Source organism: Blautia liquoris (genome assembly GCF_015159595.1).
GTDB lineage: Bacteria > Bacillota > Clostridia > Lachnospirales > Lachnospiraceae > Novisyntrophococcus > Novisyntrophococcus liquoris.
On record NZ_CP063304.1, the window covers coordinates 1,499,462 to 1,730,147 of the forward strand.

At 41.2% G+C, this 230,686-nt stretch carries 229 protein-coding genes, 2 tRNA genes, 1 other RNA gene and 2 pseudogenes (2 of these 234 cut by a window edge); 109 read left to right on the top strand and 125 right to left on the bottom strand.

Annotated features, from left to right (window positions below):
* The 23 genes from INP51_RS06830 to INP51_RS06940 form a co-directional block, all read left to right on the top strand.
* Positions 1-346: the 3' portion of a redox-sensing transcriptional repressor Rex gene (locus INP51_RS06830; RefSeq protein WP_193736956.1), read on the top strand. 311 nt of this gene lie to the left of the window's left edge; the window shows 346 of its 657 coding nt (coding positions 312-657); its start codon lies off the left edge, out of view; the stop codon is at positions 344-346.
* Positions 347-392: 46 nt separating this feature from the next.
* The gene (locus INP51_RS06835; RefSeq protein WP_193736957.1) at positions 393-1,910 is read left to right on the top strand and encodes an NAD(P)H-hydrate dehydratase; all 1,518 of its coding nucleotides are present in this window, start codon (positions 393-395) and stop codon (positions 1,908-1,910) included.
* Positions 1,911-1,978: 68 nt separating this feature from the next.
* Positions 1,979-2,326 carry a type II toxin-antitoxin system PemK/MazF family toxin gene (locus INP51_RS06840; RefSeq protein ID WP_193736958.1) on the top strand — a complete coding sequence of 116 codons (348 nt, stop codon included), beginning with the start codon at positions 1,979-1,981 and terminating at the stop codon, positions 2,324-2,326.
* Positions 2,327-2,410: 84 nt separating this feature from the next.
* Complete coding sequence (locus INP51_RS06845) at positions 2,411-3,139, top strand: YebC/PmpR family DNA-binding transcriptional regulator (RefSeq protein ID WP_193736959.1); 729 nt, start codon at positions 2,411-2,413, stop codon at positions 3,137-3,139.
* 57 nt (positions 3,140-3,196) lie between these two features.
* A complete protein-coding gene (locus INP51_RS06850; RefSeq protein WP_193736960.1) occupies positions 3,197-3,838 on the top strand; it encodes a ClpP family protease in 642 nt (213 codons plus the stop codon).
* Positions 3,839-4,100: 262 nt separating this feature from the next.
* A complete protein-coding gene (locus INP51_RS06855; RefSeq protein WP_193736961.1) occupies positions 4,101-4,976 on the top strand; it encodes an undecaprenyl-diphosphate phosphatase in 876 nt (291 codons plus the stop codon).
* A gap of 16 nt (positions 4,977-4,992) precedes the next feature.
* Positions 4,993-7,437, top strand: coding sequence for an FtsK/SpoIIIE family DNA translocase (locus tag INP51_RS06860; protein WP_230406898.1), 2,445 nt, complete (start codon positions 4,993-4,995; stop codon positions 7,435-7,437).
* A gap of 114 nt (positions 7,438-7,551) precedes the next feature.
* Positions 7,552-8,439, top strand: a complete 888-nt coding sequence (locus tag INP51_RS06865) for a sulfide/dihydroorotate dehydrogenase-like FAD/NAD-binding protein (protein WP_193736962.1) — start codon at positions 7,552-7,554, stop codon at positions 8,437-8,439.
* Positions 8,439-9,833, top strand: a complete 1,395-nt coding sequence (gltA, locus tag INP51_RS06870) for an NADPH-dependent glutamate synthase (RefSeq protein ID WP_193736963.1) — start codon at positions 8,439-8,441, stop codon at positions 9,831-9,833. The genes INP51_RS06865 and gltA overlap by 1 nt, the downstream gene beginning before the upstream one ends.
* Entirely contained in the window at positions 9,830-10,309 is a 480-nt protein-coding gene (rlmH, locus tag INP51_RS06875; RefSeq protein ID WP_193736964.1) for a 23S rRNA (pseudouridine(1915)-N(3))-methyltransferase RlmH, read from the top strand. The genes gltA and rlmH overlap by 4 nt, the downstream gene beginning before the upstream one ends.
* 15 nt (positions 10,310-10,324) lie before the next feature.
* Positions 10,325-10,858 carry a phosphatase PAP2 family protein gene (locus INP51_RS06880; protein ID WP_193736965.1) on the top strand — a complete coding sequence of 178 codons (534 nt, stop codon included), beginning with the start codon at positions 10,325-10,327 and terminating at the stop codon, positions 10,856-10,858.
* Entirely contained in the window at positions 10,855-11,394 is a 540-nt protein-coding gene (locus tag INP51_RS06885) for a DUF2284 domain-containing protein (protein ID WP_193736966.1), read from the top strand. Before INP51_RS06880 ends, INP51_RS06885 begins: the two co-directional genes overlap by 4 nt.
* 55 nt (positions 11,395-11,449) lie before the next feature.
* Positions 11,450-11,728, top strand: coding sequence for a YabP/YqfC family sporulation protein (locus INP51_RS06890; protein ID WP_193736967.1), 279 nt, complete (start codon positions 11,450-11,452; stop codon positions 11,726-11,728).
* A gap of 31 nt (positions 11,729-11,759) precedes the next feature.
* Positions 11,760-13,004, top strand: a complete 1,245-nt coding sequence (locus INP51_RS06895; protein WP_193736968.1) for a sporulation protein YqfD — start codon at positions 11,760-11,762, stop codon at positions 13,002-13,004.
* Positions 12,994-14,019: a PhoH family protein gene (locus INP51_RS06900; protein ID WP_193736969.1), complete on the top strand. Its 1,026-nt coding sequence runs from the start codon at positions 12,994-12,996 to the stop codon at positions 14,017-14,019. Before INP51_RS06895 ends, INP51_RS06900 begins: the two co-directional genes overlap by 11 nt.
* Positions 14,020-14,024: 5 nt before the next feature.
* A complete protein-coding gene (ybeY, locus tag INP51_RS06905; RefSeq protein ID WP_193736970.1) occupies positions 14,025-14,555 on the top strand; it encodes an rRNA maturation RNase YbeY in 531 nt (176 codons plus the stop codon).
* Positions 14,556-14,643: 88 nt separating this feature from the next.
* Positions 14,644-14,991 carry a hypothetical protein gene (locus INP51_RS06910; protein WP_193736971.1) on the top strand — a complete coding sequence of 116 codons (348 nt, stop codon included), beginning with the start codon at positions 14,644-14,646 and terminating at the stop codon, positions 14,989-14,991.
* 247 nt (positions 14,992-15,238) lie between these two features.
* Complete coding sequence (gene proB, locus INP51_RS06915; RefSeq protein ID WP_193736972.1) at positions 15,239-16,090, top strand: glutamate 5-kinase; 852 nt, start codon at positions 15,239-15,241, stop codon at positions 16,088-16,090.
* A 14-nt stretch (positions 16,091-16,104) separates the two neighbouring features.
* Positions 16,105-16,317: a DUF896 domain-containing protein gene (locus INP51_RS06920; RefSeq protein WP_193736973.1), complete on the top strand. Its 213-nt coding sequence runs from the start codon at positions 16,105-16,107 to the stop codon at positions 16,315-16,317.
* Positions 16,295-16,846: a 5-formyltetrahydrofolate cyclo-ligase gene (locus tag INP51_RS06925; protein WP_193736974.1), complete on the top strand. Its 552-nt coding sequence runs from the start codon at positions 16,295-16,297 to the stop codon at positions 16,844-16,846. Before INP51_RS06920 ends, INP51_RS06925 begins: the two co-directional genes overlap by 23 nt.
* Before the next feature lie 70 nt (positions 16,847-16,916).
* Positions 16,917-18,155 carry a glutamate-5-semialdehyde dehydrogenase gene (locus tag INP51_RS06930; protein WP_193736975.1) on the top strand — a complete coding sequence of 413 codons (1,239 nt, stop codon included), beginning with the start codon at positions 16,917-16,919 and terminating at the stop codon, positions 18,153-18,155.
* A 99-nt stretch (positions 18,156-18,254) separates the two neighbouring features.
* On the top strand, positions 18,255-19,199 hold the full coding sequence (locus INP51_RS06935; protein WP_193736976.1) for a M14 family zinc carboxypeptidase: 945 nt from the start codon (positions 18,255-18,257) through the stop codon (positions 19,197-19,199).
* Between the two features lie 19 nt (positions 19,200-19,218).
* On the top strand, positions 19,219-20,253 hold the full coding sequence (locus INP51_RS06940) for a hypothetical protein (protein ID WP_193736977.1): 1,035 nt from the start codon (positions 19,219-19,221) through the stop codon (positions 20,251-20,253).
* A gap of 110 nt (positions 20,254-20,363) precedes the next feature.
* Here INP51_RS06940 and INP51_RS06945 read toward each other — a convergent pair whose 3' ends face one another.
* The gene (locus INP51_RS06945) at positions 20,364-20,900 is read right to left on the bottom strand and encodes a hypothetical protein (RefSeq protein WP_193736978.1); all 537 of its coding nucleotides are present in this window, start codon (positions 20,898-20,900) and stop codon (positions 20,364-20,366) included.
* Between the two features lie 295 nt (positions 20,901-21,195).
* Between INP51_RS06945 and INP51_RS06950 the strand changes: the two genes are divergently transcribed.
* The 22 genes and pseudogenes from INP51_RS06950 (at position 21,196) to INP51_RS16125 (ending at position 41,518) form a co-directional block, all read left to right on the top strand.
* Positions 21,196-22,518, top strand: coding sequence for a DUF438 domain-containing protein (locus tag INP51_RS06950; RefSeq protein WP_193736979.1), 1,323 nt, complete (start codon positions 21,196-21,198; stop codon positions 22,516-22,518).
* Positions 22,519-22,528: 10 nt separating this feature from the next.
* Positions 22,529-23,530 (top strand): DUF488 family protein, N3 subclade, encoded by a 1,002-nt coding sequence (locus INP51_RS06955; protein WP_329602329.1) that lies wholly within the window; start codon positions 22,529-22,531, stop codon positions 23,528-23,530.
* Between the two features lie 18 nt (positions 23,531-23,548).
* A complete protein-coding gene (locus INP51_RS06960; RefSeq protein WP_193736980.1) occupies positions 23,549-23,896 on the top strand; it encodes a cupin domain-containing protein in 348 nt (115 codons plus the stop codon).
* 123 nt (positions 23,897-24,019) lie between these two features.
* Positions 24,020-24,223: a GntR family transcriptional regulator gene (locus INP51_RS06965; protein ID WP_230406899.1), complete on the top strand. Its 204-nt coding sequence runs from the start codon at positions 24,020-24,022 to the stop codon at positions 24,221-24,223.
* A 231-nt stretch (positions 24,224-24,454) separates the two neighbouring features.
* Complete coding sequence (locus INP51_RS06970) at positions 24,455-25,576, top strand: S66 family peptidase (RefSeq protein WP_193736981.1); 1,122 nt, start codon at positions 24,455-24,457, stop codon at positions 25,574-25,576.
* 115 nt (positions 25,577-25,691) lie between these two features.
* Positions 25,692-26,804 (top strand): HNH endonuclease domain-containing protein, encoded by a 1,113-nt coding sequence (locus INP51_RS06975; protein WP_193736982.1) that lies wholly within the window; start codon positions 25,692-25,694, stop codon positions 26,802-26,804.
* Between the two features lie 115 nt (positions 26,805-26,919).
* Positions 26,920-27,722 (top strand): annotated as a pseudogene (locus INP51_RS16505) (amidohydrolase family protein); the annotation flags it as partial.
* Between the two features lie 250 nt (positions 27,723-27,972).
* Positions 27,973-28,641 (top strand): response regulator transcription factor, encoded by a 669-nt coding sequence (locus INP51_RS06985; protein WP_193736983.1) that lies wholly within the window; start codon positions 27,973-27,975, stop codon positions 28,639-28,641.
* Between the two features lie 146 nt (positions 28,642-28,787).
* Positions 28,788-29,654: a sensor histidine kinase gene (locus INP51_RS06990; RefSeq protein ID WP_230406900.1), complete on the top strand. Its 867-nt coding sequence runs from the start codon at positions 28,788-28,790 to the stop codon at positions 29,652-29,654.
* Between the two features lie 81 nt (positions 29,655-29,735).
* Positions 29,736-30,500, top strand: coding sequence for an ABC transporter ATP-binding protein (locus tag INP51_RS06995; protein ID WP_193736985.1), 765 nt, complete (start codon positions 29,736-29,738; stop codon positions 30,498-30,500).
* The gene (locus INP51_RS07000) at positions 30,493-32,571 is read left to right on the top strand and encodes an ABC transporter permease (protein ID WP_193736986.1); all 2,079 of its coding nucleotides are present in this window, start codon (positions 30,493-30,495) and stop codon (positions 32,569-32,571) included. Before INP51_RS06995 ends, INP51_RS07000 begins: the two co-directional genes overlap by 8 nt.
* Before the next feature lie 95 nt (positions 32,572-32,666).
* Entirely contained in the window at positions 32,667-32,993 is a 327-nt protein-coding gene (locus tag INP51_RS07005) for a UPF0158 family protein (protein ID WP_230406901.1), read from the top strand.
* A gap of 496 nt (positions 32,994-33,489) precedes the next feature.
* The gene (locus tag INP51_RS07010; RefSeq protein ID WP_331463524.1) at positions 33,490-33,801 is read left to right on the top strand and encodes a GIY-YIG nuclease family protein; all 312 of its coding nucleotides are present in this window, start codon (positions 33,490-33,492) and stop codon (positions 33,799-33,801) included.
* On the top strand, positions 33,798-34,262 hold the full coding sequence (locus tag INP51_RS07015; RefSeq protein WP_193736988.1) for a DUF6530 family protein: 465 nt from the start codon (positions 33,798-33,800) through the stop codon (positions 34,260-34,262). The genes INP51_RS07010 and INP51_RS07015 overlap by 4 nt, the downstream gene beginning before the upstream one ends.
* Before the next feature lies 1 nt (position 34,263).
* Positions 34,264-36,309, top strand: coding sequence for an AAA family ATPase (locus INP51_RS07020; protein WP_193736989.1), 2,046 nt, complete (start codon positions 34,264-34,266; stop codon positions 36,307-36,309).
* 36 nt (positions 36,310-36,345) lie between these two features.
* Positions 36,346-36,936, top strand: a complete 591-nt coding sequence (locus INP51_RS07025) for a helix-turn-helix domain-containing protein (RefSeq protein WP_193736990.1) — start codon at positions 36,346-36,348, stop codon at positions 36,934-36,936.
* 357 nt (positions 36,937-37,293) lie between these two features.
* Entirely contained in the window at positions 37,294-39,213 is a 1,920-nt protein-coding gene (gene tet, locus INP51_RS07030) for a TetM/TetW/TetO/TetS family tetracycline resistance ribosomal protection protein (RefSeq protein WP_193736991.1), read from the top strand.
* A 275-nt stretch (positions 39,214-39,488) separates the two neighbouring features.
* Entirely contained in the window at positions 39,489-39,671 is a 183-nt protein-coding gene (locus INP51_RS07035) for a hypothetical protein (RefSeq protein ID WP_193736992.1), read from the top strand.
* Positions 39,672-39,686: 15 nt separating this feature from the next.
* Positions 39,687-40,289 carry an NUDIX hydrolase gene (locus INP51_RS07040; RefSeq protein WP_193736993.1) on the top strand — a complete coding sequence of 201 codons (603 nt, stop codon included), beginning with the start codon at positions 39,687-39,689 and terminating at the stop codon, positions 40,287-40,289.
* Between the two features lie 15 nt (positions 40,290-40,304).
* The gene (locus INP51_RS07045; protein WP_193736994.1) at positions 40,305-41,147 is read left to right on the top strand and encodes an aminoglycoside 6-adenylyltransferase; all 843 of its coding nucleotides are present in this window, start codon (positions 40,305-40,307) and stop codon (positions 41,145-41,147) included.
* Complete coding sequence (locus INP51_RS16120) at positions 41,137-41,328, top strand: hypothetical protein (protein WP_230406902.1); 192 nt, start codon at positions 41,137-41,139, stop codon at positions 41,326-41,328. Before INP51_RS07045 ends, INP51_RS16120 begins: the two co-directional genes overlap by 11 nt.
* A gap of 10 nt (positions 41,329-41,338) precedes the next feature.
* Positions 41,339-41,518 carry an N-acetyltransferase gene (locus INP51_RS16125; RefSeq protein ID WP_230406903.1) on the top strand — a complete coding sequence of 60 codons (180 nt, stop codon included), beginning with the start codon at positions 41,339-41,341 and terminating at the stop codon, positions 41,516-41,518.
* 135 nt (positions 41,519-41,653) lie between these two features.
* Here the strand turns inward: INP51_RS16125 and INP51_RS07055 are convergent, their stop codons facing one another.
* Positions 41,654-41,986 carry a nucleotide pyrophosphohydrolase gene (locus tag INP51_RS07055; protein ID WP_193736995.1) on the bottom strand — a complete coding sequence of 111 codons (333 nt, stop codon included), beginning with the start codon at positions 41,984-41,986 and terminating at the stop codon, positions 41,654-41,656.
* Positions 41,986-43,752: a DUF2075 domain-containing protein gene (locus INP51_RS07060; protein WP_193736996.1), complete on the bottom strand. Its 1,767-nt coding sequence runs from the start codon at positions 43,750-43,752 to the stop codon at positions 41,986-41,988. Before INP51_RS07060 ends, INP51_RS07055 begins: the two co-directional genes overlap by 1 nt.
* A 256-nt stretch (positions 43,753-44,008) precedes the next feature.
* On the opposite strand from INP51_RS07060, the gene INP51_RS07065 reads away from it, so the two are divergent.
* Complete coding sequence (locus tag INP51_RS07065; protein WP_207736903.1) at positions 44,009-44,362, top strand: hypothetical protein; 354 nt, start codon at positions 44,009-44,011, stop codon at positions 44,360-44,362.
* Positions 44,363-44,376: 14 nt separating this feature from the next.
* Positions 44,377-44,616, top strand: a complete 240-nt coding sequence (locus tag INP51_RS07070; RefSeq protein ID WP_193736997.1) for a hypothetical protein — start codon at positions 44,377-44,379, stop codon at positions 44,614-44,616.
* On the opposite strand, the pseudogene INP51_RS16600 reads toward INP51_RS07070, so the two are convergent.
* Positions 44,599-44,853 (bottom strand): annotated as a pseudogene (locus INP51_RS16600) (IS4 family transposase); the annotation flags it as partial. The gene INP51_RS07070 and the pseudogene INP51_RS16600 sit on opposite strands and share 18 nt — an antisense overlap.
* 333 nt (positions 44,854-45,186) lie before the next feature.
* Here INP51_RS16600 and INP51_RS07080 point away from each other — a divergent pair.
* Both INP51_RS07080 and INP51_RS07085 read left to right on the top strand, forming a co-directional pair.
* A complete protein-coding gene (locus tag INP51_RS07080; protein ID WP_193736998.1) occupies positions 45,187-46,242 on the top strand; it encodes an AAA family ATPase in 1,056 nt (351 codons plus the stop codon).
* Between the two features lie 21 nt (positions 46,243-46,263).
* Positions 46,264-46,452: a hypothetical protein gene (locus INP51_RS07085; RefSeq protein WP_193736999.1), complete on the top strand. Its 189-nt coding sequence runs from the start codon at positions 46,264-46,266 to the stop codon at positions 46,450-46,452.
* 217 nt (positions 46,453-46,669) lie between these two features.
* Here the strand turns inward: INP51_RS07085 and INP51_RS07090 are convergent, their stop codons facing one another.
* Positions 46,670-47,590, bottom strand: coding sequence for a LacI family DNA-binding transcriptional regulator (locus INP51_RS07090; protein ID WP_193737000.1), 921 nt, complete (start codon positions 47,588-47,590; stop codon positions 46,670-46,672).
* Positions 47,591-47,720: 130 nt separating this feature from the next.
* Here INP51_RS07090 and INP51_RS07095 point away from each other — a divergent pair, with 130 nt between their 5' ends.
* From INP51_RS07095 to INP51_RS07215, 25 genes are all read left to right on the top strand, one after another.
* Positions 47,721-48,992, top strand: a complete 1,272-nt coding sequence (locus INP51_RS07095) for a carbohydrate ABC transporter permease (protein ID WP_329602330.1) — start codon at positions 47,721-47,723, stop codon at positions 48,990-48,992.
* A 28-nt stretch (positions 48,993-49,020) separates the two neighbouring features.
* On the top strand, positions 49,021-49,863 hold the full coding sequence (locus INP51_RS07100) for a sugar ABC transporter permease (RefSeq protein ID WP_230406904.1): 843 nt from the start codon (positions 49,021-49,023) through the stop codon (positions 49,861-49,863).
* Positions 49,864-50,003: 140 nt separating this feature from the next.
* Entirely contained in the window at positions 50,004-51,305 is a 1,302-nt protein-coding gene (locus tag INP51_RS07105; RefSeq protein WP_193737002.1) for a sugar ABC transporter substrate-binding protein, read from the top strand.
* Positions 51,306-51,336: 31 nt separating this feature from the next.
* Entirely contained in the window at positions 51,337-53,073 is a 1,737-nt protein-coding gene (locus INP51_RS07110) for a glycoside hydrolase family 13 protein (RefSeq protein WP_193737003.1), read from the top strand.
* A 30-nt stretch (positions 53,074-53,103) separates the two neighbouring features.
* Positions 53,104-55,278, top strand: a complete 2,175-nt coding sequence (locus INP51_RS07115) for an alpha-amylase family glycosyl hydrolase (protein ID WP_207736904.1) — start codon at positions 53,104-53,106, stop codon at positions 55,276-55,278.
* Between the two features lie 246 nt (positions 55,279-55,524).
* Positions 55,525-55,848, top strand: coding sequence for a helix-turn-helix domain-containing protein (locus tag INP51_RS07120; protein WP_193737004.1), 324 nt, complete (start codon positions 55,525-55,527; stop codon positions 55,846-55,848).
* The gene (locus tag INP51_RS07125; protein WP_193737005.1) at positions 55,787-56,911 is read left to right on the top strand and encodes a type II toxin-antitoxin system HipA family toxin; all 1,125 of its coding nucleotides are present in this window, start codon (positions 55,787-55,789) and stop codon (positions 56,909-56,911) included. The genes INP51_RS07120 and INP51_RS07125 overlap by 62 nt, the downstream gene beginning before the upstream one ends.
* Positions 56,912-56,965: 54 nt before the next feature.
* The gene (miaB, locus tag INP51_RS07130; protein WP_193737006.1) at positions 56,966-58,399 is read left to right on the top strand and encodes a tRNA (N6-isopentenyl adenosine(37)-C2)-methylthiotransferase MiaB; all 1,434 of its coding nucleotides are present in this window, start codon (positions 56,966-56,968) and stop codon (positions 58,397-58,399) included.
* Between the two features lie 17 nt (positions 58,400-58,416).
* Positions 58,417-61,041, top strand: coding sequence for a DNA mismatch repair protein MutS (gene mutS, locus INP51_RS07135; RefSeq protein WP_193737282.1), 2,625 nt, complete (start codon positions 58,417-58,419; stop codon positions 61,039-61,041).
* A 3-nt stretch (positions 61,042-61,044) separates the two neighbouring features.
* A complete protein-coding gene (gene mutL / locus INP51_RS07140; protein WP_230406905.1) occupies positions 61,045-63,018 on the top strand; it encodes a DNA mismatch repair endonuclease MutL in 1,974 nt (657 codons plus the stop codon).
* Positions 63,019-63,086: 68 nt separating this feature from the next.
* On the top strand, positions 63,087-64,055 hold the full coding sequence (gene miaA, locus INP51_RS07145; RefSeq protein WP_230406906.1) for a tRNA (adenosine(37)-N6)-dimethylallyltransferase MiaA: 969 nt from the start codon (positions 63,087-63,089) through the stop codon (positions 64,053-64,055).
* The gene (locus INP51_RS07150) at positions 64,045-65,331 is read left to right on the top strand and encodes a methionine gamma-lyase family protein (protein ID WP_193737007.1); all 1,287 of its coding nucleotides are present in this window, start codon (positions 64,045-64,047) and stop codon (positions 65,329-65,331) included. The genes miaA and INP51_RS07150 overlap by 11 nt, the downstream gene beginning before the upstream one ends.
* The gene (locus INP51_RS07155) at positions 65,328-66,515 is read left to right on the top strand and encodes an aminoacetone oxidase family FAD-binding enzyme (protein ID WP_193737008.1); all 1,188 of its coding nucleotides are present in this window, start codon (positions 65,328-65,330) and stop codon (positions 66,513-66,515) included. The genes INP51_RS07150 and INP51_RS07155 overlap by 4 nt, the downstream gene beginning before the upstream one ends.
* Positions 66,512-68,119 carry an NAD(P)/FAD-dependent oxidoreductase gene (locus tag INP51_RS07160; RefSeq protein WP_193737009.1) on the top strand — a complete coding sequence of 536 codons (1,608 nt, stop codon included), beginning with the start codon at positions 66,512-66,514 and terminating at the stop codon, positions 68,117-68,119. The genes INP51_RS07155 and INP51_RS07160 overlap by 4 nt, the downstream gene beginning before the upstream one ends.
* Before the next feature lie 127 nt (positions 68,120-68,246).
* A complete protein-coding gene (gene radC / locus INP51_RS07165) occupies positions 68,247-68,933 on the top strand; it encodes a RadC family protein (RefSeq protein ID WP_334298161.1) in 687 nt (228 codons plus the stop codon).
* Between the two features lie 25 nt (positions 68,934-68,958).
* Complete coding sequence (locus INP51_RS07170; RefSeq protein WP_193737011.1) at positions 68,959-69,969, top strand: rod shape-determining protein; 1,011 nt, start codon at positions 68,959-68,961, stop codon at positions 69,967-69,969.
* Positions 69,970-69,995: 26 nt separating this feature from the next.
* Positions 69,996-70,847 carry a rod shape-determining protein MreC gene (mreC, locus tag INP51_RS07175; RefSeq protein WP_193737012.1) on the top strand — a complete coding sequence of 284 codons (852 nt, stop codon included), beginning with the start codon at positions 69,996-69,998 and terminating at the stop codon, positions 70,845-70,847.
* On the top strand, positions 70,848-71,375 hold the full coding sequence (mreD, locus tag INP51_RS07180; protein WP_193737013.1) for a rod shape-determining protein MreD: 528 nt from the start codon (positions 70,848-70,850) through the stop codon (positions 71,373-71,375).
* Positions 71,360-74,281 carry a penicillin-binding transpeptidase domain-containing protein gene (locus INP51_RS07185; protein WP_193737014.1) on the top strand — a complete coding sequence of 974 codons (2,922 nt, stop codon included), beginning with the start codon at positions 71,360-71,362 and terminating at the stop codon, positions 74,279-74,281. The genes mreD and INP51_RS07185 overlap by 16 nt, the downstream gene beginning before the upstream one ends.
* A 63-nt stretch (positions 74,282-74,344) precedes the next feature.
* Positions 74,345-75,124, top strand: coding sequence for a septum site-determining protein MinD (gene minD / locus INP51_RS07190; RefSeq protein WP_193737015.1), 780 nt, complete (start codon positions 74,345-74,347; stop codon positions 75,122-75,124).
* An 8-nt stretch (positions 75,125-75,132) separates the two neighbouring features.
* Positions 75,133-75,390 (top strand): cell division topological specificity factor MinE, encoded by a 258-nt coding sequence (locus tag INP51_RS07195; protein WP_193737016.1) that lies wholly within the window; start codon positions 75,133-75,135, stop codon positions 75,388-75,390.
* Complete coding sequence (locus INP51_RS07200) at positions 75,374-76,531, top strand: FtsW/RodA/SpoVE family cell cycle protein (RefSeq protein WP_193737017.1); 1,158 nt, start codon at positions 75,374-75,376, stop codon at positions 76,529-76,531. Before INP51_RS07195 ends, INP51_RS07200 begins: the two co-directional genes overlap by 17 nt.
* Positions 76,500-76,895 carry a methylglyoxal synthase gene (locus tag INP51_RS07205; RefSeq protein WP_193737018.1) on the top strand — a complete coding sequence of 132 codons (396 nt, stop codon included), beginning with the start codon at positions 76,500-76,502 and terminating at the stop codon, positions 76,893-76,895. The genes INP51_RS07200 and INP51_RS07205 overlap by 32 nt, the downstream gene beginning before the upstream one ends.
* Entirely contained in the window at positions 76,879-77,922 is a 1,044-nt protein-coding gene (locus INP51_RS07210; RefSeq protein ID WP_193737019.1) for a D-alanyl-D-alanine carboxypeptidase family protein, read from the top strand. Before INP51_RS07205 ends, INP51_RS07210 begins: the two co-directional genes overlap by 17 nt.
* A gap of 107 nt (positions 77,923-78,029) precedes the next feature.
* Complete coding sequence (locus tag INP51_RS07215) at positions 78,030-78,455, top strand: twitching motility protein PilT (protein WP_193737020.1); 426 nt, start codon at positions 78,030-78,032, stop codon at positions 78,453-78,455.
* A gap of 62 nt (positions 78,456-78,517) precedes the next feature.
* Here the strand turns inward: INP51_RS07215 and INP51_RS07220 are convergent, their stop codons facing one another.
* The gene (locus tag INP51_RS07220; RefSeq protein WP_193737021.1) at positions 78,518-78,733 is read right to left on the bottom strand and encodes a DUF378 domain-containing protein; all 216 of its coding nucleotides are present in this window, start codon (positions 78,731-78,733) and stop codon (positions 78,518-78,520) included.
* A 503-nt stretch (positions 78,734-79,236) separates the two neighbouring features.
* On the opposite strand from INP51_RS07220, the gene INP51_RS07225 reads away from it, so the two are divergent.
* The 9 genes from INP51_RS07225 (at position 79,237) to INP51_RS07265 (ending at position 86,256) form a co-directional block, all read left to right on the top strand.
* A complete protein-coding gene (locus INP51_RS07225) occupies positions 79,237-80,607 on the top strand; it encodes an HlyD family efflux transporter periplasmic adaptor subunit (RefSeq protein WP_193737022.1) in 1,371 nt (456 codons plus the stop codon).
* A gap of 14 nt (positions 80,608-80,621) precedes the next feature.
* Positions 80,622-81,311, top strand: coding sequence for a YggS family pyridoxal phosphate-dependent enzyme (locus INP51_RS07230; protein WP_193737023.1), 690 nt, complete (start codon positions 80,622-80,624; stop codon positions 81,309-81,311).
* A 34-nt stretch (positions 81,312-81,345) separates the two neighbouring features.
* Positions 81,346-81,951: a cell division protein SepF gene (locus INP51_RS07235; RefSeq protein WP_193737024.1), complete on the top strand. Its 606-nt coding sequence runs from the start codon at positions 81,346-81,348 to the stop codon at positions 81,949-81,951.
* A gap of 7 nt (positions 81,952-81,958) precedes the next feature.
* Positions 81,959-82,714: a YlmH/Sll1252 family protein gene (locus INP51_RS07240; RefSeq protein ID WP_230406907.1), complete on the top strand. Its 756-nt coding sequence runs from the start codon at positions 81,959-81,961 to the stop codon at positions 82,712-82,714.
* An 11-nt stretch (positions 82,715-82,725) separates the two neighbouring features.
* Complete coding sequence (aroB, locus tag INP51_RS07245) at positions 82,726-83,838, top strand: 3-dehydroquinate synthase (protein ID WP_230406908.1); 1,113 nt, start codon at positions 82,726-82,728, stop codon at positions 83,836-83,838.
* Positions 83,801-84,355, top strand: a complete 555-nt coding sequence (lspA, locus tag INP51_RS07250; RefSeq protein ID WP_230406909.1) for a signal peptidase II — start codon at positions 83,801-83,803, stop codon at positions 84,353-84,355. The genes aroB and lspA overlap by 38 nt, the downstream gene beginning before the upstream one ends.
* Positions 84,345-85,271, top strand: a complete 927-nt coding sequence (locus INP51_RS07255; protein WP_193737288.1) for an RluA family pseudouridine synthase — start codon at positions 84,345-84,347, stop codon at positions 85,269-85,271. Before lspA ends, INP51_RS07255 begins: the two co-directional genes overlap by 11 nt.
* A 69-nt stretch (positions 85,272-85,340) precedes the next feature.
* A complete protein-coding gene (locus tag INP51_RS07260; RefSeq protein WP_193737025.1) occupies positions 85,341-86,000 on the top strand; it encodes a cytidylate kinase-like family protein in 660 nt (219 codons plus the stop codon).
* 13 nt (positions 86,001-86,013) lie between these two features.
* Positions 86,014-86,256: a kinase gene (locus INP51_RS07265; RefSeq protein WP_230406910.1), complete on the top strand. Its 243-nt coding sequence runs from the start codon at positions 86,014-86,016 to the stop codon at positions 86,254-86,256.
* A 71-nt stretch (positions 86,257-86,327) separates the two neighbouring features.
* Here the strand turns inward: INP51_RS07265 and INP51_RS07270 are convergent, their stop codons facing one another.
* On the bottom strand, positions 86,328-87,359 hold the full coding sequence (locus INP51_RS07270; protein ID WP_193737027.1) for a LacI family DNA-binding transcriptional regulator: 1,032 nt from the start codon (positions 87,357-87,359) through the stop codon (positions 86,328-86,330).
* Between the two features lie 400 nt (positions 87,360-87,759).
* On the opposite strand from INP51_RS07270, the gene INP51_RS07275 reads away from it, so the two are divergent.
* The 8 genes from INP51_RS07275 (at position 87,760) to INP51_RS07310 (ending at position 101,809) form a co-directional block, all read left to right on the top strand.
* Positions 87,760-88,689, top strand: a complete 930-nt coding sequence (locus INP51_RS07275; protein WP_193737028.1) for an ABC transporter permease — start codon at positions 87,760-87,762, stop codon at positions 88,687-88,689.
* An 11-nt stretch (positions 88,690-88,700) separates the two neighbouring features.
* Complete coding sequence (locus INP51_RS07280) at positions 88,701-89,636, top strand: carbohydrate ABC transporter permease (protein WP_193737029.1); 936 nt, start codon at positions 88,701-88,703, stop codon at positions 89,634-89,636.
* 58 nt (positions 89,637-89,694) lie between these two features.
* Complete coding sequence (locus INP51_RS07285) at positions 89,695-91,344, top strand: extracellular solute-binding protein (protein ID WP_193737030.1); 1,650 nt, start codon at positions 89,695-89,697, stop codon at positions 91,342-91,344.
* A gap of 135 nt (positions 91,345-91,479) precedes the next feature.
* Positions 91,480-92,841 carry an alpha-L-fucosidase gene (locus tag INP51_RS07290; protein WP_193737031.1) on the top strand — a complete coding sequence of 454 codons (1,362 nt, stop codon included), beginning with the start codon at positions 91,480-91,482 and terminating at the stop codon, positions 92,839-92,841.
* 37 nt (positions 92,842-92,878) lie between these two features.
* Entirely contained in the window at positions 92,879-93,895 is a 1,017-nt protein-coding gene (locus tag INP51_RS07295) for a glycoside hydrolase family 18 protein (protein ID WP_193737032.1), read from the top strand.
* 81 nt (positions 93,896-93,976) lie between these two features.
* On the top strand, positions 93,977-97,084 hold the full coding sequence (locus tag INP51_RS07300; RefSeq protein WP_193737033.1) for an alpha-mannosidase: 3,108 nt from the start codon (positions 93,977-93,979) through the stop codon (positions 97,082-97,084).
* 24 nt (positions 97,085-97,108) lie between these two features.
* Positions 97,109-99,364: a glycoside hydrolase family 3 N-terminal domain-containing protein gene (locus tag INP51_RS07305; protein ID WP_230406911.1), complete on the top strand. Its 2,256-nt coding sequence runs from the start codon at positions 97,109-97,111 to the stop codon at positions 99,362-99,364.
* Positions 99,365-99,379: 15 nt separating this feature from the next.
* Complete coding sequence (locus tag INP51_RS07310; protein WP_193737034.1) at positions 99,380-101,809, top strand: beta-mannosidase; 2,430 nt, start codon at positions 99,380-99,382, stop codon at positions 101,807-101,809.
* A gap of 50 nt (positions 101,810-101,859) precedes the next feature.
* Here the strand turns inward: INP51_RS07310 and INP51_RS07315 are convergent, their stop codons facing one another.
* The 6 genes from INP51_RS07315 to INP51_RS07340 all read right to left on the bottom strand — a co-directional run bounded on the left by INP51_RS07315 (position 101,860) and on the right by INP51_RS07340 (position 107,063).
* Positions 101,860-102,921: a tyrosine-type recombinase/integrase gene (locus INP51_RS07315; protein WP_193737035.1), complete on the bottom strand. Its 1,062-nt coding sequence runs from the start codon at positions 102,919-102,921 to the stop codon at positions 101,860-101,862.
* A 215-nt stretch (positions 102,922-103,136) separates the two neighbouring features.
* Positions 103,137-103,826 (bottom strand): amino acid ABC transporter permease, encoded by a 690-nt coding sequence (locus INP51_RS07320; protein WP_331463527.1) that lies wholly within the window; start codon positions 103,824-103,826, stop codon positions 103,137-103,139.
* On the bottom strand, positions 103,823-104,551 hold the full coding sequence (locus INP51_RS07325) for an amino acid ABC transporter permease (protein ID WP_193737036.1): 729 nt from the start codon (positions 104,549-104,551) through the stop codon (positions 103,823-103,825). The genes INP51_RS07320 and INP51_RS07325 overlap by 4 nt, the downstream gene beginning before the upstream one ends.
* A complete protein-coding gene (locus tag INP51_RS07330; protein ID WP_193737037.1) occupies positions 104,548-105,330 on the bottom strand; it encodes a transporter substrate-binding domain-containing protein in 783 nt (260 codons plus the stop codon). Before INP51_RS07330 ends, INP51_RS07325 begins: the two co-directional genes overlap by 4 nt.
* A gap of 27 nt (positions 105,331-105,357) precedes the next feature.
* Positions 105,358-106,083, bottom strand: coding sequence for an amino acid ABC transporter ATP-binding protein (locus tag INP51_RS07335; protein WP_193737038.1), 726 nt, complete (start codon positions 106,081-106,083; stop codon positions 105,358-105,360).
* Between the two features lie 155 nt (positions 106,084-106,238).
* A complete protein-coding gene (locus INP51_RS07340; protein ID WP_193737039.1) occupies positions 106,239-107,063 on the bottom strand; it encodes an alpha/beta hydrolase in 825 nt (274 codons plus the stop codon).
* A 291-nt stretch (positions 107,064-107,354) separates the two neighbouring features.
* Here INP51_RS07340 and lexA point away from each other — a divergent pair, with 291 nt between their 5' ends.
* A complete protein-coding gene (gene lexA, locus INP51_RS07345) occupies positions 107,355-108,014 on the top strand; it encodes a transcriptional repressor LexA (RefSeq protein ID WP_230406912.1) in 660 nt (219 codons plus the stop codon).
* A 128-nt stretch (positions 108,015-108,142) separates the two neighbouring features.
* Here lexA and rsfS read toward each other — a convergent pair whose 3' ends face one another.
* From rsfS to INP51_RS07415, 14 genes are all read right to left on the bottom strand, one after another.
* A complete protein-coding gene (gene rsfS, locus INP51_RS07350; RefSeq protein WP_193737040.1) occupies positions 108,143-108,499 on the bottom strand; it encodes a ribosome silencing factor in 357 nt (118 codons plus the stop codon).
* A gap of 11 nt (positions 108,500-108,510) precedes the next feature.
* On the bottom strand, positions 108,511-109,107 hold the full coding sequence (gene yqeK, locus INP51_RS07355; protein WP_193737041.1) for a bis(5'-nucleosyl)-tetraphosphatase (symmetrical) YqeK: 597 nt from the start codon (positions 109,105-109,107) through the stop codon (positions 108,511-108,513).
* 2 nt (positions 109,108-109,109) lie between these two features.
* Complete coding sequence (nadD, locus tag INP51_RS07360; protein WP_329602331.1) at positions 109,110-109,721, bottom strand: nicotinate-nucleotide adenylyltransferase; 612 nt, start codon at positions 109,719-109,721, stop codon at positions 109,110-109,112.
* A gap of 17 nt (positions 109,722-109,738) precedes the next feature.
* Positions 109,739-110,032 (bottom strand): ribosome assembly RNA-binding protein YhbY, encoded by a 294-nt coding sequence (yhbY, locus tag INP51_RS07365; protein WP_193737042.1) that lies wholly within the window; start codon positions 110,030-110,032, stop codon positions 109,739-109,741.
* 22 nt (positions 110,033-110,054) lie between these two features.
* Positions 110,055-111,353 (bottom strand): GTPase ObgE, encoded by a 1,299-nt coding sequence (obgE, locus tag INP51_RS07370; protein ID WP_193737043.1) that lies wholly within the window; start codon positions 111,351-111,353, stop codon positions 110,055-110,057.
* A gap of 64 nt (positions 111,354-111,417) precedes the next feature.
* Positions 111,418-111,702, bottom strand: a complete 285-nt coding sequence (gene rpmA, locus INP51_RS07375; protein WP_193737044.1) for a 50S ribosomal protein L27 — start codon at positions 111,700-111,702, stop codon at positions 111,418-111,420.
* Positions 111,703-111,705: 3 nt separating this feature from the next.
* Entirely contained in the window at positions 111,706-112,038 is a 333-nt protein-coding gene (locus tag INP51_RS07380) for a ribosomal-processing cysteine protease Prp (protein ID WP_193737045.1), read from the bottom strand.
* Between the two features lie 12 nt (positions 112,039-112,050).
* Positions 112,051-112,356: a 50S ribosomal protein L21 gene (gene rplU / locus INP51_RS07385; RefSeq protein WP_193737046.1), complete on the bottom strand. Its 306-nt coding sequence runs from the start codon at positions 112,354-112,356 to the stop codon at positions 112,051-112,053.
* Positions 112,357-112,457: 101 nt separating this feature from the next.
* Positions 112,458-113,357 carry a DegV family protein gene (locus INP51_RS07390; protein WP_193737047.1) on the bottom strand — a complete coding sequence of 300 codons (900 nt, stop codon included), beginning with the start codon at positions 113,355-113,357 and terminating at the stop codon, positions 112,458-112,460.
* A 126-nt stretch (positions 113,358-113,483) separates the two neighbouring features.
* Positions 113,484-114,191, bottom strand: coding sequence for a TIGR03936 family radical SAM-associated protein (locus tag INP51_RS07395; RefSeq protein ID WP_193737048.1), 708 nt, complete (start codon positions 114,189-114,191; stop codon positions 113,484-113,486).
* Complete coding sequence (locus INP51_RS07400) at positions 114,181-116,040, bottom strand: TIGR03960 family B12-binding radical SAM protein (protein WP_193737049.1); 1,860 nt, start codon at positions 116,038-116,040, stop codon at positions 114,181-114,183. Before INP51_RS07400 ends, INP51_RS07395 begins: the two co-directional genes overlap by 11 nt.
* A gap of 165 nt (positions 116,041-116,205) precedes the next feature.
* Positions 116,206-117,501, bottom strand: coding sequence for a phosphopyruvate hydratase (gene eno / locus INP51_RS07405; RefSeq protein WP_193737050.1), 1,296 nt, complete (start codon positions 117,499-117,501; stop codon positions 116,206-116,208).
* A gap of 201 nt (positions 117,502-117,702) precedes the next feature.
* Complete coding sequence (locus tag INP51_RS07410) at positions 117,703-118,323, bottom strand: DUF47 domain-containing protein (protein WP_193737051.1); 621 nt, start codon at positions 118,321-118,323, stop codon at positions 117,703-117,705.
* Between the two features lie 48 nt (positions 118,324-118,371).
* Positions 118,372-119,424 (bottom strand): inorganic phosphate transporter, encoded by a 1,053-nt coding sequence (locus INP51_RS07415; protein WP_193737052.1) that lies wholly within the window; start codon positions 119,422-119,424, stop codon positions 118,372-118,374.
* A gap of 184 nt (positions 119,425-119,608) precedes the next feature.
* Between INP51_RS07415 and INP51_RS16355 the strand changes: the two genes are divergently transcribed.
* A complete protein-coding gene (locus tag INP51_RS16355) occupies positions 119,609-119,896 on the top strand; it encodes a hypothetical protein (protein WP_329602340.1) in 288 nt (95 codons plus the stop codon).
* Positions 119,800-120,153 (top strand): biotin transporter BioY, encoded by a 354-nt coding sequence (locus INP51_RS16510; RefSeq protein WP_329602337.1) that lies wholly within the window; start codon positions 119,800-119,802, stop codon positions 120,151-120,153. The genes INP51_RS16355 and INP51_RS16510 overlap by 97 nt, the downstream gene beginning before the upstream one ends.
* Here the strand turns inward: INP51_RS16510 and larC2 are convergent.
* From larC2 to INP51_RS07470, 10 genes are read right to left on the bottom strand one after another with little or no spacing between them, the layout of a single operon-like run.
* A complete protein-coding gene (gene larC2 / locus INP51_RS07425; RefSeq protein WP_193737053.1) occupies positions 120,097-121,245 on the bottom strand; it encodes a nickel pincer cofactor biosynthesis protein LarC2 in 1,149 nt (382 codons plus the stop codon). The two genes, INP51_RS16510 and larC2, sit on opposite strands and share 57 nt — an antisense overlap.
* 4 nt (positions 121,246-121,249) lie before the next feature.
* A complete protein-coding gene (locus INP51_RS07430; RefSeq protein WP_193737054.1) occupies positions 121,250-122,431 on the bottom strand; it encodes an ATP-binding protein in 1,182 nt (393 codons plus the stop codon).
* Between the two features lie 19 nt (positions 122,432-122,450).
* Positions 122,451-124,058, bottom strand: coding sequence for a spermidine synthase (locus INP51_RS07435; RefSeq protein WP_193737055.1), 1,608 nt, complete (start codon positions 124,056-124,058; stop codon positions 122,451-122,453).
* Between the two features lie 29 nt (positions 124,059-124,087).
* Complete coding sequence (locus INP51_RS07440) at positions 124,088-124,645, bottom strand: Holliday junction resolvase RecU (protein WP_193737056.1); 558 nt, start codon at positions 124,643-124,645, stop codon at positions 124,088-124,090.
* A gap of 12 nt (positions 124,646-124,657) precedes the next feature.
* Positions 124,658-125,221 (bottom strand): signal peptidase I, encoded by a 564-nt coding sequence (lepB, locus tag INP51_RS07445; RefSeq protein WP_193737057.1) that lies wholly within the window; start codon positions 125,219-125,221, stop codon positions 124,658-124,660.
* The gene (locus INP51_RS07450; protein WP_193737058.1) at positions 125,218-126,231 is read right to left on the bottom strand and encodes an RluA family pseudouridine synthase; all 1,014 of its coding nucleotides are present in this window, start codon (positions 126,229-126,231) and stop codon (positions 125,218-125,220) included. The genes lepB and INP51_RS07450 overlap by 4 nt, the downstream gene beginning before the upstream one ends.
* Positions 126,185-128,056: a YgiQ family radical SAM protein gene (locus INP51_RS07455; RefSeq protein WP_193737293.1), complete on the bottom strand. Its 1,872-nt coding sequence runs from the start codon at positions 128,054-128,056 to the stop codon at positions 126,185-126,187. Before INP51_RS07455 ends, INP51_RS07450 begins: the two co-directional genes overlap by 47 nt.
* A 4-nt stretch (positions 128,057-128,060) precedes the next feature.
* Complete coding sequence (locus tag INP51_RS07460; protein ID WP_193737059.1) at positions 128,061-128,786, bottom strand: pseudouridine synthase; 726 nt, start codon at positions 128,784-128,786, stop codon at positions 128,061-128,063.
* A gap of 2 nt (positions 128,787-128,788) precedes the next feature.
* Positions 128,789-129,601, bottom strand: a complete 813-nt coding sequence (locus INP51_RS07465; protein ID WP_193737060.1) for a GTP pyrophosphokinase — start codon at positions 129,599-129,601, stop codon at positions 128,789-128,791.
* An 18-nt stretch (positions 129,602-129,619) separates the two neighbouring features.
* Positions 129,620-131,074: an aminoacyl-histidine dipeptidase gene (locus tag INP51_RS07470; RefSeq protein WP_193737061.1), complete on the bottom strand. Its 1,455-nt coding sequence runs from the start codon at positions 131,072-131,074 to the stop codon at positions 129,620-129,622.
* 317 nt (positions 131,075-131,391) lie between these two features.
* Between INP51_RS07470 and INP51_RS07475 the strand changes: the two genes are divergently transcribed.
* Positions 131,392-132,147 carry a sporulation protein gene (locus tag INP51_RS07475; protein WP_193737062.1) on the top strand — a complete coding sequence of 252 codons (756 nt, stop codon included), beginning with the start codon at positions 131,392-131,394 and terminating at the stop codon, positions 132,145-132,147.
* On the opposite strand, the gene INP51_RS07480 is transcribed toward INP51_RS07475, so the two are convergent.
* Genes INP51_RS07480 through INP51_RS07495 form a run of 4 tightly spaced genes read right to left on the bottom strand, consistent with a single transcriptional unit; the run spans position 132,127 to position 134,273 of the window.
* Positions 132,127-132,759: an ATP synthase subunit B family protein gene (locus tag INP51_RS07480; protein WP_193737063.1), complete on the bottom strand. Its 633-nt coding sequence runs from the start codon at positions 132,757-132,759 to the stop codon at positions 132,127-132,129. The two genes, INP51_RS07475 and INP51_RS07480, sit on opposite strands and share 21 nt — an antisense overlap.
* A gap of 24 nt (positions 132,760-132,783) precedes the next feature.
* Positions 132,784-133,272: a pantetheine-phosphate adenylyltransferase gene (coaD, locus tag INP51_RS07485; protein WP_193737064.1), complete on the bottom strand. Its 489-nt coding sequence runs from the start codon at positions 133,270-133,272 to the stop codon at positions 132,784-132,786.
* 9 nt (positions 133,273-133,281) lie between these two features.
* Positions 133,282-133,833 (bottom strand): 16S rRNA (guanine(966)-N(2))-methyltransferase RsmD, encoded by a 552-nt coding sequence (gene rsmD, locus INP51_RS07490; protein WP_193737065.1) that lies wholly within the window; start codon positions 133,831-133,833, stop codon positions 133,282-133,284.
* Positions 133,834-133,871: 38 nt separating this feature from the next.
* Positions 133,872-134,273, bottom strand: coding sequence for a methylglyoxal synthase (locus INP51_RS07495; protein ID WP_193737066.1), 402 nt, complete (start codon positions 134,271-134,273; stop codon positions 133,872-133,874).
* Between the two features lie 225 nt (positions 134,274-134,498).
* Between INP51_RS07495 and INP51_RS07500 the strand changes: the two genes are divergently transcribed.
* On the top strand, positions 134,499-134,723 hold the full coding sequence (locus INP51_RS07500) for an alpha/beta-type small acid-soluble spore protein (protein ID WP_193737067.1): 225 nt from the start codon (positions 134,499-134,501) through the stop codon (positions 134,721-134,723).
* Between the two features lie 130 nt (positions 134,724-134,853).
* Here INP51_RS07500 and recG read toward each other — a convergent pair whose 3' ends face one another.
* Genes recG through INP51_RS07515 form a run of 3 tightly spaced genes read right to left on the bottom strand, consistent with a single transcriptional unit; the run spans position 134,854 to position 138,977 of the window.
* A complete protein-coding gene (recG, locus tag INP51_RS07505) occupies positions 134,854-136,914 on the bottom strand; it encodes an ATP-dependent DNA helicase RecG (RefSeq protein ID WP_193737068.1) in 2,061 nt (686 codons plus the stop codon).
* A gap of 18 nt (positions 136,915-136,932) precedes the next feature.
* On the bottom strand, positions 136,933-138,600 hold the full coding sequence (locus INP51_RS07510; protein WP_230406913.1) for a DAK2 domain-containing protein: 1,668 nt from the start codon (positions 138,598-138,600) through the stop codon (positions 136,933-136,935).
* A gap of 20 nt (positions 138,601-138,620) precedes the next feature.
* The gene (locus INP51_RS07515) at positions 138,621-138,977 is read right to left on the bottom strand and encodes an Asp23/Gls24 family envelope stress response protein (protein ID WP_193737069.1); all 357 of its coding nucleotides are present in this window, start codon (positions 138,975-138,977) and stop codon (positions 138,621-138,623) included.
* A gap of 195 nt (positions 138,978-139,172) precedes the next feature.
* On the opposite strand from INP51_RS07515, the gene rpmB reads away from it, so the two are divergent.
* The gene (gene rpmB / locus INP51_RS07520) at positions 139,173-139,358 is read left to right on the top strand and encodes a 50S ribosomal protein L28 (protein WP_193737070.1); all 186 of its coding nucleotides are present in this window, start codon (positions 139,173-139,175) and stop codon (positions 139,356-139,358) included.
* Positions 139,359-139,652: 294 nt separating this feature from the next.
* Here rpmB and INP51_RS07525 read toward each other — a convergent pair whose 3' ends face one another.
* The 30 genes from INP51_RS07525 to INP51_RS07670 form a co-directional block, all read right to left on the bottom strand.
* Complete coding sequence (locus INP51_RS07525) at positions 139,653-140,066, bottom strand: GerW family sporulation protein (RefSeq protein WP_193737071.1); 414 nt, start codon at positions 140,064-140,066, stop codon at positions 139,653-139,655.
* Positions 140,067-140,069: 3 nt separating this feature from the next.
* Entirely contained in the window at positions 140,070-140,528 is a 459-nt protein-coding gene (locus INP51_RS07530; protein WP_193737072.1) for a DUF2953 domain-containing protein, read from the bottom strand.
* Between the two features lie 358 nt (positions 140,529-140,886).
* Entirely contained in the window at positions 140,887-141,204 is a 318-nt protein-coding gene (locus INP51_RS07535; protein ID WP_193737073.1) for a hypothetical protein, read from the bottom strand.
* 96 nt (positions 141,205-141,300) lie between these two features.
* Positions 141,301-141,753 (bottom strand): NUDIX hydrolase, encoded by a 453-nt coding sequence (locus INP51_RS07540; protein WP_193737074.1) that lies wholly within the window; start codon positions 141,751-141,753, stop codon positions 141,301-141,303.
* Positions 141,754-141,855: 102 nt separating this feature from the next.
* Positions 141,856-142,329 carry an ATP synthase F1 subunit epsilon gene (atpC, locus tag INP51_RS07545; protein WP_193737075.1) on the bottom strand — a complete coding sequence of 158 codons (474 nt, stop codon included), beginning with the start codon at positions 142,327-142,329 and terminating at the stop codon, positions 141,856-141,858.
* 1 nt (position 142,330) lies between these two features.
* The gene (gene atpD, locus INP51_RS07550) at positions 142,331-143,731 is read right to left on the bottom strand and encodes a F0F1 ATP synthase subunit beta (protein WP_193737076.1); all 1,401 of its coding nucleotides are present in this window, start codon (positions 143,729-143,731) and stop codon (positions 142,331-142,333) included.
* The gene (atpG, locus tag INP51_RS07555; protein ID WP_193737077.1) at positions 143,721-144,605 is read right to left on the bottom strand and encodes an ATP synthase F1 subunit gamma; all 885 of its coding nucleotides are present in this window, start codon (positions 144,603-144,605) and stop codon (positions 143,721-143,723) included. The genes atpD and atpG overlap by 11 nt, the downstream gene beginning before the upstream one ends.
* A gap of 11 nt (positions 144,606-144,616) precedes the next feature.
* Positions 144,617-146,128, bottom strand: coding sequence for a F0F1 ATP synthase subunit alpha (gene atpA, locus INP51_RS07560; RefSeq protein ID WP_193737078.1), 1,512 nt, complete (start codon positions 146,126-146,128; stop codon positions 144,617-144,619).
* Positions 146,129-146,665 (bottom strand): ATP synthase F1 subunit delta, encoded by a 537-nt coding sequence (atpH, locus tag INP51_RS07565; protein ID WP_193737079.1) that lies wholly within the window; start codon positions 146,663-146,665, stop codon positions 146,129-146,131.
* Positions 146,653-147,207, bottom strand: a complete 555-nt coding sequence (locus INP51_RS07570) for an ATP synthase F0 subunit B (protein ID WP_193737080.1) — start codon at positions 147,205-147,207, stop codon at positions 146,653-146,655. Before INP51_RS07570 ends, atpH begins: the two co-directional genes overlap by 13 nt.
* 44 nt (positions 147,208-147,251) lie before the next feature.
* Positions 147,252-147,527: an ATP synthase F0 subunit C gene (atpE, locus tag INP51_RS07575; RefSeq protein ID WP_193737081.1), complete on the bottom strand. Its 276-nt coding sequence runs from the start codon at positions 147,525-147,527 to the stop codon at positions 147,252-147,254.
* An 81-nt stretch (positions 147,528-147,608) separates the two neighbouring features.
* The gene (atpB, locus tag INP51_RS07580) at positions 147,609-148,286 is read right to left on the bottom strand and encodes a F0F1 ATP synthase subunit A (protein WP_193737082.1); all 678 of its coding nucleotides are present in this window, start codon (positions 148,284-148,286) and stop codon (positions 147,609-147,611) included.
* 59 nt (positions 148,287-148,345) lie between these two features.
* Positions 148,346-148,717 (bottom strand): ATP synthase subunit I, encoded by a 372-nt coding sequence (locus INP51_RS07585; protein WP_193737083.1) that lies wholly within the window; start codon positions 148,715-148,717, stop codon positions 148,346-148,348.
* Between the two features lie 28 nt (positions 148,718-148,745).
* Positions 148,746-148,979: an AtpZ/AtpI family protein gene (locus INP51_RS07590; protein WP_207736907.1), complete on the bottom strand. Its 234-nt coding sequence runs from the start codon at positions 148,977-148,979 to the stop codon at positions 148,746-148,748.
* A gap of 266 nt (positions 148,980-149,245) precedes the next feature.
* Positions 149,246-150,670 carry a peptidoglycan D,D-transpeptidase FtsI family protein gene (locus INP51_RS07595; protein ID WP_193737084.1) on the bottom strand — a complete coding sequence of 475 codons (1,425 nt, stop codon included), beginning with the start codon at positions 150,668-150,670 and terminating at the stop codon, positions 149,246-149,248.
* Complete coding sequence (locus tag INP51_RS07600) at positions 150,636-152,141, bottom strand: FtsW/RodA/SpoVE family cell cycle protein (RefSeq protein WP_193737085.1); 1,506 nt, start codon at positions 152,139-152,141, stop codon at positions 150,636-150,638. The genes INP51_RS07595 and INP51_RS07600 overlap by 35 nt, the downstream gene beginning before the upstream one ends.
* A gap of 9 nt (positions 152,142-152,150) precedes the next feature.
* Positions 152,151-154,373 carry a U32 family peptidase gene (locus tag INP51_RS07605; RefSeq protein WP_230406914.1) on the bottom strand — a complete coding sequence of 741 codons (2,223 nt, stop codon included), beginning with the start codon at positions 154,371-154,373 and terminating at the stop codon, positions 152,151-152,153.
* Positions 154,374-154,413: 40 nt separating this feature from the next.
* Positions 154,414-154,824, bottom strand: a complete 411-nt coding sequence (locus INP51_RS07610; RefSeq protein ID WP_193737086.1) for a cell division protein ZapA — start codon at positions 154,822-154,824, stop codon at positions 154,414-154,416.
* A gap of 86 nt (positions 154,825-154,910) precedes the next feature.
* A complete protein-coding gene (ruvB, locus tag INP51_RS07615) occupies positions 154,911-155,915 on the bottom strand; it encodes a Holliday junction branch migration DNA helicase RuvB (protein ID WP_193737087.1) in 1,005 nt (334 codons plus the stop codon).
* A gap of 64 nt (positions 155,916-155,979) precedes the next feature.
* Positions 155,980-156,588, bottom strand: coding sequence for a Holliday junction branch migration protein RuvA (gene ruvA / locus INP51_RS07620; protein WP_193737088.1), 609 nt, complete (start codon positions 156,586-156,588; stop codon positions 155,980-155,982).
* Entirely contained in the window at positions 156,581-157,078 is a 498-nt protein-coding gene (locus INP51_RS07625; protein WP_193737089.1) for a Gx transporter family protein, read from the bottom strand. The genes ruvA and INP51_RS07625 overlap by 8 nt, the downstream gene beginning before the upstream one ends.
* 29 nt (positions 157,079-157,107) lie before the next feature.
* Positions 157,108-157,464 carry a NusG domain II-containing protein gene (locus INP51_RS07630; protein WP_193737090.1) on the bottom strand — a complete coding sequence of 119 codons (357 nt, stop codon included), beginning with the start codon at positions 157,462-157,464 and terminating at the stop codon, positions 157,108-157,110.
* Positions 157,465-157,487: 23 nt separating this feature from the next.
* Entirely contained in the window at positions 157,488-158,432 is a 945-nt protein-coding gene (locus INP51_RS07635) for an FAD:protein FMN transferase (RefSeq protein WP_193737091.1), read from the bottom strand.
* A complete protein-coding gene (locus tag INP51_RS07640) occupies positions 158,413-159,225 on the bottom strand; it encodes an RnfABCDGE type electron transport complex subunit B (RefSeq protein ID WP_193737092.1) in 813 nt (270 codons plus the stop codon). The genes INP51_RS07635 and INP51_RS07640 overlap by 20 nt, the downstream gene beginning before the upstream one ends.
* A gap of 10 nt (positions 159,226-159,235) precedes the next feature.
* On the bottom strand, positions 159,236-159,811 hold the full coding sequence (locus INP51_RS07645) for an electron transport complex protein RnfA (RefSeq protein WP_193737093.1): 576 nt from the start codon (positions 159,809-159,811) through the stop codon (positions 159,236-159,238).
* Positions 159,808-160,506: an electron transport complex subunit RsxE gene (rsxE, locus tag INP51_RS07650; protein ID WP_193737094.1), complete on the bottom strand. Its 699-nt coding sequence runs from the start codon at positions 160,504-160,506 to the stop codon at positions 159,808-159,810. Before rsxE ends, INP51_RS07645 begins: the two co-directional genes overlap by 4 nt.
* Positions 160,503-161,120, bottom strand: a complete 618-nt coding sequence (locus tag INP51_RS07655; protein ID WP_193737095.1) for an RnfABCDGE type electron transport complex subunit G — start codon at positions 161,118-161,120, stop codon at positions 160,503-160,505. The genes rsxE and INP51_RS07655 overlap by 4 nt, the downstream gene beginning before the upstream one ends.
* Complete coding sequence (locus INP51_RS07660) at positions 161,117-162,115, bottom strand: RnfABCDGE type electron transport complex subunit D (protein ID WP_193737096.1); 999 nt, start codon at positions 162,113-162,115, stop codon at positions 161,117-161,119. The genes INP51_RS07655 and INP51_RS07660 overlap by 4 nt, the downstream gene beginning before the upstream one ends.
* Entirely contained in the window at positions 162,112-163,443 is a 1,332-nt protein-coding gene (gene rsxC, locus INP51_RS07665) for an electron transport complex subunit RsxC (RefSeq protein WP_193737097.1), read from the bottom strand. Before rsxC ends, INP51_RS07660 begins: the two co-directional genes overlap by 4 nt.
* A 36-nt stretch (positions 163,444-163,479) precedes the next feature.
* The gene (locus tag INP51_RS07670) at positions 163,480-164,421 is read right to left on the bottom strand and encodes a putative ABC transporter permease (RefSeq protein WP_193737098.1); all 942 of its coding nucleotides are present in this window, start codon (positions 164,419-164,421) and stop codon (positions 163,480-163,482) included.
* Positions 164,422-164,773: 352 nt separating this feature from the next.
* Between INP51_RS07670 and INP51_RS07675 the strand changes: the two genes are divergently transcribed.
* Complete coding sequence (locus INP51_RS07675; RefSeq protein ID WP_193737099.1) at positions 164,774-165,835, top strand: ribonuclease H-like domain-containing protein; 1,062 nt, start codon at positions 164,774-164,776, stop codon at positions 165,833-165,835.
* A 70-nt stretch (positions 165,836-165,905) separates the two neighbouring features.
* Here INP51_RS07675 and INP51_RS07680 read toward each other — a convergent pair whose 3' ends face one another.
* From INP51_RS07680 to INP51_RS07755, 16 genes are all read right to left on the bottom strand, one after another.
* Positions 165,906-167,819: a bifunctional 4-hydroxy-3-methylbut-2-enyl diphosphate reductase/30S ribosomal protein S1 gene (locus tag INP51_RS07680; protein ID WP_193737100.1), complete on the bottom strand. Its 1,914-nt coding sequence runs from the start codon at positions 167,817-167,819 to the stop codon at positions 165,906-165,908.
* Positions 167,816-168,487 carry a (d)CMP kinase gene (gene cmk / locus INP51_RS07685; RefSeq protein ID WP_193737101.1) on the bottom strand — a complete coding sequence of 224 codons (672 nt, stop codon included), beginning with the start codon at positions 168,485-168,487 and terminating at the stop codon, positions 167,816-167,818. Before cmk ends, INP51_RS07680 begins: the two co-directional genes overlap by 4 nt.
* Positions 168,484-169,734: a BaiN/RdsA family NAD(P)/FAD-dependent oxidoreductase gene (locus tag INP51_RS07690; RefSeq protein ID WP_193737102.1), complete on the bottom strand. Its 1,251-nt coding sequence runs from the start codon at positions 169,732-169,734 to the stop codon at positions 168,484-168,486. Before INP51_RS07690 ends, cmk begins: the two co-directional genes overlap by 4 nt.
* Complete coding sequence (locus INP51_RS07695; RefSeq protein ID WP_193737103.1) at positions 169,727-170,653, bottom strand: MurR/RpiR family transcriptional regulator; 927 nt, start codon at positions 170,651-170,653, stop codon at positions 169,727-169,729. The genes INP51_RS07690 and INP51_RS07695 overlap by 8 nt, the downstream gene beginning before the upstream one ends.
* 172 nt (positions 170,654-170,825) lie before the next feature.
* Positions 170,826-172,238 carry an oxaloacetate decarboxylase subunit alpha gene (locus tag INP51_RS07700; protein ID WP_193737104.1) on the bottom strand — a complete coding sequence of 471 codons (1,413 nt, stop codon included), beginning with the start codon at positions 172,236-172,238 and terminating at the stop codon, positions 170,826-170,828.
* Positions 172,239-172,259: 21 nt separating this feature from the next.
* Positions 172,260-172,658 carry a biotin/lipoyl-containing protein gene (locus INP51_RS07705; RefSeq protein WP_193737105.1) on the bottom strand — a complete coding sequence of 133 codons (399 nt, stop codon included), beginning with the start codon at positions 172,656-172,658 and terminating at the stop codon, positions 172,260-172,262.
* 11 nt (positions 172,659-172,669) lie between these two features.
* On the bottom strand, positions 172,670-173,446 hold the full coding sequence (locus tag INP51_RS07710; protein ID WP_193737106.1) for a hypothetical protein: 777 nt from the start codon (positions 173,444-173,446) through the stop codon (positions 172,670-172,672).
* A gap of 14 nt (positions 173,447-173,460) precedes the next feature.
* Entirely contained in the window at positions 173,461-174,897 is a 1,437-nt protein-coding gene (locus INP51_RS07715) for an acyl-CoA carboxylase subunit beta (protein ID WP_193737107.1), read from the bottom strand.
* Between the two features lie 215 nt (positions 174,898-175,112).
* Positions 175,113-176,324, bottom strand: coding sequence for a 6-phosphofructokinase (locus tag INP51_RS07720; RefSeq protein ID WP_193737108.1), 1,212 nt, complete (start codon positions 176,322-176,324; stop codon positions 175,113-175,115).
* 16 nt (positions 176,325-176,340) lie between these two features.
* A complete protein-coding gene (locus tag INP51_RS07725; protein ID WP_334298168.1) occupies positions 176,341-176,880 on the bottom strand; it encodes a peptidylprolyl isomerase in 540 nt (179 codons plus the stop codon).
* Between the two features lie 269 nt (positions 176,881-177,149).
* Positions 177,150-177,530, bottom strand: a complete 381-nt coding sequence (locus tag INP51_RS07730) for a metal-dependent transcriptional regulator (RefSeq protein WP_193737110.1) — start codon at positions 177,528-177,530, stop codon at positions 177,150-177,152.
* 158 nt (positions 177,531-177,688) lie between these two features.
* Positions 177,689-178,063, bottom strand: a complete 375-nt coding sequence (locus INP51_RS07735) for a MarR family winged helix-turn-helix transcriptional regulator (protein WP_193737111.1) — start codon at positions 178,061-178,063, stop codon at positions 177,689-177,691.
* 211 nt (positions 178,064-178,274) lie between these two features.
* Positions 178,275-180,107 carry an ABC transporter ATP-binding protein gene (locus INP51_RS07740; RefSeq protein WP_193737112.1) on the bottom strand — a complete coding sequence of 611 codons (1,833 nt, stop codon included), beginning with the start codon at positions 180,105-180,107 and terminating at the stop codon, positions 178,275-178,277.
* Positions 180,104-182,209, bottom strand: a complete 2,106-nt coding sequence (locus INP51_RS07745; RefSeq protein ID WP_193737113.1) for an ABC transporter ATP-binding protein — start codon at positions 182,207-182,209, stop codon at positions 180,104-180,106. Before INP51_RS07745 ends, INP51_RS07740 begins: the two co-directional genes overlap by 4 nt.
* Entirely contained in the window at positions 182,206-182,706 is a 501-nt protein-coding gene (locus INP51_RS07750; protein ID WP_193737114.1) for a MarR family winged helix-turn-helix transcriptional regulator, read from the bottom strand. Before INP51_RS07750 ends, INP51_RS07745 begins: the two co-directional genes overlap by 4 nt.
* A 192-nt stretch (positions 182,707-182,898) precedes the next feature.
* Positions 182,899-183,708, bottom strand: coding sequence for an AraC family transcriptional regulator (locus tag INP51_RS07755; RefSeq protein ID WP_193737115.1), 810 nt, complete (start codon positions 183,706-183,708; stop codon positions 182,899-182,901).
* 122 nt (positions 183,709-183,830) lie between these two features.
* Between INP51_RS07755 and melA the strand changes: the two genes are divergently transcribed.
* Positions 183,831-185,150 carry an alpha-glucosidase/alpha-galactosidase gene (gene melA / locus INP51_RS07760; protein ID WP_193737116.1) on the top strand — a complete coding sequence of 440 codons (1,320 nt, stop codon included), beginning with the start codon at positions 183,831-183,833 and terminating at the stop codon, positions 185,148-185,150.
* Positions 185,151-185,223: 73 nt separating this feature from the next.
* On the opposite strand, the gene INP51_RS07765 is transcribed toward melA, so the two are convergent.
* Positions 185,224-186,441, bottom strand: a complete 1,218-nt coding sequence (locus tag INP51_RS07765) for a D-alanyl-D-alanine carboxypeptidase family protein (RefSeq protein WP_193737117.1) — start codon at positions 186,439-186,441, stop codon at positions 185,224-185,226.
* 180 nt (positions 186,442-186,621) lie between these two features.
* Between INP51_RS07765 and INP51_RS07770 the strand changes: the two genes are divergently transcribed.
* From INP51_RS07770 to pdaA, 5 genes are all read left to right on the top strand, one after another.
* Complete coding sequence (locus tag INP51_RS07770) at positions 186,622-187,161, top strand: helix-turn-helix domain-containing protein (protein ID WP_193737118.1); 540 nt, start codon at positions 186,622-186,624, stop codon at positions 187,159-187,161.
* A 39-nt stretch (positions 187,162-187,200) separates the two neighbouring features.
* Entirely contained in the window at positions 187,201-188,274 is a 1,074-nt protein-coding gene (gene potA, locus INP51_RS07775) for a spermidine/putrescine ABC transporter ATP-binding protein (RefSeq protein ID WP_193737119.1), read from the top strand.
* On the top strand, positions 188,264-189,085 hold the full coding sequence (locus tag INP51_RS07780) for an ABC transporter permease (protein ID WP_230406915.1): 822 nt from the start codon (positions 188,264-188,266) through the stop codon (positions 189,083-189,085). Before potA ends, INP51_RS07780 begins: the two co-directional genes overlap by 11 nt.
* Positions 189,079-190,941 (top strand): extracellular solute-binding protein, encoded by a 1,863-nt coding sequence (locus tag INP51_RS07785; protein WP_193737297.1) that lies wholly within the window; start codon positions 189,079-189,081, stop codon positions 190,939-190,941. The genes INP51_RS07780 and INP51_RS07785 overlap by 7 nt, the downstream gene beginning before the upstream one ends.
* A gap of 119 nt (positions 190,942-191,060) precedes the next feature.
* On the top strand, positions 191,061-191,900 hold the full coding sequence (gene pdaA / locus INP51_RS07790; RefSeq protein WP_408610548.1) for a delta-lactam-biosynthetic de-N-acetylase: 840 nt from the start codon (positions 191,061-191,063) through the stop codon (positions 191,898-191,900).
* Here the strand turns inward: pdaA and INP51_RS07795 are convergent.
* The 4 genes from INP51_RS07795 to INP51_RS07810 all read right to left on the bottom strand — a co-directional run bounded on the left by INP51_RS07795 (position 191,864) and on the right by INP51_RS07810 (position 196,236).
* Entirely contained in the window at positions 191,864-193,930 is a 2,067-nt protein-coding gene (locus tag INP51_RS07795) for a KUP/HAK/KT family potassium transporter (protein WP_193737121.1), read from the bottom strand. The genes pdaA and INP51_RS07795 overlap by 37 nt on opposite strands.
* Before the next feature lie 164 nt (positions 193,931-194,094).
* Entirely contained in the window at positions 194,095-194,328 is a 234-nt protein-coding gene (rpsR, locus tag INP51_RS07800; RefSeq protein WP_193737122.1) for a 30S ribosomal protein S18, read from the bottom strand.
* Positions 194,329-194,384: 56 nt separating this feature from the next.
* Positions 194,385-194,699, bottom strand: a complete 315-nt coding sequence (rpsF, locus tag INP51_RS07805; RefSeq protein ID WP_193737123.1) for a 30S ribosomal protein S6 — start codon at positions 194,697-194,699, stop codon at positions 194,385-194,387.
* A 118-nt stretch (positions 194,700-194,817) separates the two neighbouring features.
* Entirely contained in the window at positions 194,818-196,236 is a 1,419-nt protein-coding gene (locus tag INP51_RS07810) for a radical SAM protein (RefSeq protein WP_193737124.1), read from the bottom strand.
* Between the two features lie 168 nt (positions 196,237-196,404).
* Here INP51_RS07810 and INP51_RS07815 point away from each other — a divergent pair, with 168 nt between their 5' ends.
* Positions 196,405-197,475: a hypothetical protein gene (locus INP51_RS07815; protein WP_193737125.1), complete on the top strand. Its 1,071-nt coding sequence runs from the start codon at positions 196,405-196,407 to the stop codon at positions 197,473-197,475.
* A 10-nt stretch (positions 197,476-197,485) separates the two neighbouring features.
* On the opposite strand, the gene INP51_RS07820 is transcribed toward INP51_RS07815, so the two are convergent.
* From INP51_RS07820 to INP51_RS07905, 18 genes are all read right to left on the bottom strand, one after another.
* The gene (locus INP51_RS07820; protein ID WP_193737126.1) at positions 197,486-198,040 is read right to left on the bottom strand and encodes a TetR/AcrR family transcriptional regulator C-terminal domain-containing protein; all 555 of its coding nucleotides are present in this window, start codon (positions 198,038-198,040) and stop codon (positions 197,486-197,488) included.
* Between the two features lie 50 nt (positions 198,041-198,090).
* Positions 198,091-199,554 carry a sensor histidine kinase gene (locus INP51_RS07825; protein ID WP_193737127.1) on the bottom strand — a complete coding sequence of 488 codons (1,464 nt, stop codon included), beginning with the start codon at positions 199,552-199,554 and terminating at the stop codon, positions 198,091-198,093.
* Positions 199,551-200,231, bottom strand: coding sequence for a response regulator transcription factor (locus INP51_RS07830; protein ID WP_193737128.1), 681 nt, complete (start codon positions 200,229-200,231; stop codon positions 199,551-199,553). The genes INP51_RS07825 and INP51_RS07830 overlap by 4 nt, the downstream gene beginning before the upstream one ends.
* A gap of 356 nt (positions 200,232-200,587) precedes the next feature.
* Positions 200,588-200,941: a transfer-messenger RNA gene (ssrA, locus tag INP51_RS07835) on the bottom strand.
* 59 nt (positions 200,942-201,000) lie between these two features.
* Positions 201,001-201,474, bottom strand: coding sequence for an SsrA-binding protein SmpB (gene smpB, locus INP51_RS07840; protein WP_193737129.1), 474 nt, complete (start codon positions 201,472-201,474; stop codon positions 201,001-201,003).
* A 6-nt stretch (positions 201,475-201,480) separates the two neighbouring features.
* Positions 201,481-203,664: a ribonuclease R gene (gene rnr / locus INP51_RS07845; RefSeq protein WP_193737130.1), complete on the bottom strand. Its 2,184-nt coding sequence runs from the start codon at positions 203,662-203,664 to the stop codon at positions 201,481-201,483.
* A 60-nt stretch (positions 203,665-203,724) separates the two neighbouring features.
* The gene (secG, locus tag INP51_RS07850) at positions 203,725-203,961 is read right to left on the bottom strand and encodes a preprotein translocase subunit SecG (RefSeq protein WP_193737131.1); all 237 of its coding nucleotides are present in this window, start codon (positions 203,959-203,961) and stop codon (positions 203,725-203,727) included.
* A gap of 121 nt (positions 203,962-204,082) precedes the next feature.
* Positions 204,083-205,396: a phosphopyruvate hydratase gene (eno, locus tag INP51_RS07855; protein ID WP_193737132.1), complete on the bottom strand. Its 1,314-nt coding sequence runs from the start codon at positions 205,394-205,396 to the stop codon at positions 204,083-204,085.
* Between the two features lie 62 nt (positions 205,397-205,458).
* Positions 205,459-207,015 (bottom strand): 2,3-bisphosphoglycerate-independent phosphoglycerate mutase, encoded by a 1,557-nt coding sequence (gpmI, locus tag INP51_RS07860; protein WP_193737133.1) that lies wholly within the window; start codon positions 207,013-207,015, stop codon positions 205,459-205,461.
* A gap of 132 nt (positions 207,016-207,147) precedes the next feature.
* Entirely contained in the window at positions 207,148-207,891 is a 744-nt protein-coding gene (locus tag INP51_RS07865) for an amino acid ABC transporter ATP-binding protein (RefSeq protein ID WP_329602332.1), read from the bottom strand.
* Positions 207,881-208,579, bottom strand: coding sequence for an amino acid ABC transporter permease (locus INP51_RS07870; protein ID WP_230406916.1), 699 nt, complete (start codon positions 208,577-208,579; stop codon positions 207,881-207,883). The genes INP51_RS07865 and INP51_RS07870 overlap by 11 nt, the downstream gene beginning before the upstream one ends.
* A gap of 13 nt (positions 208,580-208,592) precedes the next feature.
* Positions 208,593-209,408 carry a transporter substrate-binding domain-containing protein gene (locus INP51_RS07875; RefSeq protein ID WP_193737135.1) on the bottom strand — a complete coding sequence of 272 codons (816 nt, stop codon included), beginning with the start codon at positions 209,406-209,408 and terminating at the stop codon, positions 208,593-208,595.
* Between the two features lie 175 nt (positions 209,409-209,583).
* Positions 209,584-211,167 (bottom strand): phosphoenolpyruvate carboxykinase (ATP), encoded by a 1,584-nt coding sequence (gene pckA, locus INP51_RS07880; protein ID WP_193737136.1) that lies wholly within the window; start codon positions 211,165-211,167, stop codon positions 209,584-209,586.
* A gap of 194 nt (positions 211,168-211,361) precedes the next feature.
* Positions 211,362-212,312, bottom strand: a complete 951-nt coding sequence (locus INP51_RS07885) for an L-lactate dehydrogenase (protein WP_193737137.1) — start codon at positions 212,310-212,312, stop codon at positions 211,362-211,364.
* Between the two features lie 100 nt (positions 212,313-212,412).
* Positions 212,413-213,057 (bottom strand): cobalamin B12-binding domain-containing protein, encoded by a 645-nt coding sequence (locus INP51_RS07890; RefSeq protein WP_230406917.1) that lies wholly within the window; start codon positions 213,055-213,057, stop codon positions 212,413-212,415.
* A gap of 49 nt (positions 213,058-213,106) precedes the next feature.
* Positions 213,107-214,699 carry an ASKHA domain-containing protein gene (locus INP51_RS07895; RefSeq protein ID WP_193737139.1) on the bottom strand — a complete coding sequence of 531 codons (1,593 nt, stop codon included), beginning with the start codon at positions 214,697-214,699 and terminating at the stop codon, positions 213,107-213,109.
* Between the two features lie 91 nt (positions 214,700-214,790).
* Complete coding sequence (locus INP51_RS07900) at positions 214,791-215,426, bottom strand: corrinoid protein (RefSeq protein WP_193737140.1); 636 nt, start codon at positions 215,424-215,426, stop codon at positions 214,791-214,793.
* An 85-nt stretch (positions 215,427-215,511) separates the two neighbouring features.
* A complete protein-coding gene (locus INP51_RS07905) occupies positions 215,512-216,315 on the bottom strand; it encodes a methyltetrahydrofolate cobalamin methyltransferase (protein ID WP_193737141.1) in 804 nt (267 codons plus the stop codon).
* Positions 216,316-216,563: 248 nt separating this feature from the next.
* Between INP51_RS07905 and INP51_RS07910 the strand changes: the two genes are divergently transcribed.
* The 3 genes from INP51_RS07910 (at position 216,564) to INP51_RS07920 (ending at position 218,345) form a co-directional block, all read left to right on the top strand.
* Positions 216,564-218,132 carry a PucR family transcriptional regulator gene (locus INP51_RS07910; protein ID WP_193737142.1) on the top strand — a complete coding sequence of 523 codons (1,569 nt, stop codon included), beginning with the start codon at positions 216,564-216,566 and terminating at the stop codon, positions 218,130-218,132.
* Positions 218,133-218,192: 60 nt separating this feature from the next.
* Positions 218,193-218,266, top strand: a tRNA-Val gene (locus INP51_RS07915).
* Between the two features lie 6 nt (positions 218,267-218,272).
* Positions 218,273-218,345, top strand: a tRNA-Ala gene (locus INP51_RS07920).
* 91 nt (positions 218,346-218,436) lie between these two features.
* On the opposite strand, the gene INP51_RS07925 is transcribed toward INP51_RS07920, so the two are convergent.
* The 12 genes from INP51_RS07925 to INP51_RS07980 all read right to left on the bottom strand — a co-directional run bounded on the left by INP51_RS07925 (position 218,437) and on the right by INP51_RS07980 (position 230,461).
* Complete coding sequence (locus INP51_RS07925; protein WP_193737143.1) at positions 218,437-219,447, bottom strand: GGGtGRT protein; 1,011 nt, start codon at positions 219,445-219,447, stop codon at positions 218,437-218,439.
* A gap of 18 nt (positions 219,448-219,465) precedes the next feature.
* Positions 219,466-220,158 carry an iron-sulfur cluster assembly scaffold protein gene (locus INP51_RS07930; protein ID WP_193737144.1) on the bottom strand — a complete coding sequence of 231 codons (693 nt, stop codon included), beginning with the start codon at positions 220,156-220,158 and terminating at the stop codon, positions 219,466-219,468.
* 105 nt (positions 220,159-220,263) lie between these two features.
* On the bottom strand, positions 220,264-221,409 hold the full coding sequence (locus INP51_RS07935; protein ID WP_193737145.1) for a DUF4317 domain-containing protein: 1,146 nt from the start codon (positions 221,407-221,409) through the stop codon (positions 220,264-220,266).
* Positions 221,410-221,522: 113 nt separating this feature from the next.
* Entirely contained in the window at positions 221,523-222,188 is a 666-nt protein-coding gene (locus tag INP51_RS07940; protein ID WP_193737146.1) for an LbetaH domain-containing protein, read from the bottom strand.
* 47 nt (positions 222,189-222,235) lie between these two features.
* Positions 222,236-224,218 (bottom strand): DNA topoisomerase, encoded by a 1,983-nt coding sequence (locus INP51_RS07945; RefSeq protein ID WP_193737147.1) that lies wholly within the window; start codon positions 224,216-224,218, stop codon positions 222,236-222,238.
* Positions 224,219-224,257: 39 nt separating this feature from the next.
* A complete protein-coding gene (locus INP51_RS07950; RefSeq protein ID WP_193737148.1) occupies positions 224,258-225,013 on the bottom strand; it encodes a formate/nitrite transporter family protein in 756 nt (251 codons plus the stop codon).
* Between the two features lie 41 nt (positions 225,014-225,054).
* Positions 225,055-226,137, bottom strand: coding sequence for an aspartate-semialdehyde dehydrogenase (gene asd, locus INP51_RS07955; RefSeq protein WP_193737149.1), 1,083 nt, complete (start codon positions 226,135-226,137; stop codon positions 225,055-225,057).
* 6 nt (positions 226,138-226,143) lie between these two features.
* Positions 226,144-227,538 carry an argininosuccinate lyase gene (argH, locus tag INP51_RS07960; RefSeq protein ID WP_193737150.1) on the bottom strand — a complete coding sequence of 465 codons (1,395 nt, stop codon included), beginning with the start codon at positions 227,536-227,538 and terminating at the stop codon, positions 226,144-226,146.
* Between the two features lie 82 nt (positions 227,539-227,620).
* Positions 227,621-228,229, bottom strand: coding sequence for an epoxyqueuosine reductase QueH (locus tag INP51_RS07965; protein ID WP_193737151.1), 609 nt, complete (start codon positions 228,227-228,229; stop codon positions 227,621-227,623).
* Positions 228,230-228,235: 6 nt separating this feature from the next.
* Entirely contained in the window at positions 228,236-229,099 is an 864-nt protein-coding gene (locus INP51_RS07970) for a phosphatidylserine decarboxylase (protein WP_193737152.1), read from the bottom strand.
* A 2-nt stretch (positions 229,100-229,101) separates the two neighbouring features.
* Positions 229,102-229,737: a CDP-alcohol phosphatidyltransferase family protein gene (locus INP51_RS07975; RefSeq protein WP_193737153.1), complete on the bottom strand. Its 636-nt coding sequence runs from the start codon at positions 229,735-229,737 to the stop codon at positions 229,102-229,104.
* Positions 229,721-230,461 (bottom strand): phosphatase PAP2 family protein, encoded by a 741-nt coding sequence (locus INP51_RS07980; protein WP_193737154.1) that lies wholly within the window; start codon positions 230,459-230,461, stop codon positions 229,721-229,723. The genes INP51_RS07975 and INP51_RS07980 overlap by 17 nt, the downstream gene beginning before the upstream one ends.
* 216 nt (positions 230,462-230,677) lie before the next feature.
* Between INP51_RS07980 and INP51_RS07985 the strand changes: the two genes are divergently transcribed.
* Positions 230,678-230,686 carry the start of an ABC transporter ATP-binding protein gene (locus INP51_RS07985; RefSeq protein WP_193737155.1) on the top strand. It continues 792 nt past the right edge of the window, so 9 of the gene's 801 nt are visible here — the first part of the coding sequence; the start codon lies at positions 230,678-230,680; its stop codon lies beyond the right edge, outside the window.

The following is a 230,686-nucleotide window of genomic DNA, read 5'->3' on the forward strand; positions in this document are numbered from 1 at the left end:
TGAGAACAGTGGATTTAAAACAGTGGCGTTGTTTGATGTGAATCCGGCCGTCAAAGGCAAAAAGGTTCGAGATATTGAGATTCATATGATGAATGAACTTTCAGAATTTATTCCGGATCATCATGTTGAAATAGCTGCACTGACGCTGCCGAAATCAGAGGCAGTTTCGGTTGCTGAGAAACTGGTTGACTATGGTGTGAAGGCGATTTGGAATTTTGCCCATACAGATCTCAATCTGCTTTTGCCGGAGGATGTTGTAGTTGAAAATGTTCATCTTGCCGAAAGCTTAATGAGATTGTCATATAATCTCACGACCAAAAAGGATTCTAAGGTAGAAGAGAAGTAGGACAAACCTGCATTCGGTACCATACGGACGGTAAAAGGAGAGAGGTATGAAGAAGATAGTAACTGGAGAACAGATGAAAAAGTTGGATCAGTATACGATAAATTCCATGAAGGTACCTTCTTCTGTCCTTATGGAACGAGCGGGCCTTGCGGTTTCTGAGGCGGTTACGTGCAAAAGGTTTTCTGCTGATCGTATTCTGGTTGTCTGTGGGTGCGGAAATAATGGCGGTGATGGCGTTTGTGCTGCCCGGATTCTTCATCTGAAAGGATACAAGGTATCAGTCTTTGTAGCCGGGGATCCCAAAAAATTTAGCGAGGGGATGAGGGAACAGGTAGAAATTGCCAGAAATTATCGGATTAATTTTGTCAAAAATCCTGACTACGCGGAATATACTGTTATCGTGGATGCTGTGTTCGGTGTAGGTCTTTCACGTCCGGTCACAGGGCGGATGAGAGTGATCCTGGGTCAGATCAATGAAAGCCATGTGCCGGTCGTGGCTGTTGATATTCCCTCCGGCCTGAACAGCGATACCGGCACAGTTATGGGTATCGCTGTTCAGGCAGATGTAACAGTGACGATGGCTTATGCAAAGCCGGGGTTATTTCTTCGAGATGGACAAACCCATAGTGGCCATGTGATGGTTGCTGATATCGGTATCTATGATACAAGGCTAAAAAATCAGGATGAAGATAATTTCTGCTTTTTTCGAACAGATAAAGAGGATCTTGGCAGTCTTTTTATAAGACAGGAAAATGGTAATAAGGGAACTTTTGGCAAAGTATTATTAATTGCAGGATCAAAAAATATGGCGGGAGCAGCGCTTCTTTCAGGTGAAGCCTGCATGAGGGCCGGAGCCGGGATGCTTAAATTTTATACGACAAATGAGATCAGGGAGAGTATCTTGTCTAATCTTCCGGAAGCAATGCTGTCTGTTTTTGACACAAAAGAGCCGCTGAGTGAACAGCTGGAAAAGGATATGGAGTGGGCGGACGTAATTGGGATTGGTCCGGGGATATCTACAGAACCATATGCCGGACAGATTCTGGAATATGTATTGAAAAATAAGGGAAATAAACCATGTGTGATAGATGCTGATGCTTTAAATCTGCTCAGCCTACATATGAGCCTGCTTAAATCTGCGGCTCCCCCGTGTATTGTTACCCCTCACATAGGAGAATTTTCCAGACTTACGGGGATGTCTGTATCAGAGCTGTGCTCGGATATTCCAAAAGCAGTTCGGGAATTTGTTCAGGAGTATGGTGTCGTCTGCGTTTGTAAGGATGCAAGGACACTTACTATACTTCCGAATGGATGTGCTTATATTAATACTTCCGGGAATTCAGCACTGGCAACAGCAGGAAGCGGAGATGTACTGACAGGAATAATATTGGGCATTCTCGCGGGCAGTGACAATCATGCAGATATTCGTGTTATTCCACTGGCGGTTTATCTCCATGGAATATTGGGAGAAGCAGCATCGTTTAGACGTTCAAAGGCGGGAGTTATTGCTTCGGATCTGATCGAAGAGCTTACGATACAAAATAAAAAGTTAGAGAATCAATAAATTTGAATACACCCGAATTTTTTGGAAATACTTGAAATAAGCTACATAAAATCGGAGTGTGAAAAAAAGTGATTATAAGAAGAGGAGATATTTTTTACGCGGACTTAAGACCCGTGGTAGGAAGTGAACAGGGTGGTATACGCCCGGTATTGATTATACAAAATGATGTTGGAAACAAGCACAGTCCTACAGTGATCTGTGCTGCGATTACGTCGAAGATGAATAAGGCAAAACTGCCGACACACGTTGAAATTGATTCGTCATCCTATGAGATTGTGAGAGATTCCGTAATTCTTCTGGAGCAGCTTCGCACGATCGACAAACGGCGGCTGAAAGACAAGATTTGTCACTTAAGGCCAGATCTTTTAAGCCAAGTCGATCATGCCTTGAAGATCAGCCTGGATCTTTCCTCTTGAAGATATTTGTCTAAACTTGACGAATGTTAATTTCAGTGTTATATTTTTGAAGAGATACTATATAGAAAGAGAGTTAGAAAAAGCATGTCAGGACATTCAAAGTTTGCAAATATTAAACATAAAAAAGAGAGAAATGATGCCAAGAAAGGTAAGATCTTTACTATACTTGGCCGTGAAATTGTGATTGCTGTAAAAGAAGGCGGCCCTGATCCGGAGAACAACAGCAAACTTCGTGATGTGATTGCTAAGGCCAAGGCGAATAATATGCCAAATGATACAATAGAACGGGGAATTAAGAAAGCTGCAGGCGATTCAAATGCAGACAACTATGAACGTATTACATATGAGGGTTATGGCCCCAGTGGAATTGCGATTATCGTTGAGACTCTTACTGATAATAAAAATCGTACGGCTGCGGATGTCAGGAGTGCTTTTACTAAGGGGCAGGGAAATGTAGGGACCCCTGGATGTGTATCCTTTATGTTTGACAGAAAGGGACAGATTATCATATCTAAAGAAGACTATGTTTCTGATGCCGATGATCTCATGATGAAAGCACTTGATGCAGGTGCAGAAGATTTTTCCGAAGAAGAAGACTGTTATGGGATTATCACGGATCCTGACGATTTTTCAGCTGTGCGTGAGTCACTGGAAAAAGAGAAAATCTTGATGGCTGAGGCAGATGTCACAATGATCCCCCAGACTTATGTGTCTCTTACCGATGAGTCTGACAAGAAGAATCTTCAAAGAACTTTGGATATGCTCGAAGACAACGATGATGTCCAGTATGTTTACACGAATCTGGATGAATAAACAGGCCTTTTCCTGCACATACTTCTTGAAAAAGATCAGACAGGAGTATGTAAAGGTATGGATGAAAAGGTGGAAAATCAAAGCGAAAATTTAGTTGCTACGAAGAGTAATATATATCTGTTATCAATTATTGGTGAGGTAGAGGGGCATGAGGCACTGGGAGACAGAGCTAAGGCGACAAAGTATGAACATATACTTCCTAACCTTGCAAGGGCTGAGGATGATGGCACTATAGAGGGTATGTTAATCCTGCTTAACACTGTCGGAGGCGATGTTGAAGCGGGACTTGCGATTGCAGAGATGATCGCGTCTATGAGTAAACCCACAGTGTCGCTGGTCCTCGGCGGAGGTCATTCAATTGGTGTCCCTTTGGCAGTTTCTGCAGACTACTCATTTATCGTACCAAGTGGAACGATGGTGATTCATCCGGTACGTCAAAGCGGTATGTTTATAGGAGTTCAGCAGTCTTATCGCAATATGGAAAAGACACAGGATCGAATTACAGAATTTATTGCCACACATTCACAGATTACAAAGGATCGTGTTGAGGAATTGATGTTGGACACAAGTATGCTTGTCAAGGATGTAGGGACAATGCTGGATGGACGAGAGGCTGTACGTGAAGGCCTGATCAATGAGGTTGGGGGAATCGCTGAGGCACTTAAGAGGCTTCATGCTATGATTGATGGCACAGAGTAATAATCTAAAGTTCTATGCCTTTTTCATGCGGGCATGAAAAAGAGCACAGGTTTCTTTGTGCGTTTGCACTTTAATGATACCACGGATTGCTCCGCACAAGGTACTCCCGCAATCCGGAAAACATTCGAATTTCACTCCTAATCGGGTTGCATTCTCATGTTTGTTCGGGTCAAAAGGTCATGCTTTTTCATGCGAGCATGAAACGCATGACCTTTTGACCCTGGTATCATACAAATATACATATAGATGGGATGATTTTGTTATGGCTGCCTGGCAGGCATTTTTATTGGGATTGGTACAGGGAATCACAGAATTCTTACCAATCAGCAGCTCGGGACATGTGGTGCTTTTAGAACATCTCCTGGGGATAGAATTAAATAACCGTATTTTATTTGGCGCACTGCTTCATATTGGCACCTTGATTCCGGTGATTTTAGTGTTTAAAAGGGATATTAAGCGCCTATTTTGGGGAATGATACATATTTTTGTGGATCTGATTAAGAACTTTACGATTTGGTTTCACAATAAAAAACATCGTGATGATGTACGTTATCGTAAGATTCTTTCTACAAACTACAGAAAATTCACTGTACTGATTTTGATTTCTCTTATTCCTACTGCGGTGATCGGATATATCCTCCAGAAGATGGCGTCCAGGGCTTTTGACAATCTTCTGGCTCCTGCAATTGGTTTTTTTATTACTGCAATTCTTCTGCTGGTAACAGAAGTTGCATCAAATCAGGCGGAAAAATCACCGAAAGATACCAAGTATCGCGATGCTGTGATTATTGGAGTGTTTCAGGGATTTTCTGTATTTCCGGGTCTTTCACGTGCCGGCGCAACCTTGTCTGCCGGATTTTTGTGTGGATTTTCTCGAAAATATGCGATCAAATATTCCTACATTATGATGATCCCGACTGTTTTGGGAGCAATCGTTGTCGAACTTCAAAATAATACAAGCCGTGTGTCAATCTCAGATGTAGGAAATTATATACTAGGTATCGCCGCCGCATCGGCAGCAGGCTATGTGGCGATCAGATTCATGCTATCGATGGTTAGACAGAAAAAACTTCGATATTTTTCTGCTTATTGTATTCTAGTCGGTGTGGCGGCAGTTGCTGTGAATTTTTTTATGTGAGGGGAGGAACTTTTTCATGGCCAAAACAAAAAAAAGAAAGACGACAAACATGAAGTCGTCGACGAAAAAGAAATCTTCTGCCAGAGGAAAAACCAGAAAAAAGAATAAGAAGCAAAATGAAAGAGGTATACGCCTTGAAATCTCAGCACTGTTGGTTTTGGCGGGCTGTCTTTTGCTAATGTTGGCTAATTTTGGCCTTGGCGGGGCGTTAGGAGGAGCTGTCAGCTCTTTTTTCTTTGGCTTGTTTGGACTGTCTTCCTATGCATTTCCCATTGTGCTTTTTGTCGGTACAGCATTTGTGATTGCAAATTGGGACAGCCATCTGCTTATCCGAAAAATGTGTGGGAGCATAGCGTTCTTTGCCATGTTCTGTGGATTTCTCCAACTGCTGACCATTGGATATGAGAGGGGTGCCTCTGTCATAGATTATTATACGGACAGCTCAGCCGGCAGACTCGGCGGTGGAATTCTCGGTGGAATTCTTGTTAAGTGGCTCGGCTTTGCGTTTGGAAAAATTGGAGCGTATATAGTTTTGGTGACAGGAATGGTTATCGCTGCGATCGTGGCAACTCAAAGACCTCTCCTTGAAACAGCACGCAGATCGGGAACTAAAGTTTTGTCAACTGCGAAAATTCAGCGTAAAAAGCTCACGGAAACAATAAGAATTCAAAAAGAAGAAAAAGCTAAGACGAAAGAAAAACAAGATACAAAACCGGATGAAAACTTGCAGTCAGAAGAGGAGGCAGAAGAAACAATACATGAACGGTTTCCGGATTTTGTAATAACCAGAAGTGAAGAACCTATACAAACGTATGCAGATGATACTTTGAAAGAGGCGGTATATGAAGATCATGCGGAAACTGCAGCTGCACAGATACCGGAGATAGAAAGGGAGAGAGGTAAATCTGCAAAATCCGTAATAGAAGGAAAATCATTCGACATACAGGATATGAAAGAAGAGGTTTCAGTTACAAACAATAAAAAGAAACCGAAATATAAATACCCTCCAGTATCACTTTTAAAAAGAGGAAAAGGGGGTAAGCTGGGTGATTCAGACAGTCAGTTGAAAGCTACAGCCAATAAGCTCCAGGAAACTCTCGACAGTTTCGGTGTCAATGTGACCGTTTCAAATGTAAGCTGTGGGCCCACTGTGACGAGATACGAACTTCAGCCAGAGCATGGAGTGAAAGTAAGCAAAATTGTAAATCTTGCCGATGATATTAAGCTCAATCTGGCCGCGGCAGATATTCGAATTGAAGCTCCGATTCCGGGCAAGGCAGCTGTGGGTATTGAGGTGCCAAATTCAACGAATAGTACGGTAATGCTAAGAGATCTGCTGGACACTCCAGAATTTCGAAAATCCTCATCAAATCTCGCATTCGCTGTTGGAAAGGACATTGCTGGGGAACCCGTGATTACGGACATCGCAAAGATGCCTCATCTGCTAATTGCAGGTGCGACAGGATCTGGTAAATCCGTCTGTATCAATACCTTGATTATGAGCATATTATATAAATCCAGTCCGGATGATGTAAAACTTATCATGATTGATCCCAAGGTGGTGGAACTTTCAGTGTATAACGGAATTCCACATCTGTTTATACCCGTAGTTACTGATCCCAAAAAAGCTGCCGGTGCACTGAACTGGGCAGTATCTGAGATGACAGATCGCTATAATAAATTTGCCGATTATCACGTTCGTGATATCAAAGGATATAATGCAAAAGTTGAAAAAGCGATACCTGTCGAAGGACAGGAAATACCCGAGAAACTTCCACAGATTGTAATTATTGTGGATGAGCTTGCAGATCTTATGATGGCTGCTCCCGGTGAAGTAGAAGATGCAATCTGCCGTCTGGCACAGCTGGCAAGAGCCGCAGGTCTGCATCTGATTATAGCGACACAGAGACCTTCTGTGAATGTAATCACTGGTCTGATTAAGGCGAATATGCCATCCAGAATTGCTTTTTCGGTATCATCCGGTGTGGATTCGAGAACAATTCTGGATATGAATGGAGCAGAGAAACTTCTCGGAAAGGGCGATATGCTCTTTTATCCTCAGGGGTATCAGAAACCGGCCAGACTGCAGGGCTCTTTTGTATCAGACAAAGAGGTGGCTGATGTGGTAAAGTACCTCTCGGAAAACTCCAAAGATATTAGTTATGATGAAGAACTTCAGCAGAAAATTGAAGAAAGTTCCCCAGTTGGGACAGCTACCTGCGAGTCCGCAGGCAATAACCAGGATAAATATTTTGTTGATGCAGGAAAGTTTATTATTGAAAAAGACAAAGCGTCGATTGGTATGCTCCAGAGGATGTTTCGAATTGGATTTAACCGTGCTGCCAGAATTATGGATCAGCTGCACGGGGCAGGTGTAGTCGGACCAGAAGAAGGGACTAAACCGCGTAAGATTCTAATGACTTTGGAGGAATTCGAGGAATATCTGAAACAGCAGGATTAGATTTGTGTTGCCTGTTTTTTGTTATTGTGATAAACTGTTAGACGGAACCAATATGGTGTTGTATTTTACAAGATGTTAAGCTTGATTATAATAGTAAAAATCTAGGAGGAAGTTATGTACAAGATTCTTAATGCAGAAAAATTGGCTTCGAATATAATTTCAATGGATATTGAAGCTCCACGAATTGCAAAGCACTGTCTGCCGGGACAATTTTTGATTGTGAAGGTGGATGAAGTAGGGGAGCGTATCCCGCTTACAATCTGTGATTACGATTCCGATAAAGGGATCGTGACAATTGTCTTCCAGCCTATTGGTGCTTCTACCAGAAGAATGGCGGATTTTCATGCAGGAGATTTCTTTGAAGATGTGGTCGGACCATTGGGACAACCTTCAGAATTCACTAAGATGGATATAGATGAACTCAAAAAAAAGAAAATTGTTTATGTCGCCGGTGGTGTTGGAACTGCACCTGTTTATCCTCAGTTAAAGTGGCTTTATGAGCATGGCATCACAGCAGATGCGATTGTCGGAGCAAAGACTAAAGACCTCATTATTCTGGAAGATAAATTGAAAGAAGTGTCTAACCTCTACCTGACCACTGATGATGGATCTTATGTCAGGAAAGGTATGGGGACTGATGTTCTGCGTGACCTTGTGGAGAATCAGGGAAAACATTATGATGTCTGCGTGGCAATTGGGCCTATGATCATGATGAAATTTGTATGTGTTCTGACAAAAGAACTGGAAATTCCTACGATTGTCAGCATGAATCCCATTATGGTGGATGGGACTGGCATGTGCGGAGCCTGTCGTCTTCTCATTGACGGAGAAGTTAAGTTTGCCTGTGTCGATGGACCAGAATTCGATGGACATAAGGTGGACTTTGATCTTGCCATGAAACGTCAGCAGATGTATAAGACCGATGAGGGAAGAGCGTTACTGGAAGAAGAGGAAGGTGATACACATCATGGTGGATGTGGACTGTGTGGAGGTGACAAATAATGGCTGATGTATTAAAAAAAGTACCTGTCAGAGAGCAGGATCCAAAAGTCCGTGCGACTAACTTTGATGAGGTATGTTTAGGATATAATCAGGAAGAAGCAACAGAAGAATCTATTCGATGCCTGAACTGTAAAAACGCCAAATGTATTCAGGGTTGTCCGGTATCGATTAATATTCCTGCATTTATTCAGGAAGTGAAAGGTCAAAATATAGAAAAGGCATATCAGATTATCAGTAACTCGAGTGCCCTTCCGGCAGTCTGTGGTCGTGTATGCCCGCAAGAGAGCCAATGTGAGGGAAGATGTATCCGCGGAATCAAAGGAGAACCAATTTCTATTGGGAAGCTGGAACGTTTTGTGGCCGACTGGGCCAGGGAACATAATATCAAACCTGAACCTCCGAAGGAAAAGAACGGACATAAAGTTGCCGTAATTGGATCAGGCCCAGCGGGCCTTACCTGCGCCGGAGATCTTGCAAAATTGGGGTATGATGTGACAATCTTCGAAGCCCTTCACAAAGAAGGCGGTGTGCTTGTCTATGGTATTCCTGAATTTCGTCTTCCAAAGGATGAGGTAGTTGCGGCAGAAGTTGAAAACGTAAAATCTCTCGGTGTTAAGATAGAGACAGATGTCATCATAGGAAGATCTGTGACAATTGATGAATTGATGGAGGACGAAGGATTTGAGGCCGTATTTATCGGTTCCGGAGCCGGTCTTCCTATGTTTATGGGGATTCCCGGAGAGCAGGCGAATGGTGTGTTTTCCGCAAACGAGTATCTTACCAGAAACAATCTTATGAAAGCTTTTCGCAGCGATTATGATACGCCGATTGTAAAAGGGAAAAAAGTCGCTGTTGTAGGAGGCGGAAACGTTGCTATGGATGCTGCCAGGACAGCTTTGAGGCTTGGTGCAGAAGTTCATATTGTCTATCGCCGTTCGGAAGAAGAGATCCCGGCCAGAACAGAGGAAGTTCATCATGCAAAGGAAGAGGGAGTCGAATTTAATCTTCTTTCGAATCCTGTTGAGATTATCACTGATAAAAATGACTGGGTGAAGGGAATTCGCTGTATTCGCATGGAACTTGGCGAGCCTGACGCATCGGGCAGAAGACGTCCCGTAGAGATCCCGGGATCAGAATTCGAACTTGAAGTGGATACTGTTATTATGGCACTTGGAACATCTCCTAATCCGCTGATTTCGTCGACAACAATTGGTCTTGATACAAATAAAAGAAAATGTATCATTGCAAATGATGAAGACGGACAGACATCAAAAGAAGGAGTCTTTGCCGGCGGCGATGCAGTGACTGGATCGGCAACTGTAATTTTGGCTATGGGTGCAGGAAAGGCTGCGGCTAAGGGAATTGATAAGTTCTTATCTGATAAAAATAAATGAAAGTCACGATTCTGGCAGTCGGAAAGGTAAAAGAGAAGTATTTGCGAGACGGCATTGCTGAATATGCAAAACGTCTCAGCAGATATTGTAAACTAGAAATTATTGAGGTCCGTGATGAAAAAACACCGGATCATCTGTCAAGAGTGGAAGAATCGCTGATCAAAGCAAAGGAGTCAGAGCGGCTCTTGCGCTATATTCACGAGGATGATTATGTCGTTGCTCTCGCAATTCATGGAATCATGTTGGATTCTGTCGGCTTTTCAAAGCAGATTGAGAGACTGGGTATTTCCGGGATCAGCCATATTGTGTTTGCAATTGGCGGATCTTTGGGTTTGTCCGAGGAGTTTCTTAAAAGAGCAGATTATAACCTAAGTTTCTCGAAACTGACATTTCCGCATCAACTCATGCGTATGATTTTACTGGAACAGGTTTATCGTGGATACCGGATTATGAATCATGAACCCTATCATAAATGACTGGCAGGTGCTTGAATGGAATTTATCGGACAATGGGATGTTTCTATTTTACTATGGATTCAAGAAATATTAAGAAGTGATACCATGACCGTCTTTTGGAAGGCGATCACTTGGTTAGGAGACGGCGGAAAGATATGGATTCTTTCTGCCGTAATACTTTTACTGCGTAAGAAGACCAGACAAACCGGATTTCTGGTACTTCTGGCGCTTTTGATTTGCAACATTGCCACGAATGATATCTTTAAAGAAATCTTTAAACGCCCAAGACCATTTCGGAGTATAGATACACTGGTTCCGCTGATACAGAAACCGGGAAGTTATTCTTTCCCTTCGGGCCATACCAGTTCATCGTTTTGTGCAGCGTTTGTCTATTTCAAAAAACTTCCAGGAAAGTGCGCTGTCCTTGCATTGCTTCTGGCGGCAATGATCGCATTCTCAAGAATTTATCTGGGCGTTCATTATCCGAGTGATATACTCGGTGGCGTTATACTTGCCTATATAGTAAGTATTGTAGTGTGTCATATAGAGTTTAAGGAGCAGTTGTCATGACAAGAGAAGAATTAGAATCATTTATCACCCAATTTCCAATTTATCAGTATGCATTTATCAATCCCCGTGAAATTGAGTTTTCTGATAAAGTGCGTACAATATGTAAGAAAGAATGTCCTAGGTATGGCAATACCTGGTCCTGTCCGCCGGCTGTCGGCAGTGTCGAGAAGTGTAAGATGAAATGCCAGGAATATGATCATGCTCTGTTTTTTTCGTCCGTATCAGATATCACTGACATTACAAATATGAAGGATACACTTAAAACTCAGGAAGAGCATGAAAAACTCACCACAATTATTAATGATTATCTGAGAGAGCAATGTATGCTCACATTTGCGCTCTCTTCAGAATCTTGTTCTGCCTGTGAAAAATGTTCCTATCCAAAAAGTCCCTGCAGGCATCCGGAATCTATGCATCCATGCATTGAGAGCCAGGGAATCGTAGTGCCTGCACTGATCGAACAGAACAGGATGGATTACTTTCTGGGCGAGAGATATGTCCTGTGGTTTTCCATAATTTTCTATAAAGAGGCATAATCTGCAGATCTCGTACATATAGTATTCAAGAAAACAGGTTTGAAGGTCCGGTGGAATGATGAAAAAAATGAACAACATCGGTTCATCATGGCTAGGCCGCATGCAGATACCTCCGGATCTGGCTTATCAGGAGTCCGTCATTACTTTCTGGGGAAAAAGGGAAGTAAGTATAGAAAATTATCGGCATATTCTGGAATACAGATGTGGCAGGATTGTTCTGCTTCTTAAGAACGGGAAACTATGCATCAACGGTACAAACCTGATCATCACGAAATATAGTCAGGAGGAAATGAAAATCTCCGGTCAGATACATGAGATAACATTCGAGAGTTGAATGATACCAATCTCTGAGAGGAGGAGTACTCATGAATCAGCTGATCCGGTTTTGCAGGGGTTATGTCCGTCTGCGTCTGTCCGGCAGAATGCCCGAGCGTTTTTTGAATTTATGTGCTGCAAATCAGATCGAACTGTGGGACCTTCTTTATGTAGATGACTCTTATCAAATTACTATGTCTATCTCGGATTTTCGAAGGCTTGGGCCACTCTGCCACAAGGCTGGCTGCAGATATCATATCCTTGAGAAGCATGGAATGCCCTTCTTTTTTTATAATAACAGAAAAAGGAAGGGATTTTTTGTTGGATTCCTCTTTTTCTGTGGGCTTCTCTACATGATGTCCTGTTATATCTGGAATATTCATATAGACGGCAATTATGCTAATAGTACGAATACAATTCTGACTTTTTTAGAGCAGAAAGGTGTATATCATGGGATCCGAAAAAAGGGAGTAAGCTGTCAGGACATCTCTGCTGAGGTCAGGGCTGCATTTCCGAATGTCACATGGGTATCGACAAGAATCATGGGAACGCAGCTTTTGGTTGATATTAAAGAGAATGTAGATGGATATAAAGAGAGGCCAAAGGACGAAAAAGATGAGGCACCCTGTGATCTTGTAGCTTCAAGTGAAGGGGAAGTAGTAAAAATTATCACGAGAAGTGGCATCCCGAAAGTGACAGAAGGGTCAGCTTGCAAAAAAGGGGATCTTCTTGTAACAGGTGAAATTCCGATCTTAAATGATGCAGGGGAGACCATACAGTACGAATATGTTCATGCAGACAGTGATATCTTTTTAAAGACAAAGTACTATTATTATAAAGAATTCAAGAGAAAGTATACACATCGTACCTACTCAGATAAATTGTCAAAGTATCCATTTCTGGAGATTGGAAATATAAGGATGGATACTACAAAATTAATAAAAGATGAGGGAACGTCTGTCAACTATGAGAATCGCCATCAGCTGTTTTTGACCGAAAACTTTGCTCTGCCCGTCTACTATGGAAATACCACCAGACGAGAGTATACAAAAAGTGAAAAACTTTATCCAAACGAAACCTGTAAAAAAATTGCCAACAAGCAGCTGCAGCAATATCTGGATGGATTAAAAAAAATGGGGGTACAAATTCTGGGAAATGATGTTAAAATAGATATTACGGATACTGCATGTATCGCGAAGGGTGAGGTGACCGTCGTTTTACAGGCAAAGAAGGAGATCCCCTGCACGATACAGGAGGCATCACCCGGAAAGGATAATTCTTTGGATGAACAATAATATTATAGAATGCCGGATGGATTTTCCGGCTGAACATGAAAAAAATATATTCGGTCAGTTTGATGAACATGTCAAATCATTGGAGAAGACTCTGAATGTCTCGCTGATCGCAAGAGATGGGCAGCTCAAGATTATAGGGGATGAGGCGAATGTGCATCAGGCTGAAAAGTGTCTTGGACAGCTTAAAGAGCTTTCGCTTCGAGGTAACGAAATCACAGCACAGGATGTGAATTATGTTCTTGCACTTTCTATGGAAGATCAGGAATCTGCGATTGTGCAGCTCGACAGCGATCTCATCTGCAATACGATCAATGGGAGGCCGGTGAAACCCAAGACAATCGGTCAGAAGAAATATGTTGATCAAATTCGCGGCAATATGATTACTTTTGGAATTGGACCTGCTGGCACAGGAAAAACATATCTGGCTATGGCTATGGCAATTACGGCATTTAGAAGTGATGAAGTGAGCCGCATTATTCTTACAAGACCTGCTATAGAGGCGGGAGAAAATCTGGGATTTCTCCCCGGGGATCTTCAGTCCAAGGTCGATCCCTATCTGAGACCTCTGTATGATGCACTGTATCAGATCATGGGAGCAGAGAGCTTTCAGAAAAACATGGAAAAAGGTCTGATAGAAGTAGCCCCGTTGGCGTATATGAGGGGTCGCACATTGGACAATGCCTACATCATACTTGATGAAGCACAGAATACAACTCCGGCTCAGATGAAGATGTTTCTGACGAGAATCGGATTTGGTTCTAAAGTCATTGTTACCGGTGACGTGACTCAAAAAGACCTTCCAATGGGTACGAAGTCAGGACTTGACGTTGCATTGCAGGTGCTTAAAAAAGTAGAGGGAATTTCTTTTTGCGAGCTTACAAGCAAAGATGTCGTCCGTCATCCGCTTGTTCAGAAAATTGTACAAGCTTATGAAGTTTACGAAAAACATAGCAACAAACAAGTCAGAGGACAAAACTACAATCATAAGAACAGCAAAAAAGGAGGACGGAGATAGTAGATATGACGTTACAGTTGGAAAATGAACAAGAGGTTGAACTTCCTTTTGATTATGAAAAACTGGCGAAAACCGTGATAGGTGAGGTTCTTGAAACAGAAAAATGTCCTTATGAGTGTGAGATATCAATGACCTTATCAGATGATCAGAATATACGCCGAATAAATAAAGAATTCAGGCAGCTGGACAAGCCCACAGACGTGTTGTCATTTCCGCTTGTAGATTTTATAAACCCTGCTGATTATGACATTCTTGAGGCTGATGGATGGGAAGAATATTTCAACCCTGAGACGGGAGAGATGATGCTCGGGGATATTGTTATTTCTGTAGAGAGGGCGGTAAAGCAGGCAGAGGAATACGGCCATAGTCTTAAAAGAGAGTTTGCATTCCTGACGGTCCACAGCATGCTGCATTTGCTTGGATATGACCATATGGAGCCGGAAGAGGCAAAAGTTATGGAGAGAAAGCAGGCTGCTGTGTTGGATAACTTAGACATAAGAAGAGAAGAGGGACAGCTTCCTGGCGATATTGACTGATTAAAAGTATCATGGAATAAATATTCGTAAACGGGCGATACTATTAGATAGAAACATATGGAAAAAAACCCACAAAGGAGTGAATGAGATGAAAAAAGTATCCTATGGTATCGTCTGGGTCTGTATCGTGCTTCTAATATGCATGGCATATTACGGAAGTTACGAAATGGGACAGAGAAGAGAGCAGAAACGCACAGCAGACGAACGTATGGAGAACGAGACACAGGAGGTTAACAGCGACGGCAAATACGAGTATGTATTAAAGGAAGAGGACGGAGAGGTCAAGGTCTATGAATCGGATGGGACGACACTCTATGAATCCACCGGAATACCTGTATCCACACTGCCAGGTAAAATGCAGGATGAAATAACAGACGGAAAAACAGTCCGTGACAGTTCATCACTCTACAGCTTTCTGGAGAACTATTCCAGCTGATATAAGACATGATTTTGGACAGACTGTGGCGCGGTCTGTCCTTTTAACGAAAAAATGCCCGTAACCGGGCAAAAACCGTGGGGCACACGGGGATAGCCTGCAGATACTTAGCCCGTTGGGGCTATTGAACAGGAAGCCCTCACTTCAAAATCATGAGATTTAAGTGGTGGGAGTAGGTCACAATGCTTGCACAAAACTGATATCTGATGTTACAATTAAAATATAGAAAAAGAAAGCAGGTATTTGCATGGATATTAGGGAGCAGCTGAGCCAAAAGAAACGGATTGTAATCAAAATCGGTTCTTCTTCTCTTGCTCATAAGGAGACTGGATCCCTGGATTTAATAAAGCTGGAAATTCTCGTAAGAGAGATCAGTGATCTTAAAAATCAAGGAAAAGATGTAGTATTAGTCTCCTCAGGAGCGATTATGGTCGGAAAGCATACATTGGGTTTCACAGACAGACCAAAGAAAAAATCTGAGAAACAGGCATGTGCTTCTGTCGGACAGGCCAGACTTATGATGATATATCAAAAATTGTTTATGGAATATAATCAGACGGCCGGTCAGGTGCTGATTACAAAAAACACAATGGTAAATGATTTAAACCGTTTCAACGCTAAAAACACCTTCTGTGAATTGATGTCACTTGGAGTAATTCCGATTGTAAATGAAAATGATACAATTTCAACCTATGAGATTGAGTTTGGCGATAACGATACCTTATCTGCAGTAGTCGCTGCACTGATTGATGCAGATCTTTTGATTTTGCTATCTGACATAGATGGACTGTATACAGATGATCCTCATAAGAATCACAATGCTCGATTCGTAGATGTCGTAGACTCTCTGGACGAGAATCTCATCTCTATGGGAAAGGAAAGTACGGGAACGGACGTCGGAAGCGGAGGGATGGCTACGAAACTGCAGGCTGCCCGGGTGGCGACAGCTGCTGGGACGGATATGATCATAGCAAATGGTGAGGATTTTCATATCATTCATAGGCTCATCCGTGGCGAAAAGTACGGTACTATATTTCCCGCTAAAATAAAGGATGAATATTTTTTGATTGATTATCTGGACAAACTGAAAAATGACTAAGGAGTTGGCTGAATATGGATATAAACAGAATTAATGAATTGGCAAGAAAAGAGAAGAGAGAAGGTCTTACGCCAAAAGAGAAAGAGGAACAGCAGAGACTTCGCAGAGAATATGTAGAAGCTGTAAAAAGAAATCTGCGTTCCCAGCTGGATGATATAAATATACAAGAGACGGATGGATCCATCACAAATCTGGGTGAAATGCATGCACGAAAAAAAGGAAATTAGAAAACAGATTTTTAAGCTGCGCGAAGAGGTATCCAAACAGCAGATAATCCTGGATAGTCATAAGATTACAGAAAAGATTATCCATATGAGACAATTTGCAGAGGCACCATGTATCTTTGCCTATATGGATGTAAGAGGCGAGGTTATGACAAGAGAACTGATCCGTCGTGCCTGGGATGAGAACAAAAAAGTTGCGGTTCCTAAAGTTCTGGGTGAAAGCCTGAAATTCTATTACATAACAGAGTTTTCCCAGTGTACACTGGGTTGTCTTGACATTCCGGAGCCGGACTCCAATGGGTCAGAGGCTGTATGCGATGGTGCTTTTATGATTATGCCTGGAATGGCTTTTGACCGGCAGCGGCATAGAGTTGGATACGGCGGCGGATATTATGACAGATATCTTGAGAAAAATCGTTGCTGTATTTGTGCAGCGGTGGCTTTTTCCTGGCAGGTCCAAGAACATGTGCCTTATAATTCCTATGATATAATACCTGATTATCTGATTACAGAAAAAGAAATAATCGGATGACGAGAATTGCGAGAGCTAATAGAATGTAACCACCATGAATTATAAGTGGGAAAAGAAAGGAGATCGTTGAATGAATCTGAACGAAATCGGCATTAATGCAAAAAATAGTGAATATTTGATTAGCAGACTCACGGCGGCAAAGAAAAATGAAGTTTTGACAGCGTGCGCCAATGCTCTGCTTGAGGGAAAAAACCGTATTCTCGCAGCAAATGAATGCGATATGAAGCATGCCACTTCTCTGCCGCTGCCCATACAGGATCGACTTCTTCTGACATCTGAAAGACTTTGTGCCATGGCAGATGGTTTAACACAGATTGCAAAACTTCCGGATCCAATCGGAGAAGTGCTTGGCATGGAGACACGTCCGAATGGTCTGATGATTGGACAGAAGAGAGTTCCGCTGGGAGTTGTGGGGATGATTTATGAAGCACGCCCGAATGTGACGACAGATGCTTTCGGACTTTGCTTTAAGACTGGAAATGTAGTGATTTTAAAAGGTGGAAGTGATGCCATATGCTCTAACAAAGCGATTGTCAGTATTTTGCGGGAAACACTCCAGCATGAGGGGATTGCACAGGATGCTGTTGCACTGATTGAAGATACCTCTCATGAGACGACCGCACAGTTTATGAAGATGAATCAGTATGTGGATGTCCTGATACCCAGAGGAGGAGCGGGACTAATAAGATCTGTTGTGGAGAACAGCACGATCCCTGTCATTCAGACAGGGACGGGAAATTGCCATGTCTATATCGATGTGTCGGCGGATCCTGCGATGGCAGAAGACATTGTTGTGAATGCAAAGACACAGCGCACGGGTGTCTGCAATGCCTGTGAATCTCTTGTTATACATGAATCTATGTTGGAGAAAGTCCTTCCGGACCTTTCAAAAAGACTCGATGGACTTCACGTGGAGATGAGGGCGGATGAGAAAGCTCTTCCCTATGTAAAAAACGGAATACCAGCCGAAGAAAAAGACTGGGGAACAGAATACCTTGACAGCATCATCTCCATTAAGACGGTCAAAGATATTGGCGAGGCAATTGCCCACATCAATAAGTATAATACAAAACACTCTGAATCTATTGTGACAAGCAATTATTTTCACGCACAACAGTTTCTGGATGAGATAGACGCGTCGGTTGTCTATGTCAATGCATCTACGCGATTCACAGACGGAAATGAATTCGGTTTCGGAGCCGAGATTGGAATCAGTACACAGAAACTTCATGCCCGAGGCCCAATGGGTCTTAAGGCTCTTACAACAACAAAATATATCGTGTATGGAAACGGCCAGATCCGGCCATAAGAAAGTCATAAAATATGGATTAGGATCATAGAATAGTATGTATGATACCGGGGAAATGTGTGGTATCAGTATAAAACTATTGGAGGTTTAACTATTCTTATGATTAATCTGAATCAGCACTTTTCTTATCAGGACATTGTGATGTATCTGCAGATGCTGGCCGATCAGTTTCCTGAGTTTACGATTTACAGAAGTATCGGAATATCTCATGATGAGCGCGAAATTCCTATGATGAGAATTGGATTTGGCATGGAAACATTGATCTGTACTGCAGGTATTCACGGAAAAGAAAATATCAACCCCCCTGTTTTTCTGAAAATGATCGAGGATTATTGTATGGCTTATCACGCGCACAGACTGATTGAAGGCATAGATGTTCACACCCTGTTGAATCAATACTCAATCTGTTTCATTCCTCTTTTGAATCCGGATGGATATGAGATTGCAATGTATGGTTTCGATGCGATTCACAATCAGCTGCTTCGAAGAATGTGCCGTCGGAGTAAAATTCATTCAAAAGATTGGAAATACAATGCGAAGGGTGTTGATATCAATCGTAATTTTCCGAGCAGATCTTATATTCAGCAACAGCTTTCTGAATATCCTGCCAGTGAACCGGAGACGAAGGCTTTGATAGGAGTTTTCAGAGATTATGAGACACTGGCGTATCTTGATTTCCATTCAAGCGGGAACGTCATATATTATTACAGACAAGCTATGCCATACACATATAATATTCACTGCCGTCATCTTGCCAGCGCTCTGACTCGTATATCTGGTTTTGCTCTAGGAAAAAAGGAGGAAGAATTCATGTCCAGCTTAAACGGAGGCAATTCCGTACACTTTTATTCTGAATCCACGGGCAGACCGGCCATAACTGTTGAGACAGTAAAAGATGATGCATCCTATCCACTCTCAATTGCTTATCAGAGTGATACATACAGGCAGATTCACAGAATGCCGCTGGCTCTTCTGAGGGATTTAAGACCGATGGGCTGTTATGCCATACTCCCAGCTTTGAGGAACAAAAGCTTTCCGCACTAAAATAAGTCTTATCTGGTTTATGAACAGGGAAAAACAGATATTTTTACGGATGCCGCCCTGGACCAGATCTTCAAAGATTCTACTGGAATTCCACGCAGAAGCAACCGAACCTGTGAAAAAGGCAGTGGACACAAATTCAGAATCCCCCTCAGCGGTTTCTGAATCTATCAAAGACAGCAATTCTGGACATTCTTCATCTGCTTCTGAGCATAGCAAAGAGAATAAGCATATTTCCGGCTATGTATTCAGTGCCGATGAAAACATCATGTACCTGGACACAGAGAATCCCGGTCCCAGAAAGTATCCTCATGAGGGGGAAGACCGTCAGGTTGCCTTTGATATCAGCAATGCAGTTATTGACATTGAAAATGATCCTGTTATAAATATCCCGACCTTGCGGACATCACTCAGCGTTGATGTGGATTATTTTGAAAAGGATGGAAAAAACATCGCAACTTATGTAAGTGGTTACGGCGCAGAAGTCGCCCCCCTCGATCCAGCGTTTAGCACTGCGAATGGGTATTTGTTGAAAGTTGAAGATAATCTCATCTACATTGATCCGCTTAATCGCGGCTCCAGGAAGTATCATGGAGAAGGAGAAGATCGGGCAATGATATTCGATGTGAGCAAGGCCGAGCTACATTTCCCAGAGGGTATGGATGCAAAATTGCAAGCCGGAATAGACGTTGATATCACATATCAGATTAAAAATGGAAAAAATATTGCATTTCATATCGTAAGTGATGGGAAGGTGATCAATCCGCACGCTGCCGACGAGCAGCAGACCTCCGGCTTTGTTTTAAATACTGGTGATAACATCATGTACCTGGACACTGAAAATTCAGGTGCAAGAACTACTCCAAATGAAGGCGAAGACCGGGCTGTTGCCTTTGACTTATCAGAGGCTGATATCGAAATCGAGAGAAGTGAGCTGACAGACAACAGAAATCTCAGACCTGGTCTATGTGTGAATGTCAGTTACTATGTCAGGGATGGCAAAAACATTGCGACTTATGTCCACAGCGATGGTGTTGAAGTCGAAGCGAAGAATTAACTATAGACGATTCCTGATAAGCTGAGAGGTCGGAATCAGAAGTATAGAAAAGTATAACATAGTCGTTTTTTCGACCGAGAAAAGCGACTATATTCCAAGCGGATATTCGATTAACAGCCAATAACGAAAAAGGATATGAAAAATGTATTCAAAGCCTTCGGTTGTCTTAAACTTGATTTTTGGAATAGGATAAATTCATCAAAAAGTATATCATTATTTAAAGATACCATCTGATAAAGATCATATTTGGACAAAAGAAATCTTACAAATCGGCAGCCTAAATAATATCCAACATCTGAGTACCCTTTGTAATTACACCAGTCTCCGAAAAAATCCTGAACGCTGATATTATTTTGAACTCTCCGAAAATATTCATGCTTAATTCCCATAATATTCTCTTTACACCAGACTAACCAATCTTTTTTGTGTCCGTGGTAAAAACCATCGTCTCCGCAAAGCTTCTGTTCACACCACATTGCTACACCTTCGCTGTAAAGCTGAAAAACAGCTTTCTCTTTTTGTGTTTTCCGGCAATGAAATCTTCCCCCAGCACTCATATGCCAGATATGCCCTATTTCGTGAGAAATAAGAGCATACATAGTATCCTTATCGCACCATTCTAATTCGATTATTTTTTCTATTCCCAATAAAACAACTTGTTTGTTGTCAAGCCGTGTTGCCCAACCTGCACCACTGCAGAGCCCTAAATATAAAATGATATCTAAGATCTGCCCCTGTACAATATTGGAGAGTATGGTTCTCTTTCCCCAGAGGTCTATATTCTCGATATTAACACTTCCCTCCAGAACCAGACCGACATTCTATCGTCCCTTCCGTGGTTATAACCACATCATCATGGATATAATTATAGTAAAATACAACTATAAGATCAAGATAAATCAATAACAATAACATTTAAAGATAGATATTGGAGGTATTCACATGAAGAAAATACTTGATGATAAAAGAAATACAAAATCAGCACAGGCCGTCGGTGATACACCTGAAAAACGGACAAAGCTTTTAAAAAACTATGTAGCACGGTTATCGGAAGGCGAGGATCTCGAATCGGTCCGGGAAGATTTCGTAAAGAATTTTAAAAATGTCGATGCGGCAGAGATTGCAAAAGCAGAGCAGGAACTGATTCAAGGAGGCACAAAGATTTCCGATGTTCAAAGACTCTGCGATGTGCATTCAGCACTGTTCCACGGCGCCACACGTGAGGAGCAGATCGCAAATGCAGAAGAGGCTGTGATGGAGTCACTGAACAAGAAAGGTTCAGAGAAGATGACTGCACAGGAAGCCGCAGAGATTCCCGGTCATCCGGTCCAGGTTTTCATGACAGAAAATGAAAAGATACATTCCCTTGCTGAGGACGTCAAAGATGCCCTGAGTAAAGACACGGATACATCCTCTCTCCTAGAGAAAGCTTCGGCACTTCGGACTGTCACGGTTCATTACGCGAGAAAAGGAGACCTGATTTACCCGCTTTTAAATAAAACCTATAATTTTTCCGGCCCTTCCAATGTCATGTGGGGCGTGGATGACGAGATCCGCGATGAATTAAAGTCACTGACCGGGGAGGATACTGACGCATCAGATTTTCGCGAGAGATTGAACAAGGTCACGGTACGTGCGGAAGAGATGGTTTATAAGGAGAACAACATTCTCTATCCCCTCTGCCTTGAAAATTTCAGCACAGAGGACTGGATGAGAATCTATTATGAGATGCCTTCTTATGACACGCTCCTCACTGACGGCTATCCAGTATGGGAAGAAGCGGAGAAACGCAGATCAGAACTAAAGACAGTCGGCGGAAAAACCGGAAGCAGGATTCATGAGGCCGAAGAGGCTCACGATCCGGAGACTAATTCCGGTATGATCACGCTGGGCAGCGGACATATGAATCCGGAGCAGATTCTGGCAGTACTGGATACAATTCCGATGGAAATCACTTTTGTGGATGAGAACAATATCAACCGGTTCTTCAATGACGGCGAGAAACTATTCAAGCGTCCGGATATGGCTATCGACCGTGAGGTGTTCTCCTGTCATCCTCCGAAATTCGAGAAGATGGTTCGGAATATCCTCGACCGTTTCCGAAGCGGAGAACGTGATCATGTCGATGTGTGGATGACAAAGGGTGGAGAACCTGTACTTGTGAAATACATGGCAGTAAAAGACAAGAAAGGAAAGTATCTCGGTACGCTGGAATGTGTACAGAACATGAGAGCTGCAAAGGAACATTTTACAGAAGAAAAGTGAGGTGTCAGAAATGAATAAGATTCAACTAAAGAGAATGTATGAGGATCCGGCGCCGGAAGACGGGGCAAGAATTCTGGTTGACAGACTCTGGCCGCGCGGTATCAAAAAGGAAAATGCTTCATTAACCGACTGGTGGAAGGATATCGCTCCTTCCAGTAACCTGAGAAAGTGGTTCGGTCATCAGCCTGAGAGATTCCGGGACTTTTCCGGGAAGTATATGAGTGAACTGAATCAGTCTGGGGCAGCCACGAAATATAAAGAAGAAGTCAGAAAGATGCTGAAAAAGTCTGCGGTTACCCTGCTGTATTCCGCAAAAGATAAGGAAAGAAATAATGCGGTAGTACTGAAACACTGGCTGGAGCGTGATACCCGCGTACATTCCATCGCCGAAGAACATCCGCCGAAAGACGGTCTGACGATTTCTTCTCCATCCGGAATTTCATCTGAAACGAATATCACTTACTTTTCACTCGGTGCGGGAACGGATATCAGTGCAGAGACCTATGAACGTCCGGTGATCTATATCGGGATGGGCGGAAGAGGAACCTTTGTTGTCGGAAATGACAGCAAAAAGCTGAGTGTCGGTGAGGGAGATGTGCTCATGATTCCATCCGGCACGCTGTGTGGAACAGAAACTGAAGAAGGATTTGTATATACGGAAATTATACCAAAGGAGGAATTACACATGACCAAAGCAGTAAAAGCAGGAGAGGTCTTCAAACTTGCGGAACTTCTCCCTTATGAAGACGACAGTATCGTAAATCTGGATGTAATTAAAAATGAAACCGTGAAATTTGTGGTGATGGCATTTGACGAGGGTACCGGTTTAAGTCCCCACAAAGCTCCCGGGGATGCACTGGTCTTCGCACTGGAAGGCAAAGCCGTCATCGGATATGAGGGACAGGACTATCCGATCGAGGCAGGACAGACCTTCCGATTTGAGAAAAACGGCCTGCATTCCGTGACCGCAGACGGAAGATTCAAGATGGCTTTACTACTTACGTTGAAATAAAAAAGGAGGATTTCAGTTATGAACAAATTCAATTTCACTGATTATTTTCAGGAACCCCAGAAAAAAATTGCCAAAAGAATGATTTTTAAAAGTGAGAACGTCATCGCCTTTATCTTGAATATTGCAAAAGGTGAAAAGCTGCCAGAGCACTCACACCTCCAGTCAACCCTGCTCCTTCAGGTGATGAAAGGCAGTGCCAGGGTTCGCACGGATGGTACGGAGACTTCACTGAAGCCGGGCGAATTAATGCAGATTGACGGACAGCAGAAGATGGAGGTTCTAAACACCGGAGAGGATGTCTTACGCCTTTACGTCACCATTTCACCGATCGGTTCTGAGAACTTCGCATCCGACGCAGATATTTAATTAAACAGAGCAGCAAAAGCTCAAGATTTTCCAGGGTTCGACTTTGGAAATCTTGAGCTTTTTTATTAAAGAAAAAAGAATGCTTATCCGGGTGATAAATGACCTTCTGTACGGGAGTTTGCTGTGGAAGCCGGTGTGAATCCCAGCACAATGCAGAAAGCGATGTCCCGGCTTGAGAGAGAGGAACTTCTCTATACAGAGAGAACAAGCGGAAGATTCGTAACGGAGGATAGGAGTATGATTGATCAGACGAGAAAAGAGCTGGCAGCGATCCAGATTCAACAGTTTATGAAGAAGATGAATCAGATGGGATTTGGAAAACTTTGAAGGAAGCGTTAGTTTATGATGATACACAATATGCACTACATAAAAGAGCTACATCAAAAATATTCGCTTATTTATACAAAAGTATAGGATTATTATACTTGTTTAAGAATATTCTTGTCAATAAAATCCGTATTCTAATTGATTGATTGAAAATCCCGGGATGACATTGCAGAAAAAAATAATTTGTGATAGGCTTGTAAAAGTAATGTATTAAGGAAGGAAAAGTAATGGATGAAGAAGAACGGACGGTTTTACGATCGAGGTTTTACGAGAAAGATTCCCGATAGATTAAAAACAAATGATAAAGTAGCAATCGTATCTCTATCAAGTGGTATATTGGGAGAGACGTTTGCAAAGCACGAACTTGAGATTGGACTTCGCAGGTTAAGAGAATATGGACTTGAACCAGTAATCATGGAAAATGCTCTAAATGGATTGGAAGATCTTGACAGACATCCGGAGTACAGAGCACAGGATTTGAAAGATGCATTTTTAGATAATTCTATTAAAGCTGTTATATGTGCAATCGGGGGTGATGATACATACCGATTATATCCATATTTGATGGAAGATCGGGAATTTATACAAGCCGTACAGAATCATCCAAAAATATTTACCGGATTTTCAGACACAACTATGAATCATCTGATGTTCAGCAGACTGGGGATGGTAACATTTTACGGCCCGAACTTTCTGGTTGATCTGGCTGAGCTTGCTGAAGGCATGCTCCCATATACGGCAAAATCTTTTGAGAAGTTTTTAGAGACAGGAGAACCTTTTGAGATCCATTCTAGTCTGGTTTGGTATAAAGACAGGGAGAGTTATGATGAAACACAGATTGGAATGAACAGGACCACATGCATAGAGGAGCATGGGTATGAAATATTGAATGGCTCAGGAATCGTTCAAGGCAAGCTTTACGGCGGGTGTATCGAAAGCATTTATGATGGTTTTACGGGATATGACACCTGCAGGGAAGAAGTAGATATCTGTAAAAAATATAATATCTTTCCATCTTTAGCAGAATGGAGTGAAAAGATCTTATTTGTAGAAACGAGTGAGTCTGCCAGTACACCGGAGCATTTAAAGGAAATGCTTTTGGAGTTGAAAGACAGAAAGATTTTGCAGACGGTCAGAGGTTTGATTGTCGGCAAGCCGATAGATGAAGAATATTACAATGAATACAAAAATGTATATTATGAAGTTTTTGCTGATCTAAACACTCCTGTTTTGTACAATATGAATTTCGGGCATTCTCTTCCACGTTGTATCTTACCTTATGGAATTACCGCGGAAGTTGATTATAATGATGGAAGAGTAAGGACTGTTGAGAAATATTTAATGGATCGATAAGCGTGAAGGCAAAGAGGAGAAGAACACTGTAGGCGCTGTCAGGCATAAAAGTCATACATCAAGAAGGGAAAAGGTATATTAAGTACAGAGATTCGTAAGAGAGGAAGATGAAAAGATGCAGCTGCCGTATTCAGACGAATTGGACATTCGGTATTTGTCCCGCATTTTTGATAATAAAAGTGAGTGTTATAAACTGTTCTGGTTTCAGGCAATGATATCAAAGATCACAGAGGGAAAAACAGTAATTTCCTTTGAAGAGCTTGTCGATGATATGGCTGCGGAGGCATGGTATATGGTTACTGAATATCATTTAAATCTTGGACCGAATGATACGCTGGAAAAGCTGGTTAATTATATTCAACAGGCAACCCATATGAAGCCTTCGGAGAAAAAAGAGAGGATTCTTGAATATCTGAAGAAAACGGATGACAGTGAAGTGATAAAGCATAAGAAAACGTTAATAAAAAATGTTCCTTATCGTCTTCAGGCTCCGTTTATGACTGATATGAAGGGTAACGCCTGGAAAGCATCTGAGGCAAAACTGGCTGAAAGAGTCAATGATGAGAATCAAAAGAATCGGCTGATGTACTACTTCAATACATTTCAGGGGCTGCGGACAACAATAGCAGTTGATTCGGAATGGGTATTCTATATCAAAAGAAATGCTGAGATTCTTTGCGGATGGCTGCAGTATAATATGATTTTATATCTTCAGAAACGAAATCCGAGTGTTCCGGGTATTGCGAATAAACTGTATCCGCCACAGGAACAAAAACTCGAAAAGGTAAGGAAATATTGGAGACTGCTGATGTCAATTCATCCTTTCCATGAGATTTACGGCCACAAAGAGCTCAGCAGACGAGATCTATCCATCGACCATTTTGTGCCGTGGTCTTATGTAGCACATGATGAACTATGGAATCTCCATCCGACAACGCGGGAAATTAACAGCAGCAAGAGCAACAACCTTCCGGATTGGGATAAGTATTTTCCGGAACTTGCCAAGATCGAGTATATATCTTATCAAATGATGTGGGAGTATCCGAATGTACATGATGAATTTGAGAAATGTGCAAAAGAGCATCTGAATAATGATGAGTTAAAATACAGGATCTATCATAAAGGCCAGACTTATGATCATTTTACGCGTGCTCTGCAGGATGCTATAGAGCCGGTATATCAATCAGCGGTAAACTGTGGGTTTCGAAGCTGGAGTTATCTGATATAGAGAGCAGCAGCTGTTTACGCCTGCTCATAAATACGTTATAGTTAAAACAACAGAATACAGGTTTTGAGAGATAGTTATTTATTTTCAGAACTACAGATAAGGGGGATCGCATGACATGAAACATTCACTGGCAGTAAAGAACATCCGTTACCTGGTGACTTGTGACACAGAGGACCGGGTATTGGAGCATGTAAATTTATATATAGAAGACGGCGTCATCAGGGAAATTACAGAACGAGATATAGACGTGGGATGAAGTGATCGACGGCACCGGCATGTGCCTCTACCCGGGACTGATCAACGCGCATCATCATCTGTATCAGATCTTTACTAGGAATCTGCCACAGGTTCAGAACATGGAACTCTTTCCGTGGCTGGTCACGCTATACGAACTCTGGAAGAACATCGACAGCGATGTAATCTATGAGACATCGCTGGTCGGTATGGGAGAACTGATGAAAAATGGTTGCACGACCTGCTTTGACCATCATTATGTATTTCCCAAGGGACAGCCGGATTTGATCGATACACAGTTTCATGCGGCAGAGGAGCTTAGAATCCGCATGCTCCATGAGGCAGGTTGCTCTGGCACCTTGTTCGCCTTTCAGTGTGACTCCGGATCTGATGAAAGAGTCCGCAAAGCTTGCAAGAAGCCTGGGCGTGCGTCTTCATACCCATCTGGCAGAGACGAAAGACGAGGAGAAATTCACGATGGAATCTTATGGAATGAGATCGCTGGCCTACATGCAGAGCCTTGGCTGGGTCGGTGAGGATGTCTGGTTCGCCTATGGGGTTCATTTTAATCATGAGGAGATACAGCTTCTGGCAGATACCGGGACAGGCGTAGTGCATTGTCCGATTTCGAATATGAAGCTTTCGTCCGGAACAGCTAAGATTGATGAACCAGTAATATTGGAGGGAATGACAAGGGATTATTGTGTTTACAAACATTGCAATGGCACAGATGGACGGACTTACCATGTTGGCAGGAATTAAAGCACAGTATGATCAGATGCAGGTCTGTATCCTGACAGGTTACTGAGACTTTGATTATGCACAGAAGGCTATCCGCCTTGGGGTTGCCAGATTTTTGCTGAAGCCCTCTAAAATGCATGAACTGGAAGCGGCTTTTTGGAGTAAGTTTATAGTGCTGTGGAGTGAAATGAATATGCATATTTTAATTGTTGAAGACGAACCAATAATTAGAAAAGAGTTAAGAATTTTATTAGAGAATGCCCTTTATCAGGTGACTGTACTGGAAGAGTTTGACTCGGTGGCAGAGCAGGTGATGCTGCAGATGCCGGATCTGGTTTTGCTGGATTTAAATCTGCCAGATGCTGCGGGATTTGATATCTGCACAGAAATTAGAAAACAGTCGGAGGTTCCTGTTATTTTTTTGACTGGCAGAACGGATTCTATGGATGAGCTGACAGGAATGCTGAAAGGCGGGGATGATTATATTACGAAGCCATATCAGGCATCCATACTTCTTGCGCGAATAGCCGCAGTTTTAAAGCGGACAAGGACCTCGGATACGAAAGAATCTACAGTTTTGACCTGTCATGGAGTACAACTGGATCTTGCCCGTACCTGCCTGAAATTTGGTGAAAAATGTGTGGATTTATCTAAGAATGAGCTGAAGATTTTACACTATCTGTTTCGGCATGAGGGGGAGGTGATATCGCGTCTGGATCTGATTGAGTATTTATGGGATAATCAGGTGTTTATTGATGACAACACCTTAAGTGTAAATGTGACCCGCATCAGGGAAAAGTTAAAAAGCATCGGAGTAACCGGGCTAATTGAAACGAAGAGAGGGATGGGATACAGAGTATGAGGTTACTTGATTTTCTTAAGGATAAATTTATGCTCATACTGCTACATGTTTTCTGTATGTGTGCAGCGGGCATATTTCTGCATATAACAGGCTATTCTTCCTCTGATTTTATACTGATTGAGATATTCTGGGCGTTTATAGTGTGTGTGTGGCTACTTGTAACGTATATCCAGAGACACCATTATTTCCGCCGGGTTGAGCAGACATTGGATCAGCTGGATCAGCGTTATCTGCTGGGTGAAATGCTGCCTGACTCCTATCGCCTGGAAGATAAGCTATATAGAGAGATGATTCGGAAATCTAATAAATCCGTTATTGAAAGGATACATCAGATTGAGGATGAGAAGAAAGATTACAGGGAATACATTGAAAGCTGGGTTCATGAGATAAAAACACCTATTACAAGTATTGCGCTAATATGTGAAAACCGCAGAAAAGACAATGAGGAGGAGTTTTGTGCTATAGAACTGGAAAATCAGAAAATTGAAAACTATGTGGATATGACACTTTATTATGCCAGATCAGATAAGGTGTACAAAGATTATATGATTTCCGAGACGAATCTTCAGGAAGTAGTATACAAAGTCCTGGCGAAGAATCGGGGTTATTTGATTCGGAACCAGGTGCAGGCAGAAGTGGATTGTCCGGATTTAGTATACACGGATAAAAAATGGATTGCTTTCATATTGAATCAAATGATTCTAAACAGTGTAAAATACCGTGAAAATGCTCTGATGCTTAAAATATATACAACAAAGCAGACACAGGGAGTTTGGCTGATGTTGGAAGACAACGGAACAGGCATTGGGGAAAATGACCTGACGCGTATTTTCGAAAAAGGATTTACCGGAAGCAATGGGCGTAGCCATCAGCGTGCTACAGGTATGGGACTGTATTTGTGCCGAAAACTGTGTCAGAAACTTGGAATCGAAATCTGGGCAGAGTCTGCAGTTGGAGAAGGAACCCGAATGACTCTGGATTTTCCAATCAGCAGTTATCTTTCAAAATTGTAAGATTACTGTAAGCTTTACAGATACCAGAGGCTGCTTATAATTGGTAGAATAAGGCTATCAATGTAAGAGGAGTGACAGAGAATGAATGGATATATTCGAGTATGTGACATTGAAAAATATTATGGTAATGGCCCCAATGTGACCAAAGCTGTGGACCGGGTAAGTTTTACTGTTGAAGAAGGAGAGTTCGTTGGTGTTATGGGGGCTTCCGGTTCGGGAAAGACCACTCTTTTGAATATGCTTGCTACGATTGACCAGGTAACAGCCGGTCATATTTTTTATGGAAATACAGACATTACAGAACTGTCAGAGGATAAATTGTCCGAGTTTAGGAAGAACAATCTTGGTTTTGTGTTTCAGGATTATAATCTTTTAGATACACTGACCATTGAGGAAAACATTATACTTGCACTTACTATACGTGGAGGCAACAGGAAGACGATCCAAAAACAAAGCAATCAGATGCTGCAATTACTTGGACTTGAAGACATTCGGAGCCAGTTTCCCTATCAGGTATCAGGGGGACAGAAGCAGCGCTGTGCCTGTGCCAGAGCATTAGTGAATCATCCAAAACTTTTACTTGCCGATGAGCCTACCGGTGCCCTGGACTCTAAATCGGCACAGATTTTGCTGGAGACATTTACCGAGATGAATCAATCCATGCAGGCGACAATACTCATGGTGACTCATGATGCATTTTCTGCCAGTTATTGCAGCAGAATATTATTTTTAAAGGATGGAAAGATATTTCATGAGCTTGTGAGAGGAAGGAAAAAACGCAGAGAGTTTCTGCAGGAGATTCTGGATGTGCTGTCATTGACAGGGGGTGAACTGTCAAATGTATAGTAAACTTGCCTTTAGAAATGTCCTGCGTTCTGCAAAAGATTACCTGGTTTATATGTTCACCATGGCTGTTGTAACTGCGCTTATGTACGCTTTTAGCAGTCTCTTTTTTGACAATGAACTGACTGGACTGTTTGAAATAGCTCGGATGATGCAGATGATGACGGGGATGGCTACTTTTTTAATTGTTCTGATTGTTGCATGGCTGATTAACTATATGGTACGGTTTATGCTGGAAAAGCGAAGCAGTGAATTTGGAATATACATGCTTTTAGGCATGAAGAAAAAAGCTATTGCAAGACTTTATATGCGCGAGAATATTTTGCTTGGAGTTTTTGCCTTCCTTCCCGGGATAGCCGTCGGAATTTTGCTGCAGCAGGTTTTGATGGCGATTCTCAAAAACATGTTACATGTAGAATACAGATTTCATCCGACTCTTAATAAATATACCTTTTTGATAACACTGCTGTTTTATGCAGGAAGTTATCTGCTGGCACTTTTCCGATGCAAACGAAGGTTTAAAAAGATGAACATTCATGATCTGATGAATGCAAAACGGCAGAATGAGGAGACTAAAGAATCCCATGAAGGAATCAAGCGTGTGATGTTTCCGATATCTATTGCTGTTATTGTTGCAATCTGGACCATTTTTCCGAGACTTTCCAGCGTAGGAGCAGTCTGTACATTTTTGATAGCGTTGGTACTGGTAATTTATCTATTTTATGTAGGACTTTCTGCATGGATTATGTGTTATGTCCGCGAGAAGAAAAAAGGAATTTACCGAGGGCAGAATTTGTTTCTTCTGCGTCAATTTTCCTCGAAGGTGCGTACTATGCAGTTTACCATGGGAACACTGACAGCACTTTTTACTATTGCTTTGATGGGAAGTTCTGTGGCAATGATGTTCAGCGATTATGAGAATAAGATACTGGATACGAAGTGGCCCTTTGATGTTCAGATTTACAGCCCAAATGTGGAGGATGAGTTCCAGGATGATCTGGAAATATTAATTAAGAATACGGAAATCAAGGACTCGTACATTTATCGTGTCTATACAAATCAGACCAACCAGGCAAATGTCTGGATGTATACGAACCTGCAGGCATTTGGAAATATGTACCGGGAAAAGGACGGACGTCCCAACATGAAAAAAATAGAAAAGGTTCTTAAAACCGAAGGAGTATATTGTACTTATGATACCTATATGGGCCTGTCAGACTACAATTATCTGAGAAAAATGCTAGGGTACAAGCAAATTACTTTGACAGAACGGCAATATGCAATTCAGATAAAGGAGCGGCTGAGTGCGGAAGTAGGTGAAATGCCGAAGGGACTTAAAATAACAGATGCAACGGGAGATAAAGAGTTAATCTGCGGCGATATTTATGAGGAGCCATTTTCTCAGGACGGGCATAATGGAGGTGATTATATTCTGATAGTTCCCGATAAGGTCATTCAGACAATGAAACCATATTATTCGGAAATGGCAGTTGACCTTAAGGGGAAGACGCCTGCCGGTTTAATGAAAGAACTGGATGATCTGGTACCTAAAGAAGAGCAGGATTTTGCCGGACATGCGGATCTCCCATTAGATGGAAACAGTTGCAGCGGTTCAGATAACATCGTCAATTACAGTGAAACAAATCTGGTGAGGGATAATGCCATACCTGAAGTTAAGTATATGCTGGCATCATTGATTGTTCCGGCTTTTTATATGGGGCTGGTATTTTTATGTGCTGCACTTACAGTACTTTCTGTACAGCAGCTGAGTGATTCCGCAAAATATAAATTCAGGTATGATGTGCTGGCTAAGATAGGACTGGAACGCTCGGAGATTTATCATCTGATTGCCAGGCAGCTTGCGGCATATTATCTTTGCCCCGCTTTGTTTGCGATGCTTATCAGTGGAAGTATTATGGTACGTGTCAGCAAAATTTTTATCATTGGGACAGGTGTGCATACCTCTGTTCTGCAGTATTTTGGAATTTCTGTATTATTATTCTTTGGGATATATATGATATATTTCATGGAAACCTATGTGGGATTTAAAAGAAATATAGAAATAAAAAAATAAAAATATCACTCATAATTAAAAGGACTGCAAGTCCGGGTGACTTTTTTACGTTTTGAAGTTATAATGAACTAGAAACAGGAGAGAGTGTCTTTCTTGTGGATGAACTGATTACTGGCATAGATAACGAGGGGTTGGAAGATATAATTTATGAAAATCCGGAGCGCTTTCTAAGGCTTCCAACGAAATTTGAAATTCACGAATATCATATCATGGAAGAATTTATCTGGACTCTAAATGCTGAAAAGGCAGATAAACTGAATTGTGTCATACAGGGGAGGGGTGCGTTCAGGAGGTTCAAAGATATGGTTGACAGAATGGGGATATCACAGCAATGGTATGATTTTCAGGCACAATACTACAGAAAGCTGGCGATTGAATGGTGCCAGGATCATAGCTTAACATATACGGATCGGAGCATGTGAATATATTTAAGTAAGTCTCCGCTCCGCTTCGGTCCATGCTAAACGAACATCCACTGGATGTTCAGAACCCTACAAACATTCGAGATGTTATTGAGAGATGAAATTGATGAAAAAACCGGGAAGCCACTTGATTTATCTTATCTGGAATGTAATCTTCCGCCATTAGGTAACTGCGAACTCGTTTCTCAATTACCTATTATAAAAACACTCCGATGTCATAAGCTTTTTGTATGCTTGATCTAATATTTTTTCTTTGCGCTGCTGTAATATATATTTTTAGAATCTTATCTGTATATCACTGATGGAGGGGATCTCCTCAATCATCTCATTAATTTTTGCTAAATCGATTTTGAGTGTAATTCTCTTTATTATATTTCTTTGTGTCAGTATCCGCATCGCCGGTCTACGGAGCGTGGATTACCTTTTGAGGACTGTTGGTTTATACTATTCTCGAGGTGAAAAAATGGACATAAAAAGAAAAAAAGAACTTTTGGAAATGTATAAAAACAGACATCCCGAAATGGGTGTCATCTCTTATCACTGTAAGGAGACAGGCGAAGCTTTTTTGGGTATCTCCAAGGACACAAGAGCGGACTTCAACAGCACAAACATGAAATTATCATCCAACTATCATCCTAATAAAAGATTACAGGAGCTTTGGAACCAGTATGGCCCGGAAGGTTTTGAACGTTCTGTGATCAAAGTATTGAAGTATGATGACCCAAACGAGGATCAGACAACAAAGTTAGAAAATTTGAGGGAACAGTGTCTCGCATCTGACCCAAATGCAAGGAGGATGTGGCGATGAATGAAAAAGCTGTGATTGTGTCAAAAGACTATGATCGTATCGATGGCAGAAATGCTGATCAGTCCGACATAAAACGCTTGACGTTAGGTGTGCCGATGCTGGAAGAAAACAAAAAGATGCAGATTGCTGCACAGATTTGGAAAAGTGATGAAGAAGGAAAGATGATTTTGGCACAGGAGCTGCCGATTCATCAGATCTTTGACTTGATGATCTGTTTGTCCAGAACATTGCTGTACTTTAAAGAGGCCTATCGTATGCCGCTTTTATATGACCCGGAAAAACCCGGCGTGGACCGTATTGGAGTACAAGGCGGAGTGTTACCGGTAGAAGTCTGTGTAGATAATCAAAACATCAATGAGGATATCAAGACATTTGCCCAGAGCTTAAATGATTTGGGAGAATTGATTGGAGAGCGCGAGCGTGTACTTGACCGCATTTTAGAAGAACTGGAGTTATACTGATATGAACCGAACTTGTATTTTGTCACCCGACAGACGGCTGACCAAAGAGGAGCAGTCCCTTGTCTGGCAAAAACCACCTTCACATATTGAAAGTGAGGCGGAAAATCGTATCTGTCAGGAAGTAATGAGAAACTGGGATCGCGGTGAAATGAAAATCGGTACAATTTTACTGGAGGGCGATGCAGGTTCGGGGAAAACCGAGCTCGCCAAAGCCCTCTCTGCTAATTTTAATCTCCCCTATACGAAAGTAACCTGCTTTGCCGATATGGATAAATCCGATGTGCTGGGTTCGATTCTTCCGGTGTTGTCGGAAAATGATCATTCAGATCCTGTTCAATATAGATATTACCCTTCGGAAATTGTTCGCGCTTTTGAAAATGGATGGCTCCTGGAGATTCAGGAGCCGACAGTCATTCGGGATGCAGCTGTCTTAATGGCACTAAATTCCGCACTCGAGCCAGATGGCAGTCTGAACTTGCCAACTCGCGTCGTACACAGGCATCCTGATTTTATTGTTGTTATTACAACAAACCGTGCCTACAATGGATGCCGTCCTCTGAATGAGGCTCTGCGTGACCGGGTGCAGCATGCTGAAAAACTAGATTTGCCATCGAAGAAAGTTATGATGGAACGGGCAAAGGCTAAGACCGGATGTCAATTTGAAGAGTTACTTTCCCTTCTGGCTGAAACTATTATCGTATTGGATGAAGCTGCCCGGGCAAATGCTATCAAAGGTGTAGCCGGGATGCGGTCCTATCTCTTTTGGGTCGATGCCGCTGCAGGCGGTGCATCCGTACAAAGTGCTCTGTATCATAAAGTACTCTACAAAATCACCACGGATCCACAAGAGCTTGCCATCCTGGAACAGGCACTGGTAAGCCATGATTTAACAGACAGGCTTGCAGCGCTGGAGGATGTCTGTCATTCCCCTTCGGAGGAAGAGAATCGAGATGTAATGGAACTTCGAATTTCTGAAAACGGGGAGTACGTTGCAAAGACAGATAAAGCCGATAAAAATGCAGTCCGTCTGAGAAAGTCAGCAGACAGTGAGGGGCATTCAGATACAGGCAGTAATGAAAGTACCGCTCTTTCAAGCGAAGATAATGGAGAAAATGGCACTCTGTTTTATCACGAATTTGAAAAGCCCGATACAGACAAACCACAAAGAACAAATAAAAAAGAGTTTCGTAAACAATTGAATAAAGAAGCACGGCAAAGCGTTCAGGGCAGCCTTCATGAGGCGATTAAGCTTATTGTTCACCGTCCGGAAGCTTCCGGGCAGAATCGGGCAGAATATCATAGAATGGCTGCTAAATTGCTGCCGGTCATTCGGGAACTGATCCGCAAAACAAATCCACTTTTGGAACATGAGGTTTCCACTGAATTCGCAAAATCAAAGCTTTATGGAACAAAATTCTGTGCGGATCAGGCCGCGTCCCCGAATTTTCGCGTATTTGCCCGCAGGCGCCCGCCTGCAGAAGAGCCTTCTCTTGCAGTTGCTCTTCGCATTGACGAATCAGCATCTATGTCTGCATTTGGCCGTTTAGATGCTGCAAAAGAGGCAGCCGTCGCTTTATATGAATTATGTACCGGGTGTGGCATTCCGATTATGGTTTATGGGGATACGGCAGATCGATCCAAACTGGAACAAATGTCTGTCTACGCATATGTAGACTTTGAAAGCAATAGCGCAGACGATAAATATGCTCTTATGAATATTCAGGCACGCAGCAATAACCGGGATGGTATGGCATTGCGTATTATATCCGATCGATTGCTCCGCGCGCCGCAAAAAACCAAACTAATCATCAGCATCAGTGACGGGCAGCCAAAGGCAATGCCTGATTACACAGGTGAAAAAGCAGCTCGCGATATGAAAGACACGCTTCAGGAATACAGACGTAAAGGCATTTCCTTCCTCGCCGCGGCGATTGGGCAGGACAAAGAGTCTATACGTGAGCTATACGGGGCTGAAAACACCTTGGATATCACCGATTTGAAGCAGCTTCCATCAAGACTGGTACAAATCATCACAAGATTTCTGTGAGTGTGATATACTAAAAGAAGAAATGGAGGTGAAGTCATGGATTGTGTGAAAATAGGAAAACTAATCGCCAGTATGCGAAAAGAGATGGGACTTACCCAGAAAAACATTGCAGACGCACTGGGGATTCAAAATAAAACGGTTTCAAAATGGGAATGTGGTCTGGGATGTCCGGATCTGTCACTGTGGCCGGAACTATCTGCTATTTTGGGTGTTGATATGAAGCAGATGATGGAGGGCGAGATAACGCAGAACAGGCCGGATAGTGGGAATATCGATAAAGCCCGCTTTTATGTATGTCCTACTTGTGGTAACATTCTGGTCAGCACGGGTAGTGCCTCTATCTTCTGTTGTGGAAGAAAACTGGAACGTATCATCCCTGTGGATACACAAATCAAACCCAAAATCACAGTAGAAGAAATGGACACGGATTACTTTGTCACATTTGATCATCCTATGACAAAAGAACACTACATTTCCTTTGCAGCTTACGTAAAAAGCGACAGGGTATTTCTCAATCGTCTGTATCCCGAACAAAGTCCAGCTTGCAGATTCCCGATCGTTTCCGGTGGGAAATTGTACGTTTACTGCATAAAGCATGGTTTATCGATATACACAGGCGTTATGTGATTTCCCGGCCAAAGCGTCTATTTGTTGGTCGGGGCAAGGAAATCAGACAGATATCTTTACAGGGAACCTCTTATGTGATATTATAAATTCATAACTCAAAAGGAGTAAATAAATATGCGGCAAGGTATTCTTAAATAAACTGTCAAATTTGATAGCGGGAACAAATCAGGAAAGATCCCTTTCATGGAGGGATTGATTTTTGTGCCCAGTTTAAGAATACTTTTATTATACGACTATAAAGAATTCAGAGAAGATCTGTATTCTTTGTGTTTCTATGGCCATTCAATGATCCCAGTGATAGGAGTATCTATTACTGGGACTTTTTATACTTTTTATTAGTTGAATGGAGGATAAAACGTGAAGATCATTAACATTGGTATTCTGGCTCATGTCGACGCGGGGAAAACTACGTTGTCGGAAAGCTTATTATACAGCAGCGGAGCGATTACGGAATCGGGGAGTGTGGATCAGGGAACAACGAGGACAGACACGATGTCTCTGGAACGTCAGAGGGGAATTACAATTCAGACTTCGGTCACATCCTTTCAGTGGAAGGACGTTAAAGTAAATATTGTGGATACTCCTGGACATATGGATTTTCTGGCCGAGGTATATCGGTCTTTGTCGGTTCTGGACGGAGCCATTTTGGTGATTTCCGCAAAGGACGGGGTGCAGGCACAGACACGGATCCTGTTCCACGCGCTGAGAAAAGTAGGGATTCCTACCACCTTTTTTATCAATAAGATTGATCAGGATGGAATTGATTTACCGGAAGTTTACCAGGATATTCGGGAGAAACTTTCCGAAGAAATCATCATCAGGCAGAAAGTAGAACTATCTCCGGATCCCTCCGTGAACAATGACATGGAACCGGAGCAGTGGGATCCGGTCATTGCAGGAAATGATGGCTTACTGGAACGATATACACTGGGAGAATCACTGAACATATCAGAGCTCGAACAGGAAGAGAACAGAAGATTCCAGAATTGCTCCCTGTATCCGGTTTACCACGGAAGCGCAAAGAAAAATATAGGAATTGAGCAGCTCAGAGATGTCATTACAGGGAAATATGATTCCTCGACAGAGCGAAGTCAGGAAGAATTCAGTGGAACTGTTTTCAAGATTGAGTATGATGAAAGCAGACAGCGTCTTGTGTATGCACGCATTTACAGCGGAATACTGCATCTGCGGGATTCGGTCCGCATATCGGATAAAGAAAGAATGAAAATTACAGAAATGTATTCTTCAATCAATGGGGAATTGCGTAAGGTCGACCAGGCGTATTCCGGAGAGATTGTGATTCTGAAACATGAGAGTTTAAAGTTAAATACTGTTCTCGGAGACGCAAAGAAATTGCCGGAAAGAGAACGAATTGAGAATCCCCTTCCGATGCTGCAGACAACGATAGAGCTGTGTGAGTCCGGACAGAGAGAGCTGCTGCTCGACGCACTCCTGGAAATCTCCGATGGTGATCCGCTTTTACATTATGATGTGGATTCCACGACGCATGAAATTGTACTTTCTTTCCTGGGAAAGGTGCAGATGGAAGTCATCTGTGCGCTGCTGCAGGAAAAGTATCATTTGGAGGTGAAAACCAAAGAACCTACAGTCATTTACAAAGAAAGGCCTTTAAAAGAAGCGGAGTACACCATTCACATGGCGGTGCCGCCGAATCCTTTCTGGGCTTCGATCGGTCTGTCTATAACACCTCTTCCCTTGGGGAGTGGCGTTCAGTATGAAAGCCGGGTTTCTCCCGGATATTTGATGCAGTCATTTCAAAATGCTGTTTTGGAGGGAGTTCGTTATGGCTGTGAACAGGGATTATATGGCTGGAATGTAACCGACTGTAAAGTCTGCTTTACTTATGGATTATATTCCAGTCCGGTCAGTACCCCGGGAGACTTCCGGCTTCTTGCCCCGGTTGTCTTGGAGCAGGCTCTTCGAAAAGCCGGTACGGAATTATTAGAGCCATATCTAAGTTTTGAAATATATGCGCCACAGGAGTATCTTTCACGGGCCTATAACGATGCTCCAAAATATTGCGCGGACATCGCAAGCACTCAGATGAAAAACAAGGAAGTCATTTTGACGGGAGAGATTCCGGCGCGGTGTATTCAGGAGTACCGGAATGATTTAACGTTTTATACAAATGGACGCAGTGTGTGCCTGACTGAGTTAAAGGGGTATCAGGTTACGGCTGTTAAGCCACCCCTCCAGCCACGCCGTCCGAATAGCAGGATCGACAGGGTACGATATATGTTCTATAAGATAAATTGACAGAGAAGTGTATTGATTGAAGCAATGTTTTAAGGTAAAATAAAAAGATGTTGGGGTCAAAAGTAATTTGACCCCTATGATACACGGATTACTCCGCACTTTTGACCCTGGTATCATAAAAATTAACACATTATTTGCGGGGAGTGGAGGTGTTATCTATTCAAAATTATTGGATTATTGTAGTTGTTATAATTCTGGTGTGTGTCATAATTCCATCCAGAAGTAAATTCATGATGAATCAGGTTAAGAAGAAAAGGAAAGGGAGGAAGATAAAAATGCCAAAAGAGATGCTTCAGGAATTGATTGGAAAAGACTGTATCATTACGATTTTCAATGATTTTGGTTCTATACAGGGGAAGCTGATTACAGTGGAAGAAAATTGGATTAAAGTCGAAGAAAAAAAGAAAGTACGTATTATTAATGGAGATATGATTAAAGATATTAGTGTGCTCAAGTAAACAAGGGGAAATTCAATGAATGGTAAAACCTTAATGAACTATCAGCGAGTATTAGCATTGGCAGAAGCTGGTCTGTATTATGGAAAAGATGATTTTGACAAAGAACGCTATCAAGAGCTGAAAGATATTTCGCTTGATTTAATAAGCGAGATTAGCAGCAGCTCTGTAGAAAAACTGGAAAATTTATTTATTGAGGATGAAGGATATCCGACACCTAAAATTGATGTGAGAGCCTATATTCAGTATAACAATAAGATTCTTCTGGTGGAAGACAGTAAAACAAAAGAATGGGCACTCCCTGGAGGATATGCTGAAGTAGGATTATCTCCAAAGGAAAATATAATTAAAGAAGTCTTCGAAGAAACAGGAATGAATGTTACTGCGGATCATTTACTGGCTGTTTTTGATACCAATAAAAGGAAAGATATTCCTCAGATTTTTCAATTTTATAAAATGGTTTTCAGCTGTACCATTATTGATGGCACATTTCAAGACAATCTTGAAACGTCGGATAGTAGATTTTTCCGCCTATGTGATATTCCAAAATTATCTGAACAGAGAACGACGAACAAACAGTTGGAAATTTTGAAAAATAGATCTACAACCTATTTTGAATAGATTTGGAGGATGAGTATGAGATCTGAAAAGGAAATGTATGAGTTGATACTATCTGTGGCAGAAAAAGATGAACGTGTGCGGATTGTTGGAATGAATGGATCACGCACAAATCCGAATGTGCCAAAAGATGATTTCCAGGATTATGATATCGTTTATGTTGTCACTGATATGCAGAGCTTTCTCGATCATCCATCATGGATTGATATATTCGGGCAGCGCGTCATTTTACAGATGCCGGAGGCAATGGATTTGTATCCACCTGAACTTGGAAACTGGTTTTCTTACTTAATGCTATTTGAAGATGAAACAAGAATTGACTTGATCCTAGTTCCGATAGAGGAATTAAATAAATATCTGCAAAACGATAAGCTGATTAAGATATTACTGGATAAGGACCATCGGGTGCCTGTTCTCCCGCCATCAACGGATAAAGACTACTGGGTTCAGCGGCCGACCGCTGCCTATTTTGATGACTGCTGTAATGAATTCTGGTGGTTATCTACTTATGTTGTAAAGGGGCTCTGCCGGGAAGAATTTCCCTATGCAATTGACCATCTTACTAATATGCGAAACCAGCTTTATACAATGCTATCCTGGCAGGTTGGGATAGAGATTGACTTCTCCGCCAGTATGGGAAAGAATTTTAAATATCTCAAAAATTATCTCTCTGCGGGTGTATGGAAAGAGGTCATGAAAACATATCAGAATGATACTAAAGAAAATATATGGAGTTCTTTCTGGAAATGCTGTGAGCTTTTTCGAAATGCATCAACTGGAGTCGCATTACAGATGGAATTTAAATATCCTGAATACGATGAGAAAGTGACTCGTTACCTTGAGGAAAAGAATGAAAAATGAGATCGCGATACAGCAAGTATATGACGGGGATGAAAAAGCACAGATTGTTTCTGATGTTTTAAGTGATCTGCCAGAGTGGTTTGGCCTTCCAGATAGTACAAAGGAATATATTGAAGATTCCAGAACATTGTTACTATGGGCAGCGTCAGGCATTAGAAAAATATGCAAAGATCAATTATAAGTATCTACAGGTGAAAACCGTAGATGAAGGTCACTATAAAGAATATGATCAGACAATAGCATTCTATAAAAAGATGGGATTTTCAAAGCTCGAAGTCTTTCCTGACTTGTGGGACGAGTGGAATCCCTGCCTGGTTATGGTTAAGGCAATACCGTCAATTTCAATCCAATGTGACGGAATATCTTTATAAGAACAAATAGTTTGGACTACTGTCAGTGAAAGATACCACTGGTAGACAAAATGGCAGAAAGTCGATATATAACGGATTTCTGCCACTTTTACTGCAGAACTCAAACCTTTATTGAGGGGTGAGAAAGTTAATAGCTTATAGCTCGTTATATTTTTTCTTACTACCTCTGGCTTTTTTTACCGGGTATTTTTCATTATTACGTTTGATCTTTTCCTGAACGATTTCATCGAGGTTTAATCCACACGTATCAGCCATAAGGACACAGTAGTTTACAACATCTGCGAGTTCTTCACGAATTTTGTCTTTTTTATCATCACAGTTTACATTATCTGCGCTCCACTGAAAGGTTTCCAAAAGCTCTGCAGCCTCCAGAGAAATAGAGATCGCGAGATCCTTTGGATTATGAAATTGCTTCCAATCACGGTCATCACGAAACTGTAGTATCTGATTAATTGTATCCTGTGTCATTATATTTTCTCCCTTCTATATGCTGTAATCAGAGCGTCTCTAAGTTCTTTATCACAGGCATATATGTATAATCCTTCAACGCCCCGTGTCATTAGTACCCGTACCTCATGTTTCGTTAATGTCTCTCCAAACTTCATTTTTTTACCATTCGATAAGGTGCGATTCTGTGTCATTCTCTTATAATTTTTTTCGGATGGATCAAAAACCACTTTGCCATTACGGTATTTAACTGATGGTCCAAGGATAACACCCGCATAATTTAAATCAAACCCCTGAATTGTAAAAGTGGAGCCTACTTCATCTATTGTTTGTGGCTGTTCTGCCCATGATAATGACTTCAATGCTTTGTCTTTTTTGAGTTCTGGAGCTTTTTTCAACTCCCTGTTCCACGGTTTATGCCATTTTCCGATTGACACTTCCCAATACTTGGATATGCGCTTTTTTGTATCCTTGTTATTGTATGCCCAGTCGTAGGTAGCAATTAATCTTGATAGTTTGTGATTGTCGTCAGCTGCCTTGTCTTTAATTGCAAGTTCAAGAGCTTCCGGATTTTTAAAGATTCTTAGCTCATATTTTCCCTGATTATTTGGAATCTGATTGATCTGTTGATTCTTTGTAAAGTTATCTATCCAATCTATAATATCCTCAGGGGCCCGCATTCTTAACTGATTAGTTAACTCAAATAAGTTGTTGGATTTCCTGGCTTGTTCTTTGAATTTCTCTAAGATATCTGATTCCCAATATTGGTCCGTCGTAAGAACCTGATTTTCATCAAACATTGCAACAGTAACATCTGCTCTGTCAATAATATCCTGAAGCTGGTTTTCACCACGATAGGACTGCTTTCCCTGCGTTAGCAGTAAATGGGCTTCATCGATAAAAGCGACATTAACGCGATCAGTTTTAGTATGTTTATTGATAAATGTAGTTGGCTTGCATACAACCGCATTATATTTTTCAGTAAGACCTAACTTCTGGACAATTTGAGTGTATATTGTGATCTGCTCATCATGATTTACCATCATGCAGCAGTGTATTGAGTTATCGCCCTTTTCCGCTTTTTCTTCTGCTCTAATAAATATTTCATAAAAGGTACTGCTATTAAGAACTGTTTTTCCGGTACCGGCTTCGCCTTCAACAAAAATGAGTTGGTTCTTTTTTCCAGTATACAGTGAATCAAAGATTTTTTGAATGATAATTTCTTTAATGTTTTCTTGTTCTTGTGTGAGTTTATGAAGAGGTGACGCCTTAAACACAGCTGAATCCTTTATTTCACTTTCAACAGGAAAGAGTTCCTTATTATATTTCCGAAGCTTTTTCCATACTTTTCTGAAAATACTATCAAGTTCATTTGCAGGATAGTACTTATTTTGCGGATTTCCCCTTAGATTATGGATTTTTCTCACATGATCAACGCTCATCATATAAAGCATCAATCGATTTTCTATATCTAAAGTCAAAGATTTGTTAAAATGTTCGTGTCCAATAATATATAAGGTGGAATTATGTGTTGTCAGCTGATATTGCCATTTGTCGGGATCTGCCTGGTTGGAATAATGTTGTTTAGTTCTCTGGATAATATTATTTGATTCACCAATATATACTTCAAAATCTTCTTTGTCTTTCCAATTATGTATATACACGGTTGGAAACTGCAGCATAATATCATTCTCTTTTCCAGAGGCATGTACTTTGCTTTCAAATTCTTTTAAACCACGTTCATCGTCTGTGATTTTACAAACGATGGGTGCTATCTCTCTTCCCATATCTATGCCCTTTAATCTTTTTTATTGACTAGTTTTCTTGATTTATCTAATGTATTACAGTATTATAATTTTAAGTAAATAAGATCCAATAAATTATACCACAATGGAATATAGAAGTCTATTTCCAGAGCAGCTACTTAAATAAAAAAGTAAAGAGGACTTCAGGACCACATAATGAGCTGGAATATCAGATGAAGGGTGAAGTTCCTGAGAAAGCTAGTTGGATCAGCTGAAAGAATATATTGAAGAGAGGTGTATGGATTTGGATAAATGGGTAGATGTAACAGAAGCATTTTCAGAGAAAGAAAGACATTACAGTGGTACTTATCTGGAAATCGATGAGGTATATGGCGAACTGCTCGAAGTAAGTTTATTCTCGTCACTGGAGGGACCATACGAAATCTATTTTTCATTTGAAAGATTTTATGGTATTATTTATGCCGAAGAGCAGGATGCTGCCGTAGAGCGAGAACAGGTAAAAAAAGAACTGTTGCAGGAATATCTGGACTATAAGGAACCAAGAGGAGACTTTATAGATTCCTTTGCAAAAAAGCACAAAGTGTGTATGCCGGGTAATATTCTGTTTGACGCGTCATCTTTGTTTGAGTAAGGGGTGTATTGTCTATGAGATTTCTAAAAGAGCTGCTTTGGTTTTTACTTTTTGCTTTTCTTGGAGGTGTTGTTTTATTGATGCTGCTGGCAGTTTTTGCAGCAACTATAGCTGTTGAGTTCTGGTGGTTTATCTTCTGGGTTCCTGCCGGAGCTATTATCATAGGGGTGGCTGCATTTCTGATTCTCTCGCTGATCAAGATGCCAAAATTGAAAATTATGACACTATCTTTGTCGAAGAGAACTTGGGGATGAAAACCAACTGTCAAAAAGGACATATTTAGCTGAAATATCAGCTCTTTTTGCAGATTTCAATAGTTCCAGCATGGCAATCGTTCCTTTTTCTACAGCAAGCTTGCGACGTTTGTAACCGACAGTCCTTTTGTCAACCTCCTTTGTTTCATTAACCCTGTTCTTTTTGTTTTCAGTAGAGAGCAAAATACTGTTAACAGGAAGAAAGGTGCTTCCATCAGACCAGCCTAATGTAAGCACAATTTTTGTGTATCTGTCCGTAAATCATTTGAATCAAGGCTATTGACACAGATGTTTTGAGCGAGTATCAGGATAAGTGATTCTATAGAAGCTCGGATAATCTTTCTGGATCGAAGAGCAGCGGAATTCTATGCAGAGGTTTGAAGGAATCGAACAGATATTCAGGTTGCTACAAATGTTTTTAGGGTCTATGCTTCTGAAGAAGTAAAGAATATTCCTTTACTTTGCTTTTGGTAGTGTATTACAATGCCAGATATGCTAGAATGAAATTATAAATGATTTGAATGGAGAGATATAGTTGGCACCCAGACTGCTGAAAGGAGCGTGTTAAGAATGGGCTTTTATCTTAATAGTAATAAACCTGTTTCGCTTTACCTCAGTGAAACCAGGAATCCCTATTTTGTTGATAAGACAGAGATATTATGTGAACTTATGCCTCTTGTAGAGAGAGGAAATCAGTATATTTGTATCACGCGGCCGCGAAGGTTCGGGAAGACCATCATGGCAAACATGATCGGCGCATTCTTTGGAAAAAACAATAAAGGTGTTATGTTTGATACTCTGAGCGTGGCAGCGCAGGAAGGATATAATAAGCATAGAAATCAGCATAATGTAATCTGTATCAGCCTCAATGAGATGCCGGGAACAAGAACATACGCGGCATATATTGATCGTATTAAGCAAAAATTACTTGATGATCTGATGAAGGCTTATCCGGAGGCAGCAATTAGTGAAACAGATACGCTTTGGGATGCATTAAATACCATACATGAAGAGAGCGAAGAGGAGAAGTTCATTTTTGTATTGGACGAGTGGGATTTTATCTTCCATAGAAGCTTTGTAACAGACGAAGATAAGATAAGCTATATTTCATTTTTAAGTAGTTTGTTAAAAGATCAGCCTTATGTGGAACTTGCTTATATGACAGGTATTCTCCCGATTGCAAAGTACTCCAGTGGTTCAGAAATTAATATGTTTTTAGAGTATACGATGGCATCTAAAGAACGCTTTGGTGAATATTTCGGGTTCACTGACAATGAAGTAAAGATGCTGTATGAACGTTATAAGACAAATACTCTCGAGCCTATGGTAACATTGAAAGGATTACGGAAGTGGTACGATGGATATGAAACGATGAGTGGAGTCAAACTTTATAATCCTCGATCAATCGTAGCGTCTTTGTCGGACAATCAGCTTGCAGACTATTGGACAAGTTCCGGACCATATGATGAAGTATTTTATTATGTGAAGAATAATATTGCAGGTGTTCGAGATGATATAGCTAAGATGATTGCGGGAGAAGAGGTTCGGGCTCAAGTCTCAGAGTACTCTGCCACATCGACGGAAATCAAGACACGAGATGAGGTTTTATCTGAAAAAGGGAAATGACCAAAACCCTATTGGAATCGTATGACAAACAACTGGCAGAGGCTGCCGGGGCTGATCTGTACGAGATTAGTCTTCAAGAAGATAGAAAGTGATAAGCAATCCCCGAAAGTCCAGTCTGACTTTCGGGGATTATTTATTCATCTGCCAGTTCATAAAGCCAGAAATGATTTTTCTGAAAATCAAGGATTCCTTCATCTGCTGACATGTTAAGCAGATAACAAAAAAATAAGGTACTCGGAAAGCTTGATTCTAACGGTACATTTTTATATTTATCTGGCTTAACAAAGCTCTTGTTAAGTAAAAATATATGTGCAATATGTACATTAAAATCTAATAAATCGCAAAATAATTAAACAATATGTTGACAACTGCGTAAATCAGTGCTATATTTCTAATGGGCAGATTAGAAGTTACATCGATTTTTACCTTACTTTAAAGATGCTTTCAGAAGAATTCTGTTCTCGTTTTCTGCACTGTAGTCCAAAAGGAGCATTTCATTTAGTATATTTGAGGCAATAATTGCTTTCTCTTTATTTCGGACATAGAGTTTTTTAATATCACTGCGAATCAAGGAGGTATTTCCAAGACTTGATATGATCACAAGGGAATCACTGCGGAAGTATTGTTCCACCTGCATTCCCAGGATGTCACCGATGACGATGCCAGTCTGGTCCTTATGATTTCGCAGGAAGCATGTCAGGTCCGACCCGGGTGTATTGATGAAGATATCCGTTGGCAAAAACCAGTCCAAAAACTGATTTCGTATAGGAATATTGCAGATATCTTCAAGAATAAGGAATGGATATTCGTCATGCAGCATGTGTTTTGCCTGATTCACCAGATCAGAATAATCCGGATGTATTTTGCAGAATAAAGGATTGTTATTTTCACAGTCTAAAAAGAGTATCGGAATGTAATAGTCTTTTGTGAACTGCTCTGTCACGGTGTCATCGGCGTCAATGATGAATAAAGCATCCGGATGGTGTCTGGTAGTGAAGGATACATCTTCCGACAAGTTCTTGGAATTAATCAGGATTGTCTGAAATCCGGAAAGTTTTAATTGATTGCTCAGTTCCGAGGCGAGATCATAGAACATCAGCTTTTTACTGGAACAGTTTTCTACCTTCAGATTGACGATAATAGCGACCAGTCGGCTTTGATTCTTCAGACGTGGTTCGCCGCTGACATGAAGTTCATAATGAAGCCTGGTTGCAGTTTCCATAATCTTTAGACGAGTTTCATGACTGATTCTTTCTTTTTCGGAATGATTTAATACATAGGATACGGTAGCGACAGAGACATTACACTCTCTTGCAATATCACGCATAGTGGTTTTATGACGAGACATAAGTAGTACATCCTTTCACAGTTATTATAGATATCTTAGCACAAAAATGTAGGCGGGGGTAAAAAAAATGAGGAAAAAATATCAATCTTTATTTTTTTCAATAGTACTTTGGGGAAGCGGTCAGTTCTTTGTGAAAAAAGAAAGAATAAAAGGGCTTCTGCTTTTTCTGTCGCAGATAACTTTATTTGGGATAGAGCTTATTACGGGGTACTGGCTTAATTTATTTGCAGGCCAGATCGAACATTTCAGTATACGTCTCTATGGTGGCTTTTTTACAAAGGGAATCTGGGGATTGTTTACTCTGGGTGAGGTGCAGGGAGCAGCGGGTGATAACTCAACGATTCTAATGGTGAAAGGAATTATTGCTTTCATTATACTTGTTGGATTTGCAGTAGTCTATGTCTACAATCTGTATGACAGTCTAATGCCATCTATATACCTTCCGGACAAGGATGTGGGGCTTAAAAAAACCTCACGCGCTAAAGCAAAACGCAAGATGTTTCCTTATCTTGTACTGTCTCCATCGCTGATCATTATTATCTTTGTAGTTCTGATGCCAATTGTATTTTCAATTCTCACGGCTTTTACGAACTATGATACAAAACATCAGCCACCGGCAAATTTAATTGACTGGGTAGGATTTGATAATTTTGTGAAGCTCGTCCGTGTTCCAGTCTGGAGCAAGACATTTGGAGTGGTTCTGATCTGGAATGTTATATGGGCACTGGCTGCAACGCTTTCAACATTCTTTATGGGTCTTTTACAGGCGATGATGCTTAATAGTAAATATGTGAAACACAAGTCGTTTTTCCAAACAATTTATATACTGCCGTGGGCAATCCCCGGGATGATTTCGCTTTTGGTTTTTCGAAATCTGCTGAATGGACAGTTCAGTCCGGTGAATCAGATTTTGCTGAATGCTGGTCTGATATCGGAACGGATTCCATTTCTTACGAATCCTGTTTTGGCAAAAATCTGTATTATAGGGGTAAACCTCTGGATGGGGTTTCCGACTTTCATGGTGATGATTCTTGGTGTACTGTCTAATCAGGACGTGAGCCTGTATGAGGCAGCACAGATTGACGGAGCCAACCGGATGCAGGTATTTGCTCATATAAAACTGCCTTTGCTTATGAGGGCAATGTCTCCGCTTCTTGTCATGAACCTGGCTGGAAACTTTAATAATTTTGGAGCTATATATTTCCTTACCAGCGGAGGACCTACAAATCCTAAACTGCAGTTTGCCGGAGATACGGATATTTTGATTTCATGGATATATAAACTAACTCTGAACCAGAGGATGTATAGTATGGCTGCGGTAATGAATATTCTGATCTTTATTTTTATAGCAGCTGTTTCAATATGGAATTTCAGCAGAACAAATGCATTTCAGGAAATATAAGAATAATGAAATTGGGAGGCTAAACAGTATGAAAAAAAAATATAACGGGAAGTCAGTGATGGGGTGGGCCCTAGTGCATCTGGAACTGATTGGTGTCGCTTTGTTTGTCATTGTACCAATATTTTGGATTATTATTTCTTCTTTTAATCAGGGGAACGGACTGGCATCTGCGACGCTCATTCCAAAAGAGCTGACACTGGATAACTATAAGAACCTGTTCCTGAATACAAATTATGCTAAATGGTTTAAGAACTCTTTCCTTATTGCGGTTTTAAATGCCGTTATCAGTGTTGCACTTATCATGCTGACAGCATGGATTATGTCGAGATTTCAATTTAAGGGCAGGAAGACGGGTCTGATGACAATTTTAATTATATCAATGTTCCCGACGTTTTTATCAATGACTGCAATTTATACTTTGTTCTGGAATTTCGGGCTTTTAAACAAGCCCTATGCACTGGTTATTATCTACGCATCGGGAGCCATTCCTTATAATGTTTGGCTGGTGAAAGGATATCTGGATGGAATTCCAAAGGATATTGATGAGGCGGCATACATAGATGGCAGTACTTATTTTCATACCTTTACTAGAATCATACTACCCTTGTCTAAGCCGATCATTACATACTGTGCAGTATCGCAGTTTATGTCTCCTTGGATGGACTATATTCTGCCGAATCTTCTGTTGTCGAGTGATGAAAATAAAACTTTGGCAGTTGGTCTTTTCAGTATGATTTCGGGTAAAGAGAATTCCAACTTTACCATGTTTGCAGGAGGTGCAGTTCTAATCGCCGTCCCGATCACGATTTTGTTTATGTTTTTCCAGAAGTATCTTGTTCAGGGGATATCTGCAGGAGCCAACAAAGGGTGATACAAACGGGGACATTCAATTTTGGTATACAATGGAGCGAAGCTTCGGATGTTAACCGTTAAAGTAGCGAGGTATGAGTTGGTTATACAAAGAAACGAGGTTCCAAAAGTATAAATTAAAATTTGAGGAGGAAATGTGAAGTGAAGAAGAGATGGGTTTTAGGTTTGGGAACTACGGTGCTGGCGATTGGGCTGGCCGGATGCGGGCAGCTTCCCCAAGATACGAGTGCTGCAAATACTAATACGAAAGAAGAATCAAAAAGTGTTTCGTCATCTCTGTCAAAAAGTGATGATGGAAAACTTGAGCCGGAGGAAGGAGCAAGTTTGAGATTTAGAACAGGGGATGAAGAATTTGGAAATGCGGTTGCAAAGCTTTTTGAGGAGAAATACAAAGTACCCGTTAAGGTTGAAGAAGGTAATTCATTAGATTTTACGAAAGATGTGATGGAAGCAGCGTCAGGAGAAGGACCAGATGTGTTTATGAGTCCGCATGATAAGACATTGGAGGGTATTCAGGCAGGAATCTTTACAGAACTAGATCCTTCACTGGTAGAAAGCCTGGAATCAGATATCAGTGATGTTGCGATGAAGACAGTCACAGTCGATGACAAGGTATATGGGGTTCCGGTTTCGATTGAGACAAATGTGATGTTTTACAATAAGTCAGTGCTAAAGGATAAACCGGCTTCCACATTTGACGAATTGAAAAAAGAAGCAGAAGAGTTTAACAACCAGAAGGAAAATAAGTTCATATATTTGTCAGATGTCACTACCGGATCACCGATTTATCCGATGCTTGGCACCTATGGTTTCCGGCTTTTCGGTGAAAATGGAACGGACGAAGACCACCCTGGCTTTGACACACCGGAATTCGAAAAAGGGCTGGAAGTTCTTGCGGATTATCACAATATTATGCCGATCTCATCTGGAGATCTGTCCAATGCTGATTTCCTTACGAATCAGTTTACGGAAGGAAAGACTGGTTATCTGCTCGGAGGTCCGTGGAATGTGAAGACCTTTCGTGAAGCGGGCGTCGACTTTGGCGTCACTAATCTGGTAACGTATGACGGTCATGAACAGAAACCATTTGCATTTGTGCAGAACGCACACGTATCTGCATATACAAAGTATCCAAAGACAGCTCAGTTGTTTGCAGAGTTTCTGGTGTCTCCGGAAAGCGCAGAACTTTTGTATTCGAAAGCCTTTAAGATTACTTCACGGTCAGATATTACATCTGTGGATGGATTAAAAGAGGACAAAGAATTAACTGCCATAGCGAAAGCTTTTGAAAAGAGTATTCCAATGCCCAGTGCTCAGAGGATTTCTGCCTATTGGACGATTACTTCGAATATTGGACCTGCAGTATTTGATCAGCAGATGACTCCGAAGGAAGGCGCAAAAAAGGCACAGGAAGACTGGGATGCATTCTTGCAGACAGAATAGAGAGTGATTGTTAAGGAGGAGATATATAGTTTTGAATTTACAAGCGATTTGCCATAGACCAAAAAGTAACTATGCATATGCCATCTGTGACAACACAATTCTTATTCGGATCCGAACAGCAAAAGGCGACTGCAAGAGAGTTCGTTTGGTAATTGGTGTAAAGCACAAGTGGGCAGATAAAGAGACTTATGATATGGAGAAGACTGCATCGGATCACTTGTTTGATTACTATCAGTTCAGTTATCAAGTGAGAGAATCACAACTGGGGTATTATTTTCTGATCTCCGATGACACGACAACTGTTGTGTATTCGGAGTCAGGGTTTTCCCAAAAATTTGATGATGAGAATGCTTATTTTCATTATTTTCAATATCCATATATCAATGAGCCAGATGTTCATAAGGTACCTGAATGGGTACATAAGGCAGTTTTTTATCAGATCTTTGTGGATCGATTTGCCAGAGGAAATGACGGTTTTCAGGCAGACTTAAGGCCTTGGGGAGAGCTGCCGGATCCACACAGCTTTTACGGTGGAGATCTTAAAGGTATTCTGGATAAGCTTGATTATCTGTGTGATCTGGGAATCAATGCTCTATATCTGACACCAATTTTTAAATCGCCGAGCAATCACAAGTACGATACTTGCGATTACCGGGAGGTAGATCCGATGTTTGGCGATAAAGAGACATTGGTCAGGCTGGTTTGTGAAGCACATAAGAGAGGAATGCGGGTGGTGCTCGATGGCGTATTCAATCACTGCAGCTGGTATTTGCCGCAGTTTCAGGATGTCCTGAGAAATGGAGACAAGTCGAAATACAAGGACTGGTTTTATATAGAAAGTTTTCCGATTACACGATATTCCGAAAAAGAGGTAAACGACTACAGCAGACCGCTTGATCTTTCAAATTTAAATTATAAAGTATTTGCCACGAGTCCGAATATGCCGAAACTTAATACAGAGAACAGGGAAATACGTCAGTATCTTCTGGATACGGTAGTCTATTGGATGCGGGAAGCAGATCTGGATGGCTGGCGTCTGGATGTATCGGATGAAGTGAGCCATGACTTTTGGCGTGAATTCCGCAAAGTAGTAAAGCAAGAGAATCCGGATACGCTGATTCTGGGCGAGAACTGGCATAATGCTTATCCTTGGCTTATCGGAGACCAGTTCGATGGTGTAATGAATTATCCATTTACAAAGTCTGCAATTGAGACATTTGCAATGGAAAGAAAAAATGCGGCTGATCTTGCAGCTGATCTGTCGGGATATCTGATGCAAAACACATGGCAGGCACAAAATGCTATGTTAAATCTTCTGGACAGTCACGATACTATGCGGTTTCTTACCTGGTGTGATTATGATGAGGAGAAGTTAAAGATGGCGTGGATGCTGATGTTTACCTACGTAGGTATGCCGTGTATCTATTACGGGGATGAGATCGGAATGTCCGGGAAGGGAGATCCGGACTGCAGGAGAACCTTTGAGTGGGATGAGAATAAATGGAATTTAGATTTGCATGAATTTGTGAAGGACCTTATTCATATACGAAAAAAAAGGAAGTCTCTTCAATATGGAGGGATCAAAATATATACTGAGGACGAGGTGTTTTATCTGTATAGGGAACATAGGGAAGAAAAAACATTAATGGTATTGAATTTGACACAGAAAACAATCGCTCTTGAGAGGGGATGGAAATGTGCCCTGACTACTAGAAAATTTGAAGACGGAAATATGAATTCGACGTCAAGTGCGATCTTTTATCTATAGGGGAAAGACTATAATGTAGGGAGAAGTTTTATGAATAACAGTTCAAGCAGGAAAAGAGTAGTTATATGTAAACTTTCAACAGTTGCTGTGATCTCAATGATAATTTGCGCTCTTGCAATCAACAACACCTTATCAGTCTGGGGATACAGCGAGTCAACTAAAGATTCATCGGTAGAAAATTCTTCAAGTTTTTCTACCGACGTGATATACCAAATTGTAACAGATCGATTTTTGGATGGGAATCCTGGAAACAATCCCCAGGGGGATGCTTTTGATGTAAATAATATGAGAAAGTATCATGGAGGTGATTGGGCAGGAATTGTAGAAAAACTAAACGATGGATATTTCACAAAGATGGGGATTACAGCTTTATGGATTTCATCTCCTGTTGAAAATATTACAACAATTGATCCATCAAACAATACAGCATCATATCATGGATATTGGGGACGAGATTTTTTTAGGACTAATGAAGCTTTTGGAACGATGAAGGACTTCCAGAAAATGATTGATGTGGCTCATGAAAAAGACATTAAGATTGTTATTGATTTTGTTCCGAACCATACCTCAACAGCAGAGTTAGGGAATACAATATTTCCTGAAGATGGAAGGCTGTACCGAGACGGAAAATTGGTGAGTGGTTTTAAGACGGATAGTAAAAATATCTTTAACCATGAAAGCTGGACAGATTTTAGCACGTATGAAAATGGAATATACCATAGCATGTATGGTCTTGCAGATTTAAATCAATTGAACCCCGCAATAGATAGTTATCTGAAAGAGTCTATTGATCAATGGCTTGACTTAGGTGTTGATGGAATTCGTGTAGATGCCGTAAAACATATGCCAGAGGGATGGCAGAAGAGTTGGTTAAGTAATATATACGGGGAGCATCAAACCTTTATATTTGGAGAATGGTTTACAGGATCGACAGATTCAGATAAACAGATGGAAGATTTCGCTAATAAAAGTGGAATGAGTTTGTTGGATTTTAGATTTGCAAATGCTGTTCGTAATACGATCGGTGAAAAAAATATGACGATGAAGCAATTATACAATGTAATGGATTCAAGGTCTTCTGATTTTGAGGAAGTGAATGATCAAGTGACCTTTATTGACAATCATGATATGGAACGTTTTATGTCGTTATCTGAAAATGATTCGAAGGCGGTAGATCTTGCTTATGTTTTATTGCTGACGTCAAATGGTATTCCTACTATTTATTATGGATCTGAGCAGTATTTGCAAGGTGAGAGTGATCCTGATAATAGAGCCGACATGCCTTCGTTTACTACTGATTCAAATGCATATAAAATAATCGGAAGCTTGGCGCCACTTAGAAAAACAAACCCGGCTTTAGCTTATGGAACACTGGAAGAAAGATGGCTTAACAATGATGTGATGATTTTTGAAAGAGAATTTGCAGGAAGTGTTGTATTGACAGCGGTAAACCGCAGTCAGAGAGATTATGATATTCAAAATTTAGTCACAAGTCTCCCTTATGGAGAATATCAGGATGTATTAACCGGAATCATGGGCGGCGAATCTATTACTGTCTCCAAAGAGGGCAAAGTCAAGCCGTTTAAAGTAAAAGCTGGTGAATCTGCGGTGTGGGAATATACTAAAGCTGATATCGAGAATCCTAGAATAGGAAACGTTGATCCAATGATGGGAATTTGCGGAAATGATGTGACAATTACAGGAAGAGGATTTGGAGAAAAAACAGGAATAGTCTATTTTGGAGAAATCACTGCAAATGTCCAAGCGTGGAGTGACAGTAAAATTACAGTAAATGTACCTAATTTAAATGCCGGTAAATATAATTTAAAAGTTGTTTCAGCGAATAATAAAGAAAGTAATATGTATAAAAATTTTGAAGTGTTAAGCGGAAAACAGACGACAGTTAGATTTATAGTAAACAATGCTGAGACATTTTATGGGTCTAACGTTTATTTGGTTGGAAATGTATATGAACTGGGGAACTGGGATACGTCTAAGGCGATTGGACCATTGTTTAATTCAACCTCTACAATAGGAGTATATCCAACATGGTTTTATGATGTAAATGTTCCGGCGGGAAGAAACATAGAATATAAGTTTGTGAAAATTGACACGGATGGAAAAGTGAATTGGGAGGGCGGTGAAAACCATAAATTTAAAGTACCGGATGACGAAACTGCAGAAATCATTGTAAATTGGAAGTGAGAGTATGATTTTGTCCTGGCTGTGAAAAAGCATTTTGTAGTATAATATTGAAAAATATAATCCCTGTCGTCTGATATGATAAAATTCTACTCAGCGGCAGGGTATAATTTTATCAAAAATTGATCTTGAATATGGATATTTCCTTTCCAAAATGGTATAATACAAGAGTAATATGTTATCCCTTATCTGTTTAGCAAAGTGTAATGGATAAGATATTAGCTCTAATTATAAGGGAGAGTTGGAGAAATGTTAGACAATTTTAAGTACCCCAAAGAAATCGCAAGAGATGTTGCTTTACAGGAAAAGAAAAAAAGAAAACGAAAAAAAATGACACAGAAAGAATTAAGCGAAAGGACAGGAATAAGCCTTGCTTCTTTAAAACGCTTTGAACAGACAGGAGAGATTTCTTTTGTTTCTTTAATAAAAATAGCGGATATACTGGGCGAAAAAGAGGTAGTTGGAAAACTGTTTACTAGTAAAGACTATCAATCTATTCAGGAGGTTATCGATGAGAGAAATCAAGAGTCTGACCGTAAAATATCATGGAAGAACAGTAGGAACTCTGGCTGAGACAATAGAAAAAAAAGGTGCATTCCAATATGATAGAGAATGGTTGAAAGATGGTTTTTCCATCAGTCCATTAAGCCTTCCCCTAGAGACAAAAGTCTTTATACCAAAGACCAATGTTCTGGAAGGCCTGTTTGGCGTGTTTGCAGATTCTCTTCCGGATGGATGGGGAAGACTCCTGGTAGATCGAATGCTTTTGACTCGTGGCATATCTCCGGCCGAAGTTTCTCCTGCCCAGAGACTTGGAATTGTTGGGAGTACAGGCATGGGTGCATTGGAATATTATCCGGAATTGATGCAGCTGGATGAAAAAGAACGGATGGACTTTGACCAGATGTCACAAGAGTGTAGTAAGATTTTAAATGAGCAGAAAAGTGAGAACCTCGATACCTTGTTTATACTGGGAGGTTCTTCTGGTGGAGCAAGGCCAAAAGTGCTGCTTTCCTTAAATGGTGAATCATGGATTGTGAAGTTCCCATCTTCTTATGATCGAAAATCAATAGGTGAAGAGGAATACCGATATATGAAATGTGCCAGAAGATGTGAGATCACTGTGCCGGAAGTACAATTGTTTCCATCGAAAAAATCGAAAGGGTATTTTGGCGTAAAGCGTTTTGACAGACTGGATGGCGGGAAAGTTCATATGCTGACGGCTTCTGGTCTGCTGGAAACATCACATAGAATTCCCAATCTGGACTATCATGATCTGATGAAATTAACCTATCTTCTCACAAAGAACACTCAGGAGATGGAGGAGATGTACCGGAGAATGTGCTTTAATGTTTATGCCCACAACAGGGATGATCATTCAAAAAACTTTAGTTTCTTATACGATGAAGGGGAAAAAAGATGGGAATTGTCTCCTGTCTACGATTTGACTTACAGCAATTCAATCGGCGGTGAACATGCCACCTGTGTTAATGGTAATGGAAAGGATCCGGGGATAGAGGAACTGCTTGCGGTAGGAACAAAGGCGGGAATTTTGGAAAGTAAAGCCAGGAGAATCGCAAAAAAAACAGAAGAGATTGTGAGAACTGAGCTGAAAGATATATTGGACTCATATTAGATAGATACTCCAAAACAACTTGCAAACAATGAACTAGATTGATATAATGATAAAATGGAAAAAAACTTATTAGAGAAAATAAATCAGGCACCTGAAGAGGAGCCTGCGAGACAATATTTTTTTATGAAACTGGCAAAAGAGCTGGTGGAGGCAAAAAGCAAAGAGGCCAAAAGGCCTCTTACATTTGACGTTGTGACATTCGGATGTCAGATGAACGCAAGAGATTCTGAGAAACTGGTAGGAATTCTGGAAGGTGCAGGTTACATAAAATCAGAAAGTGAGGAGTCGGATTTTGTGATCTATAATACCTGCACAGTTCGAGAAAATGCCAACTTGAAGGTTTATGGACGACTGGGCAGTCTGAAGCGGGTAAAGAGGAGAAATCCTCATATGATGATAGGATTATGCGGTTGTATGATGCAGGAATCACAAGTGGTTGAGAAGATTAAAAAGAGTTATCCCTTTGTAGATCTGATTTTCGGAACGCATAATATCTATAAATTCGCCGAATTATTAGTATATGCACTGGTAAATAATTCAATGGTTATTGATGTCTGGAAAGACACGGATCGAATCGTGGAGAATCTTCCAGTGGACAGAAAGTATTCGTTTAAGTCCGGGGTAAATATTATGTTTGGCTGCAACAATTTCTGCAGCTACTGTATTGTCCCTTATGTCAGGGGGAGAGAACGCAGCCGGAATCCGGAGGATATCATATCGGAAATCAATCAATTGGTTTCTGACGGAGTAAAAGAGGTTATGCTTTTGGGACAGAATGTAAACTCCTATGGTAAGAACCTCGAATATCCTGTGACATTTGCAGAACTTCTGGAGAAGATTGCTGCTATTGAGGGTGTTGAGAGAATTCGATTTATGACTTCTCATCCGAAAGACTTATCCGATGAACTGATCCGTGTGATGGGTCGATATCCAAAAATCTGTAATCATCTTCATCTGCCCCTGCAGTCGGGGAGCTCAAAGATCTTAAAGGATATGAACAGGCATTATACGAAAGAAGAGTATCTCCTTCTTGTTGACAAAATCCGAAAAAGTGTGCCGGACATTTCACTGACCACGGATATTATTGTAGGATATCCGGGGGAGACAGAAAAAGATTTTGAACAGACCATGGATGTTGTGAGAAAGGTGCGCTACGACAGTGTATTTACTTTTATTTATTCAAAACGGACAGGAACACCTGCCGCTGCAAGGGAAGAGCAGGTACCAAAGGATGTGGTAAAAGATCGCTTTAACCGCCTGCTAAAGGAAGTACAAACCATTTCCGCTGAACAGATCAACCGTTTTTTAGGTACCGTTCAAGAGGTTTTGGTGGAAGGTGTGAATGAGCAAGATCCTTCACTTGTCACCGGAAGAATGACGAATAATGTACTGGTTCATTTTCCCGGAGATGTATCCATGATCGGGACATTTCGTCAGGTACACCTCGAAACTTGCAAAGGTTTTTACTATATGGGAAAAGAGAGATAATTGTGGCACTATCACCAATGATGCAGCATTATGTTGCGACAAAAGAAAAATATAAGGATTGCATTGTGTTTTATAGACTGGGCGACTTCTATGAGATGTTTTTTGATGATGCAAAAACCGTGTCGGAAGAATTAGAACTGACTCTGACGGGAAAAGACTGCGGACTTAAAGAACGGGCTCCGATGTGCGGAATTCCTTATCATGCCGCCGAGACCTATATTGAAAAGTTGATTGAAAAGGGATATAAAGTTGCTGTCTGTGAACAGGTGGAAGATCCGAAGACAGCGAAGGGGATTGTAAAAAGAGAAGTAATCCGCGTGGTAACTCCGGGAACGAATATGAATAGTCAGGGGCTTGACGAGGCGAAAAACAACTATATCATGTCAATTGTCTGTATGGATGAACGCTTTGGTTTGGCAGTAGCTGATATTTCCACCGGTGAGTGTCAGGTAACGGAGGTGGACAAAGCACCAAAACTGATAGACGAAATCAATAAATTTGTGCCCTCGGAGATCATCTGTAATCAGTCACTTCTCGTAAGCGGAATCGACTGCCTGGAATTGAAAGAGAAGTTGAGTATCTGCGTCAACTCGTTGGATGACTGGTATTTTGACGATGAAAATTGTGAAAAGGTTCTAAAAGAGCATTTTAAAGTATTGTCTCTGGAGGGACTTGGCCTTTCTGATTACAGCTGTGGACTAATTGCCTGCGGGGCTTTGTTTCAGTATCTCTATGAGACACAGAAATCAGATATGCCACAGATGACATCTGTCACACCCTATGTCACGGATCGATTTATGGTAATTGACAGTTCAAGCAGGAGAAATCTGGAGCTGGTGGAAACCATGCGTGAAAAGTCCAAAAAAGGATCCCTTCTTTGGGTCCTTGATAAGACAAAAACTGCTATGGGAAGCCGTATGCTCCGTTCTTTCCTAGAGCGGCCGCTGATTGATGCTGATGAAATAAACCGCCGCCTTTCGGCCATAGAAGAACTGAATACTCAGGGAATGTTAAGAGATGAGATGAGGGAATACCTGCGTCCGGTATATGACCTGGAACGACTCATCAGCCGGATCAGTTATCAGTCGGCGAATCCCAGAGATCTGATTGCATTTAAAACTTCTCTGGAGATGCTCCCTTTTATCAAACAGCTCTTAAACTCCTTTGAAAGTAATATGATGAGAGAGATACAAGATGAGATGGATCCGCTTGAAGATTTATATCAGCTGATTGACTCGTCAATTGTAGATGATCCTCCGCTTGCCATGAAAGAGGGCGGAATCATAAAAGATGGCTGCGATGAGAATATAGACAAGTTTCGTCATGCCAAGCAGGATGGGAAGCAGTGGATCAGTGATCTGGAAGCTTCAGAGAGAGAAAAAACAGGGATCCGTAATCTCAAGATCAAGTTTAATAAAGTATTCGGATATTGTATTGAAGTGACGAATTCTTTTAAAGACAAAGTTCCGGATACCTATACCAGAAAACAGACACTTGTGAATGCTGAGCGGTATATTACTCCGGAGCTAAAGAAGATTGAAGATACTGTACTCGGCGCAGAGGATCGGCTTTATTCTTTGGAGTATGAAAAATTCTGTACCATCAGGGATACGGTTGCAGGCGAGGTTGTCCGGATACAAAAGACAGCAAGAGCAATCGCCCATTTGGATGTCTTTTCCTCACTTTCACTTGTTGCCGAAAGGAACAGTTATGTAAGACCAAAGTTAAACAATAAAGGAGGTCTGGATATTAAAGGCGGGCGTCATCCTGTTGTTGAGAAAATGATTCCCAATGATATGTTTATTGCAAACAATACTTATCTGGATAAGCAGGATCATCGCCTGGCCGTGATCACAGGACCGAATATGGCAGGAAAGTCAACCTATATGAGGCAGACCGCTCTCATTGTACTGATGGCCCAGATTGGTTCTTTCGTTCCTGCAGACCAGGCAGATATAGGTATCGTAGATCGTATTTTCACCCGTGTCGGAGCATCAGATGATCTGGCAAGCGGACAGAGTACCTTTATGGTTGAGATGACAGAGGTTGCCAATATTCTGCGAAATGCTACGGCTGACAGTCTTCTGATTCTTGACGAAATTGGAAGAGGTACAAGCACTTTTGACGGACTAGCTATCGCCTGGGCGGTGATTGAACATGTTTCCGATAAAAAATTGCTGGGAGCAAAAACGCTGTTTGCAACCCATTACCATGAATTGACCGAACTGGAAGGAAAGGTTTCAGGTGTACATAACTACTGCATCGCGGTAAAAGAAAAGGGCGATGATATTGTTTTTTTACGAAAAATTGTGGCAGGCGGTGCCGATAAGAGTTACGGAATTCAGGTTGCACGTCTGGCCGGGGTTCCGGAAAACGTGTTAAAACGAGCAAAAGAACTTGTCGAACAGTTAGTTACCTCAGATATTACTTCTGCAGTCAGGGATATGACCAAAAAGGAGAAAAACAGTGAACAAAAACCTCATTACGATGAAGTTGATATGACACAGATGTCTTTTTTTGACACAGTTCAGGATAACTCGATCGTCGATGAGATTAAAGAACTGGATCTTTCGAATTTAACTCCGATGGATGCGATGAACATATTATACAGTCTTCAAAACAAAATCAGGAACAGGTGGTAAATTGTGGATAAGGACAAAAGAGTAATTCAGGTTTTAGACAAAGACACCATTGACCAGATTGCGGCCGGAGAAGTGGTTGAACGTCCGGCCTCCATTGTAAAAGAGCTAATTGAAAATGCGATAGATGCTGCTGCCAGTGCAGTTACGGTAGAGATCAGGGAAGGTGGAATCTCATTCATTCGAATCACAGACAACGGAAGCGGAATTCCAAAAGACCAGGTGCGCCTGGCTTTTTGTCGTCATGCGACGAGTAAAATCAGAAGTGCCGCTGATCTTTTTGATATATCTTCCCTTGGTTTTCGCGGAGAGGCCCTCTCAAGCATCGCAGCGGTAGCTCAAGTGGAACTGATCACAAAAATATCCGAAGATTTGACAGGTATCAGATATGTGATTGAGGGAGGCGAGGAGAGATCCTTTGAAGAAATTGGGGCGCCGAATGGAACGACTTTTCTTATCAGAAATCTGTTCTATAATACACCGGCAAGAGCAAAATTCCTAAAGTCCGCTTTGGGTGAATCTAATGCAGTTTCTGCTTACGTGGAACAAATGGCACTGTCTAATCCCGGAATTTCCTTTAAATATATGGTAAACGGACAGACAAAACTTCACACAAGCGGAAGTTTAAATATAAAAGAACTGGTTTATCATATATACGGAAGAGAGATTACAAAGGAGCTGATTGAAATTGATTCCTCATCAGATCTAATGGAAGTTCATGGATTTTTAGGAAGACCGGCAATATCCAGAGGAAACCGAAATTTTGAACACTGCTATGTGAATGGCCGATATGTGAAAAGCAAACTTTTATCCAAGGCAATCGAAGAGGGCTATCAGGGATTTATGATGCAGCATAAGTATCCTTTTACCCTGATCTATATCAATATGGATAAATCCAAAGTAGATGTCAATGTCCATCCTGCAAAGATGGAACTTCGCTTTTCCAATCAGGAGGAGATTTTTAATCAACTCGTGAAAATGATAGCAGAGACGTTAAAAGGACGTGAAGGAATACCTGAGGTTACACCGGGAAAAGAAGAACGGACAAAGGCAGAGAAACAGACAGCGAAACATGAAGTCCCTGAGCCCTTTGAGTCAAGGCGCAGGTCCCTGCAATATCCACATACGGGAAATCAAGATCATGGAGTGCGGGGAAGCGTGTATGCTTCATCAGCCCCGCAGGCACCATCAAAACCGCATCCACAGGAGATCACTCAAGACAGTCGTTCATATGGAAAGACAGATGTAAAAAAAGCACAGGAAATGAAGAAAATTTCAGAAGAAAAACAGCCTTATGCAATCCATGAAAATAAAAGCGTCTATCGTCCCGAACAGGATAGTGTAGTACAGGATAAGAATGGTCAGCTCGAGATGTTTGATAACCGTCTGCTGTCGAAAGAAGCCCGCAGTTCACATAAGATCATCGGACAGATCTTTGATACTTACTGGCTAGTTCAGTACAATGACAGTTTGTATATCATTGATCAGCATGCCGCGCATGAAAAAGTTCTCTTTGAGAGAATGATGAGGGATTTTAAAAGCAAGAAGATTACCTCACAATACCTGAATCCTCCGGTAATTGTGACTCTAACAAATCAGGAAGAGGAGTTAATACAAAACCATAGAGATATTTTTGAAAACTTCGGCTTTGAGATTGCTCCATTTGGTGGGAGAGACTACCAGATCAGTGCAGTTCCCGATAACTTATATGGAGTGGCATCTTCTGAAATATTTATTGAAATTTTAGACCATCTGGAGGATTCCGGAAATAAAGCACTCGAAGTCTTTACTGAAAAACTGGCTTCGATGTCGTGCAAAGCGGCAGTGAAAGGAAATCATAAGCTTTCACTGCCAGAGGTTGACGCACTGATTGATGAACTTCTGACCCTTGACAATCCCTATCACTGTCCCCATGGAAGGCCTACGATAATTTCTATGTCTCGCTATGAGCTGGAAAAGAAATTTAAACGTGTTGTGTGATATGTGATACAAAGGCGGTGTGAAGCACGGAGCGATCCGTGTAACAATATTAAGTAGGAGTATGAAACTTGAAAAAACAATTGATGGTACTTACCGGTCCTACTGCTGTCGGAAAGACCAGTCTGTCAATTAAAGTGGCAGAGAGGTTGAACGGATCTATAATTTCCGCTGATTCTATGCAGGTATATAAAAAGATGGATATCGGATCTGCGAAGATTATGACGGACGAAATGTGCAATATTCCGCACTATCTCATCGACGTTCTTGAACCATGGGAAGAGTTCCATGTGGCTCGCTTTCAGCAGATGGCAATGGAAGCCATACAAGATATCTATCAGAAGAACAGACTTCCAATTCTTGTAGGAGGAACAGGTTTCTATATTCAGGCAATACTGAAAGATGTCGACTTTTCGGGGGACAGCGGGAAATCAGCATTCCGACAGGAGCTGGAGGAAAGAGCAAGGGCGGGCGGCAGCGATGAGCTTTATCAGATGCTGAAAACGGAAGATCCTGTTTCGGCGGAGAATATTCATCCGCACAATGTAAAACGGGTAATCCGCGCACTGGAATACTATCATGAGACTAAAAGTCCTATCTCTTTGCATAATGCAAAAGAGATGGAGAGGGAATCACCGTTTTGCTATTCGTATTTTGTACTAAACGATAGGCGGGAACATCTCTATGAAAGGATTAACCAGAGGGTGGATCAGATGATGGAGAAGGGGCTTTTGGATGAGGTAAAGTATTTAAAAAGCTTAGGTCTGACCAGTCAGATGGTATCTATGCAGGGACTTGGATATAAGGAATTGCTTTCTTATCTGGATGGAAATATTAGTCTTTGCGATGCAGTGGAGAGCATCAAAAGGAATACACGTCATTTCGCCAAGAGGCAGCTTACTTGGTTTAAGAGAGAAAAAAATGTTGTCTGGATTGACAAATCAAAATATGATTACGATGAAGATGCAATTCTCAATCAGATTTTACGGATCTGGGAGAAAAGAACATCGAACAGAAACGGAGAATATCATGACGATTGATAAATCGGGAATGTATAAAAAAATAGGAATCAGCAAGGAGGTATTGGGATTTGGGACAGAGGTTCTTCGAACATTGGAAGAACGGTTTGCACAAATAGATCAGACAGCAGAATACAATCAGCTAAAAGTTATACACGCCATGCAGAAACATAAGGTAAGTGAGGCTTGTCTCTATGCGTCGAGCGGCTATGGATATAATGACCTTGGAAGGGATACTTTAGAAGAGGTCTATGCGACGACGTTTGGAGCAGAGTCGGCACTTGTCCGTCCGCAGATTGCCTGTGGAACACATGCTCTTTCTGTTGCTCTTTCCGGCAATCTGCGTCCGGGGGATGAGTTGTTTTCTCCCGTTGGAAAACCTTATGATACACTAGAAGAGGTAATAGGAATCCGACCTTCGCGTGGATCGCTTCGCGAATATGGGGTGAGTTATTCTCAGACAGAACTTTTAGAGGATGGATCTTTCGATTATCCGGCAATTAAAAAAGCGATCAACGACAAGACAAAGATGGCAACTATTCAGCGTTCCAAGGGATACCAGACACGTCCTACGTTCTCTGTCACGCAGATAGGAGAACTGATACACTTTATCAAAAAAATCAAACCTGATGTAATCTGTATGGTAGACAATTGCTACGGTGAATTTGTGGAGACAATCGAACCAAGTGAAGTTGGCGCGGATCTTATGGTCGGTTCTTTGATCAAAAATCCGGGCGGTGGACTGGCTCCAATCGGAGGCTATATCGTCGGTAAAGAAGAATATGTAAGTCTTGCTGCTTACCGTCTGACTTCCCCGGGTCTTGGAAAAGAAGTCGGAGCTACTTTAGGAGTGAATCAGTCTTTTTATCAGGGATTTTTTCTTGCACCTACAGTTACGGCATCTGCACTCAAAGGTGCTGTCTTTGCGGCAAATATATATGAGAAACTCGGGTATGATGTAATTCCCAATTCAAGAGAGGAGCGTCATGATATCATACAGGCGGTAACCCTTAGAAGTCCCAGGGCGGTCATTGCTTTTTGCGAAGGGATCCAGGCGGCATCTCCGGTGGATAGTTATGTGACACCGGTTCCGGGAGACATGCCTGGCTATGACTGTGATGTGATTATGGCCGCAGGAGCATTCGTACAGGGATCCTCGATCGAACTTTCGGCTGATGCACCGATCCGGGAACCTTATGCAGTCTATTTTCAGGGCGGTCTTACTTGGCCGCATGCGAAACTGGGAATTCTGATGAGTTTACAGAAACTGGTCGAGGCAGGTGTTGTGAAACTATGAAAAAACAAATCGTCATAATTGGCGGTGGTGCTTCCGGGCTGATGGCAGGAATTACAGCAGCAAAGAAAGGTGCTGTTGTCACAATATTGGAGGCAGCTGATAAACCGGGCAAGAAACTTCTGGCAACTGGAAACGGAAGATGCAATTTTACGAATGTATTACAAGATAAATCCTGTTACAGAGGAAGTGCAAACGATCTTGCTATGAATGTTGTAAATCAGTTCTCAGTGTCTGATACATTGATGTTTTTCTCAAAACTGGGTATCTATTCGAAGAACAGGAATGGATGGATGTATCCGACCAGTGACGAGGCCAGAGCTGTACTGGATGTCCTTTTGATGGAAGCTTGCAATCTCAAGATAAAAATCAAGACAAGAGAGCGTGTGCAGGATGTACGAAGGAAAAATCAGAGATGGAAGGTAAAAACATCAACTTGGGAATATCCTGCTGATTCCGTTATCATCACCAGTGGCAGTCCGGCCGGAACAGATGAAAAAACAGATCCTTTTGTGATACAGATCGCAAAGAAGTTAGACATAGAGACGATACCCCTTCTTCCTGCACTTACTGCATTAATGGGAAAAGACACCCGTTTTTCATCTTGGGCAGGTGTGCGTATTCAAGGAAAAGCAACTTTGATTCTGAACAGTATTCCGATGAAAAGCGAAGCAGGGGAAATTCAGCTTACTTCTTATGGAATTTCGGGAATTCCTGTCTTTCAGCTGAGTCGCTATGCAATTCGGGCTGTCTTTGAAGGATGCAGCGTACTGATAGAACTGGATTTTATTCCCGAGCTTTCAGAGGACCAGCTCTATTTGAATCTGAAAATGCGAGAGGAAAACTGTCCATACAAGACATTACAGGAGAGGTTTGTAGGGCTTCTCCCCTCAAAATTAATCCCGGTTGTGGCACCCCCTGAGACAGAACTTAGCGAAATAGTCAGAAATTGTAAGCATTTCCCGGTTGCCGTTCAAGGTGCAGTTTCCATGAAACAGGCTCAGGTATGCTCAGGTGGAATTCTTTTAAGGGAACTGGACGCACACCTTCAGTCGCGTAAATACCCGGGCCTTTATTTTGCAGGGGAGGGACTCGATGTGGATGGGGCGTGTGGAGGCTATAATTTGCAGTGGGCATGGTCCAGTGGTGCCGTAGCAGGATCGGATGCCGCAAGGGGAGTGTCATGATACGTATTTTAAACTTAAAAATGCCGGTAGAACATAAGACGGAGCAATTAAAAGAAAAGATTGCAGGGGAACTTCGGATACCTGTAAAGCAGATTCAGTCCTATGACATTGTTAAAAGATCCATAGATGCAAGAAAGCAGCCGATTCAGTATGTCTATCAGATTAATGTTACAGTCGTTCGGGAAAAGAAAGTAATCCAAAAGAATAGTAGACATAAAAATATTATGTTGACCGAACCTGTGGATTATCTTTTTCCTAAATCCGGTCATAACAGACTTTTGAAGCGTCCGGTTGTTGTCGGATGTGGACCAGCAGGTTTGTTTTGTGCTTATATGCTTGCAAAACATGGATATTATCCTCTGATTCTTGAAAGAGGGGATGAGGCTTCTCTTCGAAGAAAAAAGGTCAGCCATTTTTGGAAGACTGGAGTTCTCGATGAGAGCTCCAACGTGCAGTTTGGCGAAGGGGGAGCAGGAACGTTTTCCGATGGCAAATTAAACACTCTTGTCAAAGATCCGTTTGGAAGAAACAAAGAAGTACTTAAGATCTTTGTGGATGCAGGAGCACCATCTTCCATCCTCTATGATCAAAAACCGCATCTTGGAACGGATCTTCTGGTACAGATTGTCCAAAGACTTCGCAGACAGATCGAGGCAATGGGAGGGGAGTTTCGTTTTCATTCCCAGGTTACAGATCTGGTGATAGAGGATGGCCGCGTGAAGGGCCTTGAAGTCAATAAAAAGGAAGTGCTGTCCTGTCAAGTAGTGATTCTTGCCATCGGGCACAGTGCAAGAGATACATTTTCCATGCTCAGCAAAAATTCTCTGCACATGGAAGAAAAGTCATTTGCAGTAGGTGTCCGGATTGAACATCCCCAGAAAATGATTACAGAAGATCAATATGGGAAGAATGCTTCGGCAATACTGGGTCCGGCAAGTTACAAACTTACACATAAGCTTGCAGATAGCAGGGGAATCTACTCTTTTTGCATGTGTCCAGGCGGTTATGTAGTGAATGCCTCTTCACAAACAGGGTTTCTTGCAGTCAATGGAATGAGTTATCATGGCAGAAATAGTTTAAATGCAAACAGTGCATTAGTTGTCACTGTAAATCCGTCTGATTACAGAGAGTATCACGAGGCAGGAAACAGCCGTTGTCTGGACGGAGTATTCTTTCAACGATATCTGGAGAGGGCTGCATGGCAGTTGGCTGTCGGAAAAGTACCGGTCCAGTTGTTTGAAGATTTTAAGGAAAACAGAAGAAGTGTTTTGTTGGGAGAAATCTCCCCTTGTATTATGGGAAAATACGAACTATCGAATGTCAGAGAGATTCTGCCTCCTGTGATTGGGGAATCCATTGCAGACGGGATTCGTGCTTTTGGTGAGAAAATTAAGGGCTTTGACAGACCAGATGCACTGATATCTGGTGTGGAGAGTCGTACTTCTTCTCCGGTTAAGATCATAAGAGATGAAAGTTTCGAATCCTCTCTCAAAGGACTTTATCCTTGCGGTGAAGGTGCCGGATACGCGGGAGGAATCACTTCTGCGGCAATGGATGGTATCAAGGCTGCAGAGGCAGTCTGTAAAAAATATATGAAATTATAATAAGGCATATACATTATTTTTGAGATGTGATAGAATTAAAAATACAGTGTATTCTCACTTCGTATGCACACTATTCGGGGATTAATTGTAATACGTGTAAGTCTGGGAAGAGAGCGGAGGAGGAAATATGCTTATGAAAACACGAATGAAAGAAATGCCAAAAGATCAGCGTCCTTATGAGAAATGCCTCAGATACGGTGCCGCAATGCTCTCAGATACAGAACTTCTGGCAGTGATTCTGCGTACGGGATCAGCCGGCTGTTCCTGCCTGGATCTGGCGTCCGAAGTCCTAAAAGCTTCAAAGCTTGAGGAAGGGCTTCTTGGTATTCACCATTTAAGCCTGCAGGACTTACAATCCATAAAAGGAGTCGGCAAGGTCAAGGCGGTACAGATCAAGTGTATCGGGGAATTATCAAAACGGATTGCCAGCGAGAGCACCCGACAGAAACTTACATTTGATAATCCGGATACAATTGCTGATTATTATATGGAGTTGCTGCGTCATGAGGAACAGGAGAAAATTATCTGTATGATGCTTGATACGAAGAACCATTTTCTGGGTGATGTGGTGCTGACGATAGGGACGGTAAACAGTTCTTTGTTATCTCCCAGAGAACTTTTCCTCGAAGCACAGAAATTTCATGCGGTGCATATTATATTGCTTCACAATCACCCCAGCGGTGATGCAACACCCAGCAAAGAAGATATACAAATCACTGCACGAATTAAAAGGGCAGGAGAATTACTTGGCATTACACTCCTTGATCATATTGTGATAGGAGATCACTGCTATACCAGTATCCTGACATCATAATACCAAAGAGGGGATATACTCACTCATGATGTTACATAATAGTTTCGGGGTGGATTTAGGAAGCAGCACTTTAAAAATCTACGATCAACGAAAAGACAAAATTACAAAAGAAAAAAACATGATTGCTCTTCGAGACAAGGATGAGGTATTGGCTATCGGAAATGATGCCTACGAAATGTTTGAAAAGACACCAAAGAATATAAAGATCATGGAACCTGTCAATAACGGCAGGATTGGTGATGTTTTTTTAACAGAGGCGATCCTGCATACACTTTTAAATCGAAGCGGTTCAAGCGTGGGATATCGTCCGGTTTTATACTTTGCAGTGCCAACTGGGCTGACCAAGATTGAAAAAAGAGCTTATTATGCTGTTGCTCACCGCGGAAAATTAAGAAAATGCAAAATTTTTCTGGTTGACAGACCGATTGTCGATGCCATTGCACTTGGCATTCCTTTAAACCGTACCAAAGGATCTATGATCATGAATATCGGCTCCCAGTGTACTGAGGTATCCGTAATTGCGGATGGAAGAGTGATTATCAGCAGACAGATTCCAATTGGAGGCAAACAGTTTAATGATTCGATCCGCAGCAATATACGAAAGAAAAACAATTTGCAGGTAGGCATACGGACGGCAAAACGTCTGAAGCTGTCTCTGGCTGATATGGTTCCTCAAAAGAAACAGGGCCGTAAGGTTATGGGGATGGACTGCGTAAACGGACTTGTGAGAGATGGAATTGTCACAACGACAACGGTAAATCTGGCAATTATGGATCTTGCAAGACAGATTGCGTCACAGACACGTGAGATTATTCAGAGAATTCCACCGCAGATTCGTGCAAACATTGAAAAAGAAGGGATTTATCTCACCGGCGGAAGTACCAGAATTCCCCATATGGATCAGTTCCTAAGCAGAGAACTGGAATATTCCGTACAGCAATCACTTTATTACGATTTGTGTACGGTCTGTGGTCTGAAAGAACTGATCACGCATCCTGTCCTGCACCGGTATGCATATCCTGTGACAAAACAATAGAATGAATTGCTGTAAGGGGAACAAGAATGAAGAAAAAGAAAAGATTCCAATTAAATAGTAAACATTTACTGATAGCTCTGACCTTTGTGTGCGTCAGTGCTGCAGCTCTTACTCTGACAAACCAGAATTCCTCCGGTCCGGTGAGAACTATTGCCGGATATGCAATTGTTCCTTTTCAAAATGGCATCAATCAAATTGGAAAATGGCTGTCAGGCAAAGGGCAGCGCTTCAAGAATGCAGATAAGCTGGCAAGTGAAAACAAAGAGCTGAAAGAACATATCAGTTCCCTGACGGAACAAAATAATTTACTGGTACAGCAGCAGGGGGAACTCAGTGAGCTGAAAAAGCTTTATCAGATTGATAAGACCTATTCGGAATACGAGAAAGTGGCTGCTGAGGTTATAGCACGTGATCCAGGGAATTGGTTTAATACATTCACGATAAACCGGGGATCCAGGCAGGGAATAAAAAAAGATATGAATGTGATTGCAGACGGGGGGCTTGTTGGACTCGTGACTGAGGTCGGCCCGGACTGGGCAACTGTGAAGTCAATCATCGATGATTCAAGCAATGTAAGTGCTATGACGGTCTCGACAAATGATACCTGCATTGTATCTGGAGATCTGCGGCTTATGGAACAGGGAAAACTTGCTTTTAGCCAGATGAAATCAGAAAACGCCGTCACGGTCGGCGAAAAGATTGTGACATCGGAAATCAGCGATAAATATCTGAAGGGAATTTTAATCGGCTATGTAAGTGATGTGAACGAAGATTCCAATCATCTGACGAGTACGGGATACCTGATTCCGGTTGTGGATTTTGAACATATCAGTGATGTACTGGTGATTAAGCAGTTAAAGCAGACAGGAGGCAATTAAATGCGCAGGAAAGTGGCGATTGCCATTCTGATCATAGCTACGTTTATTGTACAGACTACCGTATTTCAAAGATTGCAGGTTGCATCGGTTGCTCCAAACTTGCTGCTTATATTGACAGTATCTTTTGGATTCATGCGGGGAAAAAAGAGTGGGATGTGGATCGGATTTTTCTGCGGACTCTTTATTGACTTGCTTTACGGACAGACAATAGGAATTCATGCACTGATCTATATGTACCTTGGATATCTGAATGGTTTTTTATATAAGGTCTTTTATGATGATGATATTAAAGTACCGGTTCTATTGATTGGAGTCAGTGACTTTGCTTACTGTCTTGTCACGTATATATTTCAGTTCCTGATGAGAGTAAGATTGGATTTTACGGACTATCTCCATCATATTATTATTCCGGAAGTGGTATACACCATGATTATATCAATTGTTTTTTACCGTTTTCTTTATAAGCTAAATCAGAAATTCGTTGAGAATGAAATGGAAGGACAGGAGTTACCTTGGTTAAAAAGATAAAAAAATGGCTAAGTGAGGGTGGGAAAAAGCGCAGTGGAATCTTACTTGGGATATTTGTGATTATGACAGGTGTCCTTATTTACCGGGTGTTCTCACTTCAGGTAATCCATGGAAAGGAGTATGCTGAAGATTTCAATTTAAAGATTACGAAGACAAGACCCTTAAAAAGTACCCGGGGAAATATCTATGACCGCAATGGAAATCTGCTCGCTTACAATCAACTATCCAATTCCGTGACTCTTGAGGATAACGGGAGCTATAGCGGACGCAGAGAAAAGAATCTGTCTTTAAATGGTGAGATCTATCACTTGATTCAGATCATTCAGAAAAATGGTGATACTCTTGATTCGGACTTCCATATCAAGGTTGACGCCAATGATAATTATGTTTTTGACCTGGAGGAGAACAGTACAGCCCTGAATCGTTTTCGTGCTGATGTATTTGGCAAAAAGACAATTGAAGAGCTGAAACCTGAGGAAAAGAGTGCCACTCCTGACGATATTATGAATCATCTGATAGATGGAAAGAATGAATCTTGTTTCGGCTTGATTAATTCGAAGACTCCGTATAAAGAAACCGAGCTTAAAGAGGCCGGGCTTCCCAAAGAACTTTCAAAATCAGAGCAGCTTTCAATTGTCAATGTTCGTTATCAGCTTCGACTGACAGAATTTATGAAATATTTAAGTGTAACAGTTGCAAGAGATGTCAGTGATGCGACTGTAGCTGCAGTAAAAGAGAACCAAAGCGATCTTCAGGGAGTAAATATACAGGAAGATTCGAAACGCGTCTACACAGATCCGGAATATTTTGCATCAATTCTCGGCTATACGGGAAAACCATCTGCTGAAGAACTGGAAGAACTTCAAGCTGAAAATAAATCTTATAGCAGCAATTCAATTATCGGAAAATCTGGCATGGAAAAATTTATGGAAACCACTTTGCAGGGAAAAGATGGCGAAGAAAAAGTCGTGGTAGACAGCGGCGGAAAAGTGCTTCAGGTTCTTAAAGGTTCCAGAAGAGAGCCAACAACGGGGGACAATGTTTACCTTTCTCTGGATAAAGATCTGCAGAAGGCTTTTTATAAGATCCTGGAACAAAGAATCGCCGGTGTACTGGTGTTTAACCTTCAAAACATAAAGAATATTGACAAAAATGTGATCAATGATAACAGTTCTTTTCCTATTCCAATTTATGATGTGTATTCGGCTTTGATTGACAATAGTGTGATCGATATCAGCCATTTTGGAAAGGATGATGCCACACAGCTGGAAAAGAATGTTTTGGCAAAGTTCAATGAAAAACAAAGGGAGACATTCGATAAGATTCAGATAGAATTGACGGGATCCAAACCAAAGAGTTATAATGATCAAAGTGAAGAGATGCAGACATACATGACTTATATTGTCGATGATATGCTGACAAAGGATACTGGTATTCTTGATCCGGATAAAATAGAAAAATCAGATGAAGTATACAAAAAGTGGAAAGACGGGACAATTAGTCTGCAGGAGTACCTGACGTATGCAGCCAGTCAGAACTGGATTGATATCACGCAGATATCAGACGAAAAGACGTATCTGAATTCGACAGAAGTCTATTCATCACTGGCACGATATATATCTGAAAAGTTATCTTTGGACAACAATTTCAGTAAGTTGTTGTATCACTATATGATTATGGATGACATAATTTCAGGTACGGATATCTGTCAGCTTTTATATGATCAGAATCTTCTCACAAAAGATGACGATGAATATCAGCAGTTTACCACAGGAAAGCTGACTCCGTTCGACCTTCTGAGAAGCAAGATAGAAAAACTGGAAATTACTCCAGCGCAGCTTGCATTGGATCCGTGTTCCGGTTCTATTGTGGTTACTGATCCGAATACTGGAAAACTACTTGCATGTGTCTCTTATCCGGGGTATGATAATAATAAACTTGCCAATCAGATGGATGCTTCGTATTTTCAGAAACTTAACAGTGATTTGTCCTCACCGTTCTATAACAAGGCAACACAGCAGAGGACGGCACCGGGTTCAACATTTAAACTGGTAACCACTGCGGCAGGTCTGACAGAAGGTGTAATAGATAAGAATACAACTGTCAACTGTACAGGAAGATTCGGTGTTGGCCTGGTAGACCCTTCGGATGAATTGAACTGTGTGGCTCTTTCCGGTCACGGACCTTTAAGCATTGTCAATGCGATCAAAGAGTCCTGTAACGTCTTTTTCTGTACGGTTGCTTATAAACTAGGGCTTGATGAGAACAACCATTTTTCTCAGAATCTGGCTCTTAGTCAGATACAAAAATATGCGAATATGTTCCAGCTGGGAGAAAAAACCGGTATTGAGATCACGGAGAGTAAATCTCAGGTTACAACGACTCTGCCAATTCCCTCGGCTATCGGACAGGCTACACATAGTTATACGACGGTATCGCTGGCTCGGTATGCATCTACACTTGAGAATGAGGGAACTAATTATAAACTTTCTCTTCTGGACAAGATTACAGATGCATCTGATAAAACAGTCCGGAATATTGAACCTGAGGTTACCGGAAACGTGGAGCTTGCAAACGGCACTTGGGATATTATTCATGAAGGTATGAACAAGGTAGCTAAAAAGATTCCTGAATTGAATCAGCTTCCCGTTGAAGTCTATGGAAAGACAGGTACGGCAGAAGAGTCCGATACCCGTCCAAACCACGGATTGTTTATAGGATTTGCTCATGGCGAGGGAAAAGAAGATATTGCGATGGCAATCCGGATTCCATATGGTTATTCTTCTACCAATGCAGCAATGGTAGCTAAGGATATATTAAGTTACTACTATAATGTGGAAGATAAAGATGATGTCCTGACTGGAGTTGCTGATTCCGAAGGGGCTTCGAATGTACGGACAGATTAAGGGGGTTAAAACTTCCCACCACGAAAGATGAGAAATTAACGTGAGATCACCGGGAGGTATTATATGAGTGAAGTAATTGTTGTTACATCAGGTAAGGGCGGCGTTGGAAAGACTACCACTGCTGCCAACATAGGAATTGGTCTCGCTCAGCTGGGCAGACGTGTAGTGATGGTCGACACCGATATCGGCCTTCGAAATCTGGATGTGGTTCTGGGACTTGAAAACAGGATTGTCTATAATCTGGTTGATGTGATTGAAGGAAACTGCAGATTAAAGCAGGCACTGATCAAAGATAAACGATATCCGGATCTTTTCCTTCTTCCTTCGGCACAGACAAGAGATAAGACATCTGTCTCTCCGGAACAGATGGTGAAACTTTGTGAACAGCTTCGGGAGGAGTTTGATTTTATTCTTCTGGATTGTCCTGCGGGTATTGAACAAGGGTTTGAGAATGCAATTGCAGGTGCAGAGAAGGCAATCGTGGTGACTACCCCCGAGGTTTCGGCAATACGCGATGCTGACCGGATTATAGGACTGTTAGAAGCACATGATCTGCGCGAAATCGGACTTGTAATCAATCGGATTCGTCCCGATATGGTGCGAAGAGGTGAGATGATGTCCGTAGACGATGTTGTAGATATCTTGGCTGTTTCCCTGTTGGGAGTCATTCCCGATGATGAACAGATTGTGGTTGCAACTAATCAGGGTGAATCTGTAACCGGATGCGATTCTGATTCGGGCAGAGCCTTCGTCAATATAAGCAAAAGACTTACCGGTGAAGAGGTTCCATTCCAGACTTTTAACGAGAAGAGGGGACTTATCAGCCGCCTTTTCAGACATTAGGTGTCGCTATGCGTGTATTCCTACGAAAAAAGAAGACCCCTAAGACGATTGCGAAAGAACGTCTGTCTAATCTGCTTCTTGCAGAGAGGATGGATTGTTCGCCACGCATGATGCTAATGATGAAGAATGATATTACACAGACAATTAATCGATACATACCGGTGAATGAAGATGATATCATATGTCAGATCAGGCATACACCGGCAGTACTGATATACGAAATACCGATAAAACGAACAGAGGATACGCATGTTAAAACGCTATAAAATACGTAACTACAATTTCAGATTGGTTATAATGCTTGTTGCCATTTCAAGCCTGGGTGTCCTGCTGGTTGGCTCCGCCGATCCAACGCTGCAAAGAAAGCAGCTGATTGGTGTGATTGGCGGGCTGATCCTGATGCTTATTGTTTCACTGATGGATTTCAGCTGGCTTCTGAATTTTTACTGGATCATCTATGCTTTGAATATAGCACTTCTGATTATAGTTGTACTTATGGGAAGCAGCAAAAAGGGTGCTTCCAGATGGATACAGATACGTGGCTTTCAGTTTCAGCCGACAGAAGTATGCAAGATTTTGCTGATTATGTTTTTTGCCATGTTTCTGATGAAACATGAAGATGATTTGAATACATTTAGAACGATTGTCGAATCTTTGGCACTTATTGCAGTTCCTTTGATTTTAATAGCGAAACAGCCAGATCTGAAAAACACCCTTACGATTGCCGTGATATTTTGTATTTTGATGTATGTAGCAGGTCTGAGCTATAAAATTATCGGAGGAACGATACTTGTCGTTATACCGCTTATCGTGGTGCTTCTACTATTGATCACACAGACGGACCTGCCAATCATTAATAATTATCAGAAAAATCGTATCATGGCAAAAATATTTTCCGAAGATGCGGAGTACAGCGATGATCTAAGACAGCAGGAAAATTCGATTACAGCAATTGGCTCGGGACAGTTAGGTGGAAAAGGTCTTAACAATAACGAGGTGTCTTCTGCAAACAAAGGTAAGTTTGTGGCTGAGAGTCAGAACGATTTTATCTTTGCGGTGGCAGGTGAAGAACTCGGATTTGCAGGGTCATGTACCTTGCTGCTTTTGCTGTTTGGCATTGTTTTTGAATGCATACGCATGGGCGGCCGGGCAAAGGATCTTTCCGGTACACTTATATGCTGTGGTATGGCATCTTTGGTGGCAATACAAGGGTTTATTAATATAGCTGTTGCAACCGGACTGTTTCCCAATACAGGGACACCACTGCCGTTTGTCAGTTATGGTCTTACATCGCTTTGGAGTCTGTATATTGGTATGGGACTTGTATTGAATGTAGGACTTCAGAATAGAACTTATCCAGGAGGAGAAAAGAGATATGAATATAGGGCTTATCGCACACGATACTAAGAAAACATTACTTCAGAATTTCTGCATTGCGTACCGTTCAATTTTAATGAAACATGAACTATACGCAACAGGGACCTCCGGACGTCTGGTACAGGAAGAATCGAATCTCAATGTGCATAAGTTCCTGCCTGGTCATGTAGGCGGAGAGCAACAGCTGGCAGCTATGATTGATCAGGGAGCGATTGATCTGCTTTTTTGTTTTTACGATCCAAAAAAGCCAAGAAAACAGGGACCAGATGTGCATGAGCTGATCCATCTTTGTGATCTCCATTGTATCCCTGCTGCAACGAATATGGCTACTGCTGAGATGTTGATAAAATCTTTAGACAGAGGGGATCTGGATTGGCGTGAAATCTACAGATAACTTTAAGAGGGCAAAGACAAAAAGAAATAATAAAACCTTGAATCTACTGCTGATTATTGTTTTGGTCTTGGCATTGATTCTAGGGGCTATACTTGGAGTCATTAATTTCAGGCAGAGCAGAAAGATGGATCTGTCAGTTCCCTATGATATAAACAGGAATCTTCCAATTGATACAACAGCCTCTGATGGCGTTTCGACTGCGGATGGCTTTGCTTCTGATTTATGCGCAGCCCCTGCGTCACTTCCAAGAGATGGTGTTGCGATGACGTCGGGTGATGAAAAAGCCCTGCTTTTCAATCTTGATACGTCAGTTCCGCTGTTTGCGCAGGGAATCTACGACAGAACATACCCCGCAAGTATTACAAAGATTATGACTGCTATTATAGCTTTAAAATATGGAAACATGAATGATGAAGTGACAATTTCAAAGGAGGATGTAACTCTCGAAAAAGATGCTCAGCTCTCCGGTATGCTGCCTGGTTACAGGACTTCGATGGACGGACTGTTTCATGCGCTGATGGTGTATTCTGCAAATGATGCAGCTATGGCTATCGCCAGGCATGTCGGCGGAACAGTAGAGAACTTTGTAGCTATGATGAATGATGAAGCAAAGTCACTGGGAATGACCGGAACACATTTTGTAAATCCACATGGTCTGCATGACGATAATCATTATACCACAGCTTATGACATTTACCTTATGTTTAATGCTGCTTATCATTATCAGAAATTCTATGATACTATGCAGACGAATGTATATAATCTAAATGTAATAAAACCCGATGGAAGTGCATCTGTTATCCGCCTTGACTCTACAGATAAGTATCTGACCGGTGAAAAGACTGTACCACAGAAGGTCTCTGTTCTGGGGGGAAAAACCGGTACTACAAGCCAGGCTGGATCCTGTCTTGCAATATTAAGCCAGAATTCATACGGCCAGCCATTTATTTCCATTATATTGAACGCTAGGAACAAAAATATATTATATGATGATATGGATCTGCTCCTTAATCAAATTAATCAATGAATTTTCAGTTTTTGGGTTGTAAAAAGTGCTTATCTGCACTATAATTAAAAAAGGATCTAAGAAGTTTTTAGTGAAATTACATATCCAAGTCTAAGGAGGAAACTGCTATGGTTCAATTAATTGTGGGTAATAAAGGAAAAGGGAAGACAAAATACCTTTTAGACAAAGTAAATAAAGAGGTAAGGGCTGCATCAGGCAGCATCGTTTATCTGGATAAAAACTCAAAACATATGTATGAACTGAACAATAAGGTGCGCTTGATAGACTGTTCTCGTTATCCGCTCACGAACAGTGATGAATTTATTGGTTTCATCTGCGGAATTCTCTCGCAGGACCACGACTTAGAACTTATGTATCTGGATAGTTTCCTGTATAATGCTAGACTAGAAGAAAATGATGATCATATGGAGGAATGTATTGATCAACTTGAGAATATTGGTAATATCTTTGATGTTACCTTTGTTCTTTCTGTATCAAAAGATAAAGAAGAACTTTCAGAGAAACTGCAGGATAAAATTATATTTTCTCTATAATCATAGTGACAAAAAAAAGGGCCTGAGGGTCCTTTTTTTGAAACATGAAATACAGAATATTCCTAATCTTCTTTCTTGCCGTCTGTAAATCTTCCGTATGCGCTGAGCAGATAAAGGCCACATATACCTATTATGATATATATAATTCTTGACAGCCAACTTAAATTTCCAAATAAAAATGCAACGAGATCAAATTTAAGCAAACCAATCAGTCCCCAGTTGACGGCTCCGATGATTACGAAGGTCAGGGCTGTGTAATCCAATCCTCTTGAGTTCATTGTCGTTTCCTCCTGTTACTCTATGACTCTATTTTTCCCATACCTGAAAATATTATACATGCATTTATACAATGTTGTATTATTTTACTGAATTTGATCTTGAGTATTAGCCACTAAAATGATAAAATATGATATGATACAAGGGTTTCAAAGCCATGCTTTTCATGCTTGCATGAAAAAGCATGACCTTGAAACCCGAACAAACATGAGAATGAAACCCGATAGGGTGGAATTCGAATGTTTGTAGGATTGCGTGAGCGCAAAGCGCGGAGCAATCTGTGGTATCATCAAGGTGCGGAAGGCCACAGACAAATCAGTGCTCTTTTTCATGTTTTATGAAAAAGGCATACTCATGTCTGACCGGAGCCGAGTGAAGATGCGTGAGCGCAAAGCGCGGAGCCATACTCACGTCCCAAACAAACGAGGAAATGGAACAAACAGAGAAATGAAGCCCGGGAGGCCAGAAAAAGCCGAAAGATATATCAAGGAGAGTATAAACTGCATTGAGTAAAGGGAGTAAGACGAGAAAAAAGCGTCAGGGGCATCTCAATCTGCATAAAAAGGTAAATTGGAATATAGGTACTGTGATTTTTTTTGCACTGTTTATCTATATAGTGATCAGTCTGGTCATGTATCTCACGGCTGACCATATTACTTCTTATCAGGTAATGTCAGGGCCTCTGTCTAAGAATCAGGTCTATACTGCTATGGCCATGCGTAATGAAACAGTAGTGCGTTCGGAGACGAATGGCTATATTAACTATTATGCAGGAAATATGACAAAAGTTCGTAAAGACGGGCCAGTGTGCAGTATCAGCCAGACAAAACAAAAATTGCAGAAAAGGGACTTAAGTGACAGCGAACTTGCGGATATTCATACGGATGTTTCAAAGTTTTCCAGATATTATAATCAGAATAGTTTTGAATCTGTATATGATTTTAAGAATTCTTTGGGAGAAAGCCTGCAAAACCAGAGTATCACGCTTCAAGATGCAAAGGATGGGCTGCCCGTGGAGACTTTGTCAAGTGATATCGATGGTATTGTTGTCTACTCTGCCGACGGAATGGAGAATTTAAGGGAAGAAGAGCTGACTCCCGAGATTTTTGACAAAAAAACATATAAGAAAGAAAATTTGAAGTCGGGAGAGAAGATTCACACAGGAGATTCTTTGTACAAGGTTGTGACAGATGATAGTTGGTTTATTGTAATTCCGATTTCAGAAAAACAAGCTTCCAGACTCGAATCTAAGAAACAGATTAAAGTTAAGTTTTTAAAAGACAATGAAAGTGAGACTGGACAAGTCTCCGTGCTTGCCACAAAGGGACAACTCTATGCAAAAATCGCATTTAATTCTGGAATGATTCGTTATATTAATGATCGTTACCTTGATGTAGAGCTTGTTACAAATACTAAAAGTGGATTAAAGATTCCGGTTTCATCTATTGTAAAAAAGGATTTTTACACAGTTCCTGCTGAATTACTTATGAAAAACTCAGATAATGAAATCGGATTTTTTAAAGAAATTAAGGATAAAGACAACGTAAAAACAGAATTTGCAGATGCGACTATCTATACAAGGAATACTCCCGAAAACAGTGAACAGGAACTGCTGTATATAGATACTGATGCATTAAAAAAGGGAGATATCCTTGTCAATACCGACGATAATATAAGGTATTCAGTAGGAGAGACGGCACCTCTTTTGGGGGTCTACTCCATGAATAAAGGGTATGCAGTTTTCAGAACCATATCCATCATAGATCAAAACAAAGAGTACTGCATTGTGGATTCAAAGACCAGATATGGAATTTCGCAATATGATTTTATAGTACTAAATGGAAATACAGTTAAAGAAAAAGAGATTCTGTACTAGGAGGGACCACTGAATTGTTAAGAGAAAACTTTGATGAGGTAGAAGATAAGATCAGTCAGGCATGCATAAGGTCAGGACGAGAACGCAGTGAAGTGACACTCATTGCCGTGAGCAAAACAAAACCTGTGGATATGTTGAGAGAAATCTATGACTGTGGTCAAAGAGACTTTGGTGAAAACAAGCCTCAGGAGATGAGAGACAAGACGGCTCTGCTGCCTTCAGATATCAGATGGCATATGATCGGTCATCTCCAGAGAAACAAAGTAAAATATGTGGTGGACAAAGCCTGCCTGATTCACTCGGTTGATTCGGTCAGGCTTGCTAGGGCCATCAGCGATGAAGCTGTAAAAAAACAATGTCAGGTTCCCATTCTGATTGAGGTCAACGTCGCCGGCGAAGAGAGCAAATTCGGAGTATCAGTGGAGAATACGTATTCACTGATCAACGAAATATCAGCATATCCCAATATCCATATAGAGGGTTTGATGACAATCGCTCCTTTCGTGGAAGAACCCGAGGACAACAGACCGGTTTTCCGTAAATTACGTCAATTAGGTGTTGACATCAAAGCAAAAAACATTAATAATGTTAATATGTGTATCTATAGCATGGGAATGACCAACGATTATGAGGTGGCGATTGAAGAGGGAGCTACTATGGTGCGAGTTGGTACAGGGATTTTTGGAGCCCGCAATTACACTTGATGCACCACAATAAATAATAGGAGATTATTGAGATATGAGCGTATTAGACAAGTTTTTAGATGCAATCCGGTTGAATGATGATTACGACGATGAGGATGAATTCTTTGATGATGATATAGAAGAGGACTTTGAAGATGAAAAACCCAAAAAGCGTTTTTTCAGGACTTTGGATGATGACGACGATTTGGAGGATGACTTTGTAAAACCGAAGAAAAAAACAACAGTTTCCCATCACGAAACAAAGACTGCATCACCTTCATCAAGACAGAGTATGCCGAAACAGTCGAGGTCTGTACAGCCAAAATCGTCTGCAAAAGTAACACCTATGAGAAAAAAACAGGGAGGGAGTGGCATGGAAGTATGTGTGATAAAACCTAATTCTATGGAAGACACCAGAGAAATTGCAGATACGCTTTTGGCGAATTGCACTGTAGTTTTAAATGTGGAAGGAATTGATGTTGAGGTTGCACAGAGAATCATAGATTTTTCTTCCGGATCGTGTTATTCAATCAATGGAAGCCTTCAGAAGGTGTCAAGCTATATCTTTATCCTTACACCGGAAGATGTGGAGATTTCCGGAGATATTCAGGATATCCTGAATGATGCCTTTGAACTCCCCTCAATACGGACAGAGTTCTAGGAGGCCGATGATGGATAAGGGGCTGCAGATCAAAAAGCGGCTGGAAGAACTTGCCGATACGGCTTATCAGAGAAGTATCGTAACTTTTACCGAATTTATGGATTTAGAGGAGCAACATATGTTACATAGTGTAAACTGGAGAGATTATGGTGTAACAGCCAGTCTCTTCGGCGGCTATGATATGGCAGAGCGTCAGATGGCAGCATTTCTTCCTGATGCTCTTGTTTTTGAATGGAAATATCCGTTTGTCTGCGTGAAGATTTTTCCTGAATCCATAAAGTTTTCAGAAACCATAGGCCACAGAGATTTTCTTGGAGCGATTTTAAATCTTGGTATTACAAGGAATCGCCTTGGCGATCTGATTGTGAGGGATAACTGCGGATATGTCTTTGCAGAAGAAAAGATTGCGCACTTTTTGTGCAGCGAACTCACAAGGGTAAAACATACATTGGTAACTGCAGAAATCTGTGAAAGTGTCACGAGTTTTCCCGGTCCCGATGAGAAAGAAATTAAGGGAAGCGTTGCATCACTCCGTCTGGACAGTATGATTGCTCTGGTTTTTGGCGGTTCCAGAACCTCCATAGTCCCATATATTGAAAATGGCAAGGTTTTTGTAAACGGTAAAATGATCGTTTCAAATGGTAATTTACTGAAGAACAACGATATAGTCTCTGTCAGGGGTCTCGGTAAATTCCGGTTTGGACAAGTTTTGCATCACACAAAAAAAGGAAGAAATCTGGTAGTGGTATATCGCTATCAGTAGGAGGACATTCGATGAAATCAATGACAGTACAGACGAACCATATAAAGGGAAATGGTCGGTATGATATCGTGTGGGAAGATAGCTTTTCAGAGCTAATGGGACAGATAAAAAAACTTCATCTGAAGGCAGACAAGTACTGTATTGTGGCAGACAGTAAAGTTGCACGAGTGTATCTTGATAAGGTAAAAGAGATCCTTGAAAAAGAAGGCCTATACGTCACAACTTTTGTATTTCCAGAGGGAGAGTCATCGAAAAATCTCCAGACGATTCAAAATATCTACACGCATCTAATAGGGGAACATTTTGACAGAAAGGATATTCTAGTGGCCCTTGGCGGCGGCGTGACTGGTGACCTGACAGGTTATGCGGCAGCTACCTACCTTCGCGGGATTGATTTTATCTCCATCCCGACAACGCTGCTGGCACAAGTGGACAGCAGTATTGGCGGAAAAACAGGTGTCGACTTTGAACAGTATAAAAATATGGTCGGTGCATTTTACAATCCCAGACTTGTATATATGAATCTCTCGACACTGAACACTTTATCTAACAGACAATTTGCCTGTGGTATGGGGGAGGTACTAAAGACCGGACTTTTGGGTGACGACGATCTGTACATCTGGACGATTAATCACATGTATGAGATTGAAGAAAGAGATCATGAAGTAGTACAAGAACTTATTCGAAGATGTTGTGAGATTAAAAAGCATGTGGTAGAACAGGATCCCGAAGAGGAGGGAATGCGGGCTGTCTTAAACCTTGGACACACGATCGGACATGCGATTGAGAAGCTGAAGGACTTTGATCTGACACATGGAGAATGCGTAGCACTTGGGACTGTCTGCGCAGCAGAGATTTCACATAAGAGAGGTTATCTGTCAACGGAGGAATTTTACGAGATCAGGGATATGAATGTAGGATTTAATCTTCCGATTACTGTAGATGGCATTAATCCCAATGATATTCTTGAAGTTAGCAGGAAAGATAAGAAGGTGGAGCATGGTCTTAGAAGATTTATCCTTCTAAAATCTATAGGAAATGCTGTAATCGATGACACCGTGACTGATGAGGAGATGTTAGAGGCATTTGAATTTATTAATGGAGATCGAATTGATGCAGAGTAAAAAGAAAAACTGTATGTATATTATCATTGCCATACTGGCAATTGCAGCACTTTTGGGATTCGATCAGTGGACGAAGCATCTTGCAGTCGTATATCTGAAGGATAAACCCAACATCGTGCTGATTCAGGGAGTACTCGAGCTGGAGTATCTGGAAAACCGTGGAGCAGCGTTTGGTATTCTTCAGAATCAGCAGTGGCTGTTTGCAATTCTTACAGTCCTTTTTTTGGGGATCTCCTTTTATGTGTTTTGGAAGGTACCGAAAACCTCTCGCTACATGCCCATCTTTTGTGTTTTTATCGTCCTTGCATCTGGAGCTATCGGAAATTTTATTGATCGTCTCAGGGAAAAATATGTGGTCGATTTTATCTATTTTAACCTAATTAATTTTCCAATTTTCAATGTCGCAGATATTTATCTGACCTTGTCTGTGGTGACGATCTTCATTCTTATCTTGTTTGTCTATAAAGATGAGGATTATGACATGATTTTTGGAAAGCGAAGCAAAGATGGAGTTTAATGAGTTGAATTTTGAGATTAAAGATGAGGATGCTCTTCAGCGAGTGGACCAATATCTTTCCGGACAGCTGTCGGATTATTCTCGTTCATTTCTGAATCGGCTGGTAAAAGAACAAAATGTCCTGGTTGATGGTAAGTGTGTGAAACCAAGTTATCAGGTTCATGGGGGTGAAAATGTAAAAATAACACTCCCGGCGAAGAAAAATACAAAACCACAACCAGAAGACATTCCTCTGGATATTCTCTTTGAAGACAGAGACGTGATTGTAGTAAATAAGCCGAAAGGGATGGTTGTGCACCCGGCGCCCGGCAATTATAGTCATACCCTTGTAAATGCTCTGTTGTTTCATTGCGGTGATCAGCTTGCGACTAATGACGAGATGCGTCCCGGTATTGTTCATCGAATCGATAAGGACACAACCGGGGCACTTGTAATATGCAAAAATGATACTGCGTTTGCCAGTCTTAGCGCCCAGCTTGCCGCTCATACTATCACACGCAGGTATCGTGCCATCTGCTGCGGCGAGTTGACCGAAGAGGGGGGTACGATTGAAGGTAATATTGGAAGAAATCCTCATGACAGACTCAAGATGGCTTCCGGTCTTCCACAGGGAAAGCCGGCTGTGACTCACTACCGGGTATTAGAGCGCTTTCACGGATATAGTTATATAGAGTGTCGTCTGGAGACAGGCAGAACACATCAAATTCGCGTTCATATGGCGAGTATTCATCACCCGATCCTGGGAGATGAAGTATATGGTCCGAAAAAAAATATGTTTAAACATCTTCAAGGACAGACGTTGCACGCAATGATTCTGGGATTTCATCATCCCTTATCGGGTGAATATATGGAATTTACAGCGCCATTGCCTGAATATTTCACGGATTTATTGAAAAAAATGAAAAATGTGCTATAATGAATAGAAGAAGGTTTCTACTTTCTTTTCCAAATAAACTGGTTTTCTTTAAGAAGGGAGAGATGCAGTTTGAGAACTATTATAACAATTGGACGACAATATGGAAGCGGTGGTCATCAGATAGGAAAAATACTTTCTGATGAATATGGTATTGGATATTATGATAAGGAACTACTGGACAGAGCGGCAAAGGAAAGTGGAATTGGCAAAGAATTATTTGAAAATCAGGACGAAAAGCCAACTAGCAGTTTTCTCTACTCATTGGTTATGGATACTTATTCTTTTGGACTTGGAGCTAGTCCCTTGTCAGATATGCCTCTGAATCAAAAAGTTTTCCTTGCACAGTTCAATGCAATCCGTAAGATTGCCGATGAGGGAGCCTGTGTGATGATCGGGCGCTGCTCAGACTACGCACTGGCTGAGAATCCAAATCTGTTGAGTATCTATATCCATGCGGATATGCAGACACGAATTCGCAGAATTGCAGCAAAATACGATCTGACAGATGCCAAAGCAAAGGAAAGAATTCAAAAGACAGACAAAAAGCGTGCAAGTTACTATAACTACTATACCAGCAAGAGATGGGGCGATGCGGACAGCTATCACCTTACCTTGGACAGTGGAATACTTGGGATCCAAGGTTGTGTTGATACTATAAAAAAAGTTGTTGAATGGAAAGAGAAATCGGATATAGATAAACAGATGATCTATGATGCGACAAAATATTAAAGGACTGTCCATAATGAAACGTTTATCAAAGATTCAAAAAATGCTAAAGGGAAAAAATATCTCGTATACCTATTCAGAGGAAGATGGATGCGGCAGTGTAGATTTTCTTCACCGTGGTCTTCCCTATCACATCTGGGAATATGCAGATGAAACTACACCTTGCGGTGTGGAGACTAATGTGTTCCATGCAGGACGCACAGAAGAGATTGAGGGCGATTACGAGGATATATTAATTAACGAGATCAAATCATGGTAATAAGAAAAAGCGTTGTCATAAAATATGACAGCGCTTTTTTCAGGCGGGAGGACTGCATGTATGAAATTTGTTTAGTCATCGCTGGAATTGCGGTATATGACTTTAGTTTCGATATAAGATAATTCGTAAGGCATATTCGGATATTTGATCCGGTATAAGATTTGCATTGCAAGGCGCATACCAATATTCTGATTGTAGACATGAACAGTGGTAATGTTCTCGGCAATTGGGCTTTCTATATTGTCATCGAAACCAGTGACAAGTATATCATGTGGAACACGAATGTTTCGTTTGCGTAATGATGAAATTAAGAGGCATGCCACATAGTCACTGGCACAGACAAATGCCTGAGGTATAGAGGAGAGGGTATCGAGAAATAACTCAATTTCCTCTTTATATGTGTCTTCACCAATAGATCCAGTAAGAGTAAGAGTATGATCAAGAGCAAGATTATGGTCATCCAGAGCTCCTAAAAATCCTTCATATCTCTCGTGATTTGACTTTGCGTAGTTTATATCTCCGATAAATCCGAATGTCTTTATTCCTTTATCAATCAAATGCTTTGTAAGTTTAAAAACACTATTATAATTTTCCATTAGAATGACATCTCCGTTTAACTCAGAAGTCGGAACAGAGACTGCAGTATCGAAAAAGACCTTTGGAATGTCACATGTGGAAAGCAGTTTCAAGAGTTTTACATTATAAACATTCATGATGATCATACCCTGTGTATTTCCGTTTGAGAGGGAGGCGGGCAGGATATAATTTTCGTTAATCTTGGATGGCAAGTAAGTATAAACCAGATTTATATTCTGCTTGGAAAATTCTTTTGCAATCTGGTGTATAATCCGCATCCAGAAGATAGATGATTCAGGACGCGATACAGCAAGCGCAATATTGAGAGGTGCATCTGAAGATTCTTTTTTTGATTTATCCGGACGGTCTATTCCTTCTGGGAGTGAATAGTCCATCTCTAATGCCCTGGATATGATTTTATCTTTTAATTCATCAGAAACACCTTCTTTATCGCTGAACACCTTCCAGACAGTAGTTCGCGAGACGCCCAGAGAATCTGCAATATCTTGTAATTTTACTTTTTTCATTTCTACACCTATCTACCCCTATCTGCACTTTATCGTGCTTTCTTTATCTACTATTGAGTTTTCATTAAGCTATTGTATGAAAGCAAATAACACATCCCATTATTTTATAGTATATCATTATATGACTTGGGTTTCAATGACATTTAACATAATGAACGTAATGTTAACTTGATTAAACTAATTTAGAAAAATATTGGATAAAAACATAACAATAAAAAAGATAAATAAATTCTGTTGACATATATTTTAACATATGTTAATATTTCTACATCAAGAACATGGTAAAATATTCATAAATGAACATGACAATATGAATATTAGCCAGAAAAGCTAATCATTGTTAACATATGTTAAATAGGTAAACATATAGGTTGACATGATAGTGAGAAAGGGTGGTGTTATGAGTTCGGTAAACGGAAAAAGGAAAGGACGGGTAAAACGTGTTTTAAAGAGGGACATGTCTCTTTACCTGTTTTGTATTCCGGGTATAATACTGACATTTATCTTCAGCTATGTACCTATGTATGGAGTGCAGTTGGCGTTTCGAAGGTATAACGGTAAGGCAGGTATATGGGGCAGCCCCTGGGTAGGGATGTATTACTTCAAACGTTTCTTTGATTCGCCCTATTTTGTATCAACAATAAAGAATACATTGGTACTGAGCCTTTACAGTTTGATTGTTTCATTTCCAATTCCAATTATCTTAGCTTTGTTGTTGAATTCTTTTCGACATAAGAAATACCGAAAGGTAATACAGACAATTACGTATGCTCCGAATTTCATATCAGTCGTTGTCATGTGCGGTATGATTATTCTCTTCTTGTCTCCATCAGTTGGGGTTATTGGGAATGTATTGAATCATTTCGGAATAGAATCCACAAACCTGATGGCAAAGAAAGAATACTGGAGACACATCTATGTCTGGACGGGTGTCTGGCAGAATACGGGATGGAATTCAGTTATTTATTTTGCGGCTTTGTCTGGTATCAGTCCAGAATTACATGAGGCTGCTCGCTGTGACGGTGCGACAAAGTTCCAGTTGATCAGATACATAGATCTTCCATCCATCTTGCCGACGGCAACGATTCTTTTGATCATGAATTCCGGAAGCATTTTATCGGTAGGATTTGAGAAGGCATTTCTTCTTCAGAACAACTTGAATCTTTCTGTTTCAGAAATCATATCTACCTATGTGTATAAGGTTGGTCTGATTAATAATGATATCTCTTACTCGACCGCTATTGGACTTTTTAATACTGTGATTAACCTTATTATACTGATTATTGTCAATAAAACTGCAGATAAGATGTCCGGAAACAGTTTATGGTAGGAGGGAATAGCATGAATACAAAAAGTGCTGCAAAGACGACAGGAAAGAAAAAAATCAAACGCTGTAAAGAAGATGTTATTTTTGACAGTATCACTTTTATCTTGCTGACATTGATCCTTGTTATTACAGCTTACCCTCTGTATTGGGTTATTATCTCTTCAATCAGTAGTCCGGCGGCTGTATCAGGCGGTGAAGTACTCTGGAGACCAGTAGGATTTACATTAAAAGGCTATGCTGAAGTATTCAAAAACAATGAAGTTATGCGAGGATTTGCCAATTCTATTGTTTACACCGTCTTTGGTGTCCTTGTGAATCTGGTTGTCACACTTCCGACAGCCTATGCATTGTCCAGAAGCTCATTCAGTGGAAAAAAGCCAATCACGGTCTTTTATATGGTGACAATGTTCTTCAGCGGGGGATTGATTCCAACTTATCTGGTGATTAAAGGCTTAAATATGCTAAATACGATGTGGGCGCTGATACTTCCGGGAAGCATGAGTGTCTACAATATGATTGTGGCAAGAACTTTTTTTCAATCGAATATATCTGAGGAATTGTATGAGGCAGCCGAATTGGACGGATGTACGCAGGGGCGTTTTTTCTTCCAGATAGCATTGCCCCTTTCAAAGGCAATTGTTGCAATTCTGGTTTTATATTACGGTGTGGGACACTGGAACGAGTATTTCTCAGGATTAGTATATATTTCAGACAAGGCGAAATATCCATTACAGTTGGTACTTCGCAACATTCTAATTACAAATCAGACCGCACTGTCACAGACAGCAACGACTGCGGCGGCAAGACTGGCACTTCGCGAGAAGCAGCAGTTGATTGATGTTATGAAATATTCGTTGATAATCATCAGCAGCATTCCGGTACTTGTGATTTACCCGTTTATACAGAAGTACTTTGTTAAAGGTGTTATGATCGGGTCGGTGAAAGGGTAAGCGCGTCCAGAAAAACAAATACGCATAGCGTAGTTGAATAAAAAGGAGGTAGAGATATATGAAAAGAAAAGCAATATCATTATTACTTGTGGCACTCACATGTGCAACGGCTTTAACAGGATGTGGAGGTAATGATTCAAAAGAAGGAAAGGGCAAAAAAAACAATAAGGAATCATCGACAGTGTCAGAAGATACAGTAGATGAGAATGGAAAAGTCAATGGGCTGATGAACAAGGAAGGGCTCCCTCTGGTAGATAATCCAGGTGATTATAAGTTCTCGATTTTTGTGGATAATTCCAATGAGTCTGATGAGTTTTATATGCTTAATGAGTTTAAAGAACAGACGAATGTGGATGTAGATCTGAGACGTTTTCCCTTTGAGACGGCGACAGAAAGACTGAATCTTGATTTGAATTCCGGTGATTATGCAGATGTTCTTGGGGGATGGACCTTAAGTGACAGTATGATTCTGACTTACGGTGTTCAGCAGGGAGTATTTATTCCTCTGGAAGATATTTTTAAAAATTATTGTCCGAATATTGAGAGGATTCTGGATTTGCCAGGTGTAAGGGAACAGATGACGGCTCCGGACGGACATATCTATGGCATCCCATATGTGACAGGCGACACTACAGTTGCCTATAGTCCATGGATCAACGAGCGATGGCTGAAAAATGTGAATAAAGAGATGCCAAAGACCACCGATGAATTCGAGGATGTCCTAAAAGCGTTTAAAGATCAGGATGCAAATGGAAATGGGGATCCGAATGATGAAATTCCATTTTCCGCTGATCCCAATAATAAACATATTGAAGCAATGGCCGGATATTTTGGCATGCCAATGAACAAATATGGAGTCGCAGTAAAAGACGGCAAAGTAGTCTATGGGGGTGCCAGTAAAGAGTACAGAGAGTTTTTGAGCTGGTTCCATAAGCTGTTCAAGGAAGGATTGATTGATACAGAACTTTTCACACAAGACAGTGCTACTTGGGAAGGGAAGGGAAATAAGGATCTTTATGGTTCATCCATTGCATACGGAAGTAATGAATTCTCTGGTATTGTAATGGATGACCCAACACAAAAAAGCGAGTTTTCTGCACTTCCAGTCTTAAATACTGACAAAGAAGGTATCTGGCTGCGTGATACGGATGGTTTCAGCACTTTCAGAGCACAGGCTGTAATCACAGATAATGCAAAAAACCCTGAAATTATATGCCGTTGGTTTGATAATGCATTCGAACTTGAAAATGGGATTGGATGTAACAAGGGGCCTGTCGGAGTGAATGTAATCAAGGAAGGTGAAGACTATGTGATCAAGGACATCACAACATTTCCTGCTGATGAACAGGAAAGATTGAGTTGGGGAAATCTATGGATTCAGGAACTTCCCAAATATCTCCCGGCAGATTTCGAATTTAAAGAGGAGAACCCTGCTTACGATGAGAAAAAAGCACTAGAAGAGCAGTATGAACCAGATTTGACAAAAGATATCATCACAGACAATTGGATACCGCTTGAGGATATTGATCGGTTTTCAGATATCAGTACTGCTTTGACCGATTATTTCAACCAGCAGCAAGCTATGTTTGTTATGGGTGAGCAGGATGTCGACGACGATGCATCATGGGATACTTATGTGGAAGGTTTGAAATCTCTCGGTCTTGAGGATTGGGTGAAGATGAGAGAACTTGACGGAATTGCCGAATAAGATAACTGGAAAATATAGGACTTTTATTCGGGTGATAATTGGAAAAGCATATTACAACATAACGTAATATGCTTTTCTTTATCTGAAAAGGTTATGTATAAGTACAATCAATTCAATAAAGGGAGACTATAAAATATGAAGAAAGAAGAAGTAGTGGAACAGGGAGTGCATAATTACAGTGCAGCTGAAGAGTATGTCTGGCCTGCGGATGAGAAAGTTATGAAGAAGCTGGAATGGTTTCAGGATCAAAAACTTGCTCTTATGATGCACTGGGGACCTTATTCCCAGCTTGGAATAGTGGAATCCTGGGCACTTTCTGATGCAGATGCCGAATGGTCCAGAACAGGGATAGATTGGGAGGTCAGTGGTGAGGAGTTCAAAAAACAATATCGTGATCTGAATAAAACCTTTAATCCGATCCGATTTGATCCGGAACAATGGGCAGACATTGCCGCTGACGCAGGCATGCGTTATTTGATTTTTACCACAAAACATCATGATGGATTCTGTATGTGGGACACGAAATATTCCGATTATAAGATAACTGCAGAAGATTGTCCATATCATACCGGAAAATATGCGGATATCTGTGGACATTTATTTGAAGCATTTCGAAAGAAGGGAATTGGAATAGCAGCCTACTTTTCAAAAGCTGACTGGCATGTTGATAATTACTGGGCAAAAGGATATCCGAGAGGAGACTATATGTGGAGGGGGCCCTCTTATGTGCCGGCAGAGCATCCGGAGGAATGGGCAAACTTTGTAAGATTTACAGAAAATCAGATCAAAGAATTAGCGAGTTCTTATGGTCAGATTGATATTATGTGGTTTGACGCTGGGTGGGTATGCAAACAATCCGGACAAGATATCCAGCTTGGAAAAATTATAGATGAAATCAGAAAGTGGCAGCCGGGAATGCTCTGCGCAGACAGGACCGTTGGCGGATCTTATGAAAACTATATTACACCAGAACAATGCGTGCCTGATGAACCACCTGGTGTTCCGTGGGAGAGCTGCATCACTTTGGGGACCTCTTTCTCCTTTGCATATGAAGATGAATATAAATCCCCAAGAGAAGTTATAAATCTCCTTGTAGACATCGTGGCAAAAGGCGGTAATCTTGCGATCAATGTCGGCCCTCAGCCCGATGGAAGATTGCCAAAAGGCGCACAGAACACGTTAAAAGGAATGGGAGAGTGGCTTCGAACATATGGGAATGCGATCTATGAGACCAGAGCATGTGCGCCATATAAAAGAGGAAACATTGCATTTACAAAGAAACGGGATACCATTTATGCCCTGGAGATGTTTCCAGACGAGAAGGAACCTTTACCAGAATCTATATGGATCCCTTATGATGGAAAGGTTGAAGATGTAACAATTATGGGCTCAGGTGAAAAGGCTGTATTTGAAAAGAAAAACGGTGGAATTATGATTCATAATCTTCCGACAGATTTTGAAACACCAATTGCAAGAGTTTACGAAATGAAAATTTAATCATTGTATTAATAAGAAAGTGGGCCGAAGAAAAGAGATGAGAAAATTAATTGGATATGTTGGAACAAAAGATTTACAGGAAGTCACAGTGTCTGACATCAAAAACCTGGACGTAATAAATATTGCATTCGGTGTAATTCAGGACGGAGAAGTGAGGTGGGAACATCCGGAGTGCAAACGGTTCTTATCGCAGATCAGGCTGGAAAATCCAAATCTTAAAATTCTTCTGTCAGTAGGGGGATGGGGTGCATCCGGTTTTTCAGATGCTTCCATGACACAAAATGGCAGAGAAAAGCTGGTTAGATCCGCGGTGAACATTGTACAAAATTATTCTCTGGATGGTATTGATATCGACTGGGAATATCCTTGCATACGAGTAGGAGGAATTGACGGTGACAGCAGAGACAAAGAGAATTTTACTCTTCTGATGAAAGAGTTCAGACTTGTGCTCGATCAAAAGAAAGACCGGTCATATTTTTTGTCGATTGCGGCAGGCGGAGATGAGTACTTCACCTTGTGCACACAGATGGATCAGGTGCAGCAGTATTTGGATTATGTACAGCTGATGACCTATGATCTAAAAGGAGGGTTCACAATTTTGACCGGTCACCATGCTGGTCTGTATTCGAATCAAGTCGATCTGTTCCCATCCAGTGCTGACCGGGCAGTCCAGTGCTTTGTTCAGGCGGGGGTTCCAATAGAGAAACTCGTGCTTGGTGCGGCTTTCTATTCCAGAGAATGGAAAGAAGTACCGGATATCGATCATGGTTTTAATCAGATGGCACAGACAGTGGGAAACTATGGTCCACCATATCATACCCTTGTCAATGATTATATCAATAAAAATGGTTATATAAAATATTGGGATGAAGAGGCCATGGCTCCTTATCTGTATAATGGAGAAACATTTATCAGTTATGATGATAAAGAGTCATTGGCCTGCAAGGCGGATTATGTGAGAAGTAAGAACTTATATGGGATCATGTATTGGGAGTATGGCTGTGATGAAACACATACACTAACCGGATGGCTTCGTAAAAAACTAGATAGTTGAAAAGAACAGCTTGTAATCAGCTTGCAATAATGTTACCTTAATAATAATAAAACGGAAAATGAATTTTCAGGAGGCATACATATGTGGTTTATCGATAAGAGAATACAAGTGATATGCAATGAATTAAAGAAACTTTGCGTTGTATCTACGTCACCTGTTGAGAACATTCAATATAAAAAGGGACGTTTTTTTTATCCTGGTGAAGCAGAAACTGATGAACAGCCGTGGAGACCTTTTTCCCAGGGAGTGACAAGATGGTATGGACCCGATGCGCATTACTGGTTTCGTACCGTATATAAGGTCCCAGAGGGTCTGAGTCAAAAGACACTACGTCTTCATGTGAAAACCCAGATTGAAGAATGGGATGATGGTAAAAATCCACAGTTTTTACTCTTCGTAAATGACAAGGCTTTACAGGGCCTGGATATGAATCACAGAATTGTACAACTTGACGCGCATGCCAATGCCGGAGATATCTGGAATCTAGATTTGCAGGGATATACCGGAACACTTCATTCTGAATTCGATTTGATCATGGAAATGCAGCAAGTAGATCTGAAAATTGAAAAATTATATTATGATCTTCTCGTCCCGCTGCAGGCATTATCACGTATGGATCCGGATGATAAAGTAAGATTTGACATCCAGACGGTCCTTAATGAAGCTGTAAATATGATCGATCTTCGAACTCCTTACAATGACAGTTTTTATGAGAGTGTAACAAAGGCCGACAATTATTTGGAAAAGGCCCTCTATGAAGACATGGGCGGTTATGACGAAGTGATAGCTACCTGTATTGGACATACACATATAGATGTAGCCTGGTGGTGGACGGTTGAACAGACAAGAGAAAAGGTTGCCAGAAGCTTTTCCACAGTCCTCAAATTGATGGACGAGTATCCAGATTACAAGTTCATGTCCAGTCAGCCGCAGCTTTATGTCTTCTTAAAAGAGCGCTATCCGGATCTTTATGAAAAAGTAAAGGAAAAGGTGAGGGAAGGGCGCTGGGAGCCGGAAGGGGGGATGTGGCTGGAAGCCGATACGAACCTGACGTCTGGTGAATCTTTGGTACGTCAGTTCCTCTATGGAAAGAAGTTTTTCAAAGAGGAATTTGGTGTGGATAATGAAATCTTGTGGCTTCCGGATGTGTTCGGCTATTCTGGTGCCCTGCCTCAGATCATGAAAAAGAGTGGTATCAAGTATTTTATGACAACAAAGCTGGCATGGAATCAGGTAGATAAGATGCCCTATGACACATTTCTGTGGAAAGGAATTGATGGTTCGGAAGTTTTAACACATCTTGTCACTACACTTGGCGTCGGACAAAGTAATGACGACTTTTTTACCACTTATAACGGGATGCTTCATCCGGATGCCATTATGGGTGGCTGGCAGCGTTATCAGAATAAGGAGATCAACAACGATATCCTTGTGTCGTACGGATATGGAGACGGCGGGGGAGGTCCTACTAGAGAGATGCTGGAAACTTCAATTCGAATGGAAAAAGGAATCAAAGGTATTCCTAAGGTACGGCAGAAGTTCGCGGGTACCTATTTTAAAGAGTTGGAAGAACGTGTAGAAAATAACCGCAGACTTCCAGTATGGGAAGGTGAACTTTACTTTGAATATCACCGGGGAACCTATACATCTATGGCAAGAAACAAGCGTGGAAACAGGAAAAGCGAAATTCTGATGATGAATCTGGAACTGCTGTCGGCTCTTGCGGTCCAAAAAGGTCTGGAATATCCTAGGGAGGAACTGGAGCGCATGTGGAAGACCATTCTTTTAAATCAGTTTCATGATATTCTGCCAGGATCTGCGATTCACGAGGTGTATGAGGTTACTAAGAAAGAATATCAGCAGATTGAGGAAGAGGCGAATCAGCTGATTACAGAGCGTTTGGATGCCATTGCAGGGAAAGGTACGGCAGTAACTGTCTTTAACACGCTTGGATTTGAGAGGGATGACATCGTATATCTTCCGAAGGAGTGCAGCGGAGCATTGCAGGATACGGATGGATCTGTCTTCCCCATTCAGCAGCTGAATACCTGTTCCGCAGCATATGTCAGAGGACTTCCTTCGAAAGGGTATAAAACATTTGAAATGGTAAATGGAATACTCGAGAATACAGAGATTTTTACTCGCAGAGAGCATATCCTCGACACGCCTTATTATCACATTGAACTCGACGATAACGGTCTTTTTACATCACTGTATGATAAGAAAAATAACAGGGAAATTCTGCAGAAAGGAAAGAAGGGTAATCTTTTTCGTATGTATGAAGATAAACCGATGTATTACGATGACTGGGATATTGATATTTATTATACGGAGAAGAGCTGGGATGTAGTAAATCTTAAGAAAATGACATGGAGCCAGGAAGGCCCGGTCTGCAGGGTATTGGAATTAGAACGGGAAATCAGCAATTCACTGATACGCCAAAAGATATATTTTTATGCAAATTCTCCCAGAATTGACTTTGAAACTTATGTGGACTGGAAAGAACATCAGCATCTGCTCAAAGTTCATTTTCCGGTAGACATCCATACGGATGAGGCCTCCTTCGATATACAGTTTGGAAATCTGACACGAAAAGTTCACACAAATACCAGCTGGGATATGGCACGGTTTGAGTCCTGTGGACAAAAATGGATGGATTTATCAGAGGGACATTATGGAGTCAGCCTGATCAATGACTGTAAGTATGGCCATTCCGTAAAAAATTCTGACATGTCACTGACACTGATTAAATCCGGTATAGAACCGAATCCCGTATCCGATCAGGAGGAACATTTTTTCACATACGCACTGTATCCGCATACTGGAAATTTAAGAGACTGCGATACAGTTCGTGAAAGCTATAAGTTGAATTATCCGGCCTTATCGGTACATGCAGGTACTCCGGGGAAATGTGAAAGCCTTTTCTCCATAGATCAGAAAAATGTCATGTCAGAGACGGTGAAGGCATCGGAAGACGGCGATGGTTTGATTTTAAGGTTTTATGAGTATGAGAATACGAAAACAAATGCAAAGCTGAGCTTTGGAATGGATAAAAAGATTAAAAATATATTTGAATGTAATTTGATTGAGGAGGTCATGGATCAGCCGGTAGAGCATGATGAGAACAGCTTTGGCTTTGCCATTAAGCCCTTTGAAATTAAAACTTATAAAATTATATTCTGTGAGTAAGATTATTTATGGGGGCAGGTTCATATGATGAAATACAAAGACAGTACTTTGTCCGCAAAAGTCCGGGCGGAGGATCTGCTGGGACGAATGACAATAACTGAAAAGGTCGGACAGCTTAACCAAAGGCTCTATGGGTTTCAGGCATATAGTCGTGAAAATAATTCCATCGAGATCTTGGATGAGTTTAAAGAAGAGGTAAAAAAATGGAACGGTTTGGGATTTCTATATGGTTTGTATCGAGCCGATCCGTGGTCGGGCAGAGATGAAAGAACAGGACTTTCTGGAGCAGTGGCGGTAAAGGCCTATAATCTTCTACAGGCTTATGTTATGGATCATTCAAGACTCGGAATTCCTATGCTGGTTACCAGTGAGTGTCCGCATGGTCATCAGGCTTTAGAAGGCTATCTTCTGCCTGTGAATTTGGCAATGGGAGCTTCCTTTTCAAGGAAACTGGTGTATCAGACTTATAGAATCTGCGGAAGACAGATGAGGGAGTTAGGCGTGGACCTTGCATTGATTTCCATGCTGGATATCTTAAGAGATCCGAGATGGGGCAGAAGTGAAGAGTGTTTTGGTGAAGATCCATATCTTGCTTCTGTGATGAGCCAGGCGGTGGTAAAAGGTGTTATGGAAGAAGGCGTCGATGTCGTTGCCAAACATTTTGCCGCTCAGGGCGAGACCACAGGAGGAATCAATGCAAGTGCAGCGAGAATCGGAGAGCGGGAACTTCGGGAAATTCATCTTCCCGCAGCAGATTATTGTGTGAAGGCAGGTGTTTCCGGCATCATGGCTGCATATAATGAAATTGATGGGATTCCCTGCCATGCGAATGCATGGCTGCTAAATTCTATATTGCGAGATGAGATGAAGTTTCAGGGTATCGTCATGGCCGATGGTCTGGCTGTGGACAGGCTGAAGGATCTGACAGGAAATACGAAAGCTGCTGGTATTCAGGCGTTAAATGCAGGAGTAGATGTCTCTTTATGGGATGAAGGCTTTACGTACCTGGAGGATGGAGTGGGATCCAAGATTACTGAAGAAAGATTGGACGAAGCGGTTCTTCGAGTTTTAAACCTGAAGTTTCGACGAGGACTGTTCGACCATCCGCTGCTTGGTGAGTCGTCAAAAATATTCGACTTTTCCGGGGCGGAGGAGAATCTCGAGCTTGCAAGGCAATCTGTTATTTTGTTAAAAAATGAAGGTCGGCTGCTTCCCATTGATCAGACAGAGAAAATAAAAATCGCCGTGATCGGGCCGAATGCATTTGATCTATATAGTCAGATTGGAGATTATTCGCCTCCGTTAAAACATGGCATTACAGTTTCGGATGGAATGATTGCTTACGCAGAACAGAATAAAAACTTACAGATAGGTGTGAGTAGTGGTTATGATCAACATGGAAACGTAGATGCAGGAAAAATCAGAGATCTGGCTTTTGATGCAGATGTCACAGTTCTGGTACTGGGAGGTTCCTCCAGCCGATTTGGCAAAGCGAAATTTGACAACAATGGTGCTGCGATAACGGATGGCAGTGATATCAGAATGGATTGTGGAGAAGGAGTGGATCTTTCTTCAATTGAACTTCCAAAAGATCAGCAGCAGATGGCAGCAGAATGTTATCAGGCAGCAAATAAGACGGTGACAGTGGTAATAGCCGGAAGACCTTATGATATCAGTAAGACGGCAGAAAAGACAGATGCCCTTCTCTATGCATTTTATCCTGGACCAAAAGGGGGAAGAGCGATTGCTGAACTGATTTTTGGCGATGCAAGGCCTTCCGGGAGACTTCCGGTATCCCTGCCCAAAAGTGTGGGAGAACTCCCCGTCTACTATAACCATCGAAACTCTTATCAGGCCATGCACTATGTGGATCAGAAAGGACCTTTGTATCCGTTCGGTTATGGCCTTGGGTATGACAAGCTGAATTACTCTGAGTTTTCTATAAGCACTGAGGAGATCCATGCTGTCTGTTTAAAGGAGGAACCACTGGTAATAACAATGAAAATTGAGAATTTATCAGACCATTTGGCGTTTGGCGTTCCCATGGTGTTTTTAAGCCATCAGGAAGGCAGTGTGATTCCAAGAAAGAGGGAGCTTAAAGGATTTGAGAAGAGACTTCTTAGCCCGGGTGAGACCATCTGTGTAAAGATCAGACTTGGTTATGAGGCATTTTCTGTCTGGAATGAACGAATGAGTTACGGTCCGGAAAAGGGAAGAGTACAGCTTCAGGTCAAAGATGGGGATACTCTTCTTTGGAGTAAGATAGTAAAACTTGTGTGAGGAGGAATTAAACATATGCAAAAACAAGAACTGAGAGAGGGCTGGGCGCTGATTTGTCAAGACAAAAAATTGAAAACAAGTGTGCCTTTTTCTATGTATTATGATTTGCTGGAACATGGAGAAATCGAGGATCCATTTTACAGGGATAATGAAAGCGAGGCATTTCATCTGTCCGAGGAAGATTATAGTTATACGCTGGATTTTATACCTGATGAAACCATACGAAAATCAAATCGAATAGTTCTCAGATTTGAGGGAATTGATACATTAGCTGATATCTATCTGAATGGATCATTACTTGGCAGTACATATAATATGCACAGAACCTGGGAATTCCAGGTCAAAGAATTGCTTACTGAAGGTACGAATCATCTGTCTGTCCTATTTCACTCTCCGGTGCGCTATATGCAGGAGCAGATCAGAGAGCATGGAGAGATTCCCTGTAATACAGACACACTGGATGGTTTTCCTTATCTTCGCAAGTCCAGCTGTATGTCCGGATGGGATTGGGGTCCAAGGCTTCCGGATATGGGAATTTTTAGAAAGGTATTCCTGTTGGGGATTGATAACCTTCGCATAGAAGATGTGCATGTGAGACAGCAGCATCATAGCGGGAATGTTATGTTGAACTTTCAGGTCAATGTCGAATCAGAGAAGGCAGCAGAATGGAGTTACCGTGTGGTAATTGATACACCGGATGGTAAATGCCTGAACTTTGAAGATTCACCGATGGAGGTCAAGATAACAGAGCCACTGCTCTGGTGGCCGAGGGGGTACGGGGATCCAAACCTATATAACATCCGTGTAGAGGCTTGCGCAAATGGAGAGATCTGTGATGTCTGGGAGAAAAAAATTGGTCTTCGCACAATGAGAATTCGAAAAGATAAAGATCAATGGGGTGAGAGCTTTGCTCACGAGGTAAATGGTATGGCAATCTTCGCTATGGGAGCCGACTATATTCCTGAGGATTGCCTACTTCCCAGAATTACAGAAGAGAAGACAAAAGATTTGTTAAAGCAGTGTGTTCTGGCAAATTATAATACGATCCGTGTCTGGGGAGGAGCGTATTATCCGGATGACTGGTTCTATGATATCTGCGATGAACTCGGACTGCTTGTCTGGCAGGACCTGATGTTTGCCTGTTCCACGTATCTTCTGACAGATGAGTTTGAGGACAATATATCTCACGAGATCGTGGAAAATGTGAGGAGAATACGCCACCATGCCTGTCTTGCACTGTGGTGTGGAAATAATGAGATGGAGGAAATGGTAGAAAGTGGATTCGCTTCGAGTCCGCGGCTGAGGGGGGACTATACCCGTATCTTTAGTTATATCATTCCGAAGATTATACGCAGGGAAGATCCAGATACTTTTTACTGGCCTTCCAGTCCGTCATCCGGCGGTGATTTTGATAATACTCAGGATGAGACAAGAGGAGATGCCCACTACTGGATGGTATGGCATGGGTACCGTCCGTTTCCCGATTACAGAAAACATAATTTCCGCTATGCATCAGAATTTGGATTCGAGTCCATGCCGTCTGAAAAAACGATTGAAAGCTTTACCCTGCCAGATGATCGCAATGTGTTTTCTTATGTTATGGAGCGGCATCAGAAGAGCCTGAATGGGTATTCTAAGATGATGATGTATATGTCACAGTATTTCTTATACCCGAAGGATTTTTCTTCACTCATCTATGCTTCTCAGCTGATGCAAGGTCAGGCGATGCGCTATGCTGTTGAACACTGGAGAAGAAACAGGGGAGAATGCATGGGTGCAATCATCTGGCAAATTAATGACTGTTGGCCCGTTGCATCCTGGTCATCCATTGATTACTTTGGAAGATGGAAGGCACTGCAGTATTTTGAAAAGCGTTTTTTCGCCCCAGTTATGATTTCCTGCTGTGAAGAGGGAATGCTTACGCAGGATCCGAATCCCAATGCGAGAGCATATGACATGGAAAAGAGTATTCATCTAAATATAGCAAATGAGACGACAAGGGAGCAAACCGTGGCGGTTAGATGGAGTCTCAGAGATAGTCAATCTGCGGTCATAGGAGAAGAACACGAAGAGAAAGTAACGGTACCGGCACTTTCCAGTGTCTGGCTGGATAAAGTCAATCTTCCACATGCAAGAATTCGCCAGGATCATGTGACCTATTCCTGTATCCAAGACGAAGAGGTTATTTCTGAGGGAAGTGTTCTGTTCTCTATGCCGAAATTTTATGAGTATACGAATCCACAACTGGAAGTATCCGTCGATGGCGATACCATTACAGTCAGATCTCAGGCATATGCAGGAAACGTAGAACTGTTAAATGAAAACGAAGACTGGGTGCTGTCTGATAACTATTTTGACATGGAAGCAGGAGAGAAACAGGTAAAAATACTTTCCGGAAAAGCAAGCAAGATAAGAATCCGCAGCATCTATGACATTGCAAGGTAAAGCAGCAATCGTATTGCCGGAGTCAATAAAAGTTTTGACTCCGGCAAATATTAGTCTTCACGCAGTTTAACAGCTCGAGCAGCCTTCCTTCTTGTAGTGTCATCCATGGCTGCATAATGCTTTTTCGTTGTGTTGACGTCCTTATGCCCCAGAACATCTGCGACAAGGTAAATGTCACCGGTCTCTTTGTAAAGATTAGTTCCATAGGTACTGCGGAGCTTATGTGGGGTAATCTTTTTTGTCGTTGTAATATGCCTTGCGTATTTTTTTACAAGATTCTCTACTGTTTTCACGTTAATTCGTTTTCTCTGCGAGGAATAGAAGAGTGCGTGTTCATGTCCGATTACAGGAGATGTTTTTTTTCGATCCAACAGGTAATCTTTTAATGCTTTTTCTACCTCGTCTCCGAAGTAGACAAACATCTCGTTACCGCCTTTTCGGATAAGTTTCAAGGCATTATTTTTAAAGTCAAGATCTTCAATGTCAAGTCCTACGCATTCTGAAACTCGAATACCTGTTCCCAGCATGAGAGTGATGATTGCGAGATCACGAGATTTTGTCTTATCATAATATGCACGCTGATGAGGTGTCATGGAATCACCGCAGGATTCGACATAATCCAGAAGCCTTGCAACTTCATCTTCATCCAAACGTATGATTTCTTTTTCGTGAAGTTTAGGCATGTCAATCAGAAGCGTTGGATTATTTTGTATCATTTCATGTCTGTAATAGTACCCGTAGAAGGTTCGAAGCGCAGATATTTTGCGTTTCAGACCTCGTTCACCGTTAGTTATGTAATCGTCATCGCCGAAAGCCTTGTAGGCCTTTAAATATTCAATATATTCTTCAAGATCAAGAGCAGTCACATTTTCAAGGTCCGAAAGGGTAAAATCGGACATTGAGTACTTGCTGTAGACGGGATTATCATGTAATAGAAACTGAAAGAATATACGGATGTCATAGGCATATTTGATTCTTGTGCTTGTAGATGTTGTTGTGCTCACAGCACGAAAAAAATCATTGACAAAATCCGGAAGAGTTCGAAGAACCTCACGAAGTTTTAATGTGTTGTCGACATCGGTCTGTTCATGATAAGTAGTGCGTTTATCCATAGAATTCCTTCCTGGCGAAAATGCCGGTATATAGTGTTTTTAGAGGAATAATTAAGAGTATCGATGATCTTAATACCCAACTATTCGAAAAACCTGTGTTTTCCGAATAGTTGGAGACGCCTTTATTGTACCTCGTTTCCTGTGTTCTGTCAACCAAATATATAAAGCAAATATAAAAAGAGGTCTCAAAATAATGAGCCTCTTATATATATAGTTCAGGCAGTCTGTCTCTTTTTTCTGCTGCGTACAATACAGGATAAAGAAAAGTTGATAACGAAATATACAACGGATATAAATCCAAAGATTATAAATACTCGCATTGTCTGATTTATGGTGCTGTCAATCTGTGCCGACATCACCCATTTGCTGTTGTTAAAGAACTCTTCGATTGCAACCTGTGCCAGAAACGATGTATCTTTAATTACTGTGATTACCTGTGATAACATTGACGGTACAATGGCCTTAAAACATTGTGGTAAGATAATATGCACAATGGTCTTAGGAAAATTAAATCCCTGTGAAAAAGCCGCTTCAAACTGCCCCTTTGGAACAGAATTAAGCCCTCCTCTTACGATCTCAGCCATAACTGCACTGGTAAACAGTGTAAACGACAAGATACCGGAATACATAGGTGCATCAAACGGCTTCGGCATACGAACCATAAAACGAATTGCCAGTACCCATAATAGATTCGGTGTATTGCGGAAAAGCTCAATATATACAATTGAAAATCCTTTTAAAAATTTATTGCCGTAGGATCGAAACAGAGCCAGAATCGTTCCAAAAACCATACTCAGAAGAACGGATATCAATGCCACATAAAGTGTCACACCAAGCCCGCGAAACATATAAATCAGATTGCTCTTTGTGAATACACTTTCCAATGCTGCCATAAATTCATTCATTTCGACTCCTCCTCTCCCACTTTATACGATTTTAGCAGTTCGGTATAATCCTTTGGTTTCGGTTTTTCCCCGAATTTTTTCTCCAGATATCCGGAAAGTCTGGCAAGGGGAAAGCAAATAATGAAATACATAATGCCCACTACCAGATAAGCCGGTCCATAGGCCAGCGTACTCGATGCAAAAGAATCTGCCTGATACATCAGATCACCGCCGGCTATAATTGCCAAAATCGAGGTGTTTTTAATCAGATTTGCAGCAATATTCGTAAGCGGAGGCAACATAATTTTAAGTGCCTGTGGAAGAATAATACTTTTCATAATTTGTGTGTATCCAAATCCCTGGGAGATAGCAGCCTCTTCCTGACCTTTTGGAACTGCTTCGATGCCTGTTCGAACAACCTCGGACATATAAGCACCATGGTAGACTCCTACGCCCAGAATACCAATTAGCTTAACTGAGAGATTGATATTCATATAGGGCAGCGCATTGTATAAAAAGAATACCTGAACTAACAGTGGCGTATTCTGAAAGAATTCCACATATACCCTTGAGATCCCTCTTAAAATCTTGTTATGGCTTGCAGACATGACTCCAAAGACAACGCCCAAAGCCAGAGACATCAAAAGTGCAAACAAGACAATATATAAAGTGACTCCAAATCCCTGGAAAAAAGGTCCTATATTATCAAACAGTTTTTCCCATTTATCAACTGAAAAAGCGCTCATTGATTCAACCCCCATTTCTCCATTAATTTGTCCAGTTCACCATTTTCCTTCATATCAGAAATAACGTTGTCAACTTCTTTGGCCAGTTTCGTGTTTCTCTTAGCCATAGCAATTCCATATTCCTGAGGTGAGAACTCATCTGGAAGAAGTTTCAGTGAATCATTCAAATATCCGCTTAAGATGGAGCCGTCAACAGAAAAACAGTCGACGCGGCCTGAATCTAATGCTGCCTTGATTTCTGGATAACTGGAAAACTCACTGAAATTCAGAGTGATTCCGGCCTCTTTAGCTGCCTCTTTCAACGATTCTTCAGTTGTAGCTGACTGTGATACGCCAATTGTCTTCCCGTCTAACCCCATGAAATCATCGATGCCCGAGGACTTTTTCACCATCAGTTTTACATGGTCTGTGTAATATGGCTGGGAAAAATTATAGGTTTCTTTTCGCTCATCTGTGATTGTGAAAGTGGCGGCATCCATATCCAACTCTCCTGTTTCCAGCAGAGGACCTCTGGTTTTGGCAGTTACAGCTTCAAATTCGACTTTTACATCATCGCCGAATACTTTTTTGCAGACTTCCTTTGCGACATCAATCTCAAATCCTTCAAATTCTCGCGTATCGATATTCATCAGGCCAAAATTTGGTATATCATTTTTAACGCCGACCTTGACCTCTTTTTTATTTAGGATATCATCCGGCGAGTTTCCACACCCAGCCAGCGCAGCTGTAAATGATACGAACGCCAGCAACAGGGAGATTTGTACTTTTTTCTTTCTCATATCTTCTACTCCTTTATATTGCCGGTATTATCGTATAATCTTGCTTAAAAATTCCTTCGTTCTTTCATTTTGAGGATTTTCAAAGAAATGTTGCGGGGTTCCTTCTTCTAGAATGATACCACCGTCTACGAATAGAACGCGATCGGCTACTTGTTTGGCGAATCCCATCTCGTGAGTTACGATTACCATGGTGAAATTCTTTTCATGTGACAGATTTATGATTACATCTAAAACCTCCTGAACCATCTCAGGATCAAGCGCTGAGGTCGGCTCATCAAACAGGATTACGCGGTTTTTCATAGTCAGCGCACGGGCAATGGCAATTCTCTGCTGCTGCCCTCCGGAGAGGTTCTGCGGATATGCACCAGCCTTATCCTGCAGGCCGACTTTTTTCAGATAGACCATGGCCGTCTCAATTGCCTCATCTTTTGGCACTTTTTTCAATTTGGTCGGACCAAGAATCAGATTGTCCAAAACTGTCATATTGGGATATAGGTTAAACTGCTGAAATACCATGGCGCTATGCATCTTGTTGATAAATGCACGATTTTTTTTGGTCAGTTCATGGGTATGAATAAAGACTCTCCCGGATGTGGGTTCTTCCAGACAGTTCATCAGGCGTACCAGAGTACTTTTTCCTGAACCCGAAGGACCGATGATAACAACTTTCTCACCTTCCTTTACATGAAGGTTAATACCCTTTAGTACTTCATTATCTCCATAACTCTTGTGTACATCTTCTAATCTTATCAAATAAACTCCTCCTTACATTGGCATAAATAAGATAAAAGCGCTACCCTATAGAAAAAAGCATGGTAAGCGCCATTATCAATCAAATATTGATAAAAATTAAGAATATTTTACTATTTATTAGAAAATATGTCAATGTCAAAAATATACAAAGATTTTTATCTGCTGTTTTCCCTAATCCATGTTTTTAGTAGAGAAATCCATGTTTGAACCGATATATTCAGCTCGTCTTTTCGTTCGCATGAGGAAGTTGTCTCATCTGCAAGCGACAGACCATGTCTCCCTTCGGGATAGATATGTAGTTCAAGGCCGACATTTGCCTTGCGAAGAGCCATGGCAAGCAAAAGGGAATTCTCCACAGGAACCGCCTGATCTGTGTATGTATGCCACAGAAAGGTCTTTGGGAAGTCTTTTGTCACAAGACGTTCTATGGAAACCTCATCTTTCTTTTCGGGATAGTTCGATCCCAGAAGTTTCATAAAACTTCCCTCATGCAAATAAGCAGGATCGGAGGTGATTACCGGATAGCATAGAATCAATCCGTTTATTTTCAAATGATCTGTTTCTGTATGAATAGCATTTGATATAAAGTCTTTATTCCAGAAAGCACCATAAGAAGCAGCCAGATGTCCGCCTGCTGAAAAGCCCATGACAAATACATGATTTGTATCAATACTCCATGCTTGTGCATGTTTCTTTATGTATTGGACGGAAAATGACAATTCCAGCAATGAGGTGGGAAACGTTGAGGGAGCGGTGGAATATCGCAGTACCGCAGCATGATACCCCATTGCAAGAAACTGAGCGGCGACAGGTTCAGCCTCACGATCACTTGTCCTCTCATAACCGCCGCCGGGACAGATGATGACCATAGGACGTTTCATTCCTAGCTGGTATTCCCCTGAGACATCCAAAAGATAAAGGCACAGTCTTGCATAGTCTTGTGAACCCTGAAGTTGAATGGGTATTTCTTTATATTGCATAACATAATTCCTCCTGATTCGATAATCTTTTGACACTGATGATACACAGATTGTTACGCTCTTCGAGTTCTCACAATCTTATCATATTATATTTCATTCACACCTCTAAATCAAGAAATACTCAAATTTTCTGTCATATCCGCCATAAGCCGAACAGATATTCCGAAAATACGTTTGCCTTAGGGCCTGTCATCTGTTATACTGATTCTATATATTTTAAAAATATTTAAGTATCTTGATAGATGTGTAATCTAAAAGTTTACGAGTCAGATTTTTTGGAGGATAACAAGAATGGAAATTGAGAAAATCAGTGATAAACAAGAGGAAATACTGGACTATCTAAAAGAGACAATTATTAAACGAGGATTTCCGCCTTCCGTCCGAGAGATAGGAAAAGCAGTCAATCTGAAATCGACATCATCCGTACACGCCCATCTTGAATCCATGGAGAAGAAAGGATATATCCGCAGGGATCCCTCGATTCCAAGAGCAATTGAGATCATGGATGAAGATTTTAACCGCAGACGTGTCTCTCAGTATGAAACCGGAGAGCCAACACCGGAAGCAGAATTGACTCAGGTACCTGTTCTTGGTACTGTAGCAGCCGGACAGCCTCTGCTGGCCGTTGAAAACATTACTGAGTATCTTCCGGTTCCGGTTTCACATCTTCCCAACACAGTCACTTTCATGCTTACAGTAAAGGGTGACAGCATGATAAATGCCGGAATATTTGACGGTGATTATGTATTGGTAGAACAACGGGATATCGCTGCTGACGGTGAAAAAGTGGTCGCTATGGTGGACGATTCAGCAACCGTAAAAACCTTTTATAAAGAAGACGGGTATTACAGGCTGCAGCCTGAGAATGATTCGATGGACCCGATTTTGATATACAAAGATTTGCGAATACTTGGGATTGTTATCGGAGTATTTCGATTTTTCAAAAAATGATATATAACAAAAATGACCATTAGTAGTTTTACTGCCGGTATCCAAGTATTTATGGAATGCCGGCAGAGTTATCCGTGTATCATAGGGGGTCAAATTACTTTTGACCCCAACCTCTTTCTATCTTTCTGCTATGAATTCAGGTCTTCTTTCTCTATCACTTTTCCGTCTCTCCAGATACGTTCCAGGTCATAAAACAGACGGTTTTGATCATCAAATAGATGAATTACTACATCACCATAATCCATCAGAATCCAATTTGCATTCTGATATCCCTCGATGCTTTTAGGCTCATATCCCAATTTGCTCAGACATTCCTCTACATTATCAGCCATTGCCTGAACCTGGCTGCGGTTTGAACCACTGGCGATCAGAAAATAATCGGCAAGTGTTGAGATGTGTTCTATATCAATAATTCTAATATCACTTGCCTTCTTCTCTTCCAGTGCTGCTATTGCAAGATTTGCTACTTTTTTTGATTGATTCATCGAATAATACCTCACTCTTCTCTGCTATTGTGATAATTGCTGTAGTATAGGTAAGCGTCTACTGTTGTTTCGTCCATTGAGCCCGATTTCCCTTTCAGGTAATGAACTGTGTCCTTTAATATTTGATACATACATTCATTTAAATCAGAAAAAGCCAGTTGTCTTATTTCTGTCAAATTCGGAGCCTTGTCCCTACTGGGTTCTATATAATCTGCGATAAAGATAATTTTTTCAAGCTCACTCATATCTGGCTTCCCCGTCGTATGCCAGGTAATCGCATCAAGGATATCCTGATCCGTAATTCCATAGTCCGTCTTTGACAGATAGGCACCCAGCTTTGAATGAAGGAGGTCAGGGTGATCTCTTTCACAACAGGTTATAGAAATATTTTTCCTCTCACATATTTGGATTTTTTTTGTGTCGGGGATGCATTTTGCGCAGTCATGCAGTAATCCGGCTGTTTCTGCCTGTACGAAGTCCATACCGTGTGCCATCGCAAGAGCTGCAGCCGTATACATGACGCCAATGGTATGGTGAAAGCGCTTCTGATCCAATCTTCTTTTTAAATGTTTTTTCAATTTTATAAGATCGTAGTTTGCTGATTCCATTTTTAAACCTCATAAATCCTGTTTTTGATGATATATCTGCGTACATCTTCCGCCAGATAATATCGTGTAGTTTTCTTATCCCTGATCCAGCTTCTTATTGTCTTTGAAGCAATATCCAGATTTGGTGTGTCAAGTTTCAAAAAGCAGCCGCGAAACTCTTTCTGGCGTTTTTCAAGGACACGGTCGAACTCTGCCTGATTGATCTGATTTCTGGTGGCTACTACAATCCTGCAGGCACAGGCAATTCTGGCTGGTTCTTTCCACGTGTCAAAATCCAGCAGTGAATCTGCTCCGATTATGAAGTAAAAATCCGTATCCGGATATACATGGTTCAGATGTTCCATGGTTCGATAAGTAAAACTATAGCCATCTTCATTCATTTCCTCCAGGGACAGTTTAAAATGTGGATTTGGGGCAATTGCAAGTTTTACCATCTCAGTTCTCTGGATGTCTGTTGCACGTCCTTTTCGATTTCTCTTATGAGGAGGATTTCCGGCGGGCATAAACCACACTTCGTCGAGATTGAATTGATCATATGCAGCTTCCCCGAGAATCAGATGACCGATATGAATCGGGTCAAAGGTCCCACCCATAATTCCGATTTTGTTTTTCATAGGCATGTTCACTCTTATTATTTTGGTAATTCTATCTTCTTTTTATCCTTTTTTCCCTCTTTGTAAAGGATAATCTTTTTACCTATTACTTGTACAAGCTGAGAACCTGTCCTTTCCGCAAGTGTAGAGGCAATGTCTTTTGCATCATCCATACAGTTTTGAAGAACATTGATCTTAATCAGCTCCCGTGCAGCTAAAGCTTCTGCTACAGATGCGGTAAACTTTGGTGTAAGGGAAGCTTTTCCAATCTGAAGAATTGGCTCCATATCCATAGCAAGTCCTTTTAAGTAAGCTCTTTGTTTACTTGTCATATATAACTCTCCTTTCTGACCTTTATTTATAATAATCGAATTGATGGCCATACATCTGAACGGTATCACCCTCTTTGATTCCTTCTTGCTCCAGTCGCTCCAGAATTCCACAATCCTTCAGAAAACGCTGAAAGAATGCAAATCCTTTTTCAGAATCCAGATTCGTATATCCCAGCATTCTTTCTATCCTGGGACCTTCCACATGAAAAAGATGTTTGTCTAGTTCATCTTGTGAGACGGTATAGGGAAGATCGCTGTTAATCAGAGCATCTTCCGGAAAATACTCCTGTTTAAATATAACCTTTTCCTTCGGAAGTTTATCGAGAAGATCCTGTACATAATAGAGAAGATCACTTACACCCTTTCCGCTGACAGCTGAAATTGGAAATACGCGAATTCCTCCTGGTTCAAATTCGGCTTTTAATCGCTCCACTGGATCGATAACTCCCTCCTGCCGATAAATCGCATCAATTTTATTTGCAGCGATAACCTGTGGGCGTTTAGCAATTTCAGGGTTGTAGTTCTCGAGTTCACGGTTGATTTTGTATATGTCATCCACAGGATCTCGTCCCTCAAAAGAAGCTGCATCGACAAGGTGAATCATAATTCTTGTCCTCTCAATATGACGCAGAAATTCATGCCCCAGACCAGCTCCCTGTGATGCTCCCTCAATCAGACCTGGAATGTCTGCTATGACAAATCCTCTGCAGTCTTTAAGATCAACAACGCCAAGGTTCGGATACAAGGTTGTAAAGTGATAGTTTGCTATCTTTGGATCGGCATTTGTTACTCTGGAAAGGAGTGTCGATTTTCCGACATTTGGGAATCCGACCAAACCTACGTCTGCAATCACTTTTAGTTCAAGTAAGACTTCAATTTCCTGAGCCGGCTTTCCAGGCTGTGCGTACTTTGGAACCTGCATTGTCGCAGTAGCATAGTGCATATTGCCTTTCCCCCCTCTGCCGCCTTTTAGGACAACCTGCTGTCTGTTATCACCGGACATATCTGCGATTACTTTATGGCTTTTGGCCTCAAGAATCACTGTTCCCTCCGGGACACGTAATATAATGTCCTCACCGTTTTTGCCATGGGAGCGTTTTTTCTGACCTGGGTCACCGTCTTTCGCGGAAAATTTTCGTCTGTATCTGAAGTCAACCAGGGTATTCAGCCCCTTATCGACCTCAAAGATGACATCCCCACCTTTTCCGCCATCACCGCCATCTGGACCGCCATTGGGAACGTAGAGTTCTCTTCGAAAACTCACATGGCCATCCCCGCCCTTTCCTGAGCGTATGATGATTTTAGCTCTATCTGCAAACATTAGAAACCTCCTGTTAGTAAAAAGGGCTTCAAACCTCTATGGTTTGAAGCCAATCAGTTATGAATTATTCAGCTGTCGGAAGAACAGAAACTTGTTTTTTGTCTCTGCCTTTTCTCTGGAATCTTACGATGCCATCCGCTGTTGCAAACAGAGTATCATCTTTACCGCGTCCAACATTTGTACCGGGATGGATTTTGGTTCCACGCTGTCTATAAAGAATGTTTCCAGCTTTTACAAACTGTCCGTCAGCTCTTTTCGCACCTAATCTTTTAGACTCAGAATCTCTGCCGTTTCTGGTAGATCCGACTCCTTTTTTATGAGCGAAAAATTGAAGGTTCATCTGTAACATAGTCTACACCTCCTTGAAAATGATATCAATAAATCTGCTGTATGTTTCATCATCTTCTATTGCCTGAAGTCCAAGTATTAGGGATTTCAATAATAAATCAGCCTCTTTAGAGTGATTTCCATCAAACTCAAACTTTATACATGCTTTTTCCTGATTTTCATCTGCGGTAAATGCATCTTCTGTCAGTTTCTCTATCGAATTGATTGTATTGATCACCAATACACTGATAGAGGTACAGACAATATCACTGTTTTCTTCAGCGTATCCTGCATGATCCTCTACAGTAAAACCAATATATTCCAGGTCTGAATTCTGATAAAACGTTACCTTAGTCATACAATCTCACCTTTAAGCGTTGATCTTATCAATCTTAACCTGAGTGAACTGTTGTCTGTGACCGTTCTTTTTGTGGTAACCGGTTTTCCTTTTATACTTGTAGACAATAACCTTTTTTGCTTTTCCGTTTTTTACGACAGAAGCTGTTACACTGACATCTTTAACATCAGATCCAACTTTAAGGCCATCGTTGTTTACCGCAAGTACATCGTCAAATGTAACTGTTTCACCAGCTTCAACACCAAGCTTTTCTACGTTAATGATATCGCCTTCGGCTACTTTGTACTGTTTACCACCTGTTGCAATAATTGCGTACATTAGGCATACCTCCTATTATCATTACTCGCCAGATATGGTGGCTAACGCATCCGCTAACACTTATACCTCTCTGTGCGGCATACTTGATTATACTACCAAATTTATCTATGGTTGTCAATAGGATACGCAGATAAATCTGGTTTTTTTGAACACGCAATTGCGAGCACTCCCGGTCCGGTATGACAAACAACAGAAAGTGAAAGAAGAGATTCTTCTGTCTCAAGAGTTGGAAAAGAGGAAACTACTTCATTGCGCCAAATATCAACTGCTTCATCCTGTCCATAGGAATAAGCGATATCCAGACACATCTGCCCTTTTTTATAAGGCTCTTTAAAACGTGTGTCGATATCTTTTTTCATCGCCTCAATCATTACTTTCCTGGCCTGTTTTACACCTCGCACTTTGGCATAGGCATCCAGATTGTCCCCCTGAATGGTGAGTACCGGTTTTAGATTCAAAACAGTTCCAATCATTGCTGCCGCCGGAGTGATACGTCCGCCTTTTTTTAAGTACTCCAGCGTATTTACCATCAGGTAAATGCTGGCCTGTAAAGATTCTTTTTCTAAAATCTCTTTGATCTGTCTGCCACTGTAACCAGCTTTTGACAATCGAAGAGCGTCAAGTATAGATTGACGCATGGTAACTGAAATTCGTTTATTATTCACTACAAATACGCGATGATTAAAGTCCGCTGCCAGAGCAGCAGCTGTCTCACAGGATGCAGACAGACCGCTGGACATGGGAATGTAGACCAGCTCATCGTGATTGCTTAATAACTTCTTCCACAGTTCCATCAAATCCCCAGGGGAAGGCTGTGAAGTAGACACTTTGCATCCACTTTCCAAGGAATGATAAAAATCTGCCTGACTTAAATCAATTCCCTCAAAATGAATTTTATCATCTATAAAAAATGGCATCGGAACGACAACGATGCCAAGTTGTTCTGCCTCTTCTTGTGTAATCCCACTGTTACTGTCGGTTACAATAGCTATATCCGGCATAAAACTCCTCCTTAAGCGTAACAATATGTGTATCATTAGCGTCAGAATACCTTTTGACACTTTCATCATTATATCATAAAAAGACACTTTCGCAAAGGTACAAATATGCGAAAGTGTCCGACCAGGTTATTCGATTTCGGTTCCCAGACACTCAAGCGGAACGAACTGATGCTCTCCGTCCTTTCCAAGGTCAGTATATATTTCCAGGCGATGTATCAAAAATGCATAAGGTGAAAAGGTCTCACCTAAATACGCTGAGAATGCATCCAGGACAATCTCTGGTTTCAGGTTATTCACACTTCCTGCGGATAACTGCAAGAAGATGGTTTTCCCTCGTACCTCCATCTGATAAATCAGAGGACGTATATCGATTTCCCGTGTCCCTTTTTTTGTTGTTTTCTCAAAGAATATATGCTCTTGCAAGAGAAAGCGGCAGACATGATCTTTCCATCCATCCCTAAATCCCATCCCCTCCCGGAAAGATATCAGGTAATCACATGCACAGACGAGTGCCATGCCGTTCGAAGATTTTTCCTCAGGTATCTGGCGGATACTTAAGACACGAATACCTTCAGCCATGGTATTGTTTAAACGTCGGATCATCTCTTTGGAAGAAGATGAAGTTTTTAATTCCATGTCAAAGTAATCGCCTTCTGTAGTCAGCCCCACGCCCAGTGGTGAAGCAAATGACATAATCATATGGGGTGAATAACCCTCCGAATAGGCGACATCTATTTTGGCACGACGCATGGACTTTTGAAAATATCTCAGTGTATCAAGATGTCCGACAAATTTTACAGGACCTTCTTTTTGAAATTTAACTCTAACCTTCATAGCAGACACCTCCATGATAGCATCTTGCACCACATCCGGAACACTGTATCCGGCAGTTTGGTGTCACTTTCTCCTTTTTTGCCTGATTCCATTCCCGGATCATAAACTCTTTACTGACACCGATATTAATAAAATCCCACGGGAGAACTTCATCAGTACCACGTTCACGGATGGAGTAAAAGTCAGGATCAATATGGCATTCTTTGAAAGCCTCTTCCCAGTATGTGTGTTTGAAGAAATCGCTCCAGGAATCAAAAAGTGCACCGTTTTGATAGGCTCTTAAGATAACCGGACAAAGCCTGCGGTCTCCTCTTGCCAGGACTCCCTCGAGAAGCGTCACATCAGCCTCATGGTAGTGGTAACGAATGCTCTTTTGATTGATCTGTGATCTGACCTCGTCCTTTACAATCCGTGCCTTACTCAAGAATTCTTCTTTTGTATTCATAGGCGCCCATTGAAAAGGAGTAAATGGTTTTGGAACAAAGAAGGAGCTGCTGGCTGTAATCTGGCATTTCCCGTTCCTTTGTTCCTTTGGAAGTTCGTAATATCGCTCTGCGATTTTCTGACATAGCCAGGCAATTCCCTTGATATCTTCTGTTGTTTCAGTTGGAAGTCCCAGCATAAAATACAGTTTTACTTTATTCCATCCGCCCTGGAAGGCCTCTTCGGCACCAGTGAGAATCTCATCTTCTGTCAGCCCCTTGTTGATTACATCGCGCAGACGTTGTGAGCCTGCCTCAGGTGCAAAAGTGAGGGAACTTTTTTTGATATCCTGAACTTTACTCATGACATCCAAAGAGAAAGCATCAATTCGAAGGGAAGGCAGTGAGATATTCACTCCTCTTTCATTGCAGATGTCAATCAGCTTGCTGACAAGTTCGGAAAGTCTTCGATAATCAGAAGAACTTAAGGAGCTTAAGGAAATTTCTTCATGTCCCGTATGATCCAAAAGGATCTTGGCCATTTCAACCAGCTCATCGCAAGTCCTTTCACGAAGGGGACGGTATAACATGCCTGCCTGACAGAAACGGCATCCGCGGATGCAGCCTCTTTGTATTTCTATAACCACCCTGTCCTGCGTGGCTTTGATAAAAGGAACAACTGGCTTTTTTGGATATGGCATATCAGAAAGGTTCATCGCGATCTGTTTTTCAATACGATCAGGAACCTTATCTGTATTTGGGGAAAAAGCATCAATTGTACCATCTTTTTTGTAAGTTGTGTTATAAAAAGCAGGAACATAAATTCCTTTTATCTGTGCAGCTGCGAGTAGAAAATCGTAACGGGTTCCGCCAGCCTTTTTATTTATCTTATAAGCATTGAGAAGCTCATCATATACTGTTTCACCGTCACCAATATAAAAAAGGTCAAAGAAATCAGCCAATGGTTCCGGGTTATAAGTACAAGGCCCCCCTCCGATGACAATTGGATCGTATTCGTTCCTGTCTCTCGAGAAGATTGGTATCTGGCCAAGATCAAGGATCTGCAGGATATTGGTATAACACATCTCATACTGAATCGTAATCCCCAAAAAGTCAAAATCTTTGATTGGATCTTGCGATTCCAGTGCAAAAAGGGGGAGTTCCTCATCTTTCATGATCTGATTTAGATCGGGCCATGGAGAATAGACACGTTCACACCATACATCATCTCTTCGGTTGAACATATCATATAAAATTTGTATTCCCAGATGCGACATTCCAATTTCATAGACATCCGGAAAACACATGGCAAAACGGATATCAACTTTGGCGGCGTCTTTTACAACTGAGTTTACCTCGCCTCCGATATAACGAGCAGGCTTATCTATTTTCAACAATATCTCATCGCTTAATGCAAGCTTTCGCATGTTTTTACCTCTTCTCTATGCGTAATTGTAAGTGTGTTTTTGACACGGGTTCTATTATATCCTGTTTTATCTGACGATACAAGAGTCAAAAAGATAATATATGTAACAGAAAGAGGCTGTTTATCAAAAACAGCCTCTCATGGAGAACGTAATAGTTTTCAGTGATTATCTTTTAACACGAAATGCACTGAATCCGGGATATACTGCAGAGTTACCCAGTTTCTCCTCAATACGCAGGAGCTGATTATATTTTGCGACACGCTCGCTTCTGCTTGGTGCACCAGTCTTTATCTGTCCTGCGTTTACAGCAACAGCAAGATCCGCAATTGATGTATCCTCAGTCTCACCAGAACGATGTGATACTATTGTCGTATATCCGGCATTGTGTGCCATCTGAATTGCCTCAAGTGTCTCTGATACAGAGCCAATCTGATTTAACTTAATCAGAATAGAGTTTCCACAGCCCTGCTTAATACCTTTTGAAAGTCGTTCGGTATTGGTTACAAAAAGATCATCTCCAACCAGTTGTACCTTGTTGCCAAGTTCTTTTGTAAGTATCTTCCAGCCTTCCCAATCTTCCTCGTCTAGACCATCCTCCAGAGAATAGATTGGATATTTATTACAGAGGTCAACCCAGTGAGCTGTCAGCTCTTGTGATGTGTACTTTTGTTTACTCTTAGGAAGAATATATTCGCCCTTTTTGCTGCCCTTCCATTCACTGGATGCAGCATCAATCGCAAGTACAAAATCCTTTCCTGGTTCATAGCCAGCCTTTTCTACGGCTTTCAATATGTATTCTATGGTCTCTTCGTCCGTAGCCAGATCCGGTGCAAATCCGCCCTCGTCACCGACTGCAGCAGACAGTCCTTCAGACTTTAAGAGAGACTGCAGTGCATGGTAAACTTCCGTGCACCAGCGAAGCCCTTCACTGAAACTTTCCGCTCCGACAGGCATAATCATAAATTCCTGAACGTCAACTGTATTCGTTGCATGGGCCCCGCCGTTTAAGATATTCATCATAGGTACAGGAAGTCGGTTACCATTAATTCCACCGAGAAAACGATACAGGGGAATGCCAAGAGAAGCCGCAGCTGCCTTCGCAGATGCGATTGATACTGCAAGTATGGCATTTGCCCCAAGCTTTGATTTGTCCTTCGTACCATCTGCACACAGCATTGCATGATCAACTGCATAGATGTCAGAAGAATCTAGTCCTTTCAGTGTATCGTTGATAATTGTATTGATGTTATTAACTGCTTTTAAAACACCTTTTCCAGCAAAACGGTTTTTATCATTGTCGCGAAGTTCCAATGCCTCGAATTCGCCTGTGGAGGCACCACTTGGCGAGGTACCTCTGCCGATGGTACCATCCAAGAGGTAAACCTCTGCCTCTACAGTTGGATTGCCCCTTGAATCGATAATCTCACGTCCGATGACTTTTTCAATTGATAAATTGCTCATATATCTGCTCCTTTCCTTTCTGGATGGCAATTATTTTGCCAGGCAGAATATAAAATCTGTTTTTATGTTAGCCTAAACTAATTATCTGATAAAAATAATTTTACCAGATATTGTAAAAAAGTTCAAGTTCTCGGAGAAAAAAACATGATACAAAAAGGAGTCTTTTTCTATAAAGAAAAAACTCCAGTGTAAATATAACTTTTATGAATTTTTCATCACAACCAGCTGAACAATGTCTGCTGTATCCTCACAGGTATCAATACTTTTTTCTATATACCCAAAGATATCACGCCATGCGACTACCTCCAGAGGATCTTTGCAGTTTTTATGAAGATTATACATGCTTTCAATATAAAGCCGGTCTCCTTCTTCTTCGAGATCATTAATGCGGATGATGTTCTCTCTTAGCTTCTTCGAACGTTTAAAATTCACGAATTCATCCATGATAACTTTCAATGTCTCGCAGCAGGAAACAGCGACCTTTACCATCTCCACAGCTCCCTGTCTGATCTCCGGAACCTGGCAGATATAGACATGCATGAGAACATCTTCAATGGAATCCGTGATGTCATCAATCTTTGTGCTGATTTCAATGATATCTTCTCTTTCTATTGGAGTGACAAATGCCCTCGCTATCACCTCAGTGATTTCATGCTTTTTTATATCACCTTGGTGCTCCAATTCATGAAGTTCGTCCCTTTTTTCTTTGATAGTATTAATATTGTAATTTGCAAGAACATCTTCCAAAAATCGAGCTGCACGGCAAGAGCAGTCTACGCATTCTTTGAAATTATCAAAATAAACCATATCACTTTTATTCATATTGTTATCCTTTCTTTCTATCAGGCTTTTCGCATCCAGCTTAATAAGTCAGGAAATAGCCATCAAAAGCTTAGCCATAAGAAAACCGATGATTCCACATCCTGGGAAAGTAAGAATCCAGGTAAGTACCATGTCTTTAACCACATTTAAGTTAATGGATGAAAGACGTTTGACAGCACCGACACCCATAATTGCAGTCGTTTTTGTGTGCGTTGTGCTGACAGGTATTCCGAATAAAGTAGAGATCAGCAGGCAGACAGTTGCGGCGAGATCAGCGGAAAAGCCCTGATATTTTTCCAACTTGACCATATCCATGCCAACGGACTTTATGATCTTCTTTCCGCCAACAGACGTACCAAGTCCCATGATAATGGAGCAAAGAAGCATCATCCAGACCGGAAGTTCCACGCCTGATGTAGTATCCATACCGTGTGACAGATAAACACCCAAAAGCATAACACCCATAAACTTCTGTCCGTCCTGTGCACCATGCATAAAAGACATTGCTGCTCCGCCGGCGATCTGAGCCCATGTAAAGAATCCGTCTGTGTTCCGACGGTCAGCATTCCTGAACAAATAGGTGATCAGTTTACAGGAAAGAAATCCAAAGACAAACCCGAGAATTGTGGAAAGAACCAGACCATAGATGACTTTTACCCATTCCGAGAAATTAATTCCGGAAATTCCACCCTGAAGTGCGATTGCAGCTCCGGAAAGGCCGGCGATCAGTGCATGGCTTTCACTGGTTGGAATTCCAAAATACCAGGCCGTAACAGCCCAGACAACAATTGCAGCCATGGCAGCACACAGTGCAGTCAGCGCGTCGGTATGATTTCCCTGAAAATTCACCATATTTTTGATTGTCATAGCCACAGTGGAATTTACCATAGACATTACAAAAACACCCAGAAAATTAAAAATGGCTGACATGATAATTGCAGGTTTTGCACCCATACATCTTGTGACAACACATGTCGCAATGGCATTCGGAGCATCTGTCCATCCATTTACAAAAATAACACCTATGGTGAGCAGGATTGCAATAAAAAGTACAGGTGAGCTGGTCATCTGCTCGATAAAACCTGAAAATGTTAGATCCATAGTACTTTTAGCCCAGTTGGGCCCTCCTTCTTTTACGTTGTAACAATTGAAATCTTAGCACAGTAGTAAATTCTTGTCAATCGTTTTCAGTCATGAAAGGAGTGCAAATCCTTTTTGTTGACAAATTATGAGCAGGCATGGTACTATTTTTTTAAAATAATGATGAATATGAGGGGGGATTTTGATGAATACAAGTAGTAGAATCAAGACAAAAGATATGGTGAATATAGCTTTGTTTACAGTGCTGATTGTTATTTGTTCCTGGATTTCTATACCGACGGTGGTACCATTCACGCTTCAGACTTTCGCGGTGTTTTTTCCTGCCTGGTTCTGGGAGGAAAGTATGGAACCTGTTCTGTTTTTATTTATCTTCTTCTGGGGGCTCTGGGGCTACCGGTTTTCTCTAATTTTACCGGTGGAATCGGTGCACTGCTGGGGCCGACGGGAGGATACCTTGCAGGATTCCTTTTAAGCGCATTGATGATGTGGATCATGGAGAATCTATTTGGCAGGAAAAGATGGGTTTTTATAGTTTCCATGATCCTGGGACTCCTTGTATGCTATGTTTTTGGAACTGCATGGTTCTTTTTTGTATATACGCTGGCTTCCAAGGCCATTACCTTTAAAAAAATATTGGGTCTGTGCGTTCTCCCGTTTATCATTCCGGATCTATTAAAGATCAGTCTCGCCTTGATACTTAGTAAAAGGTTTTCCCATATTATAAGATAACTCTGCATAACGGTAGGCCTCTTCATAAGACATCTGAGTTTTTTCGCATAACGTTACAAGACTTTCATATTCCGGAGAAAAGTGCTCCTGATTTTCGAAGGTATACACTTTATAAGTGATTTCTCCCAGATTTGTTTTTCTGTTAACGGATCTGCGTTTTAGAATTGATCGACTCATCTTAAGGCGGCGTATTCCAATTGTGGTCGTATTCTTAAAGATAATATGTTCCATCTGGTTTCTGTCTGAAAGGGAACATATTACATTCAGCTGATAGGCCGGTCGGTTTTTCTTCATATAAATCGGTGTAAAATAGACATCTCTGGCGCCGGCTTTAAAGAGAGCACTCATGGTAAAGCCGAGAGCCTCACCTCTGCAGTCATCTAGATTGCATTCCAGTTTCCATATCTGATCAGATTCGTGTTCCACAGAGGTTCCTGTTTCACAAGTCGTTTCTCTGATCAACATTGCACGAAACATTCCCGAAGTCTTCGTATTCTCAATTATGAAATTTTCCGGCAGTACTCTTGATGTAAAGACAGCCGCGACAAATGCCGCTCCGGTGGCAGTGATAAGTTCTCCCTGCTGATCTGTAATGTGTAAGGGAATATTATATCTTTTTGCAATTTCGGCAACGGCAGGAACCGGAACGGGATACGTCTTCCGGTCGATACAAACGGTGCCAGTACCTTCATATAAAACCGGCACAATCACATCTTTAATTCCAAGACTGTCCAAAAGTATGGCAGCACTTATGACATCGAGAAATACTTCATGGCCGCCCAGTGCAACAAGGCTGATCTCGTCAGTGGGAAGATGATCCAGTTTTGAAATGATCTCAATGAGGATCTCTAAAGTTCTACATATAATTTCTTTTGCGTTGTCACTCAACATAGATTGCGCTGTCAACTGCTGCAGTTTACGCAGTGAAGTTTCCTTTTTGATATGATAATCAGAATTATCTTTACAAAGTCCCGGGAAGTTTTCCACTGCCTTATCCAGAGCGTGCTGATCGCCGCCCAGATATAAAAGGAGTGTGCAGAATTCATGTACATTAATTCCATCATAACACTGCAAATACAATATCGAATTCATATGATCAACCCTCTTCGATTTTTCCTTCGTTTCTGTCATAATGTTCCAGAAAATGGTGGCGGATCCCGTCCCTTTTATACTCAATTACTGTATTCAGATTCACATTTTCTACGCTTCGAAAGATATTGCTCTCCACTGTGGGATTAGTTTCCTTAAGCTTCAGAATCAGATTTTTAATCTCCATTCTCCGGGAATTTGAGCTGCCGTCTGCACTGCAGGTACTACAGGTATCTGTGAAACGGCATGCACACTGAATAAAGTACAGATCGTTATAATCCCTCCAGTGTCTGATATCCTCCTCTCGAATCAGATACATGGGACGAATCAATTCCATACCTTTAAAATTCTGGCTGTGAAGTTTAGGCATCATCGTCTGAATCTGCCCTCCGTACAGCATTCCCATGAGTATTGTTTCTATGACATCGTCATAATGATGACCGAGGGCGATCTTATTGCATCCCAGTTCCTGTGCTTTACTGTATAGATAACCTCTTCGCATTCTGGCGCAAAGGTAACAGGGGGATTTTTCAATATTGACGACGGAATCAAAGATGTTCGTTTCAAATATTGTAATGGGTATCCTTAATTTCTGTGCGTTATCTTCGATTACCATCCGGTTTGTCTCATTATAACCTGGGTCCATCACAAGAAATACAAGTTCAAACGGGAATTTATTATGACGTTTTAACTCCTGAAAAAGCTTCGCCATCAGCATAGAGTCTTTTCCGCCAGAGATACATACTGCTATCTTATCCCCCGGCTGAATCAGATCATAAGTATTGATCGCTTTTGCAAATTTTGTAAACAGTGATTTATGAAACTTTTTCTGAATACTTTTTTCAACATCTTCACAGGTCTTTTTTTGGTTTTCCTGCAATGTATCCCCTGACAATTTATCGCGCAGCCATTCACTATAGCCGCCAGATAAACTATAAGCTGCAAGCCCCTTATCTCTTAGCTTAGAGACTGCCATATTGCTGTAAATGCCTCTAGAACAATAGAAAATGATCTTTTTATCGAAAGGCAGGCTTATGGAAGTCTCCTCTAAAGTGTCAAAAGGTATATTGACAGCATTTGGGATTGAACCATATTGAAAGGTATGGTTATCCCTGAGGTCTGCCAGAATGTAGTCAGCTTCATTCAGTGCCTCCATCTCATCAATAGTTATATTATAAACTTTATTCATGTATTTTTCAGGACTGATTCTATAATTGATTGATCAGCCCTTTCATTCCTTCTTTCTTAAATATTTCCTTATAGTATCCAATTTCGTCTTTTATTAATCCATCTATTGCATGTATTCCCAACAGTTCTACAGGAGCCTTATCATCCGTCAGAAGGTGACCTTTTGGCTGGTAGGGGGTAAGTGTTTCGGAAATATCCTGCATGAGAGCTTTCAGTGCGGGATCGTTTTGATCGTTACTGTTCTTTTCTAAGTTTCTGATTCCTCTGCCATGATCCATGGCGAATAGTTCCCTGTTTGTCGATCCCTTTACATCCGTGGTATAGACATTTGAAAAAACATGCCCTATTGTATCCTGTAGGTATTCATTGATGCTGTTTTTTCCGTCTGAATGCATATTCATATTTACGACCATAACACCGTCCTCTTTCAGATGATCTTTTACCATATGGAAAAACTCTTCTGAAGACATCTGAAAAGGAATGGTGATATCCTGATAGGCATCCACCATGATGACGTCATATTTTTTATCGACAGCCTGCAGATAGGCCCGTCCATCGTAGGTTGTCACACGAATATCATCCGGAAGTTCGAAGTACTTATGTGCAAGCTTAGTAATCTTCTCATCGATCTCAACGCCTTCAATGTTCATATTGTTATTGTTAAAGTATCTCCTGCACTGTGCGGCATAGGTTCCTGTCCCCATACCAAGTATTAATACATCGGATTTGTCTTTTTTGCTGATATCAGCCATCAAGGGGGCAGCCAGTGCATAGTCGTAATACATACCAGTCAAGGCATCATCTTTCATCCGGATAGATTGTACGCCGAATAGTACATTGGTCGAAAGAATCATGCTCGAAGGGTCTTCTTTTACCTGGAGATAGTTATATATGGATTCATCCTCCACCAGGAGAGCATCCTCCCAGAATGCAAAATGATCAAAATGTCCGAAAATACTGCAAATTAAAAACACAACAACTGCTGCAAGGCAAAACAACTTTTTCTTCCGTGTGCTGATAAAATAAATCAGACCCAGGCATAAAAGAATCCCTGAAAAAATCAGGAATGTGACCGATGTACCAACGGTCGGAATTGTGACAAAGGTGGGGAGAAAGGTTCCAAGGATACTCCCAATTGTGTTAAACGCTTCCAGTGTCCCCACGGTTTTTCCACTCTCATCTAGACTGTCTACGGTATATTTTACAAGAGAAGGTGTCACGGTCCCCAGTAAAAACAAGGGAAATACAAAAATCACCATACATGTGATAAATGCCGCCAGGATCAAAAAATTTGTATTGACCGTCAAAATAAGAAGTCCGGATATCCCCACAATAAGATGTTTTCCGACCAGTGGTATGGCTGCAATCCAGATTGCGGCGGCCATAATACGAAGATAGAGTTTATCAGGATTCGGATCTTTATCCGCCGATTTCCCTCCCCATATATTTCCCAGAGCCATGGCAATCATTATTGTACCGATGATAATTGTCCATACGATCTGTGAAGAACTGAAATAGGGAGCCAACAGGCGACTGGCACCCAACTCTACCGCCATGACAGACATACCTGCAAAAAACTCTGTCAGATACAGGTAATATTTGTTTTTTAGAATGTTCTTTTTTTCCATAGTTTAGGGACGTCCTTTCTCTTCGCGTTTTAAGTCTTCCCCGAATCCTTTTTTTGGCTTCTGTCCTCAAGATCAAGTTGGATTCCCTCCAGAAACGGAATAAAAAAACCGCCCTTTGATTTGAGAAAATAGTCTGGATCAAGTTCTGTGATTTTAAAACTTTTTCTGCCTCCATTTAGTGAACGGTCCCAGAAGTTTTTCAGATCGCATATTCTGAGATAATAATATTCATCTCTGGAGGTAAAACCAATTAGAAAAAAAGAGATACCGCCCTGCCTTTCAAAATCCTCCATGAATTTTACCTGATGTTCGTGAACATTTGCGATAGGAAAACAATCGCCGGCGCATTCTTTTGCATCGAAACAGACAGGAATTCCCTGTACTGCGCCAATATAGTCCACCGTACTTTTCTTATCAAAATAAGCCAAGGTAATATGTCTATTCTCTTTGTCTATATTTATTGGGGTAATTGGAGTTGGAACTTTTTGTATCAATGCAAGATTTTTCTCCCGATATTGTAAGATAGTACGGTTGATCAGATCTTCCAGTGTTGATCCGCGAAGTCCCCGGGAATTCCATGTTGCCATAATACTCCTCTCCTACTTAATCAATGAAATTCTGTTGAACGGCCAGTATCTTATGGATGCTTTTGCCAATATTTTATCCTTTGCGACATAGGGATGATTCCAGTACCGTGAATCTCTGGAATGATTTCGGTTGTCACCAAGCATAAAGAAAGAATCGGCCGGAATCTCAAAATGTCCGTCTTTGATACCCAGAGGTGTTTCCTTGCAGAAACTATCATCTAAGGGAGTATCTGCACCATCGATAAATACCTTTCCCTCGACGACGTCAACGGTTTCTCCCGGCAGACCAATGACTCTTTTGATAAAGTACTGTTTCTCATCATCCGGGTACTTGAAGATCACAACGTCAAATCTTTTTGGATTCGTTTTTTTATATGCCAATCTGTTTCCAAAGATGCGGTCTCCAACCATGATATTATCTTCCATAGATTCTGATGGTATTTCGGCATTAATCATTACATATTTCTGCAAAAGCGTCATGACTACTACCACGATCAGAATTAGTTTTACATATTCCCAGATTTCCCTTGCCATAGAATCCTTTTTCGTTTTCTTTTTTTTCTTTTTGTTGTTCATATGCGGGTCCTTTCTTCCGAATTTAATGTCAAAGTGTCTGTCAGACCGTTATCTTTAAGAATTTGGAAAAACAAATCCGGCAGTGGTGCCTCGATGCAGACCCCAGACAAATCAGCAGGTATTTCTCCCTGCTTAGGAAAATAAATCTGATGGGCATGCAGCAATTGATGCTTCAGCCCGTAGGTACCTTTGTAGTATTCATCTAATTTTCTATTCCCGTATTTAATATCTCCGATCACAGGATGGCCGAGATAGGCGAGATGAGCTCTAATCTGATGCGTTTTCCCGGTAATCAACCGTACCCTCAAGAATGTCAGATCATTATGAGAAATCACGGGATCATAAGCTGTCTCGATTTTTTGTGAGCCGTCAAAGTAAAAAGGTTTAACTTGGACTTTATTTGCAGAAGGATCTTTTTTTATATAAGCACTTACCTGACATTTTGTCTTTATAACACCCTGAACGATTGTCAGATAATACTTTTCAAGACTGTGTGTTTTTATCAAATCAGACATCAGTCTGGCAGCTGGAAGTGTCTTGGCAGCCAGAAGCACACCACTAGTGTTTCTGTCCAGGCGGTTACAGATTCCGGGCCGATAGCTATAAAAATCATCTGTTGTCATTTGTCCGGAAGAAATCAGATATCCCAGGACATATTCATTTGCTGATACGTCCTTTGACTCTGCCTTCTGCGAGAGCATGCCAGCCGGCTTGTTAACCGCAAGAATCTGATTATTTTCAAAGATGACTTTCATATGATCTGCAACAGGAAACTGATCTTCAAACCTGCCGTTTTGAAACTTGTATACCGTTTCGTCTGATAGAAACAGACGAATGATATCTCCCTCTTTCAGGACTTCATTACCTTTGGCTTTTTTTCCGTTTAAGGTTATATTTTTTTTCCTGAGCATTCGGTAAATAAATCCAATTCCTGTATTTTGGAGATATCGGACCAGATATTTATCAAATCGTTGTTTTGCTTCTTCTTTTTTTACTGTGAGTTCTCTCATGACGTTTTCCTATTTTATTGCTGTGCGCATGTATATCACGAGGCCGGATCAGACATTTTGAATCGAAACCGATTAAGTCTTCTCTTCCCGTGCGTATCAACGCCTCTTTTACCAGTTCATAATTTTTCGGATTCTTATATTGAATTAGCGCTCTTTGCATGGCTTTTTCATGTGGATGAATCGGCACATACACCTCTCTCATCGTCAGAGGGTTGAGTCCTGTATAGTACATACAAGTGGAAAGCGTGGAGGGTGTAGGATAAAAATCCTGCGCCTGCTCCGGATTAAAGCCCATGTCCCGGATATATTCAGCCAGTTCCACAGCTTCACGAAGATTGCATCCGGGATGAGATGACATGAAATAAGGCAGTACATACTGCTTCTTGCCTGTCTTTTGATTTAGGACATCAAACTTTTTTGTAAAGGATTCGTAAACTTTATGATCAGGTTTTCCCATCAGTTTCAGTACTGGGGCAGCAATATGTTCCGGTGCAACCCTCAATTGTCCGCTGACGTGATAGTTCAGCAGTTCATTCATAAAATCATCCGACGAATCAGCCATCACATAATCAAAGCGAATACCGGAACGAATAAAAACCTTTTTGACTTTTGGGATGCTGCGAAGCTCACGGAGTAGTTTCACGTAATCTGTATGATCAACCTGTAAATTCTTACAGGGTCTGGGGAAGAGACATTGTCTGTCTGGGCAGACACCTCTGTTTTTTTGCTTTTGGCATGAGGGAGTTCGAAAGTTGGCAGTAGGACCTCCAACATCATGAATATAACCCTTGAAATCAGGATCTTTCGTCATCAAAGTTGCTTCACGAATCAAAGAATCATGGCTTCGTGTCTGAACAGCACGTCCCTGATGAAAATTCAGTGCACAAAAACTACAGCCCCCAAAACAGCCTCTGTTGCTGGTGAGGGAAAACTTGATTTCAGCCAGAGCCGGGATTCCACCTGCAGCATCGTATTTTGGATGCCAGGTACGCATATATGGGAGGTCATAGATGTCATCCATCTCCTGCGTCGTGAGAGGGTAGGCAGGCGGATTCTGTACGATATATCCCTGACTGCCATAACTTTCTACCAGTATCTTTGATATGTGTGCATCCGTATTTTGGTGTTGAACGCGAAAACTGTCCGCATAGTTTCTCTTATCTGCCTGTAATAATCCATAATCTGGAAGCAAAATGGGATCCTGAAGATAATCAATCCTGGAAGTTTTGAAGACAGTACCACGTATGAAAGACAAATCCTTGACGGAGATTCCGCTGGCAAGAGCATCAGCAATCTCTACAATTGAATGTTCTCCCATGCCATAAGAGATCAGATCTGCCCCGGAATCCAGTAAAACAGATCGTTTCAGAGAGTCAGACCAATAGTCATAATGCGCCAGTCTTCTGAGACTAGCTTCAATTCCTCCCAGTATGATGGGTGTATGCTTATACGTTTTTCGAATTAAATTACTATAGACAGTCACAGCTCTGTCAGGGCGTAGTCCCATAACACCGCCCGGTGAATATGCATCATGACTGCGATGCTTTCTGGAAACCGTGTAATGGTTGACCATTGAATCCATATTTCCGGACGAAACCAAAAATCCAAGCTGTGGTTCTCCTAGTATGGTTATGCTTTTGTCATTCTTCCAGTTTGGCTGTGCGATAATTCCCACATGGTAACCATTCGCCTCAAGCACCCTGCTGATAATGGCAGTGCCAAAAGAAGAATGATCTACATAGGCATCTCCTGTTACATATATGAAATCAAGCTGTTTTATACCTGCCTGTTCCATTTCTTTCTTTGTTGTGGGTAAAAAACTCATTGATTCATTCACTCTCACTTCTCATTGTAAGTTCTGATACCTCATCTTCTGTAAGGGGGCGCCATTCTCCCGGCAACAGTGTATCATCCAGGTTTAATGTTCCCATAGATATACGTTTAAGATACAGGACTTTGCATCCAATTGTTTCAAACATTCTCTTGACCTGATGGTAGCGGCCTTCACGGATAGTGACTCTTGTAAGGCTTTTATCACCCGAATTTAGTATTTCAAGTTTTGCAGGAAGCGTATCATCGCGTTCACCGATATCAAGGCCTTCAAAAAAAAGAGCAGTGGCATCCGGCCCCGGATGCCCTGAAACTATTGCAATATATACCTTATCCACATGTTTTTTTGGTGATAACAGATCATGCGCCAGTTTTCCATCATTTGTCAGCAGCAGGAGTCCCTCCGTATCCCTATCCAGGCGTCCCACAGGGAATAAATCTCCCCGTGAAGAACCCGAAACTAGATCTAATACTGTTTTATCATGATTATCCTTGGTCGCAGAGACGACGCCGGCTGGTTTATTTAACATCAGGTATTCGTATTTCCGATAAAATACCTGGTGATCCCCTGCCATGATTTGGTCTTTTTCAGTTACCTTATATTCCGGTGATTTAATCACGGTACCATTTACCGATATCTGACCTTTTCGAATCAGGGTCTTGACTTGACTTCTGGTTCCGATCTTCATATCAGAAAGGAACTTATCCAAACGCAAAGAACTCATACTCACACCTCTGTAGTAACTGCCTGTGCTCGGTAACCCTCAGCGATGATATCGAGTTGTGTATGGAATCTCTTCAGCTGTTCAATATCATTCATCGCATAAATGCGATAGAATTCATCTTGTATCTTTTCTACTTCCCTTTTATTGCAAAGTTTATAAAGGTTTTCAATATCATTCAAAATATCCGCAACAAGATTTGTCTGAATTTGCGACGAAATCTGAGCATCCATGATCTCATTTCTCACAGTTGACATTTCATTGTCGAGAGATATAATGGCATCGGCCGCATTGCTCAGACGCTGTCTGATATGCTGTGGAATATTTGATTTATATTTGTATTGTAACGAATGCTCGATGGTTGCCCAAAAATCCATGGCCATCGTGCGGATCTGAATTTCTACTTGTATTTTCTTTGTTCCATTCATAGTTTCGACCATATAATAAACAATCAGATGGTAGCTTCTGTAGCCGCTCTCTTTCATATGACTAATATAGTCTTTTTCACTTTTTACTTCGATATCGGAACGTTTCCGGATTAACTCTGTGACTTTATCGATGTCTTCTACAAACTGGCAGATTAATCGGATTCCAGCAATATCCTCCACCTCTTCTTCCAGATCTTTCGATGCAATATTTTTCCTCTGCATTTTCTCGAGAATGCTGGAAACGGTCTTGACACGGCCGGTTACAGCTTCTATCGGTGAATACTGGCCATGCTGCTGATGTTCCTTAATCAGATAACGGAACTTCACAATCAGTTCCTGCACGGCCAGTTCATAAGGTTCCAAAATTTCATGCCATAATTGTATATCCATCCGTATCTCACCCTAACCTTATTTTAACTCTTTTAACACATTCAGCAGATATTCATAAACTCTTGCGGCCGATGATATGGACATCTTCTCCTCGGTGGTATGAACATCTGTCAGATCCGGTCCGATTGAAGTACAGTCTAATCCATCAATACGTCCGTAGAAGAGACCACACTCAAGGCCTGCATGAATTGCAACTACCTGTGGTTTTTTCTGATACATATCCTCATAAACCTTTACCATAATGTCGCGAAGCAATGAATCTTCCCTGTATTCCCAGGCCGGATAACTTCCTCTTGTGCTGTAAGTTCCTCCCAGAAATTCAGTGAGATAACACAGTCTGTCCGATAACGCATCCTTCGCGCTCTCTACAGAGCTTCTTACACTGAGAGAACCGAGTAGATTATCATCTTCTTTGAACATGTGAAAGATGCCAAGATTGCAGGAAGTCTCAACGAGTCCTTCAATAGAGCCGCTCATCTTTTGTATGCCGTTTGGCACGTTCATCAGATAAAATGTCAGCTTTTCTCTACTGATTTGTGACAAAGCATGATAGTCGGCTTCTTTTCCCTTCGAAAGGGTAATACATATCCCGTCATCTGTGTTTTCATATTCTTTTTTTAATTGTAGTTCCAGTTGACTGGCAAAGGAGTTCAAAAGTTCACTTTCTTTTTCGTCTATCAAAAGCATGGCTGAGGATATGCGCGGAATCGCATTATCCTTGCTGCCGCCTTCGGCTTCTATCAGAGAATAATTCATCCTCTGACTCAGGCCAAAGAGAAATCTTCCAAGCAGAATATTCGAATTTGCGCGATTTTTATCAATCTCGGAACCGGAATGCCCGCCCAGGAGACCATCAATGACAACCTCATAACTGGTTCCATGAACCTTTTCTCGAATCACTGGTATTTCACAATCGGATCTCATGCCGCCTGCACAGGATGTCCAGATGCTTCCTTCTTCTTCTGAATCGAGATTAATCATTCTTTTTCCTTTCAGCAGAGAAGCATCCAGTGCATTCGCACCCAGTAAACCAATCTCCTCATCTGTAGTAAAGACACACTCAAGTGGCGGATGAGAGATCGAATCATCCTCCAATATTGCCAGCATATAGGCGACAGCAATTCCGTCATCTCCACCGAGTGTTGTATCCTTAGCAGATATAAAATCGCCATCCACCTCAAGCTTTAGTGGATCGTGTTTAAAATCGTGATCTGAACCTGCAGTTTTCTCGCAGACCATATCACAGTGTCCCTGCAGGATTACTCCGATGGAATGTTCATAACCGGCAGAGGCTTCTTTGCGGATAATTACATTATTACTTTCATCTTGAATATAGGAAAGGCCATGTGTTGCTGCAAAATCGACCAGATAATCACTTATTTGTTTTGTATTTTCTGAGCCATGAGGTATCTGTGTAATTTTTTCAAAGTAATGGAAAACTCTCTTTGGCTTTAATCCTTCTAATATTGACATAACTGCCTCCTTTTATATTTGCAGAATCATTTTAATCTATTTTGACACATCTGTAAAAAAATTGCAAGCAAGGTTTTCGCTTCATGCGAATAGTTATAAAACACAGGCATACAATAAGGATAAGAAATATATAGGAGTAATGAATGAGTAAAAAAGTACTCTGTCTATTATTTATACCTTTACTTCTTTTTTTATTCCTTTTCCCAAAGGAAAGTTTCAATGCCTCCTGTGAAGGCGTTTTTCTGTGGTGGAACACTGTTCTTCCATCCCTTTTACCTTTCATGATTCTGTCTGGACTTCTGATGCAGACAAATTTGATGGAATCATTATTGAAGAAGTTACAAAAGGTAAGCCGTTTTTGTCTTGGAACATCTTCTTATGGAGCATATGCTCTAATCCTGGGTTTTTTTTGTGGATTTCCCATGGGTGCGAAACTGACTGCCGATTTTTATGCCAGCGGAAGAATCGACAGGGAGGAAGCGGATTATCTCTTGATGGTTTCTAATCATGCCAGTCCTATGTTTATTATCAATTATATTGTTTTACAGACGTTTAAGGATGACAGCCTTCGCCTTCCGGTTCTTGGTATCCTTTATGGGTCTGCTTTCCTTTCTGTAATCATATGGCGTATATATAAGAAGAGGTTTCGCGCTGCATCTAAGGAACCCATAAAAAAAGAAATGTCAATGGCAGGCTTTTCCGGAGCCATCCTTGACACTTCTATTATGAACGGGTTTGATACGATCACTCGTCTTGGCGGTTATATTATCATATTTTCAATATATGGAGCTCTGCTTCAAAAAGTTCTCATGCCCTTCCCGGCACTCCAGGCGTTTATCGCAGGAGTGACAGAGATTACGACCGGTGCAGTATGTATACATAACAGCAATCTTTCCTGGAATATGAAATTTTTACTGATCATGTGCTGCACATCATTTGGCGGACTCTCAACAGTTGCTCAAACAAACTGTGTCATACAGGAATCGGGACTTGACGTACGAACTTATGTAAAAGGAAAGGTTATGAATACAGCCGTGACGTCCGTACTAGTATTACTCTTCATTATCCTCTGATTCAGAATCGCTGTCCGTTCCATAGCCGTCGGTATTCTCATCTCCTGCATCAATTTGTGAAGAAGACTGAGAAACCTGCGGAGCAAGTTCACTGCGATTTTTATTTACAACATCGTAGCAGCTTTGAAGAGAACTGATGAATGTATTGTATTTTTCACCTGTATCAGTCAAGGTTGTACTCAAAATAGTCGACAGATTAGCAAGCATATCATCTGTATATGAAATAGCACTCAGACGAATATTATTGGCATCCTGCGTAGCAGAGTCAATGATCTGCTGTGCCTGTGCATTCGCCTCGTTGATGGTCTCATTTGCCTGGTCATAAGCTTTCTGCATCACTTCGCTTTGACCTACCATCTCTTGAACCTTAGCCTGGGTTTCCGAAATCATATTGTCTGCCTTAGACTGGGCATCTGCAAGGATTGCATCCTTATTGCTGATGATTTTCTGATATCTCTTAATCTCATCCGGGGTTTTGAGACGCAGTTCTCTTAACAGCTCTTCCAACTCTTCCTTATTGACAACAATCTTAGTTGTGGATAAAGGCTGATAACGACAGCTTTCAACATATTCCTCAATTTCTTCTATAATCTGCTCAATTCTGCTGCTCATATTAATTCTCCTTATCTTACGCTTTTAAACATTCTTTTTTTTCATCTTCTCAATTAATTCTTCTGCAACGAAACCAGGTACAAATTTGGAGATATCACCGCCAAATGATGCTACCTCTTTAACGGTTGTTGAACTCAAGTAGGCATATTGAAGAGAAGTGATCAAAAATGTAGTATCTACTCCAGGATTTAACACTCGGTTTGTCTGAGTCATCTGGAGCTCATATTCAAAATCTGTGATTGCACGAAGTCCCCTGACAATTACCTTGGCACCACATGCCTCGGCAAAATCAACCGATAATCCACTAAAAGGTTTTACATACACATGAGGAATATTCTTCGTAGCTTTCTTTAGTATATTAACACGTTCTTCTGTAGAAAACAACGGAGTTTTTGCAGAATTATTTAAAACGCCAATAATAACTTCATCATATAACTGTGCGGCACGCTGGATCACATCCAGATGCCCAAAAGTTACAGGGTCAAAACTACCTGGATATACAGCTCTTATCATAATATTCTCCTATCGGCGAATTAAGAAAACATGCTTATTCGTCTTATACTTTTTTTCTTTTTGTATTTCAAACCCCAGTGTCCTCACATAGAAAAAGTCAGTATCCAGTGAGGCCTCAACAATGATCTGGGTTTTGGGAGTGATATTGTCGCTTTTCATCAGCGCAGTTAACACATCTTTCTCCAGATCCTGATGATAGGGCGGATCCATAAAAACAAAATCAAATTTCAGCTCATCTGAGAAATTCTCTATCGCCTGTTTCACGTCGATTCTTTGAAGAATCCCTCTGTCTGCGAGTTTTGTGAAGTTCAGATTATCTCTGATACAGTTTGCTGCCTTTTTGTTTTTTTCAACAAAATAACACGTACGTGCACCTCTGCTCAAAGCTTCTATGCCGATTCCGCCGCTGCCGGCAAACAAATCCAAAAATATGCATCCGTCAAGGTCTGATCCAATCATATTAAACAGGGTCTCTTTGACTCTGTCTGTTGTAGGTCTGGTATTCATACCATCCACTGATTTTAGAGGCAGACTTTTACGGCTTCCTGCTATTACTCTCATATTTTATATATCCTTCATTGAATGCTCTATCTGCAGCTTTAATTTTTGTGAAGCTGCTCTCTCCAGTCCAGATCACCTCTGGAAAGTCCAAGTATCAGCGATTCCGCTGTCGCGATGTTTGTAGCAATCGGGATCGTATATTGATCACAGCATCTGATAATCGACTGTACATCCGGCTCCTTTGGATTGATCATAGTCGGATTATAAAAGAAGATTACCATATCCATATCTCCGCGTTCAATCATATCCATAAATTGTTTGTCTCCGCCAATACTTCCGGCAAGAAATTTATGAACATGAAGGTTTGTAACTTCTTCAATTCTGCGTCCGGTTGTTCCGGTCGCATAAATTTCATGTTTCATAAGGATTCCCTTGTAAGCAATACAAAAATCCTCTATTAATGTTTTTTTACTATTGTGTGCAATAATTCCTATATTCATGTTTCAACGCCCCTTTAGGATAATTTTAATTACATAGATTATAACAAATAACTATATTTTAATCAATTAAATTCGATGATAAATGAATGACTCGATTGTAACTTACTTCCTTGTCTTCTAAAAAGTTCCAGTTTAATATTATTAATTTCTCATATACTATCAGCGTAACACATAAGTGTTATAAAAACAGTAAATCATAAATATAACAAAGGAGGCGTTTGAACAATGGCTAGACGTTCATCTAATACGACTGCAGTACCAGAAGCTATGGCAGCTTTAGACCGATTCAAATATGAGGTGGCAAATGAAATTGGTGTGCCGCTTTCTGAAGGCTATAATGGCAATCTGACATCCAAACAGAATGGTTCTGTTGGTGGATATATGGTTAAAAAAATGATTGAGCAGCAGGAACGCCAGATGAGTGGCGGATCTAATCAGGGTCAGTTCTAAACCCTTGTAACAGGTATAAAATCGAGAGGGCTGCCACAATCGGAAGGTTGTGGCAGCCCTCCTTTTTTGACCTACTTTATCATACTAGGTTTTTATCATATTATCAAGGCTTTCTTGTATGGGAAATAAATCAGATAGTGATCTCTTTCAACTTTCTGTCAGAATATCTGTCGATTGCAGTTATTAGTTCTCTATGCTCCGGAAGAGATAAATCCTCATCCGCGGCCAGAATATCTATGACTGCCTGATTTGCCTCTTTTAGGACTGAAGCATCCTGGAAAATATCAGCTAATTTAAAATCCATCAGTCCGCTTTGACGAATGCCGAACAAATCACCGGGTCCTCGAAGCTTTAAGTCTTCTTCAGCGATATAAAACCCGTCATTTGATTTATTCAGAATTTCAAGACGCCTCGCTGTTTCAGGATTCGTGTCACCATGCATAAAAATACAAAAAGACTGATACCTTCCTCTTCCAACACGTCCTCTAAGCTGATGGAGACCTGCAAGACCAAACCGTTCTGAATTTTCTACAAGCATTACAGTAGCATTCGGCACATTGACTCCGACCTCCACGACTGTAGTGGAAACCAGAATCTGTATCTCCCCTGAGGCGAATCGCTGCATAATCGCATCTTTTATCTTAGGTTTCATCTGCCCATGGAGCATTTCTACAACGATGTCGGCTCCAAACTCCTGCTGCATCTGTTTTGTATAGTCCGTGACGTTTGCTGCATCGAGGCCTTCGCTCTCTTCTACCATCGGACAGATAATGTAAACCTGGTGACCTCTCGAAACTTCCTGTCTCATAAGCTGATAGGCGGCCCTTCGATATCCAGTATCCACGACACAGTTTTTTACAGGCAGGCGTTTTGCCGGAAGCTCGTCCAATACAGAAATATCAAGATCCCCATACAGCATAATAGCAAGAGTTCTGGGAATTGGAGTTGCACTCATAACCATAACATGGGGCAGTTCACCCTTTACAGATAGAGCTTCTCTTTGACTGACACCGAATCTGTGCTGTTCATCTGTTATCACTAATGCGAGATTTGGATATTCTGCTTTCTCCTGAATTAACGCATGTGTTCCGATAATCATCTTCGTCTCATCGGCTGCAATCTGTGCATAGATCCGCCGTTTTTCCTTTGCAGTATTCGATCCTGTTAAAAGAACAGGAGAGTACTCCGATAAACCATTACTTTCAAGTAGTGAAACTAACGATTCATAATGCTGCCTGGCCAGAACCTCTGTCGGAACCATAAGAGCACTCTGGAAGCCGTTGGAAGCAGCCATAATCATAGCAAGAAAAGCCAGAATCGTCTTACCGCTTCCGACATCCCCTTGAATCAAGCGGGACATCCTGACATGTCCTTTTAAATCACATTCAATTTCATTCCAGACACGGAGCTGCGCATTCGTCAGTTGGTAAGGCAGATTTTCAATTACTTTTTCCGTCGTCCAGACCTCGTTTAGTTTCCAGTTGCTTTTGCGGCTATCCTTTGACTCTTTCATCCTTGCAATCATCATGAGGAAAAAGAAAAATTCATCAAATACCAGTCTTCTTCTCGCGGCTTCCATACTTTTTAGGCTATCCGGAAAATGAATCTGTTCAATTGAATAATTAATCTCTGAAAGCTGAAAACGAATCCTGATATCTTCCGGAAGATATTCTGTTTCCAGAAGCTTTTCATCGAGCAATGCACGTACAGTTTTTGATATCGTCTTGTTTGAAAGTCCTCCGGTCCGTGCATAAATCGGCATCAGACGACCTCTCACATCTTCATACACAGAATCTGTGAAAATCTCCGGCTGATCCATCTGGATCACGCCCCTTTTTTCCCGAATTGTTCCTCGAAATATATATCGACCACCCTTTTTTAAAGTATTCCTTAAAAAAGGCATGTTAAACCATGTAAGTGCAAGCCGGTTGCCGCCATCCGTCAGAATAACTGTGGTAATGGTTTTGGCTTGAAGCCTTTTGCTCTCAGGATTCTTTGTCAAAACGGCCGAGATGGATTGCTTTTGATTTATCTTCATATTCCTGATAAGAACAGGTTCGCCATATGAATCGTAATCACGTGGATAATAGTGTAAAAGCTGTCCAAGTGTCGAAACACCTAGTTTGTTGAATAATTTCTCGGTTTTCTCTCCGATTCCTTTTAAACTGCGTATTGAGTCTTCTGTCTTCATATTACTTCACTTTATTGATTATTCCACAGAGAGAATACAATAATAAACTGGCTGCCCTCCGGCGTTCACTTCCACATCACAGTCGGGATATTCCTTCTCGGCCCAGGCAGCAATTTTCTCAGCTTTATTCTTAGAAAAATCTTTTCCATAATAGATACTGATCAGTTCGGAGTCGCCTTCCATCATATTTATAATGCATTCTTTTGCAACAGTTGAGATATCACTTCCCACAGAAAGAATACCCTTGTCAGAGAGTCCCATGATATCTCCTTTGTGAATCTCTCTGCCATCAATATTTGTATCTCGGACCGCAAAAGTAATCTGCCCAGTTTTGACTGAATGGATAACAGACTCCATCTCTTTTGTGTTTTCTTCAACGCTCTTATCCACAACATAGTTGATAATAGCCGTAATACCCTGAGGAATCGTCGTCGTCGGGATAACGATAAGATTCTTATCGTTACACAGGTGGCTGGCCTGATTTGCCGCAAGTATGATATTCTTATTATTTGGATAGATAAATATATTTTTTGCGGGAACCTGTCTGACTGCATCCAACACATCTTCTGTACTTGGATTCATTGTCTGACCGCCCTCGATCAGATAATCAACACCTAACCCACGAAAAATATCTGCAAAACCATCTCCCGCTGAAACCGCAACAAAGCCAACTTCTTTTTTTGGATTGTTATTGATATTATTTTGTTTGGACGAGAGCTTTTCAGCATTTTTGAAGAGAATCTCCTGATGCTCTTCTCTCATATTGTCAATTTTGATTTTTGACAATGATCCAAATGTCAGTGCCTTCGTAAGTGCTCTTCCAGGTTCATTCGTATGTACATGAACCTTTATCATCTCATCGTCAGCAACGAAAACAATGGAATCACCGATGGCATTTAAGAATTCTTTCAATGCAGAAAGCTTTTCTTTTGATGCTGCATGCTCTAATATAATAATAAATTCCGTGCAATACCCGAATTTAATTTCTTTTTCTGTCTTTTTTGTGACTTTTATACTGGTCTTTTCTTTATCAGGAGTCTCAAAAGTCAGATTGATTTCCTTTCCCATGAATGCATCGCAGGCACCTTCTAAGATGGTGACAAGTCCCTGACCGCCGGAATCAACCACACCAGCCTCTTTTAACACAGGCAGCATATCCGGGGTTCGCTCAAGTGTATTCTGAGCACATGATACCACTTCTGTGAGAAACTCTGCCAAAGTGATAGTATCAGCAGATTCATCAGCAAGAGCCCTGGCTTTCATGGCTGCATCACGGGCAACTGTGAGAATTGTGCCTTCCTTTGGTTTCATGACCGCTTTATAGGCGGTATCCACTGCTCGCTCCATAGCGGAGGCGATTGTGACAACATCAATCTCATCATAATCGCGAATTACCCTGGTAAGGCCACGTAAAAGCTGTGATAGTATCACACCTGAATTTCCACGGGCGCCTCGAAGAGAACCGGATGAAATAGCCTTTGCAAGAGCACTCATCGATATATCTGTTAGACTGGTTACCTCCTTTACTGCAGAAAGGATCGTCATGGTCATGTTCGTACCGGTATCTCCGTCCGGAACGGGGAATACATTCAATTCATTGATCCATTCTTTTTTCACCTCAAGATTCTTTGCACCTGCCAAAAACATCTTTGCAAATAGTTCGGCATTAATCTTATCTGTAGACACTACAAGTTTTCCTCCTTAAATCAGTCAATGACGCGTACGCCTTCCACCAAAATGCGGATCTTTTCTATATCCATACCGGTAAATTCTTCGACTTTATATTTTACATTACTTATCAGATTATCTGTTACAGCCGATATGCTGACTCCATACGCGACAATCACGTGGAATTCAAGAGATATTTTATTATCCTCTATGGTAACATCAATTCCGTGTTTTAAATTATCTTTTTTTAAGAGTTTTACCAACCCATCTTTCATGTTAACGGCCGCCATACCGACAATACCAAAACACTCAACCGCCACGCTTCCGGCATAGGTTGCTATGACATCCGGATCAATTACAACTTCACCTAATCCTGTATTCATACGACCTTTCATGTCTTATGAAACCTCCAATTCCTTATAGATTTGTTATAAGTATAACCGATTTCGGCAGAAAATGAAAGCAAAAATGAAAAAACCAATCGAAAAGGTTTTTTTTATCTTGCAAAAGATTTTAAATTCTGTTAGAATAAACTATGTTGTGAGTCTGAAATCATTAGACGAATTTGAAAGAGCAAGGAGGTGCGGAGCATGGCTAAGTGTGCTGTTTGTGGTAAAGGTGCTCATTTCGGTAACAATGTAAGTCATTCACATAGAAGATCAAACAAAATGTGGAAATCTAACGTTAAATCTGTTAAGGCAAAGGTTAACGGTGTTCCTCAGAGGATGTATGTTTGTACTTCTTGTCTGAAATCCGGAAAAGTAGAACGAGCATAGTTGTTATTTAACAAGAGCATAAGGTTGTGCATTTCATGCTCGCATGAAAAAGCATAATAACAAAGGTGCCATACATACTGTAGGCACCTTATTTTCGTCTGACTTATCAGAAGGAAAGCAAACGGTCAGTCAGTATGAATCTGCATTTTTTCAGCAACAGAACAAATTGTAACCTATCAGGAGCAATAATGCTGCCATTATGAGTACAAGTAGTTCACTGCGTATCAGCAGTCCGATTACCATTCCAATTCCTATCCAAAACATCATAAAACCGATGATACGGTTCAAAAAGCATTACTCCTGTTCTTTCTTTCCTTGTTTTAGTATATGCTCTACCTCCTCGTCCGTATACGTATCTTCCTGATCTTTATTTTTAAATCGGTCTATAATATCAGGGGCCATATCCAAAATTTTAGTGACAGCATCCTGATTTTTAACATTCACCAGTTTTGTTCCGTTTTTATTGATCACTAATATAGCACTGGGGGAGATTTTCCCACCAAGTCCGCCGCCTCCGTTATTTTTTGCATTTTCAGAAAAAGCACCGGCGCCCACACCAAATGAAACATCTACCAGCGGAAGGATAATATTATCGCCAATATGAATTGCATCCCCCACGACTGTCTTCGTGGTGATAAAGTTGTCCATGCCTTTAAATAAGGCTTCTACCGTGCTCTGAAAACTATTTTTGTTATTATTTTCTGCCATGAATTATGCCTCCTTGTGCATGTACTTTTTAAAGACTGGTATGGTTTTCCCATCCAGCAGGACTTTGAGGATCTCCTTTAGAATATAGAATCCGAAAACTCGACCCTTTGCGTCAACCCATCCCTTGAATATTGACTGTGTAAAATCAGGGATAATAATGAGATCTTCAGGAAGGATCGGAAACAACGTTCCGATTACACCCAAAAGTTCGCCGGTGTTGGCAGGGTCGTCAAAACCAAACAATATATTTCCCTTGATCTTTTTTGGTTTGATATGGGTGATCAGGATTTTGGCTTCCGACCAGGCCATATGAACGATCCATTTAAAATCTTCAGATGAAAGAATCGTCTTCCACTTCTTTAGTTTAGCATAAAAACTCCTCGGAGTGTAGTCCTTGTTTTTCTCTGATGGTCTGCTATTTTCAAAGGTTTCGTCAGAGTTTGATTTTTTATTTCGGTTCATATCTTCGGACTTGTTCTTTGCAGATTTCGAATCTGTAGTTTCGGAATATTCCCTTCGATCATTATGACTCCTGGTCTCCGTTTTCCTTCTTTTTGGGCACGGCAAAGGAATTCCAAAAACCAAGAACTGGAAAGAACTTTTTTTATCATATAAAAAGGTAAAATGAACCATATGAAAAAGCCATGTGATATCAGTTTTCATGTGAAAGGTTTCATCCTTTTGTATCCTGATTTGGTAACTATAAGGCACAAACAATACAGATACAGTCAAAATAAGTAAAAGGATTAGTAACACCAGAAGAAGAATACCGATTATTCTTAAGATCGAAAGTAAAATATGTAGCATGCTTCCTCCATGTTCATTCACGGTTTTCAAGGTAACTACGTATGCTTTTACAGCCTTCTATGCGATAGGCTGTATCGGCAAGAGCGGTCACAAGTTTTACAGCTTCCCTGTGTCCCACAGCAATTCCTATGATCACCGGACAGGCATTGTGCGCAGTTTTCCTCTTTAACATTATAGCAGGAAAGATCTCCAGCTGGTTATTATGATTATCTGCATATGTGATGAGATAAATACCATGAAGAGATTTTCCCATTTCCAGATCGTATCTGATCTTTCTTTCCCTCTTTTTTGCATTTTCTCCAACATACAGATTTTTATACCATTTAATCATATATTTTCTTATGAACCTCGCTAAATTCATATAGATATGCTTTTGATCGTAAAGCAAAAGAACTGTTGCTTTTATCCAACAGCTCTTTTGGTTGCTCTAGTAATATTTGCGGCTGCCCCAGAGGTTTGCTTTTTTCAAATCCAGATATTCATTGTAACCCTTTTCCAGAATCTGACGCTCATTCGAGAATTTCAGAAGATGATATGCTTCATGATATTTATAATATCCAGAATCAATAAAATATTCTTCTCTCTGGGGCTTGCTGTAGTAGCTGGAAGCAGACATCAGATACCAGTGTACATCCTTTGCAACGGTATCTTCCGGAACATTGAAACTGTACTGGCTTTTCCCGATATATTTTATGATAGATGCGTGAACACTGGTTTCCTCTTTTACCTCGCGTATCGCCGTTTCTTTATATTCTTCTCCAGATTCCACAGTACCTTTTGGTAAAACCCAGCCATCGTATTTATTTCTGTAGCTCTTATACAACAGCAGTATCTTGCCCCGATATATTACTACGCCGCCACAGCTTGTTGCTTCAATCATTGCAAATCCTCCAAGCGTAGTTTAACTGTTATCAGTATAACCCTTTTTTTAATACAGTGCAACTACAACTTATATGTTGGCCGCCTGGATACGATTTTTTGTTTACGACTCCTCTTCGTTTTCCTCATAATACTCTGCTGCTTCTTCTATATGAAGACTGACTTCTATACGTACAAGTGAACGCCGAAGAAGAAGCTGTGAGTTCTGGAGCTGCAATTCCTCGGATTCTTCATTCATGGCCGCCTCTGCTTCTTCACGGTCAGTTCTGGCACGTTCCAGATCAATTTCCTCTGGGTGCTGGGCGATGGTAGTGAAGATATTGACTTCTTCTTGATCTATTTCTGCAATACCTCCGAATAATGCAAGCTTTTTTTCATTTCCATCCTGAAAGATACGCAATATTCCATCTCCCAGCACGGCAGATACCGGTTCATGGCCATAGAGTACTCCCAGATCACCGTCGATGCAGCGCATGATGATCATGTCGGCCTGCAAGGCGAATTTCAGTCCGCGGGGAGTAGTTATATTCAGATTAATTTTGTTGTTCTTTGAAGGACTGGCCTGTTCCTGTGCCATATCAAACACCCTTTGCATTCTTATATTTTTCGACTACTTCATCTATCGTTCCTGTATTGAGAAAATAACCCTCCGGAATATCGTCATGAATCCCTTCAAGAATTTCCTGAAAACCACGTATGGTTTCTTCGACAGGAACATGGCGTCCGGGGATAGAAGTAAATTTCTCCGCCACATAAAAGGGCTGAGATAAAAAGCGCTGAATCTTTCTGGCCCTGCTTACGATCTTTTTTTCCATATCTGATAATTCATCCATTCCCAGAATGGCTACAATATCCTGTAGATCTTTATATCGCTGAAGAACACTTTGAACGGCGCGCGCAACACGGTAATGCTTGGTTCCGACAATAGCTGCATCCAGAATACGAGAAGATGAATTCAGCGGATCAACCGCAGGGTAGATTCCCTGTTCCACGATGGATCTCGAAAGAACCGTCACAGCATCCAGGTGGGCAAAGGTTGTGGCCGTTGCCGGATCTGTGAAATCATCTGCGGGCACATAGATTGCCTGTACAGAAGTGATGGAACCATTCTTCGTGGAAGTAATTCTTTCCTGAAGTGATCCAATCTCAGTGGCAAGTGTGGGCTGATATCCCACCGCACTTGGCGTTCGTCCCAGCAAAGCCGAGACCTCTGAACCAGCCTGAACAAAACGATAAATGTTGTCAATAAAAAGTAAGACATTTTGTTTTTGTTTATCACGAAAGTACTCGGCCATTGTGAGGCCTGTCAGGCCGACTCTCATTCTGACTCCCGGCGGCTCATTCATCTGTCCGAAAACAAGTGCAGTTTTATCGAGAACACCGGAATGTTTCATGTCATAATAGAGATCGTTTCCCTCGCGTGTTCTCTCTCCTACACCGGCGAAGACAGAATAACCTCCGTGTTCTTTGGCAATAGAGTCGATAAGTTCCATGATAAGAACCGTTTTTCCAACCCCGGCGCCACCAAAGAGACCAATTTTTCCACCTTTCGAAAAAGGACAAAGCAGATCAATCGCTTTGATTCCTGTCTCTAACATCTCAGGCGTAGCATTTTGTTCCATCAATCCGGGCGGATCTCTGTGAATGGGAGCATGATTTTCTGTTTCGATGGGGGGCTTATTGTCTATGGGATCCCCCAGCACATTAACCATTCGTCCGAGTACCCCCTCTCCCACAGGAACCGTGATCGGAGCGCGGGTGTCGATTGCCTCCATTCCGCGCATCAGCCCATCAGTAGCATGCATCGAGATACAGCGCACGGTGTGATTTCCCAGATGCTGCAAAACCTCCAGCACAACAGGATCTCCATCTGTTTTTACTTTGACGGCATGATACAGGGAAGGTACTTCGCCGTCAAAACGGATGTCAACTACCGCTCCTATTATTTGAATGATTTTTCCTATATTTTCAACTGTCATCTATTCCACCTTTACTCAAAACATTTACACTTCCTACAATTTCAGCAAGTTCCTGTGTGATATCCGCCTGACGCCTTCGATTATACTGATGATTTAACTGATCAATCAAGTCTGAAGCATTTTTTTCAGCGGCATCCATATTGACCATTCTCGCAGCCTGCTCACTGGTGTGAGATTCGCAGTATGCTCGAAATAGATTCATATGAAGAAATAATGGAATCAGGTGACCGATAAACGTTTCAACATCCGGCTCGTATTTGATATCCGATGCCAAAACTTTTCCATCATTACTGTCAGAATCCTTTTGGATACTCAAAGGCAGGATTCTCTCAACAATAGGCTGATATTGCAGTACATTCTCAAAATGTGTATAGACAATGAATACTTCCTGCACTTTGCCCGAAAGATAAACATCAATTAGCCGGTTTGCAACCTTTTCACTGCTGTAATAAACCTTGGCATCCGCTACATCCACGACAGTGTGAATCACATTTTTATGGTGTTTTTTGAAAAATTCGTTTCCCTTCGAACCGACAGATATAATCTGTTCGTTCTTTCCCTGATTCATGTGCTCCAAGGCCTTTGAAAAAACATTCGCATTGTAACTGCCAGAAAGACCCCGGTCGCTCGTCAAAATAATATAGAGAGATTTATCTACCTTTGTATTCCGAAAAAAAGGGTGTGAGGCTGCTGTCTCGTCGGTTCCAAGCTCATCAACTTTTCTTTTTAACTCATAGTAGATGGGACGTACACCTAAAAGCTGAGCTCTGGCTTTGTGAAGTTTTGTAGATGCAACCATATCCATGGCCTTCACGATTTGTTTTACGGAAGTGACGTTTGATATTCTCATTTGGATATCTCTCATCGAACTCATGAAATCACCTCCTAACTATAATCATGCTGTTTTTTTACCTCTGTGATTGCAGCGTCGATTTTCTTTGACAAATCCCCTGTCATTTTTCCGGTATCAGATAGTTCTTTTATGATATCAGGATGGTTGTTGTTTACATAATGTATGAGATCTTTCTCAAATATCCGAATGTGACGAATATCAATATCCATCATAAATTTGTTGCTCAGTGCATAGAGAATCAGCACCTGATCTTCGACCGCAACGGGTTTGTACTGAGGCTGTTTGAGTACTTCCATAATACTCTCGCCAAATTTTAGACGATCAAGGGTATCCTGGTTTAGATCAGAACCAAACTGGGAAAAAGCTGCCAGTTCATTATACTGAGCAAATTCGATCCGAAGAGGCCCTGCCATCTCTTTAATGGCCGAAATTTGAGCGCTTCCGCCTACACGTGAGACAGACAATCCCGGGTTGATCGCAGGACGAACCCCATTGTGAAAAAGATCTGTCTCCAGATAAATCTGTCCGTCTGTAATTGATATAATGTTCGTGGGAATATAGGCTGAGATGTCGCCCTCCTGTGTCTCCACAACAGGCAGAGCTGTGAGCGTTCCGCCTCCATATTCCTCACTCATACAAGCAGCACGTTCCAAAAGTCTGGAATGAAGATAAAAGACATCCCCCGGGTAAGCCTCACGGCCGGGCGGGCGGTGAAGAAGCAGGCTGATTGCCCGATAAGCGGTCGCATGTTTCGACAGGTCATCGTAGACAATCAAAACATCCTTCCCTTTTTCCATCCACTCTTCGGCAATTGCACAGCCGGCATAGGGAGAAATATACTGTAAGGATGCCGAATCCGAAGCGCTGGCAAGGACAACGGTTGTATATTCCATTGCCTCAGTCTCCTGTAATACATTGATGATGCGGGCCACTGTTGATATCTTCTGGCCGATTGCCACATAAACGCAATTTACATTCTTCCCTTTCTGATTAATAATTGCATCTATTCCGATCGCTGTTTTACCTGTCTCACGATCTCCTATAATAAGTTCTCTTTGGCCTTTTCCAATCGGAACCAAAGTATCGATGGCTTTGATACCAGTTTGAAGTGGCTGATTTACCTCGCTTCGCATGATAACACTGGGAGCCGGACTTTCTATATTTCGAAAGGTGTCTGCCTCAATCGTTCCTTTATCGTCGAGGGGATCTCCAAGAGCATTAATCACGCGCCCCTGCAAGGCATCGCCGACAGGAACTTTGGCCATCTCACCTGTAAGTTTTACAGGATCTCCTTCTTTGATCCCCTCATCGGATCCCATGACAACAACACCGATACTATCTTCGTTTAGATTCATAGCCATCCCATGGGTTCCATTCGAAAACTCTAGAAGTTCACCGCTCATTGCACTTTTAAGACCAACGACTTGTGCAATACCGTCACCGATCTGTCTGACTGCACCAACCTCAGAAAAATCCAGCCTGGATGAGTATGTTTCAATTTGTTTTTTTAACTCCTTGCTGATTTCGTCAGTATTAATCTGCATTCATATATTCCTCTCTTTAAGTGTTCTCTTCATTGTTTTTAATTGATGTCTGACGGTACCGTCATAAATCTGTCCATCGACAAGACAGTAAAATCCACCGATCACTTTTGGATCCACTTCAGTTTTTATGTCAACGTTTGCGTTAAGTTTTTGGGACAAAACCTGATCAATAGACTGGATTTGTTCCTCATTGAGCGGTACAGCAGATACTACCTTAGCCTCAATTCTTCCGAAGCGCTTTTTGATTCGGCCGATATATTCATTTAACACAGGAATCAACAATCGTTCCTGACCCAGATGAATAGTTTGATATAAAAAATCCACAAAGTGGTCTGAAAGTTTATCCGAAAAAGAATCTATAAAAAACTTGTTTTTCTCAAGCTCAAGAATATTCTTGTCAGCCAAAAAGGCATGGACCTCGGGATTTTCCAGTGTATCCCGAAGCAAAATTGCCTGTTGCAGATCTTCCTTTAATGTACCGGCATCCTCTGAAGATTCTAATAGTTTTGATAGATATTGTTCTTTCAGTTTTGCCAATTTGCTCCCTCCATCGAAGTCAGCGCTTCATCAAAGATCTTATCCTGATCCTGCTGATCCATATTATTCGAGACATAAGTCGAAGCTATGGCAAAAGCAAGCTCAATGATATATTGACGGGATTCTTCCTGAATTCTTTTTTCATCGGCGATAGCCGTTTCAGCAGAACGTTTTCTAATCTCATTTGCCTCAGATTTGGCTTTTTCCAGAATCGTATCTTTCTCATCTGCAGCCTGTTTGCGTGCCTCTTCTAGGATTTTAATTCGTTCTTTATCAAGTTCCTGAATTTTAGCCTCGTATTCGCTTTTGAGTTCTTCTGCACTGGCTGCTTTTTCTTTGGAGCTGTCGATCTGACCCTGGATTTTATCTGTACGCGCCTGCATAAATTTTTTCAGAGGTTTATATAGAATAAATCCCAGTGCAGCAGCAAGAATAATACCATTAAGCAGCTGGATTGCCACGCTGATGAAAGTCTGAGTATCCAGCGCAAAAACACGACCCTCCGGTACTTTATTGGCTAAAATCAAGATTCTATTATACATGTATCTGTCCGCCTCCCTTCTTCAACTTGCGAGTAGCACATCCTTTAGCCAAGATGGCTGATCATCGTATTTACGAGTGGATTGGCGAAAAGCATAACGATGGCAATCAAAAGACCATAGATTCCAGATGTCTCGGCCATAGCCAGACCGACAAACATGGTGCTTCGGATGGAATCAGCTGCCTCCGGCTGTCTGGCCATAGATTCTATTGCCTGTGAACAGATCTTAGCCTGCCCGAACGTGGTTGTAACTCCGTTAAGCAGCGCAAGTGCTGCGGCAATATGAGCGATAGCGATAACAAATGCTAATGGATCCTGCATAGTAAAATTTCCTCCAGTTTTCTAAAATTAAATAATGTCACGCATTGCCTGGCAATCCGTAAGTATTCGTGTTTACATGTTTTATTCCGCAGCGCCTCTGATATACATAAAGCTGATAATTACAAAAATATATGTCTGTAAAGCACCGAACGCAACATCAAAAATTGCATGCAGCACTGCCGGAATTCCTATTTGAACAAACAGTGGAGTTAACGAGTAGTAAAGTGTCAGCAATATGGTACCTGAGAGCATATTGCCAAAGAGCCTGAAACTTAAGGATATTGGTTTAGCCACTTCTCCGATGAGATTAATCGGAAAAAGTATAACGTTTGGCTCAAAGAATGATTTTAGATAGTTGCCTTTGCGGTGTTTTAATCCCATGAAAATCATGATGATAAAGGTTCCCAGAGAAAACGCAAAGGTTGTTGCCCAGTCAGCAGTCGGTGCCCGAAGTCCAAACACGCTGAATAGACACGATGTAAGAAGAAAAACAAAAACCATAAAAAACCAGGGAGCTATATAAGACAAGTGATCCCCAACCGTGTTTTTTGCAAAATTGTCAAAGATCTCAACTGCCGCTTCTGCAAGGTTCTGAAAACCTTGGGGAACTGTTTTAAAACTGCGAAGTTTTACACGAATGATGACAGCCAGAATTATTAGTACTGCCATAATAATCCAGGTGTTAAAAATTGTCTCTGTAATCCATATTTCCCTGCCAAAGACATTGATAACCCAGAGATTATTTACCTCCAAATTCAATGATGAATCACCTCCTGTTTATAAATTTCATAACCTCAGATTTAATACCGCAGATGGTATCATGCTTTTGAACTGAATTTCAGACTGTAGGTCGCAAGCTGATATGCGAATATTCCGGCCACAGTACCCCAAAGACTGATCTGCGGAATAACCGCTCCTAAAACAAGGACTGCTCCCGATAATCCAAAACGTAACAGGTATTGAATGCCTGCATATCCTCCTGCACGTTTCTGTTCCATATTAAGGGTTTTATCCACTGCCCGATCCAAAAGAATAACTTTTAAGACACTGACACAAGAACCTATGAGTACTCCGAAAAAAAAGGGAAGAAATTTTACAGAACGATAATAGATGACGGAGCCAATGATACAGAATAACGCTATCATACAGATTGAGCGTGTCATTTTTTTCGCTAAATCGGATAGTTTCATATTACCTCCTTTTACAATTGTGCCTGTCTTAATTTTCTTTGGATAAATCGAATAAAGATTTGATCGCTGCTCCTACACCTAAAATTGAAAAAATCAACAGCATCCAGGGGGATGTTCCCAACAGATGATCAAGAAACTTTCCAATCAGAACCCCCGTCAATATTGATGCAGCTATGGTGAATCCAATTTGAGAGATGCAAGTGAGAGCATATAAGGTTTTGTCGCCGTCAGGCTTTTGTTCCTTTTGGTGTCGCTTATGCAAGATAGACGCCTCCTCGTTATTTAGTTTCCTTATGGAAACTTTCCGCTCAAGCGGTTATGATAGCGATTCAGTTGTAGAAAATAGTGCCCCTACTTTCAGGACACTATCCTTTGGGCTATATTAAAATGTTATCATGAAAGTCAATATTATGTCAAGTATAAAACAATTACGAATGTATTACCTGTATGTGGAAAATTTACAAAAGTATTACTCTATAATAAAATTTTTATAAATACATAAAGTTTATATGAATTTTCGATAAATTATTATAATCCGAAGTGAGATTTAAAGATTTTTCTTGCCGCAGGCACTGCCACAGAACTTCCTGAACCGGCACTTTCAAGCATGACACATACCACAATATCCCGGTCACCCGTGTCTGAAAATCCCACAAACCAGGAATGTGTTTTGGATGTCATGTCTCCATGCTCTGCCGAACCTGTTTTTCCGGCAATTGATATTCCAAGATCATTTAACTTTCTGCCGGTTCCATGTGTAACAACACCCTTCATCAGGTCTTTTAACTGCTCCGCCTGGTCTTCAGTCATATATCTGGAATATGCGTTCGGCTTGGTACTGCTGATCTGTGTTCCTGTGTGATTTTCTACTTTTTTGATAAAATTTGGAGTCATAGCTGTACCGCCATTTGCCACTGCATCAGCAATCAGAGCGATGTGAACCGGTGTCATAGTTGTATTTCCCTGCCCCACGGAAGTTTGCATAACCAGAGGGTCATCGGTTTGCTTATCAAGGCTGAATTTGCTTTTTGAGGATGGAAGGTGTAACTTCAGTGGTCTGCCGAAAGAAAGTTTTCCTGCCATTTGATCCCATTTATTTTTATCCAGATTCAATCCAATCTGAGCAAATGCACAGTTACAGGAATTTGCAAATGCCTCAGCGAAAGTCTCATGTCCATGGACAGCTCCGCCGGCACAATGGATCGTATACTCACCCGATGTGAGTTCACCAGTACAGTCAAAGGAAAAATTGTCAAACGTCTTATTCTGCTCGAGATAAGCCAGAGCAGTAACTATCTTAAACGTGGATCCCGGAGGATATAACCCCTGCAAAGATCGATTTAAAAGTGGACTGTTTTCATTGTCAGTGCTGAGGGATTCCCAGTTTTCATCTAACTTGTTCGGATCAAAATCTGGTTTGCTCACATCGGCAAGAATGTCTCCAGTTTTTACATCCATAACAATCGCGGAGCCATTATAGTCTCCCAGCGCGTCATATGCCGCTTTTTGAAGCTCAGAGTTTAATGTAGTAACAACAGTGTCGCCGATATTCTTCTGATCCTTAAACTCATTCACAACCTGCTCCATGGGATCAGCGTGTGAAGTCAAAAGAGAAATTTCTTCTGATGATTCCAGACCGCCTCCGCCACCTCCGGTGTATCCAATTACATGAGCGAACTGTCTTTCGAAGGGATAAACCCGATGTTCCTTTCCATCCTGCGCGGTCTCTGTTTTTGCCAGTGTCTTACCATCGGAAGAGATGAGTTCTCCTCGAACCACATGTTCCTGATTTGACTTTGCCCGCTTATTATAAGGGCTGGTCTGATAAGTATCTTTTAGCTGAACGTTAAAGTATACAAGGTAACCAATTAAAGATAGAAAAAGAGCTACAAAGATATAAGATACAATCTGATAGGGCCTACCAGTGGAGACTTTTTTTTGTCTGTTCTGCAATCTTGTCTTCGAGATCGTCTGCTCCGTGTTTTTTGCCTGATTCTCCTTTTGGTTTGTTCTTGTTGTTTTTGCTGTTCTTGTTGTTTCCTTTGTTTGATTTATTCTTTTTCGATTTGCTCTTTTTTTGTTTTCCGATCTGTTTTTTTCTGTTTTCTTCAAGCTCTTCACCTTCTTCATCTTCTCTTAATACATAAAGTCCCTGTATAATGGAAAGCATAATGATCGTTGACATCACGGAACTTCCTCCATAGCTGACCAGAGGCAGCGTGATTCCCGTCATTGGTATGAATTTAGTAGTGCCTCCAATGGTCAAAAATACTTGAACCGCATATTCCACACCAAGGCCGATTGCAATCAGCCGATAGAAATTTTTGCTCATTTTCATTGAAATGTTGACAATCAGCAAAAACGTACTCATGCAAAGCAATATGAGACAGATCGAAAAAAGAATTCCGAACTCCTCACTGATTGCTGCGAATGTGAAATCATAACTTGCAAGAGGAATTGTATCTGGTTTTCCCTTAAACAGGCCTGTTCCAAACCATCCTCCTGCTGTGAGACCAAATAGGGCCTGTACAATCTGATACCCTTTTACCTTGTAATCGGCGAACGGGTCTCTCCATATCTCAACTCTTGTTCTGACATGTCCAAAGAGAAAGTAGGCGGCAACGGAAGCGAGAACCAATGCCATCAGCCCTGCAAGTGCATATGAGGGCTTCTCGGTTGACACATAGACAATCACAAGGTAAGCCATAAAAAAGACCAGTGCTGTGCCGAGGTCTTTCGAAAGGACAAGTATTCCAACATGCATTGCAGCGACCACAGACGTGACAGCCACCTGCCTGATGTCGGTTTTCATCTGCAGCATGCCGGCGAGGAAAAAGACAAAGGTAATCTTTACAAATTCGGAGAATTGAAAATTGATTCCTTTAATTGTAATAGAAAGGTTAGCACCTCGGCTTCTGGCCGCAAAAACAAGTACAATAGCAAGCAGAAGAAGGCCGATCAGAGCATATGCCCAAGTGAGGTCTCTTACAAATTTTGCTTTTCTGATAATTACCGGAATCAGAAATGAGACTGCGGTAGACAGAGCAACAATCTGAATCTGTTTAAAGGCGTTATCGATTTTCAGTCGACTTAATATGATAAATCCAACAGACAGCAGCATGCACATATTATTCACAAGATTCATCGAGGCTTTTTTATATATCATGCGATAGAGCATCTGAGTGAAAAGGATGTATAGAAGAACACTGCCATACATGAGTATCATCTTTACATCTTCTGTCTGGAGGAACATCACAAAAAAAGCCAGCAGGTCGAAAGAAAGCAGGATTATGATCTGCTTCCTGAAGATGTTTTTTCGAGTAGACTCCTTTTTCTTTGAAAGCACCAGAAATGATTCCATAGTAAACCAGATCATTAAAAGAAGCAGTATGTATTTTGATAATTCTACGATAACATTAACCATATAAGTCCTCTATTCTACCCCTCGTTTATAATGTCCCTTCGTATATTCTCCTGCAAACTCATCCGACTGATAGTGCAGATACCTGGCGATATATCGTCTGGTTATTTCTTTTGTATTCTCATAATTTTCGATTGAAAATGAAAGGCGCAAGGATTTCATCCCAAGTGTTTTAATTTTTTCTGATTCCTTTAAAAGAACCATTGGAACACTGTTGTAGATCACATTATAACATGTATTACAATAACATTGAACCGTAAATTTCTTGTTCTTTCTGTCTATGATTTCCATCGTACCGTCTGACTTTGCGCAAGATGAATAATTATTTTTTACACATTGTGCAGAAACCATCATAGGAAGGTAACCATACACAATCATTTCACTTTCAGTGTTATTACGCCTGGTCAGTTCGTGCTCATTCAATTCAAGCGGAGCTGTATTGTGACGCACGCCCTGTGCTCTGAAAAAGGACCAAGCTTGTCGGTTAAAGGTATACATATTGTGATCGAGAACCACAAATGATTCCAGATGATGAACTTTTAAAATTGCCAAGGACTCCAGATTTCTCACCAGAAATCCGCTTAATCCTCTTTGAATCAGTTGTTCCAGATACGGTTCCATATAGGACAAATCATCTGCACGGACAATATGTGGAAGGGACAGATAAACGTTTTTTCCAAGTGCAGACAGTTCTTCGATGCATCGCGTCAGCTGTGAATAGAATCTATCAGTTCGAAACATCTGATATCCCAGATAAAGATCTGTAATTTCTTCAATTTGCATCAAAGCTTTTAACTGTTCCGCTTTTTCCACAGATGCTGTGATGACTGGAGATTTCTTGTCTTGACAAGATATAGGAAAGAATTCTGGCGTATTAAAGTCAGGAGCTGATCTGCGAAAAGTTATCAGAAGCTCCTGCTCCAGTCGATTTAGGGCATCTCTTTTTATTTCATTCAGAAATTGAATTGGTATAAATACATCATCTCCCATAAAAACAGCAAGATCTTCGAAGATAAAAGGAGTTTCTCCTGTTTTCATTAATTGTTTTCGTACTCTCTCTTCTGAAAGAGGCTGATTTTTTGCAGTCTGTACCCCTTCTTTTTCTACTGTAACCACGCACTCCGATAAATATAAGGTCAAAGTGGCTGGTACACCCGGATATAGTGTGAGGGTCCCCCGGATATTTTTTTGTGGTCTTTTACCGCTGTACTGTTCGTGAATGTGGTTGTAAAGCTGCTCTTTTTGGGAAATCTCCTTAATTTTTGTCTTTTTGGGATCCTTTTTTTGATTTCTAAGTGCCATCATATCAGGACCGTTTCGCTTTTTATAATATCCACTATTGAAACCATCACGGTTATAAAGGCTGAAAAGTATTGTAAGATCATGAGGATCCACCTTATAATGGTCCGAATCCTTAAGATAAAGATCCAGATATTTTCGATAAATTTGTACGACCCCGGCAGTATACTCCGGCTTCTTCATACGGCCCTCTATCTTCAAAGAGGTGACACCAGCTTTGATAATATCGGGAAGGAGCTCAATGGTACACATATCTTTGGTGTTCAGTGTATATGAATTTTTGGTGTCACTTATTTGACGGCCGTTTTCACTGACCTTAAAGGGCAGCCTGCAAGGCTGTGCGCAGCGTCCCCTGTTCCCACTTCGACCGCCGATCAGGCTGCTGAACAGACACTGCCCTGAATAACAGTAACAAAGTGCTCCATGAATAAAACTTTCAATTTCAATATTTGAACAGTCTGCTGTTTTTCGAATTTCATTCAGGGAAAGCTCTCTTGCGGTTACAATTCTTTTAACACCTGCCTCTTCCAGCAATCTGGCACCGGCAGGACCCGTAATTGTCATCTGCGTGCTGCAGTGAATGGCAAGATCGGGAAACCACTTTCTGATTTGATATAACACTCCATAATCCTGCACAATCACTGCATCCAACCCGTGTTCGTAACATGGCTTAAGATAATGATACAATTCTTTATCCAATTCGTTTTGCTTTAACAATGTATTCACAGTCAGATATAGTTTTTTTCCGTATAAATGGACTTCATCGATGGCAGATAAAAGTTCATTTTCATCCGGATTATCTGCATATGCTCTTGCACCAAATTTAGATCCTCCAATATATACAGCATCCGCACCGGCCATAAGAGCCGCACGAAGAGCTTCATAAGAGCCCGCCGGAGCTAATAATTCTGGTTTCATAGTTTTCAATTCTCCCATAGAAAAAGACAGAGGGGAAAGCATGCGCCATCCCCCTTTATCACTGCTTTAAAAACTCTTCAAGTTCGTCACTTAACTCCCTGACTTTGCCGTTCAGTTCATCTTTTTCTTTTTTTAACTTTTCAATTTCATGATTTGTCTTTTCAAGCTGTATCTGGGCTGCAATCAAATCATGTTTCATATCGTAGTTTTCTTTATCTTTTACTTCTATATCCTCTTCAAGTGACTCAGCCATATTCTTTGCTTTAAAATAATCATCAGCAACATTTAAGCTTAACAGAGTATTCTTTGTCTCAGGCCGTTGTCTCTTGTATCCGGGAATTTGTGACAGCTCTGCTATCTTATTATTAAGATAAGAGGCCACTTTCTGAAGATATTCTTCGCTTTCATAACCGCTTAATGTGATGATTTTCCCATCTATTAATACCTTAGTCGTATTTTTCGCTGACATCTGGCAACTGCTCCTTTGTATTTATACTTCTTATCCTTCATTTAAGTTTATCTCTTTTCTGATTTAAAAGCAAGTTCTTTCTGTACTTACATTTCATCAGGAAGAGCTTTCCCCAGGTGGTGATAAGACAGAGAAGTAGCCACTCTTCCCCTGGGTGTACGGCTGATAAAGCCATTCTTTATCAAATAAGGCTCATACACATCTTCAATAGTTCCTGAATCCTCTCCGACAGCTGCAGCCAGAGTATCCAAACCTACTGGTCCTCCGTTAAACTTGTCAATCATAGTTAAAAGTATTGTCCGGTCTGTGGCATCCAGTCCGCATTTATCCACGTCCAACAGATTTAAAGATAAAGAAGCCACCTCCCGGGTGATTCTTCCATCGAACTTTACCTGGGCAAAATCTCTGACTCTTCGCAGCAATCTGTTAGCCAGACGAGGAGTACCTCTTGAACGTTTTGCCATCTCAACAGCACCGCTTTCTTCCATCTCGATATTTAGTATTTTAGCAGAGTGCATGATAATTGCTTTCAATTCATCTATCGTATAAAATTCGAGATGATGAATGACCCCAAAACGATCTCTGAGCGGCGCTGTCAACAGGCCTGCTCTGGTGGTTGCACCTACCATAGTGAATTTTGGCAGATCCAGCCGTATGGAGCGGGCGGAAGATCCCTTCCCAATCATAATATCGATTGCAAAATCTTCCATGGCCGGGTATAGCACCTCTTCCACCTGTCTGTTTAAACGGTGAATCTCATCAATAAAAAGAATATCTCCTTCCTGGAGATTATTCAGAATCGCAGCCATCTCTCCTGGCTTTTCAATGGCAGGTCCGGACGTCACTTTCATATGAGTTCCCATTTCATTTGCGATGATCCCCGCAAGTGTCGTCTTTCCCAGGCCGGGAGGGCCATAGAAAAGTACGTGATCCAGAACATCGCCTCTTTGTTTTGCGGCCTCTATAAATATTTTTAAGTTTTCCTTTACTTTCTGCTGACCGATATAGTCTTCCAGGTATTGGGGCCTTAAGGAGCCTTCCGTTTCTAACTCTTCTTCCATCAAATCCGTTGTTATGATCCGTTGTTTCATGAATATATAATATCTCCAATCTTGGTACCCGGGGATTTTTATGGACTTTGTGCCCGTACCCGTATTATATGATGACTTTAAGAGCAGCTTTTATCATTGATTCAGCGTCCAGCCCCTCCTGTGTTCTGACTTTATTTACGGCCTGGAAGGCTTCCGTGTTGGAATATCCAAGAGAAACCAGGGCCTGTACCGCGTCTTTTGCTGCATCTGGTATTTCAGATGAGGTATTTAGTTTCTCTGTGTCAGAATATTTTTGTTCAAATGTCTCATCCAAAGAGAACTTATCTTTTAGCTCCAGAATCAGTTTCTGGGCTGTTTTCTTTCCGATACCCGGTGCTTTTGTGATAGCCGTTGTATCATCAGAGAGCACAGCAAATTTCAGGTCATTTGCCGAGAGTCCTGAAAGAATACCAATTGCTGCCTTCGGCCCGACTCCATTTACACCGATCAGCATACGAAATACTTCCAGATCATCTCTGGTCATAAATCCATATAACTGCAGAGCATCTTCCTTTACATGGAGATAGGTATATATCTTAACCTCATCACCAATCCTTGGCTGACGGTCCATAACACTGCCAGGGACATATATCTGGAATCCAATTCCGTTCTGATCAAGTACCAGACAACCTTCATCCACATAATCAACAACTCCACATATATAATTAATCATATTTGTACAACCTCTTTCGAATTTCCATACATAAAAGCCCAATTAATAAACCTGTCGTCACACCAGTGACGATCAGGGCCGGGAGATAATACATGATCTGGTTATTTTTTACCAAAGCTGAAGCTATAAGAATCTGACCAATATTATGGGTAACTCCTCCCGCGACGCTCACACCTGTAATACCAAAAACTGTTTGATGCTTTATCAAAGTCATGACAATAAGGCTTGACATCCCCCCTGCCAAAGAAAATGCAATGCCAAACAAATTTCCAAATAAAAATCCCACGGCTAAAATTCTCACAATCTGTACCATGAAAGCTGCCAGGGGACCGAATTGATATAAAACAAGTACAATAGCCAGGTTTGCCAGACCAATCTTCATTCCAGGCACAGCTGTAATGACCGGAAGTAGTGATTCAATGTATCCCAGCAAAATAGCCACTGCCGTATAAAGTCCAAGATATGTAATCTTTTTGATTTTCCTGCTCATATTTCGGGCCTCAATTTTCTTCCTTCCTCTCAAGAGACAATCGTATCCGGTGTATCTGTCTGTCTGCTGTTAACAATTGTCATAGATACCCGGTTGGGGAGACAGATAATCGAGCCACCCGTATGATCCAGTGGTTTGTGGTGAACACAAATCTGATCTGGACAGTCTGCACGGACCATCCAGACCTTTCCCTCTTGAATCTTACAAGTATTGGTGTTGTTAATCTTTATAATCTGGTCTCTATCGAGTCTGTAGACTCCATACTCTTTTCCATCCACAGTTATTCTTAAGCTTTCACCCTCCGTTGAATCTCTATTTACAAAGAATGTCATAGCAAATGCTGCAGCCAATATGGCTGTAATCAAAATGATATCTCTTTTTTTCATATGTACCTATCTTATCACAGGAATCATTCAATTGCAATTGGATGTAGTGAAACCTCAGGGAACTGTGCTGTAAGCTCTCCAGATTTTTCAGCTCCCATAAGCATACAGGCAGTGCTTAATGCATCCCCAAGAAGCGAACTTTTGCTGACGATTGTGACCTGCGAATAATCCGTATCAACAGGGTATCCTGTATCCGGATCGAGTATGTGATGATAAATCTTCCCGTTCTTTTTAAAATATCGTTCATAAATTCCTGAGGAGACCACGGAATGATCTTTTACTTTAAGAATATCAGCCACTTCTCCGGAAGGCGCAAAAGGTTTTTGGATTCCGACATTCCACAAACTCCCATCCGGTTTTGTTCCGACTGCAAGAACGTTTCCGCCGAGATTGATCATAGCATTTTTCACGTCATGCGTGTTCAGGTACTCCTTCAGCCTATCAGCGGCATACCCTTTCGCGAGAGCTCCGAGATCGATCTTAGTATCCTTATTGTCGAAGGATAACGTATTCCCGGAAAGATGAATGGAAGAACCATCCACTTCACGCAATGCACGATCGATTTCATCTTGCCTGGGAATAGCTTTTTTTTCACTTTTAAAGTCCCAAAGTTCCAGTAAAGGCTCAACGGTTATGTCAAACTTTCCATCTGTGATTTCATAAAATCGGATTCCCTCTTTGATCACTTTTGCGAGATCGTCGGAGATCTCTACCTGACTCGATTGTCTGTGATTCACCTTATAAAGTTCACTGTCTTTTTTTGTGCGGCTGAATGTATCTTCAAGATCTTCGCAGATAGTAAAACAGCCATCCAGCACTTTTTTGCTTTCTTTGCTATACACTCCGATAGAAATTGCTGTATCAAAATAGGTTCCATCCCTGGATGCCATCTGTGTCTCTTTCTTGCCACAACCCGAGAGAAGCAACAGAAGACACAATGCCAAAGTATTACATAACTTGAGTTTCATCTGTGATTGTACTCCTCGGACATACTTCTTTACATTTTCCGCAGTTCATGCAAAGAGAGTAATCTATTTTTGCCAGAAAATCATCAACATGAATAGCCGCCGCCGGGCAGCTTCTTTCACATTTTTTACATCCAATACAGCCGATATCGCATGCCTCCATTACAGCCCTTCCCTTATCATTCGAAGCACAAGAGACATGATAGTTTGCTTTTTCGTATGGGATTAATTCAATCAGATGATTGGGACATACTTTGATACATGCTCCGCATCCGGTACAAGCATCCTTATCTACAACGGCAATGCCATCCACAATACGGATTGCATGAAAAGGACATGCGCGCTTGCAGCTTCCATAACCCATACACCCAAACGTACAGACTTTTTCTCCGTTTCCCGGAACGTAAGGAATATAGGTACACTCCTTTACACCCGTGTATTTGTTATCCAGACGGGTCTTGCTGCATGTTCCGCTGCAGTGGATATAGGCTCTCTTTTTTACTGTATCAGAGACTGCCTTACCCATAATGCTGCCGATTTTTTTAGCAGCCATATCACCTCCAACCAGACACACTGTGACGGGTGCCTCACCGTTTACAACAGCCAGGGCAGCGCCGTCACATCCGGGATAACCGCATGCACCACAGTTAACACCCGGCAAGGCCTCCCTTACGAGGTTCTCGCGCTCATCAACTGTAACAGAAAGTTTTTTGTCTGCCAGCCCAAGAAGCAGGCCGATAAGAATACCCGATCCGCCTAAGATTATGGTGGAAGTCAAAATTACTGAAAAACTCATAAAACTCCTCCTATATAATTCCGTGAAAACCAAAGAAAGCAATCGACATCAGCATGGCGGTCAGCAGTACAATAGGCATACCCTGAAATGATTTCGGCACATCATTATATTCCATCTTTTCACGAAGTCCGGCCATGAGAATGATGGATATGGTAAAACCAACTGCAGAGGCGAATCCGTTCACTGTTCCTTCAAGAATTGTATAGTTTTTCTGCACATTGATGATTGCCACACCCAGTACCGCGCAGTTTGTGGTAATTAAAGGAAGATACACCCCCAGTGCCTTATGTAAAGCAGGAGATTTTTTCTTGAGAAACATTTCAACCAGCTGGACCAACGCGGCGATAACCATTATAAATACAATTGTCTGCAGATATTCCATCCCTGTCTTAACTAGAATGAACTTATAAATCAAACTTGTGCAAAAAGATGACAAGGTCAATACAAAGATGACCGCCCCTCCCATACCAGCTGCTGTATTCATCTTTTTGGATACTCCGAGAAAAGAGCACAATCCCAGAAACTGACTCAAGACAACATTGTTCACCAGCGCGGCACCGACAGATATTATTAAGAGCTCTTTCATTGATTGTCACCTCCCCGATCTTTATGTGAAGGACATTCTGTGTCTTTGCAGGAAGCACAGCCATAGCTTTCTGTCACGTACGATGTTCCTTTCGAGGCCTTGTGGTCTTTGATCTTATTAATCAGTGCAACAAGTAATGCCAGGACAAAGAACGCACCAGGGGCCATAATAAATATTGTCACCGGTTCAAAAGAAGAAGGCATAATATGCATGCCCATCAGTGTTCCGGAACCAATTACCTCACGTACCGCTCCAATAAAAAAGAGTCCGATTGTAAAGCCAATCCCCATTCCTAATCCGTCAAAGAGAGAAGGAATCACCGGATTCTTGCCGGCATAAGCCTCTGCACGCCCCATAATGATACAGTTGACCACAATCAGCGGTATGTAAATACCAAGAGCCGTATATAATCCTGGCAGATATGCTTTCAGCAAAAATTCTACGATTGTAACCAGCGTAGCGATGACACCGATGTAAGCAGGCATACGCACACTATTCGGTATGACCTTGCGAAGCATGGAAATCAGCATATTAGAGGCAGCCAGTATAATTGTCGTAGTCAGTCCCATACCAATACCATTGATAGCTGAAGTGGTAACCGCAAGTGTCGGACACATGCCGATCATCATAACAAAAATTGGGTTTTCTTTTACGATTCCATTGTACAAACGTTCTGCAGGTGTGTTTGGATTCATGATTCTATCGCCTCCCCATTTAGTATTTCAGATACATCAATACAGGCATTCACGGCATTTGTGACGGCATTTGTTGTGACCGTGGCTCCACTGATTGCGTCAATTTGATTCTCTGAACCTCCCCCACCCTTTGTGTATTCAAACGCGTCAACCTTTTTGTTTTTAAATTGCTTTTTGAAATCGTTTGTATCTGCATTCATTCCGAGCCCGGCTGTCTCATTTAATTGTAAAAAGGAGATGCCAGCTGTGGTACCGTCTTTTGTTAAACCGACTGTCATCTGAATATCTCCTCCATACCCCTCACGGGAAGTCACAGTAATCGCATAGCCTGAAAAATTTCCTGAGTTAGTAAGTCCCCTGTAAGCCTCATCAATAATCTGCGCATCTAGTCCATCTTTTTTTAGTAATGACTGAAATTCAGTTTTTTTATCTGAAATGTTAATCTTTTCAAATTTATCTGCATCCGGTAATACATCCATAAGAGCCTCTGTTTTTGTTTGCCGCTCTCGATTTTCAATCGGCTTTTTGGTGATTTCATGAAATGTTCCAAGAAGGACACCTAGAATCACGGCAATCACTGTCAAAGAAAGTGCATCCCTTAATACTTTTTTCAATTTCTTCGGCTCCTTTCCTTTTGCAGTCCAAATCCACCGGGCATTGTCAGACGTTCAATCACCGGAACTAGAAGATTCGTGAATATAATTGCATAAGACACACCCTCTGGTGCAGCACCGAATTTTCTGAAAATCCATGTCATGAGACCTAATAGGATTCCATAGATCATCTGTCCCTTTTTTGTAATCGGACGCGTTGTATAGTCTGTCGCCATAAAGAATGCTCCCAGCATCAGCCCACCGCCGCAAAGCTCTGCGACAGTCAGTCCGAGATCAAATCCACTGGATAACAGATAAAGTATTGCAAATGTCCCTAAATATGTAAGAGGAATGACATAATCAATAATTTTAAATATGAGAAGAAAGATTCCTCCAAGCATCAGCAGCAGGACAGACGTCTCTCCAATTGTCCCATTGGTATTGCCAAGGAACATATCCAACAGCTGATATGTTCCGCCTGGTTTGATTGTGGCCAGAGGTGTCGCAGAGGAAATTGGTGTGGAAGAGGAAACCGGCGTAGAGGAGGATACACTGTCCACAATTTTACCCGCAGTCCACTTACTTATCGTAAAATCCGTCATTCTTGAGGGAAAAGATATCAGCAGAAAACATCTTGCGGCAAGTGCCGGATTCATAAAATTCTGTCCAATTCCGCCAAATAACTGTTTTACAATAAGAATGGCAAAAACATCGCCAATAACAACTACCCACCAGGGAACCGATGATGGCAGACAGAGTGCAAGAAGAAGGCCTGTCACCATGGCACTGCCATCACTGACAGTAACCGGTTTATGCATAAGACGTTCAAAAATCAACTCTGTAAGAACCGATGTGGCAACGGAAATAATAATAACAGTCAGTGCAGGTATTCCAAAAAGATAAACACCCATAACAGAGGCTGGCATCAATGCTGTCAGTACCATAAACATGATAGTCTGTGTGTTTAATCCATCTCTGATATGAGGAGAAGATGATACATGAAGTAATTGGCTCATTTGGATATCTCAACCTTTCCTTTCTTCTGTTCGGCTAGCAGTATTTTTCTCATTGATCGAATGGACTGCGTCAGGTGTCTCTTTGCCGGACATACATAGCTGCAGCATCCGCATTCGCAGCACTCCATGCCATGATACTTCAAAAAACTCTCTTTGTCCTGACGATCGGCATATAAAGCAAGTCTGGTCGGAAGTATTCTTCCCGGACAAACCGAGACACATCTGCCACAGTTAATACATGCAGAAGTTTTTTCATCTGAGACAGTATCTTTTTTAAAGGCCAGCAAAGCGGATGAAGTTTTGATCACAGGCACTTCAAGATTTAGCATGGCGTTTCCCATCATGGGCCCTCCGGCGATGATTTTTTTTGACTCAACGGCAAAGCCACCTACGGCATCTGCAACTTCCTTGTATAACATACCAATTGGAACACATAGATTCTCAGGATTTGTTACTGAATCCCCAGCAATTGTCATAGTCCGTTCCATCACAGGTATTCCATCCAAAACCGCCTCTCCAATGGAAACCATCGTTTCAACATTGTCAACGATACATCCGACATCAGCGGGAAGCATGGATGAATTGATCTTTCTGCCGGTTACGCTATAGATCAGCATTCTTTCAGCACCTTGAGGATATTTTGTCCGTAATACTTTAAGCTCAATCTTATGCTCACTGCACAGGGGTGCGGCTGTCTTGATACAATCTTTCTTATTATCCTCTATACACAGATAGCCCTTTGCCCTGGGAAATAATTTCAGGACAACTAAAAGGCCGCGTATAATTTTTTCCGGCTCTTCTTTTAGTCTCTGGTAGTCTCCGGTCAGATATGGTTCACACTCTGCAGCATTTACAAGTATAGAATCTATTTTTTCAGGATTTGGAGGAGCAAGTTTCACATGAGTAGGAAATCCCGCTCCCCCCATCCCGATGATGCCTGCATCTCGAATCCGATCCAAAATTTCTTCTCTTGTCAAATCTGCAAGTTTTCGACTCTGAAACGGAACTTCTTTCATCAGATGGTCATTGTCAACAACAATACAGTCTGCCATACTTCCAGATGGCATTCTCATTTTCCTGATTCCCAGGACCTCTCCTGAAACAGAAGCATGAACAGCAGCTGATACATTACCATTTGCCAGAGCAATCTTCTGTCCGCGCAGGACGTAATCGTTCTTTTGAACAATCGGCCTGGACGGCACCCCTATATGTTGGGACAGGGAATAAAATAATTTATCCCCTGGTTCTGCCGGAATAGTATTCTGCTCTTTTGTCAGTGACTTCCCATCATACGGATGTACACCTCCTCGAAATGTAGGCAACTTCATCTTTTCTCTCCTCCTTCTTTCCATTGGTGTTCAATATTACTGATTTTTCTTATCCTTTTTGTCATCCTTTTTAAATCGTTTTATAATTCCCAGATGGGGGTATGCTTTTATGTAACGTTTCGTAATACGATCCAGCGCTTTTTGATCTCGCATAAAATTTTCGAGAAAACGGTCAAACTTCTCCAGATATATATCTTTTCGCTCCATCAGAGATTCTTTCAATTCAAGATTGTCCTCAGAAATTCGATCAAGATAATCGGAAAAATATCTCTTTTTATCTTCCACAAATGACTTTATACGGATTGTCGATGCATCCTGATAGAATGCTTCCGTCTTGTTCTTCATATAAGCAGATGCCTCGCCAAGACGAGATTTCTGGAGAAATTCCTGAAATTCATCCCATGTTTTGTCAAGATTGCTGAGTTTTTCTCTGACATGAAATGCAGCAAAGGCAGACATTCCGAAATCCACACAGTAGACCATCGTAACCAGATTGACAAAGAACTCCCCATAATGTCTTGGGTAAAGAGCTACGATTGTGCCGACAATCGGTTGGAAAGCGTAAAATAACAGTAGACTGAAAAATCCCCATCCGATAGAACTTCCAAGACATATGATACCTTGAAAATTAAACTTCTTATCACTGTAATCCCACCATTTTGTGTGAAATAAAGCTCTCATCAGTACTCCGGTGATGTACTCCAAAATAGTAGCTACCACCATGCCGCCAAAAAATAAAGTCAGTATATGATTGGAAAATGGATGAAGAAACATGTAAACCAGCACGGCACCGAAACCATACAATGTTAACACAGGTCCTGTTACAAAACCGCGGTTGACTAACTTGCGTTTTTTGACAGATACAAAACTGCTCTCCCATATCCATCCAAAAAAGCTATAAATCCAAAACGAGTTTACAATATAATATAAATCATTACCAAGTATTTTCAGATCCAGTATCTGGCTGCTGCCCAGCATAAATCAGTCCTCTTTTCATTAGTTTTCTTATTCTTATGTATGTTTAAGATATGTGTGGTATGCTTTTTCATGCAAGCATGAAACGCAAGACCTTTTGACCCTGATATCATATTGTGAGGTTGGGGTCAAAAGTAATTTGACCCCTATGATACACGGATTACTCCGCACTTTGTGCTCACGTAATCCTACAAACATTCGAAATACACCCTAATCGGGTTTCTTTCTCATGTTTGTTCGGGTCCCAAGGTCATGCTTTTTCATGCAAGCATGAAACGCAAGACCTTTTGACCCTGATATCATATTGTGTTATGATACTTACATTGTATCATAACACAGACAGGAGGTGCATTCCATGGTTTTTCAGGAATCCAGAATAAAAATTGACAATAAGCAGGTCTTGTCTTATCTGGAACAGTTTAAGGACAGCCTTTTTTTCGATATCGAAACCACAGGTCTATATTGGAAGAATTCGCATCTTTATCTGATCGGGGCTGCAAGCTATGAAAATTCCGGCTGGACTGTAAAACAGTGGTTTCTGGATCAGCCTGCTTATGAGGCCGGTCTGCTTGATGAATTCTCCGGAATATGTAAAGGCAAAAAACGAATCGTCCATTATAACGGAAATGGTTTTGATATCCCTTATCTTCAAAAAAAATATTCCTTTTATCAAAAAATAAATCCTTTCGCTTCCCTTGAAAGCCTGGATCTTTACCGCAGAGCCAGACCATTTCAGAAATTGTTCAATCTCTCTTCCATGAAATTGAAAAGTGTGGAGCAATTTATGAACCTGAATCGGAAAGATGCATTCACAGGCAAAGAATTAATTCGGGTTTATACTGACTACCTCAGAAGCAGAGACGCTCATCTTCTCGGTACGCTGATGCTGCATAACCTGGAAGATGTCACTGCATTGATACAGCTTCTTCCTATTCTCAGTTATGAGAGTGTCAAAGAAGGAAGATACTCTGTTGGGAAATCAGTATTAAAAGATCATACTCTGACGATTGACTTAAAACTTGATTCTCCGGTTCCAATTTCTGTTTCGGAGGAGTTTGAATTTTACAGTTTAGCTCTTTGTGATAACAGTGGTTCTCTGGCAGTAATCACAAAGGACTGCATGATGAAACATTTCTTTTCCGATTATAAAAATTACTATTATCTGCCGCTTGAAGATGAGGCTATTCATAAGAGTATCGGAGCTTTCGTGGATCGGGAACACCGAGAAAAAGCGAAACCTGCCAACTGTTATCAGAAAATGGATGGTGTGTTTCTCCCCCAGTTAACCAAACGTTTTCAGCCAATCTTTTATGAGGATTATAAAACAAGCCCTGCATACTTTCTCTATGAGAAAGATATACTGCGGGATAAAGAAGCTCTTTATCTCTATACATATGATTATCTCTCAGCTCTTTAATGGATTCAATATAAAAACAGACATCCCTTTTCAAGGTGTCTGTTTTTTATATTGAATCTGATGTGTATAATTAGTCCATGTCTTCATCTGTTGGATTATTCTCAAGTGCCTTCATACTAAGAGAAATTTTTCTGTCCTCACCGTTAAAGTCAACAACTTTAGCGGTTATAAGTTGCCCTACAGATAATACATCCGAAGGCTGTTCAACATGGTCGTGAGAGATTTGTGAAACATGAAGCAACGCATCAACACCAGGCTCCAGTTCAACGAATGCACCGAAATCTGTCATACGTGCCACCTTGCCTTCAACAATACTTCCCGCAGCATATTTCTCATCTGCAGTAAGCCATGGATTCTGATCCTCAAACTTCAAACTAAGTGCAATCTTTTCTCCGTTGATCTCTTTGATCAGGACAGTAATCGGATCACCGACCTTAAACAACTTCTTTGGATTATCAACACGTCCCCATGACATTTCGGAAATATGCAGTAAACCATCGGCTCCGCCCAGATCAATAAACGCACCAAAATCTGTGATGTTTTTGAGCGTTCCTTCCACAATATCGCCCGGTTGAATTCTGGAAAACAATTCATCCTTCAGCTTTTCTTTCTCGGCAAGAATTAACTGTTTTCTGTCCCCGATGATACGTCTTCTTCTCGGGTTGAATTCAGTAATTACGAACTCAATTTCCTGATCTTTATACTTATTCAGATCCCTTTCATAGCTGTCTGAGACAAGACTTGCAGGAATGAATACCCTTGCCTCGTCCACGACGACACTGAGGCCGCCTTTCAAGACCTGAGTAACCTTTGCTTTCAAAATTTCGTGATTCTCAAAAGCTTCTTCCAGACGTTTGCTGCCCTTTTCTGCCTGAAGTCTCTTATAGGTAAGAAGAACCTGTCCCTCTCCGTCATTCACTTTAAGAATCTTAACTTCCATCTTGTCACCAGGTTTAGCAACTTCTTTGAGGTCTATACTCTGATCATTGGAATATTCATTTCTCGTAAGAATTCCATCGGCTTTATATCCGATATTTAGAATAATCTCATCTTCTTTTACATCGAGAACAGTACCCTCTACTACCTCTCCGTTTTTAATTGTTTTAAATGACTCATCCAACATTTGTTCAAAACTTTTTTCTGACATACTTTTTTGAACCTCCTCAATTATTTTATTTGGGGTGGAAGCCCCTGCTGTAATACCTACGTGACGAAATGATTGAAAAGGCTTAGAATCCAAATCAACGAGTGTCTCTATAAAGTAAGTATTTTTACATTCATCTTTGCAAATCTCAAATAGTTTCTGAGTATTAGAACTATGTCTGCCTCCGATGACAATCATAGCATCCACACTCTTTGCTATTTCTCTTGCTTCCGTCTGTCTTTCTTCTGTAGCATTACAGATCGTATTTAAAACACTAATATCATACCTCTTTTTCGAGATTTTTTCAACCAATTCTTGAAATTTGTTGTAATTAAATGTCGTCTGTGCTACGATACAAATCTTTTTTTCGGTTAAATCTGGAATTTTATCCAAATCTGCGGCACATTGAACGACTGATACCGGTCCCTGACACCAACCTTTGATTCCCTCTACTTCAGGATGTCTGTCATTTCCAATTATAATAATATGAAACCCATCAGCACTTTGTTTTTCTACCACACGGTGGATCCTTTTCACAAAGGGGCAGGTGGCATCGATGACCCGAAAACCTTTTTGCTCTATCTTTTCAACAGTTATTCGGCTCACGCCATGGGAACGTATAACGACGGTTCCCGGAGGAACCGTATCGAGATCTTCTATGCTCTCAAGTACTTTGACTCCTCTTTTTTTTAGATCATTTACGACCTGATCGTTGTGAATAATAGGTCCGTATGTATATACAGGACCTGAATCTTTATCGTTTACCTGCTCATATACCTGGTCCACCGCCCTTTTGACACCAAAACAAAATCCAGCAGATTGTGCAGTTGTAACTTTCATATCTGACACCTCTTTTGACAGATATTTAGAATTTCATCTACAACTTCTGAGATTTTCATATCAGAACTATCTATGAGAATGGCATCAGAGGCCTGATAGAGAGGCGATTGTTCTCGGTGCATATCCTGATAATCTCTTTGTCTGATGTCTTCTCTGATTTCAGCCAGACTGGGGTTTTCTCCCCTCTCTTGCAATTCAAGAAATCTGCGGCAGGCCCGCGTATCTACACTGGCTGTCAAAAAGATTTTGATTTCTGCTTTCGGAAGAACTACGGTACCGATATCTCTGCCATCCATAACTACATTCGTCGTTTCTGCCAGTCTCCGTGAAAGAACATTGAGCTTTTTCCTGATTTCATCATACCTTGCAACCACTGAGGCAACATTTCCCACAACTTCCTCACGAATTTCTGTACTCACATCTTCACCATTTAAGAGTACCTTTTGTTTTCTGTTTTCATATTTCAGTTCAATCTGTGCGAATTTGCAGTTTTCGCATACTGACAGCTGATCTTTAGGATCAATTCCCTTCTTAAGCACATACAGTGCAATGGCACGGTACATGGCTCCTGTATCTACATAAATGAAAGAAAGTGTTTTTGCAACTTCCCTGGCTATTGTACTTTTTCCGGCTCCTGCAGGACCGTCAATTGCAATATTTATTGTCATAATTTTTCCTCCATACACCTTTGTATTCCGTTTGCAGCCGCATATGCCGTAGACCAGGCAATCTGTAAATTGAATCCTCCGGTCAGGGCATCCAGATTCAGCATCTCTCCGATAGAAAAAAGATTTTTTATACTCTTTATTTCCATCGTTACAGGATTTACGGCTTTGATATCAATACCGCCTTGCGTGATAATCGCCTCATGAAATCCCCTTGTCTTTATAATGGTCATGGGAAAATTCTTGATCAGTTCGGCAAATGTTCTGCGTTCTTCTTTTGTAATTTCATTTGCTGTTTTATCCTCAGGGATATCTGAAAGTGCAAGCATAACAGGAATAAGTTTTGAAGGAAATAAACGATGAATAACATTTTTGAACTGTTTATTCTTTCCGGCATCAAATTCTCTGATCAACCTCTGATCCATCTGACTAAGACTCAGTGCCGGTTTTAAATCAATATATGCCTGAAGCGCCCTTTTTTCCAATCTCTGCGCAATGATTGAGCTTGCAGATAAAGCAAGTGGACCACTGATGCCAAAATGTGTAAACAACAGTTCGCCAAATTCGTCATAGAGAATTTTCCCTTTATCCATAATTTTTAATTTTACATTCCGAAGAGATAATCCCTGAAGTACAGGCACATACTCTTCTTCTACAATAAGAGGAACAAGGGCAGGCCGCACCGGTTTTATCGGAATGTTATGTCTTTTTGCCATGATGAGACCGTCTCCGTTCGAACCTGTAACCGGATAAGAATTACCTCCTGCAGCGAGTACAATGTAGTCACCGTAAATTTTTTTATTGTCCTCCAGAACAATCCCACATGCTTTTTCATCCTGTATAATCAGGTCCTTCACCCACACGTTAAGATGAATATCGACATGAAGCTCTCTCATTTTATTTTCCATGCTCTTAATGATATCTGAACTATGATTTGAGGCGGGAAATACCCGATTTCCTCTCTCGACTTTTACATCTACTCCCAGACGTTTAAAAAACTCGATGGAATTTTGACTGGTAAAGCCATAAAATGCACTGTATAGAAATTTTGGATTAGATACTACATGATCAAACAATTCATCTATATCACAGTTATTGGTAAAGTTACAGCGTCCTTTTCCTGTAATAAAAAGTTTTTTCCCCAGTTTTTCGTTTCTCTCAAACACGTGGACTTTATTTCCGGCTTCTGCGGCGAATACTGCACAGGCCATTCCGGAAGCCCCTCCGCCGACTATTATTACATCAGCCATTATCGTCCTCCATTTTTTTGAATTTCAGTTTCATATTATCATCCAGATAATTGATCTCATCATTGCTATAAACTTGATACTCATCCCACATCTTCTCCATAGATTCCAGCGTAAGAATTACCTCATCCTGTTTTTTCATGCATAATGCCACAATGAGTGCATTGATCACGCTTAACGGAGCTGTAAGTGAATCTACAATAGATGCCATGTCACTTCTCGCCAGCAGATTGCACGATGAGTACAGATTGATCGGTGAATGAATACTGTCAGTTACCGATATAACTTTTGCTTTGCGATTATTCGCAAATTCCATAGCCTTTAGAGTACGCATCGAATATCTCGGAAAACTGATTCCTATAATGACATCATTGTCATCAATTCTGATCATCTGTTCAAGGATTTCACTGGGACTGCTGGTATGTAACAGACGTACATCTTTGCAGACTAGATTTAGATAAAAACTCAAAAAATCAGCAAGTGGTGCACAGCTTCTAATACCTATCACATAGACCGTCCGGGCCTGTAAGATGGTATCAACTGCCTGATTGAATGCCTTCCTGTCAGTATGCTCGAGAGTTTTTTTTATATTCTCTATATCCGAACTTAGCACTTGATCCAAAATCTGATCCTGTGAAACCCGCCCATAGGTTACTTCCATTCTTTGTATGGAATTTAATTTATTTCTCACCAGTTCCTCAAGTGCCCTGTGAAATTCAGGAAATCCGGTATATCCAAGTTCTGTCGCAAAACGTACAGTTGTAGATTCGCTTACATTGACTTTTGCACCTAGTTTTGCAGCAGTCATAAATACCGCTTTATCATAGTGATGTATAATAAAATCAGCTAACCTCTTTTGCCCTTTACTTAAAGAGCTATATTGTCTGTTTATTCTGTTAAGCAGATTATCTGCCTGTGCCATAATCTTTACCTTCTATATATATTTCTTGATGATACACGGATTGCTCCGCTCTCTTAATAATATCATAAATCTCAGGAAGTGCAAGAAAAAGAGTAATACCCAAAAGACAATAAAGGAACCGGAATGGTATGATACTCCAATTCCGGTTCCTTTTTCTACATGTCCGTCTGACTTAAACAGGGTATGATTTATCTGCCTGATCCGCCTTTTTAGCATCTATCTTTGTATTCTGAGCATCTCTGTACTTGAAGAAGTCGGTCGCAACCTGCGGAAACAGTGCATAAGTCAAAACATCTTCGTCTTGTTCCTTATACTGTGCCATCTCACCTTCCAGCGTATTAAGTTCGTCATCCAGAGTGTCAGCAAAACGACCGGTGATCGGCTTTGTATCCCCGATGCATTTTTTTTGCACTTCCTGATTAAAAGGTTTCACCGTTCTTCCATATTTTCCGCTTAATACATCTTTGGTCTCCTGTGTCACCATCTTATATCGTTCGCCCGAAAGAACATTGAACACAGCCTGCGTTCCGACAATCTGCGAAGACGGTGTGACCAGAGGCGGCTCGCCAAGATCTTTTCTGACACGTGGTACCTCTTCGAGCACTTCATAGTATTTATCTTCTGCGTGCTGCTCTTTTAACTGGCTAGTCAGATTTGAGAGCATACCACCAGGTACCTGATACAGCAGCGTCTTTATATTCACACCCAGATTTTTTGGATTTAACAGTCCGCTTTCAAGCGCTTGATCTTTGATTGGACGGAAATAGTCTGCAATCTCCGAGAGAAGATTCTGATCGTAACCGGTATCATATGGTGTTCCCTTAAAAGTCTCAACCATTACTTCTGTTGCCGGCTGGGATGTTCCCATGGCAAATGGGGAAATTGCACAGTCAATCACATCGACGCCAGCTTCTATCGCTTTCATATAAGTCATGGAAGCCACACCGGATGTATAATGTGTGTGAAGCTGTATGGGAAGCTTTGTCGACTCTTTTAATGCGGTCACAAGTTCCGTTGCCTTATATGGCAGCAACAGTCCCGCCATATCTTTAATGCAGATCGAATCAGCACCCATCTGTTCTACCTTCTTTGCGATATCCGTCCAATATTCCAGCGTATAGGCGTCACCGATTGTATAGGCAAGAGCGACCTGGGCATGACCCTTCTCCTTATTGGCAGCTTTTACTGCCGTCTGTAGATTACGAAGATCATTCATACAATCAAAGATTCGAATAATATCAATTCCATTCGCTATAGATTTTTGAACAAAATACTCTACAACGTCATCCGCATAAGGACGATATCCGAGAATATTCTGTCCGCGGAACAGCATCTGAAGCTTTGTATTCTTAAAACCGTCTCTGAGTTTTCTAAGTCTGTCCCATGGATCTTCATGCAGAAAACGCAATGAGGCATCGAAAGTAGCCCCGCCCCAGCATTCCACTGCGTGATAACCAACTTTGTCCATCTTATCCACAATCGGCAGCATCTGTTCTGTAGTCATCCGTGTTGCAATCAAAGACTGATGTGCGTCACGAAGTACAGTTTCCATAATGCCAACTGGTTTCTTCTCTATTTCAGCCATTTTTACCCTCCTGACTTTCGATTAGTCCATGGTAGCTAGTACATCGCCAGATTCAACAGTTTCTCCGACAGTCACATTGATCCCTGCAATTATTCCGTCTGATGGAGCTACAATCGGAATCTCCATCTTCATAGCCTCAAGTACGACTACAGAGTCTCCTTTTTTAACAGATCCTCCTGCACTTGCTTCGATCTTGCTTATCTTTCCAGGCACAGAGGCTGTGATACTGATGGATCCTGCTGTGCCGTTTCCCTGCACAGCAGGTTTTGGCAACTTGGCAGAATCAGGTTTCGGTTCAGATGATTTTGGTGCAGTTGGTGCTGCCTGCTGTGTCTGTACAGGCGTTGTCTGTGTTGTTTGACCTTCCTCCACGGTAACGTTGTATGCTTTTCCATTGACTGTTATTGTATAGTTTTTCATCACAATTCCTCCTAGAATCTTCTCCAGTTTTTGTTTCGATTTTTTAGCTTACGAGCAATATATCCTTCCTGTGTCTGTTGTTCCTCCTCATATGCTAAAACGGCAGCAGATAAGATCGCTGTCAATTCTTCATTCGTTATATGATCCGAAGTGCTGACATCTGTTTCATTCAAAATAATAGTATCGTTATTGATATCTTTGTCCGATTTTTTTTCTGACGCTTCTTCATTTATCTGATTGCTATCTTTTTTTCTGAAATACCAGACAAGAACCAGAATAATCAGCAAAGCTGCAAGAACAAAACATGTCTTTTGACCGGTGGAGGCACGTTTCAGCATTACACTGATCGGATAATTTATATCCATATCAAAGCCAGACCAGAGCTGGTCAAAGCTGGTAGCCGTTGCCGCAAGATCATAATTACAAACAGCAGAGATCACAGCATTTCCATTCTCAAAGGACACATCCATGATGACATCAGCTGTCTTGTCTGCTTCATTGACAATTACTTCACTATTTTTTATTTCTTTAAAACTACCGGCATCCTTCTGAATTCCATAGTACCTGTCGACCATCGAGTTGAGAAATTCACTTTCCATTGGTTCAATCTGAGTTGCCATTTCATCTTCCGAATAATTATTCATCATATCGACCAATGATTCGAAATTCTGAGCAATACTGTCTTTTACACTGTCCTGCACTTTTGCAAAGACAGGCGAAGCCATCAGGGGAACTGTGCACACAAAGGCAAGAAAGAAACCAGTTATCTTTTTCCACATCTGTTTCATCTCATCCACCTTTCTCAGACTGTACTATGTTTTTTATCAGGACGATATTCCCGCTTCGTATACAACATCTCAAAGGCACCAATCAAATATTTTCTAGTGTCTTCAGGCTCAATGATTGTGTCCACATAGCCTCTCTTTGCAGCCGACACCACATGATTCTGCAATGCGGCATATTCCTCTGCTTCCTTATTGATTGTATCGGCATCACTGTTCTGATACATAATTTTAGCCGCCATATGAGCATCCATCATACCGATCTCGGCTTCTGGCCAGGCAAATACCATATCTGCCCCCAGTGGCTTGCTGTTCATAGTAAGGTAAGCGCTTCCGTAGGCCTTACCCGTGATAACATTTACCTTGGGTGTTGTCGCATCTGCAAAGGCATGTGCAAGTGCCGCGCACGCTCTTGCTATGTTCTTTTCAGAACATCTGGACGCCTTATAACCTGTGACATTTGTGATGGTCAGTAATGGAATCGAGAATGCATCACAGAATTTAACGAATTCTGCAGCTTTACCGGCACCACGCACAGACAGAACCGTTTCGAGAGTTTCACTCAGATTACCCTCCGGGTCATAGATCTCGCTTCTGTTTGCCACGGCACCAACTGTAATTCCATCAAGTTTAATAAAAGCAGTCACCATGTCTTTCCCGTAGTCTTTTTTGATTTCTATGAATGAGGCATCATCACTGATCTGCGAGAGCAGAACTGCCGTGTCCCCAATATTGTTTTCAATATCTTTACATTTTCGGTTCAGATCATCGGCAGATAGTTCCGATACTTCATCGTCCTCATAATTTGAAGGGAGATAAGATATAAGAAGTCTGATATTCCGTAAAATCTCCTCTTCACTTCCCTGAAAATCTATCAGGCCGGTTTCTTCACTTTGGAATTTCGCACCGGCAGTATCGCATTCGCTGTCAATATTGCCTGCAAGAGCATTCGGCGAGTTGACGAAAAGCGCTGCCTTTGTATTCTCCATGAAAGTAAAGTCTGTCAGTGCAGGAAAGAGTGCCATACCGCCACCGCAGCTGCCAAAGACTGCACTGAGCTGAGGAATAACACCAGATGCCATGCTCTGGGCCATATAGATTTCACCGAAAGCGTTTAAAGCATCTGTAGCCTCTTCAAGTCGTAGTCCCGCACAATCTAATAGTCCGATTACCGGAGCACCTGTTTTCATAGCCATATGATATAAATTTACAATCTTCTTTGCATGCATCTCACCTATGGTTCCGGACAAAACAGAGGCATCCTGACTGTATACATATACAAGGCTGCCGTCAATGACACCGTAACCGGTGATGACACCGTCTGATGGTGCCTTTTTCTCAGTCATATTGAAATCCGTATTTCGAGCCGTTATCAGACTTCCGATCTCAACAAAACTGCCTGCGTCAAGTAAAGATTCAATTCTTAACCTGGCACTGCCTGGTGTAACATTACTCATTCCTTTGACCTCCACATCACATATAATTTTTAGATCCACGGATTGCATTTATTCCTCTCACAATCCTGATTTGTTGACTAACAATACCTCTATTATGATATCCTATTTGTATTACTTTTTCAATGAGTTTTCGAATATTTTTGACAAACCTTGCCATGTTGTATGAAAAAACAGGCAAAAAGACCGAAGATGGTTTTTTCGCCTGTTTCCAATGCTCAATATAGAGAGATGTGTTTTACAATTCCATTTTCAAATGTGACAGGGGCATTCCCTTGTATCAGAGGTTTCAGATAGCGGATCATCTTATCTGTGACATCATGTCCATTCGGATCGATAAAATCATCTGGAACTGTTTTAACCTTATTTGCAGTAAGCGATACCGGAACCATCTTATAAGTCACCTCATATGGTTCATCACTTGTTCTTATAATGGCAGCCATTTTTCCATTTTCTCCGTCCAGGGCCGCCTGGCATGCTTTGATTCCAAGCAGTTTTGATTCCTGGATATCCATGTCACTGGCGAGATGACCGGCACAGCGCTGCATTAAATTAAGTTCAATCGAACGTGTTTTACATCCGATCTCGTTTTGAATCAGGCACTCCAGCACCCTTGCTGCTCCGGAGATATACGTATGTCCGAAGGCATCCAGGGCCTTTTCCCCTTCCGATTCAGAGACATATCGTCCACTTTGATCCTTAATTCCCTCGCTGACAGCTATAAGAATACTGTTCTGATTCCTAAGCTTATTTCTGATGTCGGAAAGAAACATCTGGCTGTCAAATACAGACTCACAAAGATAGATCAGATCGGGTCCTTTCCCTGAATTTTGTCTGGCCAGAGCGGCTGCACCGGTCAGCCATCCGGAATCTCTCCCCATGACCTCTACAATCGTAACGGATTTTGCCGCATAAGCGCTGCAGTCTCGCTCAAGTTCAGCAAAGGTACTGGCGATATACTTTGCGGCGGATCCAAACCCAGGACAATGATCCGTTCCCATCAGATCATTATCAATCGTTTTTGGGGCACCTACAATACAGATATCATCAATCTTATGCTGCATGCAATATGCGGACAATTTCTCTACGGTATCCATAGAATCATTTCCTCCGATATAGACCAGACATCCGATTTCATATCTGTGTAAAACTTCGATAATTTTTTTATACTGACTTTCATCGGTCAGTTTTAATCTGCAGGATCCAAGAGCTGCCGCCGGAGTCTGGCACAGCAGCTGCAGGTCTTCTGCATTCTTAATTTTTTCACCAAGATCAATAATACGTTCTTCAAGTACTCCCTGTATTCCACCATGAGCACCGAATACTTTCCCGACCCGTCCGGAGGTGAGAGCACAGGTGATAACCCCGGCAAGCGTTGCATTAATCGCAGAAGTTGGTCCTCCGGACTGGGCTGCAAGAATATTTTTCATAATTCCTCCAAATCTGTTAATCTATAACCTTAATACTCTCAATGACTGGCTGGTTTTCGGGCAGAACTGTACCATTGTCATCCTCTGTCTTAGTATCCTTGCAGATTTGATCGACAATATCCATTCCATCCGTTACCATGCCAAAACCGGCATACTGTCCATCCAGATACTTGCTGTCGGACTGAACAATAAAAAACTGGGAGCTGGCAGAATCCATGTCCTGTGATCTTGCCATGGAAAGCGTCCCTCTCACGTGAGAAATATCGTTTTTGACATCATTTTCAGAAAACTCACCTTTAATTGATTCTTTGGAGCCTCCAGTTCCATCTCCTTTGGGATCTCCTCCCTGAATCATAAAGCCATCAATCACCCGATGAAAAGTGAGACCATCATAGAAACCATCTTTTGCCAAATTTATAAAGTTTTTGACAGTGATCGGTGCTGTTTTTTCATCAAGCTTTGCTTTTATGATGCCATAATCCTTTACTTTAATTTCAATGTGGTACTTGCCCGCACTCTTTCCCGAACAGCCTGCAGCAAAGAGCAAAGTCATCATAAGAATTAATAAAGCATGTAATTTTCTGTTCATCTGTTTCTCCAATCAACTTTTTTCCATAAAAGTATAACTTAAAAAAACAAAAGATGCAAACTTTTGTTACCGTAGTCTATTGCACACTTTCAATCAGTACCCCTAAATAATTCATAAATTATGCAAAGATGTACCCCTGTCAAATACATCAGGCAACCAATTGTTCCTATGTTTCCTATCGTTTCCATTGGCATACATCTCCTTATCATTCATAGTTCACACATTTCCTCCAAAGCTTAGGCATCATGTTTTTGCCCGTATGCTATACATAGTTTATCGAAGGATTCCTGGCTCAGACAATGCTCCAGTTTGCAGGCTTCTTTATCCGCTGTAACCGGGTCCACCTCGGCATCAATCAGCACTTGCTTAAAAAAGCAATGTTGCTCATAGATCTTGTCAGCTTTTTCTACTCCTTTTTCTGTTAAACAGAGCAGACCTTCTTTATCTGCTTTTACGAGACCTTCGCTGATTAATGATTTAATCGCAACGGTAATGCTAGGTTTTGCATAACCGAAATAATCAGCTAAATCTACACGTCGTACTGCTCCTTTTTTCTTGCCAAGCACTAAAATGGCTTCAAGATAATCTTCTCCCGATTCATGTAAATTTGTATGCATAAAAACCTCCTCCTTGCTTTCAGATGCTTATTAAAATAGTGTTATCAACTTTGCTGTCTGATACTTTCTCACATTTCAAATTGCTAACGATAGAAACTAATTTCATTAGCAATTATAGCTTTAAGATACCTACGACCTATGCCGTAGGTAAATATGTTTTATTTTTCTAACATCATCCGTAACAGCTTTCTTCGAATACGAATGTATGCCTCAGCATCTTCTGGACCGAGGTACTCTAGCATCTGCACTAAACCGTCTAATACCGCTGCCCGATCTTTTTCAATCAAACGAGCGCCTTCATCTGTTAACCTGACGATAACCTGACGATTATCCTGAGCATCTGGTGTTCTTGTGATCAGACCATCTTTTTCCAGCTGCTTTAATATTGTCGCAATCCGAGCTGTACTGACCATCATATTTTTGCTCAAATCCTTTGGATAAGCCCTGTTATCATTAGCTGCCAGATAATTCAGCGTGAAATTCTCACCTATCATCATCTTTGACAACTGGCGTTCTGCCTTGACTTGTGGCATGTTTGCTCTAATATCTAATAATTCCTCTGCTATAGATCGATAATTCATCATATTACTCCCTAATCATAATGCCTAATATTATTAGCTAATTATGTTAGGCATTATAACTCTTTCACTTTTGTTTGTCAAGTACAATTATCGTGAAGATAAATCATCGATTATTGCTGCAAATGGTGCCACTTCTTACGATTAGTATGTCTGTAAATTACTATTAAGCAGTTACTTTTTCAAACTGACTATTGTAAAGTTTTGCATAAAAACCATTTTTTGCAAGCAACTCATCATGATTTCCCTGCTCTACGATGTCACCGTCTTTCATCACTAGAATGACGTCAGCATTTCGAATAGTGGAAAGCCTATGTGCAATAATAAAGCTGGTCCGCCCTTCCATCAGATGATCCATTGCTTTCTGGATTAGTATTTCTGTTCTTGTATCTACCGAAGAAGTTGCCTCGTCGAGAATCAATATATCATTATCAGCCAGAATCGCTCTTGCAATTGTAATTAGTTGTTTCTGTCCCTGAGAAATGTTGTTCGATTCCTCATTAATCATTGTAGAAAATCCCTCTGGCTGCTGCATGATAAACTGGTAAGCATGCGCAGCTTTTGCCGCCTCGATTACTTCTGCATCTGTCGCCGAAAGACGGCCGTAACGTATATTCTCCATAATACTGCCGGAAAAGAGCCATGTGTCCTGCAGCACCATACCAAACATTTTTCTAAGATCCTCTCTTCTGAAATCTTTAATGTCATGCCCCTCGATTCTGATAGCTCCTTTATTCACATCATAAAATCTCATCAACAATTTCACCATGGTTGTCTTTCCGGCTCCTGTCGGGCCCACAATAGCAATCTTCTGACCAGGTTTTACAATTGCCGAAAAATCATGAATAACCATTTGATCGGGCTGATATCCAAATGCCACATGATCAAAGGAAATATTTCCTGTAAGATTAGATGTCGAAACAGGATTCACCACATCCGAAATTTCTTCCTCCTCATCTAGAAATTCAAATACCCGCTCGCCGGCAGCAGCAGAAGATTGAAGGAGATTTGTGACCTGTGCAATCTGCTGAATCGGCTGTGTAAAGTTTCTGATGTACTGAAAAAAAGATTGAATATCACCGACTTCAATGGAGTTCTTTATCACAAGAAATCCACCAAGTAATGCAACCATAACGTATCCGATATTTCCAACAAACCCCATAACAGGCATCATAATACCCGAAAAGAACTGAGATTTCCATGCTGAGTCATATAGCTGATCATTTGTCTTGGTAAATTCAGCTATCACATCGTCTTCTTTGTTAAATGCTTTTACAACATTTTGCCCTGCATAAATTTCCTCCACTTGTCCATTAACCTCTCCTAAATACACTTGTTGGCGTCGGAAGTATTTTTGAGAATGCTTCATGACCGTTCCGACAATTGTTCCGGCTATGGGGATTATAATCAAAGCACAAAGAGTCATCCAGATATTAATAGACAACATCATAACAAATACACCAATCATTGTTGTAATTGCGGTTATTAGCTGTACAACGCTTTGACTCAAGCCCTGCTGCAGCGTATCAACATCATTCGTTACTCGAGACAAGACATCCCCATAAGTTCTGCTTTCAAAATATTTAAGAGGCATCTTATTGATTTTCACAGAAATATCACGGCGCAGTGAAAAACTGACATCATTTGCAATTCCAGTCATGATGACTCCTTGTATCAGAGAAAAAAATGCACTTACAAGATACAGCCCAAGAGTGGATAATAATATTTTTATAATTTTATCAAAATTTATAGATCCTGTCCCCTGAACTTTTTTGACTAATCCGTTAAACAGTTCTGTTGTTGCCTTTCCCATGATTTTGGGTCCTGCAATTGAAAAGATGGTTCCGATAACAGCACAAATCATCACCAGAAATAAACGCATCTTATATTTCGAAATATATTTTATAATTCGTTTTACAGCGGTCTTAAAGTCATGAGCCTTCTCACCAGTGCGGGCTCCCTGTGGTCTCCGACCAATTCTGTTATTTCCTTCTGTCATGAATCAAGCTCCTCCTTTGAAAACTGGGATGATGCAATCTGCTGATATACAGTACATGTTTTCAACAGTTCCTCATGTGTGCCCATTCCCGCAATTTTTCCCTGATTAAGTACGATAATCTGATCTGCATGCATAATTGTACTGATACGCTGTGCCACAATCAGTGTCGTTGCATCAGAAGTATACGATTTCAGTGCTTTTCTAAGCTCAGAATCTGTCTTATAATCTAAAGCTGAAAAACTATCATCAAAAATATATATTTCCGGCTTTTTTACGACAGCACGGGCAATAGAAAGTCTTTGTTTTTGACCTCCGGAGACATTCGTCCCACCCTGGGAAATATGAGCATCTATACCCTCCTGTTTATTCTTAATAAATTCCGATGCCTGTGCCACGTCAGCAGCTATTTCTAATTCCTCTGTTGTGGCATCTTTTTTTCCGTAGCGCAGATTAGATGCAATATTCCCTGAAAACAATACTCCTTTTTGCGGGACATAACCAATGCGATCCCTTAATGTTTTTAGGTCCATGGATCTGATGTCAACTCCATCTACGAATATCTTTCCCTGCGTTACATCATAAAATCTGGGAATCAAGTTTACCAGTGTGCTCTTTCCGGATCCTGTACTTCCAATAAATGCAACAGTTTCACCTTTCTTTGCAGTGAAATTAATATTACTCAGTACGTCTTCTTCAGCACCCGGATAAGTAAAGGAAACATGGTCGAATTGTATTTCACCTTTATGCGTCTGGTCTGGCAATTCGGGATTTTGTGGATTCATAACTACCGGTTCCGTATTCAGCACTTCATTAATTCGGTTAGCCGAAACGTTGGCTCTTGGCAGAATTATAGACACAGTAGAAATCATTAAAAACGCCATGATAATCTGCATAGAATACTGTATAAACGCCATCATATCACCAACTTGCAGATTTCCCCGGTCGATTCCATGAGCTCCGATGTAAACAATCAATACTGTAAGTGAATTCATAATCACAGTGAGTACTGGCATCATAAATGTCATACAACGATTAACAAAAAGATTTGTTTTTGTAAGATCACGATTGGCCTTATCGAATCTTTTTTCCTCATGTTTTTGTGTAGAAAATGCTCTGATTACTGGCACACCTGTGAGTATTTCACGCATAGTCATATTCACTTTATCAATCAGATCCTGAAGTTTTTTGAATTTTGGTAAAGCAACTGCAAGCAAGGTCAACATGGCAATTAGAATCAATCCAATGCCCAGTGCCAAAATCCATGTCATAGATGCCTGAGTACTCAATACCTTGATCAGTCCGCCAACTCCGATAATTGGTGCATACAACACAATTCGGAAAAACATAGTCATAAACATCTGTACCTGTTGAACGTCATTAGTACTTCTTGTGATCAGAGATGCTGTAGAGAATCTATTCATTTCATGACTGGAGAACGAAAGAACCTTCCGATATACGTCACTGCGCAAATCTCTGCTCAATCCGGCTGCCACATGGGTCGATATAAAAGTAACCATAATGGCTGCCAGCATCGATATTACTGCCAGACCCAGCATCAGAAGGCCCGAATGCAGAACATAACGATTCTGTATCTGATCCATATCCCTTCCCTGTGCCTGATATTCTTTATATAGATATCCGGTTCCTGCCTGTGTTACAATACTCTCGGGCATTGTTTCTACAACCTCTTTTGCCTCGGAAATCATCACTTCCTTTTGTTCTTCGGGAAGTACAGATGGATCTATTCCCTCTTTTTGCACGCCTTCCATCATCAGCATGGCTTCACCAAGCACAATATTAATTTTTTCTCTTGTATGTTTATCAATTTTATTCAGGTTATACGTATCCCCATTCAGGCTATATGCACTGCTAATCTGTTTTTTATCTGTTTTAGACATAAAAATCATCAAAGCATCCAGAGACTCTTTTCTAATTTTATCCGGTACAGCATCCTCAATACCTTTCTGTTGAATTCCTACATCTATAATCTTAGATGTATAGGATGGTAAAGACAAATCCGTAAATGCCTGTATAAACAGCAGTACAACAATTGCAAGAATATACCAGCCACTCTTCTTTAAGTATGAAAAAATCCTTGTCATTGTCTGACTTCTCCTCTTTTCTCTTTTAAAATTTCATTTTCTGAAATCGATAAGTTCTCCAGATTTTGGTAAATCTGTTTTAAAAACCGTTTCAGCAGGCAGACTTCTGTGTCAGAGAAGCCCTCTAACATAAGTTTCTCATTCCTGTTAGACAAATCATAGACACTCTGGGCTATCTGAATAAGCTCTTCTGTCTTATAAACCCTCTGGACTCGCTGGTCTTTCTTATCTGGTTTTCTGACAATTAGGTTACACTTTTCCAGACGCTGTATTGAAACAGCCACAGTGGAAGGCTTGATTTTCAACCTTTTTGAGATTTCAATCTGACTTAAGCCATCATTTTTTGAGACGAGCATAAGAATTGGAATCTGTCTCGGATGGATTCCATATTTCTTTATCTGCAAAAAATTAATCGAAAACTCACGATGCATAATTTTCATCAGTGAATTTTGTATGAAGGGAAAATCATTCGTCCCTGTCTCCTGTTTTTTTGTCATCTTTCACCTCCACATAAGTTAAGTCATTAGTCACCTAACTATATTAGGCCATTTTTAGAGAGAAATCAAGAGATAAATACTTTTTTTGATTCTATATAGGTGTTTATACGCAAAAAATTATTAGACGTATAACTATTAATTTGTTGATTGTGTCATCGTAAAAACCATTCCCAAAGTTTCCATGTTATGTTTTTATCGACGTTTTCTATAATTTACCGGTGTAAAACCAGTGTGTCTTTTAAAAGTTTTACAAAAAGAGGCGCTGTCATGAAAACCACAGGAATAGGCAATCTCTGTCACTGAAAGATTGGTATGAAGCAGCATGTTCTCGGCTGTTTTGGTTCTGTATCGGATTATATATTCCTGTGGTGAAATCCGAAGATTCCCCTGAAACAACTTATAAAGATATGTCCTGTCAATACCTACAGCTCTGGCAACATCCTGCACCTTTATCTGATAACTGTAATTCTGCTCAATATATTCACAGGCCATCTGCAGATAATCGCCCATGTAACCCTCTTTTTTCTGCCCAATACACATCTGGATGTATCCAAAAATCTGATAGAGATACGCCAGTGATAAGAATGAACTTCCATTTGGATTATCGTAATTGTCCTGCAGACTCATCATACTTTCAAAAAGGAGATGCACGTTTTGGCTTTTACGTTGATTTAAGAGCATTTTTGAACCATAAAAAACAGGATCTTCCTCCATCAGACCACAGGATTTTAAAATTGCTCCTGCATCATTTCCTCCAAAAGCCACCCAGCTGTATTCCCATGGGTTTTTACTGTTTGCGATGTAATAAGTAGATTCATCAGGCTTTATCAGGAATGCATCATTGGCCTTCAGATGATAAGTATGGTCTGCTACATGGAAACTGCCTTCCCCCTTCAAGATCAGATGCATAAGATAATGGGATCTGGTAGCCGGGCCAAAAGAATGTGCAGGGCTGCAGGCTTCTCTTCCGCAAAAGTAGATATTTAAAGAATGAGTAATCATGATTTTTCTCCTTTGATTCAACATTATGACAATTATTTCGAAACATTAAGCAAAGAAATATTATTACATTTATTATAAGATGTATTCAGCAAAAGATCTATATCAATGAAGGAGGTTTTCACATGAAAATAACTTTTTTAGGTGCAGGCAGTACTGTCTTTGTTCGGAATGTCATCGGTGACTGTATGTGTACCGATGCTTTAAAGGACAGTGAAATCGCACTGTACGACATTGACGCTGAAAGACTTGAGGATTCGAGAATTATATTAGAAGCGTTAAATAAAAATATCAACGAAAACAGATCACAGATCAGAACCTATCTGGGTGTAAAGAACCGAAAAGCGGCGCTGAAAGATGCTATATTTGTCGTAAATGCAATTCAGGTCGGCGGATATGATCCATGTACAATCACGGATTTTGAAATTCCGAAAAAATACGGATTGAGACAGACAATTGCAGATACACTTGGAATCGGAGGCATCATGAGAGGCCTTCGTACAATACCAGTCATGGCCGAATTTGCAAGAGATATGGAAGAAGTATGCCCGGATGCTTTACTTTTGAATTATACGAATCCGATGGCAATACTGACCGGTTATATGAACCGCTATACCAAGATCAAGACTGTAGGTCTTTGCCACAGTGTTCAAGTATGCTCCGAAACACTGCTGAAAAGCCTCGGTTTGGAAGACAAACTGGAGGGCAGAAAGGAGCTGATTGCCGGGATTAATCATATGGCCTGGCTCCTTAAGATACACGATAAGGATGGAAATGACCTTTATCCGACAATCAAAGAGAGAGCCGCAAAAAAGAATGCCGAAGAGAAACATCATGATATGGTTCGCTTTGAGTACATAAATACCCTCGGATATTATTGTACCGAATCCAGCGAACACAATGCGGAATATAATCCATTCTTCATAAAAAGTAAATATCCCGAATTGATTGATGACTACAATATTCCTCTCGATGAATATCCGAGAAGATGTATTGATCAGATCGCAAATTGGAAGAAAGAAAAAGAAAATATCCTTGCAGACGGCAAAATAACTCATGAACGCTCCAAAGAGTATGCTTCTTACATCATGGAGGCTGTAGTCACAGGCAAACCCTATGCGATTGGGGGAAATGTTGTGAATACCGGACTAATTGACAATCTTCCCGCTGATGCCTGTGTGGAGGTTCCATGTCTTGTCGATCAAAAAGGAATCACTCCCTGTCACATCGGAAAACTACCTGTGCAGCTGGCGGCGATGAACATGTCAAATATCAACACACAGCTGCTGACCATCGAAGCAGCTGTTACAAAAGACAGACAACATATCTATCAGGCTGCCATGATGGATCCACACACTGGGGGCGAACTTTCCATCAAGGACATTAAAAAGATGTGTGATGAACTAATCGCAGCTCACGGCGAATATATGACTGATTATCAATAAACTTTTTAATCGTTAAGTTCCTTTTTCAAAAAGGGGGATCTTTTGATCAGGATCCCTCTTTTGTTTTGCCTTTTTATTCCCGATCTATAAACATGGAAAACACACGATCCAAACACCATGAAAGATCTATTTTTTTTACGGATTTATCCAGATATACCGGATATTCCATAATCTTATCTCCATTTAGAAAATATGACACGTCACCTATCTTTGTTTTCGCTTTCAACGGTGCTTCTAACCTTTTTGGAAGATGAACTTTTACTTCTGCCTGCTCATCCGTCCCAAGCAACATTTGTTTTCGCTCTTTTATTTCTTTCCCATCCTTATAGACAGGCATAACCTGACATTTTTTGCTGCCAAGCCCCCCGTCATACTGTCCGTTAATCACAGGAATCGGAACCGATAAAAGCCCATCCTGATAGATATCTTGATATTCATAGTTTTCCAGACCATAGTTCATAAGCTTTCTGGTATCAGACCATTTATAACTCTTATTATTCGGCCAGCCACAAGCCAGGAGACTTACGATCAACAGTTTCCCGTCTTTATTTAAAGCCCCTATGTAACAGTATCCTGCTTTTGCAGTAAAACCAGTTTTTCCACTTAAAGCACCTTCCATCATGTTCAGAAATGCATTGTGATTATTACAATTATAGAATACCTGATGCTGCTGATCCCAGAAACTATAAGACGGAGTTTGAGTAATCTTAATAAACTCCTCTTTTTTGGGAGAGACTGAAACACAATATCTCATAATTAATGCCAGATCATGGGCGGTGGTATGATGAACTCCCCCTTCGTCCGACGCATCCAGACCGTTCGGAGATACAAAATGTGTATCTTTACAACCAATTTCCCTGGCTTTTGTATTCATCATATCTGCAAAACCCTCAACTGATTTTCCAACCCTTTCTGCAATCATAATCGCTGTGTCATTATAGGACTCCAGCAGAAGGCCATATAATAAATCCCCAAGTAAAAAGGTCTGTCCCTCATTCACTCCGAGATGAACCTGAGGAGCTTTTACTGCTTCTTTTGAAGCTGTCACCTCCCATGAGGTATCACCATATTCCAGAGCTATGATTCCGGTCATGATTTTCGTGGTGCTTGCCATAGGCATTGCATCATCTGCGTGTTTTTGATATAGAATCCTCCCGGACTCCCCATCCATAAGGCAGGCAGATTTTGCAAACAATTCGTCGTCTGTAATCTCTGCCCCAGCTACCGTAGTGATCTGAGTAAGAGAAAAGACAATCAGGGAAATAAACATTACAATCCGTTTCTTAATCATCTTTTTTGTCCTATTTTACATTTATTAAACAACGTATGCAAAACCCTTTTATATCATGACAATGCCAGGGTTAAAAACAGTCTTGACAAAATCAGCAGACGACTTTATAATACAAATACTGCGGTATAGATTTACTAAACAATCAGTTTATACATACTATAATTCGGAAGGGGAATTGATATGGAAATTGGCAGTAAAATTCGTTCTTTGCGAACACAAAAACAGCTTACACAGGAAGAGTTGGCCGACAGGTGCGAGCTTTCCAAGGGATTCATCTCACAATTGGAGAATGATGTCACCTCACCTTCCATAGCGACATTGGTCGATATTCTCCAGTGCCTGGGAACTGACCTTAAGGATTTCTTTAACGACGCACCAGAAGAACAGATCGTCTTTCATCAAGAGGATTACTTCGAAAAAGATGAAGATGAACTTCAAAACAAAATCGAGTGGATTATCCCGAATGCCCAGAAAAATATAATGGAGCCAATTCGACTTACCATGAAGAGCAAGGGCAGCACTTATCCTGACAATCCTCATGAGGGTGAAGAATTCGGATATGTAGTCAGTGGAAGAATCTTAATCCATGTCGGAAACAGAATTTTGAAAGCAAAAAAGGGGGAGAGTTTTTATTATACCCCTTCTGCGACTCATTATCTTTCGAATCCGGGAAAATCAGATGCCATTGTCATCTGGGTAAGTACGCCCCCAAGCTTTTAGAGGGAATATAATTTCACTAACTTGTTAAGGAGAAATGCCATGAAACAAAAATTACTTGATCTAAGCCATATTAGCAAGTCATATGATGATCAAAAAATATTGGATGATATGAATTTATATATCAGAGAAAATGAATTCTTAACTTTATTGGGTCCTTCCGGATGCGGAAAAACCACAACACTTCGAATTATTGGTGGATTTGAAAAACCCGACCATGGATCTGTGCTGTTTGAAGGAAGAGATATTACAGATGTTCCGCCAAATAAACGTGCACTTAATACAGTATTTCAAAAGTACGCACTGTTTCCCCACATGACAGTTGCGGAAAACATCGCATTCGGACTAAAGATAAAGGGAAAATCAAAAGCTTATATTGACGATAAAATCCGATATGCCCTGAAGTTGGTCAATCTGGAAGGTTATGAAAACCGCTCTCCTGCTCTCCTTTCCGGCGGTCAACAGCAAAGAATTGCCATAGCTCGTGCCATTGTAAACGAACCGAAAGTACTGCTTTTGGATGAACCCCTTGGCGCTTTAGACTTAAAACTGCGTCAGGATATGCAGTATGAACTGATTCGCCTGAAAAATGAGCTTGGAATCACTTTTATCTATGTGACTCATGATCAGGAAGAGGCCCTCACGATGTCTGACACCATCGTCGTTATGAACCAGGGATATATCCAGCAAATTGGCACACCCGAGCACATCTACAACGAACCGGAAAATGCGTTTGTCGCTGATTTTATCGGAGACAGCAATATCATTGACGGAATCATGCTAAAAGATCATGTAGTAGAGATTTTTGGGGCAAAATTTCAATGTGTCGATGAAGGATTCGGCAGCCATAAACCTGTAGACGTGGTAATTCGCCCGGAGGACATTGATCTGGTTACACCAGAGAGGGGAACCTTGAGGGGCCGTGTCACTAACTTGATTTTTAAAGGGGTACATTATGAGATGGAGGTCAATGCAAATGGGTTTGAGTGGATTGTACACAGCACTGACATGGTTCCTGTGGGCAGGGAAGTGGGAATTACGGTAGACCCTTTTGACATTCAGATCATGAACAAGCCGGAATCCGAAGATGAGGAGGCCGTACAGATTGAAGAATAAGAGAAAATGGCTGGCTGCTCCTTATGGTATCTGGGCTGCCGGATTTATCGTGATACCACTGATCATAATCTTATATTATGCATTTGTTTCACCTGAAACTTCAAAATTTACGATGAGTAACTTTGCGATGGCATTTTCACCCGAGAATATAAAATCATTGGTACTGGCGCTGCTGTTATCTCTGATCAGTACAGTGATTTGTCTGTTGCTGGCCTATCCGCTTGCCGTAATTTTATCGAAAAAGGAAGTGAATCAAAGCAGCTTTATTGTGCTAGTTTTCATTCTTCCCATGTGGATGAATTTTCTGCTGCGCACACTTGCATGGCAGACGCTCTTGGAGAGAAACGGTGTAATCAATGGAATCCTTGCTTTTTTTCATCTTCACCGTCTGAATCTGATCAATACACCGTTTGCCATTATACTTGGCATGGTCTATAACTTTCTGCCATTTATGGTGCTTCCGATCTACAATGTGCTGCTCAAGATGGATCCCAGTATCGTTGAGGCCGCACAGGACCTGGGTGCAGACACCTTGCTGGTATACAAAAAAATTATGGTTCCACTTTCTATTCCCGGAATTGTGAGCGGAATTACGATGGTTTTTATTCCATCTATGACAACATTCGTCATCTCTGATTTGCTTGGCGGAAGCAAATACCTTCTGATAGGAAATGTCATTGAACAGGAATTTAAACAGACAAGTAACTGGAACGCGGGATCTGCGCTTTCGGCAATACTGATGATATTTATCTTTGCCAGTATGTTCTTTTTGAACAAATATGATAAGGATGGGGAGGGCACTTTATTTTGAAAAAATATATAAACAGAATTTACATGGCGTTGATTCTTATCTTTATGTACGCTCCCATTCTAACTATGATTGTCCTCTCCTTTAACGCCTCAAAGACGCGTTCTCGTTGGGGCGGATTCAGTCTGAAGTGGTATACTGCACTTTTTTCAAATACAGATATCATGCAGGCTCTGTATAACACACTAATTATAGCTCTTTTGGCAGCGATTATTTCAACTATTCTGGGAACGATGGCGGCCATCGGAATCGGAAGCATGAAGAAAAAGATCCAGAGTGTTTTTTCAGCTATAACGAATATTCCAATGTTGAACGGCGAAATTGTAATGGGGATATCTCTGATGCTTCTTTTTATCCTGGTCAGGATGAATTTGGGCTTTTCAACGATTCTGATGTCGCATATCACATTCGACATTCCCTATGTGATTTTGAGTGTGATGCCCAAAATCAAACAGTATCCGAAAAGTACCTATGAAGCGGCATTGGATCTGGGCGCATCCCCTCTGCAGTCTTTTTTTAAAGTTGTTTTTCCTGATATTATGCCTGGTGTGTTGTCCGGATTCCTTCTTGCCTTCACGATGTCACTGGACGATTTTGTAATCACTTATTTTACAAAGGGGCCGGGGATTGATACCTTATCAACGAAAATATACTCCGAAGTACGAAAAGGCATCAAACCTGAGATGTATGCATTATCCACACTTCTGTTTGTAACAGTCTTTTTTCTTCTTATCCTGATTAACCAGAATCCCGCAGAGAAGGAAAAAAGGGTAAAGCAGTATTCTGTAATCAGAGTAATCTGTAAAAGAGTTCTTCCGGCTGCAATCATCGTTCTGATCGCAGGAGGCGGCATATATTATCATGGAACAGGCGGTATCTCAACTAAAGATCAGATTGTTGTATATAACTGGGGTGAATATATTGATCCTGATGTTCCAAAAAATTTTGAAAAAGAAACCGGAATTCATGTGGTCTACGAGGAATTTGAGACAAACGAAATTATGTATCCAAAAATACAATCTGGTGCTGTCGCATATGACCTGGTATGTCCCTCGGATTATATGATCGACAAGATGATCCAAAACGATTTGCTGGACAAAATTGATTGGAGTAAAATACCGAATGCTTCTAACATCGGTCGTACCTACTTTGAAAAATCAAGAGAATTTGACCCTTATAATGAATATTCTCTTCCTTATTGCTGGGGAACTCTCGGGATCATCTATAACAAATCCATGGTGAAAAGTCCAGTAAACAGCTGGAATATTCTCTGGGATCCTGAGTATAAAAACAATATTCTAATGCAGGACTCCGTCAGAGATGCGTTCACTGTCGCCTTAAAGCTTGCCGGACATTCGGTCAACTCCTCGGATCCCAAACAACTTGAAAGGGCGGAAAAACTACTTGAAAGTGAGAAGCCTCTTGTTCAGTCTTACAGTGTGGATCAGATCCGAGATAAGATGATTGGCGGCGAAGCGGCACTTGGTGTCACCTTCTCAGGTGAATTTCTATACATGCAGAGGGAAAATCCAGACCTTGATTTTGTCCTTCCAAAAGAAGGCAGTAATGTCTGGATTGATTCCTGGGTAATTCCAAAAAATGCAAAACATAAAAAGAATGCTCAGGAATTCCTGAATTATCTATGCAGACCTGATGTTGCGCTTAAAAACTTTGAATACATCACTTACGCCACACCAAATACGGCTGCCAGAGAACTTATAGAAGATTCAGATATAAGAGACAATCCAATCCTGTTTCCAAAAGACAGTGATCTTAAGAACAGTGAGACCTATCGATATCTTGGCCGCAAAACAGAAGAACTATATGCAAAACTCTGGAGGGAAGTAAAATCATCCTGATTGATTCATCTCTTTTACCCCTCGAAGTTCTGATTTTGTCACAATAATCATAAGGTGATACCAGGGGTCATAAGATCAGACTCAGGAAAGGTGTGGTAGAAAGATTGAATTCAGATAAGCTGGAAAACGATTTTACCGAATTATTGAAAAAGCTGCCGCTTGTAGCAATTCTTTTAATCGCTTCTTTTTTTGTCGGGCAGCTGACAGCACGTGTTGTTCATTCAAAGGAAACGTCGGCTGTTCTTCCCGCTTCCGATGGAAACTGGGGACTTGGCTTTCCGGAAGAGGGGAAAACGCCGACAGGAAATGCCACAATTGATGAATTGAAGGACTATAATGCTTACTATGCCGAGGACACAGATGACAAGGTAATATATCTGACATTTGACTGTGGATATGAGAATGGAAATACAGCACCGATTCTTGACGCGCTGAAAAAGCATAATGTAAAGGCCTCATTTTTTGTTGTAGGAACCTTTATAGACTCTAATCCGGAACTGATAAAACGAATGGTTGAGGAAGGTCATATTGTTGGCAATCACACCTGGCATCATCCGGATATGTCTGCAATGTCAACGAAGGAAGCCTTTTCTAAAGAACTTACAGATGTAGAAAAAAAATATGAAGAGATAACCGGCAAGCCCATGAACAAATACTACCGGCCTCCGCAGGGAAAATATAATGAATCAAATCTTCAAATGGCAAAAGATTTGGGATATAAGACATTTTTCTGGAGTCTTGCCTATGTAGACTGGTATCAGGATAACCAGCCTACAAAGGAAGAAGCCTTTAAAAAATTACTGGGAAGGATCCATCCTGGTGCCGTGGTTCTTTTGCATAGCACCTCCAGTACAAATGCAGCAATTCTTGATGAACTGCTGACAAAGTGGGAAGAGATGGGTTATACCTTCAAGACTATCGATCAAATTGGAGGGTCTAACGAAGCAACGTCAGTCTGATCCGTATGTTTTTCAATTTCTTTTTTTCCAACCCGGTCAAGCGGGCGATGCGTTTTCATCTTGATAAACAGTGGTACATACTCAAATATCAGGGAGGAATTTTCAAGTCCATACCATCTGGCGGGCGTACCCGCAACACGCCTTATGGCATACTTTAATGCCACGGTCGCCCGTCCGGATGGAGAGATGTCGCTTTCAGGCACCAGCATTTTACGTATCAGGCAAAATTGAAAGTTTCCGACATCATTGGACTCGTACACTGAATAATTGCTCTCCTGCGAGGGAAGTTCCCCGCTTGCTATCAGATCCTCTACAATCTGGCGCAGATATACATTCACCCTCTGTCCAACTTTAAATCCGAGTCGAAGCTGAATCTTGAAGATAAAATCAGTCCCAAAACTCTCAACTGCATACTCTCTTGTGTAAGGTTTATCGGTTACCTGAATGTTGATAAACCAGTACGCTTTTGCTCTCTTTGGGCGTCTATCCAGAATCGAATATAAAATATCCCGGTCAAGTTCTTTCATCTTTGAATCTTTCGTAACATAAACAAGATTATCCGTCTGATAGGGAATACTGTCATCTTCACGAAGCATTCTAAGCTGATCAACATAATGTCGAATATCGAGATATACAGCCTGTGAATTCTCGATCTTTGTTCCTCTGTCCCAGACAAGCATAATTGCGAAAAGAACAAACGCCATAAACAAAGCGACATAACCACCTCTCGCAAATTTGCTCAGACTCGATACAAAGAAAGAACCCTCCAACAAGCCAAAGAATGCAAGAAAGATAATTCCGAAAATCTTTTTCCCCTTTTCTTTAAACAGATATATGGACAACAGTACTGTAGTCATCAGCATCGTCAATGTGATGGAAAGTCCATAGGCAGCCTCCATATTGGCACTTGTTCTGAAAAACAATACAATGGAGGAGCATGCAATCCATAGAATCGTATTTACAAGGGGGATGTAGATCTGTCCCTTTATCATAGTGGGGTAATGGATCTGCATATGAGGCATAAGATTCAGTCTGCTCGCCTCAGATACCAGGGTAAATGATCCCGTGATCAGAGCCTGTGAAGCAATGATTGCAGCCACCGTTCCCAGGATAACACCGACCGGACGGATACTGTCAGGCAACATCTCGAAAAATGGATTCATATCTTTTATTCTGTCCAGGGCGCTCAGGTTTTTATTTTGGATCAGCCATGCTCCCTGCCCCAGATAATTCACAATCAGACAGATCTTTACGAATGGCCAACTGATATAAATATTGCCTTTTCCTACATGTCCCATGTCTGAATATAAGGCCTCTGCACCGGTTGTCGCAAGAAAAACACTTCCCAGAATCATAAATCCCATCTTGTTGTCAGGACTCACTAAAATTCTGAGTGCCCAGATCGGATTCAGAGCTTTGATAATACCCGGCATTTCTACAATACGAAAAAATCCGGCAACTGCAAGAAAAGCAAACCAAATTGTCATAATCGGACCAAAAGCTTTTCCGATTGACGATGTCCCTGCTCTTTGGATTAAAAACAAGACACCGATAATCACCAAGGTAATGACAATAATCTTATTCTGGTTATCACCAAGAAGTCCCTGAAAAAAGGGGATTGTCCTTAATCCCTCGATTGCAGTAGTTACTGTCACTGCAGGTGTTAACATTCCATCTGCAAGCAACGCAGCGCCGCCAATCATAGCCGGAAATATCAGCCACTTTCCATATTTTTTTACCAAACTGAAAAGTGCGAAAATTCCACCCTCACCATGATTGTCAGCCTTCATTGCGATCAGCACATATTTGACCGTCGTCAGAAGCGTCAAAGTCCAGATTACCAGAGACAGCGAACCTAAAATCAGGGGCTCACTGACTTCGCTTAATCCCCCATTCTCAGAAATAATCGACTTCATAACATACATCGGTGATGTACCAATATCACCGTATACTACACCTATGGCAACTAAAACGGCTCCCATACCGATTGGTATCTGGCCGTTTTTACTCTGACTTTCTATATCAGACATTTTTCTTTTCCCTTCCTTATCAACGTTGTAAATTAAGATGTATTTCGTCATTTATAATGACAATAATGGAATCTTAGCACAAAGGAATTGTATTGTCAATTGCTAGATTTTTGTGCAAATAAAAAAGCCCCTGCAGATAGCTGCAACGACTTTTTAATTCTTACTTAATCATTGACATATGGCATGATTGCCATGTGACGAGCTCTTTTAACTGCAGATGTAATCTCTCTTTGATGCTTTGCACAGTTTCCTGTAACTCTTCTGGGAAGGATCTTGCCCCTCTCAGATACATATCTGCTTAATTTGTTCGCATCTTTATAATCAATTACATTATCTTTTCCGCAAAATACACATACTTTTCTTCTGCGTCCGCGTCTTTCGCCTCTGTTATAAGCCATCTTTCTTTCCTCCTTCTGACTTCATTCAATCCTATGCATTCGATTGTTTAAAAAACTTATGCCTCTTCTTTTTCAGGCTGTTTTTTGTCTTCTTTTCTGACAACAAGATATCTCAATACATTGTCCATGATACGGATATTGTCTTCAACTTGTATCGGACAGTCAGAATCTGCTTCAAATTGAATGAAATAGTAGAAGCCCTCACGCATATGTGAAATCTCGTAAGCAAGTTTTTTCTTGCCCCATTCTTCAACATCGGTGACTGTTCCATTGAAGCGAGTGATATAGCTTTTCGCTTTTTCAACGACTGCTGCTCTTTCCTCGTCATCAATTTTAGCATTTACAACTAATGCTAACTCGTACTTGTTCATGCTCATTACCTCCTTTTGGACTTTTGGCCTCCTGTTTTCCAGGAAACAAGGAACTCGTGGAATAGATTTCCACGAGTTCTAATTTTAACATATACAAGCATACTTGTAAAGAGAAAATTTATTTACCAAACAATACATCGCTCGATTTTCTCTTTTTTCTCTGATCTTCAGAATTCTTCCAAAGTTCATCTGCCTCATCTTTCCAGCAGTTGGCATAGGCTTCACATTTATCACACAGATGCTCTGCCGTTTCCGGGGACTGCAGATCCGTAGAGTGAGCTCCCGTCTTTTCCACCATTTCAGTGAGCTTTTCGGGGTTTTCAAGCATTGGACAAGGTCTCAGATGATTTTCATTAAACGGCTGATTCTTCTTATATTCCATAAACAGAGGCTGTTTGAAACAGTCAAGCAGTGACATATCATGGATATTCGCACTGGAATAATGAATAAATACGCAAGGCTCAACATCCCCATTCGGGTTGATATGAGCGTAGAATCTTCCGCCGGCAATACACCCTCCGACATACTCGCCATCGTTTTGGAAATCCATGGCAAAAATAGGCAGATCACATTCATTAGTCCTGAGTTCTCTGATCCTGTGATACATATATTCTCTTTGTTCCTTAGTTGGGAGGAGGTCAACAGACGCATCATTTCCAACCGGCATATAATGGAAATACCATGTAAAACGAACACCCTTTGAGATAATCATCTTCAGGAATTCATCTGAAGTGACTGTCTTGTAGTTCGCACTCGTATAACAGATAGAGGTTCCAAACAGCAGGCCATGTGCCTTCATAAGATCCATGGCATCCATAACTTTGTCAAAGATACCATTTCCTCGCCTGCCGTCATTGACTTCTTCAAATCCTTCCAGACTTAGGGAGAAAGTTATGTTGCCTGCGGCAGCTGCCTCTTTACAAAATTTCTCATCAATTAACGTTCCATTTGTAAACGCATGGAATGCACAGTCTTTATGCTTTTTGCAAAGTTTAATGATATCATCTTTTCTCACGAGTGGTTCGCCACCAGTCATCATGTAAAAATAGATGCCTAGTTCTTTGCCCTGCGTCACAATAGAATCCAGATCTTCGTAACTTAAGTTTAGTCTGTTGCCGTACTCAGCCGCCCAGCATCCGGTACAATGCAGGTTACAGGCACTTGTAGGATCCATCAGAATAATCCACGGTACATTACAGCCCAATTCTTCTTTGAGAGCCTGTGTCTTTTTAAAGCCATAGAATCCGGCCTGATAACCGAGATTCAGTGCATTCATCTTTATTACATGCGGATCAAGTTCGTTAAGTGCACAATTAATAAAGCGCATCCATTTACTGTCAGGATCTTTCACCAATTCCCTTGCACTGTCAAAAACTTTACTCTGGAAGGTATCGCCTAAAAACTTTTGTGCTAAATCAATCAGCTTATTAAAAGCCTTCTCTCTGTCCTCTTCATCTTTATTCACGTATCTTAGTACGCCATCAATCGCTGCAGAAAAAGCTGCTCTAGTCGCTGCGTTTTTGAATCCATCAGCCATATTACACTTATTCCTCCTTCGTTCATTTATATTCGATTATATATAAATTAATCGCTCCTGTCTCTGGACAAATAAAATTTCATGAGAAATTTTTAGACATTATCATTAATTGTAACATTTTTGGACACTTCTTCACATCTGTCCCTTTAAAAAAAAAGTGTATCTATTATGATATTAGCAAACTCAAAAAAGAAACAGGAAAGAGATGTTAATATTATGAACTCTCAAGATATAACTTATTCCATTATAGGAACAACTATTGATCATGGACTCCGCGAAATGTCAGATGATCCAAAACGCAGTGTCCGAAAACTGGCTGACCTTGGAAAACGTTTTTCCACAGGAAGATTTCAGTCATGGCTTTTTTCTTTATTTCAGGAGTTACTGCGCAATGACAACAGTTCGTATTATCAGGTCATTGATCATCTGTTAAAATGGACTCGTTGGAGTAACTTAAAGACATTTGGCCTGAATGTCGGCTACAATGGCTGGACAAGCGGCGCAAAAAAAATCAGAAAGCAAATTTCCAGACAAAGATGTGAAATTCCCTGGATCTTAATTTTCCACTTTAATCCGGATATCGATGATGGAATTATGATAAATCAAATTTCCGAGTACATTCAGCAGGGAAAAAAGCTGGGTATTCACTGTTTTGTCATCTGGCAGGAAAACAATTTTCATCATTCTGACGAAATATTAGATCTCATAGAAGATAATTCTGACTGTGCATTTATCTGGCAGCTGCCGGATTCGAACTTGTCCCGTGAGTCGGTCTCACAAACGGAAGACTGTGATAACCTGATGCTGTGTCTTCCCCTCGACGGCAACTACAGTTTAGAAAATGCCCAAAGGCTACATGCTGCAAAATCAATGTTTGGATTTTATACTTTTTACAATAACTCAGACATTATAGATCAGCTTCCCGAGATGACAGAGCAGATTGTAAATCAATACGCTTCTTTTCTCCTCATGATATCAAACGATACCTGCAGTGACGCTGAACGTTCTAAAATAATAGAGCATGTCTACAACTTCCGTCTGGAGCAGATATATCCATTGATTCCGGTAGATTTCTATGGGGATTTTGCAAAGATCAATACAATTATTGCAGACAGGCCCTGTATATTTGAAATTTTGGCCGATGGCAGTTTAAAAACAAAGACATCCTCATCGGTCAACATCAAAGATTTTCCCTCTCTGATAGATCTTCTTTCCCTTGCAATGCCGGTGGATGAATAGGGCACGGGCCTTATTCATCTTCCTGCTCCATATCATCTTTCAGGCTGGCTGCCAGCGCTATGATAACGTCCCTGATCTGACTTAAGAACTTTCTTGGCGTTGTATCCTGATCATCGGACAGCCAGCGAACCATCGTCGCCAGAAATCCCTCGACAATAAATATAGTAAAGAATTCTTGTTCCTTGGAATCGTGGAAGATGTCCTGTACAAAAAAACTTACCAGCGGCTGTAAAGTCTCATAAAAGTAATCACGAAATGAATTCTGACCTTCTATCATGAGTGCATCATGGTAGAATTCTTTATCCTTATAAAAAAGATCGCATAATGCAACAAGGAGTTCCCACCCGTTTTCATACGATCCAACGGTAATCTCACTGACAAAGTCTACGTAAAAAATCCAATTTACCAGATCATATTTGTCCTTAAAGTGATAATAAAAACTTTTGCGGTTCATACCACACTCATCACAGATATCTCTGACGCTGATCTTTGAGAAAGGTTTCCGTTTCATAAGATCTTTCAAAGCAGACGCCAGTGCGTTTTTCGTTATATTAGAATCTGGCATATAAAAACCTCCTCACATGATAAAAAGTATACTTCGTGAGGAGATTTTTGTCAATCGGATTCCAGTGTAAACCAGAAGGCCACACCATTTTCATAGTTAATTGCACCATATTTCTGATGTAAAGAGTCCATAATAGCCCTGACAATTGAAAGGCCAATACCACTTCCTCCATATTCTCTGGTTCTGGCCTTGTCTACCTTGTAGAATTTAATCCAGATGTTATCCATATCTTCATCTGGAATAGGATCACCCGTATTAAACACGGTTGTTTTTACTACATCATCTGTTTTTTCACATGTAATCTCAATTGTCTTTTCATCATTGAGGTGATTCAGCGCATTTGTCAGATAATTAGTAAACACTTCTTCCACTTTAAATTCATCCCCCCAAACTATGACGGGGCCGTCTGGATCAAAAATAATATGAGCCTCTTTTTGCTCTATTAAAATATGTGAAGAATGCAAAACTCCGCGAATCAGATCCGCCAGATCAAACCTTTCCATCTCCACTTGTTCATTTCCGAATTCCAATTGGTTTAAGGTCAGCATTTTTTTTACCATTTGGTTCATTTTTTGCGATTCATCGATAATTACATCACAGTAAAAATCGCGGCTTTCATCATCATCATTGACACAGTCCTTTAAGCCTTCCGCATAACCTTGAATCAAGGCAATCGGCGTCTTCAGTTCATGCGTCACATTTGACAAAAACTCTTTTCGCATTTCGTCTATCTCTGTTTTTTTATCAATATCACTCTGCAGCTCTACATTTGCTGTTTTCAGTTCAGTAATCGTCCGCTCCAGTGTCTTTGACATCTTATTAAAATTGTTTCCGAGTTCGCCAATCTCATCCTCACCGCCACTTGCGTATTTTGCATCAAAGTCAAGATCCGCCATCCTCTGGGAAATACCTGTCAATTCCTGTATCGGTTTTACAATCCTTTTTGTGAGATACCAGATGGCAGCTCCTCCCGCAATTAGAATCAAAAAACCGATGAAAAAATAGAACTGATTGGAAAGATTTGAGGCATCCCGGATACTTTGCAGGGGAGTCCTGACCAGATAATAACCCCCGTTTCCCATCTTTCCCCAAAGTTCCAGATAATCGAGATTTACATTGGCATCATGAAAACGCTGTACCTGATATTTGTCTGTTTTTTTGATGACATCCGCAACATTTCTATAATCATCTACGACGACGTATCCAAAAAGATCCACCTGCATCTTTTGTTTTTCCTGATCGGTTGCATAGGACCATATAGTTTTTAAGTTGGAATCTGTACCGATCATATTAAGATTATTGTTAATGCAAAACTGCAAAAGGCGGATACCGGAATCGATTGAGACATCCTTATCAATATCAATCAGATCCCAGCTGTGTTCAAGAGTCTCGGCTTTTTTAGAGAGGTAGTACCGCGGAAGGAAAGCATAACTGACAACTCCTGTCAACAATACCGATAAAGCAATCAGACCCATAAAAGTAACGGCCAGGCGTTTCCTGATAGACTTTTTCATTGATCTACCTCAAATTTATATCCCATGCCCCAGATCGTCTTGATATAATCTCCTTTTGTTCCCATCTTACTTCTGAGTTTTTTTACGTGTGTATCAATTGTTCTGGCATCGCCAAAATAATCGTAATTCCAAACATTGTTTAATATCTTTTCTCTGGATAGCGCGATCCCCCTGTTTTCAATGAAATACACAAGGAGTTCAAACTCTTTATAACTAAGTTCTATGGGTACTCCATCCAAGGTTGCTTCATGGGCTGCTTTATCTATGACAATTCCCCCTGCCTTTAGTTTGTCATCTAGTCCCTTGTGGCCTGTTCTTCTTAGAATGGCTTCTACGCGTGCTACAAGAATCTTGGGGCTGAAAGGTTTCGAGATATATTCATCCACTCCAAGCTGAAATCCCAGCAATTCATCTCGTTCGTCACTTTTTGCAGTAAGCATGATAATCGGAACCTTTGAGTACTGTCGAATCTCCCTGCAAGCCTGCCAACCATCCATCTTCGGCATCATAACATCGAGAATAATTAATGCAATATTTTTTTCCTGCAGGAAAAGATCGACTGCTGCCTCACCATCTCCTGCCTCTAAGACATCATATCCACTTTTGGTCAGAAAATCTTTCACAAGTTTTCTCATACGGCTTTCATCATCTACGACTAATATTCTCAATTTGTCCATATATATCCGCTCCTCTTATAGAATTAACCATCACAATCCTAGTAATAAGACACATTATATCTGAATCTTGTGACTGAATTGTGAACGCAGGACCTTTTGACCCTGGTATCATCATATGATGTTGGGGTCAAAAGTAATTTGACCCCATATGATACACGGATTACTCCGCACTTTGTGCTCACGTAATCCTACAAACATTCGAAAACACACCCTAATCGGGTTGCTTTCTCATGTTTGTTCGGGTCCCAAGGTCATGCTTTTTCATGCGAGCATGAAACGCATGACCTTTTGACCCTAGTATCATCATATATAAAATAAGCCCTGGGATTTTATACCCAAGGCTATATCTTTGATAAACATGGACCTGAGGGGAATCGAACCCCTGTCCGAAAGTCTCTCCATTTCGGCATCTCCCATCACAGTCACTGTTTTAGCATTCCCTCTGCTTTACGCCCGGTGACAGGCTTAAAGTTTCAGTAGCTTCATAAATTCTTCCGTCTCCTCAAAGCTTTGGAGATGAAGTGCCCCACTAAAGTCGATGCCAGAGAGTTAGATGTGGGAATCTAAATTCTGACAGCTGCCATCAGGCAGCGCACAAAACGTTTTCTTCGTCTGCGTTTAAATTTAATTTTTCCAGATTGTTAACGCGGTTCCGGGGCCGCGGATGGCTTCCCAAACTTTAAAACCCCCGTCGAAACCAGTACAAGCCCGAATAGAAATTTTAACATCATAAGCATAACATAATCTGGTTCAAAAAGCAATAGTGCGCTTAATACAGGTTTTTCACCTTGAAGCTGCGCTCTGCCTCTCTTCGCATATCTTTTTTTGCAATGTCCTGACGTTTGTCATAGAGTTTCTTCCCTTTCGCAAGACCGACCTGAATCTTTACCAGGGAATCTTTAAAGTATACCCGAAGTGGCACAAGGGTATACCCCTTTTCTGCAAGTTTACCTGATAATTTCATGATCTCGCTTTTGTGCATCAAAAGCTTTCTGATGCGCAGTGGATCTTTGTTAAAAATATTCCCTTTTTCATAAGGACTGATATGCATTCCATAGATATACATTTCTCCCTGATCAATGCGGATAAATGACTCTTTGATTGAACATTTACCCATGCGCATAGATTTCACCTCCGTGCCATGTAATGCGATTCCAGCCTCATAGGTCTCCTCGATAAAAAAGTCATGATAGGCTTTTTTATTGTTTGCAATCAATGTCCCCTTATTCTTTTCTTTACTCATCTTCTTCTATCTTCTCCCATAACCTTTGTCAAAAAGTATAAAATCGATCGTCTTATTCATAATGTCCGTATCGGCAACCATAACTTTCACCTTGTCGCCGAGACGAAAGGTACGGTTAAAATCCCGGCCTGTCAGCTGGTGATTTTCTTCGTCAAAATCATAATAATCATCTAACAGGCTGTTAACATGAACCAGACCCTCCACAGTATTAGGAAGCTGTACATAAAACCCCCAACCTGTGACACCTGAAACAGTTCCCTCGAACACCTCATCTTTATGTTCGCTCATATACTCTGCCATCTTCATCTTATCGGTCTCACGTTCAGCTTCTTCCGCTCTTCTTTCTGTCGCAGAAGTTTGTTTCGCCACATCATCTAATATAGATACATAGTAACCTTTTTTTTGGTCATTCAGCCTTCCGCGCAGATCATCTTTAATAATTCGATGAATCTGAAGATCTGGATAACGGCGAATCGGTGAAGTGAAATGACAATAATAATTCGCTGCCAATCCAAAATGCCCCTTGCATTCCACGGAATATCTTGCCTGTTTCATTGATCGCAGCAGCAACATACTAATCAGTGATTCTTTCGGTGATCCTTCGATCTGTGAGATGATTTGCTGAATTTCCTTCGGGGTGATTTCCTCCTTGCTTTTAGTAACCTGAATCCCCTGTTTTCTGAGGAAACTTAAGACGCCTTCCATCTTCTCCATATCCGGATTCTCATGTGTACGGTATAAAAAAGGAATTTTACGGTTTTCATACTCTTTTGCCACGGTTTCATTTGCCTGAAGCATAAAATCTTCGATTAGTTTTGTGGCAGAATTGCTTTCACTCGGTCTGATATCGACTGGTCTTCCAAGTTCGTTCAATATAATCTTGCTCTCTGGAAAATCAAAATCGATCGAACCACGTTTCCTCCTGGAGTTTCGCAGAATATCCGACAGTTCCCTCATCATCTCAAGCATCGGGATCAGTTCCCCGTACTCAGCAAGAACCTTATCATCAGTTTTTTCCAGAATTTTATACACATTGGTATAGGTCATCCTGCGGTTTACACGAATCACTGTCTCTTCAATTTTATGCTTTACCGTATTTCCTTTTGAATCGATCCACATAAGGCAGGAAAGAGCAAGTCTGTCCTCTCCCTGATTCAAGGAACAGATGCCATTCGACAGCCTCTTCGGAAGCATAGGAATCACACGATCCACCAGATAGACACTGGTTCCCCTTTTTAAAGCTTCACGGTCGAGGGAACTGCCATCCTGAACATAATTACTGACATCGGCGATATGAACACCTAGTTTATAAAGGCCCTCATCCCTGCTAAGTGATACCGCATCGTCGAGATCCTTGGCATCCTCCCCATCAATTGTAACCATCGTCCACTCCCTGAGATCTGTACGTCCATTAAAATCCCCTTCCTGCACATGATCAGCCTGGCGCTCAGCCTGGCTGATCACCTTTGGTGGAAATGTCATGGGAATATCATAAGCTTTTGCGACAGAAAGAACATCTATACCAGGAGCATCAGCCATTCCCAATACCTCTTTTACCCTTCCTTCCGGGTTTTTTCGATCTCCGCCGTAACGGGTAAGCTCTACGATCACTTTATCACCGGTAACGGCACTGTTGATAAATTCTTTCGGGATAAAAATATCATTCGATATTTTTTTATTATCGGCAATCACAAATCCAAAGGAGCTGCTTCTCTCAAATGTACCGACTATTTCATGAATATTGTGAGCCAATACCTTTAAGATTCTGCCCTCCTGACGGTTCCCCTGTTGTCGTGGCAGCAGGGAAACTTCTACTTCATCCATATGGAAGGCATCTCCTGTATAAGGGGCCGCAATAAACACATCATCTTCATCAGAATCTTTACGTTCTACAAATCCAAACCCCTTGGGATTGCTGATGAATGTTCCGGTTATCCTGTCGGATTCATCAAAATTATCGTGAGATTTATTCTTCTTTTTTTTGTATCTGCTCCCATGAATCTGGATAATCTGCTTATCCGCTTCCAGTGAATCAAGGATCAGCTGCAGTTCATCTCTCTTGTTTTTGGGAATGCCAAGCAGAGAAGCCATTTCCTTTGTTTTCATTGGAACATAGTTTTTCGAGCTAATGACATGGAATATATATTTCTTTTTATCTTTACTTACTTTGTCTGTTTTTTTCTTTGACAAAATTAATATACCTCGTTTATTGAAAAAGACTGTTGCCAAGTATGCAACAGTCTGATAAGTCTAAAAGTTCAAATTCAAAACAATTGATAACACAATAAATACAAATGCCATCAGTTTTGTCATCTTAATCAATGTCCCTTCAGCGGAACGCCCTTTATTCTTGCTCCAGTAAGTATCCGCCATACCTGTAATAGCACCAAGACCTTGCTGCTTACCCTCCTGCATCAAAACAACGACAAGCAATGCGATGCAATCTATTACGTATAAGATAGTTAAGATAGTTCTTAAGATTACCATGTCCACACCTCCTACAAACAACTTTCTACATTTTACCATAGCCGAAAAAAAAATTCAAGAGTAGAATTAGCGTGTTTGCAGGATTACGGAAACATCTTGTGTGGAACATGACAATACAAGGTCAAAAGGGTGAATCGAATCTGGCTACGCTTCCGAGATATTCTTCTATCCGAAGAAGCTGATTATACTTGGCATTTCTGTCTGATCTGCACGGAGCTCCCGCTTTGATTTGTCCGGCACCGGTTGCAACTGCCAGATCAGCGATAAAGGGATCTTCCGTTTCTCCGGATCGATGAGATATGATCGTATGATATCCGGCATGCTGTGCCATTTCCACGGTATCTAATGTCTCTGTCAGTGTTCCAATCTGATTGACTTTAATCAGAATTGAGTTTGCAGCTCCTTGGTCTATGCCAAGACGCAGACGTTTGATATTTGTCACAAACAGATCATCTCCGACAAGCTGTATTTTATCACCCAGCTCTTTTGTCAGTGTTTTCCAGCCATCCCAGTCATCTTCATCCAATCCATCTTCGAGAGAAAGAATTGGATACTTTTCAAGAAGTGTTTTGTAGTATGCAATCATTTCGTCAGAGGTTCTCTTTACTTCTTTTCCAGTCATTTTACTTTCGCCAGGGAAAATATATGCTTTTTGTTCTTTATCATAGAGTTCGCTTGCCGCCGCATCAATCGCAATACCGATTTGATCTTTGGTCTTATATCCAGAACGTTCTATTGCTTCCATAATGAGGGACAATATCTCATCAGAATCTTTCACATCCGGTGCAAACCCACCTTCATCTCCTACAGCAGTGGACAGGCTTTTCTCTTTCAGAAGATTTTTCAATTCATGATAAATCTCAGAACACATTGCAAGCGCCTCATGAAAACAGCCGGCTCCTACAGGCATAATCATAAACTCCTGAAGATCCACAGTGTTATCTGCATGACGACCGCCATTTAAGATGTTCATCATAGGGACTGGTATATCTCTCGTATGGCAGCCGCCAAGATATTGATAAAGCGGCAGACGCAGTGCCAAAGACGCCGCCCTTGCTACCGCCAGGGACACACCCAGAATTGCATTCGCACCAATGTGTTCTTTATTTGCTGTGCCGTCAGCTTCGATCAGCAGCTGATCAATGTATGCCTGATTCAGTGAATTTTCACCAAGTATCGCATCCGCTAACTTCGTATTTACATTGTCTACAGCCCTTGATGTTCCAAGTCCTCGAAATCTTTTTTCTCCGTCTCGAAGCTCTACAGCTTCAAATCTTCCAGTCGATGCACCGGAGGGAACAATCGCCCTTCCTGTATATCCATCGATTCCTATGACCCCTTCTCCTACAGTAACTTCTACTTCTACGGTTGGATTCCCCCTGGAATCAAGCACTTCTCTTGCGTAAACCCTACGAATAGGTAAATAACGAAACATAATATTACCTCCTGGTTTTACTTATTATATCCCTATTATTTACCAGATTTGAAATGGTTATACTAACGGAAGCAAGGTTCCTTTTTTATCAATAAAGATTCACCTGTCATTTCTGCAGGTTTTTCCATCCCCATCAGATCAATCAGTGTCGGTATTATATCTGCCAGTTTCCCGCCTTCCTTTAGAGTATACGCAGGATCAGCACCTACAAGAATAAACGGAACAGGATTTGTAGTATGTGCCGTATAAGGCTCACCTGTCTCATCGTCGACAAGTTTTTCAGCGTTTCCATGATCTGCACAGATAAATAACTGTCCGTCTGCTTCTTTTACAGCATTAACGGTCTTTCCGACACATTCATCAACGGTCTCGATTGCTTTGATCGCAGCATTCTCGATTCCAGTATGTCCTACCATATCGGGATTTGCAAAGTTTACGATAATCACATCATATTTTCGAGATTTAACTGCATCTACGAGTTTATCGCAGACCTCATATGCACTCATCTCAGGCTGAAGATCATAAGTGGAAACTTTTGGAGACTTCACCAGAATACGGTCCTCTCCTTTCACCGGCTCCTCGATTCCGCCATTAAAGAAGAAAGTTACATGTGCGTATTTTTCAGTTTCAGCAATCCGAGCCTGAGTCATATGATTGGCTGCAAGAAATTCTCCGAAAGTATTGGAAATCAATTCTTTTTTAAATGCAACGTATTTGTCCGGAATTGTTTCATCATAATCAGTAAAGCAGACAAATGTCAGATCCAGTTTTTCCTCTCTTTCAAATCCCTGAAATTTGGGATCACAAAAGGCACGTGTCAATTCTCGCGCCCGGTCAGGCCGGAAGTTAAAAAAGATGACAGAGTCATGGTCTTTAATCCGGGTTTTCGGCTGATTCTCCTTTTCGATGACGGTCGGCAGAACAAATTCGTCTGTCTTTCCATCATTGTATGAGGAAGAGACAGCCTGTACCGCGTCAAAGCTTTTCACACCTTCACCTTTGGTAAGTGCACGGTATGCCAGTTCAACACGATCCCAGCGATTATCCCGGTCCATCGCATAATAGCGTCCGGACACTACCCCGATCTCACCTATTCCGATTTCTTTCATCTTTTGCTGCAGTTGTTCTATGAATCCTTTCCCTGAAGCCGGAGGAGTATCCCGTCCGTCCAGGAAACAGTGAACATAAACATTCTTAAGCCCTTCTCTTTTGGCAAGCTCGAGCAGGGCATACAAGTGTGTATTATGGCTGTGAACGCCTCCATCGGAGAGAAGTCCCATCAGATGGAGAGAACTATTATGTTCTTTTGCATTGTGAACAGCAGTAAGAAGTTCTTTATTTCTGAAAAAATCATTGTCCTCAATTGCCTTCGTAATTCTTGTCAATTCCTGATAGACAATACGTCCTGCACCCATGTTCAGATGTCCGACTTCTGAATTTCCCATCTGTCCTTCTGGCAGGCCGACTGCAAGACCGCTGGCCTGTCCCTTCACATATGGGCACTGGCTCATCAGCTGATCCATAACTGGTGTTTTAGCCTCACATACAGCATTATGGCGGCAGTTATCATTCAATCCGTATCCATCTAAAATCATTAAAACGGTTGGTTTTTTACTCATTTTGTTCTCCTTCATGTTGTTGCAGTTCAAAGTCCGCCCTAATCGGGTTGTTTCCATATCGTATTGTATCAAAAAAGCACATACTTTGCAATAAATTTGACAAAGTATATGCTCATAGTTTGTTTATTTATTCTATAGGACTTTTGATAAAAATTCTTGAAGCCTGGGATTTTCGGGATGCTCAAAGAATTCTTTCGGAGTGTTTTCTTCCTGTATTTTCCCGTTATCAATAAAAAGAATCCGGCTTGCCACTTCTCTGGCAAAGCTCATCTCATGGGTGACTACAACCATAGTCATACCTGACTTTGCAAGTTCACGCATAATTGCAAGAACTTCTCCCACCATCTCAGGATCAAGAGCTGAAGTAGGTTCATCAAAAAGCATCACAGCCGGTTCCATTGCCATTGCACGTGCAATGGCAATACGCTGTTTCTGGCCTCCTGAGAGCATATCCGGATATGCGTCTGCTTTGTCCGGCAGACCGATTCTGTTTAAGAGATCCAGTGCCTTCTTGTCAGCCTCTTCCTGAGAAAGTTTTCCTGTCTGTACCGGGGAAAGAGTGATGTTCTTCCTGACAGTCATATGAGGGAAAAGATTAAACTGCTGGAAAACCATCCCCATCTTTTGACGATGAAGATCGATATTAATCTTGGGATCGGTGATATCCACCCCTTCAAACAATATCTGCCCACTGGTAGGTTTCTCCAAAAGGTTCATGGATCTTAAAAATGTTGATTTTCCAGAACCGGAAGGGCCGATAATTACAACAACTTCTCCTTTGTGAATATCGGTTGTGATGCCGTCCAAAACCAGATTCTTTCCAAATTTCTTTCTCAGATTTCTGACCTGAATCAGGTCATCTTCATTAACGTTCACTGGTACGCAGCCTCCTTTCCAGTTTACCGACAAGAGCACTTAAGCCACAAACAAGTACGAGATAGATAAGCGCAACAGAGATCAGAGGCAAAAATGCATCGTACGTTGCACTGCGAATGATATCTCCTCCTTTCGTAAGATCCATCATTCCAATATATCCACAGACAGATGTCTCTTTTAATAAGGTAATAAATTCATTGGCAAGAGCAGGTAAAACATTCTTAAATGCCTGAGGCATAATGATAAATCGCATTGTCTTTGTGTAAGACAGACCCAGTGATCTGCCCGCCTCCATCTGTCCCTCATTCACAGACATGATTCCAGAACGGACAACTTCTGCCACATAAGCACCAGAATTAATACCAAAAGTCAAAATTGCAACCATAAGCTTTGATGCATTCGGCGATGTAAAAATCAGGAAATAGCTGATCAGAAGCTGCACAACCGTAGGGGTTCCACGGATTACCGTCAGATAAACCTTTGCAATGACATTGAGAATGTTCAAGATCACGCCAGGGTGATCCTGTTTCTCATGAGAAGATCTTACGACAGCAACGATAAAACCTATCACAATACCAATCAAAACTGCAAATAAGGTTATGACAAGAGTATTGCCAAGTCCTGAAAGCAGATATTTATAACGTTGATCTTCTATAAAGTCTGTGTAAAACATCTCTTTAACACTCATTTTCAATCTCCAATTATTTTCCCCTTACAATAATAACTTGCTTTGAGGTTGCATAGCTATCCGTGAAATCGACATTTTTCAGACGGTCTTTTGTAACTGAAATACCGGCAACCCCAATATCAGCCTTTCCGGAAGTGACAGCAGGTGTGACGGAATCGAAATCCATATCTTCAATTTTAAGTTTTCTTCCGATTTTGTCCGCAACAGCCTGCGCCATATCTACGTCGATTCCTGTTATTTTATTATCTTCATGATATTCATACGGCGGAAACTCGGCATTGGTAGCCATAATCAATGTACCTTTGGATGTATCGACATTTTCAGGGGATGTATAGGGGGTTTTTCCTATCTCACTGTCAGTTCCCACATAGTTCTTTTTGATCTTATCAAGGGTGCCATCCTCTTTTAATTCTGCAAGTGCCGCATTGATCTCTTCTTTTAACTTTCCATTAGATTTATCAATTTCAATCGCGTAATCTTCGTTTGCAAATGGTTCATCCAGTACCTTTAGATCTTTGTTTTTTTCAACGAATACTTTTGCCGGCTCCGTATCGATGATCACACAGTCAATCTTACCTTGTTTCAGCGACTGAACTGCATCAGCTCCCTTGTTATATCGCTCAACTTTTGCCAGACCTTTCTTCTCATAATCGGAAGTTGAAATCGTATCTCCTGTTGTACCCGTCTGAACGCCGATTTTTTTATTTCCGGATTCCAGGTCTTTGATACTGTTCACGGAATTATCGGGTATGCTGTTTCCGCAGGCTCCAAGAGACATAAGACAAGCCACTGTAAGAGCTAACGCAGTAAGTTTCTTTTTATTTTTCATAATATCCTCCATCCTGACATTTATTATATTTATACATTATATGCATGATTGTGTGAATAATTATGCACGAGAATATTATAACAGCCTTTAATAAAAAAAACAAGGGTTAAATAAATAAACCAAAAGGCCGAGAAGGAAATGAATCCAACTCAGCCTTTTGGTAAGGTAAAACAGATCAGGCTTTTGGTCCTGCATCTGCAATATTCTTTGGCATATCCGGATACTTCTTAGCAAAGTTGTCCTGGAACATCCCGGCAAGTTTCTTTGCCTGCTCATCATAAGCAGATTTGTCTTCCCAAGTATCACGAGGATTCATAATCTCACTTGGAACTTCCGGGCATGTTTGTGGAATATCAACATTAAAGATTTTGTCATGTTTGTACTCCACGTCATTAAATGCGCCGCTCAGTGCTGCGGTTACCATAGCACGAGTATATTTCAGTTTCATTCTGTTTCCGACTCCGTAAGGGCCTCCGGTCCATCCTGTATTAACAAGATATACCTTAGTGTTGTATTTTTTAATTCTCTCACCAAGCATATTGGCATAAACCGAAGGATTCATCGGCATAAAAGGTTCTCCAAACAGCGTCGAGAATGTGGGCTGCGGTTCTGTGATGCCTCGTTCTGTTCCGGCAAGCTTTGAAGTGAATCCTGTCACAAAGTGATACATTGCGGCATTCTCATCCAGTCTTGAGATTGGGGGAAGAACACCAAACGCATCAGCAGTAAGGAAAATAACCACCTTCGGGATTCCTCCGACTCCGGGAATCTGAGCATTATCAATATACTCGATTGGATATCCGACCCGTGTATTCTCTGTCAGTGAACCATCTGCAAAATCAAACTCACGAGTCTCATCATCCATAACAACATTTTCTACAAGACTTCCAAATTTGATTGAATGATAAATCTCCGGCTCATTCTCCTCGGTCAAATCGATACACTTTGCATAGCATCCGCCCTCGAAGTTAAAAACCCCTCTGTCAGACCAGCCGTGTTCATCATCACCAATCAGTTTACGATTCGGATCTGCCGACAAGGTTGTCTTTCCTGTCCCGGACAGGCCGAAGAACACAGCTGTCTCTTTCGTCTCGGGATCCATATTGGCAGAGCAATGCATGGGCAGTACCCCTTCTCTCGGCATCAGGAAGTTCATGACGGAGAAAACGGATTTCTTAATCTCTCCTGAGTACTGAGTTCCGCAAATAACAACCATTTTTTGTTCATAATCAACAAGAATCGCAGCCTCTGAATGGACGCCGTCGACTTCAGGTATGCATTTGAACCCAGGCGCGGCAATAATGGTGAAATCAGGTTCGCCATAATCGGCCAACTGTTCTTTGGTCGGACGAATTAGAAGATCATGGATGAAAAGATTTTGACTTGCAAGCTCATTTACAATTCGAAACTTTCTGGTGCATACAGGATCAGCTCCGGCCATACCATCAAACAGGAAGATCTCTCGATTCTGAAGATAAGCAACAACTTTTGCTTTAATGGAATCGAATTTGTCTTTCTCAATGGGAACATTGACGTTTCCCCATGCTATCTCATCATGAACAGCAGGTGTATCTACGATGAATTTATCTTTTGGTGAACGGCCGGTGTATTTTCCGGTTTTAATAACCAATGCTCCGGTATTCGATAATTTACCCTCACCTCTAATTACAGCAGCTTCGGTAAGCTGCGCAGGTGTCAGATTGCGATAAACTGCTTTTGGGTTAATAATACCCAGTTTTTCAATTCCGTATGTTTCCATTTCACAAACCTCCTGGTATTTTATTTTGTCCTTTTGCAAGTTTAACCGTAGCAACTTGCAAAATGGAAGTATCAACTTGAATTTTCCATATGACAGCTATAGTATACACTATTTTAGCTTTTTTTCCAATAGGTAAAATAAAAGATTGTAATAAATCATACTATTCCGTCACAAAAAGTTTCCAATTTCATTGACTATTTCAAATCTAATTCCCTGACAACTGCCCTTAAACGGTCAGAGCTGTCCTGGAATTTTGCAATTTCTTCGTTGCTAAGCTCCACTTCGAGCTTTCCTTGTGCACCTTTAGGGCCAACCAGTGTCAAAGTACTTGTGCACAGGCCTGTTACACCATATTCTCCATGCATCATGGAAGTTACAGTCGTTATAGAATCAGAAGAAGAAGTGACCATTGCACAAAGACTGACAACAGACATTGCTACCCCATAGAATGTAGCACCTTTTCTTTTAATAATTTCGCCTCCGGACACATGGACATAGTTCTCCATCTCTTCGTGTGTAAAATCTTTAAATTCTTTTCCAATATTGCTGGCGGCCCTTGTGTACTGTTCAAATGGAACACCTGAAATATTTGCACAAGACCATGGGATAAAAGAAGAATCTCCATGTTCTCCAAAAACATATGCATGTATATTCTTCTGAGCAATATTAAATTTGTCAGATAGTATATACCGAAGTCTTGCTGTGTCCAAAATAGTTCCAGATCCAAATACCTGATTTTCAGGAAGACCGGAAACCTTTAAAAATGCGTATGTCATGATATCAACGGGATTGGCAACAATGATGTACTTTGCATGAGGTGCAGCCTGTACGATTTCTTTAGAAATGCTTTTAATAATATTGACGTTCGTCTGGGCGAGCTCGATTCTCGACTGACCAGCTTTTCTCGGAACTCCGGATGTGATGATTACAATATCTGAGTCCTTAGCATCTGCATAATTTCCGGAAATAACAGAAATAGGATCGCGAAATGCAGTTCCCTGAGCAATGTCCATGGCCTCGCCGTCAACTTTTTCTTTATTAATATCGATCAAAACCAGTTGAGAAACATAAGTTTCCTGTGAAAGCGTATATGCTATTGTGGCACCGACACTTCCGGCACCAATAACTGTAATTTTACTACCCATGATAGTAAGCCCCTTTCTTTTGAAACATTGATAATATTTTAACTATTTCTTTTTTATACTACCCCACAGATCACCCAATGTCAAGAGAAAATGCAAAAATTCACTTATTTTCTTTCTCATTTTCAATAAATTTTCTGGCAATCTGTGCGGCAGAGGCGGCATTGTCCGTATATCCGTCTGCTCCGATTTTTTTTGCAAACGCTTCTGTTACGGGACCTCCGCCAACCATAACTTTAAAGTTTTTCCGACTATGTAGTTCATTTAGTTCATGTACAATATGTTTCATCTCCGGCATAGAAGTTGTCAAAAGTGAGGACACACAGACGATATTCACGTCCGGATGTTCCTTGACTGCTTTTATAAACCGCATGGCCGAAACATCAACTCCGAGATCTATAACTTCAAATCCTACACTGCGAAACATGATCGCAACCAGATTCTTGCCAAGGTCGTGCAGATCACCCCCTGCGGTCCCTAAGATTACTTTTCCGAGAGTGCCAAAGTAGCTTCCATCCAGATAGGGTTCAAGAAAATCCATACCTTTTTTCATCGCACGGGCAGCTGCCAGTATCCGGGCCACATCACTGTCTTCTTCCTTGTATTCCTGTCCCATTTTTCGCATTGCCGGAAGCAGGGCTTCTTTAAGAATTATCTGCGGATTGATGCCCGAATCTATAGCCTTTGAGAGCAGCCTTGTTACAATTCCAGGCTTTCCCTCTTCTACTGCGTTTCGTATGTTATCCATAATCCCCATATCCCAAATATCTCCTTTGTACAGATATAGGAATAGTTTATCATGTTTCTAAAGCTCTGGCAAATTCTAATTCATCGATGAACAAATCCTGAAACTCTGGTTCCACCGCCAACTCAATCGCCTCTGCTCTTTTTACCAGATCACAGATCTCCTGAAAAAGATTTCCATTTACAGCAGCCAATTTTGCCCCTTCACCTGCAGCATTTCCAATTCCCCTGATCTTATCTTTTAACTCATAGGGAATTAATCCTATGACACAGGCACTGTCTGTATTCATGTAGTTGCCAAATGCTCCTGCAAGCAGTACCTGATCAATTTGTTCTATCTTAATTTCGAGTTTTTTGCACAGCATCTTTATGCCGGCGGCAATTGCACCTTTTGCAAGCTGAACTTCACGAATATCTTTCTGCGTGATATAGATTTCTTTCAAACCTTTTATTTTATCTTCCTCCTGCAGGAGAAAAATCGACATATTTTCTCTCTTTTGAAGTCTCCAGATCTCATTCTTCGCAGTCGCTGTCTTAAGAACTTCCGGTTTTAGAAAGGCACCGCTGCTGTCAATAAAACCATACTGTATCAGAAAGGCAATAATATCAATCAATCCTGAGCCACAGATTCCTACGGCTAATTTTGAATCTATCATTTCCATATGCATCTTAAGATCTTTTTCATATACATGGCTGACAGCTCCCTTTGTCCCGCGCATACCGCAGGCAATTCTGGCACCTTCAAATGCTGGACCGGCCGCAGTGGAACATGTCACAATTCGATCCTTGTTTCCAAGAACCAATTCGCCATTGGTGCCAATATCAATCATAAGTGTCCTCGGAACCAATTCTTTGAAATTTACAGCCAACATACACGCAGACGTATCCGCCCCCACAAATCCGGCAATATTTGGAAGTAACATTATCTTGCCGTCAGGATGTATATGAATATTCAAATCTGAGGAATTCATAATCATCCCATCTTTAACCTCAGGAACATAGGGTGCTGTCACCAGACTTTTTGGAGAGAGGCCAAGAAAGAGATGATGCATACATGTATTTCCTGCTATGGAAACCAGCCGGATATCTGTCGGAGTAATTTTAGAAATCCTACAGGCCTCTTCAATCAATTTGTTCAAAGCCTCCTGTACAACTTCCTGCATCCTCTTTCCGTCATGTTCCAGCACGTAATTAGCCCTCGCTATTACATCTGCGCCAAACTGAAACTGCGGATTCATCATACTGACAACACTGCACTGCCGTCCGTCTTTTCCGGAAAGTAAATATCCGGCTATTGTCGTTGTTCCTATATCGAATGCCATCAGATAGCCTTGGTCAGCATCTTTTACTGCGGGTAGAACTGGTACCGTCCGATACTCACCGTTTGTAAGAATTTTTTCTTTATCTGCCAGCCCGTCGCTGGTTTCAAGAACCATATCATGTTGAATCCGAGTCTGGCATGCGCGAACTACTATCCTATCTTTATTCTGCAATATTGTGACATTACATTTTCCACAGATTCCACGACCACCGCAGGGGGCGTCGGGTTTTAATCCCGCATTCTGTTCTGCTTCAAGAATCGTTGTGCCTTCCTCTGCCAAAATAGTCTTATCAGCTGGCAAAAATCTTATTTTATAACTTCCCACTCTTAAAACCAGACCTTTCCAGTAAATTCCTTTTATAATTTACAAAAAGCTGCCGCATGAAAAACATGCAGCAGCCCGTCGATAACATTGATTAAGCTACAAGTGATTTTGCAAGTGTGGCAGCCGAAGCAGCATCTTCTGAATAGCCATCTGCGCCAATCTCTGTGGCAAATGCCTCTGTGATAGGGGCTCCGCCAACCATGATCTTGATATTCTTGCGGAAATCCTGTGCTGATAATGCCGAAACCGTATCACGCATAGCTGGCATGGTGGTGGTAAGCAGTGCAGAAAGGGCTACAATCTTTGTATCGGGATTCTCATTCACTGCAGCTATAATTTTATCTGCCGGAACATCGACACCGAGATCAATCACTTCAAATCCAGCACTTTCAAGCATCATAGCCACAAGATTTTTTCCAATATCATGCAGATCCCCGGCTACTGTTGCGATGATCAGTTTTCCCATAGCTCCAGTCGCATCACTTGCAAGGTGTGGTTTCAGAACCTCGACACCTTTTTTCATTGCCTTTGCAGCAACCAACATTTCCGGAACAAATATTTCGTTGTTTTTAAACTTTTCTCCGACGATACCCATGGCATCAATCATACCTTTGTTCAGAATCTCAACAGGATCACATCCATCATCGAGGGCAGCCTGTACCGCTGCTTCAATTTTCTTCGATTTTCCTTTTTCCACTAATTCAGCTACTTCATCAATTTTTGACATTTTACTTTCCTCCGCTTTTCATTCATTTATTTATTTCTATGCTGTTTCCGCCAGGCATCGAAATATCACAATATCCGATCTAACTTTACTTTGCTTTGTCAAACAAACCATCTCGGTATGCACCGATATATTCCATACAGTAATCATCTTCCCCGAGTAATGCCTCCGTTGCATAAATCACTCCAAGCAGATCTCTGTTGGTAGGATCAAGAATAGCACTGTCCAGTCCCGCTTTCATGGCCAGCACTGTGAATCCCAGGTTAATATATTTACGTTTTGGCAGATTAAAAGATATATTACTCACCGCTGCAGTAATATGAACGTCAGGATATTGTTCTCTGACGGTACTGATAACCTTTTCGTTCGTCTCTATACCGTTCTCAGAAGTACATAACATCTCAACAAGTGGATCAATATGTATTCTGGATGGTTTGATGCCATACTCTTTCGCCTTATCCATAATGTTGCCAAAGACCCTCAGACGGTCTTCCGCTGTCTTTGGAATTCCGGAATCATCACTGCAAAGGGCAATTACTTCCCAGTCTGTATCTGCAATCAGCGGAAATATCTTATCAATTTTCCCACCTTCCATGGATACCGAATTGATAAGTCCAGGACGTTTACAATATGGGAAAACCTCAGTAAGAACAGCAGGGCTTGGGCTATCCACACTGATTGGCAGATCTGTAACCTCCTGGATACAATCAATCATCCATCTCAATGTGTCGGCTTCCACTTCCTCAGGAACAGATGCACAGCAGTCAATAAATGTTGCATTCGCTGCTTCCTGTATTCTGGCTCTTTCCTTTATAAACTCTGAGTCTCTTTTTGCAATCGCCTCCGCTACAACTGGAATTGATCCATTGATTTTTTCACCAATGATTATCAATTGAGTTACCTCCTCTTTTATGACAGCCTCCATAATCCTTAGTTAAATGACTGTTCTTAAGTTTACTTTACAATTAAGATTGTATCAGATATTTATTTTGTATCATATCCGCATAAGTATTGACATTCGTGCTAATCCTTCATACACTATGTATGATGGAATTGCATGAGCACTCGTCCGAAGCAATCCGCGGTATCATCAAAGGTGCAAAAACCTTACGCCAAACAAACATAAGGAGGATTAAGTCCATGAAACTAAGTGAACGTATTATCTGCAAGGAACTCTGCAGACATTATAATATTACAATACCCATAAGTTCAAAGACAGAGCTTTCTCTTGGACGCCCCTATATCTGTGAAACAACCCAGGAACATCTGACTGGACACATCCTGATCTGTAAAAATGATATCCAAAGTCTCTTCGAATCCAAAAGCATGACCGATAATTTTATTCTCCATGTTTCCGGTGGAAATGCGTTTCCAACATACGCTTCATCCAATGTGTTGGAACTTCCAGAGACAACAGATGTATTTGAATTATGTAATTTCTTGCAATCCATATTTGACCATTACGATGACTGGGATGAGTCGCTTCATGAAATGATGAAACTATCGGAGCCTCTTTCGGCTCTTTTAGACGCCAGTTTTAGTATCTTTAATAATCCCTTGATTCTTCGGGCATCTGATTATTTCATGCTGGCACATTCCTCTGTCATTGATGAGAATTCCAGCCTTTCACACTTGGTTGATCCTTCCGCCAACTTTGAAAATATGACAACCTGTAAACTAGACCCTCTTTATAATCAGGCGAAATACAACACAGAGCCTTTTTTTCTGCCTGAATATCTCACGGGATCCAGAGAACTATGTATCAATTTGTTTGAACATAAAATTTTTTCCTACCGCCTGGTTGTTGCCGAAGAACTTCAAAAGATTGACACGGATATGGCTCCGCTTTTGGAACACTTAAGTTATTACATCGGTCTGTGTCTCTCCAGAATTGAACCCGATAATGGTCACGCCGGATATTCACTGGAGCATCTGCTTCGAGATGTAATCGACAACAAAATCACAGATCTGACGCTTCTTGGCAATCGTTTCTCAGAATATGGCTGGCTTTCAACTCATGACTACTGTTGCTTCAGCCTGAAGACGGCTGCATTGGACCGTCAAAATCTTACCGCAAAATACATCTGTCATCATTTTGAGGATATTATAAAAGGATCTTGTGCCTTTCAAAAAGAAGAGGACATTATTGTTTTTGTAAACCTGACTCGATTTGGAAAAAGCGAAGAAGAACTTGTCACCTCCTGCATTGAATTTTTAAGAGATAGTTTTTTAAAGGCCGGAATCAGCAATACATTCCACGGCACTTATGATTTGTACTACTGTTGTATGCAATCACGGATTGCACTCGATATTGGTACACGCCACCAGCCTTATCACTGGATTCATAAATTTGAAAAACTATCCCTGCTCTGGCTCCTAGAGAACGCAACAGGGAGTATGCCTGTGCCCTATGCCTGTTCCGGAAAAATATTTGCCTTAAAACGGTATGATATCATTCATAAATCGGATTACTGCAAAACCATGGAAGTTTATCTGAAAAATCATATGAACGCTATGGCCGCAGCAAGGCAACTATTCATACATCGAAGTACTTTTCTCTACAGACTTGACAGGATCAAAGAAATTGCAGGTGTTGACTTTGAAGATGAGAATATGCTTTTTTATCTCGAACTCTCCTATCGCATTATCGAGTCTGAGGGAAATGTATCAATGGAAAGCTTCGAAGATCACGAAATTAAGAATAAATAAATGATGGTTGACTATTGATTTTTCCACTCAAAGTGATATACTTATAACTATCGAAAAAACGGAAGCATAGCTCAGCCGGGATGAGCGTTCGCCTCACACGCGAGAGGTCAGGGGTTCGAGCCCCCTTGCTTCCATTTTTTGGGGCATTAGCGCAGTTGGGAGCGCGTTACATTCGCATTGTAGAGGTCGTGGGTTCGAATCCCATATGCTCCATGAGAAGGTTTGGTCAAAAGCTGCCTAGATGCTTTATGACAAAAGGGACTATCGCGAAAGATAGTCCCTTTTTATATCTACTAACACAAGTTTAAAACTTCCCGGCTTTTGCCGCTTCCTCTACGGCTACCGATACAGCTACCGTCATACCTACCATTGGGTTGTTTCCTGCACCGATCAGTCCCATCATCTCAACGTGAGCCGGAACAGAAGAGGAACCTGCGAACTGAGCATCGCTGTGCATACGTCCCATAGTATCTGTCATTCCATAGGAGGCAGGGCCTGCAGCCATATTGTCCGGATGCAGTGTTCGTCCTGTGCCGCCGCCCGAAGCTACCGAGAAATATTTCTTTCCTGCTTCGAGGCGTTCTTTTTTGTATGTACCGGCTACCGGATGCTGGAAACGAGTCGGATTCGTTGAGTTTCCGGTGATGGATACGTCAACATTTTCTTTCCACATGATCGCCACACCTTCTGTGACATCATTTGCCCCATAGCAATTGACCTTTGCACGAAGACCATCGGAATAGGATTTCCGGAATACTTCTTTTACTTCCCCAGAGTGATAATCCATGTCAGTTTCAACATATGTAAACCCATTAATTCGGGAGATAATCTGAGCGGCATCTTTGCCAAGGCCATTTAAAATAACGCGAAGCGGGTTTTTGCGAACCTTGTTTGCCTGTTCGGCAATCCCGATGGCTCCCTCAGCAGCAGCAAAGGATTCATGTCCGGCAAGAAAGCAGAAACACTCTGTATCTTCTTCAAGCAGCATCTTTCCTAAATTTCCGTGTCCGAGTCCAACTTTACGCTGATCAGCGACGGATCCTGGAATACAGAAAGACTGAAGTCCCTCACCGATTGCTGCGGCAGCTTTGTCTGCTTTCCTGCAGTCTTTTTTGATTGCAATGGCAGCTCCTACCGTGTAAGCCCATTTTGCATTTTCAAAACAAATCGGCTGAATATTTTCAACCATTTTATATACATCTATTCCGGCAGCTTTTGTGATATCGGCACATTCTTCTATAGAACCGATTTCATATTCAGCTAACTTTGCCAGAATCTGTTTTTCTCTTCTTTCATATGATTCAAATAAAGCCATGATATTTGTCCTCCTACCTTACTCTTTTCTTGGGTCAATGATGCGAGCGGCGTCTTCAACTCGTCCATACTGTCCCTGTGCTTTTTCAAATGCAGTATTTGCATCGTCTCCGCCCTTTATGAATTCCATCATTTTTCCGAAATTCACAAATTTGTATCCAATGATTTCATCATCATCATCGAGGGCGATTCCAGTCACATATCCATCAGTCATTTCGAGGTAACGAGGACCTTTTTTCAATGTACCATACATGGTTCCAATCTGAGAGCGGAGACCTTTTCCGAGATCTTCAAGACCGGCACCTACAGGGAGACCATCCTCTGAAAATGCACTCTGGCTTCTGCCATATACAATTTGCAGAAAGAGTTCTCTCATAGCAGTGTTGATTGCATCACAAACGAGGTCAGTGTTGAGGGCCTCTAAGATTGTAAGACCTGGGAGAATTTCTGAAGCCATAGCGGCCGAATGAGTCATTCCTGAACATCCGACAGTCTCTACCAATGCCTCCTGGATAATCCCGTCCTTGACATTTAAGGTCAGCTTACAGGCACCTTGCTGAGGCGCACACCAGCCCACCCCATGTGTAAGACCGGAGATATCTTTTATTTCTTTTGCCTTTACCCATTTGGCCTGTTCCGGAATCGGAGCTGCGCCGTGATGTACACCCTGGGCAACCGGGCACATCATTTCTACTTCGTGTGAATAAATCATTCCTTTAACTCCTTTCAAAAATCAATTGATCATGTGCCGCAGAAATTGTCATTTTTGCGCACTATGTCTATTTTCTCACAAACTTCCTGTTTCGTAAAGGACTTTTTAATCCTGAATATCATTATCACGCGGTGTACGAACCATAATTCCGTTAATCTCAATTTGATCAGAAGCTTCAATCATAATATAAGGAACACCATCAATCATCCTGCTCTCAATCAACTGCGTCTTATCCGGTGCAACTTTTATGATGACATCAGGGGTTTTGATTTCGTAATTCTTCGCATTCGTCAGATTAGAGGCAACAAAACTTGCATCTTCTTCGGCTACTTCCTCATAATGTATGTCGAATTCATCCAGTTTCTCATTTTCTACTCCACTGTCTGCAAATAATTTCTTCACTTCCTGTTTGTCGAGCGTGAGTGGTTCCGGATCGTCCTTTCGTTCATCTATCAATGTGCCAAGGTTCTCATGAATATTCATAACAGTCTCAAAATCACAGGTGTTGTCCAATGTCTCTTCGATCAGAGTCTGAAAAGTCTCCTTTTGTGTTTTTGCTGAAAGTGGTGTCTGACATCCCAGCAGCTGATCAATAATATCGCTTTGTAGAACTTCAGGATTTTTAGCATGGTATAGCAGATTATGGATATCTGGTGTTCGGTCATCGAGTGCAGGGAAGAGAAATCCGATATCCGGTGTATCTACCAGCCAGTCCTGTATTCTGTTTTCCATGTGATTTGTTTTTGAATTATAGCACAGACCCGGTTTTGAAAGTTTTACCGGGCAAATACTGCAGAGAATAAAGTTATAGACATAATCGGAAGCGTCATCCATATCCAGATTGTCAGATGCACGTCCGGGAATATCGTAAGCTCCGTGGATCAAAATAATATAATAATTTTCTCCATAGATATATGTATCCATCACTTTCTGATAGAATTCCTCGACGAGTTCATCACTTTTCAGTTCGCTGTCCCGAAGCTTTAACAGAAATTCCTGGGTTCCTCCTTCCATTTCCTGATCAAGAGGGAATTCCATGTTTATGATATTTTTTCCAATTGATCCGGACAGAGTTTTCCTGAAAATATTAAAGTACTTAAACATTTCCTCTTCGGGAAGAGAGAGAAATGCATCCTTCATCTTCATTCTCTGATTTTTCTCTGCATCCACGTAGCATCCACAAATCCTTGTAATCGCACAGTGTGTTGGCGTGAATAATTTCTTGATTTCGCTGATGTCCTTTTTGTTCATCAAAAATATCCGTCAGGATATACCCGTCTCCTGGGACGGGAAGGAATGCAAACGTCACATCCTGATCCTGTTTTCCTTTCTGTATTTATGCATGAAACTACTCATATTAATGGCTATCTTTTCTCTACAATATCATCTGCGCTTTTGAAGATGCTATTTTCTGGAACCACACCGCGTACGCTGGATAGTGGATAGATATTGGTGTTTCTGCCAATTACAGTACCGGGGTTTAGGACGCTTCCACATCCAACTTCTACATGGTCGCCAAGCATTGCGCCAAATTTTTTCAGTCCTGTCTCTATTTGCTCCCCTCCATTTTTTACAACCACGAGTTTCTTATCTGACTTTACATTGGAGGTGATGCTTCCGGCTCCCATGTGCGATTTATAGCCTAAAATAGAATCCCCGACATAGTTATAATGTGGAACCTGAACTTTGTTAAACAAGATGACATTCTTAAGCTCCGTAGAGTTTCCTACAACAGCCCCCTCTCCAACGATTGTATTTCCACGGATAAACGCTGACTGGCGGATCTCAGCGCCCTTACCGATGATACAAGGACCCGTAATAGAAACCGTTTTCGCGATCACAGCATCCCTGGCAATCCAGATATCATCGCCCTTTTTTTCATATTCGTCTCCGGGGAGTGTTGGACCAAGTTCCAGGATAAAATCGTGGATTCTTGAAAGTACTTCCCAGGGATAAGTAACACCTTGAAAAATATTCTTTGCTATTGTTTCATCAAGGGTATAAAGTTTTTCAATCATCAAACTGCTCATTGAAAATCTCCTTCTAATTTTTTTATATTTGATAGGAATTTCTGAGATTATTTCGTCTGTTTCTTTGGAGTCTTGTAATTGGCTGCAGCTCTGTCAAAACAGCGTCTTAAAGGAGCCTCATTCTTAAGACCAATAACATTCTTTGTATGTCTCGTCACAAAACTCTCGAGTTTCGTCATATACTCGTCTGAGGAAATATTGCCCTCGGCAACATAGGTCAGACCCTTTTCCCAACTTGCAGTAAGTTCCGGATTCAAAAGAGAGCGAATGGATGCATTGACCACATCAAAGATCATCTCACCTTGCAGGGTTGGTGTGATAACCTGTGTCTTTTTATTTAACGCAAGATACTTGATAGAAAACAATTTCTTGAGTATTTCCGCTCTGGTTGCACTAGTTCCGATCCCGCTTCCTTTGATCTGAGCTCTCAGTTCTTCATCTTCAATTAATTGTCCTGCATTCTCCATTGCAAGAATCATCGAGCCGGAAGTATAGCGTTTTGGCGGAGAAGTCTCCCCCTCCTTGACATTGAATTCCCGGATTGGAAGAACAGCGCCTTTTTTTAGCTTTGACAGTGTATCCACAAGAATCTGGTCTTTTGTCAAATCCTGAGCTTTATACTTCGTAACTTTCAGGTATCCTTCATCTTTTAAAACTTTAAAGTTAGAAAAAAAACGTTCTCCATCTTTACTAATCGTCAGGGATGCTTTCTGATAGACAGCCGGGGGATAAAAAACTGCCAGAAACCTTCTCACAATGACTTCATAAACATTTTGGGACAATCCAGAAAGATGATTGAGATTTTGTAGTCCCTGTCCGGTGGGGATAATCGCATAATGATCTGTAATCTGTTTGTCATTGGTGTAACGGGTTTTTTCGATCTTTTTATAGCTTTCGCTTTTCTGAATATCTTTAAGATATGGCTCTGCAAGCGGATATTTCATCAGTCCATTGAGGTTTTTTGAAATTTCCTTCGCCACAGCACTGGAAAGTACGCGGGCATCTGTTCTTGGATAAGTGACCAGTTTCTTCTCATAAAGTTCCTGAACAATCTGAAGTGTCTGATCCGGGCTAATCTTAAAAAGTCTCGCACATTCATTCTGAAGTTCCGCAAGGTTGTATAAAAGAGGTGGATTCTTGTTCTCCCTCTTTCGTTCGATTTTCTCAAGTACCCCCTCAAGCGGAAGGTTTTCCTGCATCTGTTCGATTAGATACTGTGCATCCTTTTTTTCTTTAAATCCGTTCTCCTTATAAAGAAGAGGGGAGTTAAAATATCTGCTTCCCTTGACAGCGCGCCATTCGCCTTCAAAATGTGTCCCGGCGATCTCAATGCCTGCAAGTACTCTGTAAAAAGGCGTTTTTACAAAATCTCTGATCTCCCGTTCGCGCCTGACTACCATTCCCATAACACAAGTCATGACTCTTCCCACAGAGATAGCTTTATATTTTCCACCCAGATAATTCGTGACAGAGCTTCCGTATTTTAGGGTTAAGACGCGGGAAAAATTAATTCCCATGAGATAATCTTCCTTTGCACGCAGAAAAGCAGCTTCCGACAAATGATCATACTCACTTAGATCCTTAGCCTCTCGGATGCCCCGAAGAATCTCCTCCTCTGTCTGTGAGTCAATCCACACACGCTTTCTCTTCTTATCTTTCACGCCTGCCATCATTTCCACCAGACGATAGATATATTCCCCTTCGCGTCCGGAATCCGTACAGACATAGATCGTATCAATGTCTTCACGATTCAATAGTCCGCCTACAATTTTAAATTGTTTGGACACCGATGGAATGATTTCGTATTTAAAATTATCCGGCAAAAAAGGAAGAGTATCAAAACTCCACCTTTTATATTTTATATCATATTTTTCCGGGTAGCTCATAGTGACCAAATGCCCTACACACCATGTCACCACAAAATTCTCGGATTCTACATATCCATCTCTTCTGCCCATGTTTTCTTTTAAAGCCTTCGCAAATTCCTGCGCAACACTGGGCTTCTCAGCTATGTATAACGATTTACTCATGTTTGTACCTAATTCTAATCTCCAGTATCATATTCCTCATCATTCATCGGCACTCATTTTGCGGAGTGGAAGTGCAAGTAATACGGAACCACCGATGATATTTCCTATTGTAACGATAAACATGCTTCGTAATATCAATGGAATGGACAATCCCGGAACTAGAAAAAATGCAGTCACAAATGTCGCCATATTTGCGACACAGTGTTCCAGACCAGAAATAACAAATCCTGAAATACAGATTGTAATCATCAGAAACTTTGCAGCCTCATCCCTGCATTTCATCCCACAGGCAACTGCCAGGCAGACAAAGAAATTACATAGTACTGCTTTGAAAAACATCTGGCCGGCGGGCAAGGTCAGTTTGTTCTGTACATACCCGGCAAAATAGTCACTTGTTCCGGAGGCACCAGAAGCAACAAAAATCAGAGAAAATATGAAACATCCCACAAAATTACCGATATAACTGACCAGCCATACTTTACCAAGCTGGCCTGGCGTAACTGATTTATCATACGCTCCGAAGGCCATAACCAGATTGTTTCCCGTAAAAAGTTCTCCTCCGAGAAACACAATTAAAAGCACCGCAATTGAGAAGACAAGTCCGCCCAACACTTTTCCCCAAGCAGGATCAACGTCTTTGAAGATATTTCCGATCACATTATTATAGATCATGGCAGCAGCAATAAAAAATCCTGCCATAATTGCACGGATAAAGTATTTTCCGGGATGTGTCTTCAGCAAATCCGCCTTTGATATGGCAGCATTCGAAAAAAGTTTTACATTCTCATAAGGCATAAATATTCGCCCTCTCCTTCTGTTCTGTTACAGATCAGATTTTATTTTTTTTCTATATATCCCTTTGCAGTCAGTGTCTCGGCGCAAAGAATTGCACCGCCGGCCGCACCTCTAACTGTATTGTGAGACAAGCCGACAAACTTCCAATCATATATGGTGTCTTTACGAAGACGGCCTACCGATATTCCCATGCCATTTTCATAGTCAACATCTATTCTGACCTGAGGGCGATCATCCTCATCCATATAGCGAATAAACTGCTTCGGTGCTCCTGGGAGATTCAGTTCCTGCGGAAGCCCTGTGAAGTTATTTATTCTGTCGATCAGCTGGTCTTTTGTCGGATTCGTGCGGAATTTGACGAATACCGCCGCCGTGTGTCCGTTCAAAACAGGAACACGGATACACTGACTCGTAATAACTGGCTCACTGGCTTTTTCAATTCTGCCGCCCAACACTTTTCCCCAGAGACGCAGCGGTTCAAGCTCAGACTTTTCTTCCTCTCCGCCGATATAGGGAATAATGTTTCCTTCCATTTCCGGCCAGTCCTTAAAAGTCTTTCCTGCACCGGAGATTGCCTGATAAGTTGTAACGACAACTTCGTATGGTTCGAATTCCCTCCATGCTGTCAGCACTGGAGCATAGCTTTGAATCGAACAGTTTGGTTTCACTGCTATAAATCCACGCTTTGTACCCAATCTTTCTTTTTGAGAAGAGATTACAGCAAAGTGCTCTGGATTAATCTCAGGTACAACCATCGGAACATCCGGCGTCCATCTGTGTGCACTGTTGTTAGACACAACGGGTGTCTCAGCCTTGGCATAAGCCTCTTCAATAGAACGAATCTCTTCTTTTGACATATCAACAGCGGAAAAAACAAAATCAACAGATGAAGCGACCTGCCGAATGTCATTGACATCGACTACGATCAGATTTTTTACCTCCTCTGGAATCAAAGTATCCATCTTCCATCTTCCTGACACAGCCTCTTCATAGGTTTTTCCGGCACTTCTAGGGCTCGCCGCAACACATGACACTTCAAACCACGGATGATTTTCAAGCAATGATATGAATCGCTGACCAACCATACCGGTTGCACCAAGTATGCCTACCTTTAATTTTTCCATTGAATATTACCTCGATTCTTTCCAGTTTTTCCTAAGATATAATTTATTTTCTCTGATAACAGCTTCCATTGCCTGTGCTCCGGGCGCTCCGATGGTATTGCGGCGTTCTACACAGTTCTTCATGCTGATTGCTTCATAGATATCGTCTTCGAACGCAGGGCTGATCGCCTGATATTCTACAAGAGTCATATCGTCCAGAGAAATCTGTTTTTCAATACAGTGCAGGACAAGCTGCCCCACAATTCCATGTGCATCGCGGAAAGGAATGCCTTTTTTTACCAAGTAGTCCGCTGCATCTGTCGCATTCGTAAATCCTTTTTTGGCTGAATCCGCCATCTTATCTGTACGAAAATTCATGGTGGAAAGCATTCCGTTGAAAAGCTGCAGACAATTTTTGACTGTGTCAATGGCATCAAAGACCATCTCCTTATCTTCCTGCATATCTTTATTATATGCAAGAGGAATTCCCTTCATGGTTGTAAGAACAGATATGAGAGCCCCATATACGCGCCCTGTTTTTCCTCTCACCAGCTCGGCAATATCCGGATTTTTTTTCTGCGGCATGATGGAACTTCCCGTGCTGTAGGCATCATCAATTTCCACAAACTGGTATTCATTGGTGTTCCAAGTGATAATTTCCTCAGAGAATCTCGAAAGATGCATCATAATTGTAGATAATGCAGACAGTAATTCAATCAAATAGTCACGATCTGAAACCGAATCCATGCTATTTTTAGTGGGACCGTCAAATCCCAGAAGACTGGCTGTATATTCACGGTCCAAGGGATACGTGGTCCCCGCAAGAGCTCCTGATCCCAAGGGACACAGGTTCATCCTGTGATATATATCATGCATGCGTCCCCGGTCTCTTTTAAACATCTCAAAATAGGCTCCCATATGGTGAGACAGAGTAACCGGCTGTGCTTTCTGCAGATGGGTAAATCCCGGCATATAGGTATGAAGATTTTTCTCCATGATGTTTTCAATCGTTTCGAGCAGTTTTTTTAGACGACCGTCTAATTCGTCAATTTCATCTCTGACATATAACTTCATATCCAGTGCAACCTGATCATTGCGGCTTCGGCCGGTATGCAGTTTCTTTCCGGCATTCCCGATGCGACGTGTCAGATTTTCCTCGACAAAACTATGGATATCTTCATATTCATCGGTAATCTCTAACTTTTTTGATTTCACATCACATAAAATCTCCTGAAGGCCCGAGACAATATCTTCTCCCTCTTTTTCTGTGAGAATTTTCTGCTTTGCAAGCATTTGCGCATGCGCGATACTTCCACGAATATCCTGTTCACAGAGCTTTTTGTCAAATCCAATTGACGCATTAAAATCATATACGAGTTGATCCGTTTCTTTTGTGAAACGGCCTCCCCATAACTGTGCCATAGTAGTTCCTCTTTTCTGTTCGCTTTTCATAATTTTATCATTTACGCTTCCATACGTCAATTGTCATATGAAAATAATAATTTCATCGTGAATAGACACATCCGCAAAAATTTTGGCGATAAAGATGATACTCCTTAGATAATTCTAAGGAACGCTTATACCCATCCTTTTTCTTAAAGTCAGAGTTCAGATAAGAAACCTTCAGTTCTTCTTGTAATTTCTCACCAATTTCATTTAATTTTCTGGCATTTTTCATGGGACTAATCGATAAGGTTGTCGTAAAATAATCGCATCCTGATTTTTTTGCCTGCAAAGCTGCCTCACGAAGTCTTAACTCGTAACACTTAAAACATCGCACCCCTCCCTCAGGTATATCTTCCATACCTGAGGCCATATCAAAAAATTTCTTCGGTTCATAATTTCCCTCCATAAAATGAACCGGATATTTTGTTGGCATTTCTGAAATAAGACGCTTTTGTTCAAGAACCCTGGTATGATATTCTTCTTCGGGATAAATATTGGGATTATAATAGAATAAAGTAATCTGAAAATAATTCGAAAGATATTCCAATACATAACTGCTGCATGGGGCACAGCAGCTGTGCAGCAGAAGTCTGTGTACTTCTCCCCTCTTCTGATGCTGCTCAATTACACACTCCAGTTCTTTTTGATAATTTCTGTCATTTGGCATAAGGCGTCACCGGCCCTTCCTTCCAATCTGCTGACCCATTAAAACCTTTGTTTCTATATGCTTTTTTGAATTTGATAAGATGTCCTGATCAGGAACAACTCTTTTTTTAGTGGTCAAAAGTATAATTGTGGAACCTCCGAATGCGAAATTTCCCTTTTCCCCGCCCCTGTGTACTTTTGCGGCCTCATCATTATTTTCAATTTTTCCGACCAACATAGCACCAACTTCCATCATTAGGACAGTCCCAAAATTTTCTGATTTCAACAAAGAATACTCCCTGGTATTTTCTTTGTAGATCGGATAATAATCATTGGCAACAGGATTAACTGTATGAAAAACCCCAAAAATCTTATAATTGTTTGATTTTATTCCGTCATCCACATAGATATATCTGTGATAATCATCTACTGACAGCCGTAGAATCCAGGCATAGCCGCCTTCGAATTTCTTAGCCAGATTTTTGCTCTTCAGGAGACCATGAAGTGTATATACCGTCTGTTTTATATAGAAACTGCTGTCCTTCGTGATTTTACAGACAGTTACTCTCCCGTCACAAGGACTGATGAAACTGGATTTTTCTTCCGCAAATGGACGATATTGTTTTTTGACACGCCTTGTAAAAAAATCGTTGAATGACTGATACTTCTCCGCTTCATATTGAGACAATTCTATATGATTCTTTCTGACAAAATAAGGGACAAAAAATGCCGATATCCGGGTCGTCATCAGCCATCCTCCTATTTTTGAAAAGGTCTGAGTCACCATCGGCCGAATCAAAATCCTTGTGAGTGCATGACCATACAGGAATTCCAGAAAATGATCCTGTCTCAGGTTATCATTACATATATTTCCCTTTCTGTCAATTGTCATGCTCACAAACCAACCCTTCTATCCCAGCGAAACAGTACCCCCAGCACTGCAATTGCTACAATTCCTACGATCAGTGACAACTCTTTGTTAGTTGGCTTTCGAAACTTAAAATCTGTGACGAAAAGAATTGCAATCACAAGAACCATAATATGTAAAACAATAATAAAAAATCCATGAAGCAACGGCGAAAGCAGATAAGCCAAAGGCAGTGCTACCGCCATCGATGTAATAGGTAATCCATGATAACAAGGCTTTACGTCCTTTTTGGCAGCATCATCTTCCTCTGCAAGAACATTAAAAAAGCCCAGACGGATCACTCCGGCAAGTCCATAAAAGATTAAAATAATCATACTGTAAATATGTTTCATTCCCAGGCTGTAGCACAGAACAATGGGAAAGGCCCCGAAACAGACCACATCACACAGCGAGTCAATTTGAATACCAAAGCTTTTTTCTTCCCTTGTCCGGTCCTTTTTAGTCCTTGCTATTTTTCCGTCAAACATATCACATAATCCAGAAAATGCCAGACAGAAGATCGCCCATCTGAAATGCCCCGTTATAGCACAAAAGATTCCGCTGATCGATGAAGCGAAACTAATATATGTAAGTATCACGGTATAGTCATAAAAACCGATCATTATATTTTTCCTCAACTTTCTTCTCATTCGTTTTGTTGTAACCCCTGGGAAACAATCTCAGTGTGGCTGCATCAAATAATTTCCCATATATAACGGAAATTTTACTATGTCTCCCGATTCGGAAACAGATTTCGGCAAGCAATACACCCCCCGCCACATCGATAAGAACATGCTGCTTCGTAGTTAATGTGGAGATAAATACAAGGATCGCCGCCACAAAAGAAAATGCACGATACCATAGAGGTATTTTTTGATTTCCCCGGATTCCTATAAAGCAGAACCAACTCACCAGACAGTGTATGGATGGAAATAGATTCGACGCCGTATCCACAGAATACAAAAAGGACATGGCCAAGTTCCAGAATCCACTTTCACTTAGGACTGGTCTCGTATTCGTAGTCGGAAAGAACAGAAAAAAGATCAGACATATCACACGTGAGAGGACATCTCCGGCAAAGAACTGGTAAACCGAATTTTTATCCTGTCTGGCAATCAGGATATAGTTTACTGCCCAAAACAAGTAACATCCAAAATATATAAGCAGTGTCCATGGGATGAATGGCAGTTTCTCATCCAGTGAACTCTCAATATTATGGTGATACCAGTTTTGTGTAATCAGTTTGGAACCCCCATATATCAGGTTGTTAAATAAAAAAGAGAAAATCACTGGCAGAAATCCATAATCCGGCATCATCCGCGTTATCAGTTTTCGTATCTTATTCATGTTGTTCTAACCTCGTTTTCTTAACTTACTCAGTATATCAACAACAAGTTCTTTACTCAAGAGTTTTTTATAAATCTTAAAAAAGAATTAATACGTTTCAATCATAAGAGTCAAAAGGTCTTGCATAAAGGGTATTGTCACTAGCCTTTCATAATATGCATATCTTAACATATATAGAACAATACGTTTTATAATAAATGCACGGGGAGGTAATACATGGAACCA

What these genes read in the sequence shown, in the direction of transcription:
- INP51_RS06835 (WP_193736957.1), top strand. Translation starts at nt 393, where the DNA reads ATGAAGAAGATAGTAACTGGAGAACAGATGAAAAAGTTGGATCAGTAT.
- INP51_RS06845 (WP_193736959.1), top strand. Translation starts at nt 2,411, where the DNA reads ATGTCAGGACATTCAAAGTTTGCAAATATTAAACATAAAAAAGAGAGA.
- INP51_RS06850 (WP_193736960.1), top strand. Translation starts at nt 3,197, where the DNA reads ATGGATGAAAAGGTGGAAAATCAAAGCGAAAATTTAGTTGCTACGAAG.
- INP51_RS06855 (WP_193736961.1), top strand. Translation starts at nt 4,101, where the DNA reads ATGGCTGCCTGGCAGGCATTTTTATTGGGATTGGTACAGGGAATCACA.
- INP51_RS06860 (WP_230406898.1), top strand. Translation starts at nt 4,993, where the DNA reads ATGGCCAAAACAAAAAAAAGAAAGACGACAAACATGAAGTCGTCGACG.
- INP51_RS06865 (WP_193736962.1), top strand. Translation starts at nt 7,552, where the DNA reads ATGTACAAGATTCTTAATGCAGAAAAATTGGCTTCGAATATAATTTCA.
- gltA (WP_193736963.1), top strand. Translation starts at nt 8,439, where the DNA reads ATGGCTGATGTATTAAAAAAAGTACCTGTCAGAGAGCAGGATCCAAAA.
- rlmH (WP_193736964.1), top strand. Translation starts at nt 9,830, where the DNA reads ATGAAAGTCACGATTCTGGCAGTCGGAAAGGTAAAAGAGAAGTATTTG.
- INP51_RS06880 (WP_193736965.1), top strand. Translation starts at nt 10,325, where the DNA reads ATGGAATTTATCGGACAATGGGATGTTTCTATTTTACTATGGATTCAA.
- INP51_RS06885 (WP_193736966.1), top strand. Translation starts at nt 10,855, where the DNA reads ATGACAAGAGAAGAATTAGAATCATTTATCACCCAATTTCCAATTTAT.
- INP51_RS06890 (WP_193736967.1), top strand. Translation starts at nt 11,450, where the DNA reads ATGATGAAAAAAATGAACAACATCGGTTCATCATGGCTAGGCCGCATG.
- INP51_RS06895 (WP_193736968.1), top strand. Translation starts at nt 11,760, where the DNA reads ATGAATCAGCTGATCCGGTTTTGCAGGGGTTATGTCCGTCTGCGTCTG.
- INP51_RS06900 (WP_193736969.1), top strand. Translation starts at nt 12,994, where the DNA reads ATGAACAATAATATTATAGAATGCCGGATGGATTTTCCGGCTGAACAT.
- ybeY (WP_193736970.1), top strand. Translation starts at nt 14,025, where the DNA reads ATGACGTTACAGTTGGAAAATGAACAAGAGGTTGAACTTCCTTTTGAT.
- INP51_RS06910 (WP_193736971.1), top strand. Translation starts at nt 14,644, where the DNA reads ATGAAAAAAGTATCCTATGGTATCGTCTGGGTCTGTATCGTGCTTCTA.
- proB (WP_193736972.1), top strand. Translation starts at nt 15,239, where the DNA reads ATGGATATTAGGGAGCAGCTGAGCCAAAAGAAACGGATTGTAATCAAA.
- INP51_RS06920 (WP_193736973.1), top strand. Translation starts at nt 16,105, where the DNA reads ATGGATATAAACAGAATTAATGAATTGGCAAGAAAAGAGAAGAGAGAA.
- INP51_RS06925 (WP_193736974.1), top strand. Translation starts at nt 16,295, where the DNA reads ATGCACGAAAAAAAGGAAATTAGAAAACAGATTTTTAAGCTGCGCGAA.
- INP51_RS06930 (WP_193736975.1), top strand. Translation starts at nt 16,917, where the DNA reads ATGAATCTGAACGAAATCGGCATTAATGCAAAAAATAGTGAATATTTG.
- INP51_RS06935 (WP_193736976.1), top strand. Translation starts at nt 18,255, where the DNA reads ATGATTAATCTGAATCAGCACTTTTCTTATCAGGACATTGTGATGTAT.
- INP51_RS06940 (WP_193736977.1), top strand. Translation starts at nt 19,219, where the DNA reads ATGAACAGGGAAAAACAGATATTTTTACGGATGCCGCCCTGGACCAGA.
- INP51_RS06950 (WP_193736979.1), top strand. Translation starts at nt 21,196, where the DNA reads ATGAAGAAAATACTTGATGATAAAAGAAATACAAAATCAGCACAGGCC.
- INP51_RS06955 (WP_329602329.1), top strand. Translation starts at nt 22,529, where the DNA reads ATGAATAAGATTCAACTAAAGAGAATGTATGAGGATCCGGCGCCGGAA.
- INP51_RS06960 (WP_193736980.1), top strand. Translation starts at nt 23,549, where the DNA reads ATGAACAAATTCAATTTCACTGATTATTTTCAGGAACCCCAGAAAAAA.
- INP51_RS06970 (WP_193736981.1), top strand. Translation starts at nt 24,455, where the DNA reads ATGAAGAAGAACGGACGGTTTTACGATCGAGGTTTTACGAGAAAGATT.
- INP51_RS06975 (WP_193736982.1), top strand. Translation starts at nt 25,692, where the DNA reads ATGCAGCTGCCGTATTCAGACGAATTGGACATTCGGTATTTGTCCCGC.
- INP51_RS06985 (WP_193736983.1), top strand. Translation starts at nt 27,973, where the DNA reads ATGCATATTTTAATTGTTGAAGACGAACCAATAATTAGAAAAGAGTTA.
- INP51_RS06995 (WP_193736985.1), top strand. Translation starts at nt 29,736, where the DNA reads ATGAATGGATATATTCGAGTATGTGACATTGAAAAATATTATGGTAAT.
- INP51_RS07000 (WP_193736986.1), top strand. Translation starts at nt 30,493, where the DNA reads ATGTATAGTAAACTTGCCTTTAGAAATGTCCTGCGTTCTGCAAAAGAT.
- INP51_RS07010 (WP_331463524.1), top strand. Translation starts at nt 33,490, where the DNA reads ATGTATAAAAACAGACATCCCGAAATGGGTGTCATCTCTTATCACTGT.
- INP51_RS07015 (WP_193736988.1), top strand. Translation starts at nt 33,798, where the DNA reads ATGAATGAAAAAGCTGTGATTGTGTCAAAAGACTATGATCGTATCGAT.
- INP51_RS07020 (WP_193736989.1), top strand. Translation starts at nt 34,264, where the DNA reads ATGAACCGAACTTGTATTTTGTCACCCGACAGACGGCTGACCAAAGAG.
- INP51_RS07025 (WP_193736990.1), top strand. Translation starts at nt 36,346, where the DNA reads ATGGATTGTGTGAAAATAGGAAAACTAATCGCCAGTATGCGAAAAGAG.
- INP51_RS07035 (WP_193736992.1), top strand. Translation starts at nt 39,489, where the DNA reads ATGCCAAAAGAGATGCTTCAGGAATTGATTGGAAAAGACTGTATCATT.
- INP51_RS07040 (WP_193736993.1), top strand. Translation starts at nt 39,687, where the DNA reads ATGAATGGTAAAACCTTAATGAACTATCAGCGAGTATTAGCATTGGCA.
- INP51_RS07045 (WP_193736994.1), top strand. Translation starts at nt 40,305, where the DNA reads ATGAGATCTGAAAAGGAAATGTATGAGTTGATACTATCTGTGGCAGAA.
- INP51_RS16120 (WP_230406902.1), top strand. Translation starts at nt 41,137, where the DNA reads ATGAAAAATGAGATCGCGATACAGCAAGTATATGACGGGGATGAAAAA.
- INP51_RS07055 (WP_193736995.1), bottom strand. Translation starts at nt 41,986, where the DNA reads ATGACACAGGATACAATTAATCAGATACTACAGTTTCGTGATGACCGT.
- INP51_RS07060 (WP_193736996.1), bottom strand. Translation starts at nt 43,752, where the DNA reads ATGGGAAGAGAGATAGCACCCATCGTTTGTAAAATCACAGACGATGAA.
- INP51_RS07065 (WP_207736903.1), top strand. Translation starts at nt 44,009, where the DNA reads ATGGATTTGGATAAATGGGTAGATGTAACAGAAGCATTTTCAGAGAAA.
- INP51_RS07070 (WP_193736997.1), top strand. Translation starts at nt 44,377, where the DNA reads ATGAGATTTCTAAAAGAGCTGCTTTGGTTTTTACTTTTTGCTTTTCTT.
- INP51_RS07080 (WP_193736998.1), top strand. Translation starts at nt 45,187, where the DNA reads ATGGGCTTTTATCTTAATAGTAATAAACCTGTTTCGCTTTACCTCAGT.
- INP51_RS07085 (WP_193736999.1), top strand. Translation starts at nt 46,264, where the DNA reads ATGACAAACAACTGGCAGAGGCTGCCGGGGCTGATCTGTACGAGATTA.
- INP51_RS07090 (WP_193737000.1), bottom strand. Translation starts at nt 47,590, where the DNA reads ATGTCTCGTCATAAAACCACTATGCGTGATATTGCAAGAGAGTGTAAT.
- INP51_RS07100 (WP_230406904.1), top strand. Translation starts at nt 49,021, where the DNA reads ATGAAAAAAAAATATAACGGGAAGTCAGTGATGGGGTGGGCCCTAGTG.
- INP51_RS07115 (WP_207736904.1), top strand. Translation starts at nt 53,104, where the DNA reads ATGAATAACAGTTCAAGCAGGAAAAGAGTAGTTATATGTAAACTTTCA.
- INP51_RS07120 (WP_193737004.1), top strand. Translation starts at nt 55,525, where the DNA reads ATGTTAGACAATTTTAAGTACCCCAAAGAAATCGCAAGAGATGTTGCT.
- INP51_RS07125 (WP_193737005.1), top strand. Translation starts at nt 55,787, where the DNA reads ATGAGAGAAATCAAGAGTCTGACCGTAAAATATCATGGAAGAACAGTA.
- miaB (WP_193737006.1), top strand. Translation starts at nt 56,966, where the DNA reads ATGGAAAAAAACTTATTAGAGAAAATAAATCAGGCACCTGAAGAGGAG.
- mutS (WP_193737282.1), top strand. Translation starts at nt 58,417, where the DNA reads ATGATGCAGCATTATGTTGCGACAAAAGAAAAATATAAGGATTGCATT.
- INP51_RS07150 (WP_193737007.1), top strand. Translation starts at nt 64,045, where the DNA reads ATGACGATTGATAAATCGGGAATGTATAAAAAAATAGGAATCAGCAAG.
- INP51_RS07155 (WP_193737008.1), top strand. Translation starts at nt 65,328, where the DNA reads ATGAAAAAACAAATCGTCATAATTGGCGGTGGTGCTTCCGGGCTGATG.
- INP51_RS07160 (WP_193737009.1), top strand. Translation starts at nt 66,512, where the DNA reads ATGATACGTATTTTAAACTTAAAAATGCCGGTAGAACATAAGACGGAG.
- radC (WP_334298161.1), top strand. Translation starts at nt 68,247, where the DNA reads ATGCTTATGAAAACACGAATGAAAGAAATGCCAAAAGATCAGCGTCCT.
- INP51_RS07170 (WP_193737011.1), top strand. Translation starts at nt 68,959, where the DNA reads ATGATGTTACATAATAGTTTCGGGGTGGATTTAGGAAGCAGCACTTTA.
- mreC (WP_193737012.1), top strand. Translation starts at nt 69,996, where the DNA reads ATGAAGAAAAAGAAAAGATTCCAATTAAATAGTAAACATTTACTGATA.
- mreD (WP_193737013.1), top strand. Translation starts at nt 70,848, where the DNA reads ATGCGCAGGAAAGTGGCGATTGCCATTCTGATCATAGCTACGTTTATT.
- minD (WP_193737015.1), top strand. Translation starts at nt 74,345, where the DNA reads ATGAGTGAAGTAATTGTTGTTACATCAGGTAAGGGCGGCGTTGGAAAG.
- INP51_RS07195 (WP_193737016.1), top strand. Translation starts at nt 75,133, where the DNA reads ATGCGTGTATTCCTACGAAAAAAGAAGACCCCTAAGACGATTGCGAAA.
- INP51_RS07200 (WP_193737017.1), top strand. Translation starts at nt 75,374, where the DNA reads ATGTTAAAACGCTATAAAATACGTAACTACAATTTCAGATTGGTTATA.
- INP51_RS07205 (WP_193737018.1), top strand. Translation starts at nt 76,500, where the DNA reads ATGAATATAGGGCTTATCGCACACGATACTAAGAAAACATTACTTCAG.
- INP51_RS07215 (WP_193737020.1), top strand. Translation starts at nt 78,030, where the DNA reads ATGGTTCAATTAATTGTGGGTAATAAAGGAAAAGGGAAGACAAAATAC.
- INP51_RS07220 (WP_193737021.1), bottom strand. Translation starts at nt 78,733, where the DNA reads ATGAACTCAAGAGGATTGGATTACACAGCCCTGACCTTCGTAATCATC.
- INP51_RS07235 (WP_193737024.1), top strand. Translation starts at nt 81,346, where the DNA reads ATGAGCGTATTAGACAAGTTTTTAGATGCAATCCGGTTGAATGATGAT.
- INP51_RS07240 (WP_230406907.1), top strand. Translation starts at nt 81,959, where the DNA reads ATGATGGATAAGGGGCTGCAGATCAAAAAGCGGCTGGAAGAACTTGCC.
- aroB (WP_230406908.1), top strand. Translation starts at nt 82,726, where the DNA reads ATGAAATCAATGACAGTACAGACGAACCATATAAAGGGAAATGGTCGG.
- INP51_RS07255 (WP_193737288.1), top strand. Translation starts at nt 84,345, where the DNA reads ATGGAGTTTAATGAGTTGAATTTTGAGATTAAAGATGAGGATGCTCTT.
- INP51_RS07265 (WP_230406910.1), top strand. Translation starts at nt 86,014, where the DNA reads ATGAAACGTTTATCAAAGATTCAAAAAATGCTAAAGGGAAAAAATATC.
- INP51_RS07270 (WP_193737027.1), bottom strand. Translation starts at nt 87,359, where the DNA reads ATGAAAAAAGTAAAATTACAAGATATTGCAGATTCTCTGGGCGTCTCG.
- INP51_RS07275 (WP_193737028.1), top strand. Translation starts at nt 87,760, where the DNA reads ATGAGTTCGGTAAACGGAAAAAGGAAAGGACGGGTAAAACGTGTTTTA.
- INP51_RS07280 (WP_193737029.1), top strand. Translation starts at nt 88,701, where the DNA reads ATGAATACAAAAAGTGCTGCAAAGACGACAGGAAAGAAAAAAATCAAA.
- INP51_RS07285 (WP_193737030.1), top strand. Translation starts at nt 89,695, where the DNA reads ATGAAAAGAAAAGCAATATCATTATTACTTGTGGCACTCACATGTGCA.
- INP51_RS07290 (WP_193737031.1), top strand. Translation starts at nt 91,480, where the DNA reads ATGAAGAAAGAAGAAGTAGTGGAACAGGGAGTGCATAATTACAGTGCA.
- INP51_RS07295 (WP_193737032.1), top strand. Translation starts at nt 92,879, where the DNA reads ATGAGAAAATTAATTGGATATGTTGGAACAAAAGATTTACAGGAAGTC.
- INP51_RS07300 (WP_193737033.1), top strand. Translation starts at nt 93,977, where the DNA reads ATGTGGTTTATCGATAAGAGAATACAAGTGATATGCAATGAATTAAAG.
- INP51_RS07305 (WP_230406911.1), top strand. Translation starts at nt 97,109, where the DNA reads ATGATGAAATACAAAGACAGTACTTTGTCCGCAAAAGTCCGGGCGGAG.
- INP51_RS07310 (WP_193737034.1), top strand. Translation starts at nt 99,380, where the DNA reads ATGCAAAAACAAGAACTGAGAGAGGGCTGGGCGCTGATTTGTCAAGAC.
- INP51_RS07315 (WP_193737035.1), bottom strand. Translation starts at nt 102,921, where the DNA reads ATGGATAAACGCACTACTTATCATGAACAGACCGATGTCGACAACACA.
- INP51_RS07320 (WP_331463527.1), bottom strand. Translation starts at nt 103,826, where the DNA reads ATGAATGAATTTATGGCAGCATTGGAAAGTGTATTCACAAAGAGCAAT.
- INP51_RS07325 (WP_193737036.1), bottom strand. Translation starts at nt 104,551, where the DNA reads ATGAGCGCTTTTTCAGTTGATAAATGGGAAAAACTGTTTGATAATATA.
- INP51_RS07330 (WP_193737037.1), bottom strand. Translation starts at nt 105,330, where the DNA reads ATGAGAAAGAAAAAAGTACAAATCTCCCTGTTGCTGGCGTTCGTATCA.
- INP51_RS07340 (WP_193737039.1), bottom strand. Translation starts at nt 107,063, where the DNA reads ATGCAATATAAAGAAATACCCATTCAACTTCAGGGTTCACAAGACTAT.
- lexA (WP_230406912.1), top strand. Translation starts at nt 107,355, where the DNA reads ATGGAAATTGAGAAAATCAGTGATAAACAAGAGGAAATACTGGACTAT.
- rsfS (WP_193737040.1), bottom strand. Translation starts at nt 108,499, where the DNA reads ATGAATCAATCAAAAAAAGTAGCAAATCTTGCAATAGCAGCACTGGAA.
- yqeK (WP_193737041.1), bottom strand. Translation starts at nt 109,107, where the DNA reads ATGGAATCAGCAAACTACGATCTTATAAAATTGAAAAAACATTTAAAA.
- nadD (WP_329602331.1), bottom strand. Translation starts at nt 109,721, where the DNA reads ATGAAAAACAAAATCGGAATTATGGGTGGGACCTTTGACCCGATTCAT.
- yhbY (WP_193737042.1), bottom strand. Translation starts at nt 110,032, where the DNA reads ATGACAAGTAAACAAAGAGCTTACTTAAAAGGACTTGCTATGGATATG.
- obgE (WP_193737043.1), bottom strand. Translation starts at nt 111,353, where the DNA reads ATGTTTGCAGATAGAGCTAAAATCATCATACGCTCAGGAAAGGGCGGG.
- rpmA (WP_193737044.1), bottom strand. Translation starts at nt 111,702, where the DNA reads ATGTTACAGATGAACCTTCAATTTTTCGCTCATAAAAAAGGAGTCGGA.
- INP51_RS07380 (WP_193737045.1), bottom strand. Translation starts at nt 112,038, where the DNA reads ATGACTAAGGTAACGTTTTATCAGAATTCAGACCTGGAATATATTGGT.
- rplU (WP_193737046.1), bottom strand. Translation starts at nt 112,356, where the DNA reads ATGTACGCAATTATTGCAACAGGTGGTAAACAGTACAAAGTAGCCGAA.
- INP51_RS07390 (WP_193737047.1), bottom strand. Translation starts at nt 113,357, where the DNA reads ATGCCGGATATAGCTATTGTAACCGACAGTAACAGTGGGATTACACAA.
- INP51_RS07395 (WP_193737048.1), bottom strand. Translation starts at nt 114,191, where the DNA reads ATGAAGGTTAGAGTTAAATTTCAAAAAGAAGGTCCTGTAAAATTTGTC.
- INP51_RS07400 (WP_193737049.1), bottom strand. Translation starts at nt 116,040, where the DNA reads ATGCGAAAGCTTGCATTAAGCGATGAGATATTGTTGAAAATAGATAAG.
- eno (WP_193737050.1), bottom strand. Translation starts at nt 117,501, where the DNA reads ATGAGCAATTTATCAATTGAAAAAGTCATCGGACGTGAGATTATCGAT.
- INP51_RS07410 (WP_193737051.1), bottom strand. Translation starts at nt 118,323, where the DNA reads ATGAATAAAAGTGATATGGTTTATTTTGATAATTTCAAAGAATGCGTA.
- INP51_RS07415 (WP_193737052.1), bottom strand. Translation starts at nt 119,424, where the DNA reads ATGGATCTAACATTTTCAGGTTTTATCGAGCAGATGACCAGCTCACCT.
- INP51_RS16355 (WP_329602340.1), top strand. Translation starts at nt 119,609, where the DNA reads ATGAATACAAGTAGTAGAATCAAGACAAAAGATATGGTGAATATAGCT.
- larC2 (WP_193737053.1), bottom strand. Translation starts at nt 121,245, where the DNA reads ATGAATTCGATATTGTATTTGCAGTGTTATGATGGAATTAATGTACAT.
- INP51_RS07430 (WP_193737054.1), bottom strand. Translation starts at nt 122,431, where the DNA reads ATGAATAAAGTTTATAATATAACTATTGATGAGATGGAGGCACTGAAT.
- INP51_RS07435 (WP_193737055.1), bottom strand. Translation starts at nt 124,058, where the DNA reads ATGGAAAAAAAGAACATTCTAAAAAACAAATATTACCTGTATCTGACA.
- INP51_RS07440 (WP_193737056.1), bottom strand. Translation starts at nt 124,645, where the DNA reads ATGGCAACATGGAATTCCCGGGGACTTCGCGGATCAACACTGGAAGAT.
- lepB (WP_193737057.1), bottom strand. Translation starts at nt 125,221, where the DNA reads ATGAACAACAAAAAGAAAAAAAAGAAAACGAAAAAGGATTCTATGGCA.
- INP51_RS07450 (WP_193737058.1), bottom strand. Translation starts at nt 126,231, where the DNA reads ATGAGAGAACTCACAGTAAAAAAAGAAGAAGCAAAACAACGATTTGAT.
- INP51_RS07455 (WP_193737293.1), bottom strand. Translation starts at nt 128,056, where the DNA reads ATGAGTTTTTTACCCACAACAAAGAAAGAAATGGAACAGGCAGGTATA.
- INP51_RS07460 (WP_193737059.1), bottom strand. Translation starts at nt 128,786, where the DNA reads ATGAGTTCTTTGCGTTTGGATAAGTTCCTTTCTGATATGAAGATCGGA.
- INP51_RS07465 (WP_193737060.1), bottom strand. Translation starts at nt 129,601, where the DNA reads ATGGATATACAATTATGGCATGAAATTTTGGAACCTTATGAACTGGCC.
- INP51_RS07470 (WP_193737061.1), bottom strand. Translation starts at nt 131,074, where the DNA reads ATGTCAATATTAGAAGGATTAAAGCCAAAGAGAGTTTTCCATTACTTT.
- INP51_RS07475 (WP_193737062.1), top strand. Translation starts at nt 131,392, where the DNA reads ATGGAATCATTATTGAAGAAGTTACAAAAGGTAAGCCGTTTTTGTCTT.
- INP51_RS07480 (WP_193737063.1), bottom strand. Translation starts at nt 132,759, where the DNA reads ATGAGCAGCAGAATTGAGCAGATTATAGAAGAAATTGAGGAATATGTT.
- coaD (WP_193737064.1), bottom strand. Translation starts at nt 133,272, where the DNA reads ATGATAAGAGCTGTATATCCAGGTAGTTTTGACCCTGTAACTTTTGGG.
- rsmD (WP_193737065.1), bottom strand. Translation starts at nt 133,833, where the DNA reads ATGAGAGTAATAGCAGGAAGCCGTAAAAGTCTGCCTCTAAAATCAGTG.
- INP51_RS07495 (WP_193737066.1), bottom strand. Translation starts at nt 134,273, where the DNA reads ATGAATATAGGAATTATTGCACACAATAGTAAAAAAACATTAATAGAG.
- INP51_RS07500 (WP_193737067.1), top strand. Translation starts at nt 134,499, where the DNA reads ATGGCTAGACGTTCATCTAATACGACTGCAGTACCAGAAGCTATGGCA.
- recG (WP_193737068.1), bottom strand. Translation starts at nt 136,914, where the DNA reads ATGAAGACAGAAGACTCAATACGCAGTTTAAAAGGAATCGGAGAGAAA.
- INP51_RS07515 (WP_193737069.1), bottom strand. Translation starts at nt 138,977, where the DNA reads ATGAAAGGTCGTATGAATACAGGATTAGGTGAAGTTGTAATTGATCCG.
- rpmB (WP_193737070.1), top strand. Translation starts at nt 139,173, where the DNA reads ATGGCTAAGTGTGCTGTTTGTGGTAAAGGTGCTCATTTCGGTAACAAT.
- INP51_RS07525 (WP_193737071.1), bottom strand. Translation starts at nt 140,066, where the DNA reads ATGGCAGAAAATAATAACAAAAATAGTTTTCAGAGCACGGTAGAAGCC.
- INP51_RS07530 (WP_193737072.1), bottom strand. Translation starts at nt 140,528, where the DNA reads ATGAACCGAAATAAAAAATCAAACTCTGACGAAACCTTTGAAAATAGC.
- INP51_RS07535 (WP_193737073.1), bottom strand. Translation starts at nt 141,204, where the DNA reads ATGATTAAATGGTATAAAAATCTGTATGTTGGAGAAAATGCAAAAAAG.
- INP51_RS07540 (WP_193737074.1), bottom strand. Translation starts at nt 141,753, where the DNA reads ATGATTGAAGCAACAAGCTGTGGCGGCGTAGTAATATATCGGGGCAAG.
- atpC (WP_193737075.1), bottom strand. Translation starts at nt 142,329, where the DNA reads ATGGCACAGGAACAGGCCAGTCCTTCAAAGAACAACAAAATTAATCTG.
- atpD (WP_193737076.1), bottom strand. Translation starts at nt 143,731, where the DNA reads ATGACAGTTGAAAATATAGGAAAAATCATTCAAATAATAGGAGCGGTA.
- atpG (WP_193737077.1), bottom strand. Translation starts at nt 144,605, where the DNA reads ATGAGTTCGATGAGAGATATCCAAATGAGAATATCAAACGTCACTTCC.
- atpA (WP_193737078.1), bottom strand. Translation starts at nt 146,128, where the DNA reads ATGCAGATTAATACTGACGAAATCAGCAAGGAGTTAAAAAAACAAATT.
- INP51_RS07570 (WP_193737080.1), bottom strand. Translation starts at nt 147,207, where the DNA reads ATGTATAATAGAATCTTGATTTTAGCCAATAAAGTACCGGAGGGTCGT.
- atpE (WP_193737081.1), bottom strand. Translation starts at nt 147,527, where the DNA reads ATGCAGGATCCATTAGCATTTGTTATCGCTATCGCTCATATTGCCGCA.
- INP51_RS07585 (WP_193737083.1), bottom strand. Translation starts at nt 148,717, where the DNA reads ATGAAACTATCCGATTTAGCGAAAAAAATGACACGCTCAATCTGTATG.
- INP51_RS07600 (WP_193737085.1), bottom strand. Translation starts at nt 152,141, where the DNA reads ATGGTTAATGTTATCGTAGAATTATCAAAATACATACTGCTTCTTTTA.
- INP51_RS07605 (WP_230406914.1), bottom strand. Translation starts at nt 154,373, where the DNA reads ATGGGAGAATTGAAAACTATGAAACCAGAATTATTAGCTCCGGCGGGC.
- INP51_RS07610 (WP_193737086.1), bottom strand. Translation starts at nt 154,824, where the DNA reads ATGTCAGCGAAAAATACGACTAAGGTATTAATAGATGGGAAAATCATC.
- ruvB (WP_193737087.1), bottom strand. Translation starts at nt 155,915, where the DNA reads ATGAAACAACGGATCATAACAACGGATTTGATGGAAGAAGAGTTAGAA.
- ruvA (WP_193737088.1), bottom strand. Translation starts at nt 156,588, where the DNA reads ATGATTAATTATATATGTGGAGTTGTTGATTATGTGGATGAAGGTTGT.
- INP51_RS07625 (WP_193737089.1), bottom strand. Translation starts at nt 157,078, where the DNA reads ATGAGCAGGAAAATCAAAAAGATTACATATCTTGGACTTTATACGGCA.
- INP51_RS07630 (WP_193737090.1), bottom strand. Translation starts at nt 157,464, where the DNA reads ATGAAAAAAAGAGATATCATTTTGATTACAGCCATATTGGCTGCAGCA.
- INP51_RS07635 (WP_193737091.1), bottom strand. Translation starts at nt 158,432, where the DNA reads ATGAAACTCAAGTTATGTAATACTTTGGCATTGTGTCTTCTGTTGCTT.
- INP51_RS07640 (WP_193737092.1), bottom strand. Translation starts at nt 159,225, where the DNA reads ATGAGTTTTTCAGTAATTTTGACTTCCACCATAATCTTAGGCGGATCG.
- INP51_RS07645 (WP_193737093.1), bottom strand. Translation starts at nt 159,811, where the DNA reads ATGAAAGAGCTCTTAATAATATCTGTCGGTGCCGCGCTGGTGAACAAT.
- rsxE (WP_193737094.1), bottom strand. Translation starts at nt 160,506, where the DNA reads ATGAATCCAAACACACCTGCAGAACGTTTGTACAATGGAATCGTAAAA.
- INP51_RS07660 (WP_193737096.1), bottom strand. Translation starts at nt 162,115, where the DNA reads ATGAGCCAATTACTTCATGTATCATCTTCTCCTCATATCAGAGATGGA.
- rsxC (WP_193737097.1), bottom strand. Translation starts at nt 163,443, where the DNA reads ATGAAGTTGCCTACATTTCGAGGAGGTGTACATCCGTATGATGGGAAG.
- INP51_RS07670 (WP_193737098.1), bottom strand. Translation starts at nt 164,421, where the DNA reads ATGCTGGGCAGCAGCCAGATACTGGATCTGAAAATACTTGGTAATGAT.
- INP51_RS07675 (WP_193737099.1), top strand. Translation starts at nt 164,774, where the DNA reads ATGGTTTTTCAGGAATCCAGAATAAAAATTGACAATAAGCAGGTCTTG.
- INP51_RS07680 (WP_193737100.1), bottom strand. Translation starts at nt 167,819, where the DNA reads ATGAAAGTTACAACTGCACAATCTGCTGGATTTTGTTTTGGTGTCAAA.
- cmk (WP_193737101.1), bottom strand. Translation starts at nt 168,487, where the DNA reads ATGACAATAAATATTGCAATTGACGGTCCTGCAGGAGCCGGAAAAAGT.
- INP51_RS07690 (WP_193737102.1), bottom strand. Translation starts at nt 169,734, where the DNA reads ATGGCTGATGTAATAATAGTCGGCGGAGGGGCTTCCGGAATGGCCTGT.
- INP51_RS07695 (WP_193737103.1), bottom strand. Translation starts at nt 170,653, where the DNA reads ATGGCACAGGCAGATAATCTGCTTAACAGAATAAACAGACAATATAGC.
- INP51_RS07700 (WP_193737104.1), bottom strand. Translation starts at nt 172,238, where the DNA reads ATGGCTGAAATAGAGAAGAAACCAGTTGGCATTATGGAAACTGTACTT.
- INP51_RS07705 (WP_193737105.1), bottom strand. Translation starts at nt 172,658, where the DNA reads ATGAAAAACTATACAATAACAGTCAATGGAAAAGCATACAACGTTACC.
- INP51_RS07710 (WP_193737106.1), bottom strand. Translation starts at nt 173,446, where the DNA reads ATGAAACAGATGTGGAAAAAGATAACTGGTTTCTTTCTTGCCTTTGTG.
- INP51_RS07715 (WP_193737107.1), bottom strand. Translation starts at nt 174,897, where the DNA reads ATGAGTAATGTTACACCAGGCAGTGCCAGGTTAAGAATTGAATCTTTA.
- INP51_RS07720 (WP_193737108.1), bottom strand. Translation starts at nt 176,324, where the DNA reads ATGAAAAATATTCTTGCAGCCCAGTCCGGAGGACCAACTTCTGCGATT.
- INP51_RS07725 (WP_334298168.1), bottom strand. Translation starts at nt 176,880, where the DNA reads ATGATGACTTTGCTCTTTGCTGCAGGCTGTTCGGGAAAGAGTGCGGGC.
- INP51_RS07730 (WP_193737110.1), bottom strand. Translation starts at nt 177,530, where the DNA reads ATGCATACAAATTTACATGAATCGGGAGAAGATTATCTTGAAGCCATT.
- INP51_RS07735 (WP_193737111.1), bottom strand. Translation starts at nt 178,063, where the DNA reads ATGCCACAAGTCAAGGCAGAACGCCAGTTGTCAAAGATGATGATAGGT.
- INP51_RS07740 (WP_193737112.1), bottom strand. Translation starts at nt 180,107, where the DNA reads ATGACAGAAGGAAATAACAGAATTGGTCGGAGACCACAGGGAGCCCGC.
- INP51_RS07745 (WP_193737113.1), bottom strand. Translation starts at nt 182,209, where the DNA reads ATGACAAGGATTTTTTCATACTTAAAGAAGAGTGGCTGGTATATTCTT.
- INP51_RS07750 (WP_193737114.1), bottom strand. Translation starts at nt 182,706, where the DNA reads ATGACAAAAAAACAGGAGACAGGGACGAATGATTTTCCCTTCATACAA.
- INP51_RS07755 (WP_193737115.1), bottom strand. Translation starts at nt 183,708, where the DNA reads ATGATTACTCATTCTTTAAATATCTACTTTTGCGGAAGAGAAGCCTGC.
- melA (WP_193737116.1), top strand. Translation starts at nt 183,831, where the DNA reads ATGAAAATAACTTTTTTAGGTGCAGGCAGTACTGTCTTTGTTCGGAAT.
- INP51_RS07765 (WP_193737117.1), bottom strand. Translation starts at nt 186,441, where the DNA reads ATGATTAAGAAACGGATTGTAATGTTTATTTCCCTGATTGTCTTTTCT.
- INP51_RS07770 (WP_193737118.1), top strand. Translation starts at nt 186,622, where the DNA reads ATGGAAATTGGCAGTAAAATTCGTTCTTTGCGAACACAAAAACAGCTT.
- potA (WP_193737119.1), top strand. Translation starts at nt 187,201, where the DNA reads ATGAAACAAAAATTACTTGATCTAAGCCATATTAGCAAGTCATATGAT.
- INP51_RS07795 (WP_193737121.1), bottom strand. Translation starts at nt 193,930, where the DNA reads ATGTCTGATATAGAAAGTCAGAGTAAAAACGGCCAGATACCAATCGGT.
- rpsR (WP_193737122.1), bottom strand. Translation starts at nt 194,328, where the DNA reads ATGGCTTATAACAGAGGCGAAAGACGCGGACGCAGAAGAAAAGTATGT.
- rpsF (WP_193737123.1), bottom strand. Translation starts at nt 194,699, where the DNA reads ATGAACAAGTACGAGTTAGCATTAGTTGTAAATGCTAAAATTGATGAC.
- INP51_RS07810 (WP_193737124.1), bottom strand. Translation starts at nt 196,236, where the DNA reads ATGGCTGATGGATTCAAAAACGCAGCGACTAGAGCAGCTTTTTCTGCA.
- INP51_RS07815 (WP_193737125.1), top strand. Translation starts at nt 196,405, where the DNA reads ATGATATTAGCAAACTCAAAAAAGAAACAGGAAAGAGATGTTAATATT.
- INP51_RS07820 (WP_193737126.1), bottom strand. Translation starts at nt 198,040, where the DNA reads ATGCCAGATTCTAATATAACGAAAAACGCACTGGCGTCTGCTTTGAAA.
- INP51_RS07825 (WP_193737127.1), bottom strand. Translation starts at nt 199,554, where the DNA reads ATGAAAAAGTCTATCAGGAAACGCCTGGCCGTTACTTTTATGGGTCTG.
- INP51_RS07830 (WP_193737128.1), bottom strand. Translation starts at nt 200,231, where the DNA reads ATGGACAAATTGAGAATATTAGTCGTAGATGATGAAAGCCGTATGAGA.
- smpB (WP_193737129.1), bottom strand. Translation starts at nt 201,474, where the DNA reads ATGAGTAAAGAAAAGAATAAGGGGACATTGATTGCAAACAATAAAAAA.
- secG (WP_193737131.1), bottom strand. Translation starts at nt 203,961, where the DNA reads ATGGTAATCTTAAGAACTATCTTAACTATCTTATACGTAATAGATTGC.
- eno (WP_193737132.1), bottom strand. Translation starts at nt 205,396, where the DNA reads ATGTTTCGTTATTTACCTATTCGTAGGGTTTACGCAAGAGAAGTGCTT.
- gpmI (WP_193737133.1), bottom strand. Translation starts at nt 207,015, where the DNA reads ATGAGTAAAAAACCAACCGTTTTAATGATTTTAGATGGATACGGATTG.
- INP51_RS07870 (WP_230406916.1), bottom strand. Translation starts at nt 208,579, where the DNA reads ATGAGTGTTAAAGAGATGTTTTACACAGACTTTATAGAAGATCAACGT.
- INP51_RS07875 (WP_193737135.1), bottom strand. Translation starts at nt 209,408, where the DNA reads ATGAAAAATAAAAAGAAACTTACTGCGTTAGCTCTTACAGTGGCTTGT.
- pckA (WP_193737136.1), bottom strand. Translation starts at nt 211,167, where the DNA reads ATGGAAACATACGGAATTGAAAAACTGGGTATTATTAACCCAAAAGCA.
- INP51_RS07885 (WP_193737137.1), bottom strand. Translation starts at nt 212,312, where the DNA reads ATGGGTAGTAAAATTACAGTTATTGGTGCCGGAAGTGTCGGTGCCACA.
- INP51_RS07890 (WP_230406917.1), bottom strand. Translation starts at nt 213,057, where the DNA reads ATGGATAACATACGAAACGCAGTAGAAGAGGGAAAGCCTGGAATTGTA.
- INP51_RS07900 (WP_193737140.1), bottom strand. Translation starts at nt 215,426, where the DNA reads ATGTCAAAAATTGATGAAGTAGCTGAATTAGTGGAAAAAGGAAAATCG.
- INP51_RS07910 (WP_193737142.1), top strand. Translation starts at nt 216,564, where the DNA reads ATGAAACTAAGTGAACGTATTATCTGCAAGGAACTCTGCAGACATTAT.
- INP51_RS07925 (WP_193737143.1), bottom strand. Translation starts at nt 219,447, where the DNA reads ATGGCTTTATTTGAATCATATGAAAGAAGAGAAAAACAGATTCTGGCA.
- INP51_RS07930 (WP_193737144.1), bottom strand. Translation starts at nt 220,158, where the DNA reads ATGATTTATTCACACGAAGTAGAAATGATGTGCCCGGTTGCCCAGGGT.
- INP51_RS07935 (WP_193737145.1), bottom strand. Translation starts at nt 221,409, where the DNA reads ATGAACAAAAAGGACATCAGCGAAATCAAGAAATTATTCACGCCAACA.
- INP51_RS07940 (WP_193737146.1), bottom strand. Translation starts at nt 222,188, where the DNA reads ATGAGCAGTTTGATGATTGAAAAACTTTATACCCTTGATGAAACAATA.
- INP51_RS07945 (WP_193737147.1), bottom strand. Translation starts at nt 224,218, where the DNA reads ATGAGTAAATCGTTATACATAGCTGAGAAGCCCAGTGTTGCGCAGGAA.
- INP51_RS07950 (WP_193737148.1), bottom strand. Translation starts at nt 225,013, where the DNA reads ATGCCTTATGAGAATGTAAAACTTTTTTCGAATGCTGCCATATCAAAG.
- asd (WP_193737149.1), bottom strand. Translation starts at nt 226,137, where the DNA reads ATGGAAAAATTAAAGGTAGGCATACTTGGTGCAACCGGTATGGTTGGT.
- argH (WP_193737150.1), bottom strand. Translation starts at nt 227,538, where the DNA reads ATGGCACAGTTATGGGGAGGCCGTTTCACAAAAGAAACGGATCAACTC.
- INP51_RS07965 (WP_193737151.1), bottom strand. Translation starts at nt 228,229, where the DNA reads ATGCCAAATGACAGAAATTATCAAAAAGAACTGGAGTGTGTAATTGAG.
- INP51_RS07970 (WP_193737152.1), bottom strand. Translation starts at nt 229,099, where the DNA reads ATGACAATTGACAGAAAGGGAAATATATGTAATGATAACCTGAGACAG.
- INP51_RS07975 (WP_193737153.1), bottom strand. Translation starts at nt 229,737, where the DNA reads ATGATCGGTTTTTATGACTATACCGTGATACTTACATATATTAGTTTC.
- INP51_RS07980 (WP_193737154.1), bottom strand. Translation starts at nt 230,461, where the DNA reads ATGAATAAGATACGAAAACTGATAACGCGGATGATGCCGGATTATGGA.